General features: G+C 73.0%; 237 protein-coding genes (1 of these 237 running past the window's edge). 119 read left to right on the top strand and 118 right to left on the bottom strand.

The genetic code is table 11. From position 1 onward, the window contains the following. From HL189_RS00905 to HL189_RS00935, 7 genes are all read right to left on the bottom strand, one after another. Positions 1–227, bottom strand: partial view of an NAD(P)/FAD-dependent oxidoreductase gene (locus tag HL189_RS00905; protein WP_369131812.1) — the start only. Its footprint begins 949 nt before the window's first position; only the first 227 of its 1176 coding nucleotides appear in the window; the start codon lies at positions 225–227; the stop codon falls past the left edge of the window. Continuing rightward, positions 224–1015: an SDR family NAD(P)-dependent oxidoreductase gene (locus HL189_RS00910; protein ID WP_369131813.1), complete on the bottom strand. Its 792-nt coding sequence runs from the start codon at positions 1013–1015 to the stop codon at positions 224–226. Before HL189_RS00910 ends, HL189_RS00905 begins: the two co-directional genes overlap by 4 nt. 10 nt (positions 1016–1025) lie before the next feature. Then, positions 1026–2216 carry a saccharopine dehydrogenase family protein gene (locus HL189_RS00915; RefSeq protein ID WP_369131814.1) on the bottom strand — a complete coding sequence of 397 codons (1191 nt, stop codon included), beginning with the start codon at positions 2214–2216 and terminating at the stop codon, positions 1026–1028. Further along, positions 2213–3724, bottom strand: a complete 1512-nt coding sequence (locus tag HL189_RS00920; RefSeq protein ID WP_369131815.1) for a class I adenylate-forming enzyme family protein — start codon at positions 3722–3724, stop codon at positions 2213–2215. Before HL189_RS00920 ends, HL189_RS00915 begins: the two co-directional genes overlap by 4 nt. Next, positions 3724–4734 (bottom strand): phosphotransferase, encoded by a 1011-nt coding sequence (locus tag HL189_RS00925; RefSeq protein ID WP_369131816.1) that lies wholly within the window; start codon positions 4732–4734, stop codon positions 3724–3726. The genes HL189_RS00920 and HL189_RS00925 overlap by 1 nt, the downstream gene beginning before the upstream one ends. Beyond that, entirely contained in the window at positions 4731–6191 is a 1461-nt protein-coding gene (locus HL189_RS00930) for an aldehyde dehydrogenase family protein (protein ID WP_369131817.1), read from the bottom strand. The genes HL189_RS00925 and HL189_RS00930 overlap by 4 nt, the downstream gene beginning before the upstream one ends. Before the next feature lie 75 nt (positions 6192–6266). Continuing rightward, positions 6267–7403 carry a saccharopine dehydrogenase family protein gene (locus HL189_RS00935; protein ID WP_369131818.1) on the bottom strand — a complete coding sequence of 379 codons (1137 nt, stop codon included), beginning with the start codon at positions 7401–7403 and terminating at the stop codon, positions 6267–6269. 390 nt (positions 7404–7793) lie between these two features. Here HL189_RS00935 and HL189_RS00940 point away from each other — a divergent pair, with 390 nt between their 5' ends. Next, entirely contained in the window at positions 7794–7952 is a 159-nt protein-coding gene (locus HL189_RS00940; protein ID WP_369131819.1) for a hypothetical protein, read from the top strand. 96 nt (positions 7953–8048) lie between these two features. On the opposite strand, the gene HL189_RS00945 is transcribed toward HL189_RS00940, so the two are convergent. Further along, complete coding sequence (locus HL189_RS00945) at positions 8049–8924, bottom strand: universal stress protein (RefSeq protein ID WP_369131820.1); 876 nt, start codon at positions 8922–8924, stop codon at positions 8049–8051. Between the two features lie 108 nt (positions 8925–9032). Continuing rightward, positions 9033–9188 carry a hypothetical protein gene (locus HL189_RS00950; RefSeq protein WP_369131821.1) on the bottom strand — a complete coding sequence of 52 codons (156 nt, stop codon included), beginning with the start codon at positions 9186–9188 and terminating at the stop codon, positions 9033–9035. Between the two features lie 175 nt (positions 9189–9363). Between HL189_RS00950 and HL189_RS00955 the strand changes: the two genes are divergently transcribed. Genes HL189_RS00955 through HL189_RS00970 form a run of 4 tightly spaced genes read left to right on the top strand, consistent with a single transcriptional unit; the run spans position 9364 to position 14002 of the window. Further along, the gene (locus HL189_RS00955) at positions 9364–11370 is read left to right on the top strand and encodes a thioredoxin domain-containing protein (RefSeq protein WP_369131822.1); all 2007 of its coding nucleotides are present in this window, start codon (positions 9364–9366) and stop codon (positions 11368–11370) included. A gap of 45 nt (positions 11371–11415) precedes the next feature. Then, on the top strand, positions 11416–12012 hold the full coding sequence (locus HL189_RS00960) for a hypothetical protein (protein ID WP_369131823.1): 597 nt from the start codon (positions 11416–11418) through the stop codon (positions 12010–12012). Between the two features lie 44 nt (positions 12013–12056). After that, on the top strand, positions 12057–12710 hold the full coding sequence (locus HL189_RS00965) for a maleylpyruvate isomerase N-terminal domain-containing protein (RefSeq protein ID WP_369131824.1): 654 nt from the start codon (positions 12057–12059) through the stop codon (positions 12708–12710). A 41-nt stretch (positions 12711–12751) separates the two neighbouring features. After that, positions 12752–14002: a geranylgeranyl reductase family protein gene (locus tag HL189_RS00970; RefSeq protein ID WP_369131825.1), complete on the top strand. Its 1251-nt coding sequence runs from the start codon at positions 12752–12754 to the stop codon at positions 14000–14002. Between the two features lie 25 nt (positions 14003–14027). Here the strand turns inward: HL189_RS00970 and HL189_RS00975 are convergent, their stop codons facing one another. Beyond that, complete coding sequence (locus HL189_RS00975) at positions 14028–14855, bottom strand: hemolysin III family protein (RefSeq protein WP_369131826.1); 828 nt, start codon at positions 14853–14855, stop codon at positions 14028–14030. A gap of 114 nt (positions 14856–14969) precedes the next feature. Between HL189_RS00975 and HL189_RS00980 the strand changes: the two genes are divergently transcribed. From HL189_RS00980 to HL189_RS00995, 4 genes are all read left to right on the top strand, one after another. Then, entirely contained in the window at positions 14970–15749 is a 780-nt protein-coding gene (locus tag HL189_RS00980) for an isoprenyl transferase (protein ID WP_369131827.1), read from the top strand. 38 nt (positions 15750–15787) lie between these two features. Next, positions 15788–17011 carry a DUF885 domain-containing protein gene (locus HL189_RS00985; protein ID WP_369131828.1) on the top strand — a complete coding sequence of 408 codons (1224 nt, stop codon included), beginning with the start codon at positions 15788–15790 and terminating at the stop codon, positions 17009–17011. Then, on the top strand, positions 17008–17184 hold the full coding sequence (locus tag HL189_RS00990; RefSeq protein WP_369131829.1) for a hypothetical protein: 177 nt from the start codon (positions 17008–17010) through the stop codon (positions 17182–17184). The genes HL189_RS00985 and HL189_RS00990 overlap by 4 nt, the downstream gene beginning before the upstream one ends. A gap of 286 nt (positions 17185–17470) precedes the next feature. After that, on the top strand, positions 17471–18769 hold the full coding sequence (locus HL189_RS00995) for a PhoH family protein (protein WP_369131830.1): 1299 nt from the start codon (positions 17471–17473) through the stop codon (positions 18767–18769). Positions 18770–18858: 89 nt separating this feature from the next. Here the strand turns inward: HL189_RS00995 and HL189_RS01000 are convergent, their stop codons facing one another. The 33 genes from HL189_RS01000 to HL189_RS01160 form a co-directional block, all read right to left on the bottom strand. Next, positions 18859–18996, bottom strand: a complete 138-nt coding sequence (locus HL189_RS01000; RefSeq protein ID WP_369131831.1) for a hypothetical protein — start codon at positions 18994–18996, stop codon at positions 18859–18861. A gap of 714 nt (positions 18997–19710) precedes the next feature. Further along, on the bottom strand, positions 19711–19944 hold the full coding sequence (locus HL189_RS01005) for a hypothetical protein (protein WP_369131832.1): 234 nt from the start codon (positions 19942–19944) through the stop codon (positions 19711–19713). After that, a complete protein-coding gene (locus tag HL189_RS01010; RefSeq protein WP_369131833.1) occupies positions 19941–23195 on the bottom strand; it encodes a hypothetical protein in 3255 nt (1084 codons plus the stop codon). Before HL189_RS01010 ends, HL189_RS01005 begins: the two co-directional genes overlap by 4 nt. Then, entirely contained in the window at positions 23176–25215 is a 2040-nt protein-coding gene (flhA, locus tag HL189_RS01015) for a flagellar biosynthesis protein FlhA (RefSeq protein WP_369131834.1), read from the bottom strand. Before flhA ends, HL189_RS01010 begins: the two co-directional genes overlap by 20 nt. 123 nt (positions 25216–25338) lie before the next feature. Next, positions 25339–26514 carry a flagellar biosynthesis protein FlhB gene (locus HL189_RS01020; RefSeq protein ID WP_369131835.1) on the bottom strand — a complete coding sequence of 392 codons (1176 nt, stop codon included), beginning with the start codon at positions 26512–26514 and terminating at the stop codon, positions 25339–25341. Between the two features lies 1 nt (position 26515). Then, complete coding sequence (gene fliR / locus HL189_RS01025; RefSeq protein ID WP_369131836.1) at positions 26516–27280, bottom strand: flagellar biosynthetic protein FliR; 765 nt, start codon at positions 27278–27280, stop codon at positions 26516–26518. 6 nt (positions 27281–27286) lie between these two features. After that, on the bottom strand, positions 27287–27562 hold the full coding sequence (gene fliQ, locus HL189_RS01030; protein ID WP_222265427.1) for a flagellar biosynthesis protein FliQ: 276 nt from the start codon (positions 27560–27562) through the stop codon (positions 27287–27289). 13 nt (positions 27563–27575) lie between these two features. Next, positions 27576–28397, bottom strand: coding sequence for a flagellar type III secretion system pore protein FliP (gene fliP / locus HL189_RS01035; RefSeq protein WP_369131837.1), 822 nt, complete (start codon positions 28395–28397; stop codon positions 27576–27578). Continuing rightward, entirely contained in the window at positions 28394–28822 is a 429-nt protein-coding gene (locus HL189_RS01040; protein ID WP_369131838.1) for a flagellar biosynthetic protein FliO, read from the bottom strand. The genes fliP and HL189_RS01040 overlap by 4 nt, the downstream gene beginning before the upstream one ends. Before the next feature lie 76 nt (positions 28823–28898). Beyond that, positions 28899–29645, bottom strand: a complete 747-nt coding sequence (gene fliN / locus HL189_RS01045; protein WP_369131839.1) for a flagellar motor switch protein FliN — start codon at positions 29643–29645, stop codon at positions 28899–28901. After that, complete coding sequence (locus HL189_RS01050; protein ID WP_369131840.1) at positions 29645–30610, bottom strand: flagellar motor switch protein FliM; 966 nt, start codon at positions 30608–30610, stop codon at positions 29645–29647. Before HL189_RS01050 ends, fliN begins: the two co-directional genes overlap by 1 nt. Before the next feature lie 171 nt (positions 30611–30781). Then, positions 30782–31267, bottom strand: coding sequence for a flagellar basal body-associated protein FliL (gene fliL, locus HL189_RS01055; protein WP_369131841.1), 486 nt, complete (start codon positions 31265–31267; stop codon positions 30782–30784). Continuing rightward, positions 31264–32250, bottom strand: a complete 987-nt coding sequence (locus tag HL189_RS01060; protein WP_369131842.1) for a flagellar motor protein MotB — start codon at positions 32248–32250, stop codon at positions 31264–31266. Before HL189_RS01060 ends, fliL begins: the two co-directional genes overlap by 4 nt. Beyond that, a complete protein-coding gene (locus HL189_RS01065) occupies positions 32247–33017 on the bottom strand; it encodes a motility protein A (RefSeq protein ID WP_369131843.1) in 771 nt (256 codons plus the stop codon). The genes HL189_RS01060 and HL189_RS01065 overlap by 4 nt, the downstream gene beginning before the upstream one ends. A 3-nt stretch (positions 33018–33020) precedes the next feature. Further along, positions 33021–33308: a flagellar FlbD family protein gene (locus tag HL189_RS01070; RefSeq protein WP_369131844.1), complete on the bottom strand. Its 288-nt coding sequence runs from the start codon at positions 33306–33308 to the stop codon at positions 33021–33023. Between the two features lie 159 nt (positions 33309–33467). Further along, on the bottom strand, positions 33468–34700 hold the full coding sequence (locus tag HL189_RS01075) for a flagellar hook protein FlgE (protein ID WP_369131845.1): 1233 nt from the start codon (positions 34698–34700) through the stop codon (positions 33468–33470). A gap of 48 nt (positions 34701–34748) precedes the next feature. Further along, positions 34749–35177 (bottom strand): flagellar hook assembly protein FlgD, encoded by a 429-nt coding sequence (locus HL189_RS01080; RefSeq protein WP_369131846.1) that lies wholly within the window; start codon positions 35175–35177, stop codon positions 34749–34751. 15 nt (positions 35178–35192) lie between these two features. Beyond that, on the bottom strand, positions 35193–36470 hold the full coding sequence (locus HL189_RS01085) for a flagellar hook-length control protein FliK (RefSeq protein WP_369131847.1): 1278 nt from the start codon (positions 36468–36470) through the stop codon (positions 35193–35195). Continuing rightward, positions 36467–37423, bottom strand: coding sequence for an NlpC/P60 family protein (locus HL189_RS01090; RefSeq protein WP_369131848.1), 957 nt, complete (start codon positions 37421–37423; stop codon positions 36467–36469). The genes HL189_RS01085 and HL189_RS01090 overlap by 4 nt, the downstream gene beginning before the upstream one ends. Further along, positions 37411–37869, bottom strand: a complete 459-nt coding sequence (locus HL189_RS01095; protein WP_369131849.1) for a flagellar export protein FliJ — start codon at positions 37867–37869, stop codon at positions 37411–37413. The genes HL189_RS01090 and HL189_RS01095 overlap by 13 nt, the downstream gene beginning before the upstream one ends. Next, the gene (locus HL189_RS01100; RefSeq protein WP_369131850.1) at positions 37866–39194 is read right to left on the bottom strand and encodes a FliI/YscN family ATPase; all 1329 of its coding nucleotides are present in this window, start codon (positions 39192–39194) and stop codon (positions 37866–37868) included. Before HL189_RS01100 ends, HL189_RS01095 begins: the two co-directional genes overlap by 4 nt. After that, complete coding sequence (locus HL189_RS01105) at positions 39191–40162, bottom strand: FliH/SctL family protein (protein ID WP_369131851.1); 972 nt, start codon at positions 40160–40162, stop codon at positions 39191–39193. The genes HL189_RS01100 and HL189_RS01105 overlap by 4 nt, the downstream gene beginning before the upstream one ends. Continuing rightward, positions 40146–41198 (bottom strand): flagellar motor switch protein FliG, encoded by a 1053-nt coding sequence (fliG, locus tag HL189_RS01110; protein WP_369132185.1) that lies wholly within the window; start codon positions 41196–41198, stop codon positions 40146–40148. The genes HL189_RS01105 and fliG overlap by 17 nt, the downstream gene beginning before the upstream one ends. 173 nt (positions 41199–41371) lie before the next feature. Further along, positions 41372–42922, bottom strand: coding sequence for a flagellar basal-body MS-ring/collar protein FliF (gene fliF / locus HL189_RS01115; RefSeq protein WP_369131852.1), 1551 nt, complete (start codon positions 42920–42922; stop codon positions 41372–41374). Next, positions 42922–43245, bottom strand: coding sequence for a flagellar hook-basal body complex protein FliE (fliE, locus tag HL189_RS01120; RefSeq protein WP_369131853.1), 324 nt, complete (start codon positions 43243–43245; stop codon positions 42922–42924). Before fliE ends, fliF begins: the two co-directional genes overlap by 1 nt. 2 nt (positions 43246–43247) lie before the next feature. Next, positions 43248–43652 (bottom strand): flagellar basal body rod protein FlgC, encoded by a 405-nt coding sequence (locus tag HL189_RS01125; RefSeq protein WP_369131854.1) that lies wholly within the window; start codon positions 43650–43652, stop codon positions 43248–43250. Position 43653: 1 nt separating this feature from the next. Then, the gene (flgB, locus tag HL189_RS01130) at positions 43654–44001 is read right to left on the bottom strand and encodes a flagellar basal body rod protein FlgB (protein WP_369131855.1); all 348 of its coding nucleotides are present in this window, start codon (positions 43999–44001) and stop codon (positions 43654–43656) included. 203 nt (positions 44002–44204) lie between these two features. Further along, positions 44205–45146: an N-acetylmuramoyl-L-alanine amidase gene (locus HL189_RS01135; protein WP_369131856.1), complete on the bottom strand. Its 942-nt coding sequence runs from the start codon at positions 45144–45146 to the stop codon at positions 44205–44207. Between the two features lie 212 nt (positions 45147–45358). Next, complete coding sequence (locus HL189_RS01140) at positions 45359–45712, bottom strand: hypothetical protein (protein WP_369131857.1); 354 nt, start codon at positions 45710–45712, stop codon at positions 45359–45361. Then, entirely contained in the window at positions 45709–46092 is a 384-nt protein-coding gene (gene fliS / locus HL189_RS01145) for a flagellar export chaperone FliS (RefSeq protein WP_369131858.1), read from the bottom strand. The genes HL189_RS01140 and fliS overlap by 4 nt, the downstream gene beginning before the upstream one ends. A gap of 46 nt (positions 46093–46138) precedes the next feature. Beyond that, positions 46139–47542 carry a flagellar filament capping protein FliD gene (fliD, locus tag HL189_RS01150; RefSeq protein WP_369131859.1) on the bottom strand — a complete coding sequence of 468 codons (1404 nt, stop codon included), beginning with the start codon at positions 47540–47542 and terminating at the stop codon, positions 46139–46141. A 101-nt stretch (positions 47543–47643) separates the two neighbouring features. Beyond that, a complete protein-coding gene (locus HL189_RS01155) occupies positions 47644–48789 on the bottom strand; it encodes a flagellin (RefSeq protein WP_369131860.1) in 1146 nt (381 codons plus the stop codon). Positions 48790–48919: 130 nt separating this feature from the next. Next, complete coding sequence (locus HL189_RS01160; RefSeq protein ID WP_369131861.1) at positions 48920–49933, bottom strand: sigma-70 family RNA polymerase sigma factor; 1014 nt, start codon at positions 49931–49933, stop codon at positions 48920–48922. A 171-nt stretch (positions 49934–50104) separates the two neighbouring features. On the opposite strand from HL189_RS01160, the gene HL189_RS01165 reads away from it, so the two are divergent. From HL189_RS01165 to HL189_RS01200, 8 genes are all read left to right on the top strand, one after another. After that, the gene (locus HL189_RS01165; protein ID WP_369131862.1) at positions 50105–50590 is read left to right on the top strand and encodes a flagellar protein FlgN; all 486 of its coding nucleotides are present in this window, start codon (positions 50105–50107) and stop codon (positions 50588–50590) included. Between the two features lie 37 nt (positions 50591–50627). Further along, on the top strand, positions 50628–52025 hold the full coding sequence (flgK, locus tag HL189_RS01170) for a flagellar hook-associated protein FlgK (protein ID WP_369131863.1): 1398 nt from the start codon (positions 50628–50630) through the stop codon (positions 52023–52025). Between the two features lie 5 nt (positions 52026–52030). Further along, on the top strand, positions 52031–52942 hold the full coding sequence (locus HL189_RS01175; protein ID WP_369131864.1) for a flagellin: 912 nt from the start codon (positions 52031–52033) through the stop codon (positions 52940–52942). A 149-nt stretch (positions 52943–53091) separates the two neighbouring features. Further along, positions 53092–53343: a carbon storage regulator CsrA gene (gene csrA / locus HL189_RS01180; RefSeq protein ID WP_369131865.1), complete on the top strand. Its 252-nt coding sequence runs from the start codon at positions 53092–53094 to the stop codon at positions 53341–53343. A 137-nt stretch (positions 53344–53480) separates the two neighbouring features. Further along, positions 53481–53978 (top strand): hypothetical protein, encoded by a 498-nt coding sequence (locus tag HL189_RS01185; RefSeq protein ID WP_369131866.1) that lies wholly within the window; start codon positions 53481–53483, stop codon positions 53976–53978. A gap of 134 nt (positions 53979–54112) precedes the next feature. Beyond that, the gene (locus HL189_RS01190) at positions 54113–55207 is read left to right on the top strand and encodes a flagellar biosynthesis protein FliA (protein ID WP_369131867.1); all 1095 of its coding nucleotides are present in this window, start codon (positions 54113–54115) and stop codon (positions 55205–55207) included. Positions 55208–55519: 312 nt separating this feature from the next. Continuing rightward, on the top strand, positions 55520–55867 hold the full coding sequence (locus HL189_RS01195; RefSeq protein ID WP_369131868.1) for a hypothetical protein: 348 nt from the start codon (positions 55520–55522) through the stop codon (positions 55865–55867). Continuing rightward, complete coding sequence (locus tag HL189_RS01200; RefSeq protein WP_369131869.1) at positions 55864–56625, top strand: hypothetical protein; 762 nt, start codon at positions 55864–55866, stop codon at positions 56623–56625. Before HL189_RS01195 ends, HL189_RS01200 begins: the two co-directional genes overlap by 4 nt. 12 nt (positions 56626–56637) lie before the next feature. Here the strand turns inward: HL189_RS01200 and HL189_RS01205 are convergent, their stop codons facing one another. The 4 genes from HL189_RS01205 to HL189_RS01220 form a co-directional block, all read right to left on the bottom strand. Then, a complete protein-coding gene (locus tag HL189_RS01205; protein ID WP_369131870.1) occupies positions 56638–57153 on the bottom strand; it encodes a hypothetical protein in 516 nt (171 codons plus the stop codon). 40 nt (positions 57154–57193) lie between these two features. After that, on the bottom strand, positions 57194–58855 hold the full coding sequence (locus HL189_RS01210; RefSeq protein WP_369131871.1) for a D-alanyl-D-alanine carboxypeptidase family protein: 1662 nt from the start codon (positions 58853–58855) through the stop codon (positions 57194–57196). A 514-nt stretch (positions 58856–59369) separates the two neighbouring features. Further along, positions 59370–60671, bottom strand: coding sequence for a citrate synthase (locus HL189_RS01215; RefSeq protein ID WP_369131872.1), 1302 nt, complete (start codon positions 60669–60671; stop codon positions 59370–59372). A gap of 144 nt (positions 60672–60815) precedes the next feature. After that, a complete protein-coding gene (locus HL189_RS01220; RefSeq protein WP_369131873.1) occupies positions 60816–62210 on the bottom strand; it encodes a class II fumarate hydratase in 1395 nt (464 codons plus the stop codon). Positions 62211–62341: 131 nt separating this feature from the next. Between HL189_RS01220 and HL189_RS01225 the strand changes: the two genes are divergently transcribed. After that, on the top strand, positions 62342–63055 hold the full coding sequence (locus HL189_RS01225) for a DUF1707 domain-containing protein (RefSeq protein WP_369131874.1): 714 nt from the start codon (positions 62342–62344) through the stop codon (positions 63053–63055). A 30-nt stretch (positions 63056–63085) separates the two neighbouring features. Here HL189_RS01225 and glpX read toward each other — a convergent pair whose 3' ends face one another. After that, the gene (gene glpX, locus HL189_RS01230; RefSeq protein WP_369131875.1) at positions 63086–64129 is read right to left on the bottom strand and encodes a class II fructose-bisphosphatase; all 1044 of its coding nucleotides are present in this window, start codon (positions 64127–64129) and stop codon (positions 63086–63088) included. Positions 64130–64198: 69 nt separating this feature from the next. Here glpX and HL189_RS01235 point away from each other — a divergent pair, with 69 nt between their 5' ends. Then, positions 64199–64834 (top strand): DUF4245 domain-containing protein, encoded by a 636-nt coding sequence (locus HL189_RS01235; RefSeq protein ID WP_369131876.1) that lies wholly within the window; start codon positions 64199–64201, stop codon positions 64832–64834. A gap of 36 nt (positions 64835–64870) precedes the next feature. On the opposite strand, the gene HL189_RS01240 is transcribed toward HL189_RS01235, so the two are convergent. The 3 genes from HL189_RS01240 to HL189_RS01250 are packed head-to-tail and all read right to left on the bottom strand — an operon-like array spanning position 64871 to position 67480. After that, entirely contained in the window at positions 64871–65086 is a 216-nt protein-coding gene (locus HL189_RS01240) for an exodeoxyribonuclease VII small subunit (protein WP_369131877.1), read from the bottom strand. Continuing rightward, on the bottom strand, positions 65083–66318 hold the full coding sequence (xseA, locus tag HL189_RS01245) for an exodeoxyribonuclease VII large subunit (RefSeq protein WP_369131878.1): 1236 nt from the start codon (positions 66316–66318) through the stop codon (positions 65083–65085). The genes HL189_RS01240 and xseA overlap by 4 nt, the downstream gene beginning before the upstream one ends. Before the next feature lie 49 nt (positions 66319–66367). Then, positions 66368–67480 (bottom strand): hypothetical protein, encoded by a 1113-nt coding sequence (locus tag HL189_RS01250; protein ID WP_369131879.1) that lies wholly within the window; start codon positions 67478–67480, stop codon positions 66368–66370. Between the two features lie 110 nt (positions 67481–67590). On the opposite strand from HL189_RS01250, the gene HL189_RS01255 reads away from it, so the two are divergent. Then, positions 67591–68562: a 4-hydroxy-3-methylbut-2-enyl diphosphate reductase gene (locus tag HL189_RS01255; RefSeq protein ID WP_369131880.1), complete on the top strand. Its 972-nt coding sequence runs from the start codon at positions 67591–67593 to the stop codon at positions 68560–68562. 108 nt (positions 68563–68670) lie between these two features. Here the strand turns inward: HL189_RS01255 and HL189_RS01260 are convergent, their stop codons facing one another. From HL189_RS01260 to HL189_RS01275, 4 genes are all read right to left on the bottom strand, one after another. Then, entirely contained in the window at positions 68671–69192 is a 522-nt protein-coding gene (locus HL189_RS01260; protein WP_369131881.1) for a DUF6542 domain-containing protein, read from the bottom strand. Positions 69193–69554: 362 nt separating this feature from the next. Further along, on the bottom strand, positions 69555–70628 hold the full coding sequence (locus HL189_RS01265) for a DNA recombination protein RmuC (RefSeq protein WP_369131882.1): 1074 nt from the start codon (positions 70626–70628) through the stop codon (positions 69555–69557). A gap of 44 nt (positions 70629–70672) precedes the next feature. Then, positions 70673–71230 carry a methylated-DNA--[protein]-cysteine S-methyltransferase gene (locus tag HL189_RS01270; protein ID WP_369131883.1) on the bottom strand — a complete coding sequence of 186 codons (558 nt, stop codon included), beginning with the start codon at positions 71228–71230 and terminating at the stop codon, positions 70673–70675. Further along, positions 71230–72714: an AlkA N-terminal domain-containing protein gene (locus tag HL189_RS01275; protein ID WP_369131884.1), complete on the bottom strand. Its 1485-nt coding sequence runs from the start codon at positions 72712–72714 to the stop codon at positions 71230–71232. Before HL189_RS01275 ends, HL189_RS01270 begins: the two co-directional genes overlap by 1 nt. A gap of 142 nt (positions 72715–72856) precedes the next feature. Here HL189_RS01275 and HL189_RS01280 point away from each other — a divergent pair, with 142 nt between their 5' ends. The 10 genes from HL189_RS01280 to HL189_RS01325 all read left to right on the top strand — a co-directional run bounded on the left by HL189_RS01280 (position 72857) and on the right by HL189_RS01325 (position 83729). After that, entirely contained in the window at positions 72857–73759 is a 903-nt protein-coding gene (locus HL189_RS01280) for an ABC transporter ATP-binding protein (protein WP_369131885.1), read from the top strand. Further along, positions 73756–74598: an ABC transporter permease gene (locus HL189_RS01285; RefSeq protein ID WP_369131886.1), complete on the top strand. Its 843-nt coding sequence runs from the start codon at positions 73756–73758 to the stop codon at positions 74596–74598. Before HL189_RS01280 ends, HL189_RS01285 begins: the two co-directional genes overlap by 4 nt. Further along, complete coding sequence (locus HL189_RS01290) at positions 74595–75839, top strand: sensor histidine kinase (protein WP_369131887.1); 1245 nt, start codon at positions 74595–74597, stop codon at positions 75837–75839. The genes HL189_RS01285 and HL189_RS01290 overlap by 4 nt, the downstream gene beginning before the upstream one ends. Before the next feature lie 80 nt (positions 75840–75919). Beyond that, a complete protein-coding gene (locus tag HL189_RS01295; protein WP_369131888.1) occupies positions 75920–76555 on the top strand; it encodes a response regulator in 636 nt (211 codons plus the stop codon). A gap of 117 nt (positions 76556–76672) precedes the next feature. Further along, the gene (locus HL189_RS01300; protein ID WP_369131889.1) at positions 76673–77899 is read left to right on the top strand and encodes a DUF222 domain-containing protein; all 1227 of its coding nucleotides are present in this window, start codon (positions 76673–76675) and stop codon (positions 77897–77899) included. 130 nt (positions 77900–78029) lie between these two features. Beyond that, positions 78030–78938, top strand: a complete 909-nt coding sequence (locus tag HL189_RS01305) for an ornithine cyclodeaminase family protein (RefSeq protein WP_369131890.1) — start codon at positions 78030–78032, stop codon at positions 78936–78938. Between the two features lie 11 nt (positions 78939–78949). Continuing rightward, entirely contained in the window at positions 78950–80023 is a 1074-nt protein-coding gene (gene ychF / locus HL189_RS01310; protein WP_369131891.1) for a redox-regulated ATPase YchF, read from the top strand. Between the two features lie 428 nt (positions 80024–80451). Continuing rightward, on the top strand, positions 80452–81549 hold the full coding sequence (locus tag HL189_RS01315; RefSeq protein WP_369131892.1) for a sugar ABC transporter substrate-binding protein: 1098 nt from the start codon (positions 80452–80454) through the stop codon (positions 81547–81549). A gap of 83 nt (positions 81550–81632) precedes the next feature. After that, positions 81633–82439: an ATP-binding cassette domain-containing protein gene (locus tag HL189_RS01320; protein WP_369131893.1), complete on the top strand. Its 807-nt coding sequence runs from the start codon at positions 81633–81635 to the stop codon at positions 82437–82439. Positions 82440–82442: 3 nt separating this feature from the next. Further along, entirely contained in the window at positions 82443–83729 is a 1287-nt protein-coding gene (locus HL189_RS01325) for a sugar ABC transporter permease (protein WP_369131894.1), read from the top strand. A 244-nt stretch (positions 83730–83973) separates the two neighbouring features. Here the strand turns inward: HL189_RS01325 and xylA are convergent, their stop codons facing one another. After that, positions 83974–85161, bottom strand: coding sequence for a xylose isomerase (gene xylA / locus HL189_RS01330; RefSeq protein ID WP_369131895.1), 1188 nt, complete (start codon positions 85159–85161; stop codon positions 83974–83976). 548 nt (positions 85162–85709) lie between these two features. Here xylA and HL189_RS01335 point away from each other — a divergent pair. Beyond that, positions 85710–86450, top strand: a complete 741-nt coding sequence (locus tag HL189_RS01335; protein WP_369131896.1) for an SDR family oxidoreductase — start codon at positions 85710–85712, stop codon at positions 86448–86450. 793 nt (positions 86451–87243) lie between these two features. Here HL189_RS01335 and HL189_RS01340 read toward each other — a convergent pair. Together HL189_RS01340 and HL189_RS01345 are read right to left on the bottom strand one after the other, a co-directional pair. Continuing rightward, positions 87244–88845, bottom strand: coding sequence for a GMC family oxidoreductase (locus tag HL189_RS01340; RefSeq protein ID WP_369131897.1), 1602 nt, complete (start codon positions 88843–88845; stop codon positions 87244–87246). Further along, a complete protein-coding gene (locus HL189_RS01345; RefSeq protein WP_369131898.1) occupies positions 88842–89408 on the bottom strand; it encodes a hypothetical protein in 567 nt (188 codons plus the stop codon). Before HL189_RS01345 ends, HL189_RS01340 begins: the two co-directional genes overlap by 4 nt. A gap of 152 nt (positions 89409–89560) precedes the next feature. Here HL189_RS01345 and HL189_RS01350 point away from each other — a divergent pair, with 152 nt between their 5' ends. The 4 genes from HL189_RS01350 to HL189_RS01365 all read left to right on the top strand — a co-directional run bounded on the left by HL189_RS01350 (position 89561) and on the right by HL189_RS01365 (position 92413). Further along, positions 89561–89881 carry a putative quinol monooxygenase gene (locus HL189_RS01350; protein WP_369131899.1) on the top strand — a complete coding sequence of 107 codons (321 nt, stop codon included), beginning with the start codon at positions 89561–89563 and terminating at the stop codon, positions 89879–89881. 45 nt (positions 89882–89926) lie between these two features. Next, on the top strand, positions 89927–90433 hold the full coding sequence (locus tag HL189_RS01355; protein WP_369131900.1) for a histidine phosphatase family protein: 507 nt from the start codon (positions 89927–89929) through the stop codon (positions 90431–90433). A 118-nt stretch (positions 90434–90551) separates the two neighbouring features. After that, entirely contained in the window at positions 90552–91298 is a 747-nt protein-coding gene (locus HL189_RS01360; RefSeq protein WP_369131901.1) for a sensor histidine kinase, read from the top strand. Further along, the gene (locus HL189_RS01365) at positions 91295–92413 is read left to right on the top strand and encodes a response regulator (protein WP_369131902.1); all 1119 of its coding nucleotides are present in this window, start codon (positions 91295–91297) and stop codon (positions 92411–92413) included. The genes HL189_RS01360 and HL189_RS01365 overlap by 4 nt, the downstream gene beginning before the upstream one ends. Before the next feature lie 9 nt (positions 92414–92422). On the opposite strand, the gene HL189_RS01370 is transcribed toward HL189_RS01365, so the two are convergent. Together HL189_RS01370 and HL189_RS01375 are read right to left on the bottom strand one after the other, a co-directional pair. After that, positions 92423–92827, bottom strand: a complete 405-nt coding sequence (locus HL189_RS01370; protein ID WP_369131903.1) for a hypothetical protein — start codon at positions 92825–92827, stop codon at positions 92423–92425. 166 nt (positions 92828–92993) lie between these two features. Continuing rightward, positions 92994–94121, bottom strand: a complete 1128-nt coding sequence (locus tag HL189_RS01375) for an acyltransferase family protein (protein ID WP_369131904.1) — start codon at positions 94119–94121, stop codon at positions 92994–92996. A gap of 225 nt (positions 94122–94346) precedes the next feature. Here HL189_RS01375 and HL189_RS01380 point away from each other — a divergent pair, with 225 nt between their 5' ends. Continuing rightward, the gene (locus HL189_RS01380) at positions 94347–95336 is read left to right on the top strand and encodes an LLM class flavin-dependent oxidoreductase (protein ID WP_369131905.1); all 990 of its coding nucleotides are present in this window, start codon (positions 94347–94349) and stop codon (positions 95334–95336) included. Positions 95337–95339: 3 nt separating this feature from the next. On the opposite strand, the gene HL189_RS01385 is transcribed toward HL189_RS01380, so the two are convergent. After that, a complete protein-coding gene (locus tag HL189_RS01385) occupies positions 95340–96662 on the bottom strand; it encodes a C40 family peptidase (protein ID WP_369131906.1) in 1323 nt (440 codons plus the stop codon). 216 nt (positions 96663–96878) lie between these two features. On the opposite strand from HL189_RS01385, the gene HL189_RS01390 reads away from it, so the two are divergent. After that, positions 96879–98084: a PP2C family protein-serine/threonine phosphatase gene (locus HL189_RS01390; RefSeq protein ID WP_369131907.1), complete on the top strand. Its 1206-nt coding sequence runs from the start codon at positions 96879–96881 to the stop codon at positions 98082–98084. 31 nt (positions 98085–98115) lie between these two features. Next, complete coding sequence (locus tag HL189_RS01395) at positions 98116–99114, top strand: adenosine deaminase (protein ID WP_369131908.1); 999 nt, start codon at positions 98116–98118, stop codon at positions 99112–99114. Positions 99115–99117: 3 nt separating this feature from the next. Here the strand turns inward: HL189_RS01395 and HL189_RS01400 are convergent, their stop codons facing one another. Then, the gene (locus HL189_RS01400; protein ID WP_369131909.1) at positions 99118–99504 is read right to left on the bottom strand and encodes an MmcQ/YjbR family DNA-binding protein; all 387 of its coding nucleotides are present in this window, start codon (positions 99502–99504) and stop codon (positions 99118–99120) included. Positions 99505–99583: 79 nt separating this feature from the next. Here HL189_RS01400 and HL189_RS01405 point away from each other — a divergent pair, with 79 nt between their 5' ends. Continuing rightward, on the top strand, positions 99584–99781 hold the full coding sequence (locus HL189_RS01405) for a hypothetical protein (RefSeq protein WP_369131910.1): 198 nt from the start codon (positions 99584–99586) through the stop codon (positions 99779–99781). Between the two features lie 77 nt (positions 99782–99858). Beyond that, positions 99859–100476 carry an SGNH/GDSL hydrolase family protein gene (locus HL189_RS01410; RefSeq protein WP_369131911.1) on the top strand — a complete coding sequence of 206 codons (618 nt, stop codon included), beginning with the start codon at positions 99859–99861 and terminating at the stop codon, positions 100474–100476. Between the two features lies 1 nt (position 100477). On the opposite strand, the gene HL189_RS01415 is transcribed toward HL189_RS01410, so the two are convergent. Then, positions 100478–101239, bottom strand: coding sequence for an endonuclease/exonuclease/phosphatase family protein (locus HL189_RS01415; RefSeq protein ID WP_369131912.1), 762 nt, complete (start codon positions 101237–101239; stop codon positions 100478–100480). Positions 101240–101304: 65 nt separating this feature from the next. Between HL189_RS01415 and HL189_RS01420 the strand changes: the two genes are divergently transcribed. Further along, positions 101305–101856, top strand: a complete 552-nt coding sequence (locus HL189_RS01420; RefSeq protein ID WP_369131913.1) for a nucleotidyltransferase — start codon at positions 101305–101307, stop codon at positions 101854–101856. Between the two features lie 186 nt (positions 101857–102042). Here the strand turns inward: HL189_RS01420 and HL189_RS01425 are convergent, their stop codons facing one another. Next, on the bottom strand, positions 102043–102180 hold the full coding sequence (locus HL189_RS01425; protein WP_369131914.1) for a hypothetical protein: 138 nt from the start codon (positions 102178–102180) through the stop codon (positions 102043–102045). Positions 102181–102317: 137 nt separating this feature from the next. Here HL189_RS01425 and HL189_RS01430 point away from each other — a divergent pair, with 137 nt between their 5' ends. Next, entirely contained in the window at positions 102318–102719 is a 402-nt protein-coding gene (locus HL189_RS01430; RefSeq protein WP_369131915.1) for a hypothetical protein, read from the top strand. Here the strand turns inward: HL189_RS01430 and HL189_RS01435 are convergent. The 3 genes from HL189_RS01435 to HL189_RS01445 are packed head-to-tail and all read right to left on the bottom strand — an operon-like array spanning position 102716 to position 106130. Then, positions 102716–103471, bottom strand: coding sequence for a succinate dehydrogenase/fumarate reductase iron-sulfur subunit (locus tag HL189_RS01435; RefSeq protein ID WP_369131916.1), 756 nt, complete (start codon positions 103469–103471; stop codon positions 102716–102718). The genes HL189_RS01430 and HL189_RS01435 overlap by 4 nt on opposite strands. Beyond that, a complete protein-coding gene (locus HL189_RS01440) occupies positions 103471–105417 on the bottom strand; it encodes a fumarate reductase/succinate dehydrogenase flavoprotein subunit (protein WP_369131917.1) in 1947 nt (648 codons plus the stop codon). Before HL189_RS01440 ends, HL189_RS01435 begins: the two co-directional genes overlap by 1 nt. A gap of 11 nt (positions 105418–105428) precedes the next feature. Continuing rightward, positions 105429–106130, bottom strand: coding sequence for a succinate dehydrogenase cytochrome b subunit (locus HL189_RS01445; protein ID WP_369131918.1), 702 nt, complete (start codon positions 106128–106130; stop codon positions 105429–105431). 264 nt (positions 106131–106394) lie between these two features. On the opposite strand from HL189_RS01445, the gene HL189_RS01450 reads away from it, so the two are divergent. The 3 genes from HL189_RS01450 to HL189_RS01460 all read left to right on the top strand — a co-directional run bounded on the left by HL189_RS01450 (position 106395) and on the right by HL189_RS01460 (position 108835). Further along, positions 106395–107006, top strand: coding sequence for a sulfite oxidase-like oxidoreductase (locus tag HL189_RS01450; RefSeq protein ID WP_369131919.1), 612 nt, complete (start codon positions 106395–106397; stop codon positions 107004–107006). Beyond that, positions 106999–107760 carry an FAD-binding oxidoreductase gene (locus tag HL189_RS01455; protein WP_369131921.1) on the top strand — a complete coding sequence of 254 codons (762 nt, stop codon included), beginning with the start codon at positions 106999–107001 and terminating at the stop codon, positions 107758–107760. The genes HL189_RS01450 and HL189_RS01455 overlap by 8 nt, the downstream gene beginning before the upstream one ends. A 73-nt stretch (positions 107761–107833) precedes the next feature. Next, positions 107834–108835 carry an iron-siderophore ABC transporter substrate-binding protein gene (locus HL189_RS01460; protein ID WP_369131922.1) on the top strand — a complete coding sequence of 334 codons (1002 nt, stop codon included), beginning with the start codon at positions 107834–107836 and terminating at the stop codon, positions 108833–108835. Here the strand turns inward: HL189_RS01460 and HL189_RS01465 are convergent. After that, positions 108832–110274 (bottom strand): M1 family metallopeptidase, encoded by a 1443-nt coding sequence (locus HL189_RS01465; protein ID WP_369131923.1) that lies wholly within the window; start codon positions 110272–110274, stop codon positions 108832–108834. The genes HL189_RS01460 and HL189_RS01465 overlap by 4 nt on opposite strands. 180 nt (positions 110275–110454) lie before the next feature. Between HL189_RS01465 and HL189_RS01470 the strand changes: the two genes are divergently transcribed. The 3 genes from HL189_RS01470 to HL189_RS01480 are packed head-to-tail and all read left to right on the top strand — an operon-like array spanning position 110455 to position 112954. Next, entirely contained in the window at positions 110455–111357 is a 903-nt protein-coding gene (locus HL189_RS01470; RefSeq protein WP_369131924.1) for an ATP-binding cassette domain-containing protein, read from the top strand. Continuing rightward, the gene (locus HL189_RS01475; RefSeq protein ID WP_369131925.1) at positions 111354–112100 is read left to right on the top strand and encodes a hypothetical protein; all 747 of its coding nucleotides are present in this window, start codon (positions 111354–111356) and stop codon (positions 112098–112100) included. Before HL189_RS01470 ends, HL189_RS01475 begins: the two co-directional genes overlap by 4 nt. A 44-nt stretch (positions 112101–112144) precedes the next feature. After that, positions 112145–112954 (top strand): formate/nitrite transporter family protein, encoded by an 810-nt coding sequence (locus HL189_RS01480; protein ID WP_369131926.1) that lies wholly within the window; start codon positions 112145–112147, stop codon positions 112952–112954. 69 nt (positions 112955–113023) lie between these two features. On the opposite strand, the gene HL189_RS01485 is transcribed toward HL189_RS01480, so the two are convergent. Beyond that, positions 113024–113566: a DUF1990 family protein gene (locus HL189_RS01485; protein WP_369131927.1), complete on the bottom strand. Its 543-nt coding sequence runs from the start codon at positions 113564–113566 to the stop codon at positions 113024–113026. Between the two features lie 37 nt (positions 113567–113603). On the opposite strand from HL189_RS01485, the gene HL189_RS01490 reads away from it, so the two are divergent. From HL189_RS01490 to HL189_RS01500, 3 genes are read left to right on the top strand one after another with little or no spacing between them, the layout of a single operon-like run. Continuing rightward, entirely contained in the window at positions 113604–114266 is a 663-nt protein-coding gene (locus HL189_RS01490) for an SDR family oxidoreductase (protein ID WP_369131928.1), read from the top strand. A gap of 13 nt (positions 114267–114279) precedes the next feature. After that, complete coding sequence (locus HL189_RS01495) at positions 114280–115137, top strand: HipA family kinase (RefSeq protein WP_369131929.1); 858 nt, start codon at positions 114280–114282, stop codon at positions 115135–115137. Then, positions 115134–115544 (top strand): DUF3037 domain-containing protein, encoded by a 411-nt coding sequence (locus HL189_RS01500; protein WP_369131930.1) that lies wholly within the window; start codon positions 115134–115136, stop codon positions 115542–115544. Before HL189_RS01495 ends, HL189_RS01500 begins: the two co-directional genes overlap by 4 nt. Here the strand turns inward: HL189_RS01500 and HL189_RS01505 are convergent. From HL189_RS01505 to HL189_RS01535, 7 genes are all read right to left on the bottom strand, one after another. Beyond that, positions 115512–116210 (bottom strand): hypothetical protein, encoded by a 699-nt coding sequence (locus tag HL189_RS01505; protein WP_369131931.1) that lies wholly within the window; start codon positions 116208–116210, stop codon positions 115512–115514. The two genes, HL189_RS01500 and HL189_RS01505, sit on opposite strands and share 33 nt — an antisense overlap. A gap of 78 nt (positions 116211–116288) precedes the next feature. After that, positions 116289–116594 carry a 4a-hydroxytetrahydrobiopterin dehydratase gene (locus tag HL189_RS01510; RefSeq protein ID WP_369131932.1) on the bottom strand — a complete coding sequence of 102 codons (306 nt, stop codon included), beginning with the start codon at positions 116592–116594 and terminating at the stop codon, positions 116289–116291. A 127-nt stretch (positions 116595–116721) separates the two neighbouring features. Further along, positions 116722–117435 (bottom strand): phosphoadenylyl-sulfate reductase, encoded by a 714-nt coding sequence (locus tag HL189_RS01515; RefSeq protein WP_369131933.1) that lies wholly within the window; start codon positions 117433–117435, stop codon positions 116722–116724. Then, a complete protein-coding gene (locus HL189_RS01520; protein WP_369131934.1) occupies positions 117435–117611 on the bottom strand; it encodes a hypothetical protein in 177 nt (58 codons plus the stop codon). The genes HL189_RS01515 and HL189_RS01520 overlap by 1 nt, the downstream gene beginning before the upstream one ends. Beyond that, positions 117599–119278 carry a nitrite/sulfite reductase gene (locus HL189_RS01525; RefSeq protein WP_369131935.1) on the bottom strand — a complete coding sequence of 560 codons (1680 nt, stop codon included), beginning with the start codon at positions 119276–119278 and terminating at the stop codon, positions 117599–117601. Before HL189_RS01525 ends, HL189_RS01520 begins: the two co-directional genes overlap by 13 nt. 87 nt (positions 119279–119365) lie before the next feature. Further along, entirely contained in the window at positions 119366–119461 is a 96-nt protein-coding gene (locus HL189_RS01530) for a putative leader peptide (RefSeq protein ID WP_369131936.1), read from the bottom strand. Between the two features lie 40 nt (positions 119462–119501). Further along, a complete protein-coding gene (locus tag HL189_RS01535) occupies positions 119502–120266 on the bottom strand; it encodes an NUDIX domain-containing protein (RefSeq protein ID WP_369131937.1) in 765 nt (254 codons plus the stop codon). A gap of 35 nt (positions 120267–120301) precedes the next feature. Between HL189_RS01535 and HL189_RS01540 the strand changes: the two genes are divergently transcribed. Continuing rightward, positions 120302–120778: an Rrf2 family transcriptional regulator gene (locus tag HL189_RS01540; protein ID WP_369131938.1), complete on the top strand. Its 477-nt coding sequence runs from the start codon at positions 120302–120304 to the stop codon at positions 120776–120778. 106 nt (positions 120779–120884) lie between these two features. Beyond that, positions 120885–121766, top strand: a complete 882-nt coding sequence (locus tag HL189_RS01545) for an endonuclease domain-containing protein (RefSeq protein ID WP_369131939.1) — start codon at positions 120885–120887, stop codon at positions 121764–121766. A 293-nt stretch (positions 121767–122059) separates the two neighbouring features. Here HL189_RS01545 and HL189_RS01550 read toward each other — a convergent pair whose 3' ends face one another. Next, on the bottom strand, positions 122060–122230 hold the full coding sequence (locus tag HL189_RS01550) for a CsbD family protein (RefSeq protein ID WP_369131940.1): 171 nt from the start codon (positions 122228–122230) through the stop codon (positions 122060–122062). A 381-nt stretch (positions 122231–122611) separates the two neighbouring features. Here HL189_RS01550 and HL189_RS01555 point away from each other — a divergent pair, with 381 nt between their 5' ends. The 7 genes from HL189_RS01555 to HL189_RS01585 all read left to right on the top strand — a co-directional run bounded on the left by HL189_RS01555 (position 122612) and on the right by HL189_RS01585 (position 130327). Continuing rightward, positions 122612–124342: an ABC transporter family substrate-binding protein gene (locus HL189_RS01555; protein ID WP_369131941.1), complete on the top strand. Its 1731-nt coding sequence runs from the start codon at positions 122612–122614 to the stop codon at positions 124340–124342. Positions 124343–124554: 212 nt separating this feature from the next. Continuing rightward, on the top strand, positions 124555–125544 hold the full coding sequence (locus HL189_RS01560) for an ABC transporter permease (RefSeq protein WP_369131942.1): 990 nt from the start codon (positions 124555–124557) through the stop codon (positions 125542–125544). A gap of 44 nt (positions 125545–125588) precedes the next feature. After that, positions 125589–126557, top strand: a complete 969-nt coding sequence (locus HL189_RS01565) for an ABC transporter permease (protein ID WP_369131943.1) — start codon at positions 125589–125591, stop codon at positions 126555–126557. 23 nt (positions 126558–126580) lie between these two features. Beyond that, entirely contained in the window at positions 126581–127885 is a 1305-nt protein-coding gene (locus HL189_RS01570) for an ABC transporter ATP-binding protein (protein ID WP_369131944.1), read from the top strand. Further along, positions 127882–128943: an ABC transporter ATP-binding protein gene (locus HL189_RS01575; RefSeq protein WP_369131945.1), complete on the top strand. Its 1062-nt coding sequence runs from the start codon at positions 127882–127884 to the stop codon at positions 128941–128943. Before HL189_RS01570 ends, HL189_RS01575 begins: the two co-directional genes overlap by 4 nt. A 65-nt stretch (positions 128944–129008) precedes the next feature. Then, the gene (gene mshB / locus HL189_RS01580; RefSeq protein WP_369131946.1) at positions 129009–129899 is read left to right on the top strand and encodes an N-acetyl-1-D-myo-inositol-2-amino-2-deoxy-alpha-D-glucopyranoside deacetylase; all 891 of its coding nucleotides are present in this window, start codon (positions 129009–129011) and stop codon (positions 129897–129899) included. Continuing rightward, entirely contained in the window at positions 129899–130327 is a 429-nt protein-coding gene (locus HL189_RS01585; protein WP_369131947.1) for a hypothetical protein, read from the top strand. Before mshB ends, HL189_RS01585 begins: the two co-directional genes overlap by 1 nt. Here HL189_RS01585 and HL189_RS01590 read toward each other — a convergent pair. Further along, a complete protein-coding gene (locus HL189_RS01590; RefSeq protein ID WP_369131948.1) occupies positions 130284–131036 on the bottom strand; it encodes a GNAT family N-acetyltransferase in 753 nt (250 codons plus the stop codon). The two genes, HL189_RS01585 and HL189_RS01590, sit on opposite strands and share 44 nt — an antisense overlap. A 160-nt stretch (positions 131037–131196) precedes the next feature. On the opposite strand from HL189_RS01590, the gene fdxA reads away from it, so the two are divergent. Genes fdxA through HL189_RS01605 form a run of 3 tightly spaced genes read left to right on the top strand, consistent with a single transcriptional unit; the run spans position 131197 to position 133113 of the window. Further along, the gene (fdxA, locus tag HL189_RS01595) at positions 131197–131523 is read left to right on the top strand and encodes a ferredoxin (RefSeq protein WP_075012384.1); all 327 of its coding nucleotides are present in this window, start codon (positions 131197–131199) and stop codon (positions 131521–131523) included. After that, positions 131520–132635, top strand: a complete 1116-nt coding sequence (dapC, locus tag HL189_RS01600; RefSeq protein ID WP_369132186.1) for a succinyldiaminopimelate transaminase — start codon at positions 131520–131522, stop codon at positions 132633–132635. The genes fdxA and dapC overlap by 4 nt, the downstream gene beginning before the upstream one ends. Before the next feature lie 25 nt (positions 132636–132660). Next, positions 132661–133113, top strand: coding sequence for a DUF1772 domain-containing protein (locus HL189_RS01605; RefSeq protein ID WP_369131949.1), 453 nt, complete (start codon positions 132661–132663; stop codon positions 133111–133113). A gap of 18 nt (positions 133114–133131) precedes the next feature. Here the strand turns inward: HL189_RS01605 and HL189_RS01610 are convergent, their stop codons facing one another. The 3 genes from HL189_RS01610 to HL189_RS01620 are packed head-to-tail and all read right to left on the bottom strand — an operon-like array spanning position 133132 to position 135291. Then, positions 133132–134088 carry a Clp protease N-terminal domain-containing protein gene (locus HL189_RS01610; RefSeq protein ID WP_369131950.1) on the bottom strand — a complete coding sequence of 319 codons (957 nt, stop codon included), beginning with the start codon at positions 134086–134088 and terminating at the stop codon, positions 133132–133134. Then, on the bottom strand, positions 134085–134318 hold the full coding sequence (locus tag HL189_RS01615; RefSeq protein WP_369131951.1) for a hypothetical protein: 234 nt from the start codon (positions 134316–134318) through the stop codon (positions 134085–134087). The genes HL189_RS01610 and HL189_RS01615 overlap by 4 nt, the downstream gene beginning before the upstream one ends. A 55-nt stretch (positions 134319–134373) precedes the next feature. Next, positions 134374–135291 (bottom strand): hypothetical protein, encoded by a 918-nt coding sequence (locus tag HL189_RS01620; protein WP_369131952.1) that lies wholly within the window; start codon positions 135289–135291, stop codon positions 134374–134376. Between the two features lie 126 nt (positions 135292–135417). Here HL189_RS01620 and HL189_RS01625 point away from each other — a divergent pair, with 126 nt between their 5' ends. Then, entirely contained in the window at positions 135418–136551 is a 1134-nt protein-coding gene (locus tag HL189_RS01625) for an alpha/beta fold hydrolase (RefSeq protein WP_369131953.1), read from the top strand. Positions 136552–136605: 54 nt separating this feature from the next. Here the strand turns inward: HL189_RS01625 and dapD are convergent, their stop codons facing one another. After that, complete coding sequence (dapD, locus tag HL189_RS01630) at positions 136606–137589, bottom strand: 2,3,4,5-tetrahydropyridine-2,6-dicarboxylate N-succinyltransferase (protein WP_369131954.1); 984 nt, start codon at positions 137587–137589, stop codon at positions 136606–136608. Between the two features lie 101 nt (positions 137590–137690). On the opposite strand from dapD, the gene dapE reads away from it, so the two are divergent. The 4 genes from dapE to HL189_RS01650 are packed head-to-tail and all read left to right on the top strand — an operon-like array spanning position 137691 to position 140532. Continuing rightward, positions 137691–138821: a succinyl-diaminopimelate desuccinylase gene (gene dapE, locus HL189_RS01635; RefSeq protein ID WP_369131955.1), complete on the top strand. Its 1131-nt coding sequence runs from the start codon at positions 137691–137693 to the stop codon at positions 138819–138821. Further along, positions 138818–139675: a TIGR00730 family Rossman fold protein gene (locus tag HL189_RS01640; protein WP_369131956.1), complete on the top strand. Its 858-nt coding sequence runs from the start codon at positions 138818–138820 to the stop codon at positions 139673–139675. Before dapE ends, HL189_RS01640 begins: the two co-directional genes overlap by 4 nt. A gap of 1 nt (position 139676) precedes the next feature. Next, positions 139677–140075: a DivIVA domain-containing protein gene (locus tag HL189_RS01645; protein WP_369131957.1), complete on the top strand. Its 399-nt coding sequence runs from the start codon at positions 139677–139679 to the stop codon at positions 140073–140075. Next, a complete protein-coding gene (locus tag HL189_RS01650) occupies positions 140068–140532 on the top strand; it encodes an SRPBCC family protein (protein WP_369131958.1) in 465 nt (154 codons plus the stop codon). Before HL189_RS01645 ends, HL189_RS01650 begins: the two co-directional genes overlap by 8 nt. A gap of 1 nt (position 140533) precedes the next feature. On the opposite strand, the gene HL189_RS01655 is transcribed toward HL189_RS01650, so the two are convergent. Both HL189_RS01655 and HL189_RS01660 read right to left on the bottom strand, forming a co-directional pair. Further along, entirely contained in the window at positions 140534–141268 is a 735-nt protein-coding gene (locus HL189_RS01655; protein ID WP_369131959.1) for a cytochrome c oxidase assembly protein, read from the bottom strand. Next, positions 141265–141717, bottom strand: coding sequence for a DUF2243 domain-containing protein (locus HL189_RS01660; protein ID WP_369131960.1), 453 nt, complete (start codon positions 141715–141717; stop codon positions 141265–141267). Before HL189_RS01660 ends, HL189_RS01655 begins: the two co-directional genes overlap by 4 nt. Before the next feature lie 154 nt (positions 141718–141871). Here HL189_RS01660 and HL189_RS01665 point away from each other — a divergent pair, with 154 nt between their 5' ends. Both HL189_RS01665 and HL189_RS01670 read left to right on the top strand, forming a co-directional pair. Next, positions 141872–142777 (top strand): DMT family transporter, encoded by a 906-nt coding sequence (locus HL189_RS01665; protein WP_369131961.1) that lies wholly within the window; start codon positions 141872–141874, stop codon positions 142775–142777. 76 nt (positions 142778–142853) lie between these two features. After that, complete coding sequence (locus HL189_RS01670; protein WP_369131962.1) at positions 142854–145121, top strand: putative bifunctional diguanylate cyclase/phosphodiesterase; 2268 nt, start codon at positions 142854–142856, stop codon at positions 145119–145121. 1 nt (position 145122) lies between these two features. Here the strand turns inward: HL189_RS01670 and HL189_RS01675 are convergent, their stop codons facing one another. Next, entirely contained in the window at positions 145123–146631 is a 1509-nt protein-coding gene (locus tag HL189_RS01675) for an ArnT family glycosyltransferase (RefSeq protein WP_369131963.1), read from the bottom strand. Between the two features lie 91 nt (positions 146632–146722). Here HL189_RS01675 and HL189_RS01680 point away from each other — a divergent pair, with 91 nt between their 5' ends. The 6 genes from HL189_RS01680 to HL189_RS01705 all read left to right on the top strand — a co-directional run bounded on the left by HL189_RS01680 (position 146723) and on the right by HL189_RS01705 (position 151364). Further along, positions 146723–147271, top strand: coding sequence for a DNA-3-methyladenine glycosylase I (locus HL189_RS01680; RefSeq protein ID WP_369131964.1), 549 nt, complete (start codon positions 146723–146725; stop codon positions 147269–147271). Between the two features lie 125 nt (positions 147272–147396). Beyond that, the gene (locus tag HL189_RS01685; protein WP_081807929.1) at positions 147397–147564 is read left to right on the top strand and encodes a DUF3117 domain-containing protein; all 168 of its coding nucleotides are present in this window, start codon (positions 147397–147399) and stop codon (positions 147562–147564) included. A 183-nt stretch (positions 147565–147747) separates the two neighbouring features. Then, positions 147748–147939 carry an antitoxin gene (locus HL189_RS01690; RefSeq protein ID WP_369131965.1) on the top strand — a complete coding sequence of 64 codons (192 nt, stop codon included), beginning with the start codon at positions 147748–147750 and terminating at the stop codon, positions 147937–147939. Between the two features lie 69 nt (positions 147940–148008). Continuing rightward, positions 148009–149478 carry a hypothetical protein gene (locus HL189_RS01695; RefSeq protein ID WP_369131966.1) on the top strand — a complete coding sequence of 490 codons (1470 nt, stop codon included), beginning with the start codon at positions 148009–148011 and terminating at the stop codon, positions 149476–149478. A 144-nt stretch (positions 149479–149622) separates the two neighbouring features. After that, on the top strand, positions 149623–150549 hold the full coding sequence (locus tag HL189_RS01700) for an ABC transporter ATP-binding protein (protein ID WP_369131967.1): 927 nt from the start codon (positions 149623–149625) through the stop codon (positions 150547–150549). Then, positions 150546–151364: an ABC transporter permease gene (locus HL189_RS01705; RefSeq protein WP_369131968.1), complete on the top strand. Its 819-nt coding sequence runs from the start codon at positions 150546–150548 to the stop codon at positions 151362–151364. Before HL189_RS01700 ends, HL189_RS01705 begins: the two co-directional genes overlap by 4 nt. Positions 151365–151445: 81 nt before the next feature. Here the strand turns inward: HL189_RS01705 and HL189_RS01710 are convergent, their stop codons facing one another. Both HL189_RS01710 and HL189_RS01715 read right to left on the bottom strand, forming a co-directional pair. Beyond that, a complete protein-coding gene (locus tag HL189_RS01710) occupies positions 151446–152939 on the bottom strand; it encodes a phytoene desaturase family protein (protein ID WP_369131969.1) in 1494 nt (497 codons plus the stop codon). A gap of 31 nt (positions 152940–152970) precedes the next feature. Beyond that, a complete protein-coding gene (locus HL189_RS01715; RefSeq protein WP_369131970.1) occupies positions 152971–154221 on the bottom strand; it encodes a vanadium-dependent haloperoxidase in 1251 nt (416 codons plus the stop codon). Between the two features lie 186 nt (positions 154222–154407). Between HL189_RS01715 and HL189_RS01720 the strand changes: the two genes are divergently transcribed. Beyond that, positions 154408–155376: an App1 family protein gene (locus HL189_RS01720; protein ID WP_369131971.1), complete on the top strand. Its 969-nt coding sequence runs from the start codon at positions 154408–154410 to the stop codon at positions 155374–155376. Here HL189_RS01720 and HL189_RS01725 read toward each other — a convergent pair. Together HL189_RS01725 and HL189_RS01730 are read right to left on the bottom strand one after the other, a co-directional pair. Then, positions 155325–156386 carry an MsnO8 family LLM class oxidoreductase gene (locus HL189_RS01725; RefSeq protein WP_369131972.1) on the bottom strand — a complete coding sequence of 354 codons (1062 nt, stop codon included), beginning with the start codon at positions 156384–156386 and terminating at the stop codon, positions 155325–155327. The two genes, HL189_RS01720 and HL189_RS01725, sit on opposite strands and share 52 nt — an antisense overlap. After that, positions 156386–157498 carry a spore photoproduct lyase family protein gene (locus HL189_RS01730; RefSeq protein WP_369131973.1) on the bottom strand — a complete coding sequence of 371 codons (1113 nt, stop codon included), beginning with the start codon at positions 157496–157498 and terminating at the stop codon, positions 156386–156388. The genes HL189_RS01725 and HL189_RS01730 overlap by 1 nt, the downstream gene beginning before the upstream one ends. A gap of 404 nt (positions 157499–157902) precedes the next feature. Between HL189_RS01730 and HL189_RS01735 the strand changes: the two genes are divergently transcribed. Genes HL189_RS01735 through HL189_RS01750 form a run of 4 tightly spaced genes read left to right on the top strand, consistent with a single transcriptional unit; the run spans position 157903 to position 159473 of the window. Then, a complete protein-coding gene (locus tag HL189_RS01735; protein ID WP_369131974.1) occupies positions 157903–158322 on the top strand; it encodes a DUF350 domain-containing protein in 420 nt (139 codons plus the stop codon). 2 nt (positions 158323–158324) lie between these two features. Next, a complete protein-coding gene (locus HL189_RS01740) occupies positions 158325–158615 on the top strand; it encodes an SH3-like domain-containing protein (RefSeq protein WP_222265838.1) in 291 nt (96 codons plus the stop codon). Further along, positions 158599–158883, top strand: coding sequence for an SH3-like domain-containing protein (locus HL189_RS01745; protein WP_369131975.1), 285 nt, complete (start codon positions 158599–158601; stop codon positions 158881–158883). The genes HL189_RS01740 and HL189_RS01745 overlap by 17 nt, the downstream gene beginning before the upstream one ends. Beyond that, positions 158883–159473, top strand: coding sequence for a nitrile hydratase subunit alpha (locus tag HL189_RS01750; RefSeq protein WP_369131976.1), 591 nt, complete (start codon positions 158883–158885; stop codon positions 159471–159473). The genes HL189_RS01745 and HL189_RS01750 overlap by 1 nt, the downstream gene beginning before the upstream one ends. A 3-nt stretch (positions 159474–159476) precedes the next feature. On the opposite strand, the gene HL189_RS01755 is transcribed toward HL189_RS01750, so the two are convergent. Together HL189_RS01755 and glgA are read right to left on the bottom strand one after the other, a co-directional pair. Beyond that, the gene (locus HL189_RS01755) at positions 159477–160013 is read right to left on the bottom strand and encodes a hypothetical protein (RefSeq protein ID WP_369131977.1); all 537 of its coding nucleotides are present in this window, start codon (positions 160011–160013) and stop codon (positions 159477–159479) included. 54 nt (positions 160014–160067) lie between these two features. Further along, the gene (gene glgA, locus HL189_RS01760; RefSeq protein WP_369131978.1) at positions 160068–161240 is read right to left on the bottom strand and encodes a glycogen synthase; all 1173 of its coding nucleotides are present in this window, start codon (positions 161238–161240) and stop codon (positions 160068–160070) included. A 233-nt stretch (positions 161241–161473) separates the two neighbouring features. Here glgA and glgC point away from each other — a divergent pair, with 233 nt between their 5' ends. Both glgC and HL189_RS01770 read left to right on the top strand, forming a co-directional pair. After that, positions 161474–162694 carry a glucose-1-phosphate adenylyltransferase gene (gene glgC, locus HL189_RS01765; RefSeq protein ID WP_369131979.1) on the top strand — a complete coding sequence of 407 codons (1221 nt, stop codon included), beginning with the start codon at positions 161474–161476 and terminating at the stop codon, positions 162692–162694. Positions 162695–162708: 14 nt separating this feature from the next. Then, on the top strand, positions 162709–163191 hold the full coding sequence (locus HL189_RS01770) for a 2'-5' RNA ligase family protein (protein WP_369131980.1): 483 nt from the start codon (positions 162709–162711) through the stop codon (positions 163189–163191). A 112-nt stretch (positions 163192–163303) separates the two neighbouring features. Here HL189_RS01770 and HL189_RS01775 read toward each other — a convergent pair whose 3' ends face one another. Next, the gene (locus HL189_RS01775; protein WP_369131981.1) at positions 163304–163978 is read right to left on the bottom strand and encodes an O-methyltransferase; all 675 of its coding nucleotides are present in this window, start codon (positions 163976–163978) and stop codon (positions 163304–163306) included. A 207-nt stretch (positions 163979–164185) separates the two neighbouring features. Between HL189_RS01775 and sigE the strand changes: the two genes are divergently transcribed. The 4 genes from sigE to HL189_RS01795 all read left to right on the top strand — a co-directional run bounded on the left by sigE (position 164186) and on the right by HL189_RS01795 (position 167438). Then, complete coding sequence (gene sigE, locus HL189_RS01780) at positions 164186–164803, top strand: RNA polymerase sigma factor SigE (RefSeq protein WP_369131982.1); 618 nt, start codon at positions 164186–164188, stop codon at positions 164801–164803. Further along, a complete protein-coding gene (locus HL189_RS01785; protein WP_369131983.1) occupies positions 164800–165372 on the top strand; it encodes an anti-sigma factor in 573 nt (190 codons plus the stop codon). Before sigE ends, HL189_RS01785 begins: the two co-directional genes overlap by 4 nt. Positions 165373–165518: 146 nt before the next feature. Next, on the top strand, positions 165519–166970 hold the full coding sequence (locus HL189_RS01790; protein ID WP_369131984.1) for a S1C family serine protease: 1452 nt from the start codon (positions 165519–165521) through the stop codon (positions 166968–166970). A gap of 90 nt (positions 166971–167060) precedes the next feature. Then, on the top strand, positions 167061–167438 hold the full coding sequence (locus tag HL189_RS01795; RefSeq protein ID WP_369131985.1) for a twin-arginine translocase TatA/TatE family subunit: 378 nt from the start codon (positions 167061–167063) through the stop codon (positions 167436–167438). Between the two features lie 153 nt (positions 167439–167591). On the opposite strand, the gene HL189_RS01800 is transcribed toward HL189_RS01795, so the two are convergent. After that, positions 167592–168752 carry an Mrp/NBP35 family ATP-binding protein gene (locus HL189_RS01800; protein ID WP_369131986.1) on the bottom strand — a complete coding sequence of 387 codons (1161 nt, stop codon included), beginning with the start codon at positions 168750–168752 and terminating at the stop codon, positions 167592–167594. Between the two features lie 160 nt (positions 168753–168912). Here HL189_RS01800 and HL189_RS01805 point away from each other — a divergent pair, with 160 nt between their 5' ends. Together HL189_RS01805 and HL189_RS01810 are read left to right on the top strand one after the other, a co-directional pair. Beyond that, on the top strand, positions 168913–169614 hold the full coding sequence (locus HL189_RS01805) for an AzlC family ABC transporter permease (protein ID WP_369131987.1): 702 nt from the start codon (positions 168913–168915) through the stop codon (positions 169612–169614). After that, positions 169611–169928: an AzlD domain-containing protein gene (locus HL189_RS01810; RefSeq protein ID WP_369131988.1), complete on the top strand. Its 318-nt coding sequence runs from the start codon at positions 169611–169613 to the stop codon at positions 169926–169928. The genes HL189_RS01805 and HL189_RS01810 overlap by 4 nt, the downstream gene beginning before the upstream one ends. Positions 169929–169984: 56 nt before the next feature. Here the strand turns inward: HL189_RS01810 and HL189_RS01815 are convergent, their stop codons facing one another. Beyond that, complete coding sequence (locus HL189_RS01815; protein ID WP_369131989.1) at positions 169985–171562, bottom strand: MDR family MFS transporter; 1578 nt, start codon at positions 171560–171562, stop codon at positions 169985–169987. A gap of 29 nt (positions 171563–171591) precedes the next feature. Beyond that, positions 171592–172188, bottom strand: a complete 597-nt coding sequence (locus HL189_RS01820) for a TetR/AcrR family transcriptional regulator (protein WP_369131990.1) — start codon at positions 172186–172188, stop codon at positions 171592–171594. Positions 172189–172293: 105 nt separating this feature from the next. Here HL189_RS01820 and HL189_RS01825 point away from each other — a divergent pair, with 105 nt between their 5' ends. Then, on the top strand, positions 172294–172791 hold the full coding sequence (locus HL189_RS01825) for an AAA family ATPase (protein WP_369131991.1): 498 nt from the start codon (positions 172294–172296) through the stop codon (positions 172789–172791). A 3-nt stretch (positions 172792–172794) separates the two neighbouring features. On the opposite strand, the gene HL189_RS01830 is transcribed toward HL189_RS01825, so the two are convergent. Continuing rightward, positions 172795–173343 (bottom strand): DUF1003 domain-containing protein, encoded by a 549-nt coding sequence (locus HL189_RS01830; RefSeq protein WP_369131992.1) that lies wholly within the window; start codon positions 173341–173343, stop codon positions 172795–172797. Further along, the gene (locus HL189_RS01835; protein ID WP_369131993.1) at positions 173336–174574 is read right to left on the bottom strand and encodes a CBS domain-containing protein; all 1239 of its coding nucleotides are present in this window, start codon (positions 174572–174574) and stop codon (positions 173336–173338) included. The genes HL189_RS01830 and HL189_RS01835 overlap by 8 nt, the downstream gene beginning before the upstream one ends. A 23-nt stretch (positions 174575–174597) precedes the next feature. Here HL189_RS01835 and HL189_RS01840 point away from each other — a divergent pair, with 23 nt between their 5' ends. From HL189_RS01840 to HL189_RS01850, 3 genes are read left to right on the top strand one after another with little or no spacing between them, the layout of a single operon-like run. Next, positions 174598–175479 carry a PhzF family phenazine biosynthesis protein gene (locus HL189_RS01840; protein ID WP_369131994.1) on the top strand — a complete coding sequence of 294 codons (882 nt, stop codon included), beginning with the start codon at positions 174598–174600 and terminating at the stop codon, positions 175477–175479. Further along, a complete protein-coding gene (locus tag HL189_RS01845; protein WP_369131995.1) occupies positions 175476–176402 on the top strand; it encodes a DMT family transporter in 927 nt (308 codons plus the stop codon). The genes HL189_RS01840 and HL189_RS01845 overlap by 4 nt, the downstream gene beginning before the upstream one ends. Positions 176403–176436: 34 nt before the next feature. Then, positions 176437–177390: a CoA ester lyase gene (locus HL189_RS01850; RefSeq protein WP_369131996.1), complete on the top strand. Its 954-nt coding sequence runs from the start codon at positions 176437–176439 to the stop codon at positions 177388–177390. Between the two features lie 73 nt (positions 177391–177463). Here HL189_RS01850 and HL189_RS01855 read toward each other — a convergent pair whose 3' ends face one another. From HL189_RS01855 to HL189_RS01865, 3 genes are all read right to left on the bottom strand, one after another. After that, positions 177464–178150 (bottom strand): DNA alkylation repair protein, encoded by a 687-nt coding sequence (locus HL189_RS01855; RefSeq protein ID WP_369131997.1) that lies wholly within the window; start codon positions 178148–178150, stop codon positions 177464–177466. A gap of 61 nt (positions 178151–178211) precedes the next feature. Then, positions 178212–179423, bottom strand: coding sequence for a hypothetical protein (locus HL189_RS01860; RefSeq protein ID WP_369131998.1), 1212 nt, complete (start codon positions 179421–179423; stop codon positions 178212–178214). 227 nt (positions 179424–179650) lie between these two features. Then, positions 179651–180040: a hypothetical protein gene (locus HL189_RS01865; RefSeq protein ID WP_369131999.1), complete on the bottom strand. Its 390-nt coding sequence runs from the start codon at positions 180038–180040 to the stop codon at positions 179651–179653. A 116-nt stretch (positions 180041–180156) separates the two neighbouring features. Here HL189_RS01865 and HL189_RS01870 point away from each other — a divergent pair, with 116 nt between their 5' ends. Then, positions 180157–181476 carry a PP2C family protein-serine/threonine phosphatase gene (locus tag HL189_RS01870; protein WP_369132000.1) on the top strand — a complete coding sequence of 440 codons (1320 nt, stop codon included), beginning with the start codon at positions 180157–180159 and terminating at the stop codon, positions 181474–181476. 28 nt (positions 181477–181504) lie between these two features. On the opposite strand, the gene HL189_RS01875 is transcribed toward HL189_RS01870, so the two are convergent. Together HL189_RS01875 and HL189_RS01880 are read right to left on the bottom strand one after the other, a co-directional pair. Further along, a complete protein-coding gene (locus HL189_RS01875; RefSeq protein ID WP_369132001.1) occupies positions 181505–182830 on the bottom strand; it encodes a family 43 glycosylhydrolase in 1326 nt (441 codons plus the stop codon). A 267-nt stretch (positions 182831–183097) separates the two neighbouring features. Next, positions 183098–183763: a hypothetical protein gene (locus tag HL189_RS01880; RefSeq protein WP_369132002.1), complete on the bottom strand. Its 666-nt coding sequence runs from the start codon at positions 183761–183763 to the stop codon at positions 183098–183100. A 290-nt stretch (positions 183764–184053) separates the two neighbouring features. Between HL189_RS01880 and HL189_RS01885 the strand changes: the two genes are divergently transcribed. Next, positions 184054–186396: a galactose oxidase-like domain-containing protein gene (locus tag HL189_RS01885; protein WP_369132003.1), complete on the top strand. Its 2343-nt coding sequence runs from the start codon at positions 184054–184056 to the stop codon at positions 186394–186396. Positions 186397–186469: 73 nt separating this feature from the next. On the opposite strand, the gene HL189_RS01890 is transcribed toward HL189_RS01885, so the two are convergent. Further along, on the bottom strand, positions 186470–187234 hold the full coding sequence (locus tag HL189_RS01890; RefSeq protein WP_369132004.1) for a hypothetical protein: 765 nt from the start codon (positions 187232–187234) through the stop codon (positions 186470–186472). Between the two features lie 376 nt (positions 187235–187610). On the opposite strand from HL189_RS01890, the gene HL189_RS01895 reads away from it, so the two are divergent. Continuing rightward, entirely contained in the window at positions 187611–188081 is a 471-nt protein-coding gene (locus tag HL189_RS01895) for a hypothetical protein (RefSeq protein WP_369132005.1), read from the top strand. A 240-nt stretch (positions 188082–188321) separates the two neighbouring features. On the opposite strand, the gene HL189_RS01900 is transcribed toward HL189_RS01895, so the two are convergent. The 7 genes from HL189_RS01900 to HL189_RS01930 form a co-directional block, all read right to left on the bottom strand. Next, a complete protein-coding gene (locus HL189_RS01900; protein WP_369132006.1) occupies positions 188322–188483 on the bottom strand; it encodes a hypothetical protein in 162 nt (53 codons plus the stop codon). Positions 188484–190441: 1958 nt separating this feature from the next. Continuing rightward, on the bottom strand, positions 190442–191548 hold the full coding sequence (locus HL189_RS01905) for an NUDIX hydrolase (RefSeq protein ID WP_369132007.1): 1107 nt from the start codon (positions 191546–191548) through the stop codon (positions 190442–190444). After that, positions 191493–192392 (bottom strand): hypothetical protein, encoded by a 900-nt coding sequence (locus tag HL189_RS01910; protein ID WP_369132008.1) that lies wholly within the window; start codon positions 192390–192392, stop codon positions 191493–191495. The genes HL189_RS01905 and HL189_RS01910 overlap by 56 nt, the downstream gene beginning before the upstream one ends. 671 nt (positions 192393–193063) lie before the next feature. Continuing rightward, positions 193064–193369 (bottom strand): hypothetical protein, encoded by a 306-nt coding sequence (locus tag HL189_RS01915; protein WP_369132009.1) that lies wholly within the window; start codon positions 193367–193369, stop codon positions 193064–193066. A gap of 207 nt (positions 193370–193576) precedes the next feature. Further along, positions 193577–194470: a hypothetical protein gene (locus HL189_RS01920; protein WP_369132010.1), complete on the bottom strand. Its 894-nt coding sequence runs from the start codon at positions 194468–194470 to the stop codon at positions 193577–193579. After that, positions 194467–194655: a hypothetical protein gene (locus HL189_RS01925; RefSeq protein WP_369132011.1), complete on the bottom strand. Its 189-nt coding sequence runs from the start codon at positions 194653–194655 to the stop codon at positions 194467–194469. Before HL189_RS01925 ends, HL189_RS01920 begins: the two co-directional genes overlap by 4 nt. Positions 194656–194907: 252 nt before the next feature. Continuing rightward, entirely contained in the window at positions 194908–195279 is a 372-nt protein-coding gene (locus tag HL189_RS01930) for a hypothetical protein (protein WP_369132012.1), read from the bottom strand. 305 nt (positions 195280–195584) lie between these two features. Between HL189_RS01930 and HL189_RS01935 the strand changes: the two genes are divergently transcribed. Further along, entirely contained in the window at positions 195585–196256 is a 672-nt protein-coding gene (locus HL189_RS01935) for a phage major capsid protein (RefSeq protein WP_369132013.1), read from the top strand. A gap of 209 nt (positions 196257–196465) precedes the next feature. Further along, positions 196466–197635, top strand: a complete 1170-nt coding sequence (locus HL189_RS01940; RefSeq protein ID WP_369132014.1) for a protein kinase family protein — start codon at positions 196466–196468, stop codon at positions 197633–197635. A 50-nt stretch (positions 197636–197685) separates the two neighbouring features. On the opposite strand, the gene HL189_RS01945 is transcribed toward HL189_RS01940, so the two are convergent. Together HL189_RS01945 and HL189_RS01950 are read right to left on the bottom strand one after the other, a co-directional pair. Beyond that, on the bottom strand, positions 197686–198186 hold the full coding sequence (locus HL189_RS01945) for a toll/interleukin-1 receptor domain-containing protein (RefSeq protein ID WP_369132015.1): 501 nt from the start codon (positions 198184–198186) through the stop codon (positions 197686–197688). Between the two features lie 305 nt (positions 198187–198491). Next, positions 198492–198872 carry a hypothetical protein gene (locus HL189_RS01950; RefSeq protein WP_369132016.1) on the bottom strand — a complete coding sequence of 127 codons (381 nt, stop codon included), beginning with the start codon at positions 198870–198872 and terminating at the stop codon, positions 198492–198494. Positions 198873–199109: 237 nt separating this feature from the next. Between HL189_RS01950 and HL189_RS01955 the strand changes: the two genes are divergently transcribed. The 4 genes from HL189_RS01955 to HL189_RS01970 all read left to right on the top strand — a co-directional run bounded on the left by HL189_RS01955 (position 199110) and on the right by HL189_RS01970 (position 202905). Then, positions 199110–200552 carry a recombinase family protein gene (locus HL189_RS01955; RefSeq protein WP_369132017.1) on the top strand — a complete coding sequence of 481 codons (1443 nt, stop codon included), beginning with the start codon at positions 199110–199112 and terminating at the stop codon, positions 200550–200552. Positions 200553–200738: 186 nt separating this feature from the next. Then, a complete protein-coding gene (locus HL189_RS01960) occupies positions 200739–201077 on the top strand; it encodes a hypothetical protein (RefSeq protein WP_369132018.1) in 339 nt (112 codons plus the stop codon). 362 nt (positions 201078–201439) lie between these two features. Further along, entirely contained in the window at positions 201440–201865 is a 426-nt protein-coding gene (locus tag HL189_RS01965) for a hypothetical protein (RefSeq protein WP_369132019.1), read from the top strand. A gap of 113 nt (positions 201866–201978) precedes the next feature. Beyond that, positions 201979–202905 (top strand): hypothetical protein, encoded by a 927-nt coding sequence (locus tag HL189_RS01970; RefSeq protein WP_369132020.1) that lies wholly within the window; start codon positions 201979–201981, stop codon positions 202903–202905. Between the two features lie 354 nt (positions 202906–203259). On the opposite strand, the gene HL189_RS01975 is transcribed toward HL189_RS01970, so the two are convergent. Further along, positions 203260–203814, bottom strand: coding sequence for a hypothetical protein (locus tag HL189_RS01975; RefSeq protein ID WP_369132021.1), 555 nt, complete (start codon positions 203812–203814; stop codon positions 203260–203262). Positions 203815–204179: 365 nt separating this feature from the next. Here HL189_RS01975 and HL189_RS01980 point away from each other — a divergent pair, with 365 nt between their 5' ends. From HL189_RS01980 to HL189_RS01990, 3 genes are all read left to right on the top strand, one after another. Further along, on the top strand, positions 204180–207449 hold the full coding sequence (locus tag HL189_RS01980; protein ID WP_369132022.1) for a helicase-related protein: 3270 nt from the start codon (positions 204180–204182) through the stop codon (positions 207447–207449). Between the two features lie 416 nt (positions 207450–207865). Next, complete coding sequence (locus HL189_RS01985; RefSeq protein WP_369132023.1) at positions 207866–210196, top strand: class I SAM-dependent DNA methyltransferase; 2331 nt, start codon at positions 207866–207868, stop codon at positions 210194–210196. Between the two features lie 301 nt (positions 210197–210497). Continuing rightward, entirely contained in the window at positions 210498–211853 is a 1356-nt protein-coding gene (locus HL189_RS01990) for a hypothetical protein (RefSeq protein ID WP_369132024.1), read from the top strand. A gap of 252 nt (positions 211854–212105) precedes the next feature. Here HL189_RS01990 and HL189_RS01995 read toward each other — a convergent pair whose 3' ends face one another. Then, the gene (locus HL189_RS01995; protein ID WP_369132025.1) at positions 212106–212480 is read right to left on the bottom strand and encodes a hypothetical protein; all 375 of its coding nucleotides are present in this window, start codon (positions 212478–212480) and stop codon (positions 212106–212108) included. A 343-nt stretch (positions 212481–212823) separates the two neighbouring features. On the opposite strand from HL189_RS01995, the gene HL189_RS02000 reads away from it, so the two are divergent. After that, positions 212824–213168 carry a hypothetical protein gene (locus tag HL189_RS02000; protein WP_369132026.1) on the top strand — a complete coding sequence of 115 codons (345 nt, stop codon included), beginning with the start codon at positions 212824–212826 and terminating at the stop codon, positions 213166–213168. A 325-nt stretch (positions 213169–213493) separates the two neighbouring features. Here the strand turns inward: HL189_RS02000 and HL189_RS02005 are convergent, their stop codons facing one another. From HL189_RS02005 to HL189_RS02015, 3 genes are all read right to left on the bottom strand, one after another. Further along, positions 213494–214387, bottom strand: coding sequence for a hypothetical protein (locus tag HL189_RS02005; protein WP_369132027.1), 894 nt, complete (start codon positions 214385–214387; stop codon positions 213494–213496). A gap of 416 nt (positions 214388–214803) precedes the next feature. Beyond that, positions 214804–216168 carry a DUF5655 domain-containing protein gene (locus HL189_RS02010; protein ID WP_369132028.1) on the bottom strand — a complete coding sequence of 455 codons (1365 nt, stop codon included), beginning with the start codon at positions 216166–216168 and terminating at the stop codon, positions 214804–214806. Between the two features lie 277 nt (positions 216169–216445). After that, positions 216446–216793, bottom strand: coding sequence for a hypothetical protein (locus HL189_RS02015; RefSeq protein WP_369132029.1), 348 nt, complete (start codon positions 216791–216793; stop codon positions 216446–216448). A gap of 1136 nt (positions 216794–217929) precedes the next feature. Between HL189_RS02015 and HL189_RS02020 the strand changes: the two genes are divergently transcribed. From HL189_RS02020 to HL189_RS02055, 8 genes are all read left to right on the top strand, one after another. After that, complete coding sequence (locus HL189_RS02020; protein ID WP_369132030.1) at positions 217930–218079, top strand: hypothetical protein; 150 nt, start codon at positions 217930–217932, stop codon at positions 218077–218079. A gap of 96 nt (positions 218080–218175) precedes the next feature. After that, entirely contained in the window at positions 218176–218469 is a 294-nt protein-coding gene (locus HL189_RS02025) for a hypothetical protein (protein WP_369132031.1), read from the top strand. Between the two features lie 33 nt (positions 218470–218502). Next, the gene (locus tag HL189_RS02030) at positions 218503–219225 is read left to right on the top strand and encodes an ATPase, T2SS/T4P/T4SS family (protein WP_369132032.1); all 723 of its coding nucleotides are present in this window, start codon (positions 218503–218505) and stop codon (positions 219223–219225) included. Further along, on the top strand, positions 219222–220082 hold the full coding sequence (locus tag HL189_RS02035; RefSeq protein WP_369132033.1) for a type II secretion system F family protein: 861 nt from the start codon (positions 219222–219224) through the stop codon (positions 220080–220082). Before HL189_RS02030 ends, HL189_RS02035 begins: the two co-directional genes overlap by 4 nt. 17 nt (positions 220083–220099) lie before the next feature. Then, positions 220100–221020: a type II secretion system F family protein gene (locus HL189_RS02040; protein ID WP_369132034.1), complete on the top strand. Its 921-nt coding sequence runs from the start codon at positions 220100–220102 to the stop codon at positions 221018–221020. Positions 221021–221049: 29 nt separating this feature from the next. Next, a complete protein-coding gene (locus HL189_RS02045) occupies positions 221050–221256 on the top strand; it encodes a hypothetical protein (RefSeq protein WP_369132035.1) in 207 nt (68 codons plus the stop codon). Next, on the top strand, positions 221246–221659 hold the full coding sequence (locus tag HL189_RS02050) for a TadE/TadG family type IV pilus assembly protein (protein ID WP_369132036.1): 414 nt from the start codon (positions 221246–221248) through the stop codon (positions 221657–221659). Before HL189_RS02045 ends, HL189_RS02050 begins: the two co-directional genes overlap by 11 nt. Then, positions 221656–222108, top strand: coding sequence for a hypothetical protein (locus HL189_RS02055; RefSeq protein ID WP_369132037.1), 453 nt, complete (start codon positions 221656–221658; stop codon positions 222106–222108). Before HL189_RS02050 ends, HL189_RS02055 begins: the two co-directional genes overlap by 4 nt. Here HL189_RS02055 and HL189_RS02060 read toward each other — a convergent pair. Further along, positions 222093–222704 carry a maleylpyruvate isomerase family mycothiol-dependent enzyme gene (locus HL189_RS02060; protein ID WP_369132187.1) on the bottom strand — a complete coding sequence of 204 codons (612 nt, stop codon included), beginning with the start codon at positions 222702–222704 and terminating at the stop codon, positions 222093–222095. The two genes, HL189_RS02055 and HL189_RS02060, sit on opposite strands and share 16 nt — an antisense overlap. Before the next feature lie 76 nt (positions 222705–222780). On the opposite strand from HL189_RS02060, the gene HL189_RS02065 reads away from it, so the two are divergent. The 5 genes from HL189_RS02065 to HL189_RS02085 all read left to right on the top strand — a co-directional run bounded on the left by HL189_RS02065 (position 222781) and on the right by HL189_RS02085 (position 225495). Next, a complete protein-coding gene (locus HL189_RS02065) occupies positions 222781–223113 on the top strand; it encodes an ArsR/SmtB family transcription factor (protein WP_369132038.1) in 333 nt (110 codons plus the stop codon). Next, complete coding sequence (locus tag HL189_RS02070; protein WP_369132039.1) at positions 223106–223537, top strand: SRPBCC domain-containing protein; 432 nt, start codon at positions 223106–223108, stop codon at positions 223535–223537. The genes HL189_RS02065 and HL189_RS02070 overlap by 8 nt, the downstream gene beginning before the upstream one ends. 26 nt (positions 223538–223563) lie before the next feature. Next, a complete protein-coding gene (locus tag HL189_RS02075; RefSeq protein WP_369132040.1) occupies positions 223564–223935 on the top strand; it encodes a nuclear transport factor 2 family protein in 372 nt (123 codons plus the stop codon). Continuing rightward, the gene (locus HL189_RS02080) at positions 223932–224297 is read left to right on the top strand and encodes a TfoX/Sxy family protein (protein ID WP_369132041.1); all 366 of its coding nucleotides are present in this window, start codon (positions 223932–223934) and stop codon (positions 224295–224297) included. The genes HL189_RS02075 and HL189_RS02080 overlap by 4 nt, the downstream gene beginning before the upstream one ends. A 181-nt stretch (positions 224298–224478) precedes the next feature. Further along, the gene (locus HL189_RS02085; RefSeq protein ID WP_369132042.1) at positions 224479–225495 is read left to right on the top strand and encodes a methyltransferase domain-containing protein; all 1017 of its coding nucleotides are present in this window, start codon (positions 224479–224481) and stop codon (positions 225493–225495) included. The last annotated feature ends 43 nt before the right edge of the window (positions 225496–225538 follow it).

Below are 225538 nucleotides of genomic sequence, written 5' to 3' on the forward strand. Positions count from 1 at the left end.
GCGGCCTCGAGCCGGAACAGCAGCTCGCGGGCCCGGATGCGGATCTCGATGTCCAGGGGATCGACGGTCTGGATGTTGTAGACGCCGGCGGACAGCCCCGACGAGCCCCCGCCGGGGTGCCCGGCCTCGATGAGGGTGATCTCGTCGGCACCGAGCTGCGCGGCGCGCAGCGCGGCGCCGCAACCGGCCACACCGGCGCCGATGACAGCGATGCGGGGGGCGCTCACGGGGTTCCTCCGGGGGTCGCGTGGGGCTGGGCGAGGGTCTCGAGGATGTACAGGTTGGAGACGGTGCCGCCGTCGACGACGAGGTCGGTCCCGGTGATGCCGGCGGCTGCCGGGGAGGCCAGGAACGTCACTGCGGCGGCGACCTCGTCGACGGTGACCATCCGGCGGAGCGGGACCCGGTCGAAGGCGGTCTTCATCCGCTCGAGCTCGGCCGGGCTGGTGGCCTCGACGGCCATGTCGGTCAGGGTCCAGCCGGGGCTGACCGTGTTGATGCGGATGCCGCGCGGCCCGAGCTCCGCGGCCGCGGCGCGGGTCATGCCCAGCAGGCCGGTCTTGGCGGCGGTGTAGCTGGCGAACGGGCCGTCGGCGCCGTGGGCGTCGATCGAGGCGATGGTCACGACCGACCCACCCGCGGTCATGCGGCGAGCGGCCCGCTGGGTGGTGAGGAAGACGCCGGTGAGGTTGACGGCGAGCACCCGCTCCCACGACTCGAGCGAGATGTCGAGGAAGGCGGCCTCCTCCGCGATGCCGGCGTTGTTGACGAGCACGTCGAGACGGCCGTGCTGGTCCACGACGCCGCGGAACAGGTCCTCGACGTCGTCCTCCTGCGTGACGTCGGCGACCGCGGCGCTGACCCGGCTGGACCCGAGCTGCTCGACGGCGGCGTCGAGGGTGGCCTTGTTCCGCCCCGTGACGACCACGTGCGCTCCCTCGCGCAGCAGGTGCGCGGCGATGGCCAGGCCGATGCCGCGTCCGCCACCGGTCACCACGGCCACCTGGCCGTTCATCCGCTCCATCTCAGCGCGCTCCGACCGGGTCGAGCTGACCGGCGACCAGGTCCCGGATCCGGACCCGTTCGGCGCGCTGGCCGCCCCGGAGGCGGTGCAGCTCCAGCCCCCCGCCGCCCCGGCTCACCCGGCGCAGCGCCGTGAAGAAGTCGACCGGGCGGAGCAGCTCCGGGGCGAAGACCCCGGCCTCCGGCGTCAGCCCCTCCAGCAGGAGCAACGTCCCCGCGGCGGCGGGGACACCGGTGGCCTCCGCCATCTCGGTGTCGGCGCCCGAGGAGAACCGCAGCCCGTCCCCGTCGGTGTGCACGTCGATCTGCAGGCCGCTGCCGATCCGCGGTGCCGGCGGACGGGAGTCCCGGTACCGGCTGAACACCTGCACGGCGGCGTCGGTGGTCGCCGGCAGGTCGTGCACGCCGTCCGGCCGGCCGGGGTCGACGCTGTAGGCCAGACCCCAGGCGATGAGCAGGGCGTCGGCCGGTGTGATGGCGCCGAAGTTGCTGCTGCGCGCCACCGGCAGGAACCGGGGGACGGTGATCGGCTCCGGGTGGGCCAGCCGGAGGACCTCCTGGCGGCCGACCGTGCCCGGGAACTCGACGATCCGCCGGTCCATCTCCCCCCAGCCGGCCACGGGCGTGACCGAGCCATCCGGCGCCACGAGGGTGAAGCAGTGCCAGAAGTGGCGGACGGCGGCGTCGGTCATGTCCCCGATGTCCACCGTCCAGCTGATGTCGACGTCGCCTGCCTCCCCGAGCGCGTCGACGGCGGCGCGGATGAGCACGTTGGTCGTCCCCGGGGACGAGCCCATGCCGATCAGCGCCCGGACCCCGGCTCTCTCGGCGGCGGCCGTCCGGTCGAGCATGGGGATGGTGACGTCGGCGTCGTCGCAGATGTCCAGGTAGTCCGTGCCGGACTCGATGGCCGCGTCGAGGACCACCGCCCCCGTCCGGTAGTAGGGGCCGGCCAGGTTGACCACGAGGCGGGCGCGGCTGAGCAGTTCCCGCAGCGGCCCGGGTTTGTCGAGGACGTCCAGGGTCGCCGTGTCGAGACCCAGGGCCCGGGTGGCCGCCTCGGCTCCCGGTCGCCACAGCCGGTCCACCGCCAGCCAGCTGCTCAGGTCGGCCCCGCGGGAGGCGCCGACGAGCATGGCCTGGGCCTGCGAGCCGCCGGCGCCGATGACGACGACGTCGTGCCGCCGGCTCACCGGTCGGCTCCGGCAGCGGCGCGGACGGCGGCGGCGACGGCGCGCCGGTCGACCTTCCCCGAGGCGGTCCTGGGCAGGTGCTGCATCACGATGAACTCCTCGGGGATGGCGTAGTCGGGCAGCCGGGCCCCGAGGCGTGCTCGGGTGGACCGCTCGTCGAACTCTCGGCCGGGGCGGACCTCCAGCGCGGCGAGGACGCGGTGCTGGAGGATCGGGTGGGGGAGGGCGAAGACGCTGGCCTGCGCGACCTCCGGGCAGGTGGCGAGCACCGACTCGACGGAGGCGGGTAGCACCTTCTCGCCGCCGCGGTTGATGACGTCGTCGAGGCGGCCCTCGACGTGGAGCCAGCCCTCGGCGTCGCAGCGGGCCAGGTCGCCGGTGCGCAACCACCCACCCGACAGCTTGGCCGCGGTCGCCTCGGGGTCGTCCCAGTAACCGGTCATGCGGGTGGCGCCGCGGACCCACAGCTCGCCGACCCGGCCCGGGTCGACCTCCGCGCCGCCGTCGTCGACGATCCGGACGTCGACGTCGGGGACGGGCCGGCCGATCGACTCGCCGCGGGCCTCGACCTGGTCCGGCGGCAGCAGCGTGACGACGGACGTGAACTCCGTCAGCCCGTAGCCGTGCACCAGGCGCATCCGCGGCCACCGCCGGCGCAGCTCGGCCGACCAGGCGGCCGGCATCGGCGAGCCGCCGTAGAGGACCGTGCGCACGCCCGAGAAGACGGCGTCCGCGCCGTCGGCGACCATCAGCAGGCGGATGATGCTCGGCACGGCGGTGAGGTACGTCGAGCCGAGTTCCTCGAAGGCGGCCACGGCGTCGCGGGTGTGGAACTCCTCGAGCAGGTCCGTGCGGCCGCCCACCGCCAGCATCGTGGCCAGCTGGTCGACGAAACCCGTGTTGTGGAACAGCGGGACCAGGACCCGCGTCGAGTCGTCGGCGCCCAGGCCGAGCTGCTCGGCGAAGGTGCGGGCGCAGGCCCACAGTGCGCCGTGCGAGATCACGGCACCCTTCGGGCGGCCTGTCGTCCCCGAGGTGGAGCTGATCAGCGCAGGCGCGTCGGGTGCGCAGACCTCGGCGATCGGTGGGAGCTCGGCGGCCACGGGCCCGTCGTCGGCGCCGGCCAGGTCCAGGACGGGCGCCGTCCTGACCTCCGCGGCGAGCCGGCGGCGTTCCTCGTCGACGAGGACGACGGACGCCCCGAGGGCGGCGGCGTGCTCGCCGAACTGGGCCGGGCTCAGCCGGGTGTTGGTCGGGACGGAGACCGCGCCCAGCCGCAGGGTCGCCAGGTGCGCGTACACCCACCAGCGGGTGTTGCCGCCGGCGACGACGACCCGGTCCCCGCGGCGGACCCCGGCGCGGTGGAGCCTGGACACCGCGCGCAGCACCTGCTCCCGGAGCTCGCGGTAGGAGTCGGCGCCCCAGTCGCCGGTCAGCGCCGCGGCGTCCGGCGTCGTGACCGCCCAGTGCTCCAGCGCGGCGGGCACCGACGAGGGGAGATCGGTCATCAGAACAGCGCCCCCTCACGGATCGTGCGCGCCGTGTGCATCAGCTCGTCGAAGTCGCAGTCGACTGCCCGCCGGGCCTGGTCGAGGTTCTGGGCGGCGTAGCCGCGGTAGGTCCACCCGTCTGCCGGGGCCGTGTGCGCTCCCAGGATGGGCTCGGCCATGTAGGCCCACATGGCCTCGCGCACGCCGGCGACGAAGCGCATGAGCTCGAGCCGGGCGCGCTGCCCGGCGTCCGCCCCGGGGTCGTAGGAGGTCACCAGCTCCTCGGTCTCGGTGGCGTCAAGGGCGAGCTGGCAGGCGAAGGACGCCAGCTCGAAGGCGACCCAGCCGACACCCGCGTAGTCGAAGTCGACCAGGGTGAAGTACTCCGCGCTGGACCGGAGGAAGTTGCCGGGCACGCAGTCGCTGTGGCAGAAGCCCTCGGGCGCCTGCCGGGTGCGGAACATGGCCTCGATCCGGAGGACCTTCGCCAGCAGGTCGTCGGTGTCCGGGGGATAGTCCGCCTGCTCGGCGAACCCGAACTCGGCGAACGTGCGGAGGTCGTCGAACGGCGAGAACCGGCGGCCGCTCGTCGAGCCCGTGTTCAGCCGCCGCAGGGTCCGGGCCACGACCGGGATGGCGCCGTCCCGGCGCAGCGCCTCGTGCGTGAGCACCGGACCCTCCACGAAGCGGGACAGGTAGTGCCCCTCGGGCAGACGGGTGGCGAGCACCTCCGGGGCCAGCCCGAGCGCAGCCGCGTCCCGCTGCGCCTGGATCGACGCGGCACGGTCGACGCCCCAGCGGGCGCTCTCCGGCATGCACAGGCGCAGGGCGTAGGCGGCGTCGTCGGTCTGCAGCGCCAGGTTGACGTTGCTGGCGCCGCCGGCCAGCCGGCGGACGTGGACCTCGTCGCGGAGGTCCAGGTGCGTCCACTCCGCCATGAGGTCCTCGACCTGCCGGCGGACCGGATCCGGCACGTCCTCGGCGTAGACGAAGCGCACGGCGGTGCGGCCCGGGGCGGTGCGCGTCACCACGACCGGCCGTGCCCGATGGCGACGTGCTTGAGGTTCGTGTGCTGCTCGACCGCGTGGATGGAGAGGTCCCGGCCGACCCCGGACTGCTTGTAGCCGCCGAACGGCATCTCCGCGGCCGTCGGCCCGTGCTCGTTCACCCACACCGTGCCGGCCTGCAGCTGGGCCGAGACGGCCATCGCGCGGTCGATGTCCCGCGTCCACACCGAGGCGGCCAGTCCGTACCGGACGTCGTTGGCCTGGGCGACGGCGTCGTCCTCGCCGGAGAACGTCGACACGGTCACCACGGGGCCGAACAGCTCGGTCTGCACGATCTCGTCGCCCTGCTGGACGCCGGTCAGGACGGTCGGGGCGTAGAAGGCGCCGGGGGAGTCCGGGACGGTCGCCCCGGTGACGACGGTCGCGCCGCTGGAACGGACGGCGCCTTCCACGAAGCCGGCGATGCGGTCGCGGTGGCGGTGGCTGACCACGGGGCCCATGTCGACCTGCGGGTCGAGGAAGCCGTTGCCGACCACCATGCTCTCGGCGACGTCCCGCAGCACGTCCAGGACGTCGTCGCGCCTGGCCTCGCTGACGTAGACCCGGGTCGCGGCCGTGCAGTCCTGTCCGGAGTTGCGGAACACCGCGCCCTTGACGACCCGCGCGAACTTCTCCAGGTCGGCGTCGTCGAACACGACGACCGGGGCCTTGCCCCCGAGCTCGAGGTGGACCCGCTTCATGCAGTCCGCGGCCAGCCGCATGACGGCCTTGCCGGTCTCCGTGCCCCCGGTCAGGGAGACCATGTCGACGCCGGGGTGAGCCGCCAGGGTGGCCCCGGTCCCCGGCCCGGAGCCGGTGATGACGTTGAGCACGCCGGGCGGGAGGACGTCCTGGGCGATCCGGGCCAGCAGCAGCGAGGTGAGCGAGGCCTCCAGCGGCGGCTTGAGGACCACGGTGTTGCCCGCGGCCAGGGCAGGCCCGATCTTCCAGCTCGTCAGGCCCATGGGGTAGTTCCAGGGGGTGAGCGCGGCGACGACCCCGATCGGCTCCCGGCGCACCAGGCTGGTCAGGCCCGGCTTGTACTCGCCGGTCGCGGCGGCGGTCATGGTGCGCGCGGCTCCGGCGAAGAAGCGGTACTTGTCCGCGGCCGATCCCATCTCGGCCCGGGCGTCGGCCAGCGGCTTGCCCACGTCGCGGGCCTCGAGCTCACCCATCTCGAGCGTCGCTGCCTCGAAGGCGTCGGCGAGACGCAGCAGGTGCGACGCGCGGTCCCGGGGCGGCAGCCCGGCCCAGCCAGGCAGCGCCCTGCGGGCGGCGGACACGGCGGCGTCGATGCCGGCGCGATCGGTCTCGGGCAGGCCGGTCAGCCGGTTCCCGGTCGCGGGCTCGATCACGTCGTGGTCGTCGCCGGGTCGGTAGGGCTCACCGCCGATCAGCGGGGTGAGAGCGCTGAGGTCCACGGGGGTCGTGGTGGTCATGTCGTCTCCGTCCGAGGGTGGGAGGGGTGCGCCCACGGGTGGTGCGCCGCCCGCGTGGCACGGGGGCGCGTGTGGTCAGAAGATCGTGGTGATGAGGCCCGCGGGGAAGCCCCCGTCCCGATCGGCGAGCTCGAAGAAGAGATCGAGCGCCTTGCGGTGCGGCAGGACCTCCACGCCGGCCGCACCGGCGGGCGCCCCGCTCTCCAGCAGCGTCAGGGCCGCCACGGCGGCGCCCAGGCCGGTCCCGCGGTACATGGGGGCGGGGTCCCAGATGGTGTGCGCGGCAACCGGCCGGTCGCCGTCGAGACCCATGACGTGGATCATCGTGGTCGCCTCGGCGGGGGGTCGTTCGCGCCGATCGTGGCGTTGCCACAGCAGGCGCCACAGGAACTCGGCCGGCTCGATGCTCTGGTCGCCGTACTCGAGCCGGACGTCGGTGTAGCCGAACCCGATCCGGCCCAGCGTGCTGAACGCCGCGTTCGCCCAGGCCGGTGCCAGGGCCCCCTTGCACCCGACGTACCGGAGGTGCGGGAAGCGGCGCGGCAGGGTGAAGGGCTCCGGATGCGTGGTGTCGTAGGCCTCGGTGGGGCCGACCGGCGCCGGCAGGTCGTACGTGGCCGCGGTCGCCGGCACGAAGCCGGGGGACTGCTGCATGCGTCCGTCCCGCCAGATGGGGCACGGCGTGACCGCCATGTGCAGCATGTGGCGCAAGGGGGCGAGGCCGCCGGGGTCGGGCTCGTGCGTGACCCAGACGACCTGGATGCCGTCGACCTCGCTGTACTGCTCGATGAGGTCAGCGGCGAGCCAGTTCGACACGCCGGGGGAGTTCCCCGCCCCCGTGAGGACCGGCACCCCGGCGCGCTGTGCCTCGTCGTCCAGTTCGAGGATCGCCGTGGTGGCCTCGACGTCGTCGGCGATGTCGACGTACGCGGCCCCGCTGGCGATGGCGTGCCGGGCTGCCCGGTCCGACCCGGCGAAGAAGGGGCCGGCGAGGTTCAGCACGAGGTCGGCGCCAGGCAGGGGGAAGTCCTCCGCCGTCACGTCGCCGACCACGCCGGCCACCCGCAGCGGATCCAGGGCCTGGGCAGCGGCCACCGCGCCCGGGTCGCGGTCGACCACGGTGACGGTGAGCTCGGGGAGCCGCCGGAGCAGGATCCCCAGCGCGCTCCGGCCCATGTGGCCGGCTCCGATCAGGAGAGCGGTTCGCCGCACCTGCTGCCCCTCTCTGGCGTTCCCTAATGACTGTTAATTAAGGTATGGATCCGGAGGAGCGGTGTCAATGGGCTCGTGTGACGAGGCAACTCCGCCGCTGACGGCGCGGAGCGGTGGGGACGGGTCGTCACGCGGGGCCGGCGCGGATCAGGAGAGGAGAGCCCCATGCCGACGGCTGGTCCAGGGAAGGGAGCCCGTCGCGCCTACGCGGCGAGGTTGTGCTGCGGCGCCGTCCTCGCCTACGAGGCCCCGACCTTCGTCCCGCAGGTCGGGGAGGAGGTCCCGTGTCGTCGGCACGGTTCCTGCCGGGTGGTCGGGCGCGATGCGGGCGATGGGCGGGGGGCGGGCAACACCGTCCGCGCCCTCCGCGGTCGCTCCCAGGGTGAACTGGTGGACTTCCTGTCCCTGCGGCCGGTCACGACGGTCCACACGCTCCGGCGGCACCGGTTCACCTTGCGGGTGGTCGCTGCGGCCCAGCGGGACGGCCTCCTCGACGTCGATCTGGTCACTGGCCGGGTGGCTCTCCGTCCGGCCGCCGGGAGTCCGTGAGCCGCCCTCCCGGCACGTCTCCAGCGCACGAGGTGGCCGTTCGGCGGACGGGGGTGGTGGTCGCGGGTCAGGGTGCGCCCTGGTCGCGGGGGGTGCTCATGGGGTCGACGAACGGTCGTGGTGGACGACCGCCGGACACGGCGCGTGCGCGGCGACGTGCCTGCTCACCGAGCCGAGCAGGAGGCCGGCGAAGGCACCGCGGCCCCGGGATCCGACGACCAGCAGGTCGGCGTCGGTCGCGGCGCTCAGCAGCGCGTCGGCCGGATGGCCCTCGACGACCTCCTGCACCACCCCCGTGGCGTCCTCCTCGCCGAGCGCGCCGGCGACGGCTGCGGCGAGGGTGTGGGAGGTATGCCCGGCCCAGTCGGCCTCGGGCCGGACGGTCAACCCGGAGCCGAGCGGCACGCGCCAGGCGCCGACCGCGTGCACGGCGGAACCGGAGAGCCGGGCCTGCCGGGCCGCCCACCGCAGCGCGCGCTGCGACTCGTGCGATCCGTCCACCCCGACGACGATCCGACCGGTGGCGGTGCGGCGCTCGCGGACGACGACGACCGGACAGGTGGCGTGGGCGAGGACGTGCTCGCTCACCGAGCCGAGCAGCAGGCCGGTGACGCCGCCGTGGCCGCGTGAGCCGACGACGAGCAGACCGGCGTCCCGGGCCGCGTCCAGCAGCACCTTCGCGGGACGGCCCTCGACCACGTGCTGGACCACCGGGCCGGAGCCGGGTCCACCCAGGGTGCTCTCGACCGTCGTCCGCAGCGCCTCGGCCGCGTCCCCGCGCCAGTCGGACCCCCCGATGACGGCCGCGTCCCTGGACAGCGGCAGGCCGAAGGAGATGACCGCGTGCAGCTCCTGACCGGTCAGCCGGGCCTGCCCGGCCGCCCAGCGCAGGGCCTGCTGGGACGACGGGGAGCCGTCGACCCCGACCACGACCGGGCCGACGGGTTGCTCGTCGACGGTGGGGACGCTCACGAGGACCTCCGGTGCGGGGTGGGCGGTCGGTGCCGAGGGCCGTGGACGACGACCGGCACGGCCCCGTTGGACCCTCCTGCGTCGCGGGCCGGACAGGGCCGAAGGTCGTCACCGGCCGGCTCGCACGTCTAGCCGGCCAGGCAGCTGGACGAAGGTCCAGGGCTGGGTGTTGTGCACCGACGGTGCCTGCCGGCCCTGGTCGGCCGCGTACTCCAGGGCCTCGAGGACGGGGTTGTCGGGATGCGGGTGGGGCGTCGTGCTCATCGCCGGGCCCGCCCGGACGTCGACAGCGCTGTACCGACCGGCTCCGGGACCACGGGCTGCTCCTCCTCCGGATCAGCGGACGGCCACCCTCTCGCACGCTGCGCCGCGTCGCAACGCCCTCGCACCGGCGCCCGGCATCCGTTCGCGGGAGGACCAGCGAGGGAAGGGACGCTCCATGTCGAACCGTCTCGCCGGCGCCACGAGCCCGTACCTGCTCCAGCACGCGGACAACCCGGTCGACTGGTGGGAGTGGGGTGAGGAGGCGTTCGCCGAGGCGCGGGAGCGCGGCGTCCCGGTGCTGGTCTCGGTCGGCTACGCGGCCTGCCACTGGTGCCACGTCATGGCGCACGAGTCCTTCGAGGACGAGGAGACCGCGGCGCAGATGAACGCCGGTTTCGTCTGCGTCAAGGTCGACCGGGAGGAGCGCCCGGACGTCGACAGCGTCTACATGACCGCCACGCAGGCGCTCACCGGGCACGGCGGCTGGCCGATGACCGTCTTCACCACCCCGGACGGCGCCCCGTTCTACTGCGGCACCTACTTCCCACCCCGTCCGCACCCGCAGATGCCGGCCTTCCGGCAGGTGCTGTCCGCGGTCAGCGAGGCGTGGGCCACCCGCCGCGAGGAGCTCGAGCACGCCGGCACGCGGATCGTCGAGGGGATCTCCAGCCGGCTCGACCTCGGGACGCCGACCCCGCTCTCCGCGGACCTCCTGGACCAGGCGGTGGCCCGGCTGGCCGACGACGCCGACCGGCGGCACGGCGGCTTCGGCGGCGCCCCCAAGTTCCCGCCGTCCATGCTGCTGGAGTTCCTGCTGCGGGCGCACGCCCGCCGCGGCGACCAGAACACGCTGGGCATGGCGGTGCACACCGCGGAGGCGATGGCCCGCGGCGGCATCTACGACCAGCTGGCCGGCGGATTCGCCCGCTACGCGGTCGACGCCGGATGGGTGGTGCCGCACTTCGAGAAGATGCTCTACGACAACGCGCTGCTGCTGCGCGTCTACTCGCACCTGTGGCGCGCCACCGGGCTGGACTGGGCCCGCCGGGTCGCCGACGAGACCGCCGGCTTCCTGCTCCGCGACCTGGGCACCCCGGAGGGCGGGTTCGCCTCCGCGCTGGACGCCGACACCGACGGCGTCGAGGGCCTCACGTACGTGTGGACGCCGGAGCAGCTGGTCGAGGTCCTCGGGGACGACGACGGCGCCTGGGCCGCCGAGGTGTTCACCGTGACCCGCAGCGGCACCTTCGAGCACGGTGCCTCCACCCTGCAGCTGCTGCGCGACCCGGACGACGCCGACCGGCTCGCCCGGGTACGCGCGGCCCTCGCCGGGGCGCGGTCCCGGCGACCGCAACCCGCGCGGGACGACAAGGCGGTGACCGCCTGGAACGGGCTGGCGATCGCCGCGCTGGCCGACCACGGCGCGCTCACCGGGGACGCCGAGCTGGTCGCCGCCGCCCGGCGGGCGGCGGAGCTGCTGCACGACGTCCACTGGGTGGACGGGCGTCTGCGGCGGGCCTCCCGGGACGGGGCGGTCGGGGCGCACGCCGGGGTGCTGGAGGACTACGGCGACCTGGCCGAGGGCCTGCTCGCCCTGCACGCCGCCACGGCCGAGGGACGGTGGCTGAGCTGGGCGGGTGAGCTGCTCGACGTCGTGGCCACCCAGTTCGTGGCGGCGGACGGGCGCTGGCACGACACGGCGGCCGACGCCGAGGCCCTCGTGCACCGGCCGTTCGACCCGGCCGACGGGCCGACACCGGCCGGCATCGCCGCGGCCGCCGGTGCCCTCGTCGGCTACGCGGCGCTCGCCGGAGCTCCCGACCACCGGGCCCGCGCAGAGGAGGCGCTGGCCTCGCTGGCCCGGCTGGTGGGGCAGGCGCCGCGGGCGGCCGGCTGGGCTGCCGCGGTGGGGGAGGCGCTGCTCGCCGGCCCCCTGGAGGTGGCGGTGAGCGGGCCGGCCGGCGCGGAGCGGAACGCGCTGGCCGCCGCCGCGCGCGCCTCGACCAGCCCCGGGGCGGTCGTCGTCGCCGGCGAGCCGGACGAGCCGGGTGTGCCCCTGCTCGCGCAGCGGCCGGTGGTCGGCGGCCGGCCGGCGGCCTACGTCTGCCGCGGGTTCGTCTGCTCGGCACCGGTCACCGACGTGTCCGCTCTGAGCGCAGCGATGACCGGCCCAGCCAGCTGATTACACGATTACAGTAATGGTGTCGCCGCAACCGAGGAGGGCACCGTGCACGGACACCGTCACCACCGCTTCCCGCCCGAGGGCTTCCCGGGCATGGGCCGAGGCCGTGCGCGGGGCCGCGCGGCGGACGCGCCCCCGCCGGTCGAGCGCGCCGAGGTCGCCGGCTGGTTCGCCGGCCGGCTGCCCGACGAGTGGTTCACCGGTCCGGTCGAGCTGGTCATCGACCGGGACGAGATCACCGTCGTCGGCGCCGTCCCCGAACCCGACGCCGGGGAGGGCGACCCGGCGGCCGCGCGAGCCGGCCGGATCGCCCGGTTCCGCGAGCAGACCCGCGGACAGCGCATGGCCATCGCCGACGCCGCCCAGGACCGCTACGGGCGGTCGGTCGCCTGGGGCGCCAGCTGCGGCGACGTCCGGGAGCTGTTCACCACGCTCTCGGTGCCGGTCATGACCCGGCTGCGCCAGCCCGAGCGGCTGGTCCTGGACACCCTCGTCGACGCCGGGGTGGCCCGGTCCCGCTCCGAGGCGCTGGCCTGGGCGGTGCGTCTGGTGGGGCAGCACGCCGACGACTGGCTCGCCGAGCTGCGCCAGGCCATGGCGTCGGTCGAGGAGGTCCGGGCCCGCGGTCCGCAGGTCGGCTGATCCGGCGGGCCCCGGATCGGCGGGCGGGGTGCCAGGGTGGGCCGATGACCGGTCTCCTGGGCACCGCCTACCGCGACCTGTCCGACCTGCTGTCCGCGCTGACCGACGAGGAGGGCTGGCAGCCCACCGGATGTGCCGGCTGGACCCCGGTCGACCTCGGCTTCCACCTGCTCGGTGACGCCCGCCGGGCGCTGGTGGCGCTCGCCACGCCGGCGGCGGAGCCCGCGGACACCGACGCGGTGAGCTACTGGACGGCGTGGCGGCCCCCGTCGGCGGGGGACGACGAGCAGCTGTGGAGCACCCGGATCGCGGCCAGCACGCAGGGTGGGCTGGCCGCGGTCGCCGAGCGGTACGCCGAGACGGCCGCGGCCGTGGTGGTGTCCGCCGGGCGGGTGGGGGCCGCGGACCGGGTGCGCACCCAGGGACGGGTGCTGACCGTGGCCGACCTGCTGTCCACGCTCGTGGTCGAGGCCGCCGTCCACCACCTCGACCTGGTCGCCCACCTGGACCGCCCGGGGCCGGCTGACGAGCCGCTGGCCGAGGTGCGGCGCGTGCTGGAGGGCCTGGCCGGCGGCCCGCTCCCGCCCCGGTGGGACGACGTCACCGCCGCCCGCCGCGGCACCGGCCGGGAACGGCTCGACGCGTCCGACCGGATGGGCCTCGGCCCGGTGGCCGCCCGCTTCCCCCTGTTCGGCTAGGGCCGGGCCGGGTCGTCCGCGGTTCAGGGACACTGGGCGTCGTGCCGGAGACCACGGAACCCACCGCGACCGACGTCCTCGTGGTGGGAGCAGGTCCGGCCGGCTCGGCCGCGGCCACCTGGGCGGCCCGCTCGGGCGCCGACGTCGTCCTCGCCGACGCCGCCGTCTTCCCCCGGGACAAGACCTGCGGGGACGGACTGACGCCGCGCGCGATGGCCGAGCTGGACCTGCTCGGCCTCGGGGACTGGGTGCGCTCCAAGGGCCGCAACCGCGGGCTGCGGGCGTCGGGGTTCGGGCAGGAGCTGCTGCTGCCCTGGCCGGGCGGGTCGCTGCCCGACCACGGGGGAGCGGTGCCCCGGACGGAGCTCGACGCCCGGATCCGCGACGTCGCCACGGACGCCGGCGCGACCCCGGTGGACGGCATCCGCGCGGTCGACGTCGAGCGGGACGGCGACCGGGTGCGGGCCGTGGTGTTCCGCCGACCCGACGGCTCGACGACGACGGTGCGCTGCCGCCGCCTCGTCGTCGCCGACGGCGTGCGCTCCCCGCTGGGCAAGGTCCTCGGCCGGGAGTGGCACCGGGACACCGCCTACGGCGTGGCCGCCCGCGGCTACGTCCGGTCCGGCAGGGCCGACGACGGCTGGATCTCCTCCCACCTGGAGTTGCGCGGCGCCGAGGGGGAGCTGCTGTCCGGCTACGGATGGGTGTTCCCGCTCGGCGCGGACGCCGGCGAGGTGAACATCGGCGTCGGCACCCTGGCGACCGCGCGGCGGCCGGCGGAGGTGCGGCTGCGCAGCCTGCTCGGGCTGTACGCGGCCGCCCGCCGCGAGGAGTGGCAGCTCGACGGTGAGGTGCGGGCCCCGGCCAGCGCGCTGCTGCCGATGGGCGGCGCCGTCTCCGGGGTGGCCGGGCGGAACTGGGCGCTGGTCGGCGACGCGGCGGGCTGCGTCAACCCGCTCAACGGCGAGGGCATCGACTACGGGCTGGAGACCGGTCGGTCGGTCGTCGACCTGCTCGGGGTGGACGACTGGTCCCGGGCGTGGCCGGCGACCCTGCGGCGGCACTACGGCGAGGCGTTCTCCATCGCGCGCCGGCTGGCCGGGCTGCTCACCGTGCCGCGGCTGCTGCCGGCCGCCGGCCCGGTCGGGATGCGCTCGCGGGTGCTGATGACCGTGGCGCTGCGGGTGATGGGCAACCTGGTCACCGAGGCCGACCGGGACCTCGTGGCCCGCGCCTGGCGCCTCGCCGGGCGGGTCTCCCTCAGGCTGGACGACCGCATCCCGTTCGCCTGATGGAGCCCCTGCAGGAGGGTCCTTCTTACACGTACGGGCTGTTGTAGATCGCGAAGTAGACGGCGATGTAGTGGCAGATCGCGGCCACGATCGTCATCGCGTGGAAGACCTCGTGGTAGCCGAACACCCGGGGCACGGGGTTGGGCCGCTTGAGGGCGTAGGCGATGGCGCCCGCGCTGTACAGCAGCCCGCCGGCGGCCATGAGCACGATGACGGTGACGCCCACCAGCCGCATGATGTCGACGAGCACGAAGACGGCGACCCAGCCCAGGGCCAGGTAGATCGGCACACCGACCCAGCGGGGCGCCGTCGGCCAGGCCATCTTGAGCGCGACGCCGGCGAGCGCCCCGGCCCAGACGATGCCGAGGATCCACCAGCCGAGCGGCTCGGGGACGGCGAGCAGGCAGAACGGCGTGTAGGTGCCGGCGATGAACAGGAAGATCATCGAGTGGTCGGCGCGTTTCATGAGCTTCCAGGCCCGCGGCGACCAGCGGCGCCGGTGGTACAGCGCGCTGATCCCGAACAGCCCCCAGATCGTCACGCAGTAGACGGCGACCGACAGCCCCGACCGCAGCCCCTCCACCGAGGCGAGCGGGATCAGCACCGCCGCAGCCACGATCGAGCCGAAGAAGGCGAACAGGTGCAGCCACCCGCGCATCCGGGGGCGGGTGTCGGGGTGGGTGAAGTCGGGGTCGCCGTAGTCGGCGACGCTCCACTGCCCGTCGGTCTCGACGGCCTCCACGCGTTCGCCCTCGTCCCGGACGGCCTGCACGGCCTCGTCGAGCGGCGCCTCCAGCTCGGCGCCGTCCGCGCGCACGCGGGCGTTGTCGCGGTGGTCGGCGGCAGCGCTCATGGACCGAGGTTACGGAACCGTAGGTTCGCTCGCCATGTGCGGCACCGTGACCGTGCGGACGCGCTCGGTGCACCCGACTCGGCAGGGATCCCGCGGACGCCTACCCTTCAGGACGTGGGGGTGCGCGCACAGGTCCGCGGTGTCCTCACGACCTTGTACGAACGCCGCCTCGCCCGCGAGCTCGTGGGAGCCGAGATCCCGCGGCACGTCGGGGTCCTCGCCGACGGCAACCGCCGGTGGGCGCGGGCCAGTGGCCTGGACGACGTCAACGACGGGCACCGCAAGGGTGCGGTCACGGTGGTGGACTTCCTCGGGTGGTGCGACGAGGTCGGCGTCGAGGTCGTCACGATCTTCCTGCTCTCCACCGACAACCTGTCCCGGCCGGCGGCGGAGCTGACGCCGCTGCTGCGGATCATCGAGGACGTCGCCTGCGACCTGGCCGGCCCGGACCGGCGGTGGCAGCTGCGGGCGGTGGGGTCCCCGGAGGTCCTGCCGCCCGAGACCGCCGCCATCCTCAAGCAGGCCGAGGAGGGCACCCGCGACCGCCCGGGGGCCACCGTGAACCTGGCGGTCGGCTACGGCGGCCGCCGGGAGATCGCCGACGCCGTCCGCTCGCTGCTGGTCGAGCACGCCGAGCGGGGGACGACGCTGGACGAGCTGGCCGAGGTCCTCGACGTCGAGCACATCGCCCAGCACCTGTACACCCGCGGCCAGCCCGACCCCGACCTGATCATCCGCACCAGCGGCGAGCAGCGGCTGTCGGGCTTCCTGCTGTGGCAGACGGCCAACGCGGAGTTCCACTTCACCGACGTGTACTGGCCGGACTTCCGGCGGGTGGACTTCCTGCGGGCACTGCGCGACTACGCGGCCCGGCACCGCCGTTTCGGCGGCTGACGACCGGGCTGACGGACCCGGCTGAGAGACTCCGGCGCATGGCAGCCGGCGCGATCGACGTCCCCCTGGAGTACGTGCGGCTGGGCCTCCGCTTCGACCGGCTCGAGCCGGGCTTCGTCGACGCCTACACCGGCGACCCCCGGCTGCGGGCGCAGGTCGGCGACGAGCCGGCGCCCACCCCGACCCGGCTGCGCGACCAGGCCCGCGCGCTGCTCGCCGAGCTGGACTCGACCGCGCTGCCCGCCGACCGCGCCGCCTACCTGCGCGGGCAGCTCACCGGGCTGGAGTGCACGGCCCGCAAGATGGGCGGCGAGCCGGTCGGCTACCTCGACGAGGTGCGCGCCTACTTCCAGGTCTCGGTGGAGCTCGGCGACCCCGCCGAGTACGCCGCCGCGCACGAGGAGCTCGGCCGGCTGCTGCCGGGCAGCGGCACCCTCACCGAGCGGTACGCGCGGCACCGGCGGCGCGAGGAGTGCCCACCGCAGCGGCTGGAGGTCGCCGTCCACGCGCTGTCCTCGGCGCTGCGCGACCGGGTCCGCGGGCAGTACGGGCTGCCCGAGGCCGAGACGGTCCGCTACGAGGTGGTCACCGACAAGCCGTGGTCGGGGTTCAACTACTACGAGGGCGACTACCGGTCCCGGGTGGCCATCAACGCCGACCTGCCGCACCGGCTGAGCCAGCTGCCGCACCTGGTGGCGCACGAGTCCTACCCCGGTCACCACACCGAGCACTGCCGCAAGGAGCGCGGCCTGGTCGAGCGCGACCAGCACCTCGAGCACACCGTATTCCTGGTCAACACCCCCGAGTGCCTGATGGCCGAGGGCCTGGCCGACCTCGGCGTCGACGCCGCCATCGGCGACCGGTGGGGTGCGTGGTCGGCGGAGGTCCTCGGCGACCTGGGGCTGCGGTTCGACGGGGAGCTGGCGGAGCGGATCGCCGCGGCCGCCGCACCGCTGAACCGGGTGCGCCAGGACGCCGCCGTCCTGCTGCACGACCGCGGCGCCGACGCCGACGAGGTGATCGCCCACCTGCAGCGCTGGGCGCTGGTCAGCCACGACCGCGCCGCGCAGCAGCTGCGCTTCCTCACCGACCCGTTGTGGCGTGCCTACATCTCGACCTACGTCGAGGGGCACGCCCTGCTCAGCCGGTGGTTGGACGCGCGCCCCGCGGACCAGACCGTCGCCGACCGCTTCCTGCGGCTGCTCGACGAGCCGCTCACCCCGGCGGTCGTCAGCGCCGAGCTCGCCGCCGCACCGGCGTGAGGGGGCGGGACGCCGCGCGGCGCCGTCGGCTGGGCCTCTGGACGGCGGGCTGGCTGTTCCTCTTCCTGCTCCTCGGGGTGCTCCGGTTCGGCGACCTGTCCGTGCAGTGGCCGGTGCTGCTGGTCCCCGTCGCGTGGGCCGCGGTCGCCGCCCGGCCGCGCCGGGACGGCTGAACCCGGGCCCTCGCGCCGGGCCACCGGGCGGGGCCCGACGTTTCCGGCAGGGGTCCAGCGGGCGAACGACGCCCCACGTGTCACCCGTTGGCGTGTCTAGGGGCTGTTCCTGTCGGTGGGAGGGCTTAACGTCCGCGGTGGACGGGGAGCCCGCCTCGCCGTCCACGGGAGGCCCGGTGGTGGTGACGAGCGCGTCGTCGACCAGAGGGGCCGGGTCCCGGCCCCTGCGCCGGGACCCGGCCACCTTCGAGCCGGGGCGCGCCGTGTGCCCCAGGGGAGCCGACTCGTGAGCACTCGCCGTCGCACCTACGTCCTCGACACCTCGGTGCTGCTCTCCGACCCGGGAGCGCTGCTGCGGTTCGCCGAGCACGAGGTGGTCCTCCCGCTGGTCGTGGTGGGGGAGCTCGAGGCCAAGCGGGACCACCCCGAGCTGGGCTGGTTCGCGCGGCAGACGCTGCGCAAGCTCGACGACCTGCGGGTGCTGCACGGGCGGCTGGACGCGCCCATCCCGGTGGGCGACCAGGGCGGCACCCTGCACGTCGAGCTGAACCACAGCGACCCGTCGGCGCTGCCGGCCGGGTTCCGCAGCGACAGCAACGACAGCCGGATCATGGTCGTCGCGCTGAACCTGCGATCCGAGGGCCGGGACGTCTGCCTGGTCACCAAGGACGTCCCGCTGCGGGTCAAGGCCGCCGCCGTCGGGCTGGCGACCGAGGAGTACCGAGACTCGGGTGTCGTCGACGCCGGCTGGACGGGCATGGCCGAGCTCGCGCTCGACGAGCCCGAGATCCAGGCGCTCTACGACACCGGCTCGGTGTTCGTCCCCGCCGCGGCGGAGCTGCCCACGCACACCGGGCTGGTGCTGCTGTCCGGGCGTGGCTCCGCGCTGGGCCGGGTGACCCCGGACAAGCACGTGCGGCTGGTCCGCGGTGACCGCGAGGCCTTCGGGCTGCACGGGCGCTCGGCCGAGCAGCGGATCGCCCTGGACCTGCTGCTCGACCCCGACGTCGGGATCGTGTCGCTCGGCGGACGGGCCGGGACGGGCAAGTCGGCGCTCGCCATGTGCGCCGGCCTGGAGTCGGTCATGGAGCGGCGGGCGCACAAGAAGGTGGTCATCTTCCGGCCGCTGTACGCGGTCGGCGGCCAGGAGCTCGGCTACCTGCCCGGCAGCGAGGGCGAGAAGATGGCGCCCTGGGCCCAGGCGGTGTTCGACACCCTCGGTGCACTGGTGTCCCCGGCGGTGCTCGACGAGGTCCTCGCCCGCGGGCTGATCGAGGTGCTGCCGCTCACCCACATCCGCGGCCGGTCGCTGCACGACTCCTTCGTGATCGTCGACGAGGCGCAGTCACTGGAGCGCGGGGTGCTGCTCACGGTGCTGTCCCGGCTGGGCACCAACTCGCGGGTGGTGCTGACCCACGACGTGGCGCAGCGGGACAACCTGCGGGTCGGCCGGCACGACGGCGTCACCGCGGTGATCGAGGCGCTGAAGGGGCATCCGCTCTTCGCGCACGTGACGCTGACCCGCTCGGAGCGCTCGCCGATCGCGGCCCTGGTCACCGAGATGCTGGAGGACCTCCCGCTCTGAGGCCTGCTCTCCCCGCACTGCACGCCTCGTGTCCTCACTTGCACGCGCTGCGGCACGAGCAAGGCGGATGAAGAGCGTGCGATGCGGGGTCAGCGCGGCCCGCGCTCGAGGGCGCGGGTCCAGCGGGCCACGAGGGCAGACGGCGTGGCCAGCTCGTCCCGGACCCACCGCACCATGCCCCATCCCTCATCGCGCAGGGCGTCCTCCCGCCGCTTCTCCTCGAACACGGCATCGCCGGGATCCTGCCCGGGTCTCGGCAGGCCGCCGTACTTGATCCGCCCGTCGAACCCGCCCAGCAACCGGTGGTCGCGCCAGCCGAAGCCAGTGCGACCGACGAGACGGCGTCGGGACGTCGCACCGCCACCTGCAGGTCCGAGCGGACCACGCCGACGTTCATCATCAGCGCCCGACTGCGGCTCTCGCCGACGCTCTCGCTGCGGCCGTCGGCCGCCTGCACCACCCGGCGAGCCGAACGGGTTCCGCGCGTACCGCGGCCCGCGGTGAGCACCGCCGTCAGCGCGTCCGGCGACGTCTCCCCGCTCGCCAGGGCTGCGTCGGCAACGGCAAGCGCAGGAGCGAAGGGAAGAGCACGGGCCAGGTCTACGACGGTGCGAGCGAGGCTGGTGACGGCCATCGTCCCCACCACGACGACGTCGGCGGGGCCGAGTCCCGCCACGTGCGATCGCAGTCGCTCCTCGTCAGCACTGCGTGCTGGCGGCTGACGGGTGACGTGCACCTGACGGAGCGGCACCACCCACAGCGGGAGGCCACCGTGGCTCCGCGGCCGTGCCACTGGCGGCTGACCCGGCACTCTGTGGACGGGGCGTTGGGCTGTGGACGCTGCATCGCACGCGGTTACATCGCTGTGCACGCACCGCAGCGCGAGCAACGCGGCCGAGGACCGTGCAGGGCGGAGCCGGAGGGGGGCGGCGCAGCGGAGATCAGGCGCTGGGGCTGGGCTCTTCCTCGGCCGGCGCGCGGCGGGACGGCGCCTGCGGCCGCGGCGTGCTGGCCCACCGCACCAGCGCGACCGCAGCCCAACCGGCCCCGAGGCACCACGGCAGCCGCGCGACGACCTCCGTTAGTGCCATGTCGCCCCGCAGCCCGAGCAGCAGGACGGGGATCGCCAGCACGAAGGCGACGAGCAGCACGTCCGTGCGGAGCGGGCTGATCATCCGCCCATCTCCTCCAGGCGCTCGCACAGCAGCGAGGCCCAGCGGTGGGCCGTGGCCCGGGCGCCGTCGACGAGGGCGATCGGGATGCCGACGTGGTTGAGCACGGCGGCCGGGTCAGCGGTGGCGTCGGTCTCCTGGACGACGACGGCGTCGACCCGCGGCATCGCCTCCAGCCAGGGCACCAGGTCCTCGGGCTTGCGCGTCGAGTCCAGCAGCGCCCAGACCGCGGTCGGCACCCAGACCGAGAGCATGTGCTCCAGCCAGGGCCCCCCGGCGGTGCGCAGCGGCGCGTCCACGGCGACGACGGTGACCCGCCCGGCCGAGGTGCTCTCCCGCCGGCGGACGAGCGCGGTCTCCAGCGAGGTGATCCGGCTGTGCTCGGGAGCGAGACCGGCCAGCGCGCCGGAGGAGGCCCACTGCACCGTCTCGGGGTCCAGGTGCAGCGACACGGCCAGCGACCGGGCCGCGGCCAGGGTCTCCGCGCCGGGGCCGACGACCAGCAGCACCTCGCCGGGCTCTGTGGGCGCCGGCGGGGCCGGCGGCAGTCGGTCGGCCAGGGTCCGGGTCAGCGCGGCGTACACGCCGTGGGCGGCGACGTCGGCGGTGAAGTCGTCCCCGAGCAGGAAACCGGGCAGCCCCAGCGTCAGCAGCCGCAGGAGCAGCTCGTCCGGGCCGTGCGGGTGCATCGGCACGAGCGTCCGGGCGTGCTGCGGGACCAGCCGGGTCACCGTGGCCAGCCGGGTCCCCGGCTCGGCGGACCGGCCGCCCCCGGTGACCGGCCCGGGGACCGCCGGCAGCGGCGCGGGCCGGCTCCCCTCGAGACGGCCGGTCGGTCGCGGCGCGGGGACCGGGGGGCGTCCCCGGCGGGCCGGCGGCACTGCCGGGCGGTCGCCCGTCGCACCGCCCGAGCCGGGCGGCAGCAGTGACAGCGCCGGCAGCAACGTGGTGGCGTCCAGCGGCAGGGGGGCGGGGTCGCTGGCGGTCCGCACCAGCGAGGCGGCGACGACCGCCTCCGCCGCGGCGGTCGCCGGGCCGGTCACCGGGAACGGGTCGAGCGGGGTGTCCTCGACCACGACCGCGTCGACCACGAGGGGCGCCGCGGCGGCCGGACCCCACGGGTCGGCCCAGCCGTGCGTCCCGGTGTCGTAGGCGTTGCCGTAGGCGTCGGTCTGCTGGGCGCCGTCGTCGTAGAGCCACGGCTCGGGGACGTCGCGCACCTGCTCGGCCGCGAGCGCGGTGGCCGGGGCGGGCGGCTGGACGGCCAGCTCACCGGTGGCGACGGCGGCGATGACCGCGGTCGCCTCGGCGACGGCCACCGCCTCCGGGTCGTCGGCGAGGTCCTCGGGGTAGCGGTGCCGGCCCCGGCCCCGGCCGCTGCCGTTGGCCGCGAGCACCTCATCGAGGAGGTCGGCGAGCTCCTGGTCGAGGTTGCGGACACTCTCGACCATCGAGGGCGAGACCTCGTCCGCCTCCTCGGGGGTCATCGCCTCCGCGGCGGCCAGGGCCTCGGCGGCGGCGAGCTCCTCGGCGGCAGCGGCCTCCGCCTCCAGGCGGGCGGCCTCCGCGGCCGCGGCCTCGGCCTGCAACCGCGCCGCCTCGGCGGCGGCCTCGGCCTCGGCCTGGATCCGGGCTGCCTCGGCGGCGGCCTCGGCCTGCCGCCGGATGGCCTCGACGCGGGCGGCCTCGGCCCGGGCGGCCTCGATCCGGGCGGCCTCGATCCGGGCGGCCTCGGCCCGGGCGGCCTCGGCGCGCTCGGTCTCCAGCCGCTCGGCCTCGAGCCGCTCCGCCTCCATGCGGGCGGCTTCGGCTGCGGCGGCCGCGGCAGCGCGCGCGGCGGCCTCGGCCTCGGCCTGCAGCCGGGCGGCCTCCGCGACGGCTGCCGCCTCCGCCGCGGCCCGCAGCCGGGCGGCCTCCGCGGCTGCGGCGGCTTCGGCCTCGGCCTCAACCTGCAGACGCGCTGCCTCCGCCTCGGCGGCGGCCTCGGCCTCGGCCTGGACACGAGCGGCCTCGGCCGCTGCGGCGGCCTCGGCCTGCAGCCGGGCGGCCTCGGCAGCTGCAGCGGCCTCCGCCTCGGCCCGCAGGCGCGCGGCCTCGGCGGCTGCGGCGGCCTCCGCCTCGGCCCGCAGGCGGGCGGCCTCGGCAGCTGCGGCGGCCTCCGCCTCGGCCTGCAGCCGGGCGGCCTCCTCGGCGGCCCGGGCCGCGGCCGCGGCCTCGGCCTGGATGCGCTCGGCCTCCAGCCGGGCGGCCTCCCGGCGGACGGCCTCGATGCGGGCGGCCTGCCGGCGCGCCGCCTCGATGCGCTCGGCCTCGATGCGGGCAGCCTCCGCGGCGACGGCCTCGGCGGCGGCGGCCTGGATGCGCTCGGCCTCCTGACGGGCGGCCTCGAGCGCGGCGGCCTCGGCCTCGGCCTGCAGGCGCGCGGCCTCGGCGGCCGCCTCGGCGGCGTCGTCGACCGCTGCCCGGACCTGCTGGTCGCTGGTCACCATGCGGGTCAGCGCGGCCGCGAACGGCGACGGCGCGTCCACCGGGGGCGCCGGCTCCACCGCGGGGTCCGCCACCGGCGTGGCCAGCTCCTCCGGGGGCAGCATCAGCGTGTGCCGGGCCGGGGTGAACGGCTTGGCGGTGTCGCCCCCGGACCGTGCCGCGGCGGGGCGGGCGGCGGAGGACGACCGGGCGGCGGAGGAGGACCGGGCGGCGGCCGGACGCGCCGCCGACGTCCGGGACGCCGCCGGGTGCGCCGTCGGGGTCCGGGTGGTCGAGGAGGCAGCCGACCGCGCCGCCGCTGAGGCCGGGCGCGACGGCGCCGGGCGGTCGGCGACCGCCGCGGCGCGGAAGCCGCCGGTGCGCGGCGCGGCGGTGCGGATGGCCGACATCCGCTCGACCAGCGCGTCGCCGAGCGACCCGGCGGGCTGGGCGGTGCGGGCGGCTGCCGGCTCGGCGACGGCGACCCGGTTCGAGCCGGCCCGCCCGTACAGGCCGACGGCGGGCTCGTCCGCCGGGTCGCTGCGGAACAGGTCGGCCAGCTCGCTCGCCCGGTCGTCGAGCGAGGGCCGGACGGCGGTCGGAGCGGGCGCAGCCGGCCGCGCGCTCACCTCGACCTCGGCGATGAACCGCTCGGACGCGAAGAAGCCGAGCATCCCGCCGGAGCGGATCCGGCGGACGCCGACGATCCGCGCCGACGGCCCGAACTTCTCGCGCGCGGCCTCGATGGCCTCCTCACGCGTGGCTGCCTCAACGGACTGCGACGGCACCGCTCACCACTCCCAGGGACTCGATCTGGGCCGTCCGGGACACCTCGTTGTAGGAGATGACCGACAGCCGCGGCAGGACCTGGCGGACCAGGCGGGACAGTGCGGCTCGGACCTGCGGCGAGCACACGAGGACGGGGGAGAGGCTCATCCGGTCGGCCTCGTCGAGCAGGTTGGTGCAGCCGCGCACCAGGGCGTCGACGGTGTGGCCGTCGAGGGCGAGCACCTGGCCGGCCTCCGTCGGGCGGATGGCCTCCAGCAGTCGCTGCTCGAACGAGGGCTCGAGGGTGATGACGTGCAGGCGCTCGTCCGGGGTGACGAAGGGGTGGCTGATGGCCGCCCCGAGCGCGGTCCGCGCGGCCTCCACCAGCCCGTCGAGGTCGGTGGACTTCTTGGCCCGCAGGGACAGCGCCTCGAAGATGCGCACGAGGTCGCGGATCGACACCCCCTCGTCCAGCAGCGAGTGCAGCACGCGCTGCACCTCGCCCAGGCTGAGCAGCGTGGGGGTGAGCTCGTCGACGACGGCCGGGTGGGTGCGGCGGACCATCTCCACCAGCACCTTCACGTCCTCCCGGCCGAGCAGCTGCGAGGCGTTCTGCCGGACGACCTCGGCCAGGTGGGTGGTGATGACCGAGGACCGGTCGACCACGGTGGCCCCGGCCATCTCGGCCTGCCGCTGGAGCTCGGCCGGCACCCACTTGGCGGGCAGGCCGAACACCGGCTCGCGGGTGGGCTTGCCGGGCAGCCCGTCGAGGTGGTCGCCGATGGCGAGCACCGTCCCGGCCGGGGAGGTCCCCTTGGCCGCGGGGACGCCGTTGAGCCAGATGACGTACTGGGACGCCGGCAGGTCGAGGTTGTCCCGGGTGCGCACCAGCGGGATCACCAGGCCGGTCTCCATCGCGACCTTGCGGCGCAGCGCCTTCACCCGGTCCAGCAGGTCCCCGCCGCGGGCGGTGTCCACCAGCTCGACCAGGTCGAAGGCGACCTCCAGCTCCAGCGGGTCCACGCGCATCTTGTCCGCGATCTCCTCGGGGGAGTCCGGCTGCGGCTCGTCGGCCTGCGGGGCGGCGACCTCGTCGGGGTCCTCGTCCGGCGTGTCCTCGAAGCGCGTGGACAGGAAGAGGAAGAGGGCACCGATCAGCAGGAACGGCAGCTTGGGCAGGCCGGGGATCAGGCACAGCGCCAGGGACGCGCCACCGGCGATGCGCACCGGCATCTTGTTGCGGCTGAGCTGGCTGATCAGGTCGCTGCCCATGTCGCCCTCGGAGGCCGAGCGCGTGACGATCAGGCCCGTGGCGGTGGAGATGAGCAGCGCGGGGATCTGCGAGACCAGCCCGTCGCCCACGCTCAGCACGGAGTACGTGGAGACGGCGTCGGTCATCGACATGCCCAGCTGCATGACGCCGATCGCGAAGCCGCCGATCAGGTTGATCAGCGTGATGATGATCGCGGCGATGGCGTCGCCCTTGACGAACTTGCTGGCGCCGTCCATCGACCCGTAGAAGTCGGCCTCGGAGGTGACCTCCTTGCGCCGCTTGCGGGCCTGGGCCTCGTTGATCAGCCCGGCGTTCAGGTCGGCGTCGATGGCCATCTGCTTGCCCGGCATCGCGTCGAGGGTGAAGCGGGCCCCGACCTCGGCGACGCGGCCGGCGCCGTTGGTGATGACGACGAACTGGATCATCGTGAGGATCACGAAGATCACCAGGCCGACGATCAGCGAGCCGCCGATCACGAAGTGGCCGAACGCCTCGATGACCTTGCCGGCGTACCCGTCGGTGAGCACCAGGCGGGTGGAGGAGACGTTCAGCGCCAGCCGCATCAGCGTGGCGATGAGCACCAGCGACGGGAAGACGGCGAAGTCCAGCGGCCGCTTGATCTGCATGGACACCAGCAGGATCAGCAGCGAGCCGACGATGTTCAGCCCCAGCAGCAGGTCCAGCACGGTCGCGGGCAGCGGCACGACCAGCATGAGGACGATCGAGACGACCCCGATGGGGACGGCTGCCTTCGTCAGCTTGCCCACGAGACCTCGTTCCTGTGCCGGTGACGCTGGTGACCAGGGGTGCACGCAGCGCCCCGTACCGGTCTTCTCGGCAGGGCGGCAACCGGTCGGCACCGGGAGCGGAGCGGGGCGTCGTCCCGCCCGTCACTGGCGCTCCGGTTGCCTCACGAGGTTGGACGCCGGCGGCTGACGGCGACGCCCGGCGCGGGGCAGGTCCGCGGTGTCCGGCGCCTCGAAGCCGGGGCGGTGCACGCCGCCGCGCACGCCGCGGGAGGACAGCTGCATGACGAAGGCCAGCACCCGGGCGACGGCGGTGAACAGCTGCGCCGGCACCTCCTGGCCGAGCTCGCAGCTGGCGTGCAGCGCGCGGGCCAGCGGGATGTCCTGGACCATCGGCACGCCGGCCTCCCGGGCCCGCTCGCGCAGCTTGGTCGCGATCTCGTCGGCCCCCTTGGCCACGACCCGCGGCGCGCCCTTCTGCGGCTCGTACTTCAGCGCGACGGCGACGTGCGTCGGGTTGATGAGCAGGACGTCGGCCTCGGCGACCTCGGCCATCATCCGGTTGCGCGACATGGCCAGCTGGGTGGCCCGGCGTGAGGCCTTCATGTGCGGGTCGCCCTCGGCCTGCTTGTACTCCTGCTCGATCTCGTAGCGGCTCATCTTGAGCTTCTGCATGGTCTGGTGCCGGACGACCAGGTAGTCGGCCAGCGCGATGACCAGGCCGGTGAGGCCGACCACGCGGAACATGAGCACCGCCGAGTCGGCGCACACCCGGGTGATCTCCGACAGCGGCAGCGAGCCGGAGGCGGAGACCAGCGTCTGGGCGTTGTCCGACGTCGTGTAGATGACCACGCCGATGGCGGCGGTCTTGATGACCGCCTTGATCGCCTCCCAGGCACCGTGCGTGCCGAACATCCGCTTCAGGCCCGGCAGCGGGTTGAACTTGCCCAGCGTGGGCTTGAGGCCCTTCCCGGACAGGACCACGCCGCCCTGGGCCACGGAGGCCACGGTGCCGACCAGCATCATGCCCAGGGCCAGTGGCAGCACCGCGGCGAGGAAGACGCCCAGCGCCTGCCCCAGGAGCACCGAGAGCTGGGCCGGATCGGGGCGCTCGACCACCGTGCCCACGTGCAGGAACAGCTCCTGGACGGAGGTGAACGCGTTGCCCACGAGCATCGGCAGCAGGAAGCTCGCCGCCGCGGCACCGACCCAGGTGCCCAGCTCCTGGGTCCGCGGGATCTGCCCGTCCTTGCGGGCCTGCTTGAGCTTCTTCGGTGTCGGCTTCTCTGTCTTCTCACCGCCCGGTCCGTCCTTGGCCATCTCACCCGCTCCGGAAGGCGGTCATCGCCTGGACAGCGGTGTCCATCAGCGCGTCGAGGGCGGGCGGCAGCAGGGGGAAGGTCAGGCCCAGCAGGGCCAGGGTGATCATGATCTTGACCGGGAAGCCGATCGCGAAGACGTTGAGCGCCGGCGCCGCGCGGGTGAGCAGGGCCAGGGCGATGTCGGCGAGCAGCAGGACGGCCACCATCGGGCCGGCGATCTGCAGCGCCGCCAGGAACATCATCGAGAACGCCGTCACCAGGGCCGACCCGATCTGGTCGGTGGGGATCGACCCGCCGACCGGGACGCCCTGGTAGGAGGTGACGAACCCGCGCACCAGCATCAGGTGCCCGTTGCTGGTGAACAGCAGCGTGATGGCCAGCAGGTAGTGCAGCTTGCCGATCGCCGAGTGGCTGGTCATCGACAGCGGGTCGAAGGCCGGCTGGAGGGAGAACCCGCCGGCCAGGTCGATGATGTCGCCGGCCATCTGGACGGCGGTGAACAGCACCTGGACGACGAGGCCCAGCGCCGCCCCGATGATCGCCTCGGTGAGCGCCGCGACGATCAGGAACCCCGCCGTGACCTCCGGGATCTGCCCGCTGAGCTGGGGGAAGACGACCAGGGAGAAGGCCAGGGACAGGGCGCCCTTGACCGCGGCCGGGATCCCGGGGGAGTTGAACGGTGGCGCCATGATGATGAACCCCGCGGCCCGCACGGTGGCCAGAAGGAGCGCGGCCAGGGTGACGGAGGGGACCTGGAGGTCCACCGCGGCTCAGCCCTTGCCGAGCAACCGGGGGAGGGACTCGAAGAGGTGGTTGGTGAAGGACACCAGCTCCGAGAGCACCCAGTTGCCGGTGACGACCATGGCGATGGCGACGGCGATCATCTTCGGGACGAAGGAGAGGGTCTGCTCCTGGATCTGGGTCGCTGCCTGGAACAGCGAGATCATGAAGCCGACCAGCAGGGCGGTGAGCAGGATGGGGGCGGCCACCTTGGCCGCCACGATCATCGTCTGGGTAGCGATCTCGGTGACGTCTGCGTCAGACATGTGGAACCCCGCCTCACCCGTACGAGCCGACGAGCGCCGTCGTGATCAACGACCAGCCGTCGACGACGACGAACAGCAGCAACTTGAAGGGCAGGGCGACCACCGTGGGCGGCACCATCATCATGCCCATGGACATCAGCGCGGCGCTGACCAGCATGTCCAGCACCAGGAACGGGATGAAGACGACCAGCCCGATGATGAACGCCGACTTCAGCTCCGACAGCACGAACGCCGGGACCAGGGTCAGCATGCTCACCGCCTCGGCGTCGGCCGGCTTCTCCTCGCCGGAGAGCCCGATCATCAGCTCGAGCTCCTCGCCGCGGGTGTTGGCCAGCAGGAACGTCTTCAGCGGCGCGACGCCGGCGTCGTAGGCCTGCGTGGCGGTCACCGCGCCGTTCAGGTAGGGCTGGACGGCGACGTCGTTGACGTCGCCGAACACCGGGCCCATCACGAAGATCGTGAGGAACAGGGCGATGCCGGTGAGCACCTGGTTGGGCGGTGCGGTCGCCAGGCCCAGCGCGTTGCGGGTCAGCGACAGCACCACGATCATCTTGGTGAACGAGGTGACCAGCAGCAGCGCGGACGGCGCGATGGACAGCACCGTGATCGCCAGGATCAGCGTGACCGCGGTGCTCGGGCTGTTGCCGCCGACGGAGATGTCCACGCCGCCGTTGTCGACGACCGGGGCGATCGGCGCGGTCGGCTCGACCGGTGCGGTCGGGGCGGCTGCGGCCGGTCCGGCCAGCGCCACCAGGGCGACCAGCGCGACGACCGCTCCGGCCAGCGCGACGGCCAGCAGCAGCCACGGGCGCCGGGGTCGGAGGGCGAGGGTCATGACCGGCGGACCGTCCGCTCCCGCAGCTCCTGGACGGCCGACGTCCAGGTGCCCCGGTCGAGGACCGACCCGGCGAGCGCACCGGAGCCGGTGCGGGCCGCGAGGCCTGCCCGGAGGCCGGGCCCCTCCGCCGCCGAGCCGGGCAGCGCGGCGCCGCCCTGCGCGGCGAGCGCGGCGTCCAGGTCCTCGCCCTCGACCTCGGTGAGCAGGGTGACGGTGTCGTCGGTGGTGCCGACGACCAGCACCCGGCCGGCGACCCGGAGGACGGACACGCTGCTCGTCCGGCCCATGCGCTGGCGGGCGACGACCTCGATCAGACCGCTGCCCTGACCCAGCCCGCGCTTCTTCGCCAGGTGGGTGGCCAGCAGCAGCACGCCGGCGACGAACGCCAGGGACAGCACCAGGCGGATGACCATCCACGTCATGACTCGACTCCGCCTCCGTTCCGCTCCTCGGTCGCTGGCGCTCCCTGCGATGCTCGCTGCGCCGTCGTCTTCGCGGTCATGGCGTGGACCTCCCCGGGTCCCCGGCGTCGGTGACGATCTCGCTGATCCGCAGCCCGAAGTCCTCGTCGACGACGACGATCTCGCCGCGGGCGATCAGCGTGCCGTTGACCAGCAGGTCGGCCGGCGCACCGGCGGCGCGGTCGAGCTCGACCACCTCACCGGGGTGGAGCGAGAGCAGCTCGGACACCGTCATCCGGGTGCGGCCGATCTCCACGGTGACCTCCATGGCCACGTTGCGGAGCAGGTCCAGGCTGCCCCGGCGCTCGCGCACCTGCGGCAGCGTCACCTGGAGCGCGAGGGTGGCCGACACCTCGCCGTGGGCGGCGAGCGGAACGGCGAGGAAGACGCCCTTGTCCCGCAGCCCGTCCAGGGCCGAGAGGACGTCCTCCACCCGCTCGGCGGCGACGCGGACCCGGCCGAGCGCCGCGGCGGCCGCCTCCAGGGCCGGGCGCAGCGCGGTGGCGACGTCCATCGGCCCCACGGGTGAGCCGGTCAGCGCCGCGACGATCTCCGCGGACAGGACCAGCACGATGTCGCCGCTGACCTCCCCGCCGAGAGCAGCGGTGACCGCGGCGCCCGGCTCGGCCGGCAGCGGAACGGCGTCCGGGTCGCTGACCGGTGCCCCGGCCCGCAGGTCGAGCGAGGCGGGCAGCGCGGCCGCCGCGGCCTGGGCGGCCGCGGCGACTGCGGTGGCGATGGTCTCGGAGTCCGACGAGGAGTCGGTGCCGAAGGCGGTGGTCATCAGTGGTCCTTTCCGCCGGTCGCGGTGTGGGGGACGATCTCGGCGGCCAGGCGGCGCCGGTGGTTGCTCGGGAGGGCGTGCGCGAACGTGACGTCGTTCGTGGTGACCTGCAGCGGGTTGTCCTGGGCGTGCCGCAGCAGCAGCACGTCCCCGACGGCCAGGGACAGCAGGTCACCCGAGGGCACCTCGAGCGGGTTGAACCGGACGCTCACGTCCACCGGGACGTCGCCCAGCCGCTCGGTCAGCGCCTCGTGGGCCCGCTGCCGCTTGTGCCGCGCGGACTCCGACAGCTGCGGGGACGCGGCGTTGTCGAGGGCGGCGGCGAACGACGTGAAGGGGAGCACGAGCGTCGCGTCGGGCTCCCGGGAGCCGATCCGCATGCCGAACGTCGCCACCATGACCGTCTCCGAGCCGGAGGCGGCCTGGGCCAGCTGCGGGTTGTACTCGACGCCGTCCAGGACCGGCTGCAGCGGCGTGATGGCCGCGAACGCCTCGGCCAGCTCGCCGAGGAGCCGCTCGATCAGGTGCCCGGTGAGGGCGGACTCCATCCCGGTCAGCGGCCGGTTGGGCTGCTCGTCGCCCCCGGAGCCGCCCAGCATGTGGTCGACCATCGCCATCGCGGAGTCCAGCGGATAGGCCAGGACGCCCTTGCCGGGGAGCGGCTCGAGGGTGAAGACCGCCAGGAAGTACGAGGACGGCAGGGTGGCGATGTAGTCGTCGTAGGAGAACTGCTCGATGCCGACCAGCTCCATCCGGGCGCCGGTGCGCAGGAAGGAGGTCAGCGTGGTGGTCGCCTGGCGGGCGAAGGACTCCTGGGCGATCTGCAGGATGCGGACGTGCTCGCGGGAGAGCTTGGTCGGCCGGCGGAAGTCGTAGGTGCGCGGTTCACGTCGCCGGCTCCGCCCCTGCCCGTCGGGGATCCGGGGGCTGGGCGGCGCCTCGGCCACGGTGTCGGACAGGCTCACGCATGTCCTCATCGGCGGGCGGTGGACCGACCCTGACCGGAGAGCGGACCAGCCGGCGCCGCGGAGTGCGGCACCGGCTGGTCCGGGGGTGGCTCGGGGGAGCGGAGGTTACGGCCCCTTGCAGGGACCCAGGACGAGCGTGCGGGTGCTGGGGGCAAGGGGGTCCTATTGCTACTGGGTGACGTACTCCGTGTAGTAGATCTCGTACACGTCCCCGTGGTAGGCCTCGATGATCGCCTGCTCCAGGGTCGCCTTCATCGCCTCGCGGTTGTTCTGCACGTCGGGCAGCGCCGCGCCGGAGAACTGGGCGATGGCGATGTCGAGGGCCTTGGAGCCGTCCGGCGTCGCCCCGCCACCGTGGCCGCCGCCGCCGGCGGCCTCGTCGTAGGCGAGGGAGAACTGCAGCGCCATGCCCAGCTTGAGGTAGCTGCCCCCGGCCAGGTTGATGGCCACCGGCTCGACCTCCAGGACGACGCTGCCGGCCTCGGGCACGACCTCCGCCTCGGCCTCGCCGCTGCCGCTGAAGAGGAAGAAGTACGCTCCCGCGCCGATGGCCAGCACGGCCACCAGGGCGATGATCAGCAGCTTCGCCTTGCCGCCGCCGCCTGCCTCCTCGCCGTCGTCGACCGGCTCGGGCTTCTTCTTCTTGCTGCTCATGGGTGGCTCCCCTCGGAGGCGGTGCTGTCGGTGGTGGTGCCGCCGGCGGCGGCGGTGGCGGCCCGGGCAGCGGACTGCACGGCGGCCTCGATGCCCGGTAGCAGGACGTTGGCCTCGGCGGAGGCGGTGGACAGGAGGATCACGTCGACCCGGCGGTTGACCGTCACGTAGCCGGGGTCGGTGTCCGGCACGAGTGGCCGGGTGCTGCCGTAGCCGGCCGCCGACATCCGGCCCTCGGCGACGCCGTCGACCTCGGACAGGTGCCGGAGCACGGTGGTCGCGCGGACCGCCGACAGCTCCCAGTTCGACGGCCACGGGCCGCCGGGGGTGACCGGCAGCGAGTTGGCGTGGCCCTCCACCCGGATCTGGTTGGGCAGCGTGTCCAGGGTCCGCGCCATCGCGTCCAGCACCACCGCCCCCTGCGGCTGCAGCGCGGCCGACTCGGGGGCGAAGAGCACCGGGTCGGAGACCACGTGGACCACCAGGCCGCGCTCGTCGATGACGAACTGGGCGGCAGCCGGCTGCCCGACCGCGGCCAGCGCCGCCGAGAGCGCGTCCCGGGCCTGCGCCAGCTGGTCGTAGGCGCCGCGCGCCTCGGCGGCGGTCCGCCGGGCGTCCTGGGCGGCGGCCGCCTCCGCGGCGGCCTTCTCCGCGTCGGTCTGCTCGGTGCCGTCGATGGCGGCCTCCTCGGCGACCTGCACCGGCTTGAGCGGGCTGTCGTTCTCGGTCGGCGCGTCGATGGCCGCACCGTCGTTGAGGATGGTGACCGGGGCGCCGGCTCCCTCGCGGGCGCCGTCGGCGAAGGCGGTGAACTTGGCCATGTCGATCGAGCTCATCGCGTAGAGCACCACGAACAGCACGAACAGCAGCGTCATCATGTCGAAGCCGGACACCAGCCACCGTTCGTGGTTCTCGTGCTCCTCGTGCTCCTCGTGCTTCTTCGCCCGGCGCTTGCCCCCGCCGTGGCCGGCGCTCTTGCTCATGCCGCCTCGCGCTCCTGCTCACTGGGCGGCACCAGGGAGGTGAGCTTCTGCCGCACGGTCCGCGGGCTGGTGCCCGCCTGGATCTCGGCGATGCCCTCGACGAGCAGCTCCATCTGCGCGGCCTGCAGCGCGCTGACGTGGGTGATCTTGGCCCCCATCGGCAGGAACCAGAAGTTGGCGGCCATGACGCCCCACAGCGTGGCGATGAACGCGGCGGAGACCATCGGGCCCAGCGCCTCGGGGTTGCTGAGGTTCCCCATCACGTTCATCAGGCCGACGATGCAGCCCAGGATGCCGATGGTCGGCGCGTAGCCGCCCATGTTGTTCATGAACTTGGCGGCGACCTTGTCCTCGGCCTTCTTGGCCGCGATCTCGCTCTCCAGGACGGCGCGGAGGTCCTCCGGGTCGGTGCCGTCGATGCTCATCTGCAGGCCGCGCCGGAGGAACAGGTCGTCGACCTTCTTGACCTCGGCCTCGAGGGCGAGCAGGCCTTCCTTGCGGGCCTTCTCGGCCAGGCCGACCAGGATCTGGATGTTCTCGGTGGGCGGCGGGACCTTGGCCGGGAGCACGGCCATCTTGAACCACGCCGGGATCTTCTTGAGGTCGTTCATCGTCTGGCTGGCCGCCGCCGCACCGAAGGTGGCGACGACGACGAGGACGATCGCCGGGAGGAAGATCAGCGAGGTCGGGTCGGCGCCCTCGAGGACCATGAAGACGACCAGGGCGACGAGGGAGATGACGAACCCGATCAGGGTGGCGGGATCCATGGGTCAGCGCTCTTCTCGGCTCGGGAAGGGCACGACCGAGGAGTCCTCGGGGCCCTGCGGGGAAGGGGCGGTGGCCGGCCGGTACGCGCCCCGGTCCATCTGGAAGGCAACCGCCTGGATTCCGGCGCGGTAGTCGCGGACCTCGCGGATCACCTCGTCGACGCTCTCGGTGACGACGTACTTCGTGTCGTCGACGAGCGTGAGGACGGTGTCGGGGTGGCCCTCCACGCGCTGGATCAGGTCGGCGTTGAGCACGAAGTGCTCGCCGTTGAGGCGCGTCAGACGGATCACGGGTGTCTCCAGGGTCAAGGGGCGGCGGTCGCCGGTGCGGGGTGTCGTCGCAGCCGCACTGGTGTCATCGGCGTGGACGGACACCTGCTTGAGCCGAACGGCCCGGTCTCCCCGACGGGGGGACCGGGCCGTTCGGGCTGGTCAGGGTCGAGCGGGCGATCAGCGCTTCAGCTGGACGAGGTCCTGCAGGACCTCGTCGGAGGCGGTGATCACCCGGCTGTTCGCCTGGAAGCCACGCTGGGCGATGATCAGGCTGGTGAACTCCTCGGAGAGGTCCACGTTGCTCATCTCCACCGCGCCGGCGGCGAGCGTGCCGGCCCCGCCGGTGCCGGCGGCGCTGATGGACACGACACCGGAGTTGTTGCCCGGCCGGAAGGAGGAGCTGCCGGCCTTCTCCAGCCCGCTGGGGTTGGCGAAGGTGGCCAGCGCCAGCTTGCCGACGTCCTGCCGCAGGCTGTTGGAGTAGACGCCGACGACGGTGCCGTCCGCGCTCAGCGAGAACGACTGCAGGGTGCCGGTGGCGTAGCCGTCGGTGGGCGTGGCCTTCACCGCGCTGTCGGCGCCGAACTGGGTGATCTTGGAGAAGTCCAGGGTGATCGGGCCGGGCCAGCTCGCGTCCATCGGCGCGTTGGGCGTGACGTCGAGGACGGCCGCGGCCGGGTCGTCGACCTCGCCGGTGGCCGGGTCGAACGCGATGGTGGCGTCCGGCGTCAGGACGGCGTCCCCGTTCTCGTCCGTGAGGGCGACCGTCCACTCGTTGTCGGTGGCCGTCTTGGTGAACGTCGCGGTGATCTGGTGCGCGTTGCCCAGCGCGTCGTACATCGTGATCGGGGTCTCGATGCCCTCGGTGGCCGCCGTGCCGCTGGAGAGGTTGCCGGTGAACCCGCCGGTGGCGGAGGCCTTGGGCGGCATCACCGCGCCGTAGGGCACCGTGAGGTCGCCGGTCGGGCCGTTGGAGTCGATCACGCCGCCCTTGGCCATCCAGCCCTGCAGGATGGCGCCGTCGGGGGTGACCAGCCGGCCCTGGCCGTCGAAGTCGAACGAGCCGGCGCGGGTGTAGAGCTGCTCGTTGCCGGACTGGGTGACGAAGAAGCCGTCGCCGCTGATCAGGAAGTCGGTCGAGCGGCCGGTGCTCTGGGTGGAGCCCTGGGTCCAGTTGGTCGTGATGCCGGCCAGCTGGACGCCCAGCCCGACCTGGGCCGGGTTGGTGCCACCGGTGCCCTGCGTCGGCGCGGAGCCGTTGCTCAGCACCTGGGACAGGGTGTCCTGGAAGACGGTCTGGCTGGACTTGTAGCCGACCGTGTTCACGTTGGCGATGTTGTTGCCGACGACGTCCAGCTTGGTCTGGTGGGTCTTCAGGCCGGAGATCGCGGAGAACATGGAACGCAGCATGGGAGTGCTCCTCGGGCGAGGCGGAGGGTCAGGTGGCGGGGACGGCGGTCAGTCGGCGGCCGGCAGCGACACCTCGGACAGGCGGCCGAGCGCGATCTCGACGCCGTCGACGACCGCCTTCGACTCCGCCTTGCTGTCGCCGCTGATCTTCACCGAGCTGACGGTGCCGGTCTTCGTGGAGCCGTCGGTGTCGGTGTAGGAGACGGTGTGCCCGACCAGCGCGCCGGCGCTCAGCGACCGCTGGAGGGTGAGCGCCTGCGTGTTCTGGTCGGCGATCTCGTTCAGGCTCTGCACCTGCGCTAGGGTGGCCGTCTGGGCCATGAACTCGCTGCTGCTCGTCGGGTTGCTCGGGTCCTGGTACTTCAGCTGGGCGACGAGCAGCTGCAAGAAGGTCTCGGAGTCGAACCCGTTCTTGCTGATCTGCGTGGTGGCCGTGCTGGTGGCCACGATGGGACTGCCGCTGATCGCGTCGGTCATCCTGGGACCTCCCTCTCAGACGCGGACGTCCACGCCGCGTGACGTGGACGGGTCGGCGGCGCGGACGGGGGTGCCCGCACCGTTCTGGTCGTCGTCCCGGACCCAGCCGGAGCCGTCGGCCGGCGGCCGGCCGGACTGGCCCTGCGAGCCGCCGCGCGGGTCGGGGAGCTGCTGCTGGCCGGCGCGCGTCCAGCTCGCGTCGTCGCCGGCGTCGGTGCCGACCTCGAGGCGGTTCAGCGACAGGCCGGCGGTCTCGAGCTCGCGGCGCAGGTCGGGCAGCGCCTCGAGCAGGGCCTGGCGGCCGTGCTCGTGCGCGCCGAGCAGGGTCAGGTCGAGCGTCCCGTCGGTGATCGTGGCCTGGATCGAGACCGGGCCCAGCTCGTCGGGCGTGATGACCAGGGTCATGGTCTGCGTGCCGTCGGGCGCCTCGGTCAGCACGGCGAGCTGGCGGCCCAGCTGGGTGGCGACCGGCGGGTCCGCGTCGGCGGACGGCGGGGCGGCCGGTGTGCCCGCGGTCGCCGTCGCGGGGGCCGGGGCGGCGGGGACGCCGAAGGCGGCGAGCGGCTCGGCGTCGGGTGCGGTCTGCTCCGGAGCCGCCGCACCGGCGGGGTACCCGCTGCCGTCGTCGGCACCGGTGTCCGCGGCACCGCCGGCCGGGCTGCCGGCGGCGGGGAGCGACAGGCCGGCCGGTCCGCTGACCACCGCGTCGGCGGCGGGGGTCGCCGGCCCGGCCGGAGCGCCGGGGGCGGTACCCGACGGCAACGTGCCGGCGAGGGCAGCGGCCGCGGGGACGGGATGGGGGACCGGGGCGCCGGCGCCGGGCGCGGCGGCGCCCGACGGCGCGGGGGCCACCGGTTCCCCGGCGGCCGGGGCGGCCGCGGGGAGGAGGTCCGGCGCCACGGCCGCCGGGGCGACGGCGTCCGGAGCGGTGCCCGGTGAGGCGGTGCCCGGTGAGGCGGTGCCCGATGAGGCGGTGCCCGATGAGGCGGTGCCAGGCGCGGCGGTGACCGGTGAGGCGACGACCGGTGCGGACGACGCCGGCGCCGCGGACAGCAGCATCCACGGCGGCGGGGCGAGGACGGCGACCGGGGTCCCCCCGGCGTCCTGGCCGGGAACGACGTCCTCCTCGGTGCTGCCTTCTGCCGCCGGGCCGGACTGCTGCCCGCCGGAGGTGAGCGCGTCGTCGAGGACGCTGGCGAAGGCCGGGGAACCGCCGCCGGGAGCCGTCGACCCGGCCGGCCCCGCGGCCGCGGGGACCGCAGGCAGGGCGGGCAGGACTGTCGGTGCCGTCATGACCAGGCCCCCGCGGCGGTCGTCACCTTCTGGACGAAGGACCGGGTCTCGCCGTAGGGCGGGATCCCGCCGGAGCGGGACACCGTGCCGGGGCCCGCGTTGTACGCCGCCAGCGCCAGCTCCGTGGAGCCGAACTGCTGGGTCAGGTCCTTCAGGTACCGGGCCGCCCCGTCGATCGAGGAGGCCGGGTCGCCGGTGTCCACGCCGAGGCTGCGGGCCGTCGCTGGCATGAACTGCATGAGGCCGCGCGCGCCGGCCGGCGAGACCGCGGCGCTGTCGAAGCCGGACTCGGTCTTCGCCACGGCCGCCAGGAGCGCGGGGGAGACGCCGTGCTTGGCGCCGGCCTGCTGGAAGAGGTCGGCGTAGGGGACGCCGGCCAGGCTGGCCGCGCCGCTGGGGGCGGTGGTGGCCGCGGGGGCGGCGGCCGCGTCCGGCAGCACCCGGCGGATCACCGACGGGTTGCCGACGGACTGCACCTTCACCACCTCGCCCGCCTGCGGGGCGGCGATCATCTGGCCGTTGCCGATGTAGATGCCGACGTGGTCGATGCCGCCGCGGGAGGCGGAGTTGTCGAAGAAGACGAGGTCGCCGGGCCGCGCCTCGTCCAGCGAGGCGACCGCCCGGCCGGCGGTGGCCTGCTGGGAGGAGGTGCGCGGCAGGCTGATGCCCAGGTCGCTGTACACCCGCTGGACCAGCCCGGAGCAGTCCAGGCCGGTGCTCGGGTCGGTGCCGCCCCACGCGTAGGGGACGCCCAGGTACTTGCTCGCCGCCTGCACCACGGCGGACCCGCCGGCGCTGCCCGCGGCGCCGGGGACGGCGGTGCCACCGGTGCCGGTCAGCCCGGCGGCGGCCGCCGCGCTGGCCCACTGGGCACCCGAGGAGGCGACCGGGGTCGCGGAGAAGCGGGCCTGGATCTCACCGATCCGGCTGTACACCGCGCTCAGCCCGTCCACGTCGCCCCCTCCTCCCCGTCCTGCGGTCGCCGGCCGTGCCGACCGGTGACCAGGTCGTCGACCGTGCGCGCCTCGGCCGTCTCCGCCGCCGCCCGCAGCGCGTCGAGGTGCCGCTCGCGCAGCCGCTCGAGCCCCTTGGTGCGCTGGGCCGCGGCGGTCCAGCGGGCGCGGACCGCCTCGGCCTGCTCGCTCCGCGCGCGGGCGATCGCCCGCGCCTCTGACACATCGGCAGCCGCGGTGGCCGATGCGACCATCGCGGCGACGAACGCGGCACCGGAGGCGGCGCGGGGGACCGACCGGGTGCTGAGCGCCTCGGCGTCCTGCGCGGCCCGCTCGGCCGCCGCGGCGGCGTCCCGGGCGGCCGCGGCCGCGGCCAGGGACGCCGCGCGCTCCTCGGTCCGCCGCAGCCGCAGCACCGGCTCGAGCCGGAAGGCCGGCTGCTTCACGCGCCGGTCACCAGCCCGTGCAGGCGGGCCCACGCCTCGGCCGGCGGCGTGGAGTCGTCGGTGGACTGGCGCAGGAACGCGTCGATGTGCGGGGTGAGCCGGCGGGCCCGGTCGACCAGCGGGTCGGTGCCGTCCTGGTAGGCGCCGATCTCGATGAGCTCGCGGACGTCCCGCAGCGCGCCGAGCATCCGGCGCAGCTCCCGGGCGTCGGTCATCTGCGGCGCCGGGGTGACCGCGGTCGCGACCCGGGAGATCGACTCCAGGACGTCGATCGCCGGGAAGTGGCCGGCGGTGGCGAGCTTGCGGGTGAGCACCACGTGCCCGTCGAGGATGGAGCGGGCGGTGTCGGCGATCGGCTCGTTGTGGTCGTCGCCGTCCACGAGGACGGTGTAGAGGCCGGTGATCGACCCGGTGGTCGCCGTCCCGGCCTTCTCCAGCAGCTTCGGCAGCATCGCGAAGACGCTGGGCGGGTAGCCGCGGGTGGCCGGCGGCTCGCCGGCGGACAACCCGACCTCGCGCTGGGCCATCGCCGTCCGGGTGATCGAGTCCATCATCAGCAGCACGTCGCGGCCCTGGTCGCGGAAGCCCTCGGCGATCCGGGTGGCCACGAAGGCGGCCTTCAGGCGGACCAGCGGCGGCTGGTCGGAGGTGGCGACGACGACCACCGAGTTGGCCAGGCCCTCCGGGCCGAGGTCCTCCTCGATGAACTCGCGGACCTCGCGGCCACGCTCACCGATCAGCCCGATCACCCGGATGTCGGCGTCGGTGCCGCGGGTGATCTGCGACAGCAGCGTCGACTTGCCCACGCCGGAGCCGGCGAAGATGCCCATCCGCTGCCCGCGGCCGACCGGGGCGAGGGTGTCCAGGGCGCGCACGCCGGTGGCCAGCGGCCGGTCGACCCGGGCGCGGCGCAGCGCGTTGGGGGTCTCGCTGGTCAGGTCGACCCAGGAGACGAGGGAGCCCAGCGGCGGTCCGCCGTCCAGCGGCCGGCCCAGGCCGTCGAGCACCCGGCCGAGCAGCGCCTCGCCGACGGGCACCTGCAGCGGCCGGCCGGTGGGCCGGACCGGGGCGCCGGACCGGATGCCGGAGAGGTCGCCGAGCGGCATGCAGGTCAGCCGCTCCCGCTGGACGGCGACCACCTCGGCGAGCAGGCCGCGCGGACCGGGGGAGATCTCCACCAGGTCGCCGACGGCGGCGGAGACGCCCTCCGCGGTCAGGGTCAGCCCCATCGCGCCGGTGACGACGCCGGTGACCACCGGCCGGGCGGCGGCCCGGGCGCGGTCGAGCAGCCCGCCGGTATCCAGGACGTCGGCGAGGGCGCTCACGAGCGGAGCACCGCCAGGACGCGCTCGAGGGCGCTGCTCAGCTGGGCGTCGACCCGGGTGGTGCCGGCCTCGGCGACCGCTCCGGCCCGCTCCACGCCCGGGTCGCCGAGCACCGTGACGGAGGCGGGCAGCTGGGCCAGCGCGTCCGGCGGGACCTCGGTGAGGTCGTCGGGGTGCAGCCGGACCAGGACCGGGACGTCGGTGGGGGCGAGGGTGAGCGCACGGCGGAGGGCGTCGAGCCCCGGGGCCGACGCCATCGCGAGCTCCCGGCCCAGCAGCTCGCCGACCAACGTGGTCACCGCGTCCAGGACGCCGTCGCGCAGGTCGTCGAGCACCGGTGCCGCGACGCCGTCCAGCCGCTCGGCGGCGGCCGCCATCGCGGCGGTCGCGGAGGCCAGCCGGCGCTCCCACCGGGCCTGGACGGCGGCCAGGCGTTCCTCGGCGGCGTGCTCGGCGGCGGCGACCACCTGCTCGGCGGCCACCAGGCCCTCGGCGTGCCCGGCGGCCCAGCCCTCGCGGCGGGCCTCCTCACGCAGCCGGGCCAGCTGCTCGGCGTAGACCTCGCCCAGCCGCAGGCCGGTGCGGGTGCTCGGGGTGACGTCGACGTCCGCGCTCTCCGGCAGCACCCACGACCGGGCCTGCGGGCGCGGCTCGTCGACCCGTGCGGTCGTCGCCGACCGGGTGGCGGCGGCGGTCACCGCCGCGGTCACCGCCGCCGTGACGGCGGGCGCGGCGGCGGGCTCGGCGGGAGGCGTGGTGGGTGGGGGCGTGGGGGCCGGGCGGTCGCTGCGGCGACGTCCCCAGGCGGCCGGGTCGCCGACCCGCTGGTACGGGACGGCGTCGGCCGCGGAGGTCCCGCGCAGCAGCAGAGACTCACGCGAGCCGGCGCTCGCAGCGATGCTCCCGGTGGCCCCGTCCAGGGGCCGATCGAGGGGGGGACGGGGTCCTTTCTCAGGCGACGAAGTCATCCTCACCACCCCGCGAGATGGTCAGGACGCCCTGCTCCTCCAGCGTTCGGATGACGGCGACGATCTTGGCCTGCGACTCCTCGACCGTGCGCTGGCGGACGGGGCCCATGAGCTCCATCTCCTCGAGCAGGTTCTCGCCGGCCCGCTCGGAGAGGTTGCGGACGACCTTGTCCCGGACGTCCTGCCGGACGCCCTTGAGGGCGGTGGCCAGGTCGTTGGCCTCGATCTCGCGGAGCACCAGCTGCAGGGAGCGGTCGTCGATGGTGACGATGTCCTCGAACACGAACATCTGCGAGCGGATCCGCTCGGCCAGCTCGGGGTCGCTCTTGTCCAGCCACTCCAGGATCGACCGCTCGGTGGGCCGGGCGGAGCGGTTGATGATCTCGACCAGGGTCTCCACCCCACCGACGGTGGACATGTCCTGGTAGGCGAGCAGCGAGCCCATGCGCCGGCCGAGCTCCTCCTCGACCATCCGGACCATCTCCGGGGAGGTGCGGTCCATGACGGCGATCCGGTAGGCGACGTCGGCCTGCTGGTCGGGCGGGAAGCCGGAGAGCACCTCGGCCGACTGCGGTGCCGGGAGGTGGGCCAGCACCAGCGCGATGACCTGCGGGTGCTCGTCCTTGAGGAAGGTGACCAGCTGCCGGACGTCGCTGTTGCGCAGCGAGGCGAAGGGCAGCTCGGTGTAGACGACGTTGAGCCGGGACAGGATGCCGTCGGCCTTCTCCTCGCCCAGCCCCGCGGCGAGCACCTCACGGGCGAACTCCAGACCGCCGGTGCCGACGAACTGGCGCGCCTGCATGAGGTGGTGGAACTCGTTGAGCACCTCGTCGACGTCGCCGGCCCCGACGCCCTGGAGGCGCATCAGCTCCCCGGTCAGCTTCTCCACCTCGGAGGGCCGCAGCTCGGCGAGCACCGCGCCGGCCTCCTCCTTGGACAGCTGGGCCAGGAAGAGGGCGGCCTTGCGGAGCCCGGGCATCTCCCTGCGCGGCGCGACCGGTGCCGCGCCGGCGACTGCCGGGGGCCTGCCGATCATCTGTTCCACGCTGGCGATGCTCACTGCTCACTCTCCCTGTGCTCGGGCGCCGTCGGCGCCGCTCTCTTCATCGGCAGTCCGGTCGCCGGACGGGGCGGTCCGGGCACGGCGGACGGGTGCGCAGACGCCGCGGGGGCGCCGCACCCACAGGTGCGGCGCCCCGGGACCGGAGCTCACTTCGCGTCGGCGAACCAGCCGCGGAGCATGGTCGCGACCTCGTCGGGCCGCTCGCTGACCATCTCGGAGATCTCGCCGCGGACCCGCTCCCGCTGGGCGGCGGCCAGCTGCGCGGCGCGGTCGTCGAGGGACGGGTCGCGGACGCTCTCGACCTGGATCGGCTCGAAGTCGAGCTCGTCGTCCAGCTCCTCGTACTCCTCGCGGTCGCGCCGCGAGCGCAGCCACACGACCAGCACGAGCAGGGCGATGCCCAGCGCGATGCCGCCGGTCTTGACCATCGACCACATCCGGGCGGTGGCCTCCGCCTCCTCGGCGGCCGCCAGGTCGGCGGCCGCCGCGTCGGCGGCGGTGGTGTCGAACGCCATCGACGCGACGGTGATCGCGTCCCCGCGGGCGGCGTCCAGGCCGACGGCGTTGCCGACCAGGTCCTGCACCGTGTTGACGTCGACGCCGCCGACGTTGGCGTTGTCCATGACCACCGAGACGGTCAGCCGGTCGACCGTGCCGACCGCGCCCTCGGTGGTGGTGACGGTCTTGTCGACGGCGTTGTTGGAGGTGGTGGACTGCTTGTCGTACGCGTTGTCCCCGCCGCCGGCGGCGACGTCCTCGGCCCCGAGGACGCCGCCGACCGCGGCGCCGGTGCCGGTGTAGCTCTCCACGGTGGTCGACTCCGAGAGCGCCGGGGTGTCGTCGTTGTAGTCGTAGGTCTCCGACGTCGTGTTCGTCTTGTCGAAGTCCAGGTCGGCGCGGACGGACACCTTGGCGTTCCCCGGGCCGGCGATGGTGTCCAGGATCGTCTGGGCGTTGGCCGCGAGCCGGGCCTCGTAGTCCTGCTCGGCCTGGGACTTCGCGTCCCCGGCGGCGGCGGTGATGCCCTCGCCGGCGGCGGAGAGCACCGCGCCGCTGGAGTCCGCGACCGTCACCTGCTCGGGGGTCATGCCCTCCACGCTGGAGGAAACCAGGTTCGTCACCGCCTGCACCTGCTCGCCGCTGAGCGAGGCGCCGGGCTTGAGGTCGAGCAGCACCGACGCCGTCGGCTCGGCCTCGTCGGTGGCGAAGACGTCCTCCTGCGGGATGGCCAGGTGCACGACGGCGGAGCGGACGCCCTCGAGCGCCTCCAGGGTGTTGGCCAGCTCGCCCTCCAGAGCCCGCTGGTAGGTGACCTGCTGCTGGAACTCGCTGGTGGTGATGCCCTGCTCGTCGAGCAGCGAGTACCCGGTGTCCTCGCCGGCGGGCAGGCCCTGGCCGCTCATGCTGAGCCGCAGGTCGTACACCTGCTCGTGCGAGACCATGATCGTCTGGCCGCCGTCGGCCAGCTCGTAGCTGGCGCCCTCGGCGTCGAGCTGCTCGACGATCGCCGAGGCGTCGGCCGAGGACAGGTTGCTGAACAGCGGCGACAGCGTCGGCGCGGTGATCCAGCGGTAGAAGAAGATGCCGCCCAGGGCCAGCCCGACGACCAGGAGGCCGATGACGATCTTCTGGCCGACGTTGATCGTCGACCACAGGGAGCGGACCCGGTCGAGCGGGCCGGCGAGGGCGGCGGGCATCAGACGTTCATCCTCATGATCTCGGTGAAGGCGGCGACCGCGGAGTTCTTCAGGGTCACCACGGTGTCGGTGGCCAGCCGGGCCTCAGCGCTGGCGATCATGTAGTCGTGCACGTCGTCCAGGTCGCCGGTGGCGGCCTGGGCGGCGAGGGAGTCGGCCGTGGCCTGGGTGCTGTTGAGCTCGTCGACGGCCCCGGTCAGCACCGACGCGAAGTCGGTGCCGGACGAAGGGGCCGCCGGCGTGGTCCCGGCCAGGCCCGAGGCGGCGCCCAGTCCCTGGATCCCGGACAGGGCGGAGGAGATGCCGCTGATCGGCGAGGTCATGGTCAGCCCTTCCCGAGCTGCAGCGCCGCCTGGTAGGCGTCGGTGGCGCGTTCGATCGAGGCCAGGTTCGCCTGGTAGCTGCGCTGGGCCATGATCAACTGGGTCATCTGGTCGCCGAGGTCGATGTCCGGGTAGCGGACGTAGCCGTCGGCGTCGGCGAGGGGGTCGTCCGGCTCGTGGACGAGCCGGCCCTCCGCGGGGCCGAACTCGGCGCCGGCCACCCGGACGCCACCCTGGCCGGAGCCGTAGTCGGCCGCCTCGACCACGATCATCCGCTCCTGGAAGGCGCTCTGATCGGTCGAGGTGGCGGTGTTGATGTTGGTGATGTTGTCCGAGACCGCGTCCATCCACTTGCGGTTGGCGTAGAGCCCGGACCCGGCGATGCGGAACGAGTCGAAGGTGCTCATGTCACGACGTCCGCAGGGCCGAGCGCAGCACGTCGTACTTGCCGTTGAGCGCGTTCAGCGCCAACTGGTAGCGCAGCCCGGTCTCGGTGGCGATGGTGACCTCGGCGTCGAGGTTGACGTTGTTGCCGTTGGTGCGGGTCGGGTCCATGGACTGCCGGACGGCGCCGTCGCCGACCGTCGCGGACTGGCCGCTGGCCAGCTCGCTGCGCAGGGTGGACTCGAAGTCGACCCGGCCGGCCAGGTAGCCGGGCGTGTCGATGTTGGCGATGTTGTCGGCGGTGACCTCCTGACGCTGCTGCAGTCCGCTGAGGGCGGCGTGCAGCGCCGTCATGGTCGTGTCGGTGATCACCGGGCGCTCGTGGGTGAGCGTCGGGGCACAGGTACCTCCGGGAACGACGGGACGCACCCCCAGGGAGGTCCTGAGGGTGGAGTCCGCCGATCCGTGGCGGTGTGGTGCGCTCCGTGCCCCTCCGGTCTCGGCAGCCCTGGGAACGAACGTGACCACGTGCGCCCGATCGGGCGCACGTGGTCACGTGGTGTCGCAGGAGCGGGCTACGCCGGCGGAGCCTGCAGGGCGGCGAGGATCTGCCTCTGCAGCTCGACGGTCTCGACCGCGGCGCGGGCGCCGGCGAGCATGGTGGTCTTCTCCTGGGCCAGGGCGTCCCAGGTGTAGGACTCGACCCAGATCTCGCGCAGCTCGGCCCGGGCGTTCCTGATCTCGGCGTCGCTGCCGAGGCCGATGAAACCGCCCAGGCCGGTGTGGATCGCCGGGGCGCGCTTGATCCTGCCGTCGGCGGACGAGGCGGCGGTGATGAGGACGGCCATGTCGAACTCCTTGATCTCCTCGATGGGGGTGGGGACACCGGCCCGGATCTGCCGGGCCCGCTCGACGATCCGGGGGATCTGCGCCACCCGGGCGTTGCCGGGGCAGACCTTGCCGGTGGCGTTGCTCCACCGCACGCCGCCGTCCACCAGCCACGGCTCGATGCCCTGGCGGTGGTAGCCGACGCCGCGGTGCTCGCGCCGCGTGTTCGGGATGAGCTGCAGGGGGATGCCGACCGTGCGGCACGTCCAGGTCGACGGGCAACCGGCGTGCGCCGCGGGCGACGACTCCCAGGCGAGGATCCTGGCGTCGGCCTCGATCTGGGCCTCGGTGAACGGCGGCACCTGCGAGCCGTCGCCGATGTCCCAGTTCGGGAACGGCGCACCACGGTCGGCGTTCTCGACGCTGATGACGTACGAGTTGCCGTTGAGGTTGGCGTCGGCCTGGTGGGCCGTGTCCTGCCACTGGCGGATCTCGCCGGAGCCGCCGGTGCCGTAGTGCGACTCGGTGCCGAGGTAGCCGGCGCCGTTCCCGGTCGTGAAGTAGGAGTCGGTGCCCTCCAGGCTGCCGACCATCGTGTGGATGCAGATCACGTCGTGGGCGGTCATCCGGGGCTGGCTCGACCAGTTGCCGGCCAGCGGGTCCCAGACTGCGCCCGGCATGCGCGCCATGCGTTCCTCCCGTGCGGCCGGCGGTGCCCGGGATGGCGCAGGTCGGTCGACCCGTCCTCCGGCTGCACCGGGACCATCGGGCAGACCCGCGGCGGACCTGAGCGACTCCACCCGACCGTGGCGCGGGGTTACGTCGTCCGGGTGGTCACCCTGTGACCGGTATCACACGGCGTCACCGGCGCTGGATCACGACCGAGGGGGAGGGGACGTCGTCAGAGTCCGCGGTCGATGAAGGAGGCGACCGGCCGGGAGGGTCCGTAGTGCATCCGTGCGGCGACGTCGCGCTGCTTGCGGGACTGCGTGATCCGCTCGACCAGCTCCTCGGCCACCGCCAGCTGGTGCTGGAGCAGCCGGGCCGCGCGTTCGCGCAGGTCGTCGGGGAGCGGACCGAGGTTGGACGGCGGGATCCAGTCGGTGGACCGCCGCCCCCAGGCGGCGATCTCCTCGGCGCGGTCGCGGGCGAGGGTCTGCTCGGCGGCGAGCACGTCGCCCTCCAGCGCGTCGAGCGCGCCGTCCCAGGCGCGGTTCGGCGTCGGGTCGGAGTGCCGGCGCCGGTCGCCGGTCATGCGGTGCCCGCCGCCAGGGACGCGGCAGCCCCACGCCAGGCCTCCCGCAGGGGCTCGACGATCCGCCGGCAGTCACCGACGCGGCGCAGGTCGCCCTTGATGTTGGCCTGGATGAGCTCGGTCAGCAGCCAGTCGTAGAGGGCGGCCAACCGGGGCGCGCCGTCCCAGAGCTCGACCTTCAGGCTGGCGCGCAGCTCGATGACGATCTCCTGGGCGTGCTTGAGCTGCTCGTCGGCACCGGGGCGGTCGCCCGCGGTCAGCGCGGACTCGGCGCGCTCGAGGTCGAGGGCGAGCCGGTCGTAGAGCATCACGAGCAGCTGCTGCGGCGACGCAGTCGCGATCGAGTTGCCGAGGTAGCGGGCGCGGAGTGAAGCGGTCATCGGGAGGGTCTCCTGGGAGGGGAAGCCGGACGGGGAGCTCGACGACTCAGGAATCTGAGGACCAGCTGGGCAGCGACTTGAGCTGCGAGCTGAGCCACGTCGACTGGCTCTGCAGTGTGCCGAGCGCGGTCTCGAGGGCGGTGTACTGGGCGTTCAGGGTCGCCCTCCGTGAGGTCAGCCGGAGGTCCCACGCGTCGATCTGGTCCTGCAGGTCGTCCACGCGGGTGTCCTGCCCCTTGGCGAGGCTGGTGATGCTGCCGCTGACCGAGTCGCTGGCGCGCAGGGCCAGCTGCTGCAGCCGGGCGGCGACACCGTCGGTCACCAGGGTGTCGTCCCCGGTGCCGGCGATCAGGTCGGTGCCGGCGGCGAGCTCGCCCCCGAAGACCGTCTTCAGGAGGGCCGGGTTGGCCTCCAGCTTGGACTGGAAGACGCCGGCGTCGAACTTCAGCGTGCCGGTGCTGGTGAGCTGCAGCCCGAGGGAACCGGCCGAGCCGGAGGTGCCCACCGCGCTGGAGACCGACGTGAGGACGTCGCCGGCCAGCTTGGTGAGCGACCAGTTGCCCTTCAGGGGGGCGTTGGGGTTGGCTGTCCCGTCGGTGAGGTTGTCGATGGTCGAGAGCACGTTGTTGGCCGCGGTCACCAGGGCCTGCACCGCTGAGACGGCGGCGCTGGTGTCACTGCCCACCGTGATCGTGGCCGAGGACGTCGTCGAGCCGACGGTGAAGCTGGTGCCGTCCAGGACCCGGCTGAACGTGTTCGTCGCGGACGTCACCGAGTACGCGCCGGCGCTGCCGCTGCCCACGGTGATCTGGGCGTCCTGGGCCGCCGCGAGCGCGGTGAAGCCGCCGCCGGTCATGGTGGCCGGGCTGAGGGAGAAGCCGCCTGCCACCCCGGTGGCCGTGGCGGTGAGCTGCAGCCGGTAACCGGCCCCCGTGTTGACGGCGGTGGCGGTCACGCCGGCGTCGGCCTTGTTGATGGCGGAGACGGCCTCGGCCAGGCTCACCGTTCCGTCGCTGTTGCCGTCGGTCAGGGTGATGTCCTTGGCGACGCCGCCCTTGGTGACCGTGAACGGCGAGCCGAGGCCGAAGGCGTCGTTGCTGGTGGTCCAGTTCTGGCCGCTGACCATGGACTGCGCGGTGGCCAGCCGGTCGACGGCGAAGGTGAGGGAGCCGGGCGCCGCGCCGGTGACGGCGCTCGCGGTCACGGCACTGGTGGAGCTCGTGGCCTTGGCGGCGGTCCAGGCGGCGGCCGCGGTGACGGCCTTCGCGGCGCTGGCCAGGGCCGCCATGTTCGTGTTGACCTGGCGGAGCGCGGACGCCTGGCCCTGCGCGGCGGCCAACCGGTTCTTGAGCAGGTTCTGCGGCTGCGCCTCGATCTGCATCAGCTGGTTGACCAAGGACTTGTAGTCGGTCCCGGAGGCGAGGCCGACGCTCACGCTCATGCCGCTCATGGAGCTGCGTTTCCTCTCTCGACGGGGGATGGTCGTGCACGCACTGAGGGGGGAGGCCGGGGCCTCCCCCCTCAGCGGGTGGTGCTGGTGGTGCTACCGGATCAGCCCAGGAGCTTCAGGATGCTCTGGGTGGACTGGTTGGCCTGCGCCAGCATCGAGGTGCCGGCCTGGGTGAGGACCTGGGTGCGCGTGAAGTTGGTCATCTCCTGGGCCATGTCCGTGTCGCGGATCCGGGACTCCGACGCCGTCAGGTTCTCGTTCGTCGTGTTCAGGTTGTTGATGGTGTGCTCGAACCGGTTCTGCAGCGCACCGAGGTTGGCGCGGGCGCTGGAGACCTGGGTGATGGCGTCATCGATGGCCGTGATGGCGGCGTTGGCGCCCGCCTTCGTGGCCAGGGTGATGCCGGCGACGCCCAGGTCGGTGGCGTCGAAGCCGCCGGTGGCCGTGCCCGCCGCGTCAACGTCCGGCGCGTCGGCACCGGCGGTGGTCCCGAGGCCGCCTCCGATGGTGATGGAGCCGGTCTGGGCGGCGTCCTTCGCGGTGATGGTCAGGCCGCCGGTGTTCGAGTCCACCGCCGCCGTGAAGCTGGCGGCGAAGTTGCCGTCGGCGTTCAGCTGGGAGGCGATGTCGTTGGCGTCGGTGCTGGCCGTCAGGGCAGCGGTCGTGACGCTGACCGTGCCCACCGCGAAGGTCGCAGCCGCGGCGGTGGCGGTGGCGCCACCGTTGACGTAGCTGGTCTTGGCCGGGGTGACACCGGTCGAGTTGATGTCGACGCTGATGGTGTCACCGGAGGCGTAGCCCACCTGGAACTGCTTGCCGGTGAAGCTGCCGTCGAGCAGGTTCACGTTGTTGAAGGTGGTCTTGTCCGCGATCCGGGTGAGCTCCGCCTTCAGCGCCGTGGTCTCGGCGTTGATGGCGGCGCGGGAGTTGTCGTCGTTGCTGTCGTTCGCGGACTGCACGGCCAGGTCGCGCATGCGCTGGAGGATCGAGGTGGTGGTGCTCAGGCCACCTTCCGCCGTCTGCACGACGCTGACGCCGTCCTGGGTGTTGCGCACGGCCTGGGAGATGCCGCCGATCTGGGAGCGCAGCCCCTCGGAGATGGCCAGACCCGCCGCGTCGTCGGCCGCCCGGTTGATCCGGTAACCCGAGGAGAGCCGCTCGAGCGACTTGCTCATCGAGTCGTTGGTGGTCGACAGGTTGCGGTAGGCGTTCATCGCCGAGATGTTGGTGTTGACGCTCAGACCCATGGTGATCCTCCTTGGATGGGGTCTTGCTGGACACCCGCTGCATCCGTGCTGCGGGGCGGTACACGACTGGTAACGGCGGGTTACGGGTGGGACTTGACCCGAATGCCGGAACTTTTTCCGGCGGGCTCGTTCAGGCCGGTCGGGCCGCGTTCCCGGCGGCGACCGACCAGTCGTAGCGGGCGCGTAACCGCGGGGCCGGCACCGGGCCCGCGACGGCGAGCGGGGGAACCGGCTCCGGCGCGGCGGCGACCGCGGCACCGACCGGGACCGGGACGGGACGGGGCACCCGCCGGGCCGGCGCGGGCACGGGGGAGGCGGCCGGGCGCTCGGCCAGCTGCCGGGCGGCGACGCGGTCGACGTAGGCCCGCTGCTGGTTGCGGGCGCGGACCCCGCCACCGGCGGCCACCGGCCGGCCCTCCCACACCTCGCTCATCGCCGCGTGCAGGAGGGTCAGCGCGCGGGCGCGCATCTGCGACACCCGCGACAGCGTGACCCCGAGGGAGTCGGCGATGTCGGTCAGCGACTCGCCGCCGAAGAAGTTGCGCTCGATGACCTCGTCCAGCTTGTCGGGCAGGGCCTGGATGGCCTCGTGCAGGTGCCGGGTGCGCTCGCCGCGGATCAGCGCCCGCTCCGGTGAGTCCCCGGTGTCCGGCAGGTCCAGCGATCCGCCGTCGCCGCCGGTCTCGGCGTCGATGCTGACCATCACCGCGCGGTGCACGTCGACCTGCAGGGAGTCCAGCTCCGAGCGGGCGACGCCCAGCCTCTCGGCGAGCTCCTCCTTGGTCGGCGGCCGGCCCAGGCTCATGGCCAGCGCGTCGGAGGCCGCATCGGTGCGCCGGGCGGCCGCGCGCACGGACCTGCTGGCCCAGTCCCCGGAGCGGAGCTCGTCGAGGACCGCGCCCTGCAGCCGGGGCAGCGCGTAGGTCGCGAAGGTGGCGCCGGCCGACGGGTCGAACCGGCGGGCCACCTCGACCAGCGCCACCGAGGCGCAGGAGAGCAGGTCGTCCCGGCTGACGTGGCCGGGCAGCGAGATGCGCGAGGCCACCGCGTTCACGGCGAAGTGGGCGAGCGGCAGGTGGGTGGTCACGAGGGCGTCGGCGTCGGGGTGCCGGCGGTCGCTGACCACGGGGCGGGCTCCTGTCACGTCCTCCTTCTCGGCACGGGGGAGCCCGGTCGGGACCGTGCCCGGCGACGAAATCCGGGTGCCCCCGGTGATCTCGGCTGAACACTCCGCGCCGTGGTGCCGATGGGATCTCGACAGCGCCTCACCCGGGGCCGCTGGCGTACCGCACACGACGACGGAAGGGCGGCCGGCATGGACCACCAGCACCTGTCGACGTTGCTCTGGCGCGAGCACGAGTTGCTCGACCTGCTGCTGTTCAAGGCGGAGGAGAAGCAGTACCTGATCCTCACCGGCAAGACGCGCTGGCTGCCGCGGATCGCGCACGAGATCGAGGTCGTCCTCGACCAGCTGCGCGGACTCGAGATCGAGCGCGCTGCGGCGACCGAGCAGATCGCCGGTCGACTCGGCCTGGACGCGAACCCCTCCCTCCGGCAGCTGGCCGACGCCGCGCCGGAGCCGTGGGCCGACCTCTACACCAAGCACCACGAGGCCCTGCTGACGCTGGTCACCGAGCTGCGCAGCCTCTCCGACGCCAACCGCGAGCTCGTCGAGGGCGGCCTGGCCGCCATCGGCGACGCCCTGCTGGCCGCGCGGGTGCCCTCGGCCGGCACCTACACCCACTCCGGTCGCCAGGCCGGCAACGCCTACCGCGCCGTCACGCTGGACGGTGCGATGTGACGACCGGGACCACCCCGACGACGACGGGAGCACGCGCGTGAGCGCCCTCTCCACCCTCAACACCGCCAACACCGCACTGGCCGCCCAGCAGCGCGCCCTGGAGGTGACGGCGCAGAACATCGCCAACGTCAACACCGACGGGTACACCCGGCAGCGCGCCGAGCTGCAGTCGATCGGCGCGAGCACCGTGCCGGCCTTCTTCTCGGTGAGCAAGAACGTCGGGGGCGGGGTCAACGCCGACACCGTGGCGCGGATCCGGGACAGCTTCGCGGAGAACCGCGCGCTGGCCGAGCACGCCACCAACGCGCGGTACACGGTCCAGAGCTCGGCGTACGCCCAGATCGAGGACGCGTTCCGGGAGCCCGGGGACACCGGCCTGCAGACCTCGCTGAGCGAGATGTGGTCGTCCTGGGAGGACCTGTCCACCGCGACGGACATCCCGGCCGCGCGGCGCGCCGTCCTGGAGAGCACCGCCACCGTCGTCGGCAGCCTGCAGACCACCCGGGCCACGCTGGACGCCCAGTGGGGGCAGACGCGCGAGGACCTCGCGACGCTCGTCGAGGACGTCAACGCCGCGACCGCGCAGATCAGCTCGCTGAACCGGTCGATCCAGCGGGCCAGCCAGGCCGGCGTGACCACCAACGAGCTGGCCGACAAGCGGGACGCCCTGGTGCTGTCGCTGGCCCAGAAGGTCGGCGGCACCGCCAGCCCCGGGGTCGACGGCATGGTCGACGTCCTGGTCGGCGGCTCCGCCCTGGTGTCCGGCACCGCGCGGATCGAGCTGGCCGTCACCGGGGCCACGACCGCCGACGAGCTGGCCGGCTCGCCGCTCGCCGTGGTCACCGTGCCCGGCGGGACGAAGGTGCGGGTGGGCGGCACCGCCGGTGGTGAGGTGGAGGTGCTCAGCACGGTCATCCCGCAGTACCGCGACGCGCTGGACAAGACGGCGGCGGACCTGGCCGCCGCCGTCAACGCGGCGCACGCGACCGGCACCGACGGCTACGGCGCCCTGGGCGGGGACCTGCTGGAGAGCTCCGACGGCGGGCCCATCACGGCCGCCAACCTGGCGGTCGCCATCACCGACCCGGGTCGGCTGGCCGCGTCGTCGGTCCCCGGGAAGGTGTCCGCCGACGGCAGCCACGCGCTGGCGATGGCCCGGCTGGGGGAGACCGGTGGCGTGGACAGCGGCTACCGGCAGCTCATCACCCAGCTCGGGGTGGAGGCGTCGGTCAGCACCCGCAACGTCACGATCCAGTCGACGATCACCAGCACCGTCGACACCAACCGGCAGGCGGTCTCGGGCGTGAGCCTGGACGAGGAGATGACCCAGATGCTGACCTTCCAGCACGGCTACCAGGCGGCGGCCCGCATGATCACCGCGATGGACGAGCTGCTGAGCACCCTGATCAACAGCACCGGCCTCGTGGGGCGGTGACCTGAGTGCGCATCACCCAGAAGGCGATGGTGACGTCCAGCCTCACCGGGCTGAACAACAACCTGACCGCCCTCGTCAAGGTGCAGAACCAGCTGGCCACCGGCCGCGTGCTGAACCGGCCCTCGGACTCGCCCATCGACACGAACAAGTCGATGCAGGTCCGGTCCGACCTCGGCCGGGTCGCGCAGCAGGACCGCAACATCACCGACGCGCAGAGCCGGCTCGACCAGACCGACTCGGCGCTGCAGGGCCTGCAGGACCTCCTCAAGCGGGTCCAGGCGCTGACGGTCCAGGGCCTGAACACCGGCGGGAACGACGCCACGTCCAGTGCGGCGCTGGCCACGGAGATCACCGCCCTCCGCGCGGACATGCTCGGCGTGGCCAACACGAGCATCAACGGCCGGCCGGTCTTCGGCGGGGTCACCAGCGGCGCGGTCGCCTACCAGCCCGACGGCACCTACGCCGGGCTCGGCCAGGGCGAGGGGTCCCCCGAGGACCACCCGGTGCTGCGCCGGATCAGCGACAACGAGGTGCTGCGCGTCGACGTCACCGGGCCGGAGGTCTTCGGCCCGGACGGGGCGAACCTGTTCGCCGTCCTCCAGGGGATCGCGGACAAGCTGAACACCAGCCCGGTCGACGCCGCGGCGCTGTCGGCCGACCTCGCTGCGCTCGACGTCGCCCAGGACCGGGTGAGCACCGCGCAGGCGACCGTCGGCGCCCGCAGCTCCCGCGTGCAGAAGGCCGCAGAGCTCAACATCACGCGCGAGCTGGCCCTGTCCGCGCAGCGGAGGGACATCGAGGACGTCGACATCCCCAAGGCCAGCATGGAGCTGTCCGCCCAGCAGCTCGGCTACCAGGCCTCGCTGGCGGTGACGGCGAAGATCCTGCAGCCGACGCTCATGGAGTTCCTGCGCTGACCGGGCGGTCCCGGCCGCCGACCAGTGCGGTCGGGGAGCCAGGACGCCGATGAAGGAATTGCATCGACTGCCGGGGCAGGGACCCTGGGAGGGCCCCGCTGTAGCGGGGCGTGCCACGGATGGCGACACACACCCATGGAGGGGAACCAGTGCTCACACTCACCCGCAACGTCGGCGAGAGCATCCGCATCGGGGAGGACATCGAGGTCTACGTCGTGGAGGTCCGCGGCGGCACCGTCCGCCTGGGCTTCAAGGCGCCCCGCGAGGTGTCGATCCACCGCGAGGAGGTCTACCGGCAGATCGCCGAGGCGAACAGCCTGGCGGCCGAGGTGGCCGCGGACGCGCTGAGCGCGCTGTCGACATTCGCGCCAGGCTCCGTCCAGCCTTCTAACAAGAAGTGACATAGGAAAGCCGGAAACCGGGCCAATTACCGCTCAATCCCGTCCGCCTCAGTAGTAACAGGACGGCGAGTCTCGCCGTTGAGGCACGCGATGGTGCGCAAGTCTCTCCCCAACGCCAGTCACAGGGGGAGAGCACGATGGAACTCAGCGCAACTGCAGGTCGGTCCGACGAGGTCGCACTGTCCACCGAGCTGCGCCTGCCGGCCGTCGAGTCCCCGGCCCCGGACACGGTGGTCGTGCACGTGCAGCTGCGCCCCCGTCGCTCGGCGACCCGGCGCTGCCTCGCCGCGCTGGCCGCGCTGGCCGCCCGGCACGAGACGGTGTCCTTCGCCCTGACCGGCCTCGCGGGTGACGCCCGGGCCGTGCGGGTCACCGTCGGCGTCGAGCTCGGGCCCCGTGAGCAGATCGCCAAGTTCTCCGCCGAGGCGCAGGCCGCGTACGCCTTCGTCGACGGCCTCTTCACCGACCTCTACGACTTCATGCCGGTCTACGTCGGCGAGCCCGGCGAGACCGAGCGGGCCGCCGCGGCCGGCGTCCTGGCCGCCGCGGACCGCCCGCGCAGCACGCCGCGCATCCCTGCCCCGCGCACCCCGCTGCCGGTGGAGCTGCTCGCCGGCCTCGCAGTCCCGGCCTAACTCCCGGCTCCCGCCCGTCGCCGCCTCGCCGGCGACGCGGCCGCTCGCGCCGTCGGTACGGCGCTCCCTCGCCCGGCTCGTCCCGCCGAGCCGTTCCCCACCACGCCCACCTGCACTTCCCCTCAGGAGGACCGGTGTCCCTGCACGCTGCCATCCCCGCGGTCGACGACCGCACCCGCTCCCGCGAGCCGCTGGTCTTCGGCGGCCTGACCGAGTCCGAGGGCTGGGCCCTGGCGCCGATCACCCCGCGCGACCGGGTCCACTTCCGCACCGACCGGGAGCTGCCGCTGGCCCGGTTCCGGGCGGGCCTCCCCGCCGGGGTCACCGTGACCTACGACGAGGGTGAGGGGCTCTACCGCGTCGACGGCGCGCGGGGGACCGCCGAGTCCCTGGCCGGCGTGATCCGCGACTGGTGCGCCGACGCGGGGTACGGGACCGTCGGCCTGCGGCCGGAGACCGACGTGCGCCGCCGGGCCCCCCGCGACCTGCCCCCCGCGTTCCTCGACGAGCTGTGCCGCCACTACTGCCGGGTCAGCCTCAAGCGGCTGCAGCGCAACATGAGCACGATCCGGCTGCACCTGCCCGACAACGACGACGTCGACCAGCAGGTCGCCGAGTGGGTGCTGAAGGCCGTCTCGACCTACGACGAGACCAAGTCGGTCCCGTTCGGCGCCTACCTGGCGACCCAGCTGTCCAAGTGGGTGCACGACCTCGGCCGCAACGCCTACGGCCGGACCGCCGCGGACACGGAGAACAAGCAGCAGAAGGCGATCGCCGCCTTCACCGCCGAGCACCAGCGCCGGCCCAGCGAGAAGGAGCTGGCGGCGTTCATGGGGCAGAGCGTGGCCACCCTGCGCCGGAACTCGCAGACGGTCGCGACCCTCAACGGGCTGCGCAACCTCCAGTCGCTGGACGGGGGAGCGGACGGCGCCGAGTTCGTCGTGCCCGACAACGGCGAGGTGCCCGACGAGATCATGGGCGAGGCGGAGCAGACCCTGCTCTCGCACGCCCTCACCGCCGCCTGCGCCCCCGACCCCACGGCGCGGCGCGACCAGCGGGCCGCCCAGGCGAACGTGCTGGGCTGGACCACCTGGTACCTCACCACCTGGGGCGGCCGGACCAAGACCCAGCTGTCCACCGAGCTGAACACCTCCGTCCGGAACATGAACGTGCACGCCGACCGGGCCGAGCAGGTCCTCAAGCAGCGGCTCGTCGAGCTCGGCGGCTGAGGAAGGACCCCCTTCCTCCCCACCCACTCCTGGAAGGACCCCGTCCAGAGGACGGGGCCGAGGAGCGGCGGGCCCCTGGAAGGGGGCCGAACACCCTGTCCCCCTCCTCCCAGCCCGGAGGAGGGGGACGCTCTGCGTTCGGGCCCCGGGTCCGCAGCCGAAATTGGGCGGGCCGGGTCCACCGGCAGCTCGACCTGCCGATATCTCCCTCGTGACCGCGCCGGACCGCCTCCCCCGCCTCGCGGGGAGTGGCCGCCCGGCTGGTCCCCCGAGCCGCCGGACGTCGTCGGCGAGCGCCTGCGAGGAGATCGCGTGAGCATCCCCCCGGTCGAGGAGGCGGCGCCCGCCGTCCTGGTGCCCCACTGGCTCAGCGCGGCCGACCGCACCGAGGTCGAGCGCGCGGTGCGGACCGCCCTGGCCGGCGCGCCGGTGCACCCGGTCGCCGCCATCCACCTGGGCGAGGTGCTCACCGAGCTGCACGTCGCGGCGGCCCGCGAGGCCGTCTGGCCGGCGCCCGTCGCGCGGGTCCGGCGGGCCACCGGCTGGGGCGAGGACGTCCTGCCGGTGCGGCTGTCCGCCGTCGAGCTGGCCAGCGTGCTGTCCCTGCCCGGCCTCGCGCCGGTGGCGCGGGACGCGCTGACGGGAGGGCGGAGCAGGTGAGCGGAACGGTGTTCGGTGCCCCGACGGGGCTGTTGCAGCGGTTGCGGCGCACCGAGGTCGGGGTGACCGACCTGCGGGAGGCCGTGGCCGGGCTGCAGGACGCCGCCGCGGGGTCCGGCCTGCGGCTCGGGATCGTCGACGGCGCCGGCCGCGGTCCGCTGCTCGACCTCCAGGAGGCCGGCCGCCGCACCCGCGTGAACCTCGCCGAGCTCGCCGTCGAGATGACCCGGGCCGCCGTCCCGGCCACGCCGGAGGGGGTGACCGCGGCCCTGGGCGCGTGGCTGGCCCACCGGCCGGTCCCGGACTCGGTGGCCGCGTCCGTCGGATTCGCCGTCCTGGACTGGACCGATCCGCGGGCCTGCGTCCTCGGCTGGCGGGTCGTGGTGGCCCGGGAGGGGCTGCTCGCGCCGTGGCGGCCCTCGCGCGAGGCCACCCTGCCGGCGGTGCACCGCACCCGGTCGTCGGCCCTGGGCCGGTCGGCGGTGCTGGAGTCCGCGGTCCGGCTCGTCGGGCCGGTCGCGCTGTGGACCGTGCCCGGCGTCCAGGGCGGGGACACCGCCCTGCTCGTGGAGCCCGAACGGATGCTGGCCGAGATGGCCGCGCAGGGCCTGCGGCTGCGGGAGGCCCACCTGGTCGTGACGCCGGGACGTCCGGTCGCCTGCGCCGAGACCGGGGTGGCCCGCCGGCTGGTCGCCGAGGCCACCGAGGCCTGCGCGACGGTGCCCTGGCGCGAGCTCCCCGACCTCGGCTGGGCCTGAGCCCGCCGCTCCTCAGCGTCGCCGTGCCGCGGGTGCGGACCGTCGCCGGGGCGCGGGCATCCACTCGACCACGTGGTCCTCGCCCGGCGTCAGCTCGGCCCACCGCTCGGCCGCGGCCCGCAGCGCAGCCACGGCCGCATCGAGCCGTGCCGGTGGCACGTCCAGCGCGGCGACCTGGCCCGGGAGGACCTCGGCGCCCCGGGCCAGCCGGGCCACGACGTCGGCCACCAGCTCGGCCCGCTGCACGGCCGCCGTCCGCTCCCGCTTGAGCCGTGCCGACCGGTCGGCGGCGTGCGGGGGCTGCCGACCCGAGACGTGCCGCATGCTGCCCCACACCACGCCGTCCGCGACGCAGCCCCACACCCCGTCCCGGACCTGCAGCTCGGTCTCGACCACCGCGTGCACCAGGTCGTGGGGCAGCCCCGCGCCGCCGCCGGCCCCGCGCATGGTGAACACGACGCCGTCGTCCCGCTCGACCAGGGTCTCCACCGGCCGCCGGTCGGCCATGCGCCGGAAGGTCATCCGCACGAGGACATCGTGGCCAGGCGGTCAACGGCTTTCCGCGGACTCAGGCGAGGACGCCGTACTCCCAGTGCCACGGCTCGGGGTTGGGACCGCCGGCCGCCGCCCAGTCCGGGTGCACCCAGCCGAAGTGCCCGGCGTTGACCTGCATCCACGCGGTCTGCGCGGTGCCGAACACGTTCACCCCGCCGCACAGGTCGACCGCCAGGCCCCAGCCGTGGTTGGAGGTGCCCGGCACCGCGGTGATCCGGGGCTTGCGGTGGTGCGCGTCGACCTGGGCGTCCAGCGAGCGGTAGGAGTCGGTGATGCACAGCGGCGTGCCGAAGGTGGTCTCGTAGGCGGCGGACATCGCCGTGTAGGCGGCGGCGGCGTCGCACCGCAGGCGGTGCGAGGGCCCGACCGCGCACAGCTGGTCGCGGGCGATCTGCCCGTTGCTCCACCCGCCCCAGGCACCGCTCGCCGGTGCGGGGTCACCGTCGGCGGTCACCGGACGCGGAGCGCTGCACGTGGCGGGGGCCGTCGTCGCCACCGGCGGGGCGGTGGGGGAGCCGGCGGGCACGGTGACCCGGACGGCGGTGGACAGGTCGGCCACCTCGTGGACGGCGACCTGCCAGCGGTCGGCCGAGGCGGACAGGACGCTCGTGCCGCCCACGTAGAGGCCGACGTCGTCCAGCCCGGTGGCCGGGTCGGTGGAGAAGACCAGGTCGCCGACCTGCAGCTGACCGGCCGCCACGGGGGTGCCCCGCGCCCACTGCTCGGCCAGGTCGCTGGTCAGCCCGACGCCGGCCGCGGTCCACACCGTGGCGGCGAAGCCCCCGCAGCCGTACCCGTCGGGCCCGGCCTGCCCGGGCACGTAGGGCTTGCCCAGCTGGGCGAAGGCGGCGCTGACCGCGGCGATCGTCTCGGCCGGCAGCACGGTCACGGTGCGGCCGGCGGCGTAGGTGGCCGCCACGCCGGGCACGGTGGCGCCCGAGGCGTCCTGCGCCGGAGCGAGGCCGGTCGGCAGCGAGGAGGGGTCGAGCAGGTCGGCGGCCGCGGGCGGGGACACCCCGGCGGCGGCGAGCGCGCCCAGGTAGGCCTGCCAGCCGGTCAGCGCCGCGTCGTTGCGGGCGTCCTGCTCGGCGGAGGTGGCGGTGGTGCTCGATGCGGCCCACTCGGCGGCGACCGCCGGGTGCAGGTCGCCCACGAGGTCGCGGATCTCCGCGAGCACGGCGGCGGCCCGCTGCCGGGCGGTGGCGGCGTCGTCGGCCGAGGCGTCGGCCGCGTCGGTGTGCGCCGCGGCGCGGACGGCGGCCGCTGCGGCCCGGGCCACCTGCGCGTCGCGCTCGTCGGCCAGCTGCTCGACCAGGCCCTGGGCGTGCAGGGCGTCGGCCGTGGCCGCGGGGTCGTGCACCGAGAGTGCGGCCAGCGGCCAGCGCTCGGCGGTGCTGCGCTGGTAGAGGACGGTGGCCTCCTCGCCGACGGCCGCCTGCTCCGCGGCGGCCTCGGCCTGGGCGGCGGTGGCGGCGTCACGCTCCTGGCGGGCGTGCTCCTCGGAGCGGGTGGCGTCGGAGAGGGCGGCGCGGTGCCGGGCGACGGCGTCGGCCAGCGTCGCGGCGGTGGCCGCGGCCGAGCCGGTCGGTGCGCTGGGGATCTGCCCGGCCTCGGTCGGCGGCTGCTCGAGCGCGCCGAGGGCCGTGACGATGGCCAGGGTGGCGCTGGCGACCACACCGAGGCGGTGCAGCCAGTGCCGCGCGCTGCCGCTGCGGCGGGGCGTGGCCGGGCGACGTGGCTTACGCGCCGGGTGGCGTGGCTGCTGCGCCGGGCGGAGGGCGGGCGCCGTCCGGGGCCGGGGCGTGGTGCCGCGCGGTGCGGTGGCCCGGCCGGCGGTGCTGCGCGGGGCGCCGGTCCTGGCGGTCGCCGACGTCCGGGCCGCCGGGACGCGGGGTCGGGGGGCACCGGGTCGCTGGGCAGCGCCCTGTGCTCGCGGTGCGGCCACCGTCGTCCCCCTGGTCCGTCTGGATCGGCCCGGCTGGGTCAGCCGGTGTCCTGATCCCATCGACGGGGCGGGGGTGCGTCCTGAGGTGCGTCACCGCTCCGGGGGGTGCCTCTCACCCAGGGGGGTGAGACGACGAGGCCCCCGCCGTCCGGTGAGGGACGACGAGGGCCACGCAAGGTGTAGGAACGGCCGCCCTTCAGGGTCCCGCGCCGAGCCTGCGAGGCGTGGGGGGAAGGGTGGTCCCTTATCTGTCTGCGATCTCCAGGAACGACCGCTCGGTCTCCCCGGTGTACACCTGCCGAGGGCGGCCGATCTTGGTCATCGGGTCGGCGATCATCTCGCGCCACTGGGCGATCCAGCCGGGCAGCCGGCCGAGCGCGAAGAGGACCGTGAACATCTTGGTGGGGAAGCCCATCGCCCGGTAGATCAGCCCGGTGTAGAAGTCCACGTTCGGGTAGAGCTTGCGCTCGACGAAGTAGTCGTCGGAGAGCGCGATCTCCTCCAGCTGGCGGGCCATGTCGAGCAGCTCGTTGTTGCCGCCGAGCTTGCTCAGCACGGTGTCGGCGGCCTGCTTCACGATCGCCGCCCGCGGGTCGTAGTTCTTGTAGACCCGGTGCCCGAAGCCCATCAGCTTGACGCCGGGCTCCTTGTCCTTCACCCGCGCGACGAAGCGAGGGATGTCCCCGCCTTCACGGCGGATCGACTCGAGCATCTCCAGCACGGCCTGGTTGGCGCCGCCGTGCAGCGGGCCGAACAGCGCGTTGATGCCGGCCGAGACCGAGGCGAACAGGTTGGCCTGGGAGGAGCCGACCAGCCGCACGGTGGACGTCGAGCAGTTCTGCTCGTGGTCGGCGTGCAGGACGAAGAGCATGTCCAGCGCCTGGACCAGGTCCGGGTCGGCGAGGTAGGGCTCGGCGGGCAGCCCGAAGGTCATCCGCAGGAAGTTCTCGACCAGCCCCAGGGAGTTGTCCGGGTACAGGAACGGCTGCCCGACCGACTTCTTGTAGGCGTAGGCCGCGATCGTGGGCAGCTTGGCGAGCAGCCGCAACGTGGAGATCTCCACGTGGCGCTCGTCGAAGGGGTCCAAGGAGTCCTGGTAGAAGGTCGACAGCGCACTCACCGCCGACGACAGCACCGGCATCGGGTGCGCGTCGCGGGGGAAGCCGTTGAAGAACTGCTTCAGGTCCTCGTGCAGCAGCGTGTGCCGCCGCAGCTGGCTGTCGAACTCGGCCAGCTGGTCGGCGTTCGGCAGCTCGCCGTGGATCAGCAGGTAGCTGACCTCGATGAAGCTCGCCTTGCCGGCCAGCTGGTCGATCGGGTAACCGCGGTAGCGCAGGATCCCCGCGTCGCCGTCGATGTAGGTGATCGCCGAGGTGCAGGCGGCGGTGTTCACGAAGCCGATGTCCAGGGCGACCTTGCCGGTCGTGGACAACAGCTTGCCGGTGTCCAGGCCCGAGGCGCCCTCGGTGGCCGGGACCTCCCGCAGGGGGAGCTCGCCGCCGCTCCAGCGCAGGGCCACGTCGTCGGTGCTCGCTGTCTCGCTCATCAAGCGCGAACGCTACTGCCTGCCGCCGGGGACGGGGTGCCGGGGGCGTGCGAATGCGCCCCCCGGCACACGCGACGGACCGGAACGGCCACCCCTCAGGGGCCCGCGCCGAGCCTGCGAGGCGCGGGGGGAGGGGCGGTCCTCCTAGGGGTGGGTCATGGACAGGACGTCCAGGGCGGCGTCCAGCTGCTCCTCGGTGAGCTTGCCCTGCTCCACGTAGCCGCGTTCCACCACGACCTGCCGGATCGTCTTCTGCTCGGCCAGCGACTGCTTGGCGACCTTCGCCGCCTCCTCGTACCCGATGTACTTGTTCAGCGGCGTCACGATCGAGGGGGAGGACTCGGCGTACTCCCGGCACTGCTCGACGTTGGCGACGATGCCGTCGACGCAGCGGTCGGCGAGCAGCCGGCTGGCGTTGGCCAGCAGCCGGATGGACTCCAGGACGTTGCGGGCCATCAGCGGCAGGGTCACGTTGAGCTCGAAGACGCCGGTGGTGCCGGCGTAGGTGACGGCGGCGTCGTTCCCGATGACCTGGGCGCCGACCTGGATCACCGCCTCGGGGATGACCGGGTTCACCTTGCCGGGCATGATCGAGCTGCCCGGCTGCAGGTCCGGGAGGGCGATCTCGCCGAGCCCGGTGCGCGGGCCGGAACCCATCCAGCGCAGGTCGTTCACGATCTTGATAAGCCCGACCGCGATGGTCTTGAGCTGGCCCGACCCCTCGACCAGCGCGTCGCGGGAGCTCTGCGCCTCGAAGTGGTCGCGGGCCTCCGACAGCGGCAGGTCCAGGTCGGCGGCGAGCTTGTCGATGATGGCGGCCGCGAAGCCGGGCGGGGTGTTGATGCCGGTGCCGACCGCCGTGCCGCCCAGGGGCAGCTCGCCGACGCGGGGCAGCGAGGCCTGCAACCGCTCCACCCCGTACCGGACGGCCGCCGCGTACCCGCCGAACTCCTGGCCCAGCGTCACCGGGGTGGCGTCCATCAGGTGGGTGCGGCCGCTCTTGACGACGGTGGCGTACTCCTCGGCCTTGCGGGTGAGCGAGGCCTCCAGGTGCTGCAGCGCCGGGATGAGGTCGCGCACGATCGCGCGGGTGGCCGCGACGTGGATGGCCGAGGGGAACACGTCGTTGGACGACTGCGAGGCGTTGACGTGGTCGTTGGGGTGCACCGCGGTGCCCGAGGCCTCGGTGGCCAGGGTGGCGATGACCTCGTTGGTGTTCATGTTGCTCGACGTCCCCGAGCCGGTCTGGAAGACGTCGATGGGGAAGTGCTCGTCCCACGTGCCGCTCGCCACCTCGGCGGCGGCGGCGGAGATGGCGTCGGCGGTCTCCTGCGGCAGGACCCCGAGGGAGGCGTTGACCGTCGCGGCGGCGCCCTTGATGGAGGCCAGCGCCGCGATCAGCTCGCGCTCGATGGGCGTCCCGGAGATGGGGAAGTTCTCGACGGCGCGCTGGGTCTGGGCCCGCCACTTCGCCCAGGCGGGGACGCGGACCTCCCCCATGGAGTCGTGCTCGACGCGGTAGTCCGTCTCGGTGGCCACGTGTGCTCCCGTGTGGTGGTGTGGTGTCGGTGCTCCGGCACGGACCCTAGGACACCCGGCGGAGGGCCCCCTGCCGCGCGGGCGTGCCCGTCCGGACCGGCCGGTCCGGACGCCGACGCTAGGGTCCCGGCATGAGCCAGGATCCCGAGGTCCCGTTCCGACCGGGTCAGCCGTCGGACACCCCGGTCCTCCGCGTCTCCGACGCCGAGCGCGAGGTGGTCGTCACCCGGCTGCAGGCGGCGGTCGGCGAGGGCCGGATCGACCTCGACGAGTTCAGCCAGCGGGTCGACGGCGCGTACGCCGCCACCACGAACGCCGAGCTCCAGGCGCTGCTGGCCGACCTCCCGGCTCCCGCGTCGGAGATCCCGGCCGTGGGGGAGATCGTCGGGGAACGGACCCCCGGGTCGGTGGTCACGGTCTTCGGCGACGTCAAGCTCACCGCCACCACCGGGGCCCCCGAGCGGGCGAGCACCGTGTTCGGGGACGTGCGGATCGACCTGCGCGGGCTGCGCACCTCCGCCGAGGAGGTGCACCTGCAGCTGGGCACCGTCTTCGGCGACGTGGAGGTGATCGTCAGCGAGGGGGTCGCCGCCGAGATCGAGGGATGGACCGTCTTCGGCAGCCGGAAGACGCAGCTGGCGGCGGTCCCGCGGCTGGCCGGCACCCCGCGCGTGATCGTGCGGGGCTGGACGGTGTTCGGTGACCTGAAGCTGCGCAGCCTGGCCCCGGGGGAGTCGGCGAGCCGGTGGCGCGCCGTCCTGGACCGGTTGGCCGCCCGGGTAGCTCCCGAACCGCCGCCGCCCCCGCCGACGCTGCCCCCGCTCCCGCCGCTGCCCCGCACCTGAGAGAGGCCCCCCTGCAGGGGGGTCCTTCTCCTACTCGTTGAAGGGCACCGCGGAGTACTGGCTCAGCTTGTCCAGCGAGTGCAGGCTGTCGATCATCCGGATGGTGCCCGAGCGGGACCGCATCACCAGGGACTGCGTGGTGGCCCCACCGGCGCGGTACTGGATGCCGCGCAGCAGTTCGCCGTCGGTGATGCCGGTGGCCACGAAGAAGACGTCGCCGCGCACCAGGTCGTCGATGGTCAGCACCCGGTCCAGGTCGTGGCCGGCGTCGATCGCCCGCTGCTTCTCGGCGTCGTCGCGCGGCCACAGCCGGCCCTGGAGCGCACCGCCCATGCACTTGAGCGCGCAGGCGGTGATGATCCCCTCCGGCGTGCCGCCGACGCCCATGAGCAGGTCGACGCCGGTGCCCTCACGGGCCGCGGCGATCGCGCCGGCCACGTCGCCGTCGGTGATGAACCGGATCCGGGCGCCGGCCTCCCGCACCTCCTGGACCAGCTGCTCGTGGCGCGGCCGGTCGAGGATGACGACGGTCACGTCCCCGACGTGCATCCTCTTGGCCTCGGCCACCCGGCGGATGTTCTCTGCCACCGGCGCGGTGATGTCGATGGCGTGCGCGGCGGCCGGGCCGGTCGCGATCTTGTCCATGTAGAAGACCGCGGAGGGGTCGTACATGGCCCCGCGGTCGGCGACGGCCATGACGGCGATGGCGTTGGGCATGCCCTTGGCCATCAGCGTCGTGCCGTCGATCGGGTCCACCGCGACGTCGCACTCCGCGCCCCAGCCGTCGCCGACGTGCTCACCGTTGTAGAGCATCGGGGCCTCGTCCTTCTCGCCCTCCCCGATGACGACGACGCCCCGCATGCTCACGGTGCCGATGAGGGCGCGCATCGCGTCCACCGCGGCGCCGTCGCCTCCGTTCTTGTCACCCCGGCCGACCCACCGGCCGGCCGCCATGGCCGCCGCCTCGGTGACCCGCACGAGCTCCAGGGCGAGGTTCCGGTCCGGCGCGGGCCGGTCGGCGCGGACGGTGGACTGGCGCGGGGGCAGCGGACCGTCGGGCAAGGGCAGCGACACGGGACCTCCTGGGCGACGCCGGCGACGCTGCCCGGCGGGATGGGGGAGCGTTGCTGCGATCCTAGGGGCATGCCCGATCCCGGCCAGTCCGGCCAGCGTCCCGACGAGCACTTCCCGGCAGGCGCGGCCACCGCCGTCACCCCGCAGGAGCCGCCGCCGCCGGCGGTCGACCGCATGGGCCGGTTCACACCTGCGAACATGCTGCGGTCGCTGCTCCCGCTGGTGCTGATCTGCCTGGTCATCGTGGGCGTCATGGCGGTGCGGCAGACCCCCGAGGACCCGATCCGGGAGGTCGACACGACCAGCGCCGAGCGCGCGTCGGCCGAGGTGGCCTCCTACGAGCTGCTGGTGCCCCGCGGCCTGCCGGAGGGCTGGCGCCCGACCAGCGTGCGCACCAACGCGGGCTCGGCGTCCCCGGGTGACCCGATCACCCTGCAGATCGGCTGGTACACGGCAGGTGGCAGCTACGCCGGGTACGTCGTCAGCGACGACCCGGGTGTCGACGCGCTCACCGACGTCCTCGAGGACGCCACGCCCGAGGGCGAGGAGCTGGTGGACGGCGAGACCTGGCGGCGGATCACCACCGAGCGCGGCGAGACGGCGCTGACCCGCACCGCGGGGACGGCGACCCTCGCGGTCACCGGGTCGGCGTCGGACGAGGAGCTCGGCACCCTCGCCGCGTCGCTGGAGCCCTACGGCCCCTGACCCTCCCGGCCATGTTGGCCAACATGGCCGGGGACGTCAGGTGTCGGTGGGGGCGGCGGCGGCCAGGCGCTCGCGGGCCCGGTCCAGCCAGTGCTGGCAGAGCTCGGCGAGCTGCTCGCCGCGCTCCCACAGGCCCAGCGACTCCTCCAGGGTGAGCCCGCCGGCCTCCAGCCGGCGCACCACGTCGGCGAGCTCCTCGCGGGCCTGCTCGTAGGTCTGCGTCGGCTCGGCGGCCGGGTCGGGCGTGCTCATGGCTGAGCATCCTCCCCGGTGGTGGGCCGGTCGACGCGCACCGGGAGGCGCCCGCCGGCGACCCGGACCAGCAGCCGCTCGTCGTCGCCCACCTCGGCCGGGTCGCGCACCAGCGCGCCGTCGGCCCGCTGCACCACCGCGTACCCGCGCTGCAGCGTCGCGGCCGGCGAGAGCGCGGTGACCCGCGCCCGCGCGTGCTCGAGATCGCGTTCGGCGACCTCCACCCGGTGGGTGACGGTGCGGGTGGCCCGGGTGCGCAGCGCGGTGACGTCGTCGGCCCGGCCGGCCAGCAGCCGGGTGGGGTCGGCGAGCACGGGCCGGCTGCGGACCGAGTCCAGCCACCGTTCCTGCTGCTCGAGCCGGCCGGCGAGCAGGTGCCGGGCGCGGGCCCGGAGGCCGTCGACCAGGCGGCGCTGCTCGCCGATCTCGGGCACCACCCGGTGCGCGGCGTCGGTCGGCGTCGCGGCGCGGACGTCAGCGACGTGGTCGACCAGCGTCGTGTCGGTCTCGTGGCCGACCGCGGTCACCACCGGGGTGCGGCTGGCGGCGATCGCCCGCACCAGGCCCTCGTCGGAGAAGGGCAGCAGGTCCTCCACCGAGCCGCCGCCCCGGGCGATGACGATCACCTCGACGGTGGGGTCGGCGTCCAGCCGCTGCAGCCCCGCGATCACCGACTCGGCCGCGGTGGGCCCCTGGACGGCGCAGTTGTGCACCGCGAAGCGGACGGCGGGCCACCGGCGCCGGGCGGTCACCAGGACGTCGCGCTCGGCGGCGCTGTCCCGGCCGGTGATGACCCCGACGACGGCCGGGGCGAAGGGCAGCGGGCGCTTGCGGACGGCGTCGAACAGCCCCTCCGCGGCCAGCAGCCGGCGGATCCGCTCGATCCGGGCCAGGAGCTCACCCAGGCCGACCGCGCGGATCTCGGTCGCGCGGAGGGAGAACGAGCCGCGGGCGACGTAGTAGTCGGGACGGGCGCGCACCACCACGCGGGCGCCCTCGGTGAGCTCCAGCCCGGGCCGGTCGGCGACGTCCCGGTGGCAGGTGACCGGCACCGACAGGTCTGCGGCGGGGTCCCGGAGGGTCAGGAACACCGTCGCCGCGCTGCCCCGTCGGGACAGCTGGGCGACCTGTCCCTCCACCCACACCTCACCGAGCCGGCCGATCCACTCGGCGACCTTGCGGGCCACGGTGCGCACCGGCCACGGCGCCTCGGGCGAGGAGGGGGACGTCACCCGGTCGAGACTGCCAGGCGCCTGGTGACGTGGTGGAGCGGCCCCTTCCTCAGCCGCGGTCGGCGTTCAGCTTCTCCAGCCGGTTCTGCAGCAGCGTGACGTACGGCGCGCGGGAGCGGGTGGCCCGCTCGTAGTCGAGCAGGTCGGCGACCGTCTCCGCCGGATAGGCGCGCAGGTGGCCCCGCAGGGCGGGGATGCTGAACGACTCGTAGCCCGCGACCGGGGGGCTGGTGGCCGCCTCAGCACCCTCGTCCTGCGCGGCACCGTCGTCCTGACCGCCGTCGGCCGGCGCAGAGCCGTCGTCCGCCGCGGTCTGCGGGGTGACGCTGGCGGCTGCGTCGGGACCGCCCAGGTCGACCAGCTCCTCCTCGGCCTCGTCGAGCGCGGCCACGTCCAGGGAGGCGTCCTCCAGGGTGGCGGTGTCCTCCGGAGCCGTGTCCGGGGTGACGTCGGCGAGGCTCGGGACGTCGGTCGCCGCCGGGGGCTCGCCGGGGACGACGGCATCGGCCAGGGCGTCGTCCGCGGGTCCGGCGTCGTCCGCGGGCTCGGCGACGTCCGCGGTGAGGTCCTCGAGCACCTCGTCCGGGACGGCGTCGGGCAGCTCCTCGACCAGCTCGTCGGTGACCGATGCGGCCAGCTCGTCGACCACGGCGGTGACCGCGTCGGCGGCCGGGTCGTCGGGCAGTGCCGCGACCTCGGCCGGGCTGAGGTCGGCGTCGTCGAACGCGGTGGTCGAGAGCACCGCGGACTCGACGTCGTCGGAGAGCGTCCCGGGGTCGACGACCGGCAGTTCGGCGACCGCCAGGTCGTCGGCGAGCTCGTCGGCGAGCGCGTCCGCCTCGGTCTCCTCGTCGACCGCGGGGTCGTCGGCCAGGTCGAAGGCGGAGGTGCGGACCGAGGCGTTGGCCGCCGGCTCGGGGAGGTCCTCGTCGAAGGTCGCCAGCCCGGGTTCGGCGTCGCCGCGCATCCCGGTGAGCACCTCGTCCCCGCGGGCCACGAGCCCGGAGTACTGCTGCTGCAGCCGGAGCGAGGTCTGCATGGCCAGCCCGATCAACCGCACCGGCAGTCCGGGCAGGGTCTCGGGCAGCTTGCGGGCCTCGTCCAGCACGGTCGCGGCAAGGCCGGCGACCGCGCGGACGGCCTCGGGGATCTCTCGAGCCATGGCCTCAGCGTGCCCCACCGGCAGGACGACGGCAGCCCGACCGGGCACGGGAGAGCGTGGTCTCCGTCTCGTGTCCGGGGCTGGCCCGTTCGCGCACCTACCATGGCGGCATGGCTGAACCGCGCGGACGCGTCCTGCTCGCCGATCCCCGGGGCTACTGCGCCGGCGTGGACCGGGCCGTGGTGGCCGTCGAGCGGGCGCTGGAGATCCACGGGGCACCGGTCTACGTGCGCAAGCAGATCGTCCACAACAAGCACGTGGTCGCCACCCTCGAGCGCCGGGGCGCGGTCTTCGTCGACGAGACCGACGAGGTGCCCGAGGGCGCGGTCGTCGTGTTCAGCGCCCACGGCGTCTCACCGGCGGTCCGGGCCGAGGCGCAGCAGCGGTCGCTGAAGACCATCGACGCGACCTGCCCGCTGGTCAGCAAGGTCCACATGGAGGCCAAGCGCTTCGCCAAGGACGACTACGACATCCTGCTGATCGGCCACCGCGGGCACGAGGAGGTCGAGGGCACGATGGGGGAGGCCCCGGCGCACACCCAGCTGGTGGACGGCGCGGACGACATCGCCAACGTCCAGGTCCGCGACCCGGAGAAGGTCGTCTGGCTGTCCCAGACCACGCTGTCGGTGGACGAGACGCTGGCGACCGTCGACTCGCTGAAGTCCCGGTTCCCCGGTCTGCAGAGCCCGCCCAGCGACGACATCTGCTACGCGACCCAGAACCGCCAGCAGGCCGTCAAGCAGATGGCGGGGGAGTGCGACCTGGTCCTCGTCGTGGGCTCCACGAACTCCTCGAACTCGGTGCGGCTGGTCGAGGTCGCGCTGGAGGCCGGTGCCCGCGACTCGCACCTGGTCGACTTCGCCTCCGAGATCGACGAGGCCTGGCTGGAGGGCGTCGGCACGGTCGGGGTCACCAGCGGCGCCTCGGTCCCCGAGATCCTGGTCAGCGAGGTGCTCGACTGGCTGGCCGCGCGCGGCTACCCGGACGTCGAGACGGTCAAGGCCGCCGAGGAGCGTCTGGTGTTCGCGCTGCCCCACGAGCTCAAGCCGCGCCGTGCGGCGCTCGCCGTCGACACCGACTGAGCAAGGACCCCGCCTCCCCACCCCTCGCGGGCTGAGGGAGGGGGCCGCGACGAGCCGAGGGCCGGCACCCGGGAGGCTGCCGGCTCTTCGTGCGTCCGGAGGTACCGGTCAGCGGCGGGTGACCAGCCGGACCAGGGTGAGCACCAGGGTGACGCCGGTGGCGATCGCCATGGCCGGGAACCCCTGGATGAGCAGGGTGGCCATGGTCGGCAGGGTGAAGGTGGCCGACGGCGCGAGCGCGATGTTCAGCAGGGCGACGGCCATGAAGACCAGCGGCGGCGCGATCAGCGTGGTGACCAGGTCCCGGCGGCGGACCAGGAGGGTGGCCGCCGCGGAGCTGGCGGTCAGGGCCACCAGGGTGATCCGGCCGAGCCCGATGCCGATGTAGCTGTCCGCTGCGGCGGCGGCCAGGGTCACCAGGAAGACGCCGAGCGCCGCGACCGCGCCGGGCAGGCGCGAGCCGGACTGCGTGGGCGGGTGGGACCGCGGGGACGGCGGGCTGCCCCCACCGCTGCGGTGGACGTCGCGGGGCTGCGGGGGGCGGCCCGGGACCTCGGGGAGCGAGCCGCGGCGCGGCGGCTGGCCGGCGCGGGAACCCGGCGCGCGACCCCCGGGCGTGCGCGGGTCCACGTCGCGACCCGGCCGCTCCCGCTCGGTGCGCCCGCGGGACGTGCCGTTCCCGGCGCGCGGCGACGGGTAGCCCGGGCGCGCGGAAGGGCCGGCATCGCCGCGTTCTGGCCGCACGGCATCCTCCCGTCTGGCATCGACAGTGACCGGAGCGATGGTGCACCTCCTCGTCGACGACGAGGAGCAGCGCCCTCGCCGGTCGGGCCACGGTAACGGCCCGTCCTGAGTCAACGCTGGACCCTGCGGGGAGCGGTGGTGCAGATGTCGCCCATGTCGACGCACTGCGGTGGCGGATTGTGTGGATCAGGGCCTCAGGAGTCCCATCGTCCTCTTCTTGTTCCGGAACGGCAGGTCGGCGGGCGCGGTCAGCCGGTCAGGTCGTCCCGGTCGGTGTGCCGGCCGGGCTCGTCGTCCAGCACCGGCCGCAGCGCGCGGACCGTCCCCTCCACCGGGGCGGGGACGGGCACGGGGCTCGCGGCGACGCCGAGGTCGTCGAAACGGCGGGTGGCCACCAGCACCGACCGCTCGTAGGAGCCGACCGTCTCGTTGTAGCGGGTCAGCGCCGAGCCCAGCGCCGAGCCGAGCCGGGACAGGTGGCCGGACAGCGTGCTCAGCCGGGCGTGCACGGTGCGGCCCACCTCGAGGACCGCGGCGGCGTCCTGGGCCAGCCGCTCCTGCCGCCAGGAGTAGGCCACCGTCCGCAGCAGGGCCAGCAGGGTGCTCGGGGTGGCGATCACGACGTCCCGGGCGAACCCGTGCTCGAGCAGGGTGGGCTCGGCCTCCAGCGCGGTGCTCAGGAAGCCGTCGGAGGGCACGAACAGCACGGTGAACGGCGCGGCGCTGCCGAAGGCGGTCGGATAGCGGCGTGCCGCGAGGGCGTCGACGTGCGCCCGCAGCTGCCGCGCGTGGTCGGCGACCCGCTGGTCGCGCACCGCCTGGTCGGTGGCCTGGACCGCCTCGATGTAGCCGGCGAAGGGGACCTTGGCGTCGACGACCACGTGCCGCCCGTCGGCGAGGGTGACCACCAGGTCGGGGCGCACCCGGGCACCCTCGTCGGTCGTGCTGGTCGGCTGCTCGACGAAGTCGCAGTGCTCGAGCAGGCCCGCGACCTCGACGACCCGGCGCAGCTGCAGCTCGCCCCAGCGGCCCCGCACGTGCGGCGTGCGCAGCGCCGTCACCAGCGCCGCCGTCTCCTGGCGCAGCAGGACCGACGTCTGGCCGACCGCCCCCACCTGTTCGCGCAGCTCCCCGTGGGCGGTGGCGCGGTCGCGCTCGATGCCGGCCAGCAGCCGGTGCAGGTGGTCCAGCGACTCGTGCACCGGTTCCAGCGCGTCGGCCGCCGGTCGTCGGCGGCCGCGCAGCGCGACGGCGGCGAGGGTGACGGCGGTGGCCAGCAGCGCCCCGAGGAGGAGCCCGAGGAGCAGGGAGGCGGCGTCCATGCCCGCAGACTGCCGGACGGGTCCGACAGTTCGCGGGCGGACGGTCACACGGTGTACAGCTCGGGCGTGTCGCTCGCCTCCGCGGCGTGCGCCGCCTCGTGGTCCAGCAGCCACCGCTTGACCGGCGTCCCCCAGCGGTAACCGCCCAGCTTGCCGCCGGTGGCCAGCACCCGGTGGCAGGGGACGAACAGCGCCGCCGCGTTCCGCGCGCAGGCGCCGGCGGCGGCACGGACGGCCGAGGGCCGGCCGCAGCGCACGGCGAACTCCGCGTAGGTGTCCGGCCGTCCGGCCGGCACCGTGCGCAGCACCTCCCAGGCGTCCTGGAGGAACGGGCCGGAGCGCTGCCGCACCGGCACCGGGTCGATGGCGGTCACGTCACCCTCGTCGAAGGCCTCCACGGCCGCCAGCACCGGCAGCTGGTCCGCCCGCTCCACCCAGGTGGGCCGCAGCGAGCGGTGGACGACGGAGAGGAGCTCGGCGACGTCGTCGGTCCAGCCGCTGGCCAGCACGACGTCCTCGCCGTCCTCGCCGGGAGTGACGACGACGGTGAAGGGGCCCGGGGGCGTGGCGGTGGTGGCGTACCGGGCGGGTGGTGTCTTCATCAGGCGCTCCGTTCGCTGGAGGGGCCGCGGGTGAACAGGCTGGGCACGGCGAGCGCCCAGAGGTGCTGGACGGCGTAGGACCGCCACGGCCGCCAGCGGGAGGCGGCGTCGCGGTCGTCGATGCCGAGGGCGGCGAGGCCGCGGCGCACCGCGAGGTCGCCGGGGAGCCAGACGTCGGGGTCGGCGAGCCCGCGCAGCCCGACGAGGGCCGCGGTCCACGGTCCGATCCCGGGGACGGCGAGGAGGGCGCGGGAGGCCTCCTCGCGGTCGGCCCCGGGCCCGAGGGCGACCGTGCCGTCGGCCAGCGACTCGGCCAGGGCGTGCACCGTGCGCCGGCGGGCACCGGTCAGGCCCACCTCGGTCAGGTCGGCGCCGGCGAGGTCGGCCGGGCGCGGGAACGTGGTGGTGAGGGTGCCGACCGGCTCGGCCAGCGGACGGCCCGCGGCGGCCACGACCCGGGCGGTGAGCGTGCGCGCGCCGGCCACCGACACCTGCTGGCCGAGGACGGCGCGCACGGCGAGCTCCGCGGCGTCGGGGGCGGCGGGCACCCGGCGGCCGGGCGCGGTGCGCACCAGGGGGGCGAGCGCCGGGTCGGCGCCGAGCACCTCGTCGACGGCGGTCGGGTCGGCGTCCAGGTCGAGCATCCGGCGGCAGCGGGTGACCGCGGGGCCGAGGTCCCGCAGCGCGGCCAGCCGCAGCCGGGCCAGCACCGCCGCACCGCCGCCGGGTGCCGGGGAGAGCCGGACGACGGCGGGACCGTGCGGCAGGTCGAGGACCCGGGAGAACGTCGTCCCGTCCCACTCCTCCAGCCCGGGGGTGGCGTGGGCGCCGAGGAAGTGCAGCACCTCGTCGGCGGCGAACGGGGCGCGGGCGGCCAGTCGGAGGGTGAGCCAGCCGGGGGTGCCGCCGTCGGTGCGCGGGCTCGTCGGGCGCAGACCGGTGGGCGTCGTCCCGAAGACCGACCGCACCGTGTCGTTGAACTGCCGGATGCTCGCGAAGCCGGCCGCGAAGGCGACGTCGGACACCGGCAGCCGGGTGGTCTCCAGCAGCAGCCGCGCCGTCTGCGCCCGCTGGGCGCGGGCCAGCGCGAGCGGCCCGACGCCGAGCTCGGTGGTGAGCAGCCGGTGCAGCTGGCGCTCGGAGTAGCCGAGCGCGGCGGCCAGCCCGCCGACCCCCGCCCGCTCCACCTCGCCGTCGGCGATCAGCCGCATCGCGCGGGCGACGACGTCGGCGCGGACGTCCCACTCCGGCGAGCCGGGGACGGCGTCGGGCCGGCACCGCCGGCAGGCGCGGAAGCCGGCCGCCTGGGCGGAGGCCGCGGTGGAGTGGAAGGAGACGTTCTCCTTCCGCGGCGTGCGGGCCGGGCAGGAGGGGCGGCAGTAGATGCCGGTGCTGCGCACCGCGGTGACGAACCAGCCGTCGAAGCGCGCGTCCCGGCTGGCCACCGCGCGGTAGCAGTGCTCGATGTCCAGGAGCTCGTCCACGCGACGAGCATGGCACCGATCCGGGTGGGCGACTGGCGGTTTCCGGACACGGCGGTGGACCTCCGTCGTCCACCGACCGGTGGACGACGGACCCACGGCTCGGCGGTCCCGCGGACGCTCGGGCGCGGAGAGGGTCGTACCCATGACGACGACAGAGACGGCACCGCCGCCGGACTGGACCGGCGGAGCCGGCCCGGCGATCAGCGTGCGGGGACTGGTGAAGCGGTACGGGGGCAGGGCGGTGGTCGACGGCCTGGACCTGGACGTGGCGCGCGGGGAGTGCTTCGCGCTGCTGGGCCCCAACGGGGCCGGCAAGACCACGACGATCGAGGTGCTGGAGGGCGTCCGCCGCCGGGACGGCGGGGACGTCGTGGTGCTGGGGGAGGACCCGGCGTCCGCGGGGCGCACCTGGCGGGCCCGGATCGGCGTGGTCAGCCAGGGGGAGGGGGCCGCTCAGGCGCTCACCGTCCGCGAGGCGCTGGACCACTTCGCGGCCCACCACGCCGACCCGCGTCCGACGGCCGAGCTGCTGACCGCGGTCGGCCTGGAGGAGAAGGGGGGCACCCGGGTCGGCCGGCTCTCCGGCGGCCAGCGGCGCCGGCTCGCCGTCGCGCTCGGCGTGCAGGGACGCCCGGAACTCGTCTTCCTCGACGAGCCGACGACCGGGATGGACCCGGTCGCCCGGCGGCAGTTCTGGGAGCTGGTCCGCGGCCTGCGCGCCGACGGGACGACGGTGCTGCTGACCACGCACTACCTGGACGAGGCCGCCGAGCTGGCCGACCGGGTCGGCGTCATCTCCGGGGGCGTGCTGGCCGAGGTGGCCCCGCCCGCCGAGCTGGGCGCCCGGCTGCGCCGGGAGGCGACCGTCTCCTGGCTCGAGGGCGGCCGCCGGCGCGAGGTGCGCACCGAGTCGCCGGCCGCGGTGCTGCGCGACCTGCTCGCGGCCTCGCCCCGCGAGGTGCCCGGCCTCACCGTCACCCGTCCCGGCCTGGAGGACGTCTACCTCCAGCTCGTCGCCACCACCACTTCTGAGGAGCTCCGATGACCGCCGTCCTGACCACACCCCGTTCCGCTCCTTCGGCTACCACTCGGCCCGCCCCGCGACCCCCGGCACGGATCGCGCTGGCCCGGGTGGGCCTGGAGCTGCGCCTGTTCTCCCGCGAGCGGCAGCAGGTGGTGTTCTCCTTCGCCTACCCGGTCGTGATGATGCTGATCTTCGCGAGCGTGCTGGGCGCCGACGAGCGGCCCGGCGGGATCTCCTTCGAGTCGTACTTCCTGGCCGGGATCGTCGCCACGGGGATCATGCTGACCAGCTTCCAGGCGGTCGGGACGGCGATCGCCGTCGAGCGCGAGACCGGTCAGCTGGAGCGGCTGCAGCTGCTGGGCACCCCGCCGGTGGCCTACTTCGCGGGCAAGGCCGGACAGGTGCTGGTCACGACGGCGGCCCAGCTGACCCTTCTCCTGCCGGTCGCCCGGTACGGCTTCGACGTGCCGATGCCGGTGGACCTGGCGCACTGGGTGACGTTCCTGTGGGTGGCGGCCCTCGGGTCGCTGGCCGGCACCGTCCTGGGGATCGCGGTCTCGGCGCTGCCGGGCAGCGCCAGCGCGTCGAGCACGGCGATCTCCGCCTTCGCGATCGTCCTGCAGTTCTTCTCCGGCGTGTTCTTCGGCTTCCTGGAGCTGCCCGGCTGGATGCAGCAGGTCGCGGCCCTCTTCCCGCTCAAGTGGATGACCCAAGGCATGCGCTCGGCGTTCCTGCCCGAGGGGGCCGGTGCCTTCGAGATCGCGGGGGGATGGGAGCACGGCCGGACGGCGCTGGTGCTGGCCGCATGGGTGATCATCGGTGCCGTGGTGTGCATGCGGACCTTCCGGTGGCGTCGGTGACCTCAGTGCGGCGCCCGCGCCCCGCCGTCGTCCCGGCTGACCGGGACGGCGGCGGGGTGCCGCTGTCCGCCCGCAGCTGGCGGGTCACCCGGCTGGTGCTGCACGCGGTGTTCGCGGTCCTGGTGACGGGCGCGGTGGGCGCCGTCTGGTTCGGGGACGCCGAGGGCTCCCGGACCGTCCTGCTCGCCGCGCTCGCCGTCCTGGTCGCTGCCTACCTGGTGCTGGGTGCACCCGGCCTGCACGGCCGGGACCCTCGCCGCCGGACCGGCTACCTCGCCGTCCTGGTCGCCGTGGTCGCGGTGCTCGCCTGGCAGGAGCCCTCGCTGCTCTTCCTGCTCTTCGTTGCGTTCTCGCAGGTGTGGTTCCTCGTCGACAGCGTGCTTGCGGGGGTGGCGTGGACGCTGGTGCTCGGTGTCGCGGGCACGGTCGGGCCGCTGGTGCGCTGGAGCCAGGGGACCGAGCCGCTGTCCGGCCCGACGCAGACCCTGGTCGGGCTGGGCTTCAGCCTCGCGATGGGGATCTGGGTCACCCGGGTTCTGGAGCAGAGCCGGCAGCGCGCCGAGCTGATCCGCGAGCTGGAGGAGACCCGGGCGGAGCTGGCCGCGGCGCACCACGAGCAGGGCATCGTCGCCGAGCGGGAGCGCTGGGCGCGGGAGGTGCACGACACCCTGGCGCAGGGCTACACGAGCATCGTCGTCCTCGCGCAGACCGCGGCCGTGCAGCTGCCGGACGATCCAGCGGCCGCCGCGGAGCGGATCGCGCTCATCGAGGAGGTCGCCCGGGAGAACCTGGCCGAGGCGCGGGCGATGGTCGCGGCGTTCTCGCCGGTGGCGCTCGACTCGTCGACGCTGGTGGAAGCCCTGCGGCGGCTGGCCGACCGGTTCGGCCGGGAGACCGGGATCGCCACCCGGGTCGACCTGGCCGCGCTCGACGGGGACGCCGGGCTCACCTCCAACGAGGAGGTCGTGCTGCTGCGCGGGGCGCAGGAGGCGTTGGCCAACGTCCGCCGCCACGCGGCGGCGCGGTCGGTGGTGCTGCGGGTCAGCCGGGTCGGAGCGGGGGAGTCGGGACAGGTGTCGGTGCAGGTGGAGGACGACGGGGTGGGCTTCGACCCGGCGGCCGCGAGCGGGCTGGGGCTGGCCGGGCTGCGCGACCGGGCCGAGGAGGTCGGCGGTGCGGTGGACGTCGCCTCGGTGCCGGGTGGGGGGACCCGGGTGACGGTGCGGGTGCCGGTCCGGTGACCACCCGCGAAGGTGACGGTCGAGCGAGCATCGCAGGGAGCGCCAGCGACCGAGGAGCGGAACGAGATCGGAACCGAGCCATGACCCGGGTGCTGGTGGTGGACGACCACCCGGTCGTGCGCGGGGGGCTGGTCGGCTGGCTGGCGGCCCAGCCGGACATCGAGGTGGTGGGGGAGGCCGACGACGGCCTGGCGGCGCTGGCGGCGGTCGCCGAGCACCAGCCGGACGTCGTCCTCATGGACCTGCGCATGCCCCGGATGGACGGCGTGACGGCGACGGGCCGCATCGCCGCCGCGCACCCCGCCGTCCGCGTCCTGGTGCTCACCACGTACGACACCGACGCCGACATCGTGCGGGCCGTCGAGGCCGGCGCGACCGGCTACCTGCTCAAGGACACGCCCCTGCCGCAGCTCGCCGACGCCGTGCGCGCGGCCGCCCGCGGCGAGACGGTGCTCGCGTCGCCGGTGGCGGCCAAGCTGCTGTCGCGGATGCGCGCGCCGGCGGCCGAGGCGCCGACCGCGCGCGAGCTCGAGGTGTTGGGTGGGGTGGCCCGCGGGCTGACCAACGCGGAGATCGGCCGGGAGCTGTTCATCGGCGAGGCGACGGTCAAGACGCACCTGCTGCGGGTGTTCGCGAAGCTCGGTGTCGACGACCGGACGCGGGCCGTGCTGGTCGCGGTGGAGCGCGGTCTGCTGCCCGGTCCCGGCTCGTCCTGACCGCTGTCAACCCGCTGTCGCAATCTGTGGAACCCGGTTTGACCTGGGGATTCATGCTGCGGTGACTCTTCCGGACCGATACACTCGAACATAGGTTCGAATGGATCGGGAGGCGTCGTGGGCGAGTTGCAGTCGGGCCTGGACGCGCTGGCGGAGGAGGACCCGTCGGCGCTGCCCGCACCCCAGCAGCTGGAGCGGGTCGCGAGCCTGCTGGCAGACTGCAACCGGCTCGACGCCCAGCTGACCCGCGCGGTGCGGGCCTGCGACCGGTCCGGCGCGGCCGAGTGCGACGGGATCAAGACCATGCAGGCCTGGCTGCGCGGGCACGGCCGGCTGTCCCCGGCCGCCGCTGCGCGGTTGGTCCGGTCCGGGCGGGCGCTGGAGCACCTGCCGGCGGTCGCGGCGGCGTTCGCCGAGGGTGCGGTGACCGCCGAGCAGGTCGCCGTGATCGCCCCGGCCGTCTCCGACGAGGCGCTGGCCGCCGCGGCCGCCCAGGACGTCGACCTCGGTGAGGTCGACGCCGCGCTCGCGACCGTGGCCGCGACGCAGCCGTTCCAGCGGCTGGGTGAGGTGGTGCACCGCTACCTCGATGCCCTGGAGCCCGACGGGCCCGAGCCGGACCCGACCGAGGGCCGGCGGCTGACCATCGCCAAGCACGCCGACGGCAGCATCACCGGCCGGTTCGACCTCGACGCCGTGGGAGGGGAGAAGGTGCAGGCGGCCCTGGAGTCCATCGTGCAGGCGAGCCGGCCCAAGGGCGACATGCGCACCTGCGCACAGCAGCAGGCCGACGCCCTGGTCCAACTGTGCGACAACGCCCTCGCGCAGGGTGACCTGCCGTTCCTGCGGACGGTGAAGCCGCACGTGGTCGTCACCATCGACGACGAGGACCTCGCCGACACCACCAGCACCGGCCGGGGCACGGCCGAGACCGGGTTCGGCGCGCGGATCTCCGCCGCCCGCACCCGCTGGCTGGCCTGCGACGGCATCATCTCCCGGATGGTCATCGACCCCGACGGGCTGCCCCTGGACGTCGGCCGGGAGAAACGGGTCGTCCCCCCGCACATCCGCCGGGCCGTCGAGCGGCGGGACCGGCACTGCGTGTTCGCCGGCTGCTACGCCCCTACCCACTGGTGCGACGTCCATCACCGGCTCGAATGGATCAACGGCGGCCGTACGTCGCTGGAGAACTCCGCGCTGCTGTGCGAGCGGCACCACACCAAGGTCCACCGCGGCTTCCGGGTTGAACGCGACGACACCGCGCCACCGGGCCACCGATGGCGCACCTACCGCCCCGACGGCACCGAGATCCTCATCGGCCCGTCGCTCCGCTCAGCGGCGTAGGCCTGGCTGACCGCACCGGAACTCGCGCCCTGGTGTGGCAGGGTGCCGGCGTGCCGCCGTCCACCCTCCCCATGACCGACTACCACGCCGACGGTGAGCCTCTCCGCATGGTCGTCGGACTCGTGCTGCGGTGAGGTTCCTCGACGCGGACGCCGTCGCCGCGCTCGGCCCGGCCGCAGCCGTCCAGGCGACCACCGACGCGCTCCGCGGCGGGCTCGACCCCGCCACCGACCCGCCCCGGACGACGGTCGGTCTCTGGCAGGGGCAGTTCCTCCTCATGCCCTCGGAGACGGCGGGCGCGGCCGGCGTGAAGGTCGCCACGGTCGCCCCAGGCAACCCCGCCCGCGGCCTGCCCCGCATCCAGGCCACCTACCTGCTGTTCGACCGAGGGACCCTCACGCTGCGCGCGGTCCTCGACGGCACGGCGCTCACCACGCTCCGCACCCCGGCGGTCTCGGTCGCCGCCGTCCTCCCGCGGCTGCCGGACCGGCCGCTGCACCTGACGGTGATCGGCGCCGGACCCCAGGCGGTCGGGCACGTCGCCACGCTGGCCGCCGTCCGTCCGCTGGCCGGCGTCACCCACCTGGTCCGCAGCCCCGCGCGGGCCCCGTTCGACGCGCTCCGCCTCGGGGCCGCGGCGGCCGACGAGGCGCTGCGGCGCGCCGACGTCGTGGTCTGCGCCACGTCGGCACGCACGCCGCTGTTCGACTCCGCCCTGCTGCGCGACGACGTCGTCGTCATCGCGGTGGGCTCCCACGAGCCCGACGCCCGCGAACTGGATGCGGCTCTGCTGGGCCGGGCCTGCGTCGTGGTGGAGGACGTCCCCACCTCGATGCGCGAGGCCGGGGACGTGGTGCTCGCGATCACCGAGGGCGCGTTGAGCGCCGCTGACCTCGTGCCTCTGCGCGACGTGGTGACCGGGAGGGTGACCGTGCCCGGCGACCGGCCGCTGGTGTTCAAGAGCGTCGGCATGTCGTGGCAGGACCTGGTCGTGGCCGAGGCGGTCCTCAGCGCGAACGCCGGGGACGCCGCCTCGTAAGCTGGTCTCCCGTGAGCTTGACCATCGGGATCGTCGGCCTGCCCAACGTCGGCAAGTCGACCCTCTTCAACGCCCTGACCAAGAACGACGTGCTCGCGGCGAACTACCCGTTCGCGACGATCGAGCCCAACGTCGGCGTGGTCGGCGTCCCCGACCCGCGGCTCGGGAGGCTCGCCGAGCTTTTCGGCTCCCAGAAGATCGTCCCGGCGACGGTGTCCTTCGTCGACATCGCCGGCATCGTGCGCGGCGCCAGCGAGGGTCAGGGGCTGGGCAACAAGTTCCTGGCCAACATCCGCGAGAGCGATGCGATCTGCCAGGTGATCCGCGTCTTCACCGACCCCGACGTCGTGCACGTCGAGGGCAAGGTGAGCCCGAAGGACGACATCGAGACGATCAACACCGAGCTCGTCCTGGCCGACATGCAGACGCTGGAGAAGGCCGTCCCGCGGCTGGAGAAGGAGTCGCGCAAGGACAAGGACCGCAAGGCCCTGCTCGACGCCGCCGTCGCCGCGCAGGCCGTGCTCAACGAAGGCACCACGCTGTTCGCCGCCGGCGTCGACCCTGAGCCGCTGCGCGAGCTGACCCTGCTCACCACCAAGCCGTTCATCTACGTCTTCAACGTCGACGCCGACGAGCTGGCCAACGAGCAGATGCTCGACGAGCTGCGCGCGCTGGTCGCGCCGGCCGAGGCCATCTTCCTCGACGCGCAGACCGAGTCCGAGCTGATCGAGCTGCCCGCCGAGGAGGCCGCCGAGCTGCTCGAGTCGATCGGCCAGAGCGAGCCCGGCCTGGACCAGCTCGCCTCTGTCGGCTTCCGCACCCTCGGGCTGCAGACCTACCTCACCGCCGGGCCGAAGGAGGCCCGCGCCTGGACCATCCGCCAGGGCGCCACCGCCCCCGAGGCCGCCGGGGTCATCCACACCGACTTCCAGCGCGGCTTCATCAAGGCCGAGGTCGTCGGCTTCGACCACCTCATGGAGGCCGGGTCGATGGCCGAGGCGAAGTCCCGCGGCTGGGTGCGGATCGAGGGCAAGGACTACGTCATGGCGGACGGCGACGTCGTCGAGTTCCGCTTCAACGTCTGACCCAGCCTAGAGCTGCTGATCAGGCGCGCGTCAGCGGCTGTCGGTCCGCAGAGAGAGCCCGCAGGTCGTCGAGTGCGGCACGTCGAGAGGGTTATCCGGCCCACATGGGGGTCGACGTACATGTGACGACGGCGGCGTTGACCTCGTCCAGCCAGCGTTGCGCGTCGGCCTTCCGCTGGGTTCGACGACCTGCAGCGCACCGTCACCACCCTGCCATCGCGGAGACGGCGCCTCGAGGATTCGGCTGGCTCGCCCCGGTCCGCGTGAGGAGTCGTGGCCTCGCCCGGCGGACTGCCCCCGCGCGTATCGGCGTGTGCGCTGGATCACGGGCCGGTCACGAATGCCGGGTGTGCTTGTGCTCACAGCTGAGGGTTCTGGAGACTGTCCGCCGGCATTCTCTGCGAACCCAACGATTAGGTGGACTACCCATGCTGCGACGGCGAACCTGGACCGCTGCGATCTCGGCCGGGCTCGTGCTCAGCCTCGCTGCCTGTGGCGGCGACAGCGGCGGCGGCGACGCCGGCGGTGACAGTGGCGGTGACGGTGGCGAGGTCGCCGGCCGGGTCGGCGTCATCCTTCCCGACACCGAGTCCTCGGTTCGCTGGGAGAACTTCGACCGCCCGTACCTCGAGGCGGCCTTCGAGGCGGCCGGCGTCGAGGCCGACATCCAGAACGCCGAGGGTGACGCCCAGCGGATGACGACCATCGCCGAACAGATGATCACCGAGGGCGCGACGGTCCTGGCGATCGTCAACCTCGACTCGGCCTCGGGCGCGGAGATCCAGGAGCAGGCAGCCGCCGAAGGCGTCCAGACCATCGACTACGACCGGCTCACGCTCGGCGGCACCGCGGAGTACTACGTCTCTTTCGACAACGTCGCTGTCGGTCGCCTGCAGGGTGAGGGCCTGGCGCAGTGCCTCGGTGAGGACACCCCGGCCAACATCGCCTTCCTCAACGGCTCGCCGGACGACAACAACGCGACGCTGTTCTCGCAGGGCGCACACGAGGTGCTCGACCCGATCGAGAACTACACGCAGGTGGCCGAGCAGGCCGTCCCGGGCTGGGACAACCAGCAGGCGGCGACCATCTTCGAGCAGATGTACACCCAGGCCAACGGTGGGATCGACGGCGTCTACGCCGCCAACGACGGCCTGGCCAACTCGGTCATCCAGATCCTCCAGCGCAACAACGTCGCCGGCATCCCGGTGACGGGTCAGGACGCGACGGTGGAGGGCCTGCAGAACATCCTCGCCGGCAACCAGTGCATGACCGTCTACAAGTCGGTCCGGGACGAGGCCAACGCGTTGGCGGAGCTGGCTGTCGCGCTGATCAACGGCGAGGAGGGTCAGACAACGGGCGAGGTCGAGGACTCCGAGGGCGGTCGGAGCGTCCCGTCGGTGCTCCTGGAGCCCCAGGCGATCTTCCGTGACAACGTCAAGGACGTCGTCGATGACGAGTTCGTGAGCGCCGAGGACCTCTGCACCGGCGAGTTCGCCGCGGCGTGCGAGGAGCTCGGCATCTCCTAGTGGTGAGCGGTGACCGGGGCGTCCAGAATGGGCGCCCCGGTGGCTGTTGCCGCTATACCACCGACTCGACCGAGAGGCCCGGCGTGTCCGCACCGACCGACCGTCCCCAGGACGGGACCCCCACCCTGGAGCTTCGCGGCGTCAACAAGAGCTTCGGGGCGATCCAGGTCCTGCACGACGTGCACCTGAAGGTCTACCCCGGCCAGGTCACCGCCCTCGTCGGCGACAACGGGGCGGGCAAGAGCACGCTGATCAAGTCGATCGCCGGGATCCACCCGATCGACTCGGGCGAGGTCCTCTTCGAGGGCCGGCCGGTGACGGTCACCGGCCCGAGGGACGCCGCCGCTCTGGGCATCGAGATCGTCTACCAGGACCTCGCGCTCTGCGACAACCTCGACGTGGTTCAGAACATGTTCCTCGGTCGGGAGCGCAAGACCGGCGTGGTCCTGGACGAGATCTCGATGGAGCAGGCTGCCCGGGACACGCTCAGCAAGCTCTCGGTCCGGACGCTCAAGTCCGTTCGCCAACTGGTCTCCAGTCTCTCCGGTGGTCAGCGGCAGACGGTGGCGATCGCCAAGGCGGTGCTGTGGGAGTCCAAGCTCGTCGTGCTGGACGAGCCGACGGCCGCCCTCGGAGTGGCGCAGACGCGACAGGTGCTCGATCTGGTCCGCCGGCTGGCCGACACCGGCCACGCTGTCGTCTTCATCTCGCACAACATGGTCGACGTCTTCGAGGTGTCCGACCGGGTCGCCGCGCTCTACCTGGGCCGCATGGCCGCCGACATCCCGATCTCGCAGGTCAACCGCGGCGAAGTCATCGAGCTCATCACGGCGGGCCGGTCGGGCAAACTCGGCATCGCTCCCGCCGAGGCTGCAGCCGTGGAGGTCTGAGGCATGTCCAGCCCCATCTCCGCGCCCACCAGCTCGCAGGAGCCGGGTGGCGCTCCGTCCGGCTTCGAGGCCGACCGCACGTCGGACTCGCTGGGCGCCAGTGCCCGGGCGTACGTCGACCGCGTCCGGGGCGGTGACCTCGGGGCTCTGCCGGCGATTCTCGGCATAGTGGTCCTCGGCCTGCTGTTCTTCGCCCTGCGGCCCCAGACCTTCCTGACCCCGCGGAACATGGCGAACCTGGCTGACCAGGCGGCGCCGATCATCATCCTCGCGATGGGGTTGGTCTTCATCCTGCTGCTGGGCGAGATCGACCTGTCCGCAGGCGTGGTCAGCGGCGTCTGCGCGGCCGTGATGGCGAAGCTGCTCGCCGACGCCGGCGCGCCCTGGTACGTCTCCGTCCTGGCGGCCATCGTGACCGGCGTAGCCATCGGCCTGTTCACCGGCAGCCTCGTCGGGATGATCGGGATCCCCTCGTTCGTGGTGACCTTGGCGCTCTTCCTGGGCTGGCAGGGCTTCACCCTGCGGCTCATCGGCGAGGGCGGCACCGTGCCGGTCCGTGACCCGGTGATCTCCGCGATCAGCGACAGGAACCTGCCGGTGACCCTCGGCTGGATCCTCGCCCTGCTGGTGATCGCGCTCTACGCCGCGCTGCAACTGAACCGGTGGCGCACCCAGCGGACCAAGGGGCTGGCGCACCAGCCGCTGGCCGTGGTGCTGGTACGCATCGCGGTGATCGCCGCTATCGTCGTCCTCGTCACTGCTGTGCTGAGCGTCGACCGGGCTCCGGCTGTCGGTGTCGTGCTCGCCGGCATCCCGTATGCGGTGCCGCTGGTGATCCTCCTGCTGTTGCTCTTGACGTTCGTGCTGGGCCGGACCACCTTCGGGCGGCACGTGTACGCGGTCGGCGGCAACGCCGAGGCGGCCCGACGGGCCGGCATCAACGTCACCAAGATCAAGGTGGCCGTCTTCGTGATCGGGTCGACTCTGGCGGCGATCAGCGGCATCGTCGCGGCCGCGCGCCTCGGGTCGGTGGCGCCCGGCTCCGGTGGCGGCAACACGCTGCTGTACGCGGTCGGCGCGGCGGTCATCGGTGGCACCAGCCTCTTCGGGGGCCGTGGGCGCGTGCGGGACGCCGTCCTCGGCGGTCTGGTCGTCGCGATCATCGCCAACGGACTCGGCCTGCTGGGCACCGAGGCGTACCTCAACTTCATCATCACCGGCGGCGTGCTGCTCCTGGCGGCGAGCGTCGACGCGCTGGCCCGGCGCCGCGCGGCGGCCACCGGTCACTAGGCGGGACGCTGGGCGCCGAACGTCGGCTCGTCGGCACCCAGCGCCCCAGTGGTTCCGTGCGCCCGAGCAGGACGCCGCCCTCGATGACGGCCGCGAGACGTCGCCAGGGCCGTCCGGTTCCCCGCTGGATGCGCGCCACGACGGGTGCGGGCCACCTGTGCGCGTCTGCGACGTCGCAGAGGTCCCGGCTTCATGCCGGTGCCCGCGCCCATGAGGGCGGCGGCCACCGGAGCGTGCGGCTGGGTCAGCGGACCCCGAGGAGATGCTCGATGGCGTAGCGCTGGACGCGGGCGAAGCCGTATCCCTTGGTGCGGGGTTCTTCGAGTTCGTAGTCCTCGAAGGCGCTGCGATCGGCGAGCAGCTTGGCGTGGTCCTCTCCCGGCTCCAGGGTCGGCAGATCCAGGTCGGGGACGCCGGCCTCGGCCAGGGCCTCCTGCACCCGCGGATCGGCCCGGAAGGCGTGCGAGCGCTCACGCAGGGTCACGTAGAGCTCCATGTTGGCCAGCGCCGACTCCCACACCCCTTCCATGCTCTCGGTCCGCAGCGGCTTGTAGTCGAAGTGCCGGTCCCCCTCGTACGTGGGGCCGCCGCCGGGGGCGCCGTTCTCCAGCAGGTCCACGGTGGAGAACGCCTGCAGCAGGTCGCCGTACCCGAACACCAGGTCCTGGTCGTAGCGGGGACCTTTCTGCCCGTTCAGGTCGATGTGGAACAGCTTGTTCTGCCACAGCGCCTGCGCGATCCCGTGGGTGTAGTTGAGGCTGGCCATCTGCTCGTGCCCGGTCTCGGGGTTGATCCCGACCATGTCGTGGTGCTCGAGCTGGGAGATGAACGCCAACGCGTGTCCGATGGTCGGCAGCAGTATGTCGCCGCGCGGCTCGTTCGGCTTGGGCTCGATGGCGAACCGCATCCCGTAGCCCTTGTCGATCGAGTACTGCGCCAGCAGGTCGATGCCCTCGCGGTAGCGGTCCAGCGCAGCCCGCACGTCCTTGGCGAAGTCGACCTCCGAGCCTTCCCGGCCACCCCAGAAGACGTAGATCTGCGCACCGAGTTCGGCTGCGAGATCCATGTTCTGCATGACCTTCCGCAGGGCGTACCGGCGGACGGAACGGTCGTTGCTGGTGAACCCGCCGTCCTTGAACACCGGGTCGCCGAACAGGTTCGTGGTCACCATCGGCACCACCAGGCCGGTCTCGGCCAGCGCAGCCTTGAACTCCTCGATGATCCGCGTCCGCTCGCTGGCGCTCGAGCCGGGCGGCACCAGGTCGTCATCGTGGAACGTGATGCCGTACGCGCCCAGCTCGGCCAGCTTGTGCACGGCCTCCACACCGGCCAGCACCGGCCGCGTGGCCTCGCCGAACAGGTCACGGGCCTGCCAACCCACCGTCCACAGACCGAAGCTGAACTTGTCCTCACGGCTGATGGTCGGGGTCACGAGATGCCTCCACTGACGCCGGGTGGTGATCCGGTCGAATCGTCGACCAGGATGTGCCGCTCACATAGTGCGCCGCGGGATCTCTGGGTCGCCAACGGACCGAGGTGCTACCTCACTGACCCGACGGCAGGATCGCGAACTCGCATGACCAGCGGTCGCGTGCCCAGGCGGCGCCGAGCACAGCAACCGGTACACAACGCGGTTCGAACGACCGCGAACCCCCGTGGACGGCAACACCGCCAGGTGGCGCGAACACGGACGCCAGTGGCAGTGGCCCATGTGCCGTTCCACTGCTCGCGGTTCCCCACGTCGAGTCGCCGGCTAACGCGTTGGGCCACCTCCCGCTCGATGGCATCGACCACGCCACCCACCAGGAGCATGCCGGCCTCGTCCCCCGCCACACATCCAGCGAGCCGACAGGACCAACGAGGTGGAGATGCCTGACCCGGCAGCAGACCAGCGTGTCGTATCAGCCGTGGCCCTCGGTGGCCCGACGACGGGCGGGTGGGCTCTAATACTGACCATCCACGCCTTTCTGGGGGTTCTCGATGCCGCACAGCCCAACCCGCTCGATAGCGGGCACAGTCGCCGCGATCACCGGAGGGAGCGCGGGGATCGGTGCAGCGACAGCTCGGGCGCTGGTCGGAGCCGGAGCCAAGGTCGCGGTGGGTGCCCGGCGCAAGGACCGCTTGGCTTCTCTCGTCGGCGAGCTAGGCGACGAGCACGCCGTCGCGGTTCCCGGGGATGTCCGCGATGCCGAGTACAACGAGGCCCTCGTCGCCGCGGCGGTTGAGAAGTGGGGCCGGCTCGACACGATCGTTGCCAACGCGGGAATCGGCGCGTATGGCGGCATCTTGGATCACGACGACGCCGTGCTGCGGGAGATGGTCGAGACCAACTACTTGGCCACCGTGTGGAGCGTGCGGTCGGCAGTGCGCCAGTTCCGGGCACAGGGCGACGGCGGCGACATCGTCATCGTCAGCTCGGTCGCCGGCTTCCGTGGTGGCGCCGACGAAGCTGTCTACGCGGGCACCAAGTTCGCCCAGGTGGGGCTGAGTGGATCTCTGGACCGTGAGCTCCGGACGGAGGGCATGCGGGTGACGCTGATCTGCCCGGCGGGGACCGCGAGTGAGTTCGCGATCGGCGCCGGCCGGGAGGAAGGGTCCGCCGAGCTCGAGTCGTACCTGCGGCCCGATGACGTAGCCCACGCCATCCGCGTCGTCCTCGAGCAACCCCGCTCAGTCCGAACCACCGTGTGGCAGCTGTGGAGCAGCCAGCAGCAGAGCTGACACCGTCGCACCCGGCGCTCACCAGTCCGCCCCCTCGGCGCGGCCGCGATCGCCTCGACGCGGTCGATGCGGCCGGCGCTCGAGGGGCTTCCCGAGCCCTGCACGCTTTCCTCCCCGGCGTGATGCGCCAGATGCTCCAGCGGTCGCGGCAGTCCAGGCGTGTCCTGAACGCCGCTGTGACCTGTCCATGGTGGCGTCTCGCGTACGAGGCCCTGTTCGATGAGCACGGTGGCCCGCGTCTTGCGGCCCTGTTCGCCGGCCAGGTGCACCGTGGCCGACAGGCCGCCGCGGGAGCGGCCCAACGTGCGTCACCGCCGCGACCGGGGAGGCCGTTCCGGCTGCGCAGGTCATGCTCGTCGTCCGGGCACTCTTCCGCAGCTCGTCGCCGTCAGCGGCGGGGTCACCTACGTGGCCGGCGAGCACGCGCACGACGCTGATCGGCCAGCGTGCCTGCCTCACCCAGCTGAGCTCCCGAAGCTGAGTGCGGCCGACATCCCGAGCCTCTTCGGCTCGGAGTCGTCGCACCTCCTGGAACCAGACCTGCCCGAGGGTCGTGAGCCAGCCGGCTCCGACGCGAGCCGCGATTGGTTCTCCGATTCGATGCCACGACGTCGCAGGCAAGGCTCCGCCGCTCCGTCCGCACGCCGTCTCGCGGAGAAGGGCACCCGCTCGACGCGGCCATCCAGGGGGACGGGGCGCTCCACCTGCTCTTACCGATGCGTCGAGGACGCTGGTCGCCGCGATCGACGCAGGCCCCCACCCGATGGGGGCGGGGGCCTGCGTCGTCCCGACGTCAGACGTTGCCCCGGCGCATCTCCTCCAGCAGGTGCTCGGCCTGGCGGATCGCCAGCGCGACGATCGTCAGCGTCGGGTTGGCCGCGGCGCCGGTGGTCATCACCGAGCCGTCGCTGACGTACAGGTTGGGCACGTCGTGCGCGCGCCCCCAGCGGTCGACCACCCCGTCGGCGGGGTCGGCGCTCATCCGGCAGGTGCCCAGGTTGTGCGTCGACGGGTACGGCGGCGTGTGGTGGACGGCGAGCGCCCCGACGGCCCCGTACAGCTGGTCGGCCGCGTCGTACGCGTAGGAGCGCATGGCGACGTCGTTGGCGTGGTCGTCGAAGTGCACGTTCGGCACCGGGAGGCCGTACTGGTCCTTGACGTCGGTGTTCAGCGTGACCCGGTTGCCCGGCTGCGGCATGTCCTCCCCGACGATCCACATCCCCGCGATGTGGTCGTAGGAGTCCATCCAGGTGGTGAACTCCCGGCCCCAGCCCCCCGGCTCCAGGAAGCTGGCGAGGAACGCGGGCCCGAGCGACAGGGTCTCCATGTAGAACCCGCCGGCGAAGCCGCGCGAGGTGTCGTGCTTGGCCTCGTCCGCGACGATCCCGGCCATGGTCTCGCCCCGGTGCATCCGCACCGGCCGCTCGAACCGCGCGTACGCCGACCCGGTCAGGTGGCGCATGTAGTTGCGTCCCACCTGTCCCGAGGAGTTGGCCAGGCCGTCGGGATGCTGCCCCGAGGCGCTCATCAGCAGCAGCCGCGGCGTCTCGATCGAGTTGCCGGCGACGCAGACCACCCGTGCCGCCTGCCGCTGCAGCGCGCCGTTGGCGTCGAGGTACTCGACCGCATCCACCTTGCCCGCGGCGTCGGAGGTGATCCGGACCGCCTGGCAGTTCGGCCGCAGGTCGAGGTTGCCGGTCTCCAGCGCGCGCGGGATCTCGCGCACCAGGGTCGACCACTTGGCCCCGCTCTTGTCGCCCTGGAAGTTGAACCCGTCCTGGATGCTGGCGGGCCGGCCGTCGTAGGGCGTGGCGTTGGTCGCGTACGGGCCGGTGGCGTAGTACCGGTAACCGATCTTCTCGGCTCCGTTGGCGAACACCATGTAGTTGTTGTTGGCCGGCAGCGCCGGGCGGCCGTGCCGGTGGGTCGAGCCCATCGCCTGCTCGGCCCGGTCGTAGTACGGCGCCAGGTCCTCCAGCGTGATCGGCCAGTCGAGCAGGCTCGCGCCGTCCACCTCGCCGTAGGTGGTGCGGGCCTTGAACTCGTGCGCCATGAACCGCGGTGTCGCGCCCGACCAGTGCGTCGTCGACCCGCCGACGGCCTTGACGATCCACGCCGGGAGGTTGGGGAAGTCGCGGGCCACCCGCCAGCTCCCCGAGGTGGTCCGCATGTCCAGCCAGGCCATCTGGCCGAACGCCTCCCACTCGTCGTTCACGTAGTCGTCCGCGGTGAGGTACGGGCCGGCCTCCAGGACGACGCACTTCGCGCCCTGCCGGGTCAGCTCGTAGGCCAGGGTGCCGCCGCCGGCGCCCGAGCCGATGATCACCACCACCGGCTCGGACTGCTCGATCGGCGATCCGTGCCGGGCGCCCGGCGCCCCGTCGACGGTCGTCACCGGGCCACCTCCTGCGCCTCGACGAGCTCGACCCGCGGCTCACCGGCGTACTCGTCCACCCGGGGATGGGGCAACCAGTCCAGGTCGTCGAACCCGCGGTCGATGTACCCGCCCTTGTCGAAGGACGGGCCCTCGTAGCCGAGCAGGTCCCAGACGTCCGCGTTGTCGTAGAGCACCACCACGGCCGTGCTGCGGATGCGGCGGAAGAAGTACTCGTCGGCGCGGTCGCGCAGCACCGCCTCGGCGGCGGCGTCGTCCAGGGCGAGGAAGTCCCCGCCGGCCGCCCGGTCCAGGCTCGCCAGCCCCTGGGTCAGCGCCCGGTCGTCGGCGGCGTTCGCGTGGGCGGCGTCCTCAACGGCCGCGGCGGTGCGCTCGTACGGCCCGTCCGGGAAACGCTCGTGCGGATAGGCGACGCGCAGCAGGCGGACCAGCACGCGCCGGGCGCGGTCGGAGTCGGTGAGCTGCGCGCCACCCTCCGGTGGCCCCCCGGTCTGCGCGCTGGTGTCGACCTGCAGGTCGGTGGGTTCTTGCTCGGACTGGTGCTGGACGGTCTCCTGGGTCACGGACGCTCCTGCTCGCGACGACGATGTCGAGTGGTGTGCGTCACAGTAGGGCGCGGCCGACCCGCTGCCAACGCCCGGGAGCTGGAGTTGACGCTGGCCAGGCGGCTGTCCAGCATGGCGCCGTCCCAGTCGATCAGCGGAGAGGCCAACTCGTGATCTTCATCGTCGTCAAGTTCCAGACCAAGCCGGAGTGGACCGACCGGTGGCCGGACCTCGTCCGCCCGTTCACGGAGGCGACCCGCGAGGAGCCGGGCAACCTGTGGTTCGAGTGGTCCCGCAGCCTGGAGGACGAGAACACGTTCGTGCTGGTGGAGGCCTTCACCGACGAGGGTGCCGGCCCGCACGTGAACAGCGCGCACTTCGCCCAGGCGATGAAGGACATGCCGCAGGCCCTCGCGTCCACCCCGAAGATCGTCAGCCGCCAGGTCGACGGGAACGGCTGGGACACCATGGGGGAGCTCAGCGTCGACTGAGTCGCCCGCTGAGTCGCCCGGGCGCTGCGGGTGCAGACTCGGGCGGTGCAGACCCGCAGGCTCGTGCTGATCCGCCACGCCCAGGCCGCCGACGGCCCGATCGACGTCGACCGGCCGCTGACCGAGCAGGGTCTGCGGCAGGCTGCGGCGATCGGCCCCTGGCTGGACCGCAACGGGCTGGTGCCCGGCGCCGTGCTCGTGTCCCCGGCCCGCCGGGCGCAGCAGACCTGGGAGCGGGCGGCCGCTCCGCTGGCACCGGCACCGACGCCGACGGTCGACGCGCGGGTCCTCGACAACACCGTCGAGGCCGTCCTCGAGGCCGTCCGGGAGGCGCCGGAGGAGGCGCGGACCCTGGTCGTCGTCGGGCACAACCCGGCGGTGCGGGAGCTCGTCGAGTTCCTCGACGACGGCCAGGGCGACCCGGCGGCCCGGCGCTCGCTGGACACGGGCTTCCCCACCTGCGGCGTCGCGGTGCTCGACCTCGCCACGCCGTTCGCCGACGTCGGGCCGGGTGCGGCGACGCTCAGCGTCTTCGCGGTGCCGGGCGACTGACGTCCGGCCGCCCGTCACGGAGGACCCGTGACGGGACCCCGGCCAGGGGGTGACTTCTCGCACGTGTGCCGGACCCGGGCGGCCGGGAGCCTCGGGGCATCCCGAGGAGAGGACGCCCATGCTGCTCTACGGCGACGCCGCGGCCGCGGCCCTGCACGCCGCCGCCGGTGAGGCACGACGCCGGGGCGCGGCCGGCTACGACACCGCCGCCGTGCTGCTCGGTCTGGTCCGCGGCGCGGACCCGGTCACCCGGTCGGTGACCGCCGACCGTCCCCAGCTCACTGCCGACGCCGTCCGTGCCGCGCTCGGCGCCCCCACCGCGGACCCGGAGCCGGGCCGCCCACCGGCGCCGGTGTCCTCCCCGGAGTTCCGCCGGGTGCGGCGCGGCCGGGTGGAGGCGGCCGGGGAGGTCGCCGACATCAGCCGGATCGCGGAGGAGTCCCTGCGGGAGATCCGCGGCGTCGTCGGCGGCTACCGCAGCGCGAGCCTCGCCGGCGAGCCGGCCGGCGCCCGGTCGCTGCTCAACGCCGCCGGGGTCTCCTGCACGGTCACCGGCGACGAGGACGCCGCGTTCCTGCCGGTGCCGGTGCAGGCGGTGCTGGGCTGGGCGGTGCGCGAGTCGGTGACGAACGTGCTGCGGCACAGCCGGGCGACGACCTGCTCCATCACCGTGCGGGTGGACGGCGGATCGGCGGAGCTGCGGGTCGTCAACGACGGCGCCGCCGAGCCGGCCGACCCGTCGTGGGGGAGCGGGCTCACCGGGCTCGCCGAGCGGCTGAGCGCCGCGGGCGGGCGCCTCTCGGCCACGTCCGGCGACGGCCGGTTCGAGCTGGCCGCGACCCTGCCGGTGGCGGTGCCGGCGTGATCCGGGTCCTGCTCGCCGACGACGAGAACCTCATCCGGACGGCGCTGGCCGCCCTGCTGGCGCTGGAGGAGGACCTCGAGGTCGTCGCCGAGGCGGCCTCCGGGGCCGAGGCGCTGGCCATGGCCCGGGCGCACACCCCGGACGTCGCCGTCCTGGACCTGCAGATGCCCGACCGGGACGGCATCTCCGTCGCCGCCGAGCTCGCCCGGACGGCGCCGGACTGCGCCACGGTGATCGTCACCGGGCACGGCCGGCCGGGGCACCTGAAGCGGGCGCTCGCGGCCGGCGTCCGCGGCTTCCTGCCCAAGACCGTCACCGCCGCCGTCCGCGGCGGCGACGAAGCTCGGCGCCCGGAACCGGCACGCCGCCGTGGAGATCGCCCGCCGCCACGGGTGGGTGTGAGCCGAGCCGCCGCGGGCGGCGGAGGTGCTGGTCAGCTCCGGCCGGGACCACCAGGATGGTCATCTCCGCCGGCCCACCACCCCGGGAGCCCCACCGTGACCGTCCCCCCGTACCAGCAGCCGGCCGCGATGGTCGTGCCGGCCTTCTCCGTGTCCCAGCGGATCACGATGATGGTCAACCGGTACGAGGTCCGGGCGGCCAACCCGGACGGGTCGGAGGGGCAGCTGCTGGCCCTCGCCGAGCAGAAGCGGATGAAGCTCAAGGAGGAGGTGGTGTTCTTCTCCGACGAGTCCAAGAACCGGCCGGTGTTCTCCTTCAAGGCCCGTCAGCGGCTCGACGTGCACGCGCAGCACGACGTGTACGACGAGCAGGGCATGGTCCTGGGCACGTTCAGCAAGGACTTCAGGGCGAGCCTGATCCGGTCCACCTGGCACCTGTCCGCCCCGGGGCTGGAGGCGGTCGGGCGGGAGCGGCGGCCGGTCATCGCGGTCCTGCGCCGGGTCTGGGACTTCATCCCCTACATCGGTGACGTCTGGGTGCCCTTCGTCTTCCACTTCGACTTCGTCGACACGGCCACCGGCCGGACGGTGCTGGTCAGCGAGCGGAAGAAGGCCGTCCGGGACCGGTACACGGTCACCGTGCCCGACCCGCGGCTGGACTTCCGCGTCGCCGCGTCGATGGCCGTGGCCCTGGACGCGCTGCAGAGCCGCTGAGCCGGGGGCTCAGAGGTACTTGTCCTCCAGCTCGGCGAAGAACTCCTTGGCCAGCGCGACGAAGTCGGCCTCGCGCAGGGCGATCTCGTCGCCGACCCGGTGGCCGAGGACCGAGGACTGGTGGCACAGCCGGATCTGCTTGTCCGCGAGCAGGGTGGTGCCGTGCATCAGCGAGGTGGCGAGGACCCGCACCTCGTTCAGCGCGTTGCCGTCCCGGCCCTCGATGCCGCGCCCGCGGTGGACGAACCAGCCCTCCAGCACGAGGACGAGGTCGTTGAAGTAGACGGGCTCGAAGTCGTGCACGGCCTGCGGGGCCTGGGCCTCGGCGACGAGCTTCCGGAAGGCCTCGACCCGCGCCTCGACCGCCGCCCGCCGGCCGTCGATGTAGTCCTGGCTGTACGTGCTCGTGCTCAACACAGGGAACGCTCCCTTGCACCGGTGGAACCGGGCTCCGGTGTCGACCCGGTCTACCAGCGTGACACGTCCGGCCGCCCGGCGGAACGACCCGACCGGAATGCGCTGGTGAGCCGCTTCCCGGGACCACCCGCCCGGGCCGCTCGCGGTCGGCGGGGCGGAGGCGCTACTGCGGCCGCGCGGCCAGGCGCCGGTACAGCCGACGGCTGATCGGCGCCTCCACCAGTCGGAAGGACGCCCAGGCCATCCCCACGCTCAGGACCAGGCCGAGGACGGCGAGCGCGGCGACCGGCACGCCTGCCGCCCGGAGGAACGCCAGGATCGGGAAGTGCCACAGGTAGAACCCGTAGGACATCTTCCCCAGCCAGATCAGCGCCGGGTGCTTCAACGGGCGGGCCGCGCGGGAGTCCGGCCGCAGACCCAGGTGCCCCACGATCACGGTCGAGCTCACCGCGATGACGGTGTACCCCACCGTCCACATCAGGGCGTCGCCCTGCTGCGGGCGGTGGAAGACCAGCCACGCGAGGGCCACCAGCAGGGCCACCGGGAAGGCCCGGGCCAGCCACCGGGCCAGCCGCTCGCGGTCCATCGTCCGGATCAGGCAGCTGAGCAGGCAGCCGTAGAGGATGAAGTCGATCCGGGTGTCCGTGCCGTTGTAGATGCGGACGGTGGGACCGTCGACGAGGAGCACCCGGATTCCCAGCGCCAGCACGCACCCAGCGGCGGTGACCCAGGCGAGCACCCGAGCGGGGTCGGCGCGGCGGCGCACGGCGACGGCCAGGGCGGCCAGGCAGACCAGCGGCCACACCAGGTAGAACTGCTCCTCGACGCTGAGCGACCAGGTGTGCGTCAGCGTTCCCAGTTCCCCGCCGAACGCCCGGTACCAGTTCCCGACGTAGAAGAGGACGGCCGCCATGGCCGTCCAGGACGGGCCCGTGGGGGTCAGCGCCGTGAGCACCGCGACGGCGGCCAGCACCAGGAGGATGGCGGGCAGCAGCCGGATGGCGCGGCGGCCGTAGAAGCGGGGCAGGTCGATCGTCCCGTTCCGGCTGATCTCGGTGAGCAGCAGGCCGGTGATCAGGTAGCCGCTCAGTGCGAAGAACAGGTAGAGGCTGACGTCGCCGCCGGGCAGCAGATCCGGCACGACGTGCGCGTACAGGACGGCGATCGCCGCCGCGCCGCGCAGGCCGTCCAGCGCCGGCTTGTAGCCGAACTCGGCGACCACCTTGTCCTGGGCGGCGTGCTGGCGGGGCAACGGCAGGGCGCTGTGCTCGTCCCGCCGCTCCAGGTCCATGGCGCGGGATCCTGCCGGGCGCGGATGGGCCCGGCCAACTCCGGCCGGGCGGACCTCCTCCCAGCGGGGGTGGCGGCCGCGGCTCGCCACTGCGCGCCGTGCGCCCACGTGACCGGTCGGTGACACGCGCGGAGCCCGGTGCGGCGTGATGCCGTGCTCACAACGGGGAAGCCGACCGGGCGCTGTCGCGTTGCTCCGGACAACCGACTCTGAGAGGCCCGTTCCATGCGCATCCCGCTGTCCGTCCTCGACCTCGCCCCGATCGCCCGCGGGGAGACCGCGACCAGCAGCATCGCGGCCAGCGTCGCCCTCGCCCAGCGCGCGGAGCAGCACGGCTACCGGCGGGTCTGGTACGCCGAGCACCACAACATGCCGACGATCGCCTCCTCTGCGACCAGCGTGCTGATCGCGCACGTCGGCGCGCAGACCAGCACCATCCGGCTCGGCGCCGGCGGGGTGATGCTGCCCAACCACTCGCCGCTGACCATCGCCGAGCAGTTCGGCACGCTCGACGCGATGTACCCCGGCCGGATCGACCTCGGCCTGGGCCGGGCCCCGGGCTCCGACCAGGCCACCATGTACGCGCTGCGCCGCGACCCGAACTCGGCCGACACGTTCCCGCAGGACGTCGTGGAGCTCCAGGGCTACCTGACCGGGGAGTCGCGGGTGCCGGGCGTAGACGCCGTCCCCGGCAAGGGCTCGGACGTGCCGCTGTACGTCCTCGGCTCCTCGCTGTTCGGCGCCCGCTTGGCCGCCGCGCTCGGCCTCCCCTACGCCTTCGCCTCCCACTTCGCGCCGCAGGCGCTGGAGGCGGCGGTCAGCACCTACCGCCGGGAGTTCCGCCCGTCCGCGCAGCTGGCCGAGCCGTACGTGATCGCCGGGGTGAACGTCGTCGCCGCGGACAACGAGGACGACGCCCGGCAGGCGCTCGCGGCGGTCCGGCGCGGCCTCGCCGTCGGGCTGTTCGGCCGTGGCGGCTCGTTCACCGACGAGGAGGCGGACCTGCTGCTCCAGCAGGGCGCCGGGCACCACGTGAGCACGATGCTCACCCACACCGCGGTCGGCACCGGGGACCAGGTCCGCGACTTCCTCCTCCGCTTCCAGGAGCGGGCCGACGCCGACGAGCTGATCGTCGCCTTCCAGTCACCGACCCCCGAGGGCCGGCTGCGCGCGGTGGAGCTCACCGCCGAGGCGATGGAGTCGGTTCCCGCCTGAGCCTCAGGCGCTGGGCCGGGCGCCGCCGATGAAGCCGCTCCAGCGCATCGAGGACACCCGGACGGCCGAGCCGCTCTGCGGGGCCTCGAGGACCTGGCCGTCGCCGAGGTAGAGGGCGACGTGGTGGATGGTCGAGGGGCTGCCGGTGTCCGTCGCCCAGAACACCAGGTCACCGCGCTGCAGGTCGGCGCGGGGCACCGTGGGCAGCGCGCCGTACTGGGCGCTGGAGTTGCGGGGCAGGCTGATCCCCGCCTGGGCGTAGGCGTACCTGGTCAGACCCGAGCAGTCGAAGCCGACGATCCCGGCGTCGACGCCGAAGCCCATGCTCGGCCCGCTCAGCGAGCCGCCGCCCCAGGCGTAGGTGGTGCCCAGCCAGCGCCGCGCGGACGCGATCGCCGTCTCCACGGCCGAGCCGTCGGCGCTGCCCGCGGTGGTCGCCGGGCGGCCGGCGGCGAGCGCGCGGGTGGCCGGCGCCGCGGCGGACGACGAGGCTGCCGGTCGCGGTGCGGGCCGGGCGGCCGCGGCGGCCCGCTGCTCGGCGGCGGCCTGCTCGGCGGCGTACTGGCGGGCGGCGGCCCGGGCCCCCTCCAGGCCGAGCAGGGCCTGCTGCGCCTGCTGGAGCTGCGCCTCGACGGTGGCCTGCTGGGTCGCGAGCTCGGTGGCCTGGGCCCGCGCCGCGACCTCGAGCTGCTCCGCGGCGGCCAGCGCCCGTGCGGCCTCGTCCTTGAGGGCAGCGGCCGCGTCGAGGGCGGTCCGTGCCTCGGCGTCGGCCGCGGCGGCCTGCTGCTGGGCGGCGGTGACCAGGAGGACGACGTCGGCCCGGTGGGTGCCGGCGGCGTCGAGGAGGGCGGCCCGCTCCAGCATCTCGGCGGGGCCGCCGGAGGTGGTGAGCGCCCTCAGCCCGGGGGAGGTGCTGCCCTCGATGTAGCTCTGCCGGGCGAAGGTGGCGACGTCGGCACGGGCGGCGGCCAGGTCGGCGTCGGCCTGCGCGGCGGCTGCGGCCGCGGCGTCGGCGGTGGCCTGCGCGGCCTCGTACTCGGCCTGCTTGCCCTGGAAGGCGTCGAGCGCGATGGCGGAGCCGGCCCGGGCGGCGTCCACCTCGGCCTGGGCGGTGGCCAGCTGAGCGGAGAGGGCGCCGACCCGCTGCGCGGCGGCGTCCTGCTCCTGCTGGGCGGCGCCGATCTGCGCGTCGCTCGGGGCGATCGGCGCCGCGGTGGCCACGCCCGGGGCGACGACCAGGAGGACGGCGGAGACGGCGACCATCCCGGCAACGCGGCGGACCCGAGGTGCTGCCGACGGTCGGCCCGTGCCGATCTGCGTGCTCACTGGTCCGCTCCTCGCGCTCTGCCCGGCCACCCGATCGGGTGACCCGACGCAGTGATCGACGCGGAGCGCGCGCTCCTTGAGCGCCGGAGAGCAATGAGTTGCGATAAGCATGCTCTTGGCCGACCGTGCCTTCTGCGCGAGCGGAGGTGGTGTCAGCCCCGAGAGCACGTCGGCCGGGACGGCGGACCGTCCCGCGGTCTGCCAGTGTGATCGTCCGTGACCTCGGACGACGACGCCGCGCTGCCCGATCCCCTGCGGTCCCTCCTGCGCGAGCTCCACCTGCTGGCCCCCGACCGGCTGGCCGAGCGGATCGCCGTGCACGCCGGCAGCCTCGGGTTCCGGGAGACCGTGATCTACCTGGTGGACTACGAGCAGATCCTCCTCCAGCCGCTGCGGGGGGAGGGTGTGCCGGAGCGGCAGGAGCTCAGCGTCGAGGGATCCGTCGCCGGCCGCTGCTTCCGGACGGTGCAGACGCTGCGCACCCGCGCTCCCGCCGGCGGGCACCGGCTGTGGGTGCCGCTCCTCGACGGTGTCGAACGGCTCGGCGTCGTGGAGGTCCTCGCCGAGCGGTGGAGCGGCGAGCTGGAGGAGACCGCCAAGGCCTACGTCTCCCTGGTCGCCGAGGTGCTGGTGGTCAACGACGCCTACACCGACATCTTCAGCCGGCTCCGCCGGCGCAAGACGCTGAGCCTCGCGGCCGAGATCCAGTGGGAGCTGCTGCCGCCGATGACCTTCGCGACCGACCGGGTCGTCATCTCCGGTGCCCTGGAGCCCGCGTACGACATCGGCGGCGACAGCTTCGACTACGCGGTCAACGGGCCGACCGCCGACGTCCTGGTGCTCGACGCGGTCGGCCACGGGCTGCCCGCGTCGCTGCTGGCCAGCGCGGCGATCGGCGCCTACCGGCACGCCCGCCGGGAGATGCGCGACCTGCCCGACATCTCCGCGGCCGTCAACCGGGTGGTCGCCGAGAACTTCACCGGCAGCCAGTTCGCCACGGCGGCGATCGTCCGGCTGGACCTGGACACCGGGCGGCTGCGCTGGGTCAACGCCGGGCACCCCGAGCTGCTGGTGCTGCGCGAGGGGGCCTTCGTGCGCCCGCCGGCGTGCCGGCCGCACCCGCCGCTCGGCCTGCAGGCGAGCAAGCCCGACGTCTGCGAGATGCAGCTGCACCCCGGCGACCGCGTGCTGATCCACAGCGACGGCATCGTCGAGGCGCGCTCGGTGGAGGGGGAGTTCTTCGGCGAGGAGCGGCTGGCCGACTTCGTCATCCGGGCCGGGGCGGCCGGCGACGCGGCACCGGAGACCCTGCGCCGGCTGATGCGGCAGGTGCTCGAGCACCAGGGCGACCAGTTGCAGGACGACGCCAGCATCGTCGTCCTCGAGTGGCTCACCGGAACTCCGCAGCAGCTCCTGCCCTGACCGGCGGGCCACGGGCGTTACCTTCCCGGCCATGCCCGCCGACGTCCCCGCCCTGCCCACCGCCGAGCTGCACGTGCACATCGAGGGCACGCTGGAGCCGGAGCTGGCCTTCCGGCTGGCCGAGCGCAACGGGGTGCGGCTGCGGCACGCCGGCCTGGAGGAGCTGCGCCGGGCCTACTCCTTCAGCGACCTGCCGTCGTTCCTGGACCTGTACTACGAGCTGACGGCGGTGCTCCTGCAGCCGCGGGACTTCACCGACCTGGCCGAGGCGTACCTCGCCACGGCGGCGGCCCAGGGCGTGCGGCACGCCGAGGTCTTCGTCGATCCGCAGGCGCACCTCGGCCGGGGAGTGCCGCTGGAGGTCGTCCTGGACGGGCTCGCCGAGGCGTTCCGGACGGCGGAGGAGCGGCACGGGCTCAGCGCCCGGCTGATCGTGTCCTTCCTGCGGGACCGGGACCCGGCGGAGGCCGAGGCGCTGGTGCCCCGGCTGCGCCCCTGGCACGACGTGGTCATCGGCGTCGGCCTGGACAGCGCGGAGGTCGGCTTCCCGCCCGAGCCGTTCGCCCGGGCCTACGCGCTCGCCGCCGACGACGGGCTGCACCGGGTCGCGCACGCGGGGGAGGAGGGCCCGCCGGAGTACGTGGTGGGGGCGCTGGACCGGCTCGGCGTCGAGCGCATCGACCACGGCATCCGCAGCCTGGAGGCCCCGGCGCTGGTCGCCCGGCTGGCCGAGGAGCAGATCGGGCTGACGGTCTGCCCGCTGTCGAACGTGGCGCTGCGCTGCGTCGACGACCTCGCCGACCACCCGCTGCGCCGGATGCTGCAGGCGGGCCTGCGCGCGACGGTCAACTCCGACGACCCGGCGTACTTCGGCGGCTACCTGCACGACAACACCGCCGCCGTCACCCGGGCGCTCGGGCTGACCGCCGACGAGCGCCGGGTGCTGGCCGAGAACAGCTTCCGGACGAGCTTCCTGCCCGAGCCCGAGCAGGCCCGCCACCTCGCCGAGCTGGCAGCGACCGGCGCCTGACGGTCAGCGGTCCCGGTGCTCGGCGACCAGCCGACGGGGTGCCCGGGCCTCCCACGCCTCGTCCAGCAGCTCGGCCAGCTCATCGACCTCGATGGCGTCCAGCCGGACGAGCACCGCGGGGTAGCCGTCGAAGTGCGCGGTGGTGAAGTAGACGTCGGGGCTGTCGGCGATCAGGGCGTCCCGGGCGCCCACGTCGGGCACCTGGACGGCGAGCACCGGGCCGGTCGGAGCCCGCTCGCCCAGCTCGGCCAGGTCCTTCCCGCGCAGCGGCCGCTCCCAGGCGAACGCCTTGTCCCGCACCCGCCAGCTGCGCGCCTGCTCGTAGGTCGGGCGCTCGGTGGTCTCGGGCAGGGCCCGAGCGAGCCGGTCGACGTCGTCCCAGGTGGCCATGGCCGGACCGTACGGTCACCCGGTCGTCCTGCCCAGGCTGTGTCGCACGGAGGAGGACCGCCCGGAGAGGATGGCCGGCGTGAACGTCTTCACCGACTACGCGGAGATCCACTGGGTCGCGATCAACGACGAGATGGTCACCGTGCAGACCGTCGACGCGGCCGGCACGCGGGAGACCCACGTGCTGTCGGTGACCGAGGCGCTGGCCCAGTTCAAGGTGAAGTACCCGTTCGTCGACGACGCGATGGCCGCCGAGCTCTTCGCCCGCGGTGGCTGACGAGCGGCCCGGGGTCCCGCGCCGGGCGAGGGCGACCTCACGGAAGGGCCGACCACCCGCGTGGCGTTGGACCAGGTGTGACGCTCCGCTTCCTCGTCCTCGGCGACTCCCTGGCCTCCGGCACCGGCGCAGCGCGCCCCCAGGACACCCTGGGTGCCCGGCTGACCCGGGAGCTGGAACGCGCGGGCCACGCCGTCGACCTCGCCGTGGTCGCCGTGCCCGGGGCCACCTCGCTCGACCTCGCCGCCCAGGTGCGCCGTGCCGGTGCCCGGCACCCCGACGCCGAAATCGCCCTGCTGGTGATCGGCGCCAACGACCTCACCCGGCAGGTCCCGCCGGTGCGGGCCGCCGCGGAGCTGGGTGCCGCGGTGGGGCAGCTGCGGCAGCGGGGTACCGACGTCCTCGTCGTCCCCACCCCGGACATGAGCTCGGTGGCCTGGGTGCCGCCGGCCTTCCGGAGCGTCGTCGCCGGCATCTGCGACCAGGCCCGCGCGAGGCAGATCCGCGCCGCGGAGGCGGCCGGTGCCGCGGTCGCCGTGGTGGCCCCCGAGGTCTCGCGCCGCTTCGCCGCCGAACCGGCGCTGTTCTCCGCCGACCGGTTCCACCCCTCCTCCGCCGGCTACGCGCTGGTCGCCGAGGCGCTGGCGCCGCACCTGCTGGACCTGGCGGCCCGCCGGGACGAGAACGCGGCCTGAGCTACCCGACGTCGACGACCAGGGCGCGGTGGTCCGACAGCGGCAGCGAGGCCGCCCACGTCCCGGTCACCCGCCCGAGCTCACCGCGCAGCAGCACGTGGTCCAGCTGCCGGTCGGGGACGTCGACGGGGAACGTCAGCCCGCCGGCCAGCGGCCGCCACCCGGTCACCCGGGCCGGCGTCGGCGGCGTCATGTTCAGGTCGCCCATGAGCACCAGCGGCCCGGGGAACGTCGCGAGGTCCCGGCGCAGCCGGCGCAGCTGCACCCGGTTCCAGCCGGGCACGAACGACAGGTGCGTGTTCACCACGGTGAGGTCGCCCCGTGGCGTCTCGACCACACCGACCAGGGCGGCGCGCGGCTCCTCGTCGACCACGATGACCTTCCGCGGGCCGGGCAGCCACATCGGGAAGGTGAAGGGGATGGCCGGCAGGCGGACCACCTGCCAGGAGCGCACCGGGTACCGGGAGAGCAGCGCGATGCCGTACGTCGCCGTCCCGGGCTGCTCCGCACCGGTCGCGGCCGTCCAGGTGGCGCCCGGCGTGCCGGCGATCGCGGCGGCGAAGTGGGAGTCCGCCGCGCCCATGGCGTCCGCGGCCACCGCGGTCAGGTCGGCCAGGTGCGAGCGGGGCTGGTCCCGGTCCACCTCCTGGAGGGCGAGGACGTCGGCGTCGAGGTCCTTCACCGCGGTGGCGAAGCGGTCGACGTCCACGCGGTCGTCGGCCGGCGAGCGTCCGTGCAGGATGTTGAAGGTCGCGAGGCGCACGCGTGAGCGCTACCCGGTCGGGTAGCTCCACACCCCGAGATCGCCCGCCGAGCCGAGGAGTCCGATTGCCCGCCGAACGGGATGCCCTGCGGACCGCGCTGAAGCGCACCGCCTCCGCCCTCAAGTCCGACGGCGTGCCCTTCGCCCTGGCCGGTGGCTACGCGCTGTGGGCGCACGGCGCCCCGGAGTCGGAGAACGACGTCGACTTCGTGATCGCCGAGGAGGACACCGAGCGCGCGGCCAACGTGCTCGAGAGCGCGGGCTTCGAGGTGACCCGGCCGCCGGAGGACTGGCTGTTCAAGGTCGGCTGCGACGGCGCGACGGTCGACGTCCTGCACCGGATCGTCGGCGAGCCGGTGATGCCGGAGCTGCTGGAGCGGTCCGAGGAGATGGACCTGCTCGGCATCCGGCTCCCGGTGCTGCCGGCCACCGACCTGCTGTCGAGCAAGCTGCGGTCGATGACCGAGCACTACTGCGACTTCGGCCGGCTGCTCCCGCACGTCCGCGCGGTGCGTGAGCAGCTGGACTGGGAGCGGCTGCGCAAGGAGGTGGCGGAGAACGACTTCGCCGTCGCCTTCCTCTTCCTCGCCGACCGGCTGGGCATCAGCAGCGACTGACCCACCTCACCTGGACGGGGTGGACGTGCCCCGTGCGGGCGGCGCGGGGTCAAGGACGTCCGCCCCGGTGCCCATCCCCGGGGCATGGGGCGGCAACGCCGCCTACGCGCTGCACTACCAGCACCAGCTGGCCGCGGCCCGGCCGTTCTGGCCGGACCTCGGCCGGATGGCGTCCTACCCGCTGGCCTACGTGGCCCTCGTGCTCATGCTGCGCAGCCCGGTGCGGCGGCTGGCGGTCAGCACCTGGGTCGACGGTGTGGTCGCCGGGCTGACCGCGGCGGCGTTCGGCGCCGCGTTCGCCGTGGGTGCCGTGCTCGACGCCACCGAGGGCAGCCCGGCGGCGGTCGCGACCAGCCTCGTCTACCCGATCGGCGACACCCTGCTGCTGATCCTGGTGCTCGCCTCGATCACCGTGCTCGGCCGGGGCGCCGGGTGCCACCTGGTGGTGGCTGAGCGCGGGGATGGCGCTGTCCGCCCTCACCGACGTGGTGTACGTGCTGCGGGTCGCGCGGGACGCCCACTCCGGCGGCACGGTGCTCGACCTCGGCTGGGGCGCGGCGTTCCTGGCTGTGGTGCTGGTGCTGGTGGCCGAGGGCGTCGAGGACGTCGCGACCGTCGCCGCGCTCGCCGACCTGGACTGCGACGTGGCGCAGGGCTACCACGTCAGCCGCCCGTTGCCGCCCGAGCAGCTGGAGGCGTGGCTGGCACCCGCAGCGGCATCGGCTCACCCGCCGTCGCCGGCTGAGACGACGACCAGGCCGGCACCCGGAGTGGTGCCGGCCTGGCGATGTGCTGGAGCGGCCCCCTTGCAGGGCCCCGCCGCGAGCTTGCGAGCGGAAGGGGGCGAGGGGTCCTCTCGCTAGCTCGTCGGCACGGCGCCGGCGCGCAGGGCGCCGAGCAGGTCGTGGTTGAGCCGGCTGATGGTCTCCATCGAGATGCCCTTCGGGCACACCGCGGAGCACTCACCGATGTTGCTGCAGCCACCGAAGTCCTCGGCGTCCTGCTGCGCGACCATCCGCAGCACGCGCATGTCCCGCTCGGGCTGGCCCTGGGGGAGCAGCCCGAGGTGGGAGACCTTGGCGGCGGTGAACAGCATCGCCGAGCCGTTGGGGCAGGCGGCGACGCAGGCACCGCAGCCGATGCAGGTGGCCGCGTCGAACGCCGCGTCGGAGTCCGTCTTCGGCACGGGCGTGGCGTGCGCGTCCGGGGCGGTCCCGGTCGGGGCGCTGATGAACCCGCCCGCGGAGATGATCCGGTCGAGGGCCGACCGGTCGACGACGAGGTCCTTGACGACCGGGAAGCCACCGGAGCGCCACGGCTCGATGTCGATCACGTCGCCGTCCTTGAACGACCGCATGTGCAGCTGGCAGACGGTCGCCTGCTCCGGGCCGTGCGCGATGCCGTCGATCATCAGACCGCAGGAGCCGCAGATGCCCTCGCGGCAGTCGTGGTCGAAGGCCACCGGGTCGTCGCCGTCGAGGATCAGCTTCTCGTTGAGCACGTCGAGCATCTCGAGGAACGACATGTCGGGCGAGACGTCGGTGACGTGGTAGGTCACCATCTCGCCCTTCTGCGTCCGGTCCAGCTGCCGCCAGACCTTCAGGGTCAGGTTCATCACTTGTAGCTCCGCTGTGCGAGGTGGACGTACTCGTACTCGAGGGCCTCGCGGTGCAGCACCGGCGGGGACCCGTTCGGGGTGTACTCCCAGGCGGCGACGTAGGCGTAGTTCTCGTCGTCGCGCAGGGCCTCACCCTCGGGTGTCTGGCTCTCGGCCCGGAAGTGGCCGCCGCAGCTCTCGTTGCGGTGCAGGGCGTCGACGCACATCAGCTCGGCCAGCTCGATGAAGTCCGCGACCCGGCCGGCGTGCTCGAGGTTCTGGTTGAAGCGCCCCTGCTCGCCGGAGACCTTCACGTTGGTCCAGAACTCCTGCCGGATCTCCGGGATCCGGTCCAGCGCCTTGCGCAGGCTCTCCTCGGAGCGCTCCATGCCGCACAGGTCCCACATGAGCTTGCCCAGCTCGCGGTGGAACGAGGCGACGGTGCGGGTGCCGTTGATCGACAGCAGCCGCTCGGTCTGCGCGCGCACCGACTGCTCTGCCTCGACGACCGCCGGGTGGGTGCCGTCGAACTTCGGGAACGGCCCGGCGGCCAGGTAGTTGCTGATCGTGTTCGGCAGCACGAAGTACCCGTCGGCCAGGCCCTGCATCAGGGCGCTGGCGCCCAGGCGGTTCGCGCCGTGGTCGGAGAAGTTGGCCTCACCGATCACGAACAGGCCCGGGATGGTCGACTCCAGGTCGTAGTCGACCCACAGCCCGCCCATCGTGTAGTGCACGGCCGGGTAGATCCGCATCCCGGTCTCGTACGCGTCCTCCCCGGTGATGCGGTTGTACATGTCGAAGAGGTTGCCGTACTTGGCCTCGATCGTCTGGCGGCCCATCCGCTGGATCGCGTCGGTGAAGTCGAGGTAGACGCCCAGCCCGCTCGGCCCGACGCCGCGGCCCTCGTCGCAGACGTTCTTCGCCTGGCGGGAGGCGATGTCGCGGGGCACCAGGTTGCCGAAGGCCGGGTACTTGCGCTCGAGGAAGTAGTCGCGGTCGTCCTCGGGGATCTCCCGCGGGTCGCGCTCGTCGCCCCGCTCCTTGGGCACCCAGACCCGGCCGTCGTTGCGCAGCGACTCGCTCATCAGGGTCAGCTTCGACTGGTAGTCGCCGCTGACCGGGATGCAGGTCGGGTGGATCTGCGTGTAGCAGGGGTTGGCGAACAGCGCGCCCCGCTTGTGCGCCCGCCACGCGGCGGTCACGTTGGAGCCCTTGGCGTTGGTCGACAGGTAGAAGACGTTGCTGTACCCGCCCGAGGCCAGGACGACGGCGTCGGCGAAGTGGCTGCTGATCGCGCCGGTGATCAGGTCCCGGACGACGATCCCGCGGGCCCGCCCGTCCACGACGATCAGGTCGAGCATCTCGGTGCGCGGGTGCTGCTCGACGTTGCCCAGCCCGATCTGCCGCTCCAGCGCCTGGTATGCGCCGTACAGCAGCTGCTGGCCCGTCTGGCCGCGGGCGTAGAAGGTGCGCGACACCTGGGCGCCGCCGAAGGACCGGTTGTCCAGCAGGCCGCCGTACTCGCGGGCGAAGGGCACGCCCTGGGCCACGCACTGGTCGATGATGTTCGTGCTCACCTCGGCCAGGCGGTACACGTTGTCCTCGCGGGACCGGAAGTCCCCGCCCTTGACCGTGTCGTAGAACAGCCGGTGCACGCTGTCGCCGTCGTTGCGGTAGTTCTTCGCGGCGTTGATCCCACCCTGCGCGGCCACGCTGTGCGCCCGCCGCGGGCTGTCCTGGAACCAGAAGTTCTGGACCCGGTAGCCCATCTCGGCGAGGGTCGCCGCGGCCGAGCCACCGGCCAGGCCGGTGCCCACGACGATGATCGACAGCCGGCGGCGGTTGGCCGGGTTGACCAGCTTGGCGCGGAACTTGCGCTCGTCCCAGCGCTTGTCGATCGGGACGTCGCGGGGTGCCTTGGTGTCGGCGATGGGTTCGCCGACGGTGAAGAGGTCGAGGGGCATGTCGGTTCCCGTCAGTCGATCAGGCCGAAGGCGATGGACAGCGGCACGAGCAGGAAGCCCGCGGTGAGCAGCGTGGCGATGACGTAGGCGATCCCGTTGACCGCGCGCTCGCGGCGCTTGTTGGTCTGACCGAGGGTCTGGGTGGCGGCGAAGATGCCGTGCCGCAGGTGCAGGCCGAGCAGCACCATGGCGAGCACGTAGAAGAGGGTGATCGGGATGTTCGAGAAGCTGGCGACCAGCCGCTCGTAGGGCGTGGTGCCCGTGCCGGCGGGGTTCACGGCGCCGAAGGTCAGGTCGAGGATGTGCCAGATGACGAAGAGCAGCAGGATCACCCCGCCCCAGCGCACGGTGCGCGAGGCGAAGCTCTGCTGCACCCGCTTCTTCGTGACGTAGGCGACCGGGCGGGCCCGGCGGGCCTGCCGCCACAGCGAGATGGCCGCCCAGAAGTGGCCGACCACCGAGGCCAGCAGCACCAGCCGGATGATCCACAGCACAGTGCCCTGCGGCGCGGCGGGCTCGCCTATCGTGCGGATCCAGTGCGAGTACTCGTTGAACTCGTCCGCGCCCCCGAAGGCGTGCAGGTTCCCGATCATGTGCGCGATCAAGTAGAGGATCATGATGATCCCGGTGACCGCCATGACGGTCTTCTTGACGACCGAGTTGCTGAACCGCCCGGTCTTCGGGGCCCTGCGCTGGGGTTGCTGCGTCGTCACTGTCGCCACAACCTCACAAGGTATTCCCCTTGCACACGCCACACCCAGCCATGGCGTCGTGACACGGCTCATGTAAGGGGACCCTTCCCAGGTCCCGGGCCGGTGACGGGCGGGTGGTGCCCGGCCGGTTGCCCGGCCGCCGTGACCGGCCCGTGACCGGCGGGCTCCGGACCCGGGGGGAGACACGGCCGACGGCCGGGAGGAAGATCGGGCGCGACCGGACGTCGGGGCACCCCGGAGGTGCCCTACCGAGAGGACGGGCACGTGCCAGGACCCACCCGCGGCTTCCTCGGCCGCCGGCGCACGACCAGCGACCCCCGGCTGCCCCCGGGGCAGTACGACGTCGGCGGCGACTGGCCGGTGCTCACCGCCGAGCCGACACCCCGGATCAGCCCGGAGACGTGGTCGATCACCGTCGACGGGGAGGTCGAGAACCCGACCACCTGGAGCTGGGAGCAGGCGCACGCGCTGCCGGCGTCGGCCTACCGCGGTGACATCCACTGCGTGACGACCTGGTCGAAGTTCGACACCCACTTCTCCGGCATCAGCGTCGACTCGCTGCTGGAGGTGGCCCGGCCGACCGCCGAGGGGCGGTTCGTCATGGCCACCTCGAAGACGGGCTACACCACCAACCTGCCGATCGAGGACGTCACCGGCGGCCGGGCCTGGCTGGTGTGGGAGTTCGACGGGCAGCCGCTGCCGATCGAGCACGGCGGCCCGGTGCGGATGCTGGTGCCGCACCTGTACTTCTGGAAGAGCGCCAAGTGGATCCACACCATCACGGTGATGAAGCGGGACCAGCCCGGCTTCTGGGAGCGCAACGGCTACCACGACCGGGGCGACCCGTGGAAGCAGCAGCGGTACCAGGGTGATTGAGGAAGGGGCCGGCGAGCCGCCGGTCGCCCGGCTCGGCGGGACAGCGGCGCCGGTGGGCGGCTGGCGGACGGCGACCGTCGCCGGCGTGCGCCGTCCGGTCGCGCGCTCGGTGCAGCTGCGGCTGGACGTGCACGACCGGGTCGACCACCTGCCCGGCCAGCACTACGTCGTCCGGCTGACCGCGGAGGACGGGTACACCGCGCAGCGGTCCTACTCGGCGGCCACCGCGCCGGGCGACCCGCTGGTCGAGCTGTTCGTCGAGCGGCTGGCCGACGGCGAGGTGTCGACCTACCTCGCCGACGTGGTGGAGCCGGGGGACGAGCTGGAGGTGCGCGGGCCGATCGGCGGCTGGTTCGTCTGGGACGGCGCGACCCCGGCGCTGCTGGTCGGTGGCGGCACGGGCGTGGTGCCCCTGGTGGCGATGATCCGGCACGCCCGCGACCTCGGGCGGCCGGACCTGCTCCGGGTCGCCGTCTCCAGCCGCACGCTCGCCGAGCTGCCCTACGCCGACGAGCTGGCCGCCGCCGGGGCGCTGGTCGTGCTGACCCGCGAGGCGCACGGCATCCGGCCGGCCGCGCGGATGACGGGGATGGATCTGTTCCCGCTGGTGGAGCCGGGCCAGACCGCGTACGTCTGCGGATCGGCCGGCTTCGCCGAGGCGGCCAGCCAGCTGCTCGTGGAGCTCGGCGTGCCGCCGTCGTCCGTGCGGGTGGAACGGTTCGGTCCCTCGGCGCTGCTGGACGCCGGGCGCTGAGACCGGGGCCTCGCGGGGCTTCGGTCAGGTGAGGCTAACCTCAGCTCCTCGCTGTCGATCATGAGGAGCTCCCGTGCGACGCACGTCCCGTCTCGTCCCCCTCGCCGTCCTGGCGCTCGCCACCGGGCTCAGCGCCTGCGGCGGGTCCGACGACGGCGCCGCGCCCGCGGCGGAGCCGTCAGCCGCCGCCGACGCCTTCCCGGTCACGATCGAGCACAAGTTCGGCACCACGGAGATCCCCGAGGAGCCCGCTCGGGTGGTCACGGTCGGCTTCAACGACGAGGACTTCGTGCTGGCCCTCGGGGTGACCCCGGTCGGCGTGCGCGAGAACCTCGGGGACTACGACGCCCCACGCCGTCCCTGGGCGACGGAGCAGCTGGCCGGGGCCGAGCTGCCCACCGTCGGAGGCGAGGAGCTGGCACTGGAGCAGATCGCCGCGCTGGAGCCCGACCTGATCGTCGGGGTCTACTCCTTCATCGACCAGGCGGTCTACGACCAGCTGTCCGGCATCGCGCCGACCCTTGCGCAGACCGACGAGTACGCCGACGGAGCCACCCCCTGGCAGGAGCAGACCCTGCTCACCGGCCGGGCGCTCGGCCGCGAGGACCAGGCGCAGCAGCTGGTCGACGAGGTGGAGGGCCGGTTCGAGCAGGCGACGAGCGAGCACCCCGGGTTCGCCGGCACGTCGCTGGCCGTGGACCTGACCGGCGTCGGCTCCGGCCACTACGCGCTCGGCCGGGACGACCTGCGCACCCAGTTCTTCACCGACCTGGGCTTCACCGTCCCCGAGAGCAGCACCGACGTCAGCCAGGAGCGGCTGGACCTGCTCGACGCCGACGTCCTCGCCGTCCTCGGGTACACGCCGGAGGACGCGGCGGCCGACACGTTGTTCTCCGGTCTCGACGTCGTCATCGAGGACCGCACGGTCCTGCTGGGCGGCTACAGCGGGGACGTGGCCGCCGCGCTCGGCTTCGGCAGCCCGCTGTCGCTGCCCTACCTGCTGGACGCCGTCGTGCCGGCGCTGGCCGCCGCGTCCGACGGCGACCCGGCGACGGCAGTCCCGGCGCTCGGCTAGGCGCCCGGCGCCGCGCCCAGGCCGGCGGGCTTGCCGGGGGTGAACAGCCAGGTCTGGAACAGCTCGTCGAGCTCCTGGCCGGACACCGCCTCGGCGTGGGCGGTGAAGTCCGCCGTCGTCACCGCCTCGCCGGCCCGGGAGGACACCCACTCGCGGACGATCGTGGCGAACACGTCGTCGCCGACCGCGGTGCGCAGCGCGTGCAGCGTCATCGCGCCGCGGGTGTAGACGGCCGCGCTGAACAGGTCCTCCAAGGCGGGTCCGGGGTCGCCGGGCAGGTCCTCCCACAGCGGTGACTCCGGCGGCAGCGCGGCGAGCTCGTCGAACGTCTGCTGGGCGGTCAGCGCTCCCTCGCGCTCCAGCCACAGCCACTCGGCGTAGGTGGCGAAGCCCTCGTTCAGCCAGAAGTGCTGCCACCCGGCGATCCGGACCAGGTCGCCGGTCCACTGGTGGGCCAGCTCGTGCACGACGACGACGTCGCCGGACAGTTGGTCGGTGAAGAACAGCGGGCTGTAGATCGGCCGGGTCTGCGTCTCGAGCGCGAACGCCAGCGCGGGGTCGTCGTCGACGATCCCACCGGCCGTCTCGAACGGGTACTCGCCCAGCCAGTCGGCCAGCCAGCCGACGATCTCCGGCTGCCGGGCGAACGAGGCGGTGGCGATCTCGCCGGCGCTCAGGGCGCCGTCGACCGGGGTGGACAGGTCGGGGTCGAGGGCGTCCCAGTAGCGGATGCCGTCGGCCTCGTACTCGCGCACGTCGAACTCGCCGATCGCCAGGGTCACCAGGTAGGTGGCCATCGGCTCCGCGGCCTCCCAGCGCCACGTCGTCCACCCGTCGGCGGTGGACTGCCCGGTCAGCGCGCCGTTGGAGATGGCCTCGAGGCCCTCGGGCACCGTCGCGGAGACCGACACGGTGGCGGGGTCCAGCGGGTGGTCGTTCGCCGGGAACCAGGTGTCGGCCCCGTCGGGCTGGCCCGCGACGACCGCGCCGTCGTCGGTGTGCAGGAACCCGGAGACGTCCGGCAGGGTCTGCGGGACGCCGGAGTAGGTGACCACGGTGGTGAACTCCTGGCCGCCCTCCAGTGGCTCGGCGGGCGTGATCGTGAGCTCTCCGCCGTCCCGGGTCCAGGTCGCGTCGTCGTCCCCGACCGTCACCGCGGAGACCGTGAGCCCCTGCAGGTCCAGGTTGAACGACGAGAGCGCCTGGGTCGCCGCCGCCTCGATCGTGGCGGTGGCGGTGAGCTCGTCGGTCGCCGGGTCGTAGCGCAGGGCCAGGTCGTAGTGGTCGACGTCGTACCCGCCGTTGCCGTCCAGCGGGTAGTACGGATCGCCGATGCCCGACGCGCCGGGCGCTGCCGCCTCCTCGGCCAGCGCCGTGCCGGGCACGAGGGCGACGGCGACCGCGGTCACCGGCAGCAGGACGAGACGGCGACGGACCATGAGCACTCCCCGGGGACGACGGTGGCGAGGAGGGGACGGTAGGACGCCGTCGTGATCATGGCGACAGGACGGCGCACGGCTCGGCACGTCGTGACGTCGCGCAGTCGCACCGGAACGCCGTGCCCGCGTGTCCGCTGTCGGCGGCCGCGCCGGTCTGCTGGGGTGGCCGCGGAGGTGCCGGTGATCGAGATCGACGGACTGACCAAGCGGTACCGCTCCCGGACGGCGGTCGACGACCTGACCGTCCGGATCGAACCCGGCCGGGTCACCGGCTTCCTCGGCCCCAACGGCTCGGGCAAGACCACGACGATGCGCTGCGTGCTCGGCCTGACCCGGCCGACCCGGGGGACGGCGACGGTCCTCGGTGTCCCCTACGCCGAGCTGGACGAGCCGATGCGCTGCGTCGGCGCGCTGGTCGACCCCCGGGCCCGGCACCCCGGGCGCACCGCGCGCAACCACCTGCTGGCTCTCGCGCAGAGCAACGCGCTGCCCGCGGCGCGGGTCGACGAGGTGATCGAGGTGGTCGGGCTGGAGGCGGTGGCCGACGAGCGGGTCCGCGGCTTCTCGCTCGGGATGGGCCAGCGGCTGGGCATCGCGGTGGCGCTGCTCGGGGACCCCGAGGTGCTGCTGTTCGACGAGCCGGTCAACGGCCTGGACCCCGACGGCATCCGGTGGGTGCGGGAGCTGCTGCGCGACCTCGCCGCCGAGGGCCGCACCGTGCTGGTGTCCAGCCACCTGATGAGCGAGATGGAGGACACCGCCGATCACCTGGTGGTGCTCGGGCGCGGCCGGTTGCTCGCCGACCTGCCGATGTCCGAGCTGCTCGGTGCCGACGCCGTCGTCCGGGTGCGCAGCCCGCGGCTCGCGGAGCTGGCCGGTGCGCTGCAGCGGGCCGGCGCCGAGGTGGCGGCCGATCCGGACGGCAGCCTGGCCGTCCGCGGCCTGCACCTGGCGGAGGTCGGGGACGTCGCCTTCGCCGTGGGGGCGCGGGTGCACGAGCTCAGCCGGACGACGTCGTCGCTGGAGGCGGCGTACTACGCGCTGACCGGCGAGGACGTCGAGTACCGGGCGGGGGAGCGGTGAGCGCCGGGGTGGCGGCCACCGCGGTGCTGCACAGCGAGTGGACCAAGCTGCGTTCGCTGCGCTCCAGCTGGTGGTGCGCGGCGCTGTACGTCCTCCTCGCCGGCGGGCTCGGGTGGCTGACGTCGTCGACCTTCGGGTCGGCGGACCGCGCGGACGACGCGGTGCGCATCTCGCTGGTCGGCTTCGGCTTCGCGCAGTTCGTGGTCGTCGCGGTCGCCGTGGTCGCGTCCGCGGGGGAGTTCGCCACCGGCGCGGTGCAGTCCTCGCTGGCCGCCGTGCCGCGCCGGGTGCGCTGGCTGGCCGCCAAGACCCTCGTGCTCGCCGGTGCGGTCGCCGGGCTCACCGCCGTCCTGGCGCTGACCTGCTGGCTGGGCGCCCGGGTGCTCACCGCGGTGCCCGGCGGGGTGCCGCTGACCGCGCCCGGGGTGCCCCGGGCGCTGCTGCTGCAGGTCGCCGCGGCGGCGCTGACCGCGGTGCTGGCGGTCGGGCTGGGGGCGCTGCTGCGCTCGACGGCCGGTGGCGTGGGGGTGGGCTCGGCGCTGGTCTTCCTGCTGCCGCTGCTGCTGCCGTTGTTCGGGAGCACCGGGGAGCGGCTGTCCGAGGCGATGCCCGTGCTGCGGGTCGGCGGTGACCCGTTCCTGGTCTCGGGCACCGGCTGGGCCGTCGGGCTGGCGGTCACCGCCGCCTGGGCCGTCGGCGTCTGGACGCTGTCCGCCGTCCTGCTGGTCCGCCGCGACGTCTGAAGCGCGGCCGTTCCAGCACGTCACCTCGGGGGTAGGCCGCGCTGGTGGTGAACGCGCGCGAGGAGCTGGGCGACAGCCAGGGGCCGACCGAGGACCAGCTGCAGGAGGCCTTCGACACCATCGTCAGCGAGGGCGCCCAGCGGCTGCACCGGACCTGGCGGGAGGTGCTCACCACCGGGCTCGCCGGCGGGCTGGAGATCGGCTTCGGCGTCGTCCTGCTCTTCGCGGTGTACGCGGAGACCGGCAGCCACCTGCTGGCCGGGCTCGCCTTCGGGGTGGGCTTCGTCGCGCTGATGCTGGCCCGCAGCGAGCTGTTCACCGAGGGCTTCCTGGTGCCGGTGACGGCCGTGGTCGCCGGCCGGGCCAGCGTCGCCCAGCTGGGCAAGCTCTGGGGCGGCACGCTGGTGGCCAACCTGGTCGGTGGCTGGCTGCTGATGTGGGTCGTCGTCCACGCGCTGCCGGACCTGCGCCCGACGGCGGTCGAGAGCGCGACCACCTTCGTCACCGCGCCGCTGGACCTGGAGTCGGCCGCGCTGGCCTCCCTCGCCGGGATCGCGATCACCCTGATGACCCGCATGCAGCACGGCACCACGTCCGACCCGGCCAAGATCGTGGCGGCCTTCGCCGGCGGCCTGGTGCTGGCCGGCCTGCAGCTGTTCCACTCCATCCTGGACTCGCTGATCATCTTCGCGGCGCTGCACACCGGCGCACCGTTCGGCTACGGGGACTGGCTGGCCTGGTTCTGGTACACGACGCTGCTCAACATGGCCGGCGGCCTCCTGGTGGTGACGCTGCTGCGCCTGGTGCGGAGCAAGGACATGATCCAGGAGGAGCGGGCCGAGGCCGGGGCCTGACGAAGGACCACCCTCCTCTCCACGCCTCGCGGGCTCGGCGCGGGCTCCTGGAGGGTGGCCGCCCGGTCCCTACCGGGTGGCCCGTCGGATCGCCGTCACGTAGCGGTCCAGCGCCAACGACTGCACCCGGTGGCTCACCGGCCCGCCGAGCCGGGACAGCGGGGTGGCGAGCCGGGAGAACGCCCGCAGCGAGTAGACGACGTCGCCGTCGGGCTCCAGCGTGACCACGAAGGACTCCTCGCCGCTCTCCGGGTGCCCGGGCAGCGTGCCGTAGCCGAACCCCCGCCGGTCCGGCTCGTCGAGCACCCACACCACCCGGCAGGGGACGTCCAGCCCCAGACGGCGCAGCCCCGCCGTCATCAGGACGACGGTGCCCGGGGTGCTCGCCGGGCCGCTCGCCTCGATCCGCAGCCCGGCGGCGCGCTGCGCGGTCCAGCGGAACACCGCCGCGGCGGCCCGGTCGAACGCCTCGCGGCCGTGGCCCACCACAGCGGACCGCTCGACGTGGTCGTAGCCGGCCGGCAGCGCGCCGTCCCGGGTGGCGCCCACCTCGGGGTAGGTGAACGGCGCGGCGGCCAGGCGCTCGAGGGTGGTGCGGCGGAGGAGTCCCACCCGGTCAGTCTGCGGGACGGGCGGGTAGGTGCCCGGCATGGGGACGGCGCTGGTGGTGGGGGCGGGCAGTGCGATCGGGACGGCGGTCGCGGCGACGCTGGCCGGGTGCGGTCACGAGGTCCTGGGCTGGGGGCGGGACCCGGCGCGGCTGGCGGCCGCCGGGGTCCGCGGGGACGTCGTCGACCTGCGGCGTCCCGACCAGGTGCGGGCCGCGCTGGACCGGCTGCCCGACCGGCTGTCGGTCGTCGTGTACGCGGCGGGCCTGTTCGACTGGGCGCCGGCCGACCGTGGGGACCCCGAGGTGTGGGACGAGCTGCTCGCGGTGAACCTCGCGGCGGCGATGCGGGTGACCCGGGGGGTCCTGCCCGCGCTGGTCGCCGCGGCGCCGTCGTCCCTGGTCCTCCTCGGCTCGGGCGCGGCCCGCACGCCCTTCGCCGGCAACCCGGCGTACGTCGCGAGCAAGCACGGCCTGGCCGGGTTCGCCCGGTCGGTCTTCCTCGACGTCCGGGACCGGGACGTCGCGGTCACCCTGCTCTCGCCGGGCCTGGTGGCGGCCGGCGCCGGGCTGCGCGCCCCGGGGGTGCGCCCGGAGCAGCTGCTCCAGCCCGCGGACGTCGCCGACGCGGTCCGCTGGGTGGTCGGCACCCCGCCCCACGTCTGTCCCGTGGAGGTCGAGCTGCAGCCCCAGCGCACCCCGTAGGCTGCGGCGCACTGTGCTCACCTCGGTCACCGCCACCCGGTACGTCACCCCGATGAGGGAGGGCGGCTCCCTGCCCGGCCTGATGGAGGCCGACGACCTCGGCACGTACGTGGTCAAGTGGCGGGCCGCCGGGCAGGGCGTCAAGGTGCTCGCCGCCGAGGTGGTCTGCGGTGAGCTGGCCCGCCGGCTGGCGCTGCCGGTGCCGGTGCAGGTCACCGTCGACGTCGCCCCGGAGCTGGCCGTGGGCGAGCCCGACCAGGAGGTCCAGGAGCTGCTGCGCAACTCCGCCGGGCTCAACCTGGGCATGGACTACCTGCCCGGGGCGCTGGACTTCGAGGCCGGCGCCGCCCGGGTCGACCCCGAGCTCGCCGGCCGGGTGCTGTGGTTCGACGCGCTGGTGGGCAACGTCGACCGGTCCTGGCGCAACCCGAACATGCTGTTCTGGCACGGCCGGCTGCAGCTGATCGACCACGGGGCGGCCCTGACGTTCCACCACCACTGGCCCGGCGCCGCCGCGGCGGTCACCCGCCCCTACGACGCGGGCCAGCACGCCCTGGTCGAGTGCGCCGCCGACATCGCGGCCGCCGACGCGGCGCTGGCTCCGCGGATCACCCGGGCGCTGCTCACCGAGGTGCTCGCCCTCGTCCCGGACGCCTGGCTGGAGGGGCCGTCCCCGGACGAGCCCGCCGACGGGGTGCGCGCCCGGTACGTCGACCAGCTGCTGGCCCGGCTCGACGCCCGGCACGCCTGGCTGCCCGGCGTGGTCGCCGCGGCGGCGGCCGGCGGGGCCGGGCGGCGGAGCGCGCCGCGGGGGGAGAACCGGCCGGCCTGGCTGGGGCCGCCCCCGCCGGAGGGGGTGACGCAGCGGTGAGCGCCCGGGCTGTGACATCGAGGGACACCTTCGAGTACGCCGTGCTGCGGGTGGTGCCACGCGTGGAGCGCGGCGAGTCGCTCAACGCCGGGGTGCTCGTGTACTGCCGGCAGCGCGACTACCTCGGCTCGCGCGTGCACCTGGACGTCGACCGGCTGCGGGCCCTCGACCCGACCGCGGACCCCGCGGCGATCGGCGCGGCGCTGCAGGCCGCCGCCGACGTGTGCTCGGCCGCGGTGGGAGCCGGGGCGGCCGGGCGGGAGGCGCTGGGGTCGCGGTTCCGCTGGCTGACGGCGCCCCGGAGCACCGTCGTCCAGCCCGGCCCGGTGCACACCGGGCTCACCGCGGACCCCGACGCCGAGGCCGACCGCCTGCTACGCCTGCTGGTGCTCCCGCTCGAGGGCTGACCCGGGGGCCGGGCGGTCCGCGGGCGGCCCGGGCAGGTACCGGGCGGGGCGCAGCCGGCCGGCGACGATCACCGGCACCGCCAGCCAGGTGATCGCGCCGAGCAGCTTGGTGCCGTCCTCGACGATGCTGACCTCGGACTCGGCGACCTCGTCGAACGCGGCGGACACCCCGAGCAGGGCGAAGCCCAGCAGGAAGGCGGCCGTGGCTCCCGGCCGGCCGCCGCACAGGAACAGGAGGAGCAGGAGGGCTCCGGCGACGGCGTACAGCGCTACGAACCAGGACTGCGGGATGCCGTTGTCCGGGCCGGCGAACACGTGCAGCTGCAGGGCGTCGTCCGTGGCGAGGACCCCGGTGAACAGCGCCAGGGCGCCCAGCCGGGTGCGGTCCTGGGGCGAGAGCCAGGCGACGAGCAGCGAGAGCCCCGCAGCGGCTGCCCACACCATGCCGTTGAGCAGGCTGATCGACCCCGAGTACCACGGCAGGTCGCCGAGGGCGGAACCGTCCCAGGTGAACACGGCCACCGGGACGCCGAAGCGGTCGGCCACCAGGACCAGGGCAGCCAGGACCAGCAGGCCCGACGTCAGGGCGCCGGCGATCGGTTTCCAGGCCGGGACGTGCCGCTCGCCCGGGCGACGCTCGTCCTGGGGGGAGGGGTGGCGGCGCACGCGATCACTCTAGGTGACCCGTCGCGTGCCACTTGTTCACCCGATGGGGTGAACCACTCTCACCCCGCAGGGTATCCGTCACGCTGGGTCATCGGTCGGGAACAAGGCGTCGACGCGGTGTGCCAGCTGCAGGTCCAGCTCGGTGACACCGCCGGCCGAGTGCGTGACGACGGCGATCCGCAGCGTCCGCCACCGCAGGTCGAGATCCGGGTGGTGGTCGAGCTCCTCGGCGACGTCCGCGACCGCGACGACCGCGTCCACGGCGGCCCGGAAGCTGGGCAGCCGCACCGTGCGCTCGATGCCGTCGGGCCCACCGGACCACAGCGGCAGCTCCCGCAGGCCGTCCGCGACGGCGTCCGGGGGGAGGCGGGGCGGGCGGGGCATGCGACCCATCCTGCCCCTGGTGGCCTCGTCCCAGGAGCCCGCGGCGCGCGTGGTGATGTGCTGGAGCGGCCCTGCTGCAGGGGCCCGCGCCGAGCCTGCGAGGCGTGGGGGGCAGCGGGGTCCTTCCTCAGACGTGCAGGCCGCACTCGGTCTTGCCGCGGCCGGCCCAGCGTCCGGCGCGCGGGTCCTCCCCGGCGGCGACCGGGCGGGTGCAGGGGGCGCAGCCGATCGAGGCGAACCCGATCTCCTGCAGCGGGTTCACCGGCACCTGGTGCTCGGCGATGTAGGCGTCGACGTCGTCCTGGGTCCACGCCGCGAGCGGGTTCACCTTGACCATGCCGCGCTTGGCGTCCCAGTCGACGACCCTGGTGCCCGCCCGGGTGGCCGCCTCGTCGCGGCGGACGCCGGAGCCCCACGCGCTGAAGCCGGCCAGCACGCGCGCCAGCGGCTGCACCTTCCGCAGCGAGCAGCACAGGTCCGGGTCGCGGTCGTGGAGCCTCGCGCCGTGCACGGCGTCCTGCTCGGCCACGGTCTGCGGCGGGGTCACGTTGACCAGCGTGATGGGCAGGACACCGGCGATCCAGTCCCGGGTGCCGATCGTCTCGGCGAAGTGGTAGCCGGTGTCGAGGAAGACGACGTTCACGCCGGGGACCGCGCGGCCGGCCAGGTGGGCCAGCAGGCCGTCGGCCATGCTCGAGGTGATCGCGAACTGCTGGCCGAAGGTCTCCCCGGCCCAGGCGAGCACGGCCAGCGCCTGCTCGACCGGGTCGGCGATCCCCTCGAAGCGGGCGTCGGCCTCGGCGGCCAGGTCCGGTGTCGGCTGCACGACGGCGGTCGTCATCAGCGCTGCACCCCCGTTCCGGTCAGGCGGACGGAGAAGGTCCGCAGGCAGGCGCCGCAGTGCCAACTCGCGGCGTCGTCCCCGTGCGGGGTCAGGTCTTCCTCACCGCAGTACGGGCAGTGGAACGGCGGGAGGTCCCGGGTCCTTCCGGACGTCGGCTCCGTCACAGCAGCCACGCCTCCTCCGCGCGGGAGACGTAGGCGGCGAACCGCTCGCCGGGCTCGCGACGCTCGAGGTAGCCGCGCAGGACCCGCTCGCAGTAGTCGGCGGTCTCCTCCTTGGTGATCTTGTGGCCGCGGAACTTGCGGCCGAAGCTCGCCTCGACGCCGAGGTGGCCACCCAGGTGCACCTGGAAGCCCTCGACGCTCTCGCCGGCCGCGTTGCGGACGATCATGCCCTTGAAGCCGATGTCGGCGGTCTGGAACCGGGCGCAGCTGTTCGGGCAGCCGTTGACGTTGATCCCGATCGGCTCGTCGAACTCCGGCAGCCGCTTCTCGAGCTCGTTGTAGAGGTCCTGCGCGTGCTGCTTGGTCTCGACGATCGCGAGCTTGCAGAACTCCAGACCGGTGCAGGCCATGGTGCCGCGGCGGAAGGCGCTCGGGCGCACCAGCAGGTCGTGCTCGGCGAGGGCCGCGACCAGGTCCTCGACCCGCTCGTCGGGGACGTCGAGGATGACCAGCTTCTGCTGCGTCGTCGTCCGGATCCGGCCGCCCTGCGTGCCGTACTCCTCGGCCAGGTCGGCGATCCGGGTGAGCAGGCTGCCGCTGATCCGCCCGGTGCGCAGGGCGAAGCCGACGGCGTTGGCGCCGTCCTTCTGCTTGCTCACGCCGACGTGGTCGCGCTGGTCGTGCGCGGCCGGGGCCGGGGCCGGGCCGTCGGGCAGCTCGGCGTGCAGGTACTCGTCCTGCAGGACCTGGCGGAACTTCTCCGGACCCCAGTCGGCCATCAGGAACTTGATCCGGGCGTGGTTGCGGGACCGGCGGTAGCCGTAGTCCCGGAAGATCGACGTGCAGCCCGCCCAGACGTCGGTGACCTGGTCCGGGCGGACGAAGACGCCGATCCGCTTGGCGAACATCGGGTTGGTCGACAGGCCGCCACCGACCCAGAGGTCGTAGCCCGCCTCGCCGTCCTCGTTCACCACGCCGACGAAGGAGACGTCGTCGATCTCGGGCTCGGTGCAGTGGTCGACGCAGCCGGACATCGACGTCTTCCACTTGCGCGGCAGGTTGCTGAACTCGGGGCTGCCGACGTACTTCGCGACGGTCTCGGCGAGGACGTCGGTGGCGTCGACGACCTCGTCCTCGAGGATCCCGGCGAGCGGGCAGCCGAGCATCACGCGGGGCACGTCGCCGCAGGCCTCCGTCGTGCTCAGGCCGACCGACTCGAGCCGCCGCCAGATCTCCGGCACGTCCTCGATGCGGATCCAGTGGTACTGGACGTTCTGCCGGTCGGTGACGTCGGCGACGTCCCGGCCGAACTCGGTGCTGATCCCGCCGAGGACCCGGAGCGCCTCACTGGTCAGCTGCCCGCCGTCGATGCGGGCCCGCATCATGAAGTAGGAGTCCTCGAGCTCCTCGGCCTCCAGCACGGCGGTCTTGCCACCGGGGATGCCCTGGGCGCGCTGCGTGTAGAGGCCCATCCAGCGCATCCGGCCGCGCAGGTCGCCGGCGTCGATGCCGTCGAACCCGGTGTGCGCGTAGATGTCGAGGATCCGCTGGCGCACGTCCAGGCCGTCGGAGTCCTTCTTCATCCGCTCGTTCGGGTTCAGCGGCTCCCGGTAGCCGAGCGCCCACTGGCCCTGCCCGCGCTGGGGCCGGTTGCTGGTGCGGGTGGGGGAGGACACGTCAGTACTTCTCCAATTGCGCCGGCACGGGCGTGCGCGACGCGGCCAGGTACGGAGCAGCAGGGAGGGCTGCGGAGGGGGCCGAGGTCAGCGCGCGGTGCGACACGCAGCGCTGGAGACCCGCGCCAGGTCGACGTGCAGGCGGGCCACGAGGAGGGCTCCGCAGTCGGTCACGCCGCCCATCCTCCCACACGATCGGGGGTCGGCGGTGAGGGACCGGCGGTCAGAGCCGGGCGAGGAGGTCCCGGACGGCGGGCAGCAGCGGCCGGTCCGCGGGGATCCAGTCCAGGTCCTCCAGTTCCTCGGCCGCCGCCCAGCGCAGGTCGGTGTGCTCGTGGGCGACGAGCTCGCCGCCGCCCACCCGGGCCCACCACACCCGGAGGGTCGAGGCGCCCGGGGCGCCACCGGCGACCACGCCGTCCAGCGGCACCTCACCGAGGAACGCCTGCGGCAGGACCTGCACGCCCAGCTCCTCGGCGCACTCCCGGACCAGCGCGGACAGGTCGGACTCGCCCGGCTCGACCTTGCCGCCGGGGAACTCCCAGAGCCCGGCCAGCGGCCCCGAGCCGCGCTGGGCGACCAGCACCCGGCCCCGGTCGTCGACCAGCGCCGCGCCCACCACCTGGGTCACCTCCAGCGCGCGGGAGGCGGCCGCCGCGGCGAAGGCGTCCAGGTGCGCCTGCATGGACCGGACGATCCGGCGGCGCAGCAGCGTCTGGTCCAGCAGGCCCCCGAGCGGGCCGGGGACGACGGTCTCCCAGTCGACCTGCTCGGAGACCAGCGTGCCGGCGCCGGTGGCCGAGAAGTGCCGCGTGTGCACCAGGCTGCGCAGGCCCCCGCCGGGTGCCGCGGCGTACCGGTCGCACCAGGGACGCACGGACTCGACCTCCCGCAACGGCCGCGGCCACGGGCGGCCCAGCGCGCGGGCGACGTCGAAAGCGACGGTCAGCGGGGCCTCCACCAACGTGGTGAACCTCAGCTGGGACACGCGGACCAGCTTCGCAGACACGGCAGGATGACCCCGTGCGCATCTCAGCCCGGGTCGACTACGCCGTGCGGGCCGCGGTCGAGCTGGCTGCCGTCGCGCCCGGCTCGCTGACCTCCGAGCGGATCGCCCAGGCGCAGAACATCCCCACCCGCTTCCTCCAGGCGATCCTCGGGGACCTGCAACACGCCCGGCTGGTCACCAGCCAGCGCGGCCGGGAGGGTGGCTACCGGCTGGCGCTGCCGCCCTCGGAGGTCTCGATCGCCCGGGTCATGCGCGTCGAGCAGGGCTTCCTGGCCGACGTGCACGGGCAGCGGCCCGAGGAGGTGGAGTATCCGGGCGCGGCCGCTCCGCTGGCCAACGTCTGGGTCGCGGCCCGCGAGGCCTACCGGCGGGTCCTGGAGAACGTGACCCTGGCCGACGTCGTCGCCGGCACGATGCCCCCGCAGGTGGCCGAGATGATCGAGCTCGAGAGCGCCTGGCGGTCCTTCGGCGTCCCCGCCCCCACCGACTGACCGCCATTCCAGCTGGAAAGGCGGTTCACGACCCGCCTTTCCAGCTGGAATGGCGAGGTTGTGGACAGCGCCCCGCGGCGGGACCACCGGCCGCCATGCTCGCTGGGTGGTCCCGCGCATCTCCGGTCTGGACGGCGTCTTCATCGGGGCGCACGCGATCTCCGAGGGAGTGCTCACCCGGCACCAGTTGCGGACGGGCGCCTACCGGCGGGTCCTGCGCGGCGTGTACACACACCCGGCAGTGACGGTCGACCACTCGGTGATCGCGCGCGCGGCGAGCCTGCTCATCCCCGCTGGAACTGCCATCGGTGGGGCATCGGCGGTCTGGTGGCACGGGGGTCCGCTGCCCGACCCGTCGGTGCCGGTCACCGTCGTCCTGCCCGAGGGGATCGAGTGGACCGGTCCCCGGGGCATCCGCGTGCACCGGACACGACTGCGGCCCGGTGAGGTGGTGGACCGGGCCGGCGTCCCCGTCACCGTGGCGGCACGGACGGCCTGGGACGTCTGTGCACTGGAATCGGTCCGGACGGCGGTCGCGGCCCTGGACGCCATGGTCCGATCCCGCGCACTGAGCAGGCTCGACCTTCAGCGGCTCGTCCGCTCGGGCGTGGGCCGTTGGGGTGCTGCACGGGTACGGCGGGCCGTGGACCTCGTGGACGAGCGGAGCGAGTCCCCTCCCGAGTCGTGGCTCCGTGTGGCCTTCGTGTTGGCCGGTCTGCCTCCGTGCGTGCCTCAGTTCGACGTAGTGGCGGACGGCGTCTTCCTCGCGCGGGTCGACTTCGCCTGGCCGGAGGCACGGCTCGTGGTGGAGTACGAGGGGGCCTACCACTTCGAGGGCGTCCAGGTCGTCAGGGACGACCGCCGCATCGCCCGGCTGTTGGCCGCGGGATGGCGCGTCATCCGGGTGAGCGCGGCCGACCTGCGGGACCTCGACGCGGTCGTGGAACGGGTCCGGGTCGCCCTGCGCGCCGCGCCGACCGCCGGCTGACCCACCTGCTCGCCATTCCATCTGGAAAGGCGGGCCGAGGTGGTCATCGACTCGTGGCGCCGGTCGACCAGGCGGGCGTCGGCGTACCGGGCCCCGGCGCCCAGGGCCCCGTCCACGGCGGCCGCCGCCGCGTCGAAGGCCGCGGCGTCCACGGCGACAGGTGAGCTCGTCACAACCGGCCATCCTGCGCCGGGTGGGCCGCCGGCACGAACGGGCGGCCCGGCACCGCGCGAGCGCCGCCCCCGGCACGCGGGGACGGCGCTCGTGTCGTCCGGTTCAGCGACCCGCAGGGGTCACTTGAAGGCGTCCTTCACCTTCTCGCCGGCCTGCTTCAGGTTGCCGGCGGCCTGGTCGTTCTTGCCCTCGGCCTGCAGCTCGCGGTCGCCGGTGGCCTCGCCGACGGTCTCCTTGCCCTGGCCGGACATCTCCTGGGCCTTGTTCTTCATCTTGTCCATGCCACTCATGTCAGTCTCCTCGACTCGGTCGCAGTGACTCCCGGGTACCCGGCCGGGGGAGGTGGCACACCCAGGACCGGCGCGGGGTCGGGTGTGGTCCGCAGAACCCTGTCGCGGGCCACCGGAGGGGCCGGATTTCCTCCGGTCACCAGCCCCCGGTCCCGGCCGGTTTCCAGGCTCTCGCCGGCGGTCCTGAGCACAGGTCACGAAACGATGACGGACGTGGACTGGGGGTGACGGCACTGCCTAGGGTTCGGCCGTCGCCTCCCGTCGGCAGCGTCCCGACAGCTGCCGGACAGGGGGGATGGAAGAACCCAAGTCCACCCGGCGATCCCGGGTCGTTCCGACCTGATCGTCCCCCCGCGCCGCGGGTCGAGGAGGCAAGCAGACGTGAAGTTGAGCAAGCGCACGGTGATGCTGGTGGCCACCGGCGTCACCGGTGCGATGGTGCTGTCCGCCTGCGGCGGTGACAGCGACAGCGGGGGCGGCGAATCCGCCAGCGGTGAGGGCCGCGTCGTCTTCGGCGAGGCCACCGACTGGCCGGAGAACCTCTTCCCGCTGATCTCCGCGGGCAACGCCACCTCGACGGCCGACATCGAGGCCGAGCTGCTGCCGCAGACCTACGAGATCCAGCCGGACTTCACCGTCCAGTGGAACGACGAGTTCCTGACCGAGGAGCCCACCTCCGAGGTCGTCGGGGACAGCCAGACGGTCACCTACTCGATCAACCCGGACGCGGTGTGGAGCGACGGCACCCCGATCACGGCCGACGACTTCGAGTTCAGCTGGCGCATGCAGCGGTCCTCGGACCCGGCCACGGGCGGGTGCCCGGCCCTGCTGAGCACCTCCGGCTACGACCAGATGACCGCCGTCGAGGGCGCTGACGAGGGCAAGACGGTCACCGTCACCTACTCGCCGCCGTTCGCCGACTGGCAGTCCTCCTTCGCCGGCAACAACAGCCCGGTGTTCCCGGCGCACCTGATGGACAAGGACACGCCCGAGGCGCTGTGCGAGTCCATCTCCACCGGCTGGCCGATCGCGGACGGCCTCCCCGGCGACATCTCCGGCGGCCCGTGGCAGCTGAAGAAGGAGAACATCAACGTCGGGCAGCAGATCGTCGTGCTGACCCCGAACGAGAACTACTGGGGCGAGAAGCCGCAGCTGGCCCAGCTGGTCATCCAGGGCATCGGCAACGACCCGACGACCGCCGTCCAGGGTCTGTCCAGCGGTGAGCTCAACGTCATCTACCCGCAGCCGCAGCTGGACCTCGTCGACCAGGTGCAGGGCCTCGAGCCGAACGTCACCAGCGAGATCAACTTCGGTCTGTCGTTCGAGCACCTGGACTTCAACACCACCGACCCGATCCTCTCCGACGTCAACGTCCGCAAGGCGTTCGCGCTGGCGCTGGACCGGCAGGAGATCGTCGACCAGACGGTCGGCCAGTTCTCCTCCGACGCCCAGGTGCTCAACAACCACATCTGGAAGAACAACCAGCCGGAGTACCAGGACAACGCGCCGGCGGAGTACAACGCCGCCGACCCCGAGGGCGCCAAGGCGCTGCTGCAGCAGTCCGGCTGGGCCCCGGGCCCCGACGGCATCTTCACCAAGGGCGGCCAGCGGCTGTCGATCCGCATCGACACCACCGCGAACAACCCGCTGCGGCAGACCACGATCGAGGTCATGATCCCGCAGCTGGCCGCCGCCGGCATCGAGGCGACGTTCAACGCCAACCCGGACATCTTCGCCGGCCCGGACAAGCCGACCAGCCTCATCGCCGGTGGGTTCCAGGCCGCCCTGTTCGCCTGGGTGGGCAACCCGTTCGTCTCCTCGCAGCCGCCGATCTACCAGCAGGTGGTGGGTGACGCGGTGGGCCAGAACTACTCCCGCATCGGCACCCCGGAGATCGACGCGCTGTTCGACCAGTTGATGGTGACCCCGGAGCGCGAGCAGCAGGTCGAGATCACCAACCAGATCGACACCCTGCTGTGGGACCAGATGGGGACGCTGCCGCTGTACCAGAAGCCGACCTTCATCGCCTACACCAGCAACATCGAGGGCGTCGAGGACAACCCGACCCAGGCCGGGCCGCTCTGGAACGCCTCCACCTGGACGGTGCAGTGACCCGTCGGGTCAGCTGAGCACCGCCTGAGCACGACCCGGTCCGGCGCCGCCCCCGCGGCGGCGCCGGCCACCGGCGCCACGGCCCCCGGTCAACCCGGGGGCCGTGGTCGGTCCGGGAGCCATCCGCACGACTCGAGCACCCCTCCGTACCGGGGTCGCTGAACAGGTCGTTCCTCACCGGACGACGTCGTCCGTCGGCGTAAGGTCACCACATGTTCTTCTTCACGATCCGGCGCATCGGCGCGTCGGTCCTCGTGTTGCTGGTCAGCTCGTTCCTGGTCTTCGCGCTCTGCGCCGCGAGCTTCGATCCGCTGTCGAACTACTACAACCTCAACCCGCGGCCGCCGCAGGCGTTCTTCGACAACCTGCGCGAGCAGCTGGGCCTCAACGACAACTTCTTCGTGCGGTACTGGAACTGGCTCTCCGGGGCACTCACCGGCGACTTCGGGACGACGGTCAACGGCACCCCGGTCGCCGACCAGCTCGGCACCCGGCTGATGGTGACCGGTCGCATGATCATCGCCGCGGTGGTCATCGCGGTCATCCTGGCCATCGTGGTCGGTGTGATCGGCGCGGTCCGCCAGTACAAGGCGTCGGACTACATCTTCACCTTCATCGCCTACGTCCTGATCGCGCTGCCGGTGTTCTGGTTCGCCGCGCTGCTCAAGGAGTTCGTGGCCGGCGGGATCAACGACCTGCTCGGCAGCCAGGTGCTGTACACGATCGGCGAGGAGACACCGGGGCTGTCGTTGTACGCGTCCGGCTGGGAGCTGTGGTCCGACCGGCTGGGGCACCTCGTGCTGCCGACGATCAGCCTGGCGCTGCTCTCCTTCGCCGCCTGGAGCCGCTTCCAGCGCGCGGCCATGCTCGACGTGCTCGGCTCGGACTACATGCGGCTGGCCCGGGCCAAGGGCCTCACCTACCGCCGCACCGTGCTCAAGCACGGGCTGCGCAACGCGCTGATCCCGCTCACCACCGTCGTGGCCCTGGGCATCGGCACCCTGTTCGGCGGCGCGATCATCACCGAGACGGTCTTCGTCTGGCACGGGATGGGGGAGTACCTGATCCAGGACGGCATCCGGAACAACGACACCAACGTCGTCCTCGGCTGGCTGCTGGTCAGCGCCGCCTTCGTCGTGGTGTTCAACCTGGTCGCCGACCTCCTCTACGCGGTGCTCGACCCGCGCATCCGGCTCTCCTGAGCCCTCGCACGGCAGGAAGCCAGCTCTCCAGGAAGAAGGGGCCCATGGCCACGACCCAGGCCACTCCGGACAGCACCGGCGGGGTGCTGCCCGCGGTGCCCGGCACACCGCAGGGCGGCGGCGGGGTGCAGCGGGAGTTCGGCGTCAAGGCGCGCAGCCAGCGGCAGCAGATCGTCCGGCGCTTCCTGCACAACAAGGTCGGGATGGCCGGCCTGGCGATCTTCGTGCTGATGGTGCTGTTCGGGTTCGTCGGCCCCTTCGTCCACGGGGTCGACTACGGCAGCCAGAACGCGCAGGCGCAGTCCGTGTCGCCGGGCACCTCCGGCTACCTGCTGGGCAGCGACGAGATCGGCCGGGACCTGCTGGCCGGGCTCATGCAGGGCGTGCAGCGCTCGCTGTTCATCGTGCTGCTGTTCGTGGTCATCGCCCTGCCGCTGGGGCTGCTGGTGGGGGCCCTGGCCGGCTACTTCGGCAGGTGGGTGGACAGCCTGCTCATGCGGGTGGTCGACCTGATCCTCACGGTGCCGCTGCTGGTCGTGCTGATCGTCGTCGCCAGCAACTTCCCCGGGTCCCGCACGCCGCTGGGGGTCGGGATCATCCTGGGCCTGTTCGGGTGGCTGGACCTCGCGCGGATCGTCCGCAGCCAGTTCCTCTCCCTGCGGGAGAAGGAGTACGTGGAGGCCGCGCACTCGTTGGGCGCCTCCGACGTGCGGATCATCTTCAAGCACCTGATCCCGAACGCGCTGGGCTCGCTGATCGTCTGGACGACGCTGGCGGCGGCCACCGCGATCATCCTGGAGGCGTCGCTGACCTACCTCGGCTTCGGCGTCAACGGGGCCAACCAGACCTCGCTGGGCCGGCTGGTCTCCGACGGGGTGCAGGCCGCGAGCACCCGACCCTGGCTCTTCTACTTCCCGGGCATCACCCTGCTGGTCATCGTGCTGTCGATCAACCTGATCGGCGACGGGATCCGGGACGCCTTCGACCCGAGCAACCGCCGCGTGCGGGCCTGACGGCACTGATCACGAGGAGATCCATGTCCATCGGGACCTCGGGCCCCGGCGCGTCCGCGACCGGTGCCAGCTCCCTCGGCACGCTGAGCAGCGGGCGGCCCACCAGCCTGCCCGGCTTCGACGTGTCCGCCCCGCTGCTCGAGGTCGCCGACCTCAACGTGCAGTTCCCCAGCGAGGACGGGCTCGTCCACGCCGTCCGCGGTGTCGACTACACCCTCCGCTCCGGGGAGGTGCTCGGCATCGTCGGCGAGTCCGGGTCCGGCAAGTCGGTCACCTCGCTGGCCGTGATGGGCCTGCTGCCGGGCAACGCCCGGGTCACCGGCTCGGTGCGGTACCGCGGCCAGGAGCTGCTCGGCCAGAGCGACCGGAGCATGTCGCGGGTGCGCGGCAAGGGCGTCTCGATGATCTTCCAGGACCCGATGACGTCGCTGGACCCGGTGTACCGGGTCGGCGCGCAGATCGAGGAGACGCTGCGCACGCACGACAAGACGCTGTCCTCGCAGGCGGCCGAGGCCCGCGCGGTGGAGCTGCTGGAGCTGGTCGGCATCCCGAACGCCAAGGAGCGGGTGCGGTCCTTCCCGCACGAGTTCTCCGGCGGCATGCGCCAGCGCGTCGTCATCGCGATCGCCATGGCCAACCAGCCGGACGTGATCATCGCCGACGAGCCGACGACGGCGCTGGACGTCACCGTGCAGGCGCAGATCCTCGAGGTGCTGCAGACCGCGCTCGAGGAGACCGGCGCGGCGATGGTCATGATCACCCACGACCTGGGCGTGGTCGCCGGCATCGCCGACCGCGTGCTGGTCATGTACGCCGGGCGGCCGGTCGAGGTCGGCAGCGTCGAGGACATCTACTACGAGCCGCGGATGCCCTACACGCTCGGCCTGCTGGGCTCGCTGCCCCGGCTGGACGCCAGCACCCGCGAGCGGCTGACCCCGATCGTCGGCTCGCCGCCGTCCCTGCTCAGCATGCCGCCGGGGTGCCCGTTCGCGCCGCGCTGCCCGCTGCACGTGCCGCAGTGCGACGAGGCCGAGCCCCCGCTGCTCGACGTCGGCCCCGGGCACGGCGCCGCCTGCATCCGGACCGAGAAGGTGGAGCGGGCCCACGGGCACGCGGCCGAGGTCTTCAGCGAGACCGCCTCGGACACCCTCCTGGCCGGGGAGGCGCTGCCCGCCGACCACACCGTGGGCGAGGGCGCGCGCGACGCGTCGCCCCCCGGCACACCCCCCGCCGACCAGACCGAGCCGGCCGCCACCGGGCCGGGCGCCGGCAGCGACACCGGCAGCGTGGTCTCCGACCACCGCCCCACGAACGGAGACCGGGCATGAGCGCCCCCACCACCGACCGCGCCGACGGCCCGGTCGGCCGCGGCGAGCCGATCCTGTCGGTGCGCGGCCTGGAGAAGCACTTCCCGATCAAGGGCGGCGGGCTCATCAAGCGCACCGTCGGCGCGGTGCGGGCCGTCGACGGGGTCGACCTGGACCTCTACCCGGGCGAGGTGCTCGGCCTGGTCGGCGAGTCCGGCTGCGGCAAGTCGACCACCGGCCGGGCGATCCTGAACCTGCAGCCGGCCACCGGCGGCTCGGTGGTCTTCGAGGGCCGGGAGCTGGTGGGGCTCACCCGCAAGCAGATGCGCCCGCTGCGCCGGGACATCGCGCTGGTCTTCCAGGACCCGTACGCCTCGCTGAACCCGCGGCTGCCGGTCTTCGACATCGTGGCCGAGCCGTTGGTGATCCACGGCCTCACCAAGGACGACGCCGAGCTGCGCAGCCGGGTCCGCGAGCTGGTCGAGACCGTGGGGCTGAACCCCGAGCACACCAACCGGTACCCCGCCGAGTTCTCCGGCGGCCAGCGGCAGCGCATCGGCATCGCCCGGGCGCTGGCGCTGCAGCCGAAGGTGCTGGTCCTCGACGAGCCGGTCTCCGCGCTGGACGTGTCGATCCAGGCCGGGGTGATCAACCTGCTCGAGGACCTGAAGAACGACCTGGGCCTCAGCTACCTGTTCATCGCCCACGACCTGTCGGTGGTCCGCCACATCTCCGACCGGGTCGCGGTCATGTACCTGGGCCGGATCATCGAGGTGGCCGAACGCGACGAGCTGTTCGAGCGGCCGGCGCACCCCTACACCCAGGCGCTGCTGTCGGCGATCCCGCTGCCCGATCCGCGCCGGGAGCGGGCGCGGCAGCGGATCATCATCTCCGGTGACGTGCCGAGCCCGGCGAACCCGCCCTCGGGCTGCCGGTTCCGAACCCGCTGCCAGAAGTTCGCCAACGTCCTCACCGACGCGCAGCGGCAGAAGTGCATCGACGACGACCCGCAGCTCGCCGACCGGGGTGCCGGCCACCTGAACGCCTGCCACTACGCCGAGGCCACCCGCGTCATCTGAGGCGCTCCTGGCCGGGTGGAACACCCCCGGCCGGGTGGCCGGCCGGGGTCGGCGAGGATGACCGGGTGACCGCGGACCGCCGACTGCTGCTCGTGCACGCCCATCCCGACGACGAGACCATCAACAACGGCGCCACCATGGCCCGGTACGTCGCCGAGGGGGCGGCGGTCACGCTGCTCACCTGCACCCTCGGTGAGGAGGGCGAGGTGCTGGTGCCGGAGCTGGCCCAGCTCGCCGCCGACCAGGCCGACCAGCTCGGCGGGTACCGGATCGGTGAGCTCGCCGCCGCGATGGCCGCCCTCGGGGTCACCGACTGGCGGTTCCTCGGCGGCGCCGGCCGCTTCCGCGACTCGGGGATGATGGGCACCCCGGCCAACGACAAGCCGCGCGCGTTCTGGCGGGCCGACCTGGACGAGGCCGTGGCGCACGCGGTGGCCGTCGTCCGGGAGGTCCGGCCGCAGGTCGTGGTCACCTACGACGAGAACGGCGGCTACGGCCACCCCGACCACATCCAGGCGCACCGGGTCGCGATGGGCGCGGTCGACGCCGCCGCCGACCCGGGCTACCGGCCCGACCTGGGCGAGCCGTGGACGGTGGCGAAGGTCTACTGGAACGCCATGCCGCGCTCGGTGGTGCGGGCCGGCATCGAGGCGATGGCCGCGCTGGGGGAGGGGTCACCCTTCGAGGGGCTCGGGGACCTCGACGAGGTCCCGTTCATCGTCCCCGACGACGTCGTCACCACCGCCGTCGACGGCCGGGCGTACGCCGGCCGGAAGGACGCGGCGATGCGCGCCCACCCGACGCAGATCGTGGTCGACGGCCCGTTCTTCGCGCTGTCGAACAACCTGGGCCAGGAGGTCTTGGGCACCGAGCACTACCGCCTGGTGCGCGGGGAGCGCGGCCCCGGTGCCGGGCCGCACGGCTGGGAGGACGACCTCTTCGCCGGCCTGTCCTGATGCGCGCCCTGCGGCTGCTCGGCTGGGCGGTGGTCGCTGTCGTCGTCGCCGCGTGGCTGGCGCTGGTGGAGGTGTTCTGGCTCCCCTGGCGGCTGGCCGGGATCCCCGTCCCGGTCTCGATCGTCGCCGCGGTCGTCGGCAACCTGCTGCTCGTCGCCGCCGCCCGGCGGCTCTCGGGCTCCCGGCTGGTGGCGGCGCTGCCGGCGGTCGTGTGGCTGGTCATCGCGGTGGCGGGGGCGATGCGCCGTCCCGAGGGCGACCTGCTGCTGCCGGGCGGGGACACGGTCACCTCGACGCTCTCCCTGGGGTTCCTGGTGCTCGGGGTCGTGGCGGCCGCCTTCGCGGTCGGCCGGGTCCTGGGCACCCCGGTGCCGCGCCCGCAGGTCAGCCCACCCGTCGCCGGTAGTGGTACCGGTGGTGCTCGATGAGGCCGGCCCGCCGGTAGAGGGCCCGGGCGGCGGCGTTGCCGACGGTGACCTGCAGGTAGAGGGAGTGCGCCCCGCGGTCGGCCGCCCACGCCCGGAGGGCGGCCATGACGGCGGTGGCCAGCCCCTGCCGGCGGTGCTCCTCGGCGACGGTCACCGCGGTCACCCCCAGCCAGCCGTCGGTGAGCACCCCGCGGCCGACCGCGGCGAGCGGCGCCGGGGCGGGGGCCAGCCGGACCGAGGCGAACACGACGTCCTCGGCGTTCGTGAGCACCCGGGGGGCGACGGGGGGCAGCTCCGCGCCGCGGTACCGGTAGCCGGCCAGCCAGGCGTCGTCCGGCGTGGCCGCGAGGTGCACGGGGACGCCGTCCAGCTGCCCCCGCAGGAGCAGACCGGTCAGCACGAGGACGTCCTCGTCGCGGGCCCAGCCGGCGTCGGCGAAGGCGGCGTCGGCGGCCCGGGACGCGACGCCGGGGAGCTGCGCGCACGGCTGCAGCCCCCGCTCGTCGTACCAGCGGGCGACGGCCTCGACGGCCGCCGGCAGCGGTCGCCCCGGGTCCCCGACGACGAGGGCGGAGTTCGCCCGGCCGGTGAAGCCGCCGGCCGCGCGCAGCAGCCAGTCGCCCAGCCGGTCCTCCTCCAGCGCCCGCCAGCCGCGGGCCGCGACGAGCTCGAGGCCGGTGACGCCGAGCGCCGAGCGTCGCTGTCCCATGCCCCGATCCTGCGTGGCGGGGGTCCATGGGTGGCCGGTGGGGGTGCGCGGTGCGACCCGTCGCGCTGGCGGGGGACCCCTCGGGTGATACTGGAGATGATCGATCACCGCCCTGGTCCGGCCAGGGTGAGCAGCCAGCCAGCACGTCCCGGAGGAACCCGTGACCTACGTCATCACCCAGGCCTGTGTCGACGTCCTCGACAAGGCGTGCATCGACGAGTGTCCGGTGGACTGCATCTACGAGGGCGAGCGGATGCTCTACATCCACCCCGACGAGTGCGTGGACTGCGGCGCCTGCGAGCCGGTGTGCCCGGTGGAGGCCATCTACTACGAGGACGACGTCCCGGACAAGTGGAAGGACTTCTACAACGCCAACGTGGAGTTCTTCTCCGACCTGGGCAGCCCCGGTGGCGCGGCCAAGACCGGCAAGATCGCCAAGGACCACCCGCTGGTCGCCGCGCTGCCGCCGCAGGGCGAGGGGCACTGACCACGGGCGGGTCGGCCTCCCCGCGCCGGCTCCCCGACTTCCCCTGGGACTCCCTCGGCGCGGCCCGTGCCCGTGCCGCGCAGCACCCGGGCGGGGTGGTCGACCTGTCCATCGGCACGCCGGTCGACAGCACGCCCGAGCTGCTCGCCGCGGCGCTGGCCGGCGCCGGGGACGCCCCCGGCTACCCGACGGCGCTGGGGACGCCGGAGCTCCGGCGCACCGCCGCCGGCTGGCTCTCCCGCCGGCTCGGGGTGCGGCTGGCCGACCCGCTGGGCGCCGACCCCTCGGTGGTCCCCACGGTCGGCTCCAAGGAGCTGGTGGCGCTGCTGCCCACGCTGCTCGGCCTGCGCCGGGGCACCGTGCTGATCCCGGAGGTCGCCTACCCCACCTACGAGGTGGGCGCGGTGGTCGCCGGGCTCGGCGTGGGGCGGACCGACACCCCGCCGGCCGATCCGGGCGACGCCGTCCTGGTCTGGCTGAACTCCCCGGGCAACCCGCACGGCCGGGTGCTCACCGACGAGCAGCTGCGCGCCTGGGTGACCTGGGGTCGGGAGCACGGGGTGCCGGTCGTCGCGGACGAGTGCTACATCGAGCTGGGCTGGGACGTCGCTCCCCGCTCGGTGCTGCACCCCGACATCGCCGGACCCGACCACCGCGGCCTGCTCGCGGTGCACTCGCTGTCCAAGCAGTCGACCGCCGCCGGGTACCGCGCGGGGCTGCTGTCCGGTGACCCGGCGCTGGTGCGCCGGGTCTGGGAGGTCCGCCGCCACCTCGGGCTGCTCGTGCCGACGCCGGTGCAGGCGGCGATGGTGGCCGCGCTCGGCGACGACGCGCACGTCGAGCAGCAGCGGGAGCGGTACGGCCGCCGGCGCGACCGGCTGGCCGCCGCGGTGCGGGGCGCGGGCGCGCGGATCGACCACTCGGAGGCCGGGCTCTACCTGTGGGTCACCCGGGACGAGGACTGCTGGACGACGATCGACTGGCTCGCCGACCGGGGTGTCGTGGCCGCGCCGGGCACCTTCTACGGCCCGGCCGGGGCGCGGCACGTCCGGATGGCGCTGACCGCCACCGACGAGCGGGTCGACGCCGCCGTGGAGCGCCTGGCCGCCTGAGCGGGCGGAACGGCACGATGGCGCCGTGCCGGACTGGGTGCTCCTCCTCGCCGCGCTGGGCGCCGGGCTGGTCGCCGGGGCCTTCGCCGTCTTCAGCCTGATGGTGATGCCGGCGCTGGCGGCGTTGCCGGACCGGGCCGGCGCGGCCGCCATGCAGTCGATCAACCGGGCGGCGATCCGGCCGACGTTCCTCACCCTGCTGTTCGGCACCGCCGTGCTGTGCCTGGCGCTCGGCGTCCTCGAGCTGGCCGGCGAGCGGCGGCCGCTGGTCCTGGTGGCCGCCCTCGCCTACGTGGTCGGCGTGGCAGGGGTGACCGTGGCAGCGAACGTCCCGCTCAACGAGGCGCTGGCCCGCGCCGACGGGACGGATCCGGCGCCGTGGCGCCGCTACCTGCGCCGCTGGACGGCGTGGAACACCGTGCGTTCGGTCGCCGCGCTGGCGAGCGCGGCGGCGCTGGCCGGAGAGCTGGTCGGCTGATCCGGCCGGCACCCCGGCTCAGCCGGCCGCCGCCGTCTGGGCGACGGCCTGGGTGAGCAGCCGCAGCCGCGCCCGCATCGACCAGGCGCCGAGCGCGGCGAGCGGGCGCAGCCGGCTGCCGACGGCGCCGTTCCGGTGCCGCAGGCCGATCCGGCATCCGGCGCCGTCGTCGGCCAGCTCCACCCGGAGCCACTCGGTGTGCCCGCGCGCCGGGTAGCGCACCTCCCACTCGAGCACCCGGCCCTCCTCCACGGCGGTGAGGACGTGCGTGGAGATCAGGCCCGGGTCCTCGACCGGCTCGCCGGTGCGCGACAGCGTGCGGGCGATGGCGTCGAGGGCCTCGAAGGACCGGCCGTGCACCCGCCGCACGCGCTCGACCGTGTCGTCCCAGTCCGGCCGCCGGTGCGGGTCGGCGACCACCGCCCACACGTCGGCGCGCGGAACGGCGACCGTCTGGGCGTGCGTGGCGGTCCAGCCGCCCTCCGGGGGGCCGACCCGGTCGACGTCGGCCTCGACGGTGCCGATCGCGGCCAGCACCGCTGCGGCGTCGACGCCGGCCCGGTCCAGCAGGCGGCGGGCCGGGCCGCGGCCGTCGGCCAGGAGGGCGGTCAGCAGCCGGGTGTCCGGCGCGCCGTCCGGCAGGTCGGCCAGCGCCCGGCGGGCCCGGTCGGACCAGCGCAGCCCGGCGGTGCCCGCGGCGTAGGTGCGGCTCCGCGGAACCGGCGGCACGGTCGCCGTCACCCCGAGGGCGGCCAGGTCCGCCTGCTGGACGGCGACCTGCGCCTCCCTCGCGCCACCCAGCTGCAGGCCGGCCGCGGACAGCACCCGGGCGGAGGCGCCACCGGTGACCAGCAGGCCGAGCAGCAGGTGGTGGACGTCGACCTCGGCGTGGCCCGCGCGGGCGGCCTCCTCGTCGGCGGCGAGCAGGACGTAGTACGCCTGCCCCCGCGACCCGGCGGCGGTCGTGCTCCTCATCGGTGCGCTCCTCGGACGTCGACGCGACGGTGGTACTTCTTGTGGACCGCCTGCCGGGTCACGCCCAGCGCGTCCGCGATCTCCGACCAGGAGTGCCCGGCGGTGAGAGCGGCCTGGACCTGGCGCAGCTCGAGGGTGTCGACCAGCCGCCGCAGCGCGACGACCGCACCCAGCCCGGCCAGCGGATCGGCGGTGTCGGCCGCCGTCGTCTCCAGTGGCTCGGTCCCCATGTCAGCAACCTAGGTTGCTCGCATGGGGTTGGTCAACCCAGGTTGCTGCCGGTTCTCAGATCTCCAGGCGGAGCGGTGCGAGGGCCGTGCCGGGGGCTGGCGTCCACCCGTCGGCCGGCGTCCAGCGCCAGCCGTCCGCGGTCACCCGGCTGAGCCCGAGCCGCTCGGCCTGGGCGACGGCCCAGGTGCCCCCGGGCCGGCCGGCCGCGGCGTCGACCTCCACCACGCCGTCCGGACCGACGGAGGCGGGCACACCCAGCGCGGCGGTGGCGGCGGCGGCGACGGCGGCCGGGTCGCCGCCGCCGGCCGAGGAGGGAGCGCAGGCGAGCGCACCGGCCTCGGTGGAGTACAGGGCCCCGGCCAGCGTCTCGGCCATCGCGGTCCACTGGCGGTAGGCCAGCGGGAACGCGCTGCGCTGCACTGCGTCGGCGACCAGGGTCAGGTCCCCGGTCTCCCAGCCGGGCACGCGCACCAGGCCGTCGTAGAACTTACCGGCGGCGTACACCGGGTCCTGCACCTGCGCCTCGCTGCCCCAGCCCTGCGACGGGCGCTGCTGGAACAGCCCGAGGGAGTCGCGGTCGCCGTAGTCGAGGTTCCGCAGCCGGGACTCCTGCTGGGCGGTGGCCAGGGCGATCACCGTGGCCCGCGGCGGCAGGCCCCGCGTGCGGGCGACCGCGGCGATCGTGGCGGCGTTCGCGGCCTGCTCGGTGGTGACGGTCAGGTCGGAGCCGCGGACGGCGCAGGTGCCGGCGAGCACGGAGGGACCCTCCTCGGGGCGGGTGTGCCAGAGCCACACGCCGACGCCGACGAGCAGGACCACCAGGAGCAGGGCGCGGCCGGAGCCGCCGCGTTCGGGGCGCCGCGCGGGCTTGCGGCGCGCCGGCGGACGACCGGACCGGGCGGGTGGCCGGCGGGCCGGAGGGCGACCGGACCGGGCAGGTCGCTGCCGGGTCGCCGCGCGGGTGGTCGCCATCACGCCGATGGTAGGTCGGACACCTGTGCCCGACCTGCAAGGACGACCGTGGGCAGGCTCACCCGGCGCGCCGTAGCCTCCCGACGACGCCGGGGCCCGCCCGGTGCCGCACGGACAGGAGCCCGCATGACCGCCGCCGTCCCGCTGCTCCCCGGGATCGTCGCCACGCACGTGCCCACCGCCCGGCTCACCCAGCAGGTGCTGCACCCGGCCGGGGTCGACCCGTCCGGCGGTGAGGCGCTGCTCTTCGTGCACGGCAACGTCAGCTCGGCGGCGTTCTGGCAGCCCCAGCTGCTGACCCTGGACCCGCGCTGGCGCCCGCTGGCCGTCGACCTGCGCGGCTACGGCGGCACCGAGCCGCTGCCGATCGACGCCCGCCGGGGCCCGGGCGACTGGGCCGACGACCTGTCGGCGCTGGTCGACGCGCTGGGCCTGGAGCGGGTGCACCTGGTCGGCTGGAGCATGGGGGCCGGCGTCGTCCTGCGCTTCCTGCTCGACCGTCCCGAGGCCGTCGCCTCGGTCGCCCTGGTGGCGCCGGTGTCGCCCTACGGCTTCGGCGGGACGGCGGGGGCCTCCGGCCGGCTGGTCCACCCCGACGGCACCGGATCGGGCGGTGGCGCCGCGAACCCCGCGTTCGTCGCGGCCCTCGCCGCGGGCGACACGACGGCGGACACCCCGGTCAGCCCCCGGTCGGTGCTGCGCGCCCACTACGTCGCCCCCGGGTCGCTGCCGCTGGACCCGCGGCTCGAGGACGTCTACGTCGCCGCGATGCTCAGCACCCGGACCGGTCCCGACCACTACCCCGGCGACGCGGTGCGCGTGGACGCCTGGCCGGGCACGGCACCGGGGGAGCGGGGCGTGCTCAACACGATGGCGCCCACGGTGCACGACCTGTCGGGGATCACCGAGCTGGCCCTCAAGCCGCCGGTGCTGTGGGTGCGCGGCGAGCTGGACCCCATCGTCTCCGACGCCTCCGCCTACGACCTGGCGCACCTCGGCTCGCTGGGCGCGGTGCCCGGGTGGCCGGGCGCGGAGGCCTTCCCGGCCCAGCCGATGATCACCCAGACCCGCGCCGTGCTCGACCGCTACGCCGCCACCGGGGGCAGCTACCGCGAGGTGCTGATGCCGGGCGTGGGCCACTCACCGCACGTCGAGCGGCCGGAGGAGTTCGCCCTGGCGCTGGTCGAGCACCTCACCCACCCCGCCGCCGCGCCGTCCAACACCCCGGAGACCCCCGGCCCGGGCGACATCCTCACCTGACACCCGGGGCTTTTCCCCGATCAAGTACGCGTACTTGATCGGGGAAAAAGCCCGCTAGTTCGCGTGGAGGGCGGCGTTCAGGGCGCCCCAGTCGCCGTCCCGGGGCACCGCCTCCAGGGCGCCGCTCACCGAGTTGCGGCGGAACAGCAGCCCGTCGCGGCCGGAGAGCTCCGCCGCCTTCACCAGCGAGCCGTCCGGCAGCGTGACCTTCGAGCCGGCGGTCACGTAGCACCCCGCCTCGACCACGCACCGGTCGCCGAGGGAGATCCCGATGCCGGCGTTGGCGCCGAGCAGGCAGCCGCTCCCGATCGAGATGACCTGCTTGCCGCCGCCGGACAGGGTGCCCATGATCGACGCGCCGCCGCCGATGTCGGAGTCCGCGCCGACGACGACGCCCGCGCTGATCCGGCCCTCCACCATCGACGGGCCCAGGGTGCCGGCGTTGAAGTTGACGAAGCCCTCGTGCATGACGGTGGTGCCCTCGGCCAGGTGGGCGCCCAGCCGCACCCGGTCGGCGTCGGCGATCCGCACCCCCGGGGGGACGACGTAGTCGACCATCCGCGGGAACTTGTCCACCCCGAAGACGGTGAGGTGCCCGGTCGCGGCCCGCAGCCGACCGCGGACGGCGTCCAGCTCCGTCGCGAGGACCGGTCCCGCGCTGGTCCAGGCGACGTTGGCCAGCAGGCCGAAGACGCCGTCCAGGTCCACGCCGTGCGGGCGGACCAGCCGGTGCGAGAGCAGGTGCAGCCGCAGCCAGACGTCGTAGGTGTCGACCGGCGGCTGGGACAGGTCGGCGATGGTGGTGGCGACGCCGATGACCTGCACCCCGCGGGCGTCGTCGGTGCGCACCAGCCCGGAGTGGTCCGGCCCGAGGAGCCCCCCGAGCTCGAGCACGCCGAGCTGCTGGGTCCCGCTCTCCCCCTGGTCGGCGGAGGTGAGCGACGGCCGGGGGAACCAGGTGTCCAGCACGGTGCCGTCGGCGGTCACGGTGGCCAGGCCGACGCCGTTGGCGCCGGTCGTCTCTGCTGCGGTGGTCACGGACGTCGAGGCTACCCAGCCGTCCGTCGCCCCCCGCGATCGTGTGAGGCCCTGGGTGGCGCACCGGTGCGCCGGCGGCCCGGCACATACCCTCGGCAGGTGTGAGCGCCCCCGCCGAGCCGGCTCCCGAGCTGGACCTGACCGCTGACGTCCTCACCCTGACCCGGGCGCTGGTCGACGCACCCTCGGTGTCGGGCAGCGAGGGCCCGCTGGCCGACGCGGTGGAGGCGGCGCTGCGGCAGCTGGGCGGCCTGGAGGTGGAACGGGTCGGCGACACCGTGCTCGCCCGCACGAACCTCGACCTGCCGACCCGGATCGTGCTCGCCGGCCACCTCGACACCGTGCCGATCGCCGACAACCTGCCCAGCCGGATCGACACCGTCGACGGCGAGGACCGGCTCTACGGCTGCGGCACCAGCGACATGAAGGCCGGGGACGCGGTGATGCTGCGGCTCGCCGCCCGGTTCGGCGTCGCCGGCGCGCAGCCGGCCCGCGACCTCACCTTCGTCTTCTACGACAACGAGGAGGTGGAGGCGGTCCGCAACGGCCTGGGCCGGGTGGCCCGGGAACGGCGCGGCTGGCTCTACGGCGACCTGGCGATCCTCCTCGAGCCGACGGACGGCGTGGTCGAGGGCGGGTGCCAGGGCACGCTGCGCGTGGTGCTCACCGTCCCGGGGAAGCGCGCCCACAGCGCCCGCTCGTGGCTGGGCGTCAACGCCGTCCACGGCGCCGCGGGCATCCTCGGCACGCTCGCCGGCTACCCGGCGCGGCAGGTGGAGATCGACGGGCTGCTGTACCGCGAGGGCCTCAACGCGGTGCGCATCGAGGGCGGGGTGGCGGGCAACGTCGTCCCCGACGAGTGCCGGGTGACGGTCAACTTCCGCTACGCCCCCGACCGGGACGAGGACCAGGCCGAGGCGCACGTCCGCGAGGTCTTCGCCGACGCGCTGGCCGCCGGGGTCGGCCTGGAGGTCACCGACTCCTCCGGCGGCGCGCTGCCCGGCCTCTCCGAGCCGGCCGCGGCCGCGTTCGTCGCCGCCACCGGCCAACCCGCCCGCGCCAAGCTCGGCTGGACCGACGTCGCCCGGTTCGCCGCCTTCGGCATCCCGGCCCTCAACTACGGCCCCGGCGACCCGAACCTGGCGCACAAGACCGACGAACACGTCCGCATCGACCGGCTCCAGCCGGCCGAGGACGCCCTGATCGCCTACCTGAGCGGGAGCGACGAATGACCTCCACCAACGGCGCCGGCCGGCGGCCGCGCCCCACCCGGCACCGCGGGCCGGTGACCCTGCGCGGCGGCGAGCCCGACCCGCAGGAGCGCGGGACGACGACCGACCAGCGGCTGCTCGACCGCCGCGGCCCCACCGACTGGGTGCACACCGACCCGTGGCGGGTGCTGCGGATCCAGAGCGAGTTCGTCGAGGGCTTCGGGCTGCTCGCCGAGATGCCGCGCGCGGTCAGCGTGTTCGGCAGCGCCCGCACGCCCCGGGACTCCGAGCACTACAAGACCGGCGTGGAGATCGGCGCGGCGCTGGCCGACGCCGGCTACGCGGTGATCACCGGCGGCGGCCCGGGGGCGATGGAGGCGGCCAACAAGGGCGCCTGCGACGCCGGCGGCATGTCGGTCGGGCTGGGCATCGAGCTGCCGTTCGAGCAGGAGCTCAACGAGTGGGTCGACGTCGGCATCAGCTTCCGCTACTTCTTCGTGCGCAAGACGATGTTCGTCAAGTACGCGCAGGCCTTCGTGATCCTCCCCGGTGGCTTCGGCACCCTCGACGAGCTGTTCGAGGCGCTGACCCTCGTGCAGACGAGAAAGGTCACCCGCTTCCCGGTGATCCTGGTCGGCTCCGCCTACTGGTCCGGGCTGGTCGACTGGGTCCGGCAGACGATGCTCGTCCACGGCACGGTCAGCGAGGCGGACCTCGACCTGCTGCACGTCACCGACGACGTCGCCGAGGTCGTCGCGCTCGTCCAGCAGGCGGAGTCCGCCCGCGTCGCCGAGCCCGGCGGCATGCGTCTGCGGCCCGCCCAGCACCTCCCTGCCGCCGACGAGTCGGTCCCGTCCGCCACGGTCGACGACTGACGTGTCGGCCGTCGTCTTCGTCATCGGCCTGCTGCTCGTCGGGAGCCTGCTGTTCCTCGGCGCGTCGCTGCTGCTGGGGCGGGGCGAGACGCAGCCGCCGGCCGAGGCCGACCGGTCGCCGGTCGAGCTGCCCGAGGACCGGCCGGTGGTCGGGGACGACATCCGCGCGCTGCGCATCTCGGTCACCGCCCGTGGGTACCGGATGACCGAGGTCGACTGGCTGCTGGACCAGTTCGCCGCGGTGCTCGACGAGCGGGACGCCGAGATCGCTGCGCTGCGGGGCGAGCTCGCCCGCCGTCCGGCGCCGGTCGTCGACGTGGACCAGGACACCGACCCGGGGTCGACCGCGCCGGCCGGCGCGGTCGACCGCGGCACGGAAGGGGAGGGGCACGGTGCCTGAGCTCGTGGAGCAGGTCGAGGTGGACGCACCGCCGGAGCGGGTGTGGGCGGCGCTGGTCGACTGGGACCGGCAGGGCGCCTGGATGCTGTTCACCGACGTGCGCAGCGACGACGGGACCGGGGGCCAGGGCGTCGGTGGGCGGCTGGCGGCGGTGACCGGGGTGAAGCTGCCCGGTGGCCGCCGGGTGGGCGTGCTGGACAGGATGCTGATCACCGGGTGGACGCCGCCGGAGGTGGTGCACGTCCGGCACACCGGCCGGGTGGTGCGCGGCACGGGCACCTTCGAGGTGCGGCCCCGCGGGGAGGCGGCGTCCACGTTCGTCTGGACCGAGAGCCTCGACCTGCCGCTGGGCGTGCTCGGCCGGCTGGGCTGGCCGCTGGTGCGGCCGGTGATGGCCGCCGGCGTGCGGCTGTCGCTGCGGCGGTTCGCCGCCTTCGCCCGCGACCACCGGGGCTGACTCAGCCGGCGACGGCCGGCACGGCCCGGACGGCCTCCCGCGAGCGGTACCAGCCCCACCACAGCAGCGCGGCGACGAGCACGTGCACCACCGTGCCGCCGTGGTACATCAGCTGCGCCCCGGCCTCGGCGTGCAGCGTCCCGGCCGGTGGCTCGGCGTACAGCCGCTTGGCGAGGACGTCGTGCGCCGCCGTCCCGGCGGCCAGGGCGACCGCCCGCGCGACCACCCCGCGGCGGTGCGGCGCCGGGTCGACGGCGAGGACCGCGGCGGTGGCCAGCCAGCCGGTGAGCAGCACGTGCGCGGTGACGAGCAGGTGCACCCCGGGCCGGTGCGCCATCGCGCCGAGCAGCCCGGTGCCGTAGACGGCCCACAGCCCGGCGACGTTCAGCGCGGTGGCCACGAACGGGTCGGTGAGCAGCCGGAGCGGACGGCTGCGCAGACCGCGGGCGAGGCGCCGGGCAGCCGGCACCGGCAGGACCCGCAGCGTCAGCGTCACCGGAGCGGCCAGCACGAGGAGCACCGGCGCGACCATCCCGGCGAGCAGGTGCCCGGCCATGTGCGCGCGCAGGTCGCCGTGGGCGTCGGCCAGGGGGCCGGTGAGGGCCGCCGCCGCGCAGCCCAGGCCGGCCAGCCAGCTCGCCGTCCGCAGGGCGGGCCAGGGGGAGCGGCTGCGTGCGGTCGCGGCCGGGTACGCGACCGCCAGCAGCACCAGGGCGCCGACGGCCAGGCCGGTCACCGGGTGGCCGCCGGCGCCCTGCCCCGCCGCAGCAGCAGCGCGCCGGCCAGCAGCAGGAGCACGCCGGCGGACACCCAGGTGATGTCGTAGCCGGTCAGGTCGACGCCGTAGCGGACCTGGTGCACCCGCAGCACCTTGTGGTCGACCAGCCCGTCGAAGGTCTGGAAGCCGCCGGCCCCGACCAGCACCGCGCCCCACCAGCGGCGGGGCGCGAACACCTCGCGCCGGCGGGCGTCGGCCAGCAGGGCCAGCCCGGCCACCGTCGCCGACCAGGTCGCGGCGTGCAGGACGCCGTCGGAGACCAACCCGACCGCGCCGCTGGACCGGTCGTAGAAGTGGTGCCAGCGCAGCAGCTGGTGGAAGACGATCTCGTCGACCGCGCCCATCGCGCCGGCGCCGAACAGCAGGCCGGCCACCAGCAGGCGGCGGTCCGGCGGTGCGGTGGTCATGGGGCCTCCGGTGGGTCCCCGGCTCGCTGCCCACCGGCGCACCCGGGGAAACCGGCCCCCGCCCCGTCGCCTCCCCAGCTGCAACGGCGCTGCGCCGAGTCGTCGGTGGGGTCGGTCAGAATGGCCGGGTGACGACGAGGTGCGAGGTGCCCGGGTGAGCCGCCGGGGGTGGGTGCTGTTCCTGGCCATGTCGCTGATCTGGGGTGTCCCGTACCTGCTGATCAAGGTGGCCGTCGAGGAGTTCTCGCCGGTCCTCGTGGTGTTCCTGCGCTGCCTGATCGGCGCGGTGCTGCTGCTGCCGTGGACGATCGCCCGGGGCCAGCTGCTGCCCGCGCTGCGGCACTGGCGGGCGCTGCTGCTGTTCACGGTGCTGGAGATGACCGGCCCCTGGCTGCTGCTGTCCTGGGCGGAGCAGTCGCTGTCGTCCTCGCTCACCGGGCTGCTGGTGGCCGGGGTGCCGTTCGTGGCGGCGCTGGCCGCGCGGCTGGCCGGTGACGAGGACCGGCTCTCCCCGGTGCGGGTGGCCGGGATGCTGGTCGGCGTGGTCGGCATCGTCGCGCTGCTCGGGCTGGACGTCGCCGGGGCGCAGCTCACCGCGATCGGTGCCGTCGCGCTGGTGGTGGTCGGGTACGCGACCGCGCCGATGGTCGTCAGCCGGGCGCTGTCCGACGTGTCGGGGGTGACCGCGAGCGCCATCGCGCTGACCGTGACGGGCCTGGTGTACGCGCCCTTCGCGGTGCCGCAGCTCGGCGACGTCGCCACGGCCCCCGCCCGCGCCTGGGGGTCCGTGGTGGCCCTCGGCGTCGTGTGCACGGCGCTGGCGCTGGCGCTGTTCTTCGCGCTGATCCGGGAGGTCGGTCCCCAGCGCGCCCTGGTGATCACGTTCGTCAACCCGGCGGTCGCGGTGCTGCTCGGCGTCCTGCTGCTCGACGAGCCGTTCACCCTGGGCATCGCGCTGGGTCTGCCGCTGATCCTGCTCGGCTGCGCGCTGGCCACCCGGCGCAGCCCCCGGCAGAGCGAGCGCTGCGAGCTCTCCGACGTCGACGCCGCCGTGCCGTGAGCCGCGCCGTGCCCGGGCGTCCCTCCGCCGGGTGAGGGGGCTCAACCACCCGCCGCGGCGGCCCGATGCACCTCAGGTGCACCCGCCGTCCGTCGACCGCCGGGGCCGGCCCGGTGCCGGCCCCGGCTGGTTGCGCGCCCTCCGCGGCGGCGTCCTGCTCGCCGGCGCCGGCTACGCGGTGTCGCTGGTGCCCGGGCTGCGCGGCGCGGCGGGGTTCCAGCCCCTGCTCGACGGGTGGCTCAACAACGTCTTCCTCGCCGGCGTCGTGACGCTGCTGGCCATCCGGGCGGCCCGGGCGACCACCGACCGGGCCGCCTGGTGGTGCCTGACCGCCGGCCTCGCGGCCAAGCTGTTCGGCAGCCTGGCGTACTACCTCCACGACCGGCACCTGGCGGACGCCGTCTTCCCCAGCCTCGGGGACGTCGGCTGGATCGTCTTCTACCCCCTGGGCATCGCCGCGCTGTTCGCCATGCTGCGGCCCCGGCTCCGGCGGGTGGGCACCAGCGGCCTGCTGGACGGCGCGGTCACCGGGCTGACCGCCGCCGCCTTCGCCGTCGCGCTGGCCCTGAGCCCGACGGTCCGACCCGCCGCGGAGTCCGCCGAGGCCACCTATCCGGTGGCCAACGTCCTGCTGCTCGTGGTCATCGCCGGCGCGCTGAGCCTCGTCGGTCGCGGCGCCGGCTGGGCGTGGTGGTGCGTGGGTGGCGGTCTGGCGACCTTCGTCGCCGCCGACGCGGTGTACACCGTCGAGACCGCTCGCGGCGGCTACGTCGACGGCGGTCCGCTGGACCTGGGCTGGGTCGCCGGTGCGGCGCTCCTGGCCTTGTCGACCGCCGTCGGCGAGCCCGAGGGCAGGCGCCCCCTACCCGGCGGAGGCGCGCTGCTGGTCCCCTACATGTGCGCGGTCGCCGCGCTGGGCCTGCTGTTCTCCGGCTACGTCGACCGGCGCGACGCCGTGGCCGGTGCGTTGGCGCTGGGCGCGGTGCTGGCCGCCCTGGCCCGCACGGCCCGGACGTTCCACCAGGTCCAGGCGCTCGCCGACAGCCGCCGGCAGGCGCGCACCGACGAGCTCACCGGGCTGGCCAACCGGCGGCGCGTCTACGAGGCCCAGGCGGGGACCGACGCCCGGCTGCGGCAGGAGGCGGAGATCGCGGTGCTGCTGCTGGACCTGGACCGGTTCAAGGAGGTCAACGACTCGCTCGGGCACGCGGCCGGGGACGCGCTGCTGCGCCAGATCGCGCCCCGCCTGGGCCCGCTGCTGCGGTCCACCGACCTGCTCGCCCGCCTCGGCGGGGACGAGTTCGTGGTCATCGCGGCCGACCTGGACGCCGCGGGCGCCCGCGCTCTCGCCGACCGGCTGCGGGCCCAGCTGCAGCTGCCCGTCCAGCACCACGACACGACGCTGTCGGTCGACGCGAGCATCGGCATCGCCGTCGGCCCGGAGCAGGCCGGTTCCACCGAGGAGCTGCTGCAGCTGGCCGACCTGGCCATGTACGCGGCGAAGTCCCGCAAGCTGGGTGTCGCCGTCTACGACCAGCAGCGGGACGGCGACGGCCGGCACCGGCTGGAGACGGTCGAGCAGCTCCGGGACGGCATCGCCGGTGGGCAGCTGGTGCTGCACCACCAGCCCAAGATCTCGGCCGGGACCGGCTCCGTCGTCGGCGTGGAGGTGCTGGTCCGCTGGCAGCACCCGACCCGCGGGCTGCTGCTCCCGGGGGCCTTCGTCGACCTGGCCGAGTCCTTCGGCCTGATGAAGGCGCTCACCTCCGCCGTCCTCGACCTGGCCCTCGCCCAGTGCCGGGTGTGGCGGGACCGCGGCTGGCGGGTGCCCGTCGCGGTGAACGTGAGCCCCTCGGACCTCGTCGACGAGGGCTTCCCGCTGGCCGTCGCGGACCTGCTCGACCGGCACGGCCTGCAGGCGGGCGACCTGGTGCTGGAGGTCACCGAGGGGCTGCTGATGGCCGACCGGGACCGGGCGGCGGGCGTGCTGACCGGGTTGCGCGGCATGGGGGTCGGCATCTCGATCGACGACTACGGCACCGGCTACTCCAGCCTGGCCTACCTCGCCGAGCTGCCGGTGACCGAGCTCAAGCTGGACCGGTCCTTCGTCGCGGCGATGACCGGCAGCCCGCGGACCGCGGCGATCGTGACCTCGACCCTGCAGCTGTCCCATGCCCTCGGGCTGGTGCTGGTCGCGGAGGGGGTCGAGGACGCGGAGACCCTGCGGGCGCTCACCGAGCTCGGGTGCGACGTCGTCCAGGGCCACCACCTGAGCCCGCCGCTGCCGGCCGCGGAGCTGGAGGCGTGGCTGGGCGACCGCCTGGTCCGCCCCTCGATCCCCTGAGTCAGCCGAGCCGGCGGAGCTCCGGCCAGATCTGCGACCAGGGCGCGGTCCGGTCCGAGGCCACCCACACCGACCGGCCCTGCTCGTCGTTGTCCAGCCCGACCCCGTTGTCGATCCGGGCGGCCTCCTGCACCCGGCCGAACCAGCGGCGCAGCTGGGCCTCGGGCAGCCCCACCACGAGGACGGTGTCCGCCGACTCCGGCGGCGGGCCCCAGTCCCAGTAGGCGTTGTGCCGGCTGTACGCCGGGGACAGCTCGGGCAGGTACCGGTCGACGGCACCGGCCTCCCCGTAGTTGGAGGTGAGGACGACGACCTCCGCGTCGGCCGGCAGCTCCTCGCGCACCCCGGCGACGGTGGCCGCGAATGCCGGCCAGCCGACCGTCTCCCCGGCGTCGTAGTTGATCGCGGGGACCGGGCTGCCGGCGAGCCGGTCGACCGGCAGGACCGGCAGGAACAGCAGCCCGCCGACCAGCAGGCTCAGCGCGGGCGCGGCCGCGAGCAGGACCCGGCGGACCCCGGACCGGCCGCGGCGGGACCAGGCCAGCGCCGGGTCCGCGCCCGCGGCCAGCAGCACCGGGTACAGCCCGGCCAGGTAGTACGGCTTGCCCCCGGTGAGGAGGAAGACCGCCGCCAGCAGCGCGTAGGCGACCGGCAGGCACCGCCACGGGCGCAGCGCGGGGTCGCGCAGCAGGCGCCACCACCCGGCGGCCCACACCGGCCACAGGAAAGGGCTGACCAGCACCAGCTGCATGGGCAGGAAGAGGAACCACGGCTCGCTGGTGCCCGAGCCGCCGGCCGCGATCGCCGCCGAGAGCTCCAGCTGCGGGAACCCGTGAACCGCCTGCCAGACCAGGTTCGGCGCCCAGAGCAGGAGCGCGACGGCGGCTGCCGCCCACGGCCATCCCGACCGCAGCACGGCCCGCGGCCCGGCGAGCAGCAGCCCACCGAGCACCGCGGCGAGCAGGAAGGCGGCGAGGGTCTTGTTCTGCAGGGCCACACCCGCGACGAGCCCGACCGGCAGCCAGCTGCGGCCGCCGCTCCGCAGTGCCCGGACCAGCAGCCAGCACAGCAGCGTCCAGGCGAGCACGTCGAACGTCGCCGTCGACAGCAGGTGGCCCACGGCCAGCAGCACGGCCGCCCCGGCGGTCGAGGCGGCCGCGAGCAGCTGGGCGGCCCGGCCGCCGCCGAACTCCCGCGCGAGCAGCCCGGCGAGCAGCACCACCGCGCCGGCGGCCAGCGCCGAGGGGAGCCGCAGCCCGACGAGGGACCCCGGAGCCAGGGTGTCCATCAGCCGGGCGAGCAGCGGGGTCAGCGGCGGCTGGTCGACGTAGCCGAAGGCGAGCTCCCGGCCGGCGCGCAGGAAGTACAGCTCGTCGCGGTGGTACCCGTACCGGCCGGCGGCGGCCACGAGCAGCGCGGCCAGCCCGGCGGCCAGGACGGCGAGCCCCCGCCAGGCGACCGGTGGACGGGCGGGCGTGACCGCCGGGTCGTGCAACGTCGGAGCCACCACGCCGGGCAACCTAGTCGCCCGGAGCCCGCCGACGACGGAGCCCGCCGACGACGGGTCCCGCGCGGGGCGGCGGCCGCTAGCCTCGGCGGCCGTGGACCGCTCCCGATGCGCGTGGGCGACCAGCGCCCCCGAGTACGTCACCTACCACGACGAGGAGTGGGGCACCCCGCTGCACGGGGACGACGCGCTCTTCGAGCGGCTGTGCCTGGAGGCGTTCCAGTCCGGCTTGTCCTGGATCACCATCCTCCGCAAGCGACCGGCGTTCCGGGCCGCGTTCGCCGGGTTCAGGATCGACGCGGTCGCCGAGTTCGCCGACGACGACGTCGCGCGCCTGCTCGCCGACCCGGGGATCGTCCGCAACCGCGCCAAGGTGCTCGCCGCCGTCCGCAACGCCCGTGCCGCGCAGCAGCTGCAAGAGGGTCTGTCCGCCCTGCTCTGGTCCTTCGCGCCGGCCGGCGGCCGGCCGCGGCCGCGGACCCTGGCCGAGGTCCCGGCCACCAGCCCGGAGTCCACGGCGATGGCCAGGGAGCTCAAGAAGCGCGGCTTCGCCTTCGTCGGGCCGACCACCGCCTACGCGTTGATGCAGGCCACCGGCATGGTCGACGACCACGTCGCGACCTGTTTCCGTGCCCGCCCGTAGGGCGACGCGGGGGGGCCGGGTTGGTCGAACAGGGTCCGATACGGGATCATGGGTGCCGGAGCTCTGCACAACAGGTGCCACACCGCGGTCGTTCGGGTCGCGGGTGGCGGGTGAAGGAGGCACGCATGGCGGCCATGAAGCCGCGCACGGGTGAAGGTCCCCTCGAGGTCACCAAGGAGGGCCGCGGCCTGGTCATGCGCGTACCGCTCGAGGGTGGCGGGCGGCTGGTCGTCGAGCTGTCCCCGGACGAGGCCACTGCGCTGTCCGAGGCCCTGAAGGGCGCGACGAGCTGAACCATGCCGCCGGCCTGCCCTGGGGCAGCCCGGCGGACCACGACACGGCCCCGGCCGTCGGCAGCACGCCGACGACCGGGGCCGTGTCGTTCCCGGGGGTCGGCGTCCGGTTGCCGATCGGGTCGGACGGGCATGGCCTCTGTGTCGCGCCACGTGGCGCGACCTGGACGAAGGGGGACGCACATGACCGGCGGACTGGGCGACAAGGCCAAGGACTTCCTGGGCAGCGACAAGGGCGAGCAGGCCAGCGACAAGGCACTGGACAAGGCGGGGCAGGTCGCCGACCAGAAGACCGGCGGCACGCACGACGCCCAGATCGACAAGGGGCGCGACCTCGCCGACGACCGGCTGGGCACGCCCGGCGACGGCAGCTGACCGGCCGCCCGCCGGGGACGGCGCCACTCCCGGCGCCGTCCCCCGCGGGCGTCGGGCAGGATCGGCCGGGTGACCGACCCGGGCGCGGACCAGACCAGCGGCGTCGTCTTCCCGGCCGGCCCGGACGGGCGGCGCAGCACCGCGGCCGTCGGCCGGGCGGTCGTGGCCGACGCGCTGCGACCGGTCGACGCCCCGGGCGCCCGCGCGGCCGAGCAGGAGACCAACTGGCGGACCGGCTACCTGACCCACCTGCGCCGCACGGTCGAGGTCGCGCTGCCCGCCCGGGACGCGGCGCTGGCCGTGGCCGGCGCCGGACTGGACTCGCTGCACACCCGCATGCGGGTCGCCGGCCCGGACGGCGAGGCGGAGCTCGGCACCCTGGCCACGGCACCCGCCCGGCGGGTCCTCACGACCGTCGAGCTCACCGGGCAGGCCGAGCCGGAACGTGAGTTCACGCTGCCCTACCGCGGCCAGCGGCTGCGCGGGGACGACGTGTCCCGCCGGCTGGACGCGTGGGTCGCCGCCGGCGTGGTCGAGCCGAGCTGCGCGGCGGCCGTCCGCGCCGTGCTGGCGCACCCCGAGTGGCTGGCGCTGCCGGGCAGCACGGTGGCGGTGCTCGGCGCCGGGGCCGAGATGGGTCCGCTGACCGCCCTCCTGCGCTGGGGCGCCCGGGTGGCGGCGGTCGACCTGCCCTCCCCGGCCCTGTGGCAGCGCGTCCTCGACACCGCGCGTCGCGGGGCCGGGACGCTGCTGGTCCCGGTGGACGGCGACGGGGACCTGGCCACCGCCGGCGCGGACCTGATCGCGGAGGTCCCGGAGGTCGCCGACTGGCTCACCGGGCTGCCCGGTGACCCGGTGCTGGGCAACTACGTGTACGCCGACGGGGCCACCAACATGCGGGTGTCGGTGGCGGTCGACGCGCTCACCCTGCGCGTCACCGGGGCCCGGCCGGACACCGCGCTCGCCTTCCTCGCCACGCCCACCGACGTCTTCGTCGTCCCGCGGGAGGCGGTGGAGGCGTCCGTCGCGGCCTACGCGGACCGGTCGCGGACGGCGAAGCTCCTCGGCCGCCCGCTGCGGACGCTGTCCGCGGGCCGGCTGCTGCAGCGGGCGTACGTGCCCGGCGCGGACCCGGGGATCAGCGACAGCCTGGTGCCGCAGCAGGGCCCGAACTACGCGCTGGCCAAGCGGCTGCAGCGGTGGCGGGCGTCGGTGGCCCGGGCCGCGGGGGCCACCGTCTCGCTCAACGTCGCCCCGCCCACCCGCACCCGCTCGGTGGTCAAGAACCGGGCGCTCGCCGCGGCGTACGCCGGCGCCCACCGGTTCGGGGTGGAGGTGTTCGAGCCGGCGACGTCCAACGTGCTCATGGCCGCGCTGCTGGTGCACGACCTGCACACCGGCGGCGGGCCGGCGCACGCCCACCCGTGGCAGGACGAGGCGCACGCGGCCGCCCACGGTGGGCTCTGGCGCACGCCGTACGCGCCGCGCAGCGCACTCGGGTTGGCCGCCGTCCTCGGCCTCGGCGCGGCCCGCGGCTGACCTCCTCCCGCCCCGCGGGGTCGGGGGATCGCTCAGGGTCGGCTGGGGGAACGCTCAGGGCGCTCCCCGATGTACGCGGCGACGGCGCGCCGACAGGCTCGTCGGCATGCACACCACACCGCCTCAGCGCCGCCGGGGATCCCGATGATCGCCGTCCGGGGGCTCACCAAGACCTACGGCCCGAAGGTCGCCGTCGACGGCGTCACGTTCACCGTCGAGCCGGGACGGGTCACCGGCTTCCTCGGCCCCAACGGCGCCGGCAAGTCGACCACGATGCGGATGATCCTGGGGCTGGACCGGCCCACGGCCGGCAGCGTGACGGTCAACGGGCACCGCTACACCGACGCCCCGGCGCCGCTGCGCGAGGTCGGGGCGCTGCTCGAGGCCCGGGCGCTGCACCCGGGCCGCACCGCCCGCAACCACCTCCGCTGGCTCGCGGTGAGCAACCGCATCCCCGAGCGCCGGGTCGACGAGGTGCTCGACCTGGTCGGCCTCACCGGGGTGGCCGACCAGCGGGTCGGCAAGTTCTCCCTCGGCATGGGCCAGCGGCTGGGCATCGCCGTCGCGCTGCTCGGTGAGCCCCCGGTCGTCGTCCTGGACGAACCGGTCAACGGACTGGACCCCGAGGGCATCCGGTGGGTGCGCACCCTCGCCCGGCAGCTCGCCGAGCAGGGCCGCACGGTGTTCGTCTCCAGCCACCTCATGTCCGAGATGGCCCTCACGGCCGACCACCTGCTCGTGATCGGCCGCGGCCGCGTGCTGGCCGACTGCTCGATGCCGGAGTTCATCGCCGAGCACGCCGCCTCCTACGTCCGGGTGCGCACCCCGCGCACCACCGAGGGGGAGGCCCTGCTGCTCAGCCGGGGACTGGACGTCGTCGTCTCCGGCGACGAGCTGCGGGTCCAGGGCCTGGACCCGGCCGGCGTGGGCGAGCTGCTCGGCGGCCAGGGGCTGCTGCTGCACGAGCTGACCCTGGTCCGGTCCTCGCTGGAGGACGCCTTCATGACCCTCACCGCCGACAGCGTCGAGTACTCCGCGGCCGTGCCGCAGGAAGCGGGGGCAACCCGATGATCGACACCGTCTCCCTGGACCCGAACCGGCACGTGCCCGGCGTCCGGCAGCCCGGCCTCGCCGACACCGTGCGCGCCGAGTGGGTGAAGTTCTGGTCGGTGCGCTCGACGTTCTGGTCCACCGCGATGCTCTTCCTGCTCGGTGCGGGCCTCACCGTGCTGATCTGCGCGACCAGCGCCGAGTGGCTGGCCAGCGGTGACGCCGGCGAGTCACCGGGCTCGTTCATCACCTGGGGCATGATGTTCGCCCAGATCACCGCGATCGCGTTGGGCACGCTCATCGTGACCACCGAGTACGGCACCGGCATGATCCGGGCGACGCTGGCCGCCAGCCCGCGGCGCGGCGCGGTGCTCGCGGCCAAGGCGGTCGTGCTCACCGGCACGCTGCTGGTCGCCGGGACCGTCACGGCGTTCGCCGGCTACCTGGGCGGCAACTGGTTCCTCGACCGCGAGGGCATCGGCATCGCGCTGTCCGAGGCCGGCGTGCTCCGCGCGATGGTCGGCAGCGGGCTGTACCTGGCCGGGTTGGGGCTGTTCGCGATGGCCGTGGGGCTGCTCGTCCGGCACACCGCGGCGGCGCTGTCCATCGTGCTCGCGCTGGTGTTCGTCGTCGGGAACACGGCGTTCCTCCTGCCCGGCTCCTGGGGCGAGTGGATCGCCAAGCTGCTGCCCGGCAACGCCGGCAGCGGGATCGCCACGCCCGTGTCGTTCAACCCGCTGCTGCTCGGCCCGTGGACCGGCTTCGCGGTCTTCGCCGCGGAGACCGCGGCGCTGCTCATCGCGGCGTACGTCGTCTTCCGGCGCCGCGACGCCTGAGGCACGACCCCGCTGCCCTCCGGCCCCGCTGCAGGAGCCCGCCGCGAGCCTGCGAGCGGTGGGGGGCAGCGGGGTCCTCCCTCAGGCCGGGCCGACCAGACCGGCCACGATCTGGGCGGAGAGGGTCACCAGCGGGAGCCCGCCACCGGGGTGCGCCGAGCCGCCGGCCAGGAAGAGCCCCGGCACCGGGGAGGCGTTGCCCGGCCGCAGGAAGGCCGCCCGGGTCCCGTTGCTGGAGGTGCCGTAGATCGAGCCGCCCGGGGTCGCCGTGTCGCGCTCGAGGTCGGCCGGGGTGCGCACGACCCGCCAGCGCACCCGGTCGCGCACGTCCAGCCCGCGCGCCGCCATCGTCGCGAGCACCCGATCGGCGCAGGAGTCGGCCAGCCCCGGGGCCGTCCAGTCCACGCCCGTTCCCGGTTCGTGCCGTGGCGCGTTGACCAGCACGAACCACGACTCGCTGTGCTCGTCCGGCCGGGTGGCCGGGTCGTCGGGGGCGCTGACGTACACGGTCGGGTCCTCGACCGGGCGCTTCGGCCCGCCCCGGCCGAACAGCGCGTCGAACTCGGCGTCGTAGTCGGCGGGGAACAGCACCGTGTGGTGCGCCAGACCGGGGGTGCGGCCGCGCAGCGCCAGCAGGAGCACCAGCCCGGAGGAGGACGGCGTCGTCCGGCGGAGGGCCGCTCGCGGACGCCGGGCGGGCACCGACGGAGGCAGCAGGTCGCCGTACAGCGCGGCGGCGTCGGCGTTGCTGACGACGACGTCGGCGGGCACGCGCGTGCCGTCGCCCAGCCGCACCCCGGTCACCCGCCCGCCCTCGACGAGGACCTCGCGCACGGGCATCTCGGTCAGGACGTCGGCACCCCGTTCGGCGGCCCGCTCGGCGACCGCCTCGACCAGCCGCCGCAGCCCGCCGCGCACGTACCAGGAGCCGAACGCCTGCTCGACGTACGGGACGGTCAGCAGGGCCGCCGGTGCGCGCCGCGGGTCGGAGCCCGAGTAGGTGGCGTACCGGTCGAGCAGCGTGCGCAGCCGCGGATCGGTCAGGTACTGGCTGCCCACCCCGCGCAGGGTCCGGCCGGGGGCGACGGTCCGCAGGCCGGCGGCGTCCCTGGCCAGCCGGAGGAGGGTGGCCGGGCCGGCGAGGGGCGAGCGGAGGAACGGCACCTCGGTGGCCCGCCACATCGCGGCGGCGCGCTCCAGCAGCGCGCTCCACTGGGCTCCGGCACCCTCGCCGAGGGCGGCGTCGAGCGCGGCGGGCACCCCGGCCGGCCGGCCGGGCACCGCCAGCGACGTCCCGTCGGCGAACCGGTAGGCCACCGCCGGGTCGAGCCGCTGCAGGTCCAGCACGTCGTCCAGGGGTGCGCCGGTCGCGTCGAACAGGTCGCGGAGCACCGAGGGGAGGGTGACCAGGCTCGGGCCGGTGTCGAAGCCGTGGCCGTCGCGGCCGTACCAGCCGAGCTTGCCGCCGACCTGCGGCGCCTGCTCGAGCACGGTGACCGCGTGCCCGAGGGCGCCCAGCCGGGCGGCGGCGGCCAGGCCGCCGAGCCCGGCACCGACGACGACGACCCGGGCCACGGCCCCACCGTAGTCAGCCGGTCCCGGGTGCTCAGCTGTCCGAGGACCCGAACTCGCACGCCACCGCGTCGGCGACCGCGCGCCCGGTCTCCCGGGCGTCGTCCACCGCGTCCCGGAAGTGGATGCCGAGCCAGACCCGCGCGTTCACGACGTCGTCCAGCCACGCCTGCTCGTCGTCGTAGATGCGGGTCGTGCCGGTGACGCTGCTGCGGATCTCCATGTCGACCTGCCCGGCGCCGAAGAGCTCCTCGAGCGTCTCGGCGACGGCCGAGCTGACGCAGGCGTGGCCGCTCGGCCACTCCGGGTAGGGCGGGGCGGGGCGCAGCGAGCTCCACGCCGGGTCGGGCGTGGTCGCGGGGTTGCCGTCCCGGTCCGCCTGCTGGATCGCGGTGATCGGACGCCAGAGCGGGACGTCGTACTTGCCCCGCCAGCAGGTGATCAGCGCGTCCGCTCCGGCGGTGTTGGCGGCGGCGAGCATCCGCACCGTGCCGACGATGTCCATGCCGTGGCGGACGGCCCGCTCACGCATGGCGTCCTGGTACTGCCGGATCGGGTTGTCGCTCCAGAACAGGGCGAGGTCGGTCTGCTCGGCCGTCCGCGCGGTGCTGGTCGCCGACCCCATCGCGGCCACCTCGGCGACGTCCGCGGCGTACTCCTCGCTGTCCAGCGGGTCGGGCCCGTCCGTGGCGAACTGCTCCGGCGAGTCGATCAGCAGTGGCTCGGTGAAGCCCAGCCACGGGGCCGTCATCTCGCCGGTGCCGGTCGGCACCCACATCCCGGGGGGCGGGTCCGCGGGCCGGGGCAGGGTGATCGGCGCCTCCCGCCCGTCGTCGGCGCGGTCCGCGATGAGGGCAGCGGCGGCATCAGCGCCGGCCTGCCGGCCGTTCTGCCGCGCCTCGTCGTCCGGGACGCCGGCGAGCCAGGCGTCGTAGTCGGCGTCCAGGGCGGTCTGCGAGGCCGGGAAGAAGTGCGCGAGCGCGTCATGGGCGGCGGTCGCCGCCGCCACGTCGGACGCCGCGGGTCCGTCGGCCGCCTCGGCCGTGCGGACGGCGTCGTACACGGCCGTCGACACCAGGCCGAGGTACAACTGGGCGACCGGGGGCGGCTTCTGGCCCTCGACGCCGATGGTGCGCCAGGCGATGGCGTTCCAGCTGAGCGCCACCCCGGGGTCGCCGCGAGCCTGCTCGGCCTCGCCGGCGGCGGCCGTCGGGGTCACCCCGAGCACCAGCAGCGCGGCGGCAATGCAGATCCCCTGGCGGTGGGCGGTAGGGGTGGTGGACATGGACTGCCTCCTGTCCGTCCGTGTCCGACGTCGCGAGCGGGCACGTCTGGGACCGGGCCCCCGTTCTCGGGGCAGAGGAGGTGGCCGCGAACGCTAGTCCGGCGCGCGGCGTGCGGACAGGGCCTCGCGCATCCCCTCGCGCCGTCAGGGGCAGCGCGCCGGCACGCCGGCTGGCAGGCTGCCCGGATGGTCTCCTGGCACCGGCTCGCCCGCCGAGCGGACGTCGCGCTCCGCGACCAGCTGTCCCGGATCGCCCGGCGCGCGGGGTGGACGCCGACCGTGCTGGTCAACCCCGGTTACGGCAGCGGCGGCCGGGTCCGGGTGCTCGCCCGGGTGTTGCTCGCGCCGAGCGTCCTGCACCCGGAGGAGCGCCGCGCGGTGCCCGGGTGGCAGCGCTTCCTGACCCTGGAGAGCCCCCACGAGGAGGTGACGGTCGAGATCGCCGGGCAGCAGCACCGGGTCCGCAGCGACGACGACGGCCTGCTCGACGTCACCCTCGACGTCCAGGTGCCGGACGTGGGCGCCGTCCCGGTGACCGTGACCGCCGGCGACCGGTCGTCCTCGGCGCCGGTGCACCTCGCCTCCCCGGACGCCGCCCGGGGAGTGGTCTGCGACATCGACGACACGGTGCTGGTCACCGGCATCACCACGCCGCTGCGCGCCGCCTGGCGGACGTTCGTGCAGCCGATGGACGATCGGCAGGCGGTGCCCGGGATGGCCGAGCTGCTCCGGGTGCTCATCGGGGGCGCCCCGCACGTGCCGGTGGTCTACGTGAGCAACGGCCCGTGGAACCTCGCCGGGCCGCTCACCCGGTTCCTGGAGCGCGCCGGGTTCCCCGCCGGGGCGCTGCTGCTCACCGACTGGGGGCCGACGTCGGACCGCTGGTTCCGCGACGGGCGGGCGCACAAGCGGGGCACGCTGCAGCGTCTCGCGACGGACCTGCCGGGTGTGCGCTGGACGCTGGTGGGCGACACCGGCGAGCACGATCCGGCGCTGTACGAGGAGTTCGCCCGTGCCCGGCCGGACCGGGTGCGGGCGGTGCTGCTGCGGGACGTGTCCAGCAGCGGCATCCGGGTCGAGCGGTTCGGGGACGTCCCGGTGGTCTACGCCCCGGACGGCGCCGAGCTGGCCGCGGCGCTGCCGGCCACGGACTGACGCCCGAACAGCTCCGCCAGCGCCGCGTCCGACTCGGCCAGCGCGCGGCGGTCGAAGGTGCTGCTGGAGGCCACCAGCTCGCCTGCACCGGTGCGGTCCAGCAGGTCGCCGAGCCGGTCGGCGACCTCGGCCGGGGTACCGGCGATGGCGGCGGCCGTGGTCTCCGCGACGTACCGCTCCTGGGTCTGGGTCCTGGGGTGGGCCCGGACCGCGTCGAGCGGCTCCAGCGGCGGGAAGGTCCCGGTCGTGCGCGCCTGGGCCATCGCCCACGCCTCGGGCAGCAGCAGCTCCTGGGCCCGGGCGGCGGTGCCCGCGACCAGCACGTCCAGGCTGACGGCGACGGCGGGCTCCGGGTGCTCCGCCGAGGGGCGGTACTCGTCCCGGTAGCGGGCCAGCGCGGCCAGCCCCGGCGCGGGGTCGCCGCCGACGCCGAGCAGCGGCCCTCCCACGATCACCGGCAGGCCCAGCGCGGCGGCCACCGCCAGGCCGCGGCGGGTGGCCAGGACGGTCATCGGCACGGGTGCGGCGGGACGGGGACGGGCGGTGATCTCCGCCGTCCCGGCCAGGTACGCGCGCAGCTCGGCGAGGTCGGCGGCGAAGTCGGTCTCGTGCTCCCGCAGCGCCCGACGCACCGGCGCGGTGAAGCCGGGGGAGCGGCCCAGGCCGAGGTCGACCCGGCCGGGCGCGAAGGCGGACAGCATCGCGAACTGCTCGGCGACCACGAGGGGCTGGTGGTGCGGCAGCATCACCCCGGCCGAGCCGAGCCGGATGGACGTCGTCCGGCCGGCGATGGCCGCCAGCAGCACCGCGGGGCTGGCGCCGGCGACCCCGGGGACGCCGTGGTGCTCGGCGACGAAGAAGCGGTCGTAGCCCAGCCGCTCGGCGCGCACGGCCCGCTCGACGGTGCCGGTCAGCGCGTCGGCGTCCGGCTCGCCGGCGCGGGTGCGCGAGCGGTCGAGCAGGGAGAGGCCCACCCCGCCCCCCGTCACTGCCTGCGCGGTGGCCACCATCAGAACGCGTACCGGACCCGCAGCCACGGGGCGTGCTCCCGGATGAGCTGCTGCAGCCGGTCCACCCCGGCCCGCTTGACGTGGTTGCGGTAGCGGACGTTGAGCTGGCCGTTCTGGCTGCGCTTGGGCTGCTGCAGCTCCGGCCGCCACAGCACGTCCTCGGCCTGCGGGTGCCAGCCGAGGTTGACCTCGTGCAGCTGCTCGTTGTGGGTCAGCATGATGATCTCGGTGGCCGCCTGGGCCTTGGCGGCGTCGCCGAGCTCGTCGTCCAGCTGCTGGAGCAGCGCCGTCCAGTCGGCCTCCCAGCCGTCGCGGAGCACGACGGGGGAGAAGTTGAGGTGCACCTCGTACCCGGCGGCGACGAAGTCGTCGACGGCGGCGATCCGCTCGGACACCCGGCTGGTGCGCACGTCGAGCAGGTGCGCGTCGGCCTCGGGCATCACCGAGAACCGGACCCGGGTGCGGCCCTGCGGATCGAGGTCGAGCAGCTGCCGGTTCACGTACTTGGTCGCGAAGGACGCCTTGGCGGTCGGCAGCTCGCGGAAGGTGGCGACCAGGTCGGCGACGTTGTCGCTGACCAGCGCGTCGACCGAGCAGTCGCTGTTCTCGCCGAGGTCGTAGACCCAGCTGACCGGGTCGCACTCGTTCGGCTCGGGCTTGACGCCCTGGCGGGCGACGTGCCGGCGCAGCGACCCGGTGATCTGGTCGATGTTGGTGAACACCGTGATCGGGTTCGCGTAGCCCTTGCGCCGCGGGACGTAGCAGTACGCGCACGCCATCGCGCAGCCGTTCGCCGTCGACGGCGCGATGAAGTCCGCCGACCGGCCGTTGGGCCGCACCGACACCGACTTCTTCACCCCGAGCACCAGCGTCTCGGTCTTGACCCGCACCCAGCGCTCGACGTTGCCCTCGTTGCCGTGCAGGTCCGGGATCTGCCAGTGCGAGGGCACCTCGACCACCTCGGCGCCGGGGAAGCGGGCGAGCACCTGGCGGCCGCGCGGTGATGCGGCGGCCGCGGGCTCGGCGTAGACGGTGCGGACCTGCAGGAGCCGGCTGTCGACCGGGGTCTCGGCGGGGAGGAGGTCGTCGAAGAGCGTGAGCGCGTCGGTCACACCGAGTGCAGCACCGCACCGACCTGCGGTGTTCCACCTCTGGGCGTGCCGCGGCACTCACGACCAGGGGTCCGGTCACCTCGCGCAGCCGGGTGGGGATCGCGCGCAGGTCGGCCATCGCGGCGGCCCCCAGGTGGGCGGTCCACTCGGCCTCGACGGCGGCGACGACCGGAGCTGCCGCGGCCGCGGCGGGCCGGTTCCGGTCCCGCCGTCACGGGCACCACCGCCGACCTGCTCCTGCACGTCACCGGCCGGGGGCACGTGGCGTCCCGGCTGTCCGGCCCCGGAATGGCACACCTGTCGGTCGCAGGTGCGGGGAGGCCGGCGCGGCAGGCCTGAGCCGCCCGGGCGGGCGGTGCCCCTAGGCTCGCAGCGCTCCGCCGTCCCGACCCCGGAGGTCCCCTGTGCTGGCCAGCATCGGATACGCCGTCGCCTACACCGGCGTCGGCATCCTGCTCCTCGTGGTGGGCGCCGTCGCGCTCGACCTCCTGACGCCGGGCCACCTGGCCCGGCACATCTACGAGGAACGGTCGGTCAACGCCGCGATCGCCCTCGCGGCCGGCTTCCTCGGTCAGGGCGCGATCGCCTTCACGACCATCTGGACCAACGCGACCAGCGGGTTCGGCACGGCGCTGGGCTGGACGGTGGTCTTCGGGCTCATCGGCGTCGCGCTGCAGGTCGCCGCCTTCGTCGTCCTCGACCTGCTGACGCCCGGGAAGCTCGGCGCGGCACTCATGCAGGTGCCGTTCCACCCCGGGAGCCTGGTGCACGCGGCGGCCACCCTCGCGGTGTCGGCCATCATCGTCGCCTCGATCTGGCCCTGACGATGAGCCGGATCAACGACGTCGGCGGGATGTCCGGGTTCCCGGCGATCATCGAGGAGCCCGACGAGCCGCCGTTCCACGCCGACTGGGAGGCGCACGTCTTCGCGCTCAACGGGGCGCTGATCAAGCGCGGCGTCTACAACCTCGACGAGTTCCGCGACGCCCAGGAGCGGCTGCCGGTGCAGGAGTACCTGGCCGCCTCCTACTACGAGCGGTGGTTCGCCGCGATCAGGACCCTGCTCGCGGAGAAGGGCGTCGCGACGCCGGACGAGCTCCATGTCCCGCACGACTGAGCTCGCGCCCGGGATGCGGGTGCGCACCCGCACCGCCGACCCGGCCGGGCACACCCGGCTGCCGCGGTACGCCCGCGGGGCGGTCGGCGTGCTGGTCGAGCGGGCCGGGCAGCACCCGCTGGCCGACGACCGGGCCCGCGGTCGGGAGACCGAGCCGCACGTCGTCTGGCACGTGCGGTTCGCCGCCGCGGACCTGTTCGGCTCCGGGGACCACACGGTCACCGTGGAGCTGTGGGAGGACTACCTGAGCCCGGTGGAGGAGAGCTGATGAGTGGCGACCACGCGAGTTCCCTGATCTCCGCGGAGGTGCGGCACGTCGAGGCGTTGCTGGAGTCCCGCGGCCTGCTCGACGCCGGGGAGATCGACACCCGGATCGACGAGTTCCTCGCCGGCGGCACCCCGGCCAACGGCGCGCGGATCGTCGCCCGCGCCTGGACCGACCCCGGGTTCGCCGAGCGGCTGCTGGCCGACGCCAACGAGGCGATCCGCGAGGTCGGGCTGTCGATGGCCGGCGGGCTGCAGGAGCAGCGGCTGAAGGCGGTGGCCAACACCGCCGACGAGCACAACGTCGTGGTCTGCACGCTGTGCTCGTGCTACCCGATCGCGCTGCTCGGGCCCTCGCCCGGCTGGTACAAGAGCGAGGCCTACCGCTCCCGGGTGGTCCGGGACCCGCGCGGGGTGCTGGCCGAGTTCGGCCTGGAGCTCCCCGCGGCCACCCGCATCTCGGTCTGGGACGCCAGCGCGGAGTCGCGGTACATGGTGGTGCCGCGCCGTCCCGCCGGCACCGACGGGCTGCCCGAGGCGGAGCTCGCCGCGCTGGTCACCCGCAAGGGCCTGATCGGCACCGCCGCCGTCTAGGCATCAGCCGCCGAGCGCGGGGACGACGTGCTCCACGTTGCGGTGCCCCCGTCCGGCGTCGACCAGGGTCGTGCCGAGGACCGGCCGGCTGGACACCGTCGCGGTCGGGTGAGCCGGGTCACCGGTGAGCTGGACGACGACCTCCTCGCCCCAGCTCTTCCAGCTGGCGCGCCGCCGGGCGACGAACCGGCCCGTCGCGACGTCCGCCGCGGTGACGTCGGCGGGCAGTGAACGGAGCGCGGACACCACCCGGTCGGGGAGGCCGGGTCCTCCGGGCACCGGCACCCGCCGCTCCTGGCGCGGGCTCAGCGAGCGGCCACGCGGGACGCCGCGGACACCGAACAGCTGCGCGGTCCCCAGCACGAGCGCCATCAGCACCCCGAAGACCACTCCACCGCCCAGCCCGGTGAGCAACCCCTCGACGGCCCCCGCGCCGATGCCGGCGAGAGCGAAGAGGCCGGCGAGCGGAAGGCCCAGGAACAGCCCGAAGGGGACCGCCGTGACCGCGAGGAGCGTGCCGTACAGCTTGAGCGCCCTCATGATCGTCGATCTTGAGGAGGCCACAGCTCAGCCGCCAGTCGACGGCACACGGGCTCAGCCCCGGGCGGCGAGGACCCGCTCGTAGACCTGCACGGTCTGCTGGGCGATCGCCGGCCAACCGAACTCGGCGAGCACCCGCTCCCGGCCCGCCCGGCCCATGTCGGCCGCCCGCGCCGGGTCGGCGAGCAGCTCGCTGACCCGCGCGGCGAGGCCGGCGGCGAAGCCCGCGGGGTCCTCGGCGTCGTAGGGCACCAGCAGCCCGGTGCGGCCGTCGTCGACCACCTCCGGGATGCCGCCGACGGCGCTGGCGACGACCGCCGTCCCGCAGGCCGCCGCCTCCAGGTTGACGATGCCGAGCGGCTCGTACACCGACGGGACCACGAAGACGGTGGCCCCGGTGATCAGCGGGACGAGCCTGTCCCGCGGCACCATCTCCTCGATCCACACCACCCCGGAGCGGCGGGTCTGCAGCTCGGCGACCGCGTCCGCGACCGCCTGCCGCTCCGCCGGGGTGTCCGGCGCGCCGGCGCACAGCACCAGCGCGGCCTCCGGCGGCAGCTGCTCGGCCGCCGCCAGCAGGTGCATGAGGCCCTTCTGCCGGGTGATCCGGCCGACGAACAGGGCGTAGGGCCGGTCGGGGTCGACCCCCATCGAGCGGACGACGTCCGGGTCCTCGATCGGCCGGTAGGCCTCGGCGTCGACGCCGTTGCCGACCACGTGCACCTTGGCCGGGTCCAGCTCCGGGTAGACGTCGAGCACGTCGGCCTTCATGCCGCGGCTCACCGCGATCACCGCGTCGGCGGTCTGGTAGGCGGTGCGCTCCACCCAGGACGACAGCCGGTAGCCACCGCCGAGCTGGTCGGCCTTCCAGGGCCGGCGCGGCTCGAGGGAGTGCGCCGTCACCACGTGGGCCGCCCCGTGCACCAGCTGGGCGAGCAGCCCGCCGGTGTTGGCGTACCACGTGTGCGAGTGCACCAGGTCGGCGCCGCCGAGCGCGGCGGCCATCTCCACGTCGATGCCGACGGCCTGCAGCGCGCCGTTGGCGCTGGTGAGGCCCGGCGGGACGGCGTGGCCGGTGGCGTCCGGGCGGGCGCCGCCGAAGCAGTGGACGTCGATCTCCGGGCCCTCGGGGAGCTCGCGGAGCGCGGCGACGAGGTGCTCGACGTGCACCCCCGCGCCCCCGTAGACGTCCGGCGGCCATTCCCGGGTGATCACTCCGACGCGCACGGGGGTCACCCTAGGGCCGGGCGGTCCGGTTGGCGCTCCCTGCCCGCGCGCCCCCTGCCCGGCGGGGCCGGCCGGCAGCGGGCCGAGTTCGTCCCTCCGGGTGACGCGGTGCCGTCCGCCGGTCTCCCGCTGTCACCGTCGCCGACCTGCTGGTCGTCGCCGCGGGTGACGAGAACGGGTGAGCCGGTGCGCACGAGTGCGCACCGCGGGCGATCACCGGATACGTTGCGACCATGCGTGGCGGTCCGAGAGTCCTGGGCATGGTGCTGGCCGGCGGAGAGGGGAAGCGGCTCGCGCCGCTGACCCAGGACCGGGCCAAGCCGGCGGTGCCGTTCGGCGGCAACTACCGGCTCATCGACTTCGTGCTCTCCAACCTGGTCAACGCCGACATCCGGCGGATCGCGGTGCTCACCCAGTACAAGAGCCACTCGCTGGACCGGCACATCACCACGGTGTGGCGGATGTCGACGCTGCTGGGCAGCTACATCACGCCCGTCCCGGCGCAGCAGCGGCTGGGGCCGCGCTGGTACACCGGCAGCGCCGACGCGATCTACCAGAGCCTCAACCTCATCTACGACGACCGCCCGGAGATCGTCGTCGTCTTCGGCGCCGACCACGTGTACCGGATGGACCCGGCGCAGATGATCGAGCAGCACCTGGCGACCGGCGCCGGGGTGACCGTGGCCGGGCTGCGGGTGCCCCGCAAGGAGGCCACCGCGTTCGGGGTCATCGACTCCGACGAGAGCGGCAAGGTCGTCCAGTTCCTGGAGAAGCCGGCCGACCCGCCGGGGCTGCCCGGCAGCCCGGACGAGACCTTCGCGTCGATGGGCAACTACGTCTTCACCACCGACGCGCTGCTGGAGGCGCTGCGGGTGGACGCCGCGGACGACGACTCGGTGCACGACATGGGCGGCTCGATCATGCCGATGATGGCCCAGGCCGGGGACGCCTACGTCTACGACTTCAGCAGCAACCAGGTGCCCGGGGAGACCGAGCGCGACCACGGCTACTGGCGCGACGTCGGGACGATGGACGCCTACTACGACTCCCACATGGACCTGGTCTCGGTCACCCCGATCTTCAACCTCTACAACGACCGCTGGCCCATCTACACGCTGCCGCCGCAGTTCCCGCCGGCCAAGTTCGTGCTCGGTGGCCGGGCCGAGGAGTCGATGGTGAGCGCCGGGGTGATCATCGATGGCGGCTTCGTGCGCGGGTCGGTGGTCTCCCCGGGCGTGCGCATCGAGCGCGGCGCCCGGGTCGAGGACTGCGTGCTGATGGACGGCGTGCACATCGGTGAGGGCGCGACGGTGCGCCGGGCGATCCTGGACAAGAACGCGATCGTTCCGCCGGGCGCGCAGATCGGCGTCGACCTGGACCGGGACCGCGAGCGGTACCACGTCAGCGAGGGCGGCGTGACCGTGCTCGGCAAGGGTGCCCGCGCCTCGTCCTGAACGCGCCGCTGATCGTGACGCTGCTGCTGGACGACGTCTCGCAGCAGCACTTCGACCGGCTGCGCGCCGCGCACTTCCCCGTGGCCCGCAACCACCTCGCGGCGCACGTGACGCTGTTCCACGCGCTGCCGGGGGAGCGGGTCGCCGACGTGCGCGGCGAACTGGCCGCGGCGGCCGGCCGGCCGGCGTTCGACGTCGCGGTCACCGGGGTGCGCTTCCTCGGCCGCGGCGTCGCCTACGACCTGGCGGCCCCCGAGCTGACCGCGCTGCGCGACCGGCTGGCGGCCGCGTTCGCCGCGGACCTCACCCCGCAGGACCGGCAGTGGCGCCGGCCGCACGTGACGGTGCAGAACAAGGTCGACCCGGCGGTCGCCCGGGCGCTGCACGCCCGGCTGGCGGCCGGCTTCCAGCCCTGGACGGCGGAGGCCCGGGGACTCGGCCTGTGGTGGTACCGCGGCGGCCCGTGGGAACCGGTGGACGCCTACCGGTTCGTCTGATGGCCCGTCCAGAGGCTCGCCCCGAGCGCAGGTGGCCCCGCTCAGAGGCTCGTCCCGAGCGTGCGAGGGATGAGGAGAGCGGGGTCCTCCACGAGCAGGACGGGGTCCTTCCTCAGCGCTTGGTGGCGACCAGCAGGCCGGCGCCCATCGGCAGGACGGCGCAGGTCAGCGTCTCGTCCTCGCGCACGGTCCGGGCGATCTCCCGCCAGGCCACCGTCTGGGGGTCCCGGGCCGAGCGGTCGGCGATCCGGTCCTGCGCCAGCAGGCCGTGGCAGACCAGCGAGCCGCCCCGGCGGACCAGCCCGAGCAGGCCGCTGAGCTGGCCGGAGTACTCGAGCGGCGGGCCGGCGCAGACGACCAGGTCGTACGCGCCGGGGGAGAGCCGGGGCAGCACCTCGGCGGGTGTGCCGAAGATCAGCCGGGTGCGCCCGCTCGGCGTCCCGGCCTCGGTGAACGCCCGCCGGGCGGCCCGCAGCTCGGCGGGGTCGCCGTCCAGTGCGGTGAGGACGCCGTCGGGCCGCATCCCCTGCAGCAGCCACAGCCCGGTGACCCCGCCGCCGCTGCCGATCGAGACGACCGCCCGGGCATCGGAGCCGGCCGCGAGGACGGCGAGCGTCGCGCCGACGGCGGGCTCGACGGGCTCGGGGGTGCCGAAGGCGGTGGCCGAGGTGAGAGCGCGCTGCCGGGCCGCGAGCATCGCCGGGGTCTCGGTGGCGAAGGAATCGGCCCAGGCCGCGGCACCGGTCGGGGAGCCTCCGGAGGGGGGCGGTCCCGCGGTGCTGGTCACCCGGCGAGGGTAGTGGCGGGGTGGCGGGTCCGCCGTGGCGGGTGCTGCCTGGGAACTCCCTGTGGGTCTGCACCACCGGGAACACCGCCCGGGACGTGCTCCGTTGATCAGGACGTGCGTCTGTCGCGTACCGCCGTCCACCGTCCCTCCGATGAACCCGTCCCCGCCGGGGAGGTGTCCGGGCCGGGCGTCTGCGATCCTGGTGGAGTGAGCGAGGACGCAGCGACCGGGCCGGGTGCCGTCGTGCCCGAGGCCGCCCCCGTCCTCCCGGCCGATGCCGCCGACGGGTGGGTCGCCCCCACCTGGGACCAGGTCGTGCGCGAGCACTCCGCGCGGGTGTACCGGCTGGCGTACCGGCTCTCGGGCAACCAGCAGGACGCCGAGGACCTCACCCAGGAGACCTTCGTCCGGGTGTTCCGCTCGCTCGCGGACTTCTCGCCCGGCACCTTCGAGGGCTGGCTGCACCGCATCACCACGAACCTCTTCCTGGACATGGTGCGCCGCCGGCAGCGGATCCGGTTCGACGCGCTGCCCGAGGACACCGAGCGCCTGCCCGGGTCGGCGCCGTCGCCGGAGCAGGTCTACGCCGACACCCACCTCGACCCGCAGGTGCAGGCCGCGCTGGACGCGCTGTCCCCGGAGTTCCGGGTGGCCGTCGTCCTCTGCGACATCGAGGGCCTCACCTACGAGGAGATCGCCGCCACCCTGGGCATCAAGCTCGGCACCGTGCGCAGCCGCATCCACCGCGGCCGCGTGCAGCTGCGCGAGGCGCTGGCCCACCTGGCGCCCCGCCGTCCCGCCGCCGCGGAGCAGGAGGTCTCGTGAGCATCCCGGAGAGCCACCTGGCGCAGGAGGCCATCGCCGCGCTGGTCGACGGCGAGCTCTCCGGCGGCGCCGCGAACCGGGCGGCCCGGCACCTCACCGGCTGCACCCAGTGCCGGCTGGCCGTGCAGGCCCAGCGGGAGGCCAAGGCCGCCCTGCAGCGGGACGCGGACGTCGCCGTCCCCGGTGACCTGCTGTCCCGGCTGAACGCCATCCCGTTCACCGCCGACGTGCCCAGCGGCGGCGGCCTGGGCGGGCTCAGCGCCGGCGGCGGCGGGCTCACCGCCGGCTCGTGGGCGATCCCGCTGGCCCCGCCCGAGCCCCCGGCCCGCCCGGGGCAGGCCCGCTGGCTGCGCCGGGGCATGACCGGCGCCCTCGCCGGGCTCGGCCTGGGCGTCGCCGTGCTGGCGGTCGGCCTGCCCGCGGCCGAGCGCACCGAGGACGTCCCGCCGCCCGGCTCGGTCGCCGGGGCGGTCCGCGACACCCTGCCCACGGAGCGCACCGACGTGGTGCCGCCCGTGGTGCGCACGATCACCGCCGCCAACACCCTGCCAGCCGGCGGGCCGAACTGACGGCGAGCACCGGCGCGGGCTCGCGTCCGGACGACTCCGCCTCCGCGCAGCCCCCCGCCGACACCGCCGGCGAGCAGGCCTTCGCGCGCCCCGCCGGCACGGCGGGTCCCTTCGCGCCGGCTGACCGCCCACCGCCCCCGCTGCCGGTGCCGAGCCCCCCGCCGCCTCCGGCCGAGCAGGCCGCGTTCGGGCGGCCCGGCGACGTCGCCGGCTCCTTCGCCGGCGACCGGCCGACGGCGCCGCCGCGCCCTGCGCCACCTCCGCCGCCCGAGGCGGTGCTGCGCGCGTTCGCGCCGCGGGGCGGGGCCACCGGCCTCGGTGAGCCGCCGGAGGGCCGCCGGCGGCCGCGGCGGACCGCGACCGGCCCGTTCTGGAAGGCGGACGCGACCGCCGACCCGTGGCGGGACCCGTACGCCCCCGCGGGGCTCGGCGCGCCCGCCCGCTACCCCGAGGACGAGGAGCCCCGCTCGGGTCCCTTCCTGGTCGACGCGCGCGGACGGCGCAAGGTCCGGCTGCGCGACGTCTCGGTCCGGCTCGCCTCGCTGGCCCTGCTCGCCCTGCTGCTGGTCGGCCTGGTCAGCGGCACCACCGCCTGGTTCCTCGGCCGCACCGCGGACGAGGAACCGCTGCTGTCCCCGGACACGCAGCTGTCCGAGGTGTCACCGGGCACCAGCCGCGAACCGGGCTCGGTCGCCGACATCGCCGCGCGGGTCGGCCCGGCCGTCGTCTCGGTCGAGGTCCGGCTGGCCAACGCCGGCGCCACCGGGTCGGGGGTCGTCGTGGACGCCGAGGGCGGCTACATCGTCACCAACAACCACGTGATCTCCGGCGCCGCGGACTCCGACGACGCGGAGATCCGGGCGGTGTTCAGCGACGGCAGCGGCTCCGCGGCCCGGATCGTCGGGCGTGACCCGGCCAGCGACCTCGCCGTCCTCAAGGTGGAGAAGCCGGGGCTGGTCGCCGCCTCCCTCGGGGACTCCGCGGAGCTCGTGGTCGGCGACCCGGTCGTCGCCATCGGCTCACCGCTGGGGCTGGCCGGCACGGTGACCAGCGGGATCGTCAGTGCGCTGGACCGGCCGGTGCGGCTGTCCGGGGAGGGCAGCGACACCAACGCGGTGATCAGCGCGGTGCAGACCGACGCGCCGATCAACCCCGGCAACTCCGGCGGGGCGCTGGTCGACAACACCGGCGCGGTCATCGGGATCAACACCGCGATCGCCTCCGTCGGCGGCAACGGCACCACCGGTGGCTCGATCGGGCTGGGCTTCGCGATCCCGGTGGACACCGTCCGGGAGATCGCCGAGCAGCTGATCTCCACCGGGCAGGCGGTGCACGCCTCGCTCGGCGTGAACGCCCGCTCGGTCACCGACGGCACCCGGGACGGTGCGCTGGTGGTCAACGTCGAGCCGGCCAGCGCCGCGGCCGACGCCGGCATCCAGGAGCAGGACGTCGTCATCGCGGTGGACGGCGAGCCGGTCGGCAGCTCGGAGGAGCTGCAGGTCGCCGTCGACTCCCACGACCCGGGCGACACGGTCACCGTCGAGCTGGTCCGCGGCGGGAGCTCCCGGGAGGTCGAGGCGACCCTCGACACTGCCTGAGGGAGGACCCGTCCGACCCACCCTCCGCACGCGCACAGTGGGGCCCGGGACGGGGCCTACGCTGGGCGGGTCCGCGTGCGAGGAGGAACGGTGTTCGACTCGATCGGCTGGGGTGAGATCGTCGTCCTGGCGCTGGCCGCGCTGTTCATCTTCGGTCCCGACCGCCTGCCGACCCTGGCCAAGGACGCGGCCGGCGGGCTGAAGAAGGCGCGCGCGGCGATCACCGGGGTCCGCGGCCAGCTGCACGACAGCCTGGGCGACGACTTCGACCACCTCCGCGACCTCGACCTCCGGCAGTACCACCCCAAGACCTTCATCCGGCAGCAGCTGCTCGAGGACGAGGAACCCCCCGCGCGGCGGGCCGCCGGGTCCAGCGCACGCACGCGGAACGCGGCGGTGCGGACGGCGGAGGCGCAGCGGCCCCGGGACTCCGCCGTCCCCCCGCCCTTCGACGCCGACGCGACGTAACGGTCGTCCTCCCGGACCCCACCGCGGCCAGCAGGAGGACCTCGGTGCCCCCCACCCCTCGCTGACGCTCGGCGCGGGCCCCTGCACCGAGGCCGGCACGACAACGCAGAGGCCGGTCACCCCGCTGGGGTGACCGGCCTCTGTCGTCGGGTCCTACCGGCGGACCGGCGTGAGACCCAGGGACATGCCGGACAGGCCGCGCGAACGGACCGCCAGGCTCTCCGCGATGGCGGACAGCGCCTGCGCCGCGGGGGCGTCCGGCTCGGCGAGCACGATCGGCGCGCCCGCGTCACCGGCCTCGCGCAGCCGGGTGTCCAGCGGGATCTGACCGAGCAGCGGCACCCGGGCACCGAGGGTCCTGGTCAGCGCGTCGGAGACCGCCTGGCCGCCACCGGAGCCGAAGACCTCCATCCGGGAACCGTCGGGCAGCTCCAGCCACGACATGTTCTCGATGACCCCGACCACCTGCTGGTGGGTCTGGGTGGCGATCGCACCGGCCCGCTCGGCCACCTCGGCGGCGGCCAGCTGCGGGGTGGTGACCACCAGGATCTCGGCGTTGGGCAGCAGCTGGGCGATGGAGATCGCCACGTCGCCGGTGCCCGGCGGCAGGTCGAGCAGCAGGACGTCGAGGTCCCCCCACCACACGTCGGCGAGGAACTGCTGCAGCGCGCGGTGCAGCATGGGCCCGCGCCAGACGACCGGGGTGTTGCCCGGGGTGAACATGCCGATCGAGATGACCTTCACGCCCATCGACTGCGGCGGCATGATCATGTTGTCGACCTGGGTGGGCTTGTCGTCCACGCCGAGCATCCGCGGCACGGAGTGGCCGTAGATGTCGGCGTCCACCACGCCCACCGACAGGCCGCGCTTGGCCAGCGCGGCCGCCAGGTTCACCGTGACGCTGGACTTGCCGACCCCGCCCTTGCCCGAGGCGACCGCGTACACGCGGGTCAGCGACCCCGGCTGGGCGAAGGGGATCACCGGGTCGGCGGCGTCGGTGCCGCGCACGGTCTTGCGCAGTTCGGCGCGCTGCGCGTCGTCCATGACGTCCAGACCGACCTGGACGGCGGTCACGCCGGGGACTGCGGAGACGGCCTGGGTGACCCGGTTGGTGATCGTCTCGCGCATCGGGCAGCCGGCGACGGTCAGGTAGACCTCGACGCGGACGGCACCCGGGTCGCCGCCGACCCCGATCTGCACGTCCTTGACCATGCCCAGCTCGGGCAGCGGACGGTTGATCTCCGGGTCCTGGACGGTCGCGAGCGCCGCGTTGACGGCGTCCAGCGCCGGCGACCCGGTCAGCGTGTCGGACATGCGGGATGTGTCTCCTTCGACGGGGAGCCCGGGACGACCGGCCCCCGCACCTGCGGGAACCCGGACACGGGCAACTCCACTGTACGGCCGGCGACGGGACCGCCCGTCCGACGCAGGTGTGAGCCAGGGCATGTCAGCACCCCTCACTAGGGTCGGCAGGGTGTCGACGTCGGACCGTTCCCGGACCATCCGCGACGCCGTCGGTCTGGGGGCCGCCGTCGGCCTGTACGGCGTCGCCTTCGGTGCGGCGGCCGCGGGGGCCGGGCTGAGCACGTGGCAGGCACTGACCATGTCCGCGGTGATGTTCACCGGCGCGTCGCAGTTCGCGCTGGTCGGTGTGCTGAGCGCGGGCGGGGGAGCGGCGGCCGCCGTCGGGAGCGCGCTGCTGCTGGGCACCCGCAACACCGTCTACGGCGTACGGCTCGCCCCGCTGCTCGCGCCGCGCGGCTGGCCGCGGCGGGCCGGCGCGGCGCACTGGGTGATCGACGAGACCACCGCGATGGCCGTCGCCGCGCCCGACCGCGAGCTCGGCCGGGTCGCCTTCTGGGCCACCGGGGCGACGATCTACCTCGGCTGGAACGTGACCACCGTGATCGGCTCGCTGGGCGCGGCGGGCCTCGGGGAGACGGCGCAGGCGGCCCTGGACTCCGTCGTCCCGGCGGCGTTCCTGGCGCTGCTGTGGCCCCGGTTGACCCGCACGGCGAACGAGCCGGCGGTCCAGCGGCGGGTCGCGCTGGGCGGGGCGGTCGTCGCGCTGGCGCTCACCCCCTTCGTGCCGCCGGGCGTGCAGGTGATCCTCGCGGTGGTCGCGGTCGCGCTGGTCGGCCGGCCGCGCCGGGTCGCGGCGGGGGAGGCCGCGTGAGCTCCGGGACGCTGTGGGCGGTCGTCCTCGTCGGCGCGGTCGGCTGCTACCTGCTCAAGCTCGCCGGGCTGTCGGTGCCCGCGGCGTGGGTGGAGCGGCCGTGGGTGACGCGGGTCGTGGAGTTCGTGCCCGCCGCGCTGCTGGCCGCGCTGGTGGCCGTGCAGGTGGCGAGCTCCGGCTCCGACCTGGTCGTCGACGGGCGGCTGGTCGGGCTCGCGGTGGCCGCCGTCGCGCTGGCCCTGCGGGCCCCGTTCATCGTCGTCCTGCTGCTCGCCGGGGCCGCCGGCGCGCTGGTCCACGTCGTCACCGGCTGACGGCAGCGGGCCGCCGCCGTCCGGGTGGACGACGACGGCCCGCGGGGCCGGGCGGGTCAGTGGGCCAGCGGGAGCTGGGCCTCCTCCGCCAGCCGCTCGGTGGCGGTCGTCGTCTTCAGCGGCTTCTCCTTGACGAAGAGGACGACGACCAGCGCCAGGAACGCCAGCGGGGTGGCGATGAGGAACAGCTCCGCGGTCGCGTCCCCGTAGGCGTTCTGCACCAGGGCCCGGACCTCGGCCGGGAGGGCCGACATGTCCGGCGCCGCGGCCTGGTCGCCGCCCCCGGCCCCGCCGCCGAGCACCGCCAGGTCGCCGGCGACCCGGTTGGCGAGCACCGCGCCGAGCGCGCTGACGCCGATCGTGCCGCCCAGGCTGCGGAAGAACGACAGCACCGAGGTCGCCGAGCCCAGCTCCCGGGCCGGGACGTCGTTCTGCGCGGCCAGCACCAGGTTCTGCATGAGCAGGCCGACGCCGACGCCGAGCACGGCCATGTAGGCGCCGAGCACCCAGATCGAGGTCTGCGCGTCGATGGTCGCGAGCAGGCCGAAGCCGGTGGTCATCAGCACGCCACCGGCGATCAGGTAGCCCTTCCAGCGGCCGGTCCTGGTGATCAGCGCACCGGCGACGGTGGAGGAGACCAGCAGGCCGGCGACCATCGGCAGGGACAGCAGGCCGGCCTCGGTCGGCGAGTAGCCCAGCGACACCTGGAAGTACTGGGAGAGGAAGACCGTCCCGCCGAACATCGCCACGCCGACCAGGGCGCTGGCGACCACGGTGAGGGTGACGGTGCGGTTGCGGAAGATGCCCAGCGGGATGATCGGCTCGGCGACCCGGGCCTCGACCCGCACGGCCAGGGCGAGCAGCAGCACCGAGCCGCCGACCATCAGCGCGGTCGGGCCGGACAGCCAGTCGAACCGGTCGCCGGCGAGGGTGACCCAGACCAGCATCAGGCTGACCCCGGCGGTGATGAGCAGCGCGCCGAGCCAGTCGATGCGCACGTCCCGGCGGCGGACGGCGGGCAGCTTCAGCGTCTTCTGCAGCAGCGCGATCGCCAGCAGCGCGAACGGCACGCCCATGAAGAAGCACCAGCGCCAGCCCAGCCACGAGGTGTCGACGATCACGCCGCCGATGAGCGGGCCGGCGACGGTGGCGACGGCGAAGACCGCGCCGAAGATGCCGGCGTACCGGCCGAGCTCGCGCGGCGGGATCATCGCGGCCATCACGATCTGCACCAGCGCCGTGAGGCCGCCCGCGCCCAGGCCCTGGACCACCCGGGCGATGATCAGCGTCGTCGTGTCCTGGGAGAACCCGGCCAGCAGCGACCCGGCGACGAACAGGCCGAGGGAGAGCTGCACGAGCAGCTTCTGGCTGAACAGGTCGGCCAGCTTGCCCCACAGCGGCACGGAGGTGGTCATCGCCAGCAGCTCGGCGGTGACCACCCAGGTGTAGACGGACTGGCTGCCGCCCACCTCGGAGATGATCGTCGGCAGGGCGTTGGAGACGACGGTCGCCGCCAGGATGGAGACGAAGATGCCCATCATCAGGCCGGACAGCGCCTGGAGGACCTCTCGCCTGCTCATCCGGGTGGCCGGGGCCGGTGCCCCTGCCGCGTCGCTCACGGTGGGCGTGCTCATGCTGCTCCTGTCGGTGGGTGGATCGGGTGTCAGCGGGCCGGGGTGGCCGGCGGCAGCCCGGCGGCGAGCGCGTCGAGCGCCTCGTCCGCGAGCGTGGCCAGCGGGGTGGCGCCGTCCTGGCCGTGCCAGCGCATCAGGCTGACCCGCAGGGCGGCGGAGACGACGGCGGCCAGCAGGGCCGGACCGAGGTCGACGTCCTGCCCGGTGCGCTCGGCGATGGCCAGCGCCATCGCCTGCTCGTCGGCGGCGCCCATCTCGACCAGCCGCGGCAGCAGTGCCGGCGTGCCGGCCAGCACGGTCATCCGGGTGCGCAGCGTGGCCGGGTCGGCGGTCAGCTCGCCGACCTCCTCCCGGACGGCGGCGCGCACCGCCGCCGGCAGGGACAGGTCCGCCGGCTGGGCGCGCAGCCGGGTGGACAGCCGCGGTTGCTCGGCGCCGCCGGGGCGCAGCAGCGCCTCCTCCTTGCTGGAGAAGTGGTTGAAGAACGTGCGGTAGGAGACGTCGGCCTCGCCGGCGACCGCCTCGACCGTGACGTGCTCCCACCCGCGCTCGGCGGCCAGCCGCAGCGTGGCCGCGGCCAGCGCGGCACGGGTGTCCGCCTTCTTGCGCTCGCGTAGTCCGGCCACCGGACGAGGATGCGCCCGTCGCTGCACGGTGTGCAACATTGCTCGTTGTGCAGTCGGTCTCACCCGCCGTCCCGCCGGCTCGGGGCGGGCCGGAGGATGGGCGGTGTGCTCATCGTGATCGGCGGGGTGCCCGGGGTCGGGAAGACGACCGTGGCCCGCGCGGTGGCCGGCCGGCTGGGGGCTGCGCACCTCCGGATCGACGCGTTCGAGGCCGCGCTCGTGGTGCAGGGCCTCGTGCCGTCCCCGGCCGGGGTCGGCACGCACGGGTACGACCTGGCGCGCGCGGCGGCGGACACCTGCCTGGCCGCCGGCACCGACGTCGTGGTCGACGCCGTGTTCCCGGTGGCCGCGTCCCGCCGGGCGTTCCGGGAACTGGCGGCTCGGCACGACACCCCGGCGCACTGGCTGCGGCTGATCTGCACCGACCCCGCCGAGCACCGCCGCCGGGTCGAGCAGCGGGCCGCGGACCTGCCGGGGCACCTCGCCCCGGACTGGCCCGCGGTCACCCGGCGGGACGTCGACCAGTGGCACGAGCGGCACACCGTCGTCGACACGGCGAAGGGGGACCCGGTGGCCGCCGTCCTCACCGCCCTGGGGCGCTGAGCCTCAGACCGCGGTCTCCGGCGCGGCCTCCCGCCGCTTCTTGCCGGGCTTCTTCTTGCGGTCGGGGCCGCCGTCGTCGCCGTCCTCGCTCAGCACCCGGCCGAGCTCACCGCGGATGAAGTCGCGGGTGGCCAGCTCGCCGATCGCCACCCGCAGCGAGGCCAGCTCGCGGGCGAGGTACTCGGTGTCGGCACGGGTCTGCGCGGCCCGGCTGCGGTCCTCCTCGGCCTGCACCCGGTCCCGGTCGGCCTGCCGGTTCTGCGCCAGCAGAATCAGCGGCGCGGCGTACGCGGCCTGGGTGGAGAAGGCCAGGTTCAGCAGGATGAAGGGGTAGGGGTCCCAGCGGAGGTTGACCGCCGCGACGTTCAGCACGATCCAGACGATCACGATGATCGTCTGGACGGCGAGGAAGCGCCCGGTCCCCAGGAAGCGGGCGATCCCCTCGGCGAACCGGCCGACCGCGTCGGGGTCCAGGCGCAGGGCGCTGCCCAGCGAACGGTTGCCGCGGGGTTGGTCCAGCCGCTGGTCGGCGCGCCGGTCCGGGTCAGCCACGGCGGGTCCGCTCGCGCCAGTCCTCGGGCAGGAGGTGGTCGAGGACGTCGTCCACGCTCACCGCGCCGACCAGCCGGCCCTGGGCGTCGACGACCGGGGCGGCCACCAGGTTGTAGATGGCGAAGTAGCGGGTCACCTCGCCCAGCGGGGCCTCCGGGTGCAGCGGCTCCAGGTCGTCGAGGACCCCGCTGACCAGCCCGGACGGCGGCTCGCGCAGCAGCCGCTGGATGTGCGCCAGCCCCAGGTACCGGCCGGTCGGCGTGGCCGACGGCGGCCGGCAGACGTACACCTGGCTGGCCAGCGCCGGGGTCAGCTCGGGCACCCGGACCCGGGCGAGCGCCTCGGCGATGGTGGCGTCCGGGGTCAGGATCACCGGCTCGCTGGTCATGATCCCGCCGGCGGTGTCCTCCGAGTACTTGAGCAGCTGGCGCACCGGCTCGGCCTCGTCGGGCTCCATGAGCTCCAGCAGCCGGTTGCGGTCGACGTTGGACAGCTCGGCCAGCAGGTCGGCGGCGTCGTCGGGGTCCATCTCCTCCAGCACGTCGGCGGCCCGGCGCTCCTGCAGGGTGCCGAGGATGACGATCTGCTCGGCCTCGGGCAGCTCGCCCAGGACGTCGGCCAGCCGCTCGTCGCTGAGCGCCTCGGCCACCTCGTGCCGTCGCTTGATCGGCAGCTCCTGCAGCGCGTGCGCGACGTCCGCGGCGTTGAGGTCGCGGTAGGTGGCGATCAGCGTCTCGGCGCTCTGCCCGGTCTCCGGCAGGGCCAGCCCGTTGACCTCGTCCCAGGCCAGCTGGTGCAGCTGGCCGCGGCGGCCGAGCCGCCCGGGCTCCTGCACGGCGAGGCGGGAGAGCACCCAGTCACCGGTGCGGGTCTGCTCGATCGCCGCGTCGACGACGGTGGCCGGCCGGCCGGACTCCACGATCGTCACCGACCGGTCCAGCAGCTCACCGAGCACGAGCGTCTCGCCGGCCCGCTGCTCGAAGCGCTTGAGGTTGACCGTGCCCGAGGAGAGCGTCACCGACGAGGCGTCCAGGCCGGTGACCCGGCCCATCGGGCAGAAGATCCGGCGCCGGGCGACCACCTCGACGATCAGGCCGAGCACCCGCGGCACGGCCGTGCCGACCCGGAGGGCGACCAGCACGTCGCGGGCCTTGCCGACCCGGTCACCGTTGGGGTCGAAGACGGTCAACCCGGCGATGCGCGAGACGTACGCCCTCGTCACCGTCGTCACGGGGGGAGGCTACCGTCGAGCCTGTGGCGACCCCCGCAGATGGACGGCTGGACTACGAGGTCGTGGACGTGTTCGCGCCGCATCCGTTCAGCGGCAACCAGCTCGCCGTCGTCCTGGACGCCGGGGACCTGACGACGGCGCAGTGCCAGACGCTGGCCGCCGAGTTCGGCTACTCCGAGTCCACCTTCGTCAGCGCGCCGACCGAGCCGACCGCCTCGTACCGGGTGCGCATCTTCACCCCGCGCACCGAGCTGCCCTTCGCCGGTCACCCGAGCGTCGGCACCGCGCACACCCTCGTCCGGCTCGGCCGGCTGCCCGCCGGGGTCGTGCACCAGGAGTGCGGGGCCGGGGTGGTCGCCGTCGAGGTGGACGACGCCGGGGCCCGGCTCACCGGTGGCACGGTGTCGCTGCGCCCGGGGCCGGACGCCGCCGCGCTGGCCGCTGCCCTCGGCCTCGACGCCGCGGACACGACCGGCCGCCCGGCGCACCTGGTCGGCTGCGGCATCGACTTCGCCCAGCTCGAGGTGCGGCCCGGAGCGCTGGAGCGCGCAGTCCCCGACCCGCGGGCGCTGGACGCGCTGCTGCCCGGCGTGCAGGGCGGGGTCTCCGTGCTGGTCTGGGACGCCGAGGCGCGCCGCGGCACCGTCCGGGTCCTCGCCGCCGGCCTCGACTGGGCCGAGGACCCGGCCACCGGGTCCGCCGCCCTGGGCACCGGCATCTGGCTGGCCACCGAGGGCCTGGTGCCCGAGGGCGTCACCGACTACCTGCTCGCCCAGGGGGCCGCCGTGGAGCGGCCCTCCGAGCTCGCCGGGCGGGTCACCGTCGGCGCGGGTGCGGTCACCGAGGTCAGCGTGGCCGGGGCGGTGCGGCCGGTCGCCACCGGCACCATCCGGGTCCCGGCGTGACCGGTGCCGCCACAGCGGCGCCGGCCTGGGCGGTCACCCGACCGGGGAGCCGCGACACCGCGCTCATGGCGGTGGCCGTCGTCGGCGTCTCCTTCTCCGGCCCGCTGACCGCGCTGGTCACCACGTCCTTCCTGGCCATCGCGTTCTGGCGCAACGCAGCCGGCGCGGCCCTCCTGCTGCCGGTCCTGCTGCTGCGCGAGCGGGGCGCGCTGGCCGGACTGCGTGCCCGCGACCTCACCAGCTCGGTGGTGGCCGGGCTGTTCCTGGCGGCGCACTTCGCCGCCTGGCTGCCGAGCCTGTCGATGACGACGGTGGCCGCCTCCACGGCGCTGGTGACCACCACCCCGGTCTGGACGGCGCTGGCCGCGCGTCTCTCCGGGGTCGAGCTGCCCGCGCAGGTGTGGTGGGGGCTGGCGCTGGCCGTGCTCGGCGCCGCGCTGATCGCCGGGGTCGACGTCACCGTCTCCCGGGAGGCCCTGGCCGGGGACGGCCTGGCGCTGCTGGGAGCGATCTGCGCGGGCGGCTACATGCTCGCCGGCGCGCGGGCCCGGGAGCGGCTGACCACCTCGGCCTACTCGGTGACGTGCTACTCGGTGTGCGCCGTCGCGCTGGCCGCCGCGGCGCTGCTGGCCGACCTCCCGCTGACCGGCTTCAGCGCCCGCGACTGGTGGCTGATCGCGGCGATCACCGTCTGCGCCCAGCTGCTCGGGCACACGCTGCTGAACCTCGTGCTCTCCTCCGTCGGCCCGACCGTCGTGGGCCTGGCGATCCTGCTGGAGGTGCCCGGCGCGCTCCTCGTGGCGCTGGTGCTGCTGCAGCAGGTCCCGCCGCTGCTCGCCCTGCCCGGGATGCTCGCGGTCGTCGCGGGCGTCGCCCTGGTGGTGCGGGGTGGCCGGCCCGCCCCCGAACCAGACCCGCTCTGACCGTCCGGCAACCCCACCGACCAGCGGAGGCACCGTGGCCGAGCTCCGACCCCGTCGTTCGAACCTCGCCGTCCCGGGCAGCAACCCCCGGTTCCTGGAGAAGGCCAAGGGGCTGCCGGCCGACCAGGTCTTCCTCGACCTCGAGGACGCCTGCGCTCCGCTGGCCAAGCCCGGGGCCCGCAAGAACATCGTGGCGGCGCTGAACGAGGGCGGCTGGGAGGGGAAGATCCGCGCCGTCCGGGTCAACGGCTGGACGACCGAGTGGACCTACCGCGACGTCCTCGAGGTCGTCGACGGCGCGGGGGCCGAGCTGGACTGCATCGTGCTCCCCAAGGTCGCCGACGCCGGGGAGGTGCGGGCCCTGGATCTCCTGCTCGGGCAGGTCGAGCGGGCCAACGGGCTGGAGGTCGGCCGGATCGGCATCGAGGCGCAGATCGAGGACGCCCGGGGGTTGCTGGACGTCAACGCGATCGCGTCCGCCAGCCCGCGGGTGGAGACCCTCGTCTTCGGCCCGGCCGACTTCATGGCCAGCCTGAACATGAAGACCCTGGCCGTCGGCACCCTGCACCCCGACTACCCGGGCGACCCCTTCCACCACGTCCTCATGACCATCCTGGTGGCCGCCCGCGCCGCCGGGGTGCAGGCGATCGACGGGCCCTTCCTCCAGGTCCGCGACGTCGACGGGTTCCGCGCGGTGGCCCGGCGCTCGGCGGTCCTCGGCTTCGACGGCAAGTGGGTGCTGCACCCGGACCAGATCGACGCGGCGAACGAGGTCTACGCGCCGTCGCAGGAGGACTACGACCACGCCGAGCTCATCCTCGACGCCTACGACTGGTCCACCTCCGCGGCCGGCGGGACGAAGGGCTCGGCGATGCTCGGCGACGAGATGATCGACGAGGCGAGCCGCAAGATGGCGCTCGTGATCGCCGGCAAGGGCCGCGCCGCCGGCCTGGCGCGCACCCGTTCGTTCACCCCGCCCGGGGCCTGAGCAGAGATGTCCCCCCGGACGCTCGTGCTCCGAGTGCGGGGGGCACCCAGAGCGCGAGCGTCCGCACCACGACTCAGCCGGGTGCGCCGCCGCCGAGGTGCTTGGCCGCCTCCCGCCGGGACAGCGGGCTCAGCTCGTGCTCGGCGAGGAACCGGAGGACCCAGGCCGGATCGCTCTTGGCCAGGTCGCGCAGCGCCCAGCCGATGGCCTTGCGGACGAAGAACTCCGGATCGGCGGCGTTGACCTCGATCACCTCGGCGAGCAGGTCGGTGTCGGTGCGGTCCTTCGCCCCCACCTGCGCGATGACCGCGCTGCGCCGCAGCCACCGGTCCGGCGAGCGCGCCCAGCCGCGCAGCACCGGCGCCATCGCCTCCGGGTGCGCGAGCAGCAGTTCCCGCACCCGGGGGGAGACGCCGTCCACCAGGTCCCACCACGCCCCGGTGGTGACCATCTCGGTGTGGAGCGGCAGCAGCTCGAGGGCACCCTCGGCCACCGGCAGACCGGTGAGCGCGATCGCCGCGTACCGCTCCTCGCGGTGCGTGGCGGACCGCCAGAGCTCAGCCGCTGCCCGTTCGACGTCGCCCACCGAGGCCGGCGGGTGACCGGCGGCCGCCGTCCGGGTGAGCCGTCGGACCTCCGGCACGCGCACCCCGAGGCAGGGCTGCGTGGACTTCAGATAGGCCTGCATGCCGCGGCCGCGCTCGGGGTCGGCGGCCGCCCGCAGCGTCGCGCGCACGGCGGGGACGAGGGGCGGGACCATGCCCGGAGTCTGCCGCGCGCGACGAGCCGCGCGTGTGGGCCCCGCGCCGGGTGACGTGGGATCAGGGCAGGTAGCCGTGGTCGGTCTTCCACCTGCTGACCGCGTCGTCCCAGACGGACCGGTCGCTGACGACCCGCATCCCGGCCGTGTCGGCCGGGTAGGCCCCACCGCCCAGCCACACGATGGTGGAGGGCTCGTCGGGGCAGGCGGAGTCGTCGACGACCGTCCCCGGCGGCAGGGCCATCGAGTCGGTGCCGTTCAGGGACACCGAGTCGACCTTGAACACCGAGCACTTGATGACCACGCGGTTGCCCGACTCCGACCACTTGAACAAGGCGTTCTCGCCCATCACGACCTCACCGCCCTCGACGTGCGGCGTCTCGTAGAGGCCGATCAGCATGCGGTCGAGGGTGAGGGTCTCCGACGCGGGCGTCGGCCACGACCGGTCACTCGACGGGCGCTCGGAGATGCCGGTGTTGCACTGCTCCCAGAGGTTGTCGCGGAGCACCCCGCCGACCGTGTAGTCGTTCTCCATGCAGTCGTCCCGGATGCGGGACAGGTAGGTGCCGGTCACGAGGAACGTCGCGTTGTTGGCGTTGACGCCGTTCTCCTGCGGCTTGATGCCGTCCTCGACGTTGTCGCAGCGGACGTCGTGCACCTGCATCGACTCGGTCGCGATGATCTTCACGCAGGCCGCGTTGAACTGGTCGTGGTAGTAGCTCCAGGTCTGGCTGTCATCCGCCTGGCCGAGGATCGTGCCGCCGACGATGCAGGTGCGAGCCGCCGCGGTGCCGGTCCCGACCGCGAAGACCGAGTTGGTCGCCGGGTACGCGGTCGAGGTGATCCCGGACAGGTCGTAGGTCGCGTCGTCCTGCGGGTCCTTCACGACCCACTGGGTGGTCAGCGTGGTGCCGATCGACTGGGGACGCACCGTGCTGCGTCCGGTGCCCCCGCAGGGGTTCAGGGTGACAGCCCCGGTCTCGGCGCCCGTCCCGCTGCCGGGCGAGGTCGGCGGTGGGACGGGTACCGGAGCCGGCGCGGGAGCCGGTGCGGGTGCCGGTGCGGGGGTGGGTGCCGTCGCCCCGTCGCCGTCGAGGTCCGGGTCGCTCCCCGACACCGCAGGCCCGCCGGGGCGTGCGCCCTCGTCGTCCGCGGCGGCCTCCACCCGGGTGTCGGGCGCGGAGGGGGTGTCCGTGGACGACAGGACGCCCAGGCCGGAGGACGCGATCGTGACGGCCAACGACACGGTCGCGAGCTTGTAGGTGCGCTTCATGGGGCGTGGATCCTCAGGTGGGGAGACCGATGCGGGTACACGCTACGTAACGATTTGTGATCACCGAGTAGCGGCGTGTCGGCTGGCCTTCCGCCTGAACCTGCTGGTGAGGACGGCGGGTCGTCGGCGTTCCGGGCGTGCACATCTCGGCTCGGGGTCGAGTCGAGAGGAGAGATGTGTCCGAAATCACATCCCGTGGGCGGTTACGTCCCGCGGCCGCGGTCGGGCTACCGGCGCCGGGCCGCCATCGGCAGCCACACGGCCACCGCCATGATCAGCAGGGCGAGCGGCAGGTGCAGCGCGAGGCTGCCCTCGCCGGCCCGGCCGAGGAAGTACTCGGCCACCAGGAGCACCAGCAGCAGCGCCGTCCCGATCAGCAGGTCCCGTCGGGTGCGCAGCCAGACGGCGGCTGCGATCGTCGCGAGGGCGGCCAGGGTCACCGTCGCCTCACCGCCGTGCTGGTGGATCGAGTACCAGGGGCCGCCCGCGCCGGGCCGCAGGAACAGGCCGGCCCACAGTCCCTGCAGCAGCACGCCCAAGGTGGTCAGCCCCACCAGGGCGCTCCACACCGGGTGCGGGCGGGTCGTCCGGGCGGGGGCCTGCGGGGAGTCGGGCATGCGGCGAGTCTGCCGCGCTCGTGGGAGCCCGCAACGATCGGCCGCTGACCTAGGGTCGGCGGCACCGTGGACCCCGTGCTGGTCGGACCCGCAGCGGCCCCGGTGAGGGAGCGAGCGTGACCGACCACGTGGCGACCGGGGCCGAGGAGCTGCAGCGGGAGCTGGCCGGGCTTCGGATCGCGGAGCGGCGGGCCGAGGAGCGCCTGCAGCGGCTGGCCGCCGTGGCGCTCGACCTGCTCGGCGCGGAGACCGTCGAGGACCTCACCGCCATCGTCATCGGCCGGGGGCTCCCGGTGCTCGGGGCCGACGGCGGCGCGGTCGCGGTGCGCGACGAGCGGGCCTGCCTGGTCCGCCTCGCGGTCAGCCACGAGCTGGGGGACGAGGTCCAGGTCGCCTTCGGCGAGCAGCCCTGGGACAGCCCGCTGCCCGGCGCCTGGGTCGCCGTCCACGGGGAGGAACTGCTCATCCCCAGCGAGGCCGCCGGGCTGGCCTGGGCGCCGGAGACCGCGCGGGTGTTCGCCGCCACCGGGCGGTACGCCTGGGCCGCGCTGCCGTTGCGCGTGCGTGACCGGCTGCTGGGCGCGCTGGTGGCCTCCTGGGTGCACGAGCAGGAGTTCACCGCGGACGAGCTCGACCTGCTGCGCGCGTTCGCCGCGCTGTGCGCCCAGGCGCTGGACCGGATCCAGCACCTCGAGGCCCAGCGGGAGGCGGTGCGCGCCGTCGAGCGGCTGGCCGAGGGGCTGCAGCGGGCGCTGCTCACCCAGCCGACGACCCCGGAGGCGCTGGAGATCGCCGTCCGCTACCAGCCGGCCGCCCGGCAGGCCCAGGTCGGCGGCGACTGGTACGACGCGTTCATCACCGCGGCCGGGGCGACGCTGCTCGCGGTCGGCGACGTCAGCGGGCACGACACCGAGGCGGCCGCCGCGATGGGGCAGCTGCGCAGCCTGCTGCGGGGGCTGGCCTTCGACAGCGACGACGGCCCGGCGCGGCTGCTGACCCGGCTGGACCGCGCGATGCGAGGCCTCGAGGTGGACACGCTGGCCACCGTCGTCCTGGCCCGGGTCGAGGAGGACGACGACGGCACCCGCTGGCTGCGCTGGTCGGCCGCCGGCCACCCGCCGCCGCTGCTGCGTCAGCCCGACGGCCGGGTGGAGGTGCTGGACTCCGCGGACCTGCTGCTCGGCCTGGACCCGGAGTCCCCGCGCAGCGAGCAGCGCGCGCAGCTGCCGCCGGGCAGCGTGCTCCTGCTGTACACCGACGGGCTCGTCGAACGGCGCGGCAGCGACCTGGACGCGGGCGTGCGGCGACTGGTCGAGGTGCTGGGGGCTGAGCTGGACCGGAGCGCCGAGGAGCTCTGCGACGCCGTCGTGTCGGCGATGACCGACCTGGACAACGACGACGACATCGCCGTCCTGGTGCTGCGCACGGCGGGGTGACCCTCGGGCGGCACGGACGTCGGTCGACTCAGACGGTCGCGTCCAGGGTGTCGGTGTACCCGTCGTAGGCCAGGGTGGTCGCCCCCACCGTCTGGCCGTCCGCGATGCGGTTGATCCGGAAGGCGGCGACGTCGGCCTTGTGCACCACCTGGTCGTCGGCGCCCGTGCACACCTCGTTGAAGGTCACCGAGGACTCCGATCCGACGCTCAGGCAGTTCGGGATCCAGGCGCCGTCGCGGGTCTGCACGTCGAGCGAGTACGTGCTCCCTCCCGTCGCGCTCCATCGCAGATCGACTGTGTTCAGCGTGTTGAGGGAGCCGTCGGCCTTGAACATCAGCGGCTGGACGTAGACGTCGCGGCCGGCGTAGACGCCGTCCGCGGTGAACTCGGCGACGTGGTACAGCGTGTAGAACTGGCCGTGCCGATCGGTGACGGTGTTGTGCCCCTGGTTCTCGATCAGTCGCCCGTCGCGCGCCTCGAGGGGCGAGGAGAACGAGCGCCTCGCCTGCTCCCTGGTCAGGTCGCTCACCTGGGCGCCCATGAAGTACTGCATCCCGTAACGGCTCTTCATGTTGCCCTGGCTGTAGAAGAGGTACTGCCGCCCGTCGCGGCTGAAGAGCGTGGGCGCCTCGTTGACCTTCTGCTCGGCCTGCCTGCTCGGCCGGGTCACCTCGAAGACCTCGTCCGGCGCGTCGAGGGGGAATGCGGACACCACCGTGCCGTCCGCCGGGTCGAACCAGGTGTAGTGCATCCACTGGCGGGTCCCGTCGGAGTACACCGACGGATCCAGTCGCATCGCGTTCTCGCACCCGTCGTCCGGGCAGTCCTTCGTGTCGTGGGTGCGGGGATGTGTCGTGTCCTCGTTGATCTCGTCCGGCGCGCCGAACTGCATGCCCGCGTCCGGCGCGGTCGCGTAGAAGATCGTCTGCTGGCTGTCGCCCGACGGGCAGGGCGTGCCCTTGTCCACCCGGCTGGCCACGAAGTACAGCACGTAGTCGGTGCCCTGCCTGGTCAGTTCCGGTGCCCATTCACGGCAGTACCGGTGGTCCGGGTCGAGCGCGTCCGGGTCGTAGCGGTGCAGCAGGCTGAAGGTCTGCAGGTCGGTCGACGTGTAGATCGGCAGGAAGTCCTGGGACGACGTCCCCGACATGAAGTACAGGTTGTCGTCGACCTTGTAGATGTCGGGGTCGGCGAGCCCCTCCACCGCCAGGGTCCGGCCGTACGGCGCGATGTCGGCGTGCGCGGCGCCGACGCCGACCAGCTGGGGCAGGAGCGCGGCGAGCAGAGCGAGCGCCAGTGCCGGCAGGCAGCGGCGCCTGGGCGCGTGGACGTGACGGTGCTTGCTGTCCGACATCTGTGGCCCCCCGTGTGCGGTCCTGCCCGCGGACGAACGTCGTGCAGCGGCGCCCCGCACTGCCCCGGCGGAGCGGGCGCCGTGGTCCGCCTGGGCGGACCCGAGCGAATATGGCATGCCGGGTGGGTGGTGGCACCCAGGCCTCGGTGTGGCGGTGACGCTGCGAACAGACCCCGCCCGGGGCGACCGGGCGCCGGCCACCGGATCGCGCTGAGCACGCCGTCCGGTGGCCGGCTGCCCGTCGCTGCGAGACGGACGGCGGGCGCGTCAGTCGTCGTCCTCGGGTGGGTCCTCGTCCTCGTCCCCACTCACGTCTGCGACTTCTCCGGTCCAGAACGAGGTCTCCTTCATCGCCCCGCTCCACGTCAGCGAGATGTGGATGTGGTCGGTGTGCGGGTTCGGCCCGCGGTACCGCCGCCAGCCGTCATCTGCATGGGAGGCCGACCAGATGCGGCCGTTCCAGATCACGTACATCACGCCGAGTCGTCGGGCGTTGTACCCGTCCTCGTCGTCCGGGCCCTCGTCGAGGAGCCAGTCGATGAAGTCCTCGGCGACGGCCCGCTCGTTCGACCGGTTGACGCTCAGCATCCAGTCGAAGGCGCGGCCCTCCTTGTGCTCGCTGCGCCCCCCGATGGAGCACTGCCGGGTGATCCCGCCGTTCCGCCCCGTGCCGTAGTAGTCGAACAGCAGCTGGGCGAGCGCCCGGGTTCCGGGCTTCGCCACGGGATCGCACGTCGACTGGGGCTGGTAGTCAGCGAAGGGCTCGATGCGGTCGGGGGCCTCGGCCGGGGCCTCCGGCCCGTCGTCGTACGCCGCGTGAGCTGGCGGGGCCAGGCCTCCCATCACGCCGGTCGTCGCCAGGGCGACCGTGCAGGAGAGCAGCACCCGCCGGATGGCGGCGGTACGGCGGAGGGGGCGGGATGAGGAGTCCATGGGCGCTCCATAGGAGAGAAGGGGGTGCCCCACCTAACGGAACCGGTCGGTTCCGCGTCGAGGGTCTCGCCGCAGAAGTCCGCCGGCACCGGCCCGGGTGCGGCGCGTCCAGTGCTGTCCCGCACTGACTCATCTCGGACGGTTCCGACCGTCTGCCCGAACTGGGCGCGCGGTCGCTGCAGGGTGTAGCCCGGGCGTTCCGATCGTCGCGGTCGCCGCCACCCGCACCTGAGCACCTCCACGCCCTACGTTGTCCCGGAGCGGTCGCCGCCGGGGGAGTGGGGTTCGGCATGCCTGAGTTCGTCGGAGTTCCGGACTGGAACTGGTGGGAGAACGCCGGCGCGGGCCTCGCCGTCGCCGACGTCGACGGGGACGGGCTGCCCGATCTGGTGGTCCTCACCATCGACGAGCCGGAGGGGCCCAACCTCGGCTTCTACCGGGTCGGGTCCGGGTTCGTGGACGGGGCCGTCACCCGGGGCTGGGGGCCGTGGCACGGGGTCCCGGACTGGTTCCCGGAGTCCAACGCCGACGCCGGGGTGGCGGTCGTGGACATCGACGGCGACGGGACCCTGGACCTCGTCGTCTTCATGGTCGACTCGCCGTTCGGGCAGAACGGCGGCTACTACCGCGTCGGCCACGCCCTGGCCCCCGACGGGGCGGTGACCGGCGGGTGGGGGCCGTGGATCCCCGTCCCGGACTGGCCCTTCTGGGAGAACCAGGGCGGCGACATCGTGGTGGCCGACGTGGACGGCGACGGCCGCCTCCACCTCGTCGTCGTGATGATCGACGCGCCCGAGGGCGGCAACGGCGGGTACTACCGGGTGGGCCGGCAGCTCGACACCGACGGCACGGTGACCGGCGGCTGGGGGCCGTGGATCGCGATCCCGGAGTGGAACTTCTGGGAGAACCAGGGCGTCGGCGCGGCCGTCGCGGACCTCGACGGCGACGGCCGCCTCGAGCTGGTCGTGTTCTGCGTGGACAACCCGGTCGGGAACAACGGCGGCTTCTACACCGTCGGTTGGGGCCTGGACGGAACCGGACGGGCGGTCGACGGCTGGGGCCCGTGGACCCAGCTGGACACCTGGCCGTTCTGGGAGAACGCCGGCGCGTCGATCGCGGTCCTGCCGGCCGGCACCGGCCACCAGCTCGTCGTCCTCACCGTCGACACGCCACCGCAGCAGAACGGCGCGTTCCACTGCGTCACCGAGCTGGCCACCGACCTCGACACGGCAGCGGACGTCGGCGTCTGGCGGCTGCTGGACTTCGGGACCGAGGTCAACCCGGTGCACGCCGCGCTGCTGCACACCGGTGAGGTGCTGTTCTTCGCCGGTTCTGGGAACGACGAGGCCAAGCTCGCCGCCCAGCAGTTCCGCACCCGGGTGTGGCGCTACCCGTCCCCGGTGCTCGAGGCCCCGGACACGCCCATCGACCTGTTCTGCTGCGGCCAGGCGTGGCTCCCCGACGGCCGGCTGCTCGCCGCCGGCGGCACACTGCAGTACGACCCCTTCCGCGGTCTGCGCGACGCGCTCGTCCTCGACCCGGACACCCGGGCCTGGTCGGAGCAGCCCGCCATGGACGGCGGCCGCTGGTACCCGAGCCTGGCGCCGCTGCCCGACGGCCGGGTCGTGGCCATCTCCGGGCTCGGCGAGGACGGCAACCTCAACGTCGACCCGGAGGTCTACGACCCGGCGGACGGCACCTGGGCGCCGCTGCCCTCACCCGGGCCGTGGCCGATGTACTGCCACCTGGTGCTCCTCGCCGACGGGCGGGTCTTCTACACCGGCGGCCAGTACATGGGGAACAACGGCGTCCGGCCCTCCGTGTGGGACCCGGCCACCGGGGCCACGACCGAGGTGGAGGGGCTCCCCTTCCCGGACGTGCGCAACCAGTCGACCAGCGTGCTGCTGCCGCCCGCGCAGGACCAGCGGGTGATGATCGTCGGCGGCGGGGCCTCCGACATGCACGTCATGATTCCGGCCGTGGCCGACGCGGCGGTGGTGGACCTCGCGCAGGACGCGCCGCACTACGAGCCGGTGGCGCCGCTCCACCACCCACGCATGCACCTGACCGCAACCGTGCTGCCCGACCGCACCGTGCTGGTCAACGGCGGCTCCATGATGGAGGAGAGCGCGGCGATGGCCACCCTGGACGCCGAGCTCTTCGACCCGGCCACGGGGCAGTGGACCCACGGCGCGGTGTCGCGGGTGCCCCGGCTCTACCACTCGGTCGCGCTGCTCACGCCCGACGGCCGGGTGGTCACCGCCGGGTCGAACCCGGCCCGCCGGGTCGAGGAGCTGCGCATCGAGGTCTACTGGCCGCCCTACCTGTTCCGGGGCGGCCGGCCGACGCTCACCCTCGCGGACACGACCGCCGGCTACGGGGACACCGTCGTCGCCACGGTGGCGAGCGAGCGACCGCTGCGCTGGATGCATCTCATGCGGCCGGGCGCCGGTACGCACTCGGCGGACAACGAGCAGCGGCTCGTCGACCTTCCCTTCACGACGGGGGAGGACGACGAGGTGACCGTGGAGCTGCCGGCGAGTGCCGCGCTCGCGCCGCCCGGCTGGTACATGGTCTTCGCTGTCGACGAGGACGGCGTCCCCTCCGAGGCCGCCTGGCTGCGCCTCGGCTGAGATCCCGCCGCTTGGTGACCCTCGGTGCGGCCAGGCTGCAGCCCGTCCGCCCCGAACGGGTTGACGTACCGGCTCAGGACTCGGGGGCGTCCTGCTGCACCTCACGTTCGGGGATCTCCTCGACGGTCACCAGCGGGGGTCCAGCGGGCCCGAAGACCCGCGTGGCAGCGGTGATCGTGCCCTTCAGGACGTACTGCATGTAGTTCGCGGCGGCCATGGGCCCCACGCCGAAGGGGATCAGCCCGGCCAGGAGGGGCGGCCCGACCGCCAGCGACCAGGCCCGGAGGATCTCTGACTGCGAGGCGGCGATCTCCTGCCGCTCCTTCGCCGTCAGGGCCGCCAGGGCGTCGTACGCAGCGGCCTGTCCCAGCAGGGACGCGTGGGGTCCCAGGATCGCGTCGGGGCGGATCTTCCCGGTCTTGTCGAGCTTGACCGCTCCCTCCGTGAGGATCAGGAGGACGGCGATGCGGGTGAGTTCAGGGTCGGTGAGGTCCCTGTCGTGGAGGAGCCCTACCTTGATCGCCGCACTGACCGACTCCTTCAGGACCTCCCTCAAGGCGACTGGGAGCGCGGCGGCCGAGATCGCCGTCCCGACGCCCGGGAGGATCGACGGCAGGGAGTAGGAGACCGCTCGCGCCGCCTTGACCCGATTTCCACGGGTGACCTGGCTCACCAGGTCTCCCGGTGCGACCAGGGGCTTGCTCGCTCGGACCTTGTCGACGGCCGCACGGGCCTCCTCAAGGGAAGGTTGGAGAGTCCGGTTGATCAACGCCATCGCACGCTCGACGGTCGCCTCGACGTCGAACTCCGGCTTCGGGAGGTTGAAGCTGCCGGTCATGTGGGTCTCCTGTCCGTTGCGACTCATGGAGGATGCCAGCAGGAACTCCGCTGGGAGACCCCGCGGGCCCCGACCGCTCACGAGGCGCTGCGCACCGACTCCTGACCGCTGGAGCGGTACGGGCTGTCGATCGCCCGCTGAGTCCTCGGCTCGCTGTCCGCTGGACGCCGGGGAGGTGCCTCCCTGCGACGCCTGCTGATCCAGTCAGGTGGAGGCATCTCGGTCGACTTCGTGACCTTGCGTGACTAAGTCAGCGCCGTCCGGCGCCAGTGCGACAGAAAGTTCATGATCCGTCCACAGGAGCTCGGCAGACCGGCGCTCCTTGCCCTTACAGTCACCCGACCTTGGGGCAAAGTGACTGTTCGACGGGGGTGTCGTGGCTGCTTCGCGCAGCGCTGTGGACGTGGTCGACGGCGAGGTCCGGGAGCTGATCCGGCGACGTGGTCTCGACCCGTTCGTCGACCCGGCGCCGGTGCGGCTGCTGGTGCGGGACGTGCTGGCCGACTACTCCGAGCGGTCACTGTCCTCCGCGCTGCCGCCGGTCAGTGACCCGGAGGCGGTCGCCCGCGACGTGCTGGACCGGGTGGCCGGCTACGGGCCGCTGCAGCGGTACCTCGACGACCGCGAGGTCGAGGAGATCTGGGTCAACGCGCCGGGGCGGGTGTTCGTCGCCCGGCGCGGCCGGTCGGAGCTGACGACGACGGTGCTTGCGCCGGGGCAGCTGGCCGACCTGGTGGAGCGGATGCTGCGCACCTCGGGGCGCCGGGTGGACATGTCCACGCCGTTCGTGGACGCGATGCTGCCCGACGGCTCCCGGCTGCACGTGGTGATCCCGGACATCATTTGACCCTGGCCGCTGACCTGCGGGGACGATCGGTACTGCCCGTCTGACCTGCATATCTGTCGTCTGTAGTGGTTGGCAGTCTTGACCCGGTACGGGCGTTCTGCGGACTCGTTGCGGACCGAAGGCCGCGGCCAACGCTGCCCTAAGGCGCGTGCGTGTGCGACTCCTGGCCACGGCACCGGCTCTGCCGCAGGACGTCTGTGGAGGCTGGCCACTCTGCCGGACCCCTTGGCCGACCGTCTCTCACTGCCCCGGTCGTGGCCGCTTGAAGGTGTAGGACCCGCCGTGGTCAGAGCACAGCTCCCAACCTTCCTCGCCGACTCGGTTGAACTCGCGCTCCATGACCTCGATACGGTCGCGAATCTTCATGTTCGGCTCGACGACCTTGTACTCCCAGACAGTCATGCGGTGAGGCTGCCACCCGCCGCATACGTGAGGTCGTCTCGGTCCTGGAAGCCCGCTGAGCAGCGGGCTGAGCCGAGCCTGGACGTCAGGCCTGCTTCGCGCCATATTGCCGACGTGAGCTTCCAACTACCCGATGGCCCAGAGCTCGTCCCACCACCTGTCGGTTCATGGCGCCCTCCCAGGCGTCCGGCGTCATTCGACGAACTGCTCGACCACGGGCGTGCCATGGCTGCGACCGGGGAGGCCCGGCAGCAGGAGCTTCGGTCCAAGGCACGGGCAGCCGCCGACGAACTGGAAGAATGGCGCGACTCTTTGCGGCTACTCGGTCGATGGTTCGCCAAAGAGGCTCGCGACCGCGGAGTCCCGAGCTTGCCGTTGCACTCGGCGGCGACGACAAGACCAGCGCCCACGCCACCAAAAGGCCGATGGTTTCGGCGGCAGCCGCCGCCTGAGCCGTCTACACCAGTGGCGCGGACGACACGCGGCTGGGCTCTATTCCCGCTCGACCGCCGCACGGGTGAGGCCCACCGAGGCGGGTGGAGACATTACGGCGGCACCTCGTCTATGGGGGAAGTGCTTAACCCTAAGACGGGCTATCTCTGCTTGGCCGTCGACCAAGCGGGACTGATTCGCGTCGGTGTTGAACAAGAAGACTGCATCGTCGCCACCCGGCGGCCTAGCGACGTAATAGTGGGAATGACGCCGGACGAGATAACTCCGGTACACCTGGTGTCAGTCGTCAACAACATGTCTGCGGAGTCCACTCGGCCGTTCGACGACCCCATGCAAGACTTGGAAAGGCTACAACGGGAACATGGCGCGCAGAAGCATAGGGAAGGCGAAATCCTCAGCCTTTATGTTGCGTATGCTCAACGCATTCTCGCCGAGCGGTAGCTGCAATGCACTTCCCCGCCGGGTCGGCACAGCGACCCGGGACTGCGGGACGCTTCCAGGCGGCATGCGTGGCCATCGGCGGCAACCTTGGAGCCAAGCACAACCGGACGAAACGGCACAGCCGCCCCCGATAACGGCTCAAGCCGGCGCGTCGTCGCCGAAGGCCCAGTCCAACGGCGCCAACTCGACCGTAGTAAGAGTGCGCGCCTGGGGCAGGGCCCGGAAAAGGGCATGTTCCCAACAGGCGGGGCGGTAGCGCTCTCCACCGAGGCTGACCCCGTACGCGGCTGGCTCACCGCAGCCTGCGACGTACTCGCAGGTCAGGTCGTCGGGCACCGGGGCAGTGTGCCGCTGTTCTGCCCAACGTGCGGGGTCGCGAGGCCCGATGCCACCCTTTTTGGGTATCCCCGGAATGGCGACCCCTGAGGCAGCGTCGGCACCACAAGCAAGTTACGCGTAGATCGAAACAACGTTTGCGACGAAGCCGACGACTATCCCCGCGAGAACCAAGGCGACCGGGAGGATGAACCGGCTGCGGGATTGAGGTGTGAAGTAGGGCGTGCCGTCGGTGTCCAAGTTGAGTGATACGCGTTGGACGGCCATCAGCACCCCCCAACGATCTCTGCGACCGCCGCGGTTGCGTACAGGACCCAAAGCAACGCAGCCATGGGGTTCACACTGGCATGCCGGCTAGTCCGGGGGTGCACCAGGTCAGTCGAGCGTGCGCAGCTCCGACCCCGGGTGCCATCCCAACTGGGCGCCCTCGAAGAAGCAGCCGGCGAACAGCGTGGCGGGGCCCAGCCACGTCCCGTCCGCGGTCTTCATGCGACCCCACAGCGATCCACTGAGCTTGTCGCGGCCCACGAGTGCCGGCGAGGTGGGTTGAGGTGGGTTGCATCGAACGAGCCAGCGCTGCCGCCAGTTCAAACTTGAGTCCTCGTCCGGTGCCCCGGCGTCCACATCCCAATCGGGCCAGGGCCACAACTGGCGTGTTGCCACAAACTTCATCGAGGTGTCGTGAGTGCGAGTTGCCGGTTGCGGCCGGTTGGAACCGCTCCACTTGGTTAGTTAGAGGTTCTTCTTTGCATTGCGCCGAAGAGGTGCGGCAACGCAACCAAGCTCCCTTGATACATCGGGTAGGCGCCAAGGTCACCAACGTCTACCCATCTCGCCTCCAAGATTTCCGACTCCTGCAACCGGAGAGAGGAGACGTCACTGACGGTGGTGAGCCAAAAAAAGACCTTCCCGTCACCGACGTCTCTCGGTTGCTGCAGGAGCGGGTGAAGGGAATCGGGGGCTATTGACAACCCCACTTCCTCATCTACCTCACGCACGACTGTCCGGATTGGACTCAGGTCACCTGGCTCTTGGCGACCACCGACGGGTTGCCAAAGCTCGGGCCTCCGCGAGGAGCGAACCAACAACACCTTGCCCGACGAGTCGTCCACGATGAACACGAACGCTGCCCACTTGTCACCGACTCCAGCGCTGTACTGCTCGTCGAAGTAGGCGAACTGCTCGGCCAGGTCCAACACTGGTCTCCGCGCATTCACGATCATAGGACCGAGCCCTTTGGGCGCAACGACGAAAGAGCTACCGCCCCGTAGCTCAGTCGCCACAAGAGTCAAGGACGGCGCCACCAAGGAAGCACTGGAGTGGTACTCGCCGCGAGGTATTTCGATCACACCCGAGTGAGCACCCCTCTCGGACCGACTAGCCAGGCGCACACCGACGGCGGGCGCCTCCAGCGCCAGCCGACTCGTCCCGGAGCCATAGTCACTTTCCACGCGATACAGGCTGGTTTCTGAAGATTCACAGGGAGAAACGACGTACCGAGACTCCTCTATGGACCCGATCAGGACGGTGGATAAGATTCGCCACCCGTGCGCATGGACCTGTTGGTCAAGGGTGCCTCTGCGAGCCATTACCCGCTCCATCTCGCCGCGAGATGGCCAGAGGTGCAGCCGTATCTGCCAGCCCTCAATCTCGTCCTCGCGCAATCGACAAACGACGAAGCCGTATGGGTGGTCATAAGCCACAAGGTCCGTCGTGCCCTCGAGACGAGCGCGCAAGTCTGGCCAAGTCTGCGCTTCCAGCCACATGCGCAATTCATGCTCAGGCATAGTTATCAGGCGCGCCCCTTTGAGCAATGACTTTTCGCAACTCATCATCGGACGCGCAAGTATTAAGTCCTAGAGAGGAGAAGAATTTGCGAACCCCAACAATGTCCGCATCTGTGGGTTGCCGCATGCCGGATCGGGTGATCCCAGGATGCTCCGGAATCAAGTGTCGACATCCAGCGAAGGCGCTCTCGAAATCGTCGCACCATCCAGTGAAAAATTCCGAGGCCTTGCTGAAGAGAAGGCCGGGCTCACCCTTGTTCTGTCCGGTGACCAGAGCCATCTCGTCCGACAGGTCCAAGCTCATAACCCAGTTCATCGAACTCAATCCCACTGTTATGTTGATGCGGGGGGCTTCCTGCTTGCAAATGGCGGCCTCCAATATTGATGCGTAGATCTCAAGGCGCACACGATCAACTGTCCACTGCTTCGCGGGGTTGCTGCGCATGCGTGCGTAAGCGCGCAGGAGATCTTCATTTTCAGGGTCCAGCAGTTGCATTTTGATGTTGACGGGTCGCCGACCCTTCAGTGCCGCCTTAGTCAACCAAGGTAGCGTGTGACGCGAAAAATAGTTGGCAGTTCGGGCGCGCACATTCCACTCGCGTGCGTCCTTCGTCGCCTCTTCGATCGCATCCTCTATCGCCTTGGTGTCCAGTAGCTCAATCGACTCAGAGGAGTCGTTGGAGGGAAAGAGGAAAGGAACGAGCGCGCCCACGGCTATGGCCACAAGAATGGTGGCGATCAAGTTATCAGCAACGTTCGACGTAACCTGTACCCACCGATCGGACTCGCCCGTCGGCTCAGGCAGGACGAACAGGCGCACGAGCACGACAACGGCGAAGCCGAGCACCAGCGAGAGGAAGTACCAACGTCGGAGCGTCGTCGTCTTTGCCACTGGGTGCACTGACCGAACCTTAGGTCATCGGCGGGTTGAAGGGTGGGCCAACCGCCGCCCCGTGCCTGCTTAGGTTGCCCTCCCGCGAAGCGACTTCACGATGAGGGACCGGACTTGCCGCTCATGCAGCAGTCGCTGCACGAAGTTGCCGAGCGCATCGCCGTGGTACTCCGACCAACGGCGACGCGCCTCGCGCCATGCGTAGAACGGCCCGAGTTGTCCCCAGTGCTGCGCCCTCCCACTCGGTGCGACCCTGCAGAAGCCGCGGGACGTCCCACTCCGACACCATGAAGCGACGGAGCCGCTCTGGAGCCAGCGGAACCGGGGCCGGGCGCCGCTTCACTCGGACACCCCCAGCCGGGTGTTCCCGTGGCCATCCACTGAGTGGGCGACCTGCGGGAGGCGACCGGTCCCTCCCCGCCGGCTAGAACGATCGACCTTGTTCTCCGCGTCGATCAGATCTGACGGCACCCCGAGCCTCCGCAGCGCAGCCCGATCCAACGAGCTCAGAGGCGGCAGAGACCCGTTCTGCGATACCCGCCACGCGTTGCGGGCCCGCAGGAACGCCGCCCCACCCTCGGCGGTCGGAGCCAGCCCGGTGCGGATGAACCACAACAGCTCCTGCGGAGGCTCGGCGTCGCTGAACTCGACCAGCGGAACCTGACGCCGCCTCACGACACGGCCCCGCGAATGCCGTACGTGCCACGCACCCCGCCACGTCGCTGGGGACGGGCTCCGACCTGCTGGTCGCCTTCCTCGCCCTGGGGCAGCCGCATCGCTGCCAGGAGGCGGGCCAGGGCGATTCGCTGCTGACGGGCCTCTGTCGCGGCCGGGTGCGCCTTTACGCCTTGCGGTGACTCGACCAGCACCCCATCCCGACGCAGTTCCTCCTCGAGCTTGGACAGCAGGTCGACGGTGCGGCACGCCTCCACCAGCAGCGCCCGCTCGTGCTCCTCGAGGTCGAAGCTGTCGATCACGGACGACCACAAGGCTAGGGCGTCGGTTCCCAGGCCGGCAGGGGCCTTCTCAGGGGCTTTACGCACGGTGACCGTCCATCGGCAAGCCCGAATAGGTCAACCGTTCTAGCTGGTCAAGCGGGTCAGCCATCTCCCTGCGGTGGCGGTGTGCACGCGGGTCGAGGGCTGGACCCCCGTGTTCGGTCACCGTCTGTGACGATCGGCCGGTCATCGGAGCGCCAGCATCTGACTGCGGTCGATCTCGCCGCGTCGGACGAGTTCGGCGTTGGTGTGCTGCTGTGCGCGGTCGAGCGCGTTGTCGGGGTGGACGAGGGCGAACGTGACGCGGTCGCCGTAGGTGCCGGCTGCTGCCCGGACGATGGCGACGTCGGTGCCGTCCTGGTGGGCGTCGGTGTGCATCTGTCGCACGGCCTTGTACTGCGCGGCTTCGGCCGGGGTGTTGCCGCGGTCGTCGATCTGGCCGAGGGACACGGTGGTCTGTGGGACGACGGTGCCGACGTCGGTGATGGCGACGAGCGGCTGTGCCGATCGCGGCACGTTGGTCACGGTGCCGGGCCGGGGTGCGAACGGTGCGCCGATGGCGATCAGTGCCGCGCACTCTTCCTGGGCGATGTCGAAGGCGGGACCGGCCTTGGCCGCGAGGACGGCGACGGGGTCGAACGGGTCGGCGGGGAGCTTGGCGGCGACCTGGCGGAGCTTGTAGGCGTGCTCGAGCAGGGCGGGTGCGAGGCGGGCGTGGATCTCGGTGAGGCCGGTGGTGATCGCGGCGTCGACCTTGTAGGCGAGGGCGTCGGTCAGGCCGGCCTTGCGGAGTCGGTCGGCTGCGTCGGCGTACCGCAGTCGGGCTTCGGCGTCGTGGACCGCCGTGCCGAGGGTGTCGGCGGTGGCGGTGGCGACGAGGTCACCGACGATCTCCCGTTCGAGGGTGGAGCTGTGGGCGTTGCCCGGCTGGTTGCTGGGGAGCTGCTGGGCGGCTTCCCACAGGCGCAGGGCGTCCTCGATGACGGCGGGCAGTGCCCGCTTCTTGGGGTCGGCGTAGGCCAGTGCGGCGCGGACCTGCTTGACGCGGTCGTTGACGGTGAAGGCGATGGGCATGGTCACTGGTGGCTCCCGTTGATGAGGTCGTCGTTGGTGAGCAGGCGGGGCTGCGTGGTGGTGTGTTCGGCGATGTCGGTGAGGACGTCGCGGGTGTTGATGGCTGCGGTGCGGTTGAACATGGGTTCGACGGCTTCGGCGAACAGTGCGGCGAGTTCGCGGTCTCGCTCGTGGTCGCGCTTGCGTGACATCGGGGGTCCTTTCGGTGGGTGGTGCGCCGGACGCGGGGTGGGCTCGGGTTTGTCCGGCACCCCGCGCCCGGCGGCTCTGTCAGACCCAGCCGCCGTTGTGCTGGGCGAGGAACTCAGCGAAGTTGCTGGAGTAGTTGGTGGGTCGGGGCTGGGAGTGGCGCCGCTTGCGTCGGGGCTTGCACAGGCGGCAGCGGCCTTCGCGGGCGTTGACGGCGACAGCCACCGGGCCGTGACAGACGGGGCAGTGGGTGTTCATGCGGATTGCCTTTCTTCGCGGGTGAGGCGGTTGCTGCGGTCGGCGATGCAGCCGATGCACTTGCCGTTGGCGGCCCGCTTGTCGTTGGGGTGGTCGGGGCACGCGTGCGGGGAAGGGAGCAGGGAAGGGAGCAAGGGAGCGGCACTCTTGTCCCCTGCGCTCTTGCTCCCTTGCTGCTCCCTTGCAGGTAGGGGGCTTGTCGGGTCGGTGACGATCGCCCACACCCAGCGGTCGGCGACCTTCGCGGAGCGGACCTGCTTGCCCTTCGCGCGCTTGAGCTGGTCCTTGCTGAAGTGCTCCTTCTTGCCGGCCTCCCAGACGTCCCTGGAGGTCGCGCTTCCGCCTTGGGCGGTCAGGTAGCCGATCAACCAGTCCGCGACTTCCTGCCGCTCGCTGCGGTCCTCATCGCCCTGCGGGGTCCGCTGCAGCAGATCCCGGACGGTGGTGTCGGACTCGCCCAGCCACGTGACCCGGCCGACGCTGGCCGTACATGCACGGCCTTGTCAGCCACCAGCCGGGCGTCCTCGGCGGCCTGGAGGGTGCAGCCGGCCAGGGTGTCGTGCCGGTACACCAGGCCAGCCGGATGGGGCACCAGCTGCGGGCCACCGCACTCGGGGCAGGTGGCGGGGGTGGGGTCGCTGAAGACCGGGGTCAGGTCAGGCATCGGATCTCCTTGTGGGTCGGCGGGTGGGCCGGTCTGTGGGAGATCGCCCCGAGCGACGCCGTCCTCGACGAGGTGGACGTGCACCCGGCCAAGGTCGCCGGGCTCACGATCATCACCCGCGAACTGGCCGAGGACTCCTCGCCGCAGGCTGCCCAGACCGTGGGCGCTGGCCTGGCCCGCGACATTGCCCGCAAGGTCGACGCCGCGTTCTTTGGCAACCTCCCCGCCCCGGCTCCGAAGGGCCTCAGCTCGCTGGCCACCACTGCCGGCAACGTGCAGACGGTGGACGCCGGTGCCGCGTTCGACTCGCTCGACGCCTTCGCCGAGGCTCAGTCGCTGGCCGAGAACGTCGGTGCGCGGCTGACCAGTTTCGTCGCCAACCCGGCGGACGCCCTGGCCCTGGCGGTGCTCAAGACCGGCACCGGCTCCAACCAGACCCTGCTGGGCGGTCAGCGGTCCATCAACGGCGTGACCCTGCACGTGTCACCCTCCGTCCCGGCCGGGACCATCTGGGGCATCCCGCAGGACCGGGCGGTCGTCGTGATCCGCGAGGACGCCACCGTCGAGACGGACCGAAGTGTGTACTTCACCTCAGACCGTGTCGCCGTCAAGGCCGTCATGCGCGTCGGCTTCGGCTACCCGCACCTGGCCGGTCTCGTCAAGATCAGCATCGGCGGCTGACCGAACTTCGGCCCCTGCTGGACTCCTTCCCGGCACGGGCGGTTGGGGGAACGGAGCCGCCCCCTGGACTGGTGAGAGTCCAGGGGGCGGTGCCCACTTCAGAGCCCGGCCGATTCCCTTCAGCCGGGCGCTCGTGTCGTCCGGGCTCATCACCGCCCTGAGTCGGACCCCAATGAGAGCATGGCGTTCGACTCGAGGGGGCAGAGACGATGGCCGATCCGGTGGCGTTGATGGTGACGGACCTGCGAGAGAAGTACGAGGCGATGCCTTCGTCTCCAAAGTTCTCGCGCCTGTATGACGACGCAGACTGGGGTCACATGTTTGCGGTTCTCCACAAGCGGTTGAACCAGCACTTCAGTGACATCAACGGCCGCGCCAAGTCCACCCGCTACTACTGGGCGGACAACAGTCGCGACCTACTCGCGCTCATCGACGAGATCGAGATAGACCTCCATACGCTGAAGAGGTCCGGCGTCGAGGTCGAAGTCGACGCTCGGTACCAGGAAGCGCTGGATCGCTGCAGGCCTTGGCTTTCCCCAGTGAGGGGCAGCACGGTGCCCGAGGATTTCGAGCCCATCGAGCTCATCGAGTACCAGCCAGTCTTCACTCGCGCGGCTATGAGCGTGAAGCTGAAGAAGGAACAGCAGCCGGTATCGCTCAAGATGGTGGGAAGTGGTTCCTACGCCCACGTCTATTCCTACGTGGATCCTGACTACGACATCCAGTTCGCTGTCAAAAGGGCGAAGAGGGGGCTGGACGAGCGCGACCTGCTGCGCTTCAAGCAGGAGTTTGAGGTGATGAAGAAGCTCAGCTTCCCCTACGTGGTGGAGGTCTACAAGTACAACGACGATCTCAACGAGTACCGGATGGAGTACTGCGACACCACGCTGCGGGAGTACATCCGAAAGAGGAACGCAACGCTCAAGTTCGGCACTCGAAAGCGCATTGCACTCCAATTCCTTTACGGCGTCAACTACCTGCACGTTAACCAGTACCTGCACCGAGACATCAGCCTGCAAAACATCTTGCTGAAGGTCTACGGAGAGAGTGCGGTACTAGTCAAGCTGTCGGACTTTGGGCTGGTGAAGGACCTAAGCAAAGACTTCACCCTCACCCAGACCGCCATGAAGGGGACTCACCGCGACCCGCTGCTCGCGAGCTTCAAGGAATACGCGGTCGTCAACGAGATGTACTCGATCGCTTGGGTCCTCGCCTACATATTCACCGGCAAGGAGAAGCTTCCGCCCAGCGACGGCGAAATCGGTCAAATCATCCATAAGTGCGCCAGCCATGACCTCAGCCAGCGCTACCAGACCGTGCTCGCGCTGATAGCAGACGTGGAAAAGGTGGTCGCGTCACCCGCGAAGGCAACCGCTTAGAGCCCGGCCGGGCTGGTTGTGTGTTCGGGGCCTGCGGGGGCCAGTGAGCTTCAGAGGGCGGGGAGAGCGGCGGCAGCCGCAGCGATCTTGGCGGCCACGTCATCCAACGAGGACTCAGCCGTGTCGAGACCAGCGTGCGAGGCGAGCATGGGGCTGACGTCCAAGAGCTGCTCGTAGGTGACCCCGTGCGTGACCGGGATGACGCGCTTGGTATTCAGGAGCACGGCCAGTTCCTTCTCAGCGATGCCCTCCTTCTCGATGCTCTTTAGAAGCGCAGGCGTCACCAACACGATCCCGATGCGCGAGTTGCGGAGCCCCTTGTCGATCTCGCGGATCATCAACGATCCGAGAGGAAGGTCTTCCTCGCTGAACCACACCGTCGCGCCGTTGGTCTTCAGGAGGCCATGAAGCTCGGCGGCGCTGCCCTGCCGGTCGTCCCAGGCGTGGCACAGGAAGAGGTCACGACGGTCTGGGTTGACCCGGGCCTGCTCCACCGCCTTCTCGGCGTAGGGCTCGACCGTTCGCCACTCCGTTGGGGTGTACGAGACCATCCGGCCAGCCCTGGTCCGACGCGAGCTCCCACCACTGGATGAGCTGCTGTAGCTCGACCCGCCGCTGTAGGACGACCGGCCGCCGTAGGACGGGTACGACGAGCGGTAGGAGCCCCTACCCCCGCACGCTGGGCATTTCGCACGCGCGCTCGCGGAGCGGTGGCCTTGACGTGGCGCTGTGCACTGAGCCATGCGCGCAGGGTAGAGGAGTCCTCCGACACATCGCGGTCAACTGCCTGGACCTACCTCACGGACTTGGGAACCGCTATGAGACCACTCCCGGCGTCCAGGGCAGCGCTGCTTCATCAGGCGCTCATCAGCACCGCACCACCTTGCGCCACGGACCCGAGTGCGATTAGCAGGATGCCAACACCGGCCCAGCGCTGCGTGCTCCTCAGGTCCTTCGCGCGTGCCGCATCAACCTGCGCCGCGACCCGCATGAAGGCGGCCGCCATCTCCAGGTCAGCCTCCCGTTGCGCGATCCGGACGTCCTCCAGCGTGTAGGGCGGCACGGGACGCGAGTACTTCTGGCTGATGGCCACTTGAAGAGGCACATCCCGATGCCCGGCCTCGAACGTGGCATACGTCAGGAAGTGCGGCGCCGCGAAGATGCCGTACAGCGTGCACGCGGTGCCGATCAGCACCGATGCAATCCCCCCGAGCGCGAGGCAGCTCTCGAAGTCCATGGCCGGATCCAATCACCCGGCGTCAGGCCGGTCGCGCAGCGAACTCCCCGGCGGGGCCGTGCCACGCAGCGAGGCTGGCGTTTCAGGAAGCGGTGAAGCGGTGAAGCGGTGAAGCGCAACTCCACCCGGCCGCCGCGTCGATAGGCCATGTGCTGAGAACGTTGTAGTTAACTACCGGCTCGTACGCAGGCGGGGAAGACCACGCTCGACAACTGTTCGAACTGACATACCTAAGAGGTGACCGCGACCCTCACCGGCCGGATTGCTCGATCTGGCGCTCCTCTCGCCGAGGTTCCTCGCGCGGCCGTCTACTGCCGCATCAGTGATGACCGCCGCGGACTCGGCCTCGGCGTCGAAAGGCAGCGCCAGGACTGCCACGAACTCGCTCGTCGGCACGGCTGGGAGATCGTCGGCACCTACATCGACAACGACGTCAGCGCCTACTCCGGGAAACCCCGCCCTCAGTACGCCGATCTCATGGACGCCGTACGGGCGGCCGCGGTCGACGTCGTCCTGGCCTGGGATCCCGATCGCCTACACCGTTCGCCGGCCGAGCTCGAGAGCTTCATCGTCGCGGTCGAGCGGGCCGGAGTCGACGTGGTCACCGTGCAGGCGGGCGAGTGGGACCTGTCTACGGCGAACGGTCGGCTGACGGCACGGCTGTTGGGCAGCATCGCCCGGCACGAGTCCGAACATAAGTCTGAGAGGGTGCGGCGAGCCTTGGAGCAGAACGCGACCGCCGGCCGCCCCCACGGGCGACGCGCCTACGGATGGCAGCGCCAGCGCACCCCCGATGGAGCAGTGCGCGAGGTGGTCGTGCCGGAGGAGGCTGCCGTCGTCCGGCGGATTGCCGACGCCCTGCTGGCCGGGGAGTCCCTGCGATCGGTCACGGCAGCCCTCAACGCTGAGGGGATCCCCTCGCCGGCCGGGAAGCCCTGGGGGAAGAACATGGTCCGCGCCCTGGTCCTGCGCGAGCGGAACGCCGGCCTACGCGTTCACCAAGGAGAGATCGTCGGCGACGGGGCCTGGGATGCAATCCTTGACCGTGGGCGCTGGGAACAGCTGCGGGCGGCGCTGTCCGACCCAGGGCGGAGGACAAGCACCGGCACGGCCGCCGCGCACCTGCTCTCTGGTCTTGCCCACTGCGGCGTCTGCGGAGCCGCGCTCCGCGTGGCCCAGAATCGCGGGATCCCGTCCTACCGATGCTCGGCAAGCGGCTGTGTGATTCGCCGGAAGGTCGACCTGGACCGCCTGATCGTGGGCCTGGTCGCGGCCCGGCTGGCTCGTCCCGACGCTGTCTCCCTGTTCGTGCCCGACGACAGCGTCGAGCGGTCCGCCGCACTGGCGGAGGCTGAACAGCTCCGGGGTCGGCTCGATCACGCTGCCGACCAGTACGCCGACGGCGCCATCGACGGGCGGCAGTTGGAGCGGATTACGGCCAAGCTTCGCCCGCTGCTCGCCGAGGCGGAAGGGCGATCCCGTGTGTTGGACCCTGCGCCCCTCCTGGACGGACTGGTCGGTGCGGAGCATTGGGCGGAGGTCTGGGAGTCGCTGCCGCTGAGCCGCCGTCGCGCCGTCGTGGACACGCTGCTGACCATCACCGTCAATCGGACGCGCCAAGGTGCGCGGACGTTCGATCCCGAGGCGGTCGCGATCGGCTGGAAGGGATCGGCCGCGTGAGCAACCGTCGCGACGTTGACCCGCGCCCCACGACGACGCCCATGCTCGACTGGTGGCCGCACGGAACGCCGGGGGCGAGTCAGCGCGACCTGGAGCACGCCCGCTGGCGCCGTCTGGCCCACACGCCCACCTACGTCGACGTGCCCGGTAAGTCCCGAGTCCAGGTGGGGCCGATGCTGCGGCGTGATGAGGACCAGCGCCGGTTTGGCCCACATCCGCTGCGGTTCCTGCGGGGCCAGGATCGGCGAGATCTTCTCCGTGCCCCAGGAGTGGCAAGGGCGCCCGTTCACCTGGGCGGAGTGCTGGTGGATCACCGACCGGGAGACGAAGCCGCCTCGCATCACCCGCTACATGACCATCCTGGATGACCAGACAGCGGCCGGTGACGTCGAGACCGAGTGCCCTACCCACGGAATCGTCTCGGTCAGTGTCCGTGGAGTCCTGGGTGACCTGCCGGCCCTTGTCGGCCGCTGGGAGACGCGGGGACGCCCTGGGAAGGTGATTGCCCGCCTGGCCGGTGCCTGACCGCTGACGGCCTCACGCGCAGGTCGACCCGCCGGTCGTTACGTGCGGTGATGTATGCGATACTGATCGCAACGCCTCGGTTGATCCGGAAGACCGTGCAGACTGGGCGGCCGCAGACCACCATCGCTACACGCGAGGTCTGCCTTGGCTGCCCAGGATCCTGTCCTTCGTCGTCTCGCCGCCCAGAACGCCGCCCAGCGGCGTTGGAAGCGTCCTACCGACGAGACCGCCACCGAACTGGCTGAGATTCGTCTCGCCCGGTACATCACGCAGGTCATTGACGCTGCGCCACCCCTCACGACCGAGCAGTGTCAGCGGCTCTCGGCGCTCCTGAACCCCCGCGGCTCCCTCAGGGGCCCCCGGTGACGGCAGACGAAAGGGCGGCCCGGCCGCGAACCGGCACCGCCCCCGACGAGAACGTCGCCTCCAGAAAGCCCCTCAACGACGAGTGTACGGCCGCCGAGAACAACCTGATCTTGGCAACCCTCGCCGACCTGTCACGGGCTGTCCGTGATGCCGGCGTAGCCGCGGCCAACGGCAACCAGGACCACTGGTGGGCCTCCTGCTGTGACGCGGCCATCCGCTATCTCGCCGCGCTGGACCGGCCATTCACCGCCGACGACGTCCAGGCGCTCATCCCGACCGCCGACCACCCCTGCCGGATGGGCGGGCGGTTTTACGCCGCCATCCGGGCGGGGATCATCCGGCCGGTTGGCTACACGCTCAGCGAGCGGCCGAGTCGACGGCGCGGCGTCTTGCGGCTCTACCAGCGCGGGGTTGCGGGGTGAGCCGCCGACAGGCCGCCCAAGGAGATGGGGGACCGCAGGTTGGTGATGAGGCGGCTCCGGCGCCCGCCAGACGCAGCCTGAGGCCGCTATACATCGACCTCATCCGTGATGGCGTGACCACGGCCAGCCTGAAGGCCAAGGGGCGCGACGTGGCCGTCTACAACGCCCTCGTCCGCACTGCACTGGCTGCGGTCAACGCCCACTGGGACTACTCCGAGTGGCACGCCGAGCTCGATAAGCGCAGTAGCCACCTGGGGAACCAGGCGGCCACGAAGCGGAACAGGGAGAACCGCCCGAGGGAGCAGCTGGAGAAGATGCTCCAGAAGGCGTGGGACGCGGCTGTCGTCATCGCCGCCGAGAGACCTCCGTTCGACGAGGAGGCGAGGGCGGCTCATGTCGCGAAGTTCCGGACCTGGCTCAGCGACCCCGCTTGCCCCGTGTCGGAGAACCAGCGACTCGTCCTGGATGCCGTCGCTCGGCGGGCAGCTGTGCTCAACGTGACCAGCCCCAGCTGCTCCACCCGGTACCTGTTGGGGGAGACCGGCCTGGGGTTGACCGCCCTCCGTACCGCCCTGCGCCGGTGCCTCGACGCTGGCCTGCTCGTACAGCTCGAGAAGGGTCAGCCGTGGGCCAAGAGCCGGAGTCGGGCGAGCTGCCGTGCAGCCGTCTACCGCCTGCCCCCCGTCGAGGCGCTGCCTGCGGTCAACCAGTGCCCCGCAAGCGGGGCTAGTGGTGCCCCTTCCATGGTGCTCCTCACCTCGAGCACCACCTCGGAGCCACTGACTAGTGATGCCCCTCGCTCGGCACCTACGACGAAGAGCGATCTCGCGCCACTGGCTAGTGGTGCTCCATTGTCGATTGACACATCTCAGAAGGAGGAGCAGATGACGCTGAAGGAACTCGTGCAGGCGCACGCGCTGATCGCGGAGGTCAAGGCGGAGCTGCTGGCGCAGCTTCGGGCTGAGCTGGGACTGGGGACGTCCAGTGGACCCGAGGCGACCGTTCGGCCCCTGCGGGCGGTCCGAGAAGGCAGAACCTGATTCAACTGCCGGCACGGACCGGTCGCGCCCGCGCGCGTAGCCGCCCTCCCGATACTCCCGGTACTTCCGGGCCGCTCGGTCGCCGGGATTGAGCCAAGGCAGGGGTGTCAGGGTTGCGGAGCCCGCTCACCATCGACCCGGTGGAGGAACGGGCGTGAACCGCAGGCACTGTTCCCAGCGTGCACGACCGAGGGTGACCATGGTCAATCGGGTTCCACTGGTGCGGACGTAATACGCTCGCCGGCGCAATCAATGCCGTGACGATTCATCGCACCTGTGATGGGCGAGCAGACGGATGGTCAGAGGCGCCCCCCTCCAGAGGGGCGGCACCCGGGGGCTCCCGCGCCCCCACGATCAAGCGATGCCGTACTCCTCGGCGAGGTCCGCATACCGGGCCCTGAGGACACGCGCGAAGAGCTCACGGGCTGTCTCGTCCCTGACCGAAAGGAGCTGCCCCTTCTGGGAGTTCTTGGGGCCGCCATTCCAGATCGGGCGGTGCCCGGTGGCCCGAAACCTTCCGCCGATCGCCTTGAAGACGCCGGACATGGTCATCGCCTCGTCATAGCCGACCGAACGGCGCAGCTCGCCGGTCCATACACCATCGGTGCCGGCCGCAATCAGCCGAGCGATGACCCGCCTCTGGTTGGGTCCGAGGACGCCCAGAATCCACGTAGCGGCCGACTCCTCGTTCGCAGCCCACCTGGGCAGCTCCCAGGCGTCCTTCGGCCCGAAGCTGTTGGAGTAGGGCGGCCTGTACTCGCCCCCGCCTCCTGGCTCCGAGCGGACGAGCAGCTGCGCGATCTGGGACTGAATCAGCGACGCCCGACTTGCCTCCACCCAGGTCACGAGCGGAATCATCTGGTCACCGCTTGCCGGAGTCACTGGCACGGTGTCGGGGTCAACAGACATCTCGACTCCTTGCTTCGGACACGCTCACATGTGTGAGCACACCTGACTGTAGGCATCGGCGTCTCACACATGCAAGCGGCTGTGCCCCCTGTGATGCCAGCCAGGACCCAGGCCCTGCCCCGTGAACCCGTAGCACGAGGGAGGTCACGTCTCGTCGGCCGGCGATGGTGGCCGTGGCCACGGCCTCCGACCCGAGGGCGCCGCCCCTCGGTGCGCTGCTCCGCCCTCGCCTCATTCTTGCCGCGGTGATCCTCGCGCCGGGAGGCAGCCGCTGCCAGACCTGCGGCCGGTCCTTGCCGTACCCATCCGCCACAACCGCACGTCGATAGGTCGAACTCCGGCAGCCGTGGGTCAAGATGCAGCCCGTGACGCGCATCTTCGACAACATCCGGCTGGACCTTGGTCCGCATCTGCGGCAGACGCTGGCGGACTTCGACCGGATGGACGTTGCGGTCGGGTACTTCAACCTCCGAGGCTGGCGGACCTTTGACGACCTAGTCACCGCGAAGGCTGGCACCCCAGGGGCGCCCATCGTCCGAATCCTGATCGGGATGGTCATGCCTACGGCCCAGGAGGCGGCCCTCACCGAACTTCAGCAGGCCTTGGACGGCACCTCGACGCCTGAAGCTGACCGAGCTGTCGCACGGGAGCGCAAGGCGCAGATCGTCGAGCACCTGCGCGAGCAACTCACTCGAGGGATGCCAAATGCGGCGGACCGAGCCACCCTCCGGTCCCTGCGCGACCTCATTGTGGCTGGCGCGGTTCAGGTGAAAGTATTTACTCGTAAGCCGCTCCACGGCAAGGCGTACGTCTTCCACCGATCCGACCTAAACAACCCCATCGTCGGATTCGTCGGATCCTCCAATCTCACCGTTCCAGGGCTAACGAGCAATCTCGAACTGAATGTTGATGTCGTTGACGGTGCAGCTGCGAATGATCTAGCGAAGTGGTTCGCGGAACTGTGGGAGGACAATCGGAGCCACGCAGTGACCGATGACATCCTCGCGCTTCTGGAGGACTCCTGGGCCACCCCGACGCCGAGGCGCCCATACGACTTGTTCTTGAAGGTCTGCTATGACCTCTCGCGAGACGTCCGCGAGGGCCTAGCCGAGTACTCCGTCCCCGGCGAGGTCGCGGGAAAACTCCTGGAGTTCCAGGCCACTGCCGTGCGCACATTGGCGCGGCGGGTGATGTCGCGGCGGGGCACGATGCTCGGGGATGTGGTCGGTCTTGGCAAGACGCTGACCGCGGTGGCGGTGGCGCTGATGCTGCGGGACGAGCACGGATTTAGGCCTCTAGTGGTCTGCCCGAAAAATCTGGTGTCCATGTGGGAGGAGCACCTAGAGGCGTACGGGCTCCATGGCGGAACTGTGGTGTCCTACAGTCGCGCTCATACGGATTTGGCCGCGCTTCGAGGGCGCTACGCGTTCGTCATTGTTGACGAGTCGCACACCCTGCGCCATGAAGATACCCGCGCCTACGCAGCTCTCAAAGATTATCTGACGCTGAATGACTGCCGAGTTCTCCTGCTGACGGCGACGCCCTACAACATCCGATTCGCTGATGTGGCCAACCAGCTCGGACTCTACCTGGGTCCGGACGACGACCTAGGTCTATCCCCTATCGCGGCCCTGGCCGCTGACCCGGATCTGTTCCGCAAGGTGGGCGGCAAGATCACAACTTTGGAAGCGTTTCGCCGCTCGGAGAACCCCGAGGATTGGAAACGCCTGATGAGCGAGCATCTGGTTCGCCGAACACGATCTTTTATTCAACGCAATTACGCGAAGCGGGACACCGACGGTCGGATGTACCTCGAGTTCCGCGATGGGAGCCGCTTCACTTTCCCCACCCGGATGCCGAAACCAGTCACGCACTCCTTCGGTCCTGCGGACCCAGCGGCAGTGATGGCGTCGGACGCGACATTGGACAGCATTAGACGGCTGAAGTTGCCCCGGTATGAGCTGGCCTCATACTTGGCCGCCGGCGTTGTTTACTCGCCTGCCGAGCGGAAGTTCGTGGAGAACGTCCTGCTGGGGGGAGGCAGGGTGGCTGGCTTCGTCCGGACTACGCTTTATAAGCGCCTCTCCTCCAGTGGGCACTCGTTCCTAGTCTCCCTGCGTCGGCACATTGCTCGCAACGAGTTGTTCCTTTACGCCATCGAGCAGGGATTGCCTATCCCGACCGGGTCAGTTGCCGACATCCATCTTGGCGACACGGACCCAACTGAATCGGATGTAAGCGAGCAAGCATCGACAGATGATCCCGCCGTGCGCTACGCCGATCTTGAACAGGCCGCCCCACGGGGCCTGACATGGGTTCGCCCGGCTCTCTTCAACAAGGACCTACAGGCGGATCTCGAACACGACACCAGGCTGTTGCGGGCCCTGATGGACGAGTTCGGTGTTTGGTCAACCGCCACCGACTCCAAACTGGCGGCGCTAGTGAAGCTGCTTACCGTGGACCATCCCGACGAGAAGATCTTGATCTTCACTGAGTACAAGGACACTGCCACCTACGTCGAGAAGGCCCTTAGCGATGCCGGCATCGACGCCGTCGGCGTGGCGACCGGAACCAGTGAAAACCCCACCGCGCTAGCTCACCGGTTCGCGCCCCGAACCAACACGCTCCCAGGGGTGGACCCTCTTCCAGCGTCGCAGGAACTGAGGGTCTTGGTTGCTACCGACGTTCTCTCCGAGGGGCAGAACTTGCAAGACGCCCACATAGTCGTCAACTACGACCTGCCGTGGGCGATCATCCGGCTGATTCAGCGCGCCGGGCGCGTGGACCGAATCGGGCAGAGCGCGGACGAAGTGCTCATCTACTCCTTCTTCCACGAATCGGTGGACGCGGTGATCTCTCTGCGCTCCCGCATTGCCGATCGCCTGAAGGCAAATGCGGCGGCTTTCGGTTCCGACGAGCAGTTCTTCGGTGATGAGCACGGCTTCGGCACCGCTGAAGAGGCTCGCAAGATCGCCGAGTTGTATACGGGCACGCTGGACGACCCCGACGACGAGGGGGAGGTCGACGCAGCATCGCTGGCGTACCAGTACTGGACGGCGGCGACCAAGGATGACCCAGCCTTGGCCGCTCGCATCGCTGGCCTGCCGGACCTTGTCGACGCAACTCGCGCTCGCCGCCCGACCGACGCGGCGGAGGGCGTGGCTTGTTTCGTGCGGACGACGTCGAACCTGGACGCCTTCGGCATCGCTGAACCGGATGGGACCACGCGGCTGATCACTGGTCAGGAGGCCCTTCGCGCGTTCGAAGCTCATCCAGAGGAGGTCGGGCTCCCGCTGCGTGAGGACCATGACGAACTCTTGCTCAATCTCGTACGCGGGCCCCTGGCGGCGCCTCAGGGCGCCTCAGGTTCGCTGACCGGCGTGCGCCGCACGATCTGGAACCGCATCGGTAACAGCCTTCAGGACCCCGACACTTCCGAGGCGCTCGGCGCCCTCTACGACCATCCGCTGACCTCCGAAGCTGAGCGCCGCCTGCGGAAGGCGATACGAGATGGCGTCAGCGACCAGGATCTCGCTACTCGAGTATCACTACTCCACCGAGACAATCAGCTCGTCCTGGGCGCTCGAGTTGGGGGCGACCCCGTTCGAATTATTTCAAGCATGGGACTCCGTTGATGACTACCGCACCTCTCCTCAAGCTCGTCGACGCTGGGGACTTCACTCGCCTGTTCATTGAGGAGCTGGGTTGGTCCAATCCCGATAGGCCGCCTCAGACCTACACCGTTGGGGATCGTTCCGTAACCCTGGTGCAAGTCGCTGGGTACAAAGGTCTACGCATTTGGGCTTGTGACGAGCTGCCCGATCGACGTACCCAACGGGCTGTCGATGAGCAAATCGGTCGAGACAACCACGAGCGGCTTGTCCTGTTCTCTGATGGCACCCGTCAGGAGTGGCGCTGGCCTCGGCGCGGGCGAGCATCGGGTTCGAACGCTTCTTTGATGGTTCACCCACACACCGTGGGGGAGAGCAATCCGCACCTGGTTGAATGTCTTCGAGCTATCGCCATCGGCTTCGACGAGGACCCCTCCCTCGTGGAGATCCTGGCCAGGATGCGCAGTGCGTTCGACGCGCAAGCCGAGACCGCAGCCGTGCGTGCAGCTCGACTCATGGGCACGTTGTATACGGAGCTGGAAACTGCTGGGGTAGACGAGGATGCGGCGACCCTACTGTTGACGCGACTTCTGTTTCTGCTCTTCGCGGATGACACCGGCATGTGGAAATCCAAGCCGGATCTCTTCAAGAACTATCTAGTCCAACACACCACCCCAGGCTCTCTGCACACCGACTTGACCGGCTTGTTCGACGTCTTAGACACAGCGGACAAGGATCGACGACTTGCTGCGGACAGCCCGTATGCCGTCTTCCGCTATGTCAACGGCGGACTTTTTGACGGGACGCTTCCCTTGCCCGTCCTGCCACCCCAGTTTCGGGCTGCTCTGCTTGAGGCCTGCGAGTTCGACTGGGGCACCATCTCGCCGGCGGTGTTTGGGTCAATGTTCCAGACAGTCAAGGATAAGGAGTCACGCCGCACCGGCGGCGAGCACTACACCACCGAACAAAACATCCTCAAGACGATCGGCCCGCTGTTTCTGGATGAATTGAATGACCGTCTCGATGCCGCGTGGGATGACAAGGCCCAGTTGACCCGTTTGCACAACGACCTCGGACGGTTGCGGATCCTGGACCCTGCGTGTGGCTGCGGCAACTTCCTGATCGTTGCATATAAGGAGATGCGTTCACTCGAGCTGCGGCTTCTCACCCGTCGACGCGACCTGGATCAGATGTCCGGTGTGCGTACCGGCAAGGTGGACCGTTCCCAGATGACGCTGGACGTTACGCAGCACGTCAAAGTGACGCTGGACCACTTCTTTGGAGTGGAGATCGATGAGTGGCCCGCGCGTATCGCGGGGACCGCCATGCTGCTCGTCGACCACTTGGCTAATCAGGCCATGGAAGAAGAGTTCGGCACGTCGCCAGACCGTTTGCCGATTAAGATTGCCGCCGGGATCCACCGTCGAAACGCGCTACGGATTGATTGGGCGACGGTGTTGCCGCCGAGCGATGACGTGATTGTCGTGGGGAACCCGCCGTTCGTGGGACGTAAGTACCGCACCCCTGCCCAGGCCGCGGATATGAAGCTTGTCTGGGGCAAGGCATACAATGTCAACCTCGACTTTGTTACGAGCTGGTACGCCAAGGCTCTGCAGTATTTCGGACACCACCGGGGGCGTTGGGCCTTCGTATCGACGAACTCGATCTCTCAGGGCGAGCCAGTCCCGTCCCTGTGGAAGCCCATCTTGGATGCTGGGTGGCGATGCCGTTTCGCCCACCGCTCGTTCAAGTGGACGACGGAAGCCAAGGACGGCGCGGCGGTTCACGTGTCCATCGTTGGGTTCGACCGTGGCCGCACGACGCCGAGGCCGATGTTGTGGACCTACCCTGATGGTCCAGGGGGGCCTGGGACGCTGACCGAGGCTCGGACCATCAATCCCTACCTAGTCGATGGTCCAGTTGTCATGGTCACGAAGCCAGGACGCCCGCTAAATCCGCAAATGCCCGTTGCAGGCTTGGGCTCCATGCCGAATGACGGCGGAGCGTTGCTAGTCTCCCCTGCGCAGTACACGCAAGTGGCCGCCGACCCCGTGGCGGCCAAGTATCTGCGTCCGATTGTTGGGGCGGACGAGCTGCTGTACGGCAAGAAGCGTTGGTGTCTGTGGCTCGTGGACCTCGACCCTGCCGACCTGAGGCGTAGCCCCGTCTTGCAGGATCGGATCGAGCGTTGTCGCACGACCCGCCTCGACTCGCGCAACCCAGATACGGTCGCCATGGCGGAGCAGCCCCACCTGTTCTGGCATATTGCTCAGCCGGAAACGAACTATCTATGCATCCCAAGTACTGTCAGCGAGTCGCGCCGATACTTTACTCCGGCCTACTTCGACTCGCACGTCATCTCAAGCAACCTGAACTACGTTGCATCTGATCCCGATGGCTTCGCGTTCGGCGTGCTGTCTTCATCGATGTTCATGACCTGGATGCAGACGGTCGGAGGTCGCCTCGAGTCCCGACTTCGGTTCTCTCGCTCCTTTACCTATGACGCCTTCCCGCTTCCGCATGTCTCGGTTGAGAATCGCTCAGCGGTGGTGGCAGCCGCGAGGCTCGTCGTCGATGCTCGTGCCCGCTTTGAAGGTCAATCGCTAGCGCAGCTCTACAGCACGGCCATGCCGGCGGAGCTGCTACGGGCGCATGAGGCAGTCGACCAGGCGGTGGACGCCGTCTTCCTCCCGTCCGGGTCCTTCGCCTCCGAGGAGGATCGTGCCCTGGCGCTGTTTAAGTCCTACGCCGCACTGACCGCCCGCCGGTAGGGCCAGACACCACCATCGCGTTCGCGGCACACGGCGCAGCGACCCCCGCCGTGCCGCCGTGCCGCGGTGCCGCAGACCGGTGAAGCCTCAGGACCTGGCCACGTTGGTCGACAGCGCATCAGTGAGGTAGGCACGTGCAGTGGCAGGACGCACTCCGCTCAAAGTCTCGCTTGCCCCTGGGGATTACAGGTGCGCCTGGTACATGCCGGTTCAGGGTGAACCGGACAGGGAACTGCCCGGCGACATCGAGTTGAGGAGTGGTCAGCAGCCGAGAGGAGCAATGTACGGGCGAGTCCCCGCGGTGGCTGAAGAAACGGCTGGCGGTGGCGTCGCGGTGAATTATCCGCAGCGGGTGGAACTCCCGGTGCTGCGCGGCCAGCTTGTAAGCGGAATGTCCATCACGCTGCTTGAGGTCAGCATCCTCGTGTGGGCGCCCGGACAGGCTGCCGTCGACGCCAGGGCGGCGCTCGTTGGGGATCTTGACGTCGGCGATGGATCCGAATTGCGCTTCACGAGCGCAAAAATGCAGATAGAGCATCTGGACTCACTGGCCCACAAGGGTCCTCTCGGGCCATACAGGTACCCGCAGTCCTCGGAGCCCTACCTGAACGTCACCTGGTCGGTCGATGGGGTCCCCGAAAGCACGCAGAAGTGGTCGGAAGCGGGTCTCGAGGTGACCTACTCCTTCGACAGCCTGATCTCAGCTCCCGACGGTTTCGGATTCCAGCTCTCCTTCAGTCCGACAGTGATCGTCGTGACGTCCAAGCCGATAACCTTCGATGCGTGGGTGTCTAGCTGGCTCCTGCCTCTCCGCCAATTGGTCAGTCTTGCTACGGGGAAAGAGGAGCGGATCACGTACTTCGACCTTGAGTTGGCCGGAGAGGGGCGGGATTTCGACGACCAACAGTCCTCCTTGAGGGAACTCGCGGGGATCCCAGACTTCGAATTACCCCGCTCGTTCAGGACGCTTCAGGTTTACGCCTCTGGAATCACTCAGGAGCCGTTCGCTTCGCAGTACAAAGATGTCCAGAGCAGACCCGCTGCTTTCCATGTCGGACGGGACGAGGTTTCGCTGCTGCAGTTGCTGAAGGGTTGGCAGGAAGCATCCACTGAACATCACCCGCTGTTAGAAACATACGGGGCGTTTATTGGAGATCGACGCCAACATCCCCGCCTGAAGTATCTCCTCTTAATTCAGGCGCTCGAAGGGTTGCATGGCTTCGAGACGCGGGCGGACTGGAAGGCCAGAGTCGATCAACACCTGGACCGCCGTGCAGCGGTGCTGTCTGCATCCGCTCTCTCGTACCTCCCGTCCGCAGATGGGCGGTTCTTGAAGGAGAACCTGGGCAAGAGACCCCTGTCGAGCTTGGATGCGGCGCTGAACTATTGCCTGTCTACCTTGCCGATCGATCAGAAGGGTGCCTTAGGAGCTACGCAGCTAGTGCGAGGGGTGGTAGAGGACAAGCGGGCAGACTCTGTCCTTGCGGCCTTACGTGTCGTACGAAACGATCTCGCACATGGGAATCGTGGTTATGATGCGCGCGAATTGCATAAGGCGGGAGAGATCCTGGAGCGTGTAACCCGTGCTCATATGCTCCGCGTTCTAGGCTGTTCGTCGGCCGTGATTGAGCGATTCCTGGGGAACCCTTCGCAGTGAGTGGTCGGCTGCCCCGGCCGGCTGGAATTGAGCGGTCGCGTAGCCGTTGCTGAGTGTGGCTGGTAGAGCTTCAACGTTGAGCTGAGTAGTTGCGGCTGCCCGGTGATCAACCGGAGCATGGTCCATATCAGGCGGGATCGGCGCGGTCGGTGGTGCTCAGCGCGAAGCGGTAGTGGGCGACCCAGGCTGGCAACAGGAAGACGGGCGCCAGTGTTGCGACCAGGACGTAGAAGTCGGCGCACTTGACAATCGTCAGGCGCCGACTTGGCGGGAGATAATTGCGGCCGTCAGGTCGACGACGACGTCGCGGCCGGCCCCGACGAGCCCGCTGCGGGCCTTCTGCAGCCAGGTCCTCTGCTCGCCTTCAGGGGCGCGTTCGATGGCTTGGTCGAGGGCGGCCATGAGCCGGTCGGCGGCGACGTCGGGGCTGGGCCACTGGCCCACTTCTCGGCGCCCCTTGGCTGTGACCTCGGTGAACACGGCAATCGTGCTGCTTGCTAGCCCCATGGATATGCTGGTGAGTAGCCCGTCGTCGGCCAGCCTGCGCCCCACGCGTCCGACGACGGCGACGTCCAGGCCGAGCGCAGCGGCGACGTCCCGGCTGCTGAGTGGTTCGCCTTCCTCCACGCGCCGTGCGACCTCGCGTAGCATCGGCAGGTCGCGGTGTACCAGGTGTCTGGGAGCGGCTCGGGTCGCGTCACCGTGCGGACGGTAGCGGCGGTCGGGCGCCTCGCCTGGCGGCGCTGATGGACCCCGTGGGACGGGCGTCGCGGCCGGTGCGTCGGCCGCGACGCGGGGGACGTCCGCACTTGACCTGTCCGCGCATGGCGCGGTGGCCCGCTCATTCGCCGCGTTGTTCTCGAACGGCGGGCACATGGATGGGTTAAGCCGTGGCGTCGCCGCCGGCGAACTAAAGGCTGCCCCCCCTGTAGGCCGTCCGCGCAGTGTCGTAGCGTTCTGCGGCATGGCTATGGGCAGCTTCGAGAGTGTGGAGTCCCTCAAGACCGGGTCGGTCGACGTCGGGGACCGCGTGCTGTTCTGGCGCAACGAACGCGGCTCCGACGCCAAGCTGGCCGCGGCGTGGCTTTCGACGACACCGGCCGATGCGCCAACCGGCTCAGGTGTGCTGGCCGAGGTCCAGATCGATGGACAGATGGTTAGACGTTTTCGGTTGCATACCGGGTCGGCGCAGGACAGCTCTGGTGACATTGATGCCGTGGTACCGCCGGGCGGCGTGGTGACCGTGGACATTCTGGAGGTCGGCAGCCAGAGTCCAGGCTGCAATCTGCGGGCTAACCTAACGATTCTTTGGTAACTCTGGGTCATCGCATTATCAGCCGTCGCGAGGCACCCGGAGGTCAGCCTCTCGCTGGCTTTCCGCGTTGAAGAGGAGGCGGATGTCGTCGCCGCGTTAGCCGTCGATGAAGTAGGCCCGTCCGCCAGATTCAGATAGGCCTTCTCTGACGAGGCGGCCCATATTGGTGAGAGCGCGAACCACCAGAGTCATGTCACCAGCCACATGCCGCAGACGGTGGACGCTACGTCGTCAGCATCATCACGGTCAGTGAGAGCCTCAGCGCCCATAGCGGCGACCTTCGGCGGGCCGAGATGTGAGTGGCCCGAGGACTCCGGAGGTGGGCTTAGCGGTACTGCCGAGCCTGGGCGTTGAGAACACGTTCCCGCCACTCCTCCGCAAGCGGGACGACCTCGACCTCCACGTCCATGGAGCGCAGCGCCCCCGCGTACCAGGACCGCCCCAAGAACGGTCGGGCAGCTTCCGCGTCGCTCAGGCACAGCACCTTGCGGTGCCCTCCCTGCAACTGGGACGCGACGTACACGAGCTTCAGCGCGTCCGCCAGGACCTTGTTCCGCTGCGCCGGCTTCGTCGACCCCTGATGCGCCCACGCCTCAACTAGCACGGCCGGGTTGGTGCTGATCCCGTCGACCGCTACGCGGGATCCGTCCGGTAGGTGCAGCTGCGTCGGCGTCAACGTCACTCCGAGTCGCTCGCCCAACGCCGCGAGCATCACCGCCTCGGCGCCTTGCTGCTCGGATGAGTCTCCCGGCGGCACGGGCAGCGCCTCGGACTCCACAGCCGGCTTCACTCGCGGGCTGCGGCGCACGGGCTCGCTCTGCGGCTGCAGCAGACCTCGCGTCGGCGAACGGTTCGCCAGCATGGCACGGGCCTTCTCCCGTAGGGCCTCGCTCGGCAGGTCCGCCAGCAGGACCGGGTCCTCCGCTCCTGCCGCGATCATCGCCCGGCCGATCTGAGAAGTGTGCCGGGCGTCGTGCCCCGGTCGATAGTTGGAGCGTCGTCCGACCTGCTCCCCACATCCACACCGGCAGCTGCCAACCAACGGCTGTTCGCGGGACGATGCCGGACCAGCCTCTGTGACGTCGACAGCGACCGTGCGTTGCGGCTGCAGCCGGCCCCCGGACGCGGACGGGTTCAGCATCGCCCGGGCCTGCGCCTGCAGCGCCTCGCTCGGCAGCTCGGCCAGCAGGTCCGGGTCTTCCGCCCCCGCCTCCACCATGGCCCGGCCGACCTGGCCAACGTGCCGACCGTCATGCCCTGGTCGATACAGGGCTCCCCGTCCGACCTGCTCCCCACACCCACACCGGCAGCCGGCCAACGGCTGTTCGCGGAACGCCGCCGAACCAGCCACGGTGACGTCGACACCTCCAAGGTTGTCCGTTTTGCGGGGCTGCCCAAACCACTTCATGTGCCTAGTTTGCAGGTGGAGGCGCTATTTCGGGTCCGGCGCACGTCTCTTCGCTCGCGTTGCGATTAGGTGCCTCGGCTCGGTGGATCGCTCACCTTCGAATCTAAGGCGGCGACCACTTATGTCGATCTGTACAGGTGTGGCTACGCACCTGACAGGGAGCCTCAAGCGTCCGTCTGTTTCCGACGCTGCCGCGTATCGCTCATTTAGCGGGACCGACCGGCGAATCACTCGCCTTGCTTGTCGTAGGCCTCTCTCAGCAGTGCGACCACGTGTGGGATTTCGTCGGCCGTGCGGATCTGAGCATGGATATAGCGCGGCGTACCACTCGCGACTACTCCGCCGACGGGGTGCTGGGCGATACTGAGCCCACCGATGTAGGTGCTTAGGTGGTCACTCGCGATGCCGAGATCGCACATCTTTCGGTCCCGGTAGTACTTGAGGGACTTCTGCCGAGAGATCAATCTGACGTCCGGGCCGATGGCGCGGACCGCCTGGTCGAGTGCATCGAACAGTGGCTTCATCTCGGGGGTGAGCCGGGAGGTGTGCACGTCCAGGGGCACGTCCTCCGCTGGCGGGAGGGTCCCGGCGAGGTCTACGAGGGTCCGACCGGTCTCGTTGACCCAGTACAGGGGGCCTTGCACCTTGGTGGTTCGCCCCGCGGCCTCCGCCAATATGCGTTGCGCCAGTCCGGTGGGCGAGTAGGACCGCCCGTCCGCCTCCCAAACCAGTGGAGCGGCGGCATCTTCTTGCCAGGTAGCGGTGCGGCGACCGGGTGCGGCGTCGAGCCAGTCCGCCATCTGTTCTTGGAGGTCGGCTGACGGTGCCTGGAACGCCAGGCGTTCGCCTGGGCTTAGGATGTCGGCGCTAATGAGCCGGGCAACCGTGGTGAGCTCCCGCTGCTTGTTCTGCTTAGTGCTCTTGGCCTGCTGCTGCTCGCTTACCTCCGGGGAGAGAACAAACTCCTCGATGCCCGGCGGCGGGTAGTGCTGAGAGACGGTGATGAGGACGTCGTTCGTCGTCTGGTAGGCCTGGAAGGCCAGCAGCTTGATGTTTAAGCTCAACTGCTGGTGCAGGAACACGACGGTGGCGGTAACCGTCTGCGGGAAGTCCGAGGCCATCAACACGATGCTCGGCAACCGCAGCGATTCCTCGGTAATGGTGGCCCAGGAGTCGAGTTCAGCTGCGGCCTGCTCAACGCTGACCGGGGTGCCGGTTCTCTTCGACAGGAATTGAGCATGAACGGCGTCGAGGGTATCCCGGGTGAATCGGGACACGAGAGCGGCGTACTTGAGCGCCTGCATCTCAACGGTGTCCGGGGCCTTATCGCGTTTGAGCTCGACGACGATGAGTCGCCCGTCGGCGTCGAGGGCTAGGACGTCGAGTCGGTCCTTCTCCTTTTCCCCCGTGTAGCCGATCCACTGGCCGAACTCGAAGGAGACAATCTTCACTGATGGGCCAAGCACTTCCGGATGGGCGATGACCCATTCCTGGAGGTGCTGACGCTCTCGTAGCCCGGCGTCAGCCAGGCCGATCGGACGGGCGGCGGCCGCGGCGGAGCCTCTGACGGTGAAGACGAACTCGCCGTTCAAGTCGCTCCCGTCGGTCAGCGGGCAGTTCTGGTCACCGTAGCCTGGGAGTCCTTGAGCGGTGTCCTTGAGCGGGCCGCCAGGTGACATTGAGTAGGCCGCGCTGCAAAGTCCGCAAGCCGCCGGATGAGGTTCACCTCAGTTCGATCGGACGACGGAGCCTCAGCCGCCGTCGCCTCGCCAAGCATGGCCGACCGGCCGGACTGGGCTCAACACACCATTACCAATGCCGCGTGGTTACGTGTGGCTCCTCGTGTTGCCTGAGACAGTCAGCCGACGATCACGCGGACATGTCACTGTGCCGCGGGGGGAGCCCGCCGCTGCTCGCCGCCATGGCGACCTTGGCGATCGCGGCGTACGTATGCTCGGCCGGAGTGCTGGGCGCGGTGCTTAGTCCCGCAGAAAGGGTGGCGAGCGTGCCTTTATCACCCACGGAACCCAGCAGCCGACCCAGCGGGTGCCGCAGTGGCTCGACGAGAGGGTGTGCCATCTCGGCCCGCAGCGCCTCCGCGAGGGTTGAGCGGTAGGGCGACGCGCCCAGCAGGGTCCGCGCTTGGCGGCGTTTGACGGGAAGGGTTGTCGGCAGCAGGGCGCGTCGCACCAGTTCGGGCAGCACGGTGTCGGTCAAGGCCGCTTGGTGCCTGCCGCGCACGGCGCCGCACACTCGGGACGCCACGCCGCTGACTTGGTCGTTGACGATGCGTGGAACGCGCGTCGGGACGTGTGCGTCGTCATCTGGCCGAGGACCTGGTCTCTTGGCCCCGAGGTGACCTAGCAGCACCTTTAAGGCCAAGTCCTGCGGCGGCGCCCCTTCGGCCACCTGAGTCAAGAGGCGTGGGATCTTCTCGGACCACGGGGTTCGAGCGACCCACGGTTCGTTTCGAAGAGCCGCCCAAGCCTTCACTGCCTGTTGCTTACAGACCTGCTCGGGATCGTTTTGCAGCACCCACCAGATCGTGTGCAGCGCATCAATCGACGGGGCCGACGGTAGAAGTTCGAGCAGGTGATCGTGTCCATCACCCGTGTGCTCTCGGGCGGTCAGAGCGAGCCTCCGGCGGCCGTCAAGATCTTGGCTAACGGTGAGCAGTCCCGCTCCTGCACACTGGGCTGTCGTGCCACGCCGCGCCATCGTGAGCTGGACCAGCCCTCCGACGGTGACGGTGCTCAACCGTCGCACGCCCGCTAGGACAGTGAATTCGGCAGCGGCCAGCAACTCCTGTGGCTGGGCTGAGCTGAGCCTGGAGGGCTCGAACGCCAGTTGCTCAGCTCGCCCCATCGGGACGATGGCCAGGACGGACGGGCCTCGCCTTCGCTGGACCCGCGCAGCTACCGCAGCGGCGAGGAGGTGTGTGTTGCCAGTCGTCCGAGCGTAGGGGCCTGGACCCTCTCGAACGTCGGCAACTCCTGGGTTCCCATCTCCCAGCGGGTCCACCGATAGGGCTTGACCGGGGCGGCGGTGGGCGGGAGTCGCCGAGTCAACTCGGCGGCGAAGGCCTCCGGCGTTACCTCGGCGCGAGCACAGTGATCTTCGCGGGAGATGCGCAGGAGGTACTGAACCGCCTGGGTTTCGTTAGTCGGCACCCTGTAGCTCGGAGGCCGGCCACGCGGACTCGCCATAGCGGTCGTGTACCCGACGTGCCCGCTGCTCGACTCATTTCTTGACAGGTAGATGGGCCAGCGTCGACTTGCCCTTGAGTGCTGGAGCTGCGGGACACCAAGAGGGGCGTCATCCCGTTCCTTCCAGACATCGGAGGAGGTGATCCCATGAGCGACTACCCCACGCCTCGTAACCCCGCCGAGGACCAGGCGGCCAAGGACGCCCTGGCCAGCAGCCTAAGCGGCACCGCGGCCGCGGAGCAGGCCGCGGCCCAGGAGGCCGCCCGCCGGCTCGAGCAGAAGCACGGCCTCAAGTAGTAGGTCGTGACTCCCCGGTCGAGCCGCTGACGTCCGACACCCGCTCCTGGAGGACGTCAGCGGCTCGATCCTTAACCATCAACACGGAGGTAGGACATGACCCGCAGCGGTGTTGCCGACCTGACCGTCGCCATGGCTGACCCGGCAGTTCTCGCGGCGCTGGAGCTCCTCAGCGAGCGAGGCCTCGGTGTCACGGTGCTCCACGCGCACGACGCGAGTTCGGACGTGATGGTGCCGCTCAAGCCCGGCATCGTGCAGTTCGAGGACGACCTGCACGTGAGCTTCCTGGAGGAGACTCACCCCTCCCTCGGAGCCTCGGTCCCGGTCACAGCGACATGGCGAGACGGAGCCCCAATCATCGTGGGCCGGTGTCGTCGAAACCACGCGTAGCCGATCGCGGAGCAGCGCCCCCATCCCAGTGGGATGGGGGCGCTGCCTCGTGAGGGGGCCTCGCGTTGCGGACGCGGCGAACGCTCCTCCTCAGGAACCTCCCGGCGAGCGTCAGCCCCTACATGCAGTGACTCATGTCTAATCGTTCTGTTCTCGTTACTCAACTGCCTGTGCGCGGCGATCCCCGCGCGGGGGCGGGTGATCACCTGCGAGGAGGTCTTCGAGCTGCGGGTGCCGCTGCCGGACGTCGTCGCGATGCAGACCCGGCAGGCCAACCTCGAGGGCGCGGGGGAGATCCCGCTGCGCCGGCTCGTGAAGGAGGCGCTGCGGATGCGCCCGTCCCGGCTGGTGGTCGGGGAGGTGCGCCAGGAGGAGTGCCTGGACCTGCTCATCGCGCTGAACTCGGGCTTGCCTGGCATGTGCACGCTGCACGCCAACAGCGCCCGCGAGGCGGTGGTGAAGATGTGCACGTTGCCGCTGCTGGCCGGGGAGAACATCGGCCACGCGTTCGTCGTCCCGACCGTCGCCTCCAGCGTCGACCTGGTGGCGCACGTGGGCACCGACCCGTCCGGCCAGCGCCGGGTGCGGGAGGTGGTCGCGCTCCCCGGCCGCACCGAGGGCAGCGTGGTGGAGACCGCCGACGTCTTCACCAGCCGCGACGGCCGGCTGGTGCGCGCCGACGGCTACCCGCCGCACGCCGACCGGTACGCCGCGCACGGCTTCGACCTGGCCGCCCTGCTGGAGGACCGCCCGTGACGGCCTCCGGTGGGCTGCTCGGTCTGCTGCTCGGGGTGGGGCTGCTGCTGATCTGGCGCAGCGGTCCCCGCGCGCCGGTGCGGCGCACCGCCAAGCCGCCGGGACGGCGCCGGCAGCTGCTCGCCGCGGCCGGGCTGACCGGGATCAACGGCGCCCAGCTGCTCGCGCTGCAGGTGGCGCTCGGCCTGGTCGTGACCGTGCTGGTGCTGCTGACCACCCGGACGGTGACGATCAGCCTCACCTTCGGCGGCTTCGGCGTCGCGGTGCCCCACCTGCTGGTGCGCCGGCTGGCCGTCAAGCGGGGGGCCGACCTCCGCGAGGTGTGGCCGGAGGTGGTCGACAACCTGGCCTCCGGCGTGCGGGCGGGGCTCTCGCTGCCCGAGGCGCTGGGGGCGCTCGCCGTCCGCGGGCCGGAGGTGCTGCGCCCGGCGTTCGCGCGGTTCGCCGCCGACCACCGCTCCAGCGGCCGGTTCGGCGAGTCGCTGGACCGGCTCAAGGACGACCTGGCCGACCCCGTGGGCGATCGGATCGTGGAGACCCTGCGGGTGGCCCGCGAGGTGGGCGGCAGCGACCTCGGCCGGGTGCTGCGGACCCTCGCCGCTTTCCTCCGCGAGGACGCCCGGGCGCGGGCGGAGCTGGAGACCCGGATGGGCTGGGTGGTCTCCGCGGCCCGGCTCGCGGTCGCCGCGCCGTGGGTGGTGCTCCTGCTGCTCGCGACCCAGCAGCAGACGTTGGCGGCCTATGACAGCCCGATGGGCACCGCGCTGCTGCTCGGCGGCGGGGCAGTCTGCGTGGTGGCGTACCGGCTGATGCTGCGGATCGGGCAGCTGCCGGCCGATGTGCGGGTGCTCCAGTGAGTGCGGGACTGCTGGGGATGCTGCTCGGACTCACGGCGGGGACCGGGCTGTTGCTCGCGATCGCCTGCGCGCCGCCGTTCCGGCAGGTGCGGCTGGTCGACCGGCTGGCGCCCTACGTGCACGACACCCCGGCGCCGTCCCGGCTGCTCGGCACCGCCACGCAGCCCGGGCTGCTGTCGGCCGCGCGCCGGGTGTTCGGCCCGGTGCTGGTCGACGGCGCCCGGTTCGTCGACCGGGTGCTCGGCGGTCGCGCCTCGGTGCGGCGGCGGCTGGACGCGCTGGGGGAGGAGACCTCGGTCGAGGACTTCCGGGTCGAGCAGCTGGTCTGGGGCGGGCTCGGCCTGCTCGGCGGCGTGCTCGTCGCGGGCGTGGGCTCGGTGCTGGCCGGGACGGTGAACGTGCTGTCGGTGGCGCTGGTGTGCGTCGCCGGGCTGGTCGGTGGCGTGCTGGGCCGGGACTGGTGGCTGACCCAGCAGGTGCAGCGCCGGGAGGAGCTGCTGCTGGCGGAGTTCCCGGTGATCGCGGAGCTGCTGGCGCTGGCGGTGACGGCGGGGGAGAGCCCGACCGCGGCGATCGCCCGGGTGGTGCGGCTGTCGGGTGGCGAGCTGGCCCGCGAGCTGGACGCGGCGCTGGGCCGCGCCCGTGCCGGGGTGCCGCTGGTCGCGGCGCTGCAGCAGCTGGCCGACCGGACGTCGCTGGAGGCGCTGGCCCGGTTCGTCGACGGCCTCGTCGTCGCCGTCGAGCGCGGGACGCCGCTGGCCGAGGTGCTGCGGGCGCAGGCCGCCGACGTCCGGGAGGCCGGCAAGCGCCGGCTGCTGGAGGCCGGCGGCCGCAAGGAGATCGCCATGATGGTCCCGGTCGTCTTCCTGGTGCTGCCGGTCACCGTCGTGTTCGCCCTGTTCCCGGGGCTGATCAGCATCGTCTCGCTGGCGCAGTGACGCGCGGCGACAGAGAGGAAGGACGACGGATGCGCGCGTACGCGTTGCTGACCGCCACTCTGCACGCCTGGACGGCGCGGCTGCGGGAGGGCGATCCCGAGCGGGGTGACGTGCCGGGCTGGGTGATGATCACGGTGATGACCGCGGCGTTGGTGCTGGCGATCCTGATCCCGTTCCGAGAGGCGATCGTCACCGCGGTGACCAACGCCCTGTCGTCGGTCACGAGTGCCCAGTGAGCCGCTGACCCGGGTCGACGACCGCGAGCGGGGGAGCGCGGTCGTCGACTTCGTGCTGGTCGGCGTGCTGGTGGTGACGCTGCTGCTGGGTGTGCTGCAGGTGGCGGTGTACGTGCACGTGCGGAACGTGGCGGTGGCCAGCGCGCAGGAGGGCGCGCGGTACGCGGCGAACGCGGACGTGCCGGCGGAGGCGGGGGCGGCGCGGGCGGTGGAGGTGATCGCCCGGGCCACGTCGACGCGGACGGCGGCGGGGTTGAGCTGCACGTCGACCGAGGAGGTCGAGGGCAGCGGGCTGCGGCTGGTCGTGGTCCGGTGCTCGGGTGCGGTGCCGAGCCTGCTGGCGGCGTTGGGGGAGCTGCTGCCGTTGTCGGTGACCGGCCGGGCGGTGGAGGAGGGGCCGTGACGCGTCCGGCGGACGACGGTGAGCGGGGCTCGGCGATCGTGGAGTTCGTGTTCATCGCGCTGGTGGTGTTCGTGCCGCTGGTGTACCTGGTGGCCGGGTTCTCGGCGGTGCAGCGCGGGGTGTTCGCAGCGAACGAGGCGGCGCGGGAGGCCGGCCGGGCGCTGGGCACGGCACCGGACCTGGCCAGCGGGCAGGCGCGGGCGGCGGAGGCGGTGCGGATCGCGGTGGAGGACCAGTCGGTGGCGGCGACCGACGTCCGGCTGGCTTACGCGCCCCCGGGCGCGGGCTGTGGTGCGGCGGGCGGCTACCAGCCGGCGCTGGTGCCGGGGGAGGAGTTCTCCGTCTGCGTGACGGTGACCGTGCGGATCCCGCTGCTGCCGGAGTTCATCGACGCCAACACCGCCACCGGCCAGTTCCTCGTCGAACGCGACCGCTACGTCGACGGCTGAGCCGCTGCCAGGGCCGCGACACCTGGTCCGTCGAGATCACCCAGCGCGACCCGCCGCCCGGAGATCGCCAGGAGCAGGGAGAGGGCGGGGCCGCTCACGTCAGGACCCTCGCCGAGGGACACGTCGGCGTCCGTTGCGGTCATGCGGACACGGGCCACGAGCTCCTTGGCGCCACCGAAGGCCGCCGGGGTGCGCGCCTGCAGGCGGAGCGACCTGACGACGGCCTCGGGCGGGTAGGAGCGCGTCAGCCCCAGCTGGCGGCGGATGTCCTCACCGTGCACGACCGCCTCGACCAGTCGGCTGTCGAGCGGCGCCGGCGGGGTCTTCCTCAGCGACACCACCCGAGCGAGCCCCTCCAACGTCTCCGGTGGCGATGCACCGCGGTGGCGCCGCACCCCTCGGGCGTTCTGGCGGTGGAAGTCGAACCCCGCTCGGGCCAGGCCGACCACGAACCCGACCCGCCTCGTCCGGGCGGTGTCGACGAGGTGGGCGACGACGTCGTGCACGGTCCACCCGTCGCAGAGCGACTGCTCCTCCCAGCGTGCGTCGTCGAGGTCCGCCAGGTCCTCGACCAGCGCCCCCCGCTCCGCGTGCACCAACGGCCAGACATCGTCTACGCATGAGCGCTTGTACAAATCGCTATTGGTGATAGCGTCCGCGCGGAGGTGCTCGATGGACGACTCTGCAGCCGCGCTGGACCGGACTTTCCATGCGCTGGCCGACCCGAACCGGCGGGCCATCCTGGCGCTCGTCCGCAACCAGCGGTGCGCGGTCGGGGAGATCGCGACGTCGCTGGGGCTGTCCCAGCAGATCGTGTCCCACCACCTGAAGGTGCTCCGTGCAGCCGGCCTGGTGACCGGTGCGCGATCCGGCACCCGGCACCTGTTCGCCGTCCGCGTGGAGGGGCTCGCCGTCGGCAAGGGCTTCTTCGACGACTTCTGGCCGGAGCGGCTGAGCGCCCTGAAGCGTGCGGTGGAGTCGTCGGTGGGCGGCGGTCGTGACTGAGCACCGGACGTCGATCGACATCGACGCGCCCCCCGAGCGCGTGTTCGAGTTCCTGGTCACCGACGCGGGGATGACCTCGTGGATGGGGCAGTGGGCGTCCCTCGACCCCGTGCCCGGCGGCCAGTTCGCGGTGGACATCGCGGGTTATCCCGCCCGCGGCACGTTCCTCGAGGTCGACCCGCCCCGGCGGGTGACGGTCTCGTGGGGGTTCGCCGGCAGCGAGGCCCTGCCCCCCGGCTCCTCGACGGTGTCCTTCGAGCTGACGCCGATCAGCACCGGGACCCGGGTCGAGGTCCTCCACACCGACCTGCCGGCAGAACAGGTGCCCGGTCACGTCGACGGGTGGGACCACTTCCTCCCGCGCCTGGCCCGGGCCGCCGCAGGCGAGCAGCTCCCGCCCGACACCTGGACACCCGCACCCTGACCACTGGCACGAGAGAAGGAGTCGCGATGTCGAACCTCGCTGCAGATGCACTGTCGACCGTGGAGGCCTATCACGAGGCCTGGACCAGCGGCGACGTCGACCGAGCCCTGAGCTACGTGTCGGACGACGTCCGCTGCTTCGCCCCCGACGAGGACGTCACGACCAAGGACGACTGGCGCGAGTACCTCAGCAGCTTCGTGCCCATGCTGACCGGCGCACCCGAGCACACCCGGATGACGGACGGCGACCGGGTGGCGCTGTGGTACTTCCCGCAGACCGCGGCGACGGTGACGACGCTGGCCAGCGAGCTGTTCACGGTGCGAGGCGGGCAGATCGTCGAGATCCGGCTCGCCTTCGACCGCCTCGGCTACGTCCCGCGAGAGCAGCAGCCGGCATGACGGCCGTTCCCGCGCCCGACCTGGCGCGCGAGCTGGTCGATCGGGTCCGGACGCTGCTCCCCGGTCGGCAGGTCCGGGAGGTGCGCATGTTCGGTGCCCTCGCGGTCATGGTCGACGACGCCATGGCGGTGGCTGCGCACAAGGACGGGAGCCTGCTGGTCCGCGTCGACCCGGCGGAGGACGCGCGCCTCCTCGACAGCCCTGGTGCATCGCGGGCGGAGATGGGAGCGGGGCGCTCGATGGGGGAAGGGTGGATCCGCGTCGAGGCGAGCGCGCTGCGCGACGAAGGATCCCTCGGCGGCTGGCTCGAGGCCGCGACCGGTTACCTCGCCCAGCGGAAGGGCAGGCGGATGAACGCCTGAACTGGGCGGAACGACGAGCGGCCCGTGTCCGCGGTGGGACACGGGCCGCTCGGCTGGGTCTGCGCGCCGAGATGAGCGCCGGGATGCCCACCGCCCCGCAGATCTCGTCATCTTTCGCCAGGATCGACCGGACCCTCCGAGTGGGCCGTTCAACCGGTGAGCCGAGGCGATGAGGTGCGAGATGACACGGATGATCCCCGCCCAGGCAGCGTGGCAGCTGCTGCGCGCCGGCAACCTGCCCGCCCGCCTGCGCGCGACCCGAGAGGGGCAGAGCGCCGTCCGGCTGCAGGTGGTGGCCGCCGCCCTCGAGACGGGCGTCCTCGACGCCCTGGCGGACCGGCCGGGGACGACCGACGACCTCGCGGAGCGCACCGGCGCCTCGGACACCGCGCTGCTGGCCGCCTTCCTCCGGGTGCTCGCCGCGGCCGGGCTCGTGCAGGCCGACCGGGCCGGCTGGCGGCTGACCCGGCAGGGTCGTGTCGTCCTCGACGACGACCTCGTCCGCGCCTCGTACGAGGCCTTCGGCGGCTTCCACACCGGTCTGTACCGCGACCTCTACCGGCAGCTGGCCGGCGGCCCGTCCCGCCGCGACGTCACCGAGCGCGGAGAGGTCATCGCCCGCGTCTCCGCGGCCTTCGAGCCGTTCGTCCACGCGGTGCTCACCCGCACGGTTCTCGAGCGGCGGCCCCGGCGGGTCCTGGACATCGGCTGCGGCGCGGGCCTGGAGCTGGCCACCATGCTCGAGGCAGCGCCGGATGCCGAGGGCGTCGGGGTCGACATCGACGAACCGTCCGTCGCGCTCGCCCGGCGGACCCTCGGAGCGCGTGGCCTCGCCGGCCGCGCGACGGTCCTCCACGGCGACGTCCGCCGCCTGACCGAGCAGGTGGCGGAGGTCGACCTCGCCCTGCTGGCCAACGTCGTCTACTACGTCCCGCTGAGCGACCGGGTCGCCTTCCTCCGGGACCTCCGCCGGCTGCTCGCTCCCGGCGGGGTCCTCCTCGTGGTCACCACCGCGGCGACGCCCGCCCTGTTCAGCCGGCACTTCGACCTCCTCCTGCGCGCGCAGGAGGGGGCCATGGAGCTGCCGGACGCCGAGGAGATGGGAACCCAGCTCGCCGAGGCCGGGTTCGACCCCGGGCCGCCGCAGCGCATCGCCCCCGGCACCCCGATCGTCGCGGTGGCAGCCACCCGCCCCTGACCCCGGTGGCTGGACCGGGCCTGGCCGTCCCCCCGCGGACGAC

It is taken from the genome of Modestobacter sp. I12A-02662 (assembly GCF_041028325.1).
Lineage (GTDB): Bacteria > Actinomycetota > Actinomycetes > Mycobacteriales > Geodermatophilaceae > Modestobacter.

Coding starts and splice junctions, on each gene's coding strand:
- HL189_RS01430 (WP_369131915.1), top strand. CDS start 102,318: ATGGCGCTGTCCGCCCTCACCGACGTGGTGTACGTGCTGCGGGTCGCG.
- HL189_RS01625 (WP_369131953.1), top strand. CDS start 135,418: ATGACCGCCGCCGTCCCGCTGCTCCCCGGGATCGTCGCCACGCACGTG.
- HL189_RS02000 (WP_369132026.1), top strand. CDS start 212,824: ATGGGCAGCTTCGAGAGTGTGGAGTCCCTCAAGACCGGGTCGGTCGAC.
- HL189_RS01440 (WP_369131917.1), bottom strand. CDS start 105,417: ATGCCCCTCGACCTCTTCACCGTCGGCGAACCCATCGCCGACACCAAG.
- HL189_RS01335 (WP_369131896.1), top strand. CDS start 85,710: ATGCCGCACAGCCCAACCCGCTCGATAGCGGGCACAGTCGCCGCGATC.
- HL189_RS01125 (WP_369131854.1), bottom strand. CDS start 43,652: ATGAGCACCTTCGACTCGTTCCGCATCGCCGGGTCCGGGCTCTACGCC.
- HL189_RS01085 (WP_369131847.1), bottom strand. CDS start 36,470: ATGACGGCACCGACAGTCCTGCCCGCCCTGCCTGCGGTCCCCGCGGCC.
- HL189_RS01465 (WP_369131923.1), bottom strand. CDS start 110,274: ATGGTCCGTCGCCGTCTCGTCCTGCTGCCGGTGACCGCGGTCGCCGTC.
- HL189_RS01900 (WP_369132006.1), bottom strand. CDS start 188,483: ATGACTGTCTGGGAGTACAAGGTCGTCGAGCCGAACATGAAGATTCGC.
- HL189_RS01510 (WP_369131932.1), bottom strand. CDS start 116,594: ATGCCCCGCCCGCCCCGCCTCCCCCCGGACGCCGTCGCGGACGGCCTG.
- HL189_RS01515 (WP_369131933.1), bottom strand. CDS start 117,435: ATGACGACCGCCGTCGTGCAGCCGACACCGGACCTGGCCGCCGAGGCC.
- HL189_RS02085 (WP_369132042.1), top strand. CDS start 224,479: ATGACACGGATGATCCCCGCCCAGGCAGCGTGGCAGCTGCTGCGCGCC.
- HL189_RS01950 (WP_369132016.1), bottom strand. CDS start 198,872: ATGGACTTCGAGAGCTGCCTCGCGCTCGGGGGGATTGCATCGGTGCTG.
- HL189_RS01315 (WP_369131892.1), top strand. CDS start 80,452: ATGCTGCGACGGCGAACCTGGACCGCTGCGATCTCGGCCGGGCTCGTG.
- HL189_RS01565 (WP_369131943.1), top strand. CDS start 125,589: ATGGCCACGACCCAGGCCACTCCGGACAGCACCGGCGGGGTGCTGCCC.
- HL189_RS01815 (WP_369131989.1), bottom strand. CDS start 171,562: ATGAGCACGCCCACCGTGAGCGACGCGGCAGGGGCACCGGCCCCGGCC.
- HL189_RS01575 (WP_369131945.1), top strand. CDS start 127,882: ATGAGCGCCCCCACCACCGACCGCGCCGACGGCCCGGTCGGCCGCGGC.
- HL189_RS02075 (WP_369132040.1), top strand. CDS start 223,564: ATGTCGAACCTCGCTGCAGATGCACTGTCGACCGTGGAGGCCTATCAC.
- HL189_RS01185 (WP_369131866.1), top strand. CDS start 53,481: ATGGAACTCAGCGCAACTGCAGGTCGGTCCGACGAGGTCGCACTGTCC.
- fliF (WP_369131852.1), bottom strand. CDS start 42,922: ATGCCCGCCGCCCTCGCCGGCCCGCTCGACCGGGTCCGCTCCCTGTGG.
- HL189_RS01530 (WP_369131936.1), bottom strand. CDS start 119,461: ATGGGCGGCGTGACCGACTGCGGAGCCCTCCTCGTGGCCCGCCTGCAC.
- HL189_RS01380 (WP_369131905.1), top strand. CDS start 94,347: ATGCGCATCCCGCTGTCCGTCCTCGACCTCGCCCCGATCGCCCGCGGG.
- HL189_RS01800 (WP_369131986.1), bottom strand. CDS start 168,752: ATGTCCGACACGCTGACCGGGTCGCCGGCGCTGGACGCCGTCAACGCG.
- HL189_RS02030 (WP_369132032.1), top strand. CDS start 218,503: ATGGGGGCGCTGCCTCGTGAGGGGGCCTCGCGTTGCGGACGCGGCGAA.
- HL189_RS01240 (WP_369131877.1), bottom strand. CDS start 65,086: ATGAGCACGCCCGACCCGGCCGCCGAGCCGACGCAGACCTACGAGCAG.
- HL189_RS01740 (WP_222265838.1), top strand. CDS start 158,325: ATGAGCCGGATCAACGACGTCGGCGGGATGTCCGGGTTCCCGGCGATC.
- HL189_RS01105 (WP_369131851.1), bottom strand. CDS start 40,162: ATGACTTCGTCGCCTGAGAAAGGACCCCGTCCCCCCCTCGATCGGCCC.
- HL189_RS01360 (WP_369131901.1), top strand. CDS start 90,552: ATGCTGCTCTACGGCGACGCCGCGGCCGCGGCCCTGCACGCCGCCGCC.
- fliQ (WP_222265427.1), bottom strand. CDS start 27,562: ATGTCTGACGCAGACGTCACCGAGATCGCTACCCAGACGATGATCGTG.
- HL189_RS01885 (WP_369132003.1), top strand. CDS start 184,054: ATGCCTGAGTTCGTCGGAGTTCCGGACTGGAACTGGTGGGAGAACGCC.
- HL189_RS01270 (WP_369131883.1), bottom strand. CDS start 71,230: ATGAAGACACCACCCGCCCGGTACGCCACCACCGCCACGCCCCCGGGC.
- HL189_RS00950 (WP_369131821.1), bottom strand. CDS start 9,188: ATGAGCACGACGCCCCACCCGCATCCCGACAACCCCGTCCTCGAGGCC.
- HL189_RS01615 (WP_369131951.1), bottom strand. CDS start 134,318: ATGGGGACCGAGCCACTGGAGACGACGGCGGCCGACACCGCCGATCCG.
- HL189_RS01890 (WP_369132004.1), bottom strand. CDS start 187,234: ATGACCGGCAGCTTCAACCTCCCGAAGCCGGAGTTCGACGTCGAGGCG.
- HL189_RS01685 (WP_081807929.1), top strand. CDS start 147,397: ATGGCGGCCATGAAGCCGCGCACGGGTGAAGGTCCCCTCGAGGTCACC.
- HL189_RS01285 (WP_369131886.1), top strand. CDS start 73,756: ATGACCGCCGTCCTGACCACACCCCGTTCCGCTCCTTCGGCTACCACT.
- HL189_RS01225 (WP_369131874.1), top strand. CDS start 62,342: ATGAGCCAGGATCCCGAGGTCCCGTTCCGACCGGGTCAGCCGTCGGAC.
- HL189_RS00965 (WP_369131824.1), top strand. CDS start 12,057: ATGACCGGTCTCCTGGGCACCGCCTACCGCGACCTGTCCGACCTGCTG.
- HL189_RS01700 (WP_369131967.1), top strand. CDS start 149,623: ATGATCGCCGTCCGGGGGCTCACCAAGACCTACGGCCCGAAGGTCGCC.
- HL189_RS00975 (WP_369131826.1), bottom strand. CDS start 14,855: ATGAGCGCTGCCGCCGACCACCGCGACAACGCCCGCGTGCGCGCGGAC.
- HL189_RS02045 (WP_369132035.1), top strand. CDS start 221,050: ATGCGCGCGTACGCGTTGCTGACCGCCACTCTGCACGCCTGGACGGCG.
- HL189_RS01725 (WP_369131972.1), bottom strand. CDS start 156,386: ATGGTGGCCACCGCGCAGGCAGTGACGGGGGGCGGGGTGGGCCTCTCC.
- HL189_RS00985 (WP_369131828.1), top strand. CDS start 15,788: ATGGCAGCCGGCGCGATCGACGTCCCCCTGGAGTACGTGCGGCTGGGC.
- HL189_RS01960 (WP_369132018.1), top strand. CDS start 200,739: ATGAGGACCAGCGCCGGTTTGGCCCACATCCGCTGCGGTTCCTGCGGG.
- HL189_RS02065 (WP_369132038.1), top strand. CDS start 222,781: ATGGACGACTCTGCAGCCGCGCTGGACCGGACTTTCCATGCGCTGGCC.
- HL189_RS02040 (WP_369132034.1), top strand. CDS start 220,100: ATGCTGCTCGGACTCACGGCGGGGACCGGGCTGTTGCTCGCGATCGCC.
- HL189_RS00930 (WP_369131817.1), bottom strand. CDS start 6,191: ATGACCACCACGACCCCCGTGGACCTCAGCGCTCTCACCCCGCTGATC.
- HL189_RS01690 (WP_369131965.1), top strand. CDS start 147,748: ATGACCGGCGGACTGGGCGACAAGGCCAAGGACTTCCTGGGCAGCGAC.
- HL189_RS01040 (WP_369131838.1), bottom strand. CDS start 28,822: ATGACGTGGATGGTCATCCGCCTGGTGCTGTCCCTGGCGTTCGTCGCC.
- fliN (WP_369131839.1), bottom strand. CDS start 29,645: ATGACCACCGCCTTCGGCACCGACTCCTCGTCGGACTCCGAGACCATC.
- HL189_RS01905 (WP_369132007.1), bottom strand. CDS start 191,548: ATGATGAGTTGCGAAAAGTCATTGCTCAAAGGGGCGCGCCTGATAACT.
- fliL (WP_369131841.1), bottom strand. CDS start 31,267: ATGAGCAGCAAGAAGAAGAAGCCCGAGCCGGTCGACGACGGCGAGGAG.
- fliG (WP_369132185.1), bottom strand. CDS start 41,198: ATGATCGGCAGGCCCCCGGCAGTCGCCGGCGCGGCACCGGTCGCGCCG.
- fliS (WP_369131858.1), bottom strand. CDS start 46,092: ATGACCGCTTCACTCCGCGCCCGCTACCTCGGCAACTCGATCGCGACT.
- HL189_RS00920 (WP_369131815.1), bottom strand. CDS start 3,724: ATGACCGATCTCCCCTCGTCGGTGCCCGCCGCGCTGGAGCACTGGGCG.
- HL189_RS01250 (WP_369131879.1), bottom strand. CDS start 67,480: ATGGCTCGAGAGATCCCCGAGGCCGTCCGCGCGGTCGCCGGCCTTGCC.
- HL189_RS01265 (WP_369131882.1), bottom strand. CDS start 70,628: ATGGACGCCGCCTCCCTGCTCCTCGGGCTCCTCCTCGGGGCGCTGCTG.
- HL189_RS01940 (WP_369132014.1), top strand. CDS start 196,466: ATGGCCGATCCGGTGGCGTTGATGGTGACGGACCTGCGAGAGAAGTAC.
- HL189_RS01060 (WP_369131842.1), bottom strand. CDS start 32,250: ATGAGCAAGAGCGCCGGCCACGGCGGGGGCAAGCGCCGGGCGAAGAAG.
- HL189_RS01570 (WP_369131944.1), top strand. CDS start 126,581: ATGTCCATCGGGACCTCGGGCCCCGGCGCGTCCGCGACCGGTGCCAGC.
- HL189_RS01590 (WP_369131948.1), bottom strand. CDS start 131,036: ATGGGACAGCGACGCTCGGCGCTCGGCGTCACCGGCCTCGAGCTCGTC.
- HL189_RS01375 (WP_369131904.1), bottom strand. CDS start 94,121: ATGGACCTGGAGCGGCGGGACGAGCACAGCGCCCTGCCGTTGCCCCGC.
- HL189_RS01490 (WP_369131928.1), top strand. CDS start 113,604: ATGGGGACGGCGCTGGTGGTGGGGGCGGGCAGTGCGATCGGGACGGCG.
- HL189_RS01610 (WP_369131950.1), bottom strand. CDS start 134,088: ATGAGGAGCACGACCGCCGCCGGGTCGCGGGGGCAGGCGTACTACGTC.
- fliD (WP_369131859.1), bottom strand. CDS start 47,542: ATGAGCGGCATGAGCGTGAGCGTCGGCCTCGCCTCCGGGACCGACTAC.
- HL189_RS01925 (WP_369132011.1), bottom strand. CDS start 194,655: ATGTCACGCAAGCGCGACCACGAGCGAGACCGCGAACTCGCCGCACTG.
- HL189_RS00955 (WP_369131822.1), top strand. CDS start 9,364: ATGTCGAACCGTCTCGCCGGCGCCACGAGCCCGTACCTGCTCCAGCAC.
- HL189_RS01215 (WP_369131872.1), bottom strand. CDS start 60,671: ATGAGCGAGACAGCGAGCACCGACGACGTGGCCCTGCGCTGGAGCGGC.
- HL189_RS02020 (WP_369132030.1), top strand. CDS start 217,930: ATGAGCGACTACCCCACGCCTCGTAACCCCGCCGAGGACCAGGCGGCC.
- HL189_RS01660 (WP_369131960.1), bottom strand. CDS start 141,717: ATGACCACCGCACCGCCGGACCGCCGCCTGCTGGTGGCCGGCCTGCTG.
- HL189_RS01325 (WP_369131894.1), top strand. CDS start 82,443: ATGTCCAGCCCCATCTCCGCGCCCACCAGCTCGCAGGAGCCGGGTGGC.
- HL189_RS01395 (WP_369131908.1), top strand. CDS start 98,116: ATGCCCGCCGACGTCCCCGCCCTGCCCACCGCCGAGCTGCACGTGCAC.
- HL189_RS01435 (WP_369131916.1), bottom strand. CDS start 103,471: ATGAACCTGACCCTGAAGGTCTGGCGGCAGCTGGACCGGACGCAGAAG.
- HL189_RS01715 (WP_369131970.1), bottom strand. CDS start 154,221: ATGTCCACCACCCCTACCGCCCACCGCCAGGGGATCTGCATTGCCGCC.
- HL189_RS01945 (WP_369132015.1), bottom strand. CDS start 198,186: ATGGTCTCGTACACCCCAACGGAGTGGCGAACGGTCGAGCCCTACGCC.
- HL189_RS01860 (WP_369131998.1), bottom strand. CDS start 179,423: ATGAAGCGCACCTACAAGCTCGCGACCGTGTCGTTGGCCGTCACGATC.
- HL189_RS02005 (WP_369132027.1), bottom strand. CDS start 214,387: ATGGTGGAGGCGGGGGCGGAAGACCCGGACCTGCTGGCCGAGCTGCCG.
- HL189_RS00910 (WP_369131813.1), bottom strand. CDS start 1,015: ATGAACGGCCAGGTGGCCGTGGTGACCGGTGGCGGACGCGGCATCGGC.
- HL189_RS01975 (WP_369132021.1), bottom strand. CDS start 203,814: ATGTCTGTTGACCCCGACACCGTGCCAGTGACTCCGGCAAGCGGTGAC.
- HL189_RS01865 (WP_369131999.1), bottom strand. CDS start 180,040: ATGCCCGACTCCCCGCAGGCCCCCGCCCGGACGACCCGCCCGCACCCG.
- HL189_RS01155 (WP_369131860.1), bottom strand. CDS start 48,789: ATGGGTCTGAGCGTCAACACCAACATCTCGGCGATGAACGCCTACCGC.
- HL189_RS01280 (WP_369131885.1), top strand. CDS start 72,857: ATGACGACGACAGAGACGGCACCGCCGCCGGACTGGACCGGCGGAGCC.
- HL189_RS01705 (WP_369131968.1), top strand. CDS start 150,546: ATGATCGACACCGTCTCCCTGGACCCGAACCGGCACGTGCCCGGCGTC.
- HL189_RS02025 (WP_369132031.1), top strand. CDS start 218,176: ATGACCCGCAGCGGTGTTGCCGACCTGACCGTCGCCATGGCTGACCCG.
- HL189_RS01750 (WP_369131976.1), top strand. CDS start 158,883: ATGAGTGGCGACCACGCGAGTTCCCTGATCTCCGCGGAGGTGCGGCAC.
- HL189_RS01755 (WP_369131977.1), bottom strand. CDS start 160,013: ATGAGGGCGCTCAAGCTGTACGGCACGCTCCTCGCGGTCACGGCGGTC.
- HL189_RS02080 (WP_369132041.1), top strand. CDS start 223,932: ATGACGGCCGTTCCCGCGCCCGACCTGGCGCGCGAGCTGGTCGATCGG.
- HL189_RS01295 (WP_369131888.1), top strand. CDS start 75,920: ATGACCCGGGTGCTGGTGGTGGACGACCACCCGGTCGTGCGCGGGGGG.
- HL189_RS01875 (WP_369132001.1), bottom strand. CDS start 182,830: ATGTCGGACAGCAAGCACCGTCACGTCCACGCGCCCAGGCGCCGCTGC.
- HL189_RS01720 (WP_369131971.1), top strand. CDS start 154,408: ATGGTCTCCTGGCACCGGCTCGCCCGCCGAGCGGACGTCGCGCTCCGC.
- HL189_RS01550 (WP_369131940.1), bottom strand. CDS start 122,230: ATGAGTGGCATGGACAAGATGAAGAACAAGGCCCAGGAGATGTCCGGC.
- HL189_RS01235 (WP_369131876.1), top strand. CDS start 64,199: ATGCCCGATCCCGGCCAGTCCGGCCAGCGTCCCGACGAGCACTTCCCG.
- HL189_RS01640 (WP_369131956.1), top strand. CDS start 138,818: ATGACCTCCACCAACGGCGCCGGCCGGCGGCCGCGCCCCACCCGGCAC.
- HL189_RS01855 (WP_369131997.1), bottom strand. CDS start 178,150: ATGGTCCCGCCCCTCGTCCCCGCCGTGCGCGCGACGCTGCGGGCGGCC.
- HL189_RS01065 (WP_369131843.1), bottom strand. CDS start 33,017: ATGGATCCCGCCACCCTGATCGGGTTCGTCATCTCCCTCGTCGCCCTG.
- HL189_RS01745 (WP_369131975.1), top strand. CDS start 158,599: ATGTCCCGCACGACTGAGCTCGCGCCCGGGATGCGGGTGCGCACCCGC.
- HL189_RS01080 (WP_369131846.1), bottom strand. CDS start 35,177: ATGACCGACGCGATCAGCGGCAGTCCCATCGTGGCCACCAGCACGGCC.
- HL189_RS01005 (WP_369131832.1), bottom strand. CDS start 19,944: ATGATCAGCCCGCTCCGCACGGACGTGCTGCTCGTCGCCTTCGTGCTG.
- HL189_RS01620 (WP_369131952.1), bottom strand. CDS start 135,291: ATGGCGACCACCCGCGCGGCGACCCGGCAGCGACCTGCCCGGTCCGGT.
- HL189_RS01075 (WP_369131845.1), bottom strand. CDS start 34,700: ATGCTGCGTTCCATGTTCTCCGCGATCTCCGGCCTGAAGACCCACCAG.
- HL189_RS01880 (WP_369132002.1), bottom strand. CDS start 183,763: ATGGACTCCTCATCCCGCCCCCTCCGCCGTACCGCCGCCATCCGGCGG.
- fliE (WP_369131853.1), bottom strand. CDS start 43,245: ATGACCTCGCCGATCAGCGGCATCTCCTCCGCCCTGTCCGGGATCCAG.
- HL189_RS01135 (WP_369131856.1), bottom strand. CDS start 45,146: ATGGCGCGCATGCCGGGCGCAGTCTGGGACCCGCTGGCCGGCAACTGG.
- HL189_RS01020 (WP_369131835.1), bottom strand. CDS start 26,514: ATGGCCAAGGACGGACCGGGCGGTGAGAAGACAGAGAAGCCGACACCG.
- HL189_RS01560 (WP_369131942.1), top strand. CDS start 124,555: ATGTTCTTCTTCACGATCCGGCGCATCGGCGCGTCGGTCCTCGTGTTG.
- HL189_RS01400 (WP_369131909.1), bottom strand. CDS start 99,504: ATGGCCACCTGGGACGACGTCGACCGGCTCGCTCGGGCCCTGCCCGAG.
- glgC (WP_369131979.1), top strand. CDS start 161,474: ATGCGTGGCGGTCCGAGAGTCCTGGGCATGGTGCTGGCCGGCGGAGAG.
- HL189_RS01140 (WP_369131857.1), bottom strand. CDS start 45,712: ATGACCGGCGACCGGCGCCGGCACTCCGACCCGACGCCGAACCGCGCC.
- HL189_RS01165 (WP_369131862.1), top strand. CDS start 50,105: ATGGACCACCAGCACCTGTCGACGTTGCTCTGGCGCGAGCACGAGTTG.
- fliP (WP_369131837.1), bottom strand. CDS start 28,397: ATGACCCTCGCCCTCCGACCCCGGCGCCCGTGGCTGCTGCTGGCCGTC.
- HL189_RS01255 (WP_369131880.1), top strand. CDS start 67,591: ATGGCTGAACCGCGCGGACGCGTCCTGCTCGCCGATCCCCGGGGCTAC.
- HL189_RS01585 (WP_369131947.1), top strand. CDS start 129,899: ATGCGCGCCCTGCGGCTGCTCGGCTGGGCGGTGGTCGCTGTCGTCGTC.